Consider the following 230,686-nt stretch of genomic DNA (forward strand, 5'->3'; position numbering starts at 1 on the left):
CGGCGGCTTATGCGGAAGCTTTGGAGCCCGGCCAAGTCCGTTTTTTTGCGTATTATGATTTAACGATTGACATTGTCGATCCAGCGCTGCGTGACGCTGTAGAGCAAGCGGCGGAGGCGATCGCTCCAAACGTCCCGCAGCGGCGCAAGCCGCAGCGAGGCGATAAACATGAGGAACGCCGGCTAAAGCTGGAAGAGCGACAACGGGAATTAAACGGCTAGTTTTGAGGCCCGCCTCTTTTGTATAGGAGCGGGCTTTTGCCGTTTCCGGCAAACTGGACGAACCGGGGGCAGGGGACTCTGGCGTGAGGAGGACGGGCGGCCTAAGCGAAATCTATTGGATTTTTCCGTTGTATGATTTACAGCTAATCGTCAGAGTATAGTCATCTGTAGCTGAGTTTTATATGGTTCGCGCCTCGGTTATGGATGAACGGGTGTTTCCCGGAAATAAGAAACCTGTGGTACAATAGCGTTGTTTTTCATCAAGAGTTCTAAAGAATGGATGGTACGAAAATGACGGTGCAACTACCGAGCGTTTTTCTGGATAGAATGCGGGAGCTGCTTGGGGATGAGTTTGAGGCGTTCCTGTCCTCCTATGACGATCCCAGGCATGCGGGAATCCGCGTCAATACGCTAAAAATCGGCCCGGACTCGTTCTTGAAGCTGTCGCCGTTTGCGCTTCGTCCGATTCCGTGGTGCGAGGCGGGTTTTTATGTGGATGAACAGGTTAAGCCCGGCAAGCACCCTTACTACCATGCCGGGATGTATTACATACAGGAGCCGAGCGCGATGGCGCCGGCGGAACTGCTGAACGTATCAGAAGGGGACCGGGTGCTCGATTTATGCGCGGCTCCGGGCGGCAAGTCAACACAAATCGCGGCCCGTCTGAACGGCACGGGCGCGCTCGTCACCAACGATATCCATGCGGAGCGGACGAAGGCCTTGGCCAAAAACATCGAGCTTTACGGGGTGCGGAATGCGGTGGTGCTGAACGAATCACCGGAGCGAATCGCCCGGACTTTTCCGCATTATTTTGACAAAATCTTGATCGATGCTCCGTGTTCGGGCGAAGGCATGTTTCGTAAGGACGAGGACATGGCCCGGCAGTGGGAACGGCATTCAATCGAGAAATGTACGGTCATGCAGCGGGATATTCTGAAAACGGCGGCGGCAATGCTGGCGCCCGGCGGCAGGATCGTTTACTCCACCTGCACGTTTGCGCCGGAAGAGAACGAGGCGATGATCGCGGAATTTTTGCTGGGGAACCCGGACTTCGAGGTTGTGCCCGTGCCGCGGAACACCGGCATTTCCCCGGGACGGCCGGAATGGCTGGATTGGCTAGACGGCAAAGACGGGGGCGTTATGGCTTCGGTCCCTGAAGAAATCAAAAAGCAAACCGCCGGCTGCGGCAGATTGTGGCCCCATCAAGTGGAAGGCGAAGGGCATTTTGTCGCGGTATTGGAGCAAAAAAGCGAACAAGCCGGCTTGCCGGCCTATTCGGCGGGACCTGAGCTCATAGCTTCGGAGCGTGATGGAAGGTTTCGCGACAGAGCGGCGGCTCGCCCTTCGTTGCGTTCCCGGCAGGCGTCCGGTACGGACAAAAAAGGCTCAGGCGAACGGGAGATGCTGGACATCTGGCGCGCTTTTGCCGCGGAGCATTTGCGGGCCGAGCTGCCCGGGACGCCGCTGACGTTTGGCGGGAACGTATACCTTTCGCCGGTCGCCAAAGAACAGCTGGACGGGCTAAAGGTTGTACGCCCGGGCTGGTATGTCGGCACGGTCAAAAACGGCAGGTTTACGCCAGGGCATCCGCTGGCTACGGCGCTGGCACCTGCTGAGGCAGTTAGAACGCTTGATTTGTCCGTCGACGACGGGGAGGCCGTCCGTTATTTGAAAGGGGAAACGCTGGAAATCGAAGCCTCGCGAGTTCATACCCCTGATGGGGTTGACCCGAAAGGTTATGTGCTCGTCACGGTGGACGGTTATTCCCTCGGTTGGGGCAAATGGCAAAACGGCCTGCTCAAAAACGAGTATCCGGCCGGCTGGAGGTGGACATAACGAATGAGCCAGGGCAAAAAAACGCAAAGACTCGACAAAATCCTGGGACATCTCGGATTCGGCTCGCGAGCCGAAATCAAAAAGCTCGTGAAGCAAGGCCGGGTGACCCGAAACGGCGCGGTCGTCAAAGATAGCGGCGCGCAATGCGACCCCTACGGGGACGTCATCGAGCTGGACGGAGAACGAATTGTATACCGGGAATTCGTTTATCTAATGCTGCATAAGCCGCCCGGCGTTATTTCCGCCACCGAGGACCTCCGGCAAAAAACCGTGCTCGACTTGCTGCCGGACGAGCTTCGCGCCTTCGACCCGTTTCCCGTCGGCCGTTTGGACAAAGACACCGAAGGCCTGCTGCTGCTCACCAACGACGGCCAGTTGGCCCATGACCTGCTGTCCCCGCGCAAGCACGTCCCCAAAACCTACGAGGCCATCGTCGACGGCCACGTCGGGGACGAAGAAGCCCAGCGCTTCAAACAAGGCGTCGAACTCGACGACGGCTACGTCACCCTGCCCGCCGAGCTCGACGTCCTTGAGCGAAACACACTCGCCGACGGCACCCGAACTTCGCGGATACGGCTCACCATTTCCGAAGGCAAGTTCCACCAAGTGAAGCGAATGTTCGAAGCCGTCGGCTCCAAAGTCACTTACTTAAAGCGCATTTCCATGGGCCCGCTCGCCCTCGACGAATCGCTCCCCATGGGCGCCTTCCGCGAGCTGACCGAAGCTGAGTTGGCCGCTTTAAAAGCATATAAAAAGTAAACAAAAGTAGCTAACGCTTTGCGCCGAAGTAGAGCGAATCCCGAAGGGAGAGCGGCTCCAAGCACGAAAGAACTGGGCAGCGCGCCCCAAGTAGCACAAACAAGCCAGAGCTTTGCGCTCAAGTAGAGCGAATCCCGAAGGGAGAGCGGCTCCCAGACACGAACGTTGCAGAATAAACAGCCTACACAGCAATCCCCACCCCCCGCAGGAGCGCCAAAAGCAGAGCGTGCCCGAAGGGCGACAAGCGGCTGCCTTCCCCATAGTTACCCGGGTGCGTGCGAAAGCAGCAGTGCCTGCAGCGTGTTTCCAGGTAACCCGGGAGCGCCCCAAGTAAGACGTACCCGAAGGGGGAAAAGCGTTCCACGCACGCAGCCAGGCGCATTCCCGCAGGGAACAGCCGCAGGAGCGCCTCTGCAGCTCCCACGTTAGTCCAGTTTGCGGGTATCCAAAGGGCAGCAGGCCCTTGGGGCCCTCCCTTACGGTAAGGGAGGGTTTGGGAGGGTTGAGAGGTTGAAAGGAGAGACAATTTAAATATGAAATACAAACTAATCGCTTTGGATGTAGACGGAACTTTGCTGAACGATGACCACGAATTGACGCCGGGCACGTTGGAAACGATTCGGGCCATTGCGGATCAAGGCGCGGAATTCGTGTTGTGCACCGGACGGGCTCCGATCAGTTCGCTCCCTTTTATGCACCGGATCGGCCTGGAGGGGTATGTCATTACACATAACGGCGCGGTCACGGTCGACGTGCGGACGGAGGAGGCCGTCCATGAGTTTGCGCTTGACCGGCAAGTGCTGGAGCCATATATGGAGTATTGCCGCAAGCATAAAGTGCATTTCGACATCAATACGACGTTTACCGTATACGTGGAAGGAGCATCCCGCTTGAGCCAGGAAGTGCTGGATATCTACAGCAAATTTTTTGTGGTGCCGCAGGATCTTCCGGCTTGGGCCGAGCTGCGCGAGCCGATCGTCAAATTAACCGTTTCGGGGGAAATAGAGCAGCTCGACCGCGTGTTTGCGGAATGGAGCGAATGGCCGCAGGAGTTAAACATGCTGCGCAGCGGCGATTTTTTCATCGATTTGATGCATAAGGATGCTTCTAAAGGCGCTGCGCTGCAAAAGCTGGCGGAAAAGCGGGGCATTCCGGCGGAAAACGTCATGGCCATCGGCAATTATTATAACGATTTAACGATGCTCACTTTTGCCGGGCTTGGCGTGGCCATGGACAATTCCCCGCAGGAGGTCAAAGCCGCTGCCGATGCCGTAACGGCTTCCAACAACGAAGAGGGCGTTAAACTGGCACTGGAAAAATATTGCTTGGGAATTACCCGGGAAATGGGCGAATAGCGACTAGTAGACGATTCTGGAAATAACGTTAGCATGATGGCAAGTGAAGACTTGAGAAAATGGCAAAATAGTCTATTGAAAACCCCGGGTGACAACATAAAGGAAAAAAAGGGCGCTATTTCAGCCGATGTCCCCTATGTTGCGTGAAGTAGAGGAATTTTATGGCGCTATTTTCACAATCTAGTGGCGAAAGGCAGTATTTTCGACCTGTTCATCGAAAATAAGACCCAAAAGTTCCCCTATGGTGATAAATAGGCTCAAATTCGGAAAATAAGACCCAAAAGTTCCTCTATTTTATGGGGGCAATACTGAGCACAAGACTAATATAAAACAAAGTGATCCATGGCCCCTGTCCTCAGATAAGCCATATTATTTCCGGATCATTCTACTAGCCGCGACATAGTAGCTTCAAAAATGCAGGCCAAGCTCTGAGCTCTTACTGTAGCTCGCACACCATCTTGTAATTTCCCGGCTCCGCCCGGAAACCGATCAGGTCGCGATTAATGTGCAGCATTGGGCCGTTCATGGAGTCGTTGTGCGTTTTTAAATAGGGAACCCCGCAGGCGCGTGCCGTTTGGATGCCAAGCATCTTGAGGGCAAGTGCAATCCGGCGTCCGCGGTATTCCCGAAGCACGCCGGTATACTCGTGATACATCGCCTGCGTCTGTTCGTTCTGCTGCAGCGTAACGACTCCCACGATACGATCGCCGTCCTGGGCGATATGGATCCACTCCGGGCGTACGCCGGGCTGCTCGATGCTCCATTTTTTCCATTCCTCAAACCAGGGAAAGTCGCCGGAGAATCCGGGAATGTCCGGATGCGTGTCCTTATACAGCTCATACAGTTTTCTCTCGCTTGCTTCTCCCGGCTCCTCCGCCAGAGTAACAAAACGGATCCCGGTTTGCTCAGCAGCCTTGATCGATTCGAACAGCTTATCGTTGTTAAACGCCTTCAGGTCCAGGACGGATTCAAAGGTATGCCGTTCCTTGGTGTAGTCGCGCCGGTTCGCAAAAGCAATTCCTTCCTGATCGTTCTCCTGAATGAAGCTGATCAGGCGGGAGGCCTTGACTTCAACGGACCACCGCAAAAGCGCATCGTACAAAGCCCGGCCAACTCCGTTCCCGCGTTTTTCCGGATGCACGACAACGGTATGGATCAAAGTCCCCGGGTCCGACCAAGGGGCCCGCCACGCATGCGCATAACCGATGATGAGCCCGTCTTCGTTTTCAGCCACCCATTTTGGGCGATCCCAGCCCATAAGCTCGCCTTCCTCGTTGTAATGCAGCTTCCCCGGGGGGATTTTGTCCTCTTCTTCCTTCAACAGTTCAGCCGTCGTTGGCTCGGACCAAATGAAATTCAGCAGCGGCGCTACCTGCGAAAAATCGTAAGGCCGCTCCATTTTGCGAATCGTAAACTTCGGCAAATGATCTGCCTCCTCTTAGTTTTTATAAGTGCTTCTACCATATTATCCCATACAGAGTGTTCTAGTTCACGGTAAAGTTCCGCTATATTCAAAGTGACTCGGGACGTTTCAAGGTTTGCTTCATCAAGCTCAATGACTACGGTTCAATTTCCGATTTTATGGGCATACGAGCCTGCCGGGATGGGGACACGGCCCAGACGATTCCTGTTCCGGCTCCCAACAACGTAAATAAAATTCCGGCAGCAAGCCCAAGGGACCTGGGAGCCGCGAAGTCCAGAAGAAACCCGGCCAACAACATGGATACCCCCATGATCGCATTTTGCAGCGCGGCCAGCGTGCCGAAGAAGCGACCTTGCCAGCCGACGGGAACCGTCTTCATCAAAACCGTTTCATTGCAGGCGTTGCCGATGCTGGACACCATGGCCGAGCCGACCATCAGGATCAGAGCGAGCACAAAAACGGGGCTTTGGCTGATCAGCATATGGGATACCCCTTCCAGCAGCAGGGCGTATATCGCCACCGTTTCCATGCGCCGGCCGATTTTGCCGGTGATTTTCGAGCCCGCCACAAGACCGATCCCCAAAGCGCCGTACAGCAAGCCGATGCCGATCTCTCCCATATGAAACACTTCCGCCGCGTAAACGCTGATCAAAATGTTAATCGTCCCGTCGCCGAGCGGCCAAATGGCAAACACGATGATCATCAGCCGCAAATACAACGAACGGGACAGCAGCTGGCGAAGTGCTCCCGGGTGGGGGCTTTGGGGCTCGGGGATGGACGGCGAGGGCTCTGCGCTTGCCTCTGTGAACGTCCCGCCCGAAAGCCCGGACGACGCATCCGAGCCGCGTGCCTCCGTAGACCGTCTGGGCTCCCGGGAGAGATCCAGTCCGGACAAAAGCAAAGCCGAAGCGAGAAAAGTCAGAGCGTTCAGTACAAACGACGCTTGACCGCCGATCAAGGCGGAAACGAACCCGCCGGTCACGGAGCCGCCGATCAGCACGTAACCGACCATCGCCTGCTCCAAGCTGTTGACGGCCAGGAGGTTCTCCCGGCGGACCAAGCGGGGAATAACGGACATTCGAGCGGGAGCATATAGCGCCTCGCCGGCCGACAGAACAAACGAGCTGACGTAAATGATCCATACATCGTCCGCATGCCGGACCAGCAATGGGGTCAGGGCAAAGAAGAAACGGGCGATATCCGTAAAGATCATGATCGATTTTTTGGAAAAGCGGTCGGCGAGCATCCCTCCCAGCGGCCCGAACAGCAGATAGGGAATCAGGCGAATGGCAAAAGTAATGCCGACGGCCAAACCCGATCCGGTCAGCGACAGCAATAGTCCGAGAACGGCCACCTGGCTGAAGCGGTCTCCGATGCCGTTCACGATTCCGGCGGTGAACAGCCGCGCGTATTGCTTTTCTTCATGCAGCATATGCTTGTGCTTCATTTTTATATCAGACTCCTTCGCAAGAGGAAATAAGGTAACAATCTAATTTGACATTCATCTAATTTGTTGAGCAAAAAAAAGGCCATGCGGCCAGGGGTCCTAAGTTACGTCCGCTACCGCATTACCGGCCAAAAAATCGTTATTGTGAGATAGACTATAGCCGCCAAGCTTTTCATGCCTGCGGTCCGGCCAGCTTCCGGTAATTTGCGCCGCTCGGCGGTTTTAGCTTTTTCCCCACATTTCCGGAGGGTTCAGCTCATAGATGCCGTTTTCCCGGTACATATAGTGGTTCATGATAAACTCGCGGCGGATGGTCGCAAAATCGTCGTGAAACTTCCGGATGTACTCGTTGATCTCCTTCTCCGTATATTTGCGGTGAGGCTCCAAACCTTTGATGAGGCGTTCGAGCACAATCAGCTTTTTCTTGCGCTGCGCAGGCAGATGCTTTAACGTGCCGTCCTTGTTGAAGAAGCTGCTTTCGACGGACGCTTTCCGCTGCGCTTCATCGTGTTTGCCGTCGGCCGCTGCGGGCAGCGTTTTGCCGACATTCAGAATGGCCTGGGCCTGCTGGGCTAAGCTTTTTTCGTTCAGATAAAAATAAATCGTATTTTTGTCCCGGCGCTCATAAATCAAATCGGCTTCCCGGAGCTTTGTGATGTGATGGGTAATCGTCGGCGGCGTAACGCCCAATTTTCCGGCGAGCGCCTGGCCGTGAAGCGGCCCGCTTTGAAGCAGCGCGATGATCCGGATGCGGGTGACGTCCCCGACGGCTTTATGGAAATGAACGAGGCGGTCAAGCTGCATGTTTATCTCCCCTGATTTTATAATTATCTAATTAGATAGGGGTATTATTTCATGGAAAAAGCGTATTGTCAACAAGCACAGGGTCTGAGCAACCCGGGGGGATTGATCCGGAAGCGCTGACTGGAGAATATCCAATAGAATTGGAAAATTAGTGGTAAATACAGTAGCTTGATTGGATATTTTCCAATAGATCGGGTTCAGTAGGGTGCAAAACGGGTGATGTGAGCGAAATCTATTGGATTTTTTCCAATGAGGGCTGCAAATGGTGTTCGATATCCGGCAATCTATTGGAGTTTTTCCAATCAGGGGGGAGGGGGGCGGTCGGCAAGCTTAGGAGAGGTAAAAACACGGCAAAATCCCCTTTCGGGAATGTTGCCGTGTCGGACTTCGGATGTTGGGCTGCTCTGTTTAATAGTGCTGCCGCAAGCCTTTGGGCAGGTGGTTTTTGAGCTGGCCACCGCTGGCTTTGCCCCAGCCGAGCGGGAAGCTGGCGCCCCCGCAGGCGATGGTGACGAGGTGCCAGCCGCGCAGATCGGCGGGCACCTCGAGCGTTTCGCCGCGCAGGTAAGCGGCCGCGGCGGGCGAGTCTTCGCCGAGCGTCCAGACACGCGCGGCTTCGGAGGCGCCGAGCGCCATCGCGAGCGCGTGGGCGGGCTGGAACCGGCCTTTACGGACGTCGCCGAGGTGCAACCCGGCGCGCGGCACCTTCAGGCCGGTCAGGTGGTCCGGCGAAAGCGGCAGGCTGCTGCTGGCAGGCAGCAGGTACAGCGCTTCGCCGAACAGGAGCGGCGTGCCGCTCCCGGACGCGAAGGCGCCTGAGGCGGGCAGCTCGTCCGCCGCCCAGGCGCGGAAGGCGTCCCAGGCCGCGGCGGTCTCCCGGCCGGCGTGGCCGGCACGGGACTCGCGGCGGCTGCGGCCGGGGCGCTCCCCGCGCCCGCCTTTGGCGGCGGCGCTGCCCTTGCCGGCGCTGCGCAGCGCGTCACGGCCGCCGGCCTCGCCGAGCGCGGCACCGGTGCCGGGAGCGTCCGCGCCGCGCCTGAGGGCGGGCCGGCCGCCGCCCGGGGCAGCGCTTTGCATGCCTGCGGCGAGAAAGCCGCCGCGTCCGTGCCTGCCAGCGCCGTGACGGCCGCCGCCTGGCCCGCCATCGCCAGGAGCGCTGCCGAACCTGGCGCCGCTGCCGTCTGCCGCTGGCTCCCCGCCGTCTGCTGCGGGCTCGCCGCCGTCTGTTCCGCCATCGCCGAACCCGCCGCCGCCGCTGCCGCCTGCCGCGGCCTCGCCGCCGCGAGAGCTGTCGCGAGAGCTGTCGCCCTCCGCCCAGTGAGCCGCCACGCCGCCCTCCGCCCCGGCGTCCCGCTCGAGCAGGGCGACGTAGTGGCCCTCGCCTTGCTCGCGGTGCGGCCAGATCCGCTTCTCGGCGATCAGCCGCAGGAACGGATACGCCTCCAGCAGGCGGGCGATCGTATCCTCGTTTTCGCGGCGGTTAAACGTGCAGGTGGAATAAGCGAGCCGTCCGCCAGGCTTTAGCATCGCCACCGCGTCCTGCAAAATATCCCACTGCCTCGCCGCGCAAAGCTCCACCGCCTCCGGGGACCATTCAGCCACGGCCTCCGGGTCTTTGCGGAACATGCCTTCGCCCGAGCAGGGGGCGTCCAGCATGATCCGGTCAAAGGCGAGCGGAAAACGCGCGGACAACTCCGCAGGCGCGGCCTGCGTCACCACGGCGTTCCGGATGCCAAGCCGTTCCACATTTTCCGCCAAAATGCGGGCGCGCTGCGGATGGATTTCGTTGCTGACGAGCAAGCCTTGTCCACCCATTTTGGCGGCAATTTGCGTCGTTTTTCCGCCGGGAGCCGCGGCCAGATCCAGCACTGTTTCGCCCGGCTGGGGATCGAGCAGCTCCACGGCCGACATCGCCGAGGGCTCCTGAATATAGTATAGTCCGGCGGCATGATAGGGATGTTTTCCCGGCCGGGTATGCTCCTCGTAATAAAAACCCGTACCGCACCACGGAACGGGGCGCAGCGTGAACAGCTCCGCGAGCCGCGCCGCCGCCGCGCCGTGCGGCCTGGCTTTCAGCGTATTCAACCGCAGCCCGTACACGCGCGGGCGGGCATAGCTGGCGAGAAACCGCGCCCCTTCGTCCTGGCCGAGCATCGCCAGCGCCGACTCCCGAAATGCGGCTGGCAGGGTAGGCATAGTCATATTTTTACTGCTCCTTTCCTCCAAAAAAAACCGGTACACACTACTTCAGCAGTGTATCATATTGCTTTTCAATCTCAAAAGGGGAATGGATGTTCCTTCCTGCCTATGGCATAATGGAAAAAGAAGCGGTCATCCGCAAAACAAGAACGACGCGCAAAGGAGAACCCTATGAGACTGTTGCAGGCTTTATTTTTTCCTCCGGAACAGCCGGGGGGCGTATCGTCGATGATCCCGTACCTGCAAGACCGGTTTAATCTTCCCCATTGGGAAATGGAATTATTTTCGCTGCCGAAACGCATCCGCTCCAAAGGGAGCGATCCCGTACAATTTTCCACCTTTGATTGGGAGAAGTTCGGGGACAGCCCGATCGTGCAAAAATATGTGCAAACGTACCGTGCTTACTTATGGTGGACCAAGCTGCGGATTAAACAGCCGTACGACTTGATCCATGCCCACCACCCGATTGCCGGGCTGGCCATGAAGGAGGTTTTCCCGGATACCCCCGTCATCCAAAGCATTCACTCGAGTTACGAGCGGGAGCTGATTTTAAACGGGCGGATTCGCGCGGACGGTCCGGAGCACCGCTTCCTCACCTCGCTGTATAGGGAGCTTGAGCACCGGACGGATCGGCTGTTAACGGTATCGCGTTCTTTTGCCGAATATTTGGGTTCCTATGTGGAGAAGCCCGGGGCGATCGGCGTCATTCCTAACGGTTTTGACGAAAAAAGATTTAAACCGGTGCCGCATGAAAACGAAGTGGCCCAACTGGTGACGGTCTGCCGCCTCGTTCCGGCCAAAGGGCTCGACGTCCTGCTGAACGCATGCGCCGAGCTCAAAAAGCGCGGGCACAATTACGTGCTGCATATTATCGGCGACGGCCCAATCCGCCAGGAGCTGGAGCAGCTTGCCCAGCGGCTGGGCATTTACAATGAAACGATTTTTTACGGGTACACGCTGCATCCGGAGGAGTTTATGCCGTTTTTCGACATTTTCGTCCTGCCCTCGCGGGCCGAGGCGTTTGGCTCCGTGTTTGCCGAAGCCGCCCTCTGCAGCCTGGCGCTCGTCGGCACGGCGGTCGGCGGAGTCGCCGAGCAGATCGAGGACGGAACAAACGGCCTGCTCGTGCCGCCTGAGGACGCTCTGGCGCTGGCCGAGGCGCTGGAGAAAGTGATCGTGGATCCGGACTACCGCTACCAGTTGGCGCGAAGCGGCTCGGAGAAGGCCAAAGCGCATTATTCGCTGAACCGGGTTGTGCATGAACTGAAAAAACTGTATCTGCAATTCAAATGATGGAGCTGGTATCATGAAATCATTTCGTTTTCTCCACGCCGCCGATCTGCATCTGGACACCCCGTTTTCCGGGATGTCCGGCGTGCCGGATCGGCTGCGTGCATATTTGCGGGGCTCGACCTTTGCCGCCTTTGACCGCCTGATCCGGCTGGCGATTGCGGAAGCGGTCGATTTCATCGTTCTCGCCGGCGACATTTACGATGCCGCCGATTCGTCGCTGCGCGCGCAGCTGCGGCTGCGGGAAGGCTGGGACAAGCTGGAGCGGCACGGCATTCCGGTATATCTCATCCGCGGCAACCACGATCCGCTCGGCAGCCGCCGCTTGCGCCTGGAATTGCCGCCGCATGTGACGGAGTTCGGCGCGCAGGCGGAAAGCCGGGTCGCCGTCCGGCGCAGCGACGGTGAGCCGGTCGCGGTCGTCAGCGGCATCTCCTACATAACGCCGGCGGTGACGGAAAACCTGGCGCTGCGCTTTCGCCGCGATGAGACTGAGGCGAACTCGCTGCTCTACCACATTGCCCTGCTGCACGCGAATGTGGACGGCCAAGAGGGGCATGACGCTTACGCCCCGTGTTCGCTTCGCGAGTTAAAGGAAGCGGGCTACGATTATTGGGCGCTTGGCCATATTCACAAACGGCAGATCCTTAGTGAAAAACCTTGGGTTGTTTATTCCGGCAACATCCAGGGGCGCAGCTTGAAGGAAACCGGCCCCAAAGGATGCTACATCGTCGATGTGCATGAGAACGGACAGGCTAGCCTGGCGTTTCACAGGCTGGACCAGGTGTTGTGGCGGGAAATTACGGTGCCGATCGACGGTTTGGCAAGCGAGGAGGCGTGGAAGGACCGGGTGGAGGAAGCGCTGGAGGAGGTGCGGGAAGCCGAGCCGGGCCGGATCAGCATTGTCCGGCTGACCTTCACCGGGCGCGGCCCGCTCCATACGCTGCTGCAGTCCGGGCAGGAGGCCGCGGAGCTGCTGCAGGAGCTGCGGCGCCGGGAAAACCGGTTGCTGGAGGAAGAAGGCTTGGGCATCGCGCCGGAGAATGCGCCGTTTGCTGCAACGGGCGGTTCAGCGAAGGATGCATCCGGCAGGATGGCTAGCGTTGTAACGGAGAGTGCTCCGGGCAAAACGTTAAGCGGTGCGGCAAGGAACCATGGTGTTACGGCAACGGATGCGGCGGACGATTTAGCGGTGCGGGCGCCCTTGGGCGGCGTCGTTTGGCCGGCCGGCTTTAAAGTGGAGACGTCGCTGGAAATGGATCGCCTGGGGCTGCTGGAAGAGGACAGCTTCCTCGGCGAGCTGCTCCGGCTTGGCGAGCGGGCCGGGCGGGAGCCGGGGGTGCTTGAGGACATCGCCGGCGCCGCGCTGGCGCCGCTGACGGAAAACCGGACGCTGCGGCGGTTATTGAAGGAGCTGGAACCCGAGGAGCGCCTGGCCTTGCTGCGGCGGGCGGAGGAGCTCGCCTGGGCGCTGCTGGCGGAAGAAGGAACGGCTGGCGGGAGGGGAGTATCATGAGGCTGGAAAAATTGCAGGTGAGCGGGTTCGGACATTTGCATGGCCTGGATGTGGAACTGCTGGGCCCGGTCACGGTTTTATACGGCCCGAACGAAGCGGGAAAAAGCACGCTGCTCGGCTTCGTGCGCGCGATGCTGTTCGGCATCCCGTCGCGGACGTTTGCCGCCGAGCGGTTTGAGCCGGTGCGCGGCGGCGTGCACGGCGGAGCGCTGACGATCGCCGCAGGCGATGGCTCACGCTGGGTCATCGAGCGTTATGCCCAGCCGCCGGAAGGCAGAAACCTGCCGGGCACGCGCGGTGACCGGCTGCGGATTACGCGCAGCGATGCGGCCGGCCGGCTGCAGGAGATGACGCAGGAACAGATGCAGCGCGAGCTGCTGGGCGGCTTGTCCAAGGCGATGTACAAGCAGCTGTTTGCCGTCTCGCTCACGGAGCTGCAGGAGGTAGGCGCTTTGCAGTCCGAGGAGCTGAGCCGCTTTTTGTTCCACGCCGGCATCGGCGGGGGCGCGGCGGTACTGCGCGGGGAGAAAAAGCTGGCCCAGGACATGGACAAGCTGTACCGCCCGCGCGGCCGCAACCAGGAGATCGCGCAGCTGGTGCAGGCGGTCGAACGGCTGGAGCGCGAAGCGGAGGCGGCCAAAGCGTTGCTCCCGCGCTACAACGAGGTGCTCGAGGAGCTGGAGGAGCTGGCCGGGGAGCTGACGGCCAGCGAAGCGGAGCGTGCCGAGCTCGCGCGGGAAACCGCCCGCCTGCACAAGGCGGCGGCAAGCCGCGGCGACTGGCTGCAGCGCGAAGCGATCCGCGCCGAGCTGGCTGCGCTGCCGGCGGCGGCGCGCTTCCCGGAGCAAGGGCTGGCGCGCTGGCAGGCGCTCCAGGCGGAGCGGGACCGCCTGGAGCTGGAGCGCAGCGACTGGGCCCGGCGGCGGGAAGCGCTGCGGGCGGAGCTGGCCGCGCTGCAGCCGCGCGCGGCGGTGCTGACGCGGGAGCCGCTGCTGCGGCAGTTGGCCGCCCGCTTGCCGGCCTACGAGGCGCGGCGGCGCGAGCTGGCCGAACTGGCGGGCGAAGCCGCCCTGGTTCGGGCCCGGCTGGCGGAGTGCCTGCGCAGCATCCACCCGGCTTGGCGCGCCGAAGACCTGCGCGCCTTTGCCGGGACGGTCGGCGAACGGGAACAGGTTCGCCGGTTCAGTGCGCGCTTCGCCGCCTACGACAAGGAGATGGAGCTGCTGCAAAGCGAGCGCTCCAAGCTGGAGCGGGCGGCGGCGAGCGCGGAGACGGCCCGCGCGGCCGCGGCGGCGCGGCTCGAGGACAGCGCGGCGGCCGGGCGCAGGCAGTTCGCGATGCTGCTCCCGCAGGAGCGCGGCGAAGTCCGCGCCTTGTGGGGCGAGCTCCGCGGCGAGCTGGACCGCTGGCGGGACAACGCAGCCTCCCGGCTCGCGGCAAACCGGGCCGCCGACGCGGAAGCGTTGACCGAGGCGCGGCTGCGCTCGCTTTACCGGAAGCTGCTTGCCGGCGCTTGCGTGTTGACGCTAGCCCTCCCTGTCGTGCTGTGGCTGGCCGCGGGGTCGCTTTGGAGCGCCGCCTTTACGGGCGTATTGCTGCTGGGTCTCGATGTTTACCTCGCCATCGGCGCTTTCCGCGGCAAGCTGGCGGGGGCGTCAGGGCGGCGCTCCGCTTCGGCGTCACGCCGGCCTGCCGGAGCCGCCGGAGCCGGGGAAGCCGGCGAAATGGAGACGCGCCTCGCGGCGCTGCTGTCCCGGCTCGTCCGGCATCCGTTGACGGCGGCCGCCGCGGCGGGAAGCAGCTTTGCGGCTTCGCTTCGCACGGAAGCCTGGGACGAGGAGGAGCGGCAGCTGCGGCGGCTGATGGAAGAGTGGCAGCTGTGGGATCAGCGCCATGATGGGCTCGAAGCGGAAGCCGCGGCTTCGCGCAGCCACGCTGCGGCCGCGAAAGATGAACTGCAGAGCGTGGAGCGGGAGCTTTCCCGGCGGGAGGCGGATTTTGCCAAGCTCGCTGCCGAATGGGAGCGCTGGCTGGAGGAGCGGCGGCTTTCCGCCGACCTGTCGCCGGAGGCGGCGATGGATGTGTTTCATCTGGCCGGTCAGGGACGGGAATGGCTGAGCCGGATCGACGGGCTTGAGGATAAAATTGCCGGGCTGCGGGCGGAAAACGAGCGGTTTGAGCGGGAATGCCTGGCTTTGCAGGGCGACGACAGGCTCGGTAAGCAAGCGGCGAACGGTCCGGGCGAGAAACAGGCGGTGGACGGCGGCATAAACGACGGAATTCCGGTTTCCTTCGCTGTGGTGCCTGGTTCGGATGCCGGCACGGGCGGCGCTAATGACGAAATGGCATCAGAAACGGCAGAGCCCGGTGCCGGTGCCGCAGTCAGGCTTTTGGAGGATGCCCTGGCGGAGCTGGAACGCGAGCTGGAGCTAAAAGCCGGGTACGATCGGCTGGCCGCCAAGCTGGGGCCGCTGGACGAGGAAGGGCTGCGCTTGGAAGATCGCCTGCAGCAGGTAGTTCAAACGGAGCAGCACTTGCTCGTGGAAGGACGAGCCGCAAGCGGAGAGGAATTTCTCCGCATCGGAACCGCAACCGAGCGGCGGGAAGCGCTGGAAAGGGAACTACGGCAGCGCGAGCTGGTGCTGTTTGCCGGTTTGGACGAAGACAAGCGAAACGATTTGGAACGGCTGCTGGAGCGCGTGGACGAAGCGGAATTGAAGCGGCGGCATGAAGAAGCGCGTGCGGCAGGCGAAGCCGCGGAAGCCCGCTGGCGCAAGCTGCAGGAACGGCGGGGCCGTCTGCTGCAGGAGCAGGAAAGCCTGGAGGCGCGCTGCCGGCAGGAGGATCTGGCGCAGCAGCTGGCGGAACAGCAGGCGGCGCTGGAGGAATACGCCGATAAATATGCGGTGATGGCTGTATGCCGCGAACTGATTTTCCGCGTGCGGCGCATTTACGAGGAGGAGCGTCAGCCGGCCGTGCTGCAGGCGGCATCGCGGTATTTTGCCCAGATGACCGGCGGAACGTACCGGCGGATTGTGATGAAAATGGGCAGCCAGGAGCTGATGGCCGAGCATGCTGACCATGGCCCGATCGACAGTGCTCATTTAAGCCGGGGTACGGCGGAGCAGCTGTATCTGTCGATGCGGCTGGCTTTGTCCGAAGCGGTGGCGGGAGGCCAAGGGAGGCTGCCGCTGCTGCTCGACGATTTGTTCGTCAATTTCGATGTTTCCCGTCTGGAAGGGGCGTTATCGGTGCTGCGGACGGTTGCGGAACACCAGCAAATTATCATGATGACCTGCCACGAACACGTTGTGGGCCGGGTTAAAGCGGTGCTCCCGGCGGCACATATCGTTGAAATGTAATCGGGGGGCGGTTTGTTTCTAAATAACGCAAATGTTGGTGACGGCGACGGCGACGGCTGATCCGGTGCATGTAGGCTAACGGACACCACAGACCTTATTTGCTTGAAAAAACGCCGTTATTATTTTTAACGGACAGGAGAGCCTTTATTTGCTCGGAAATGGCCGCAGACGCACCCCAAAATGCTGAATAAGGTCTGTGGTGTCCGTTACATTTGGAAAAGGGGTGATTTCGCCGCAATAACGGCACTGTGGTCCGTTAGGATTGGCTTATGCGGCCTGTCTTCTTTGAAGGTCCGCCGATTGATGTCTTTCTTACGGCTCCCGAGCAGCCTGTTAGTTTCCGGTTTTTCCTTTATTCTTATAGGCTCCCAGCATAAAGGCCCAAAACAGGCTGAACAGGCCGAATATCGGGTAAAGCACTGAAAGCAGGGAGCTGAAGCCGAACTGGCTGGTGACGTAGCAGATCACCAATACCGTAACCGAGATCAGCATCGGCGGTACATGAATGTGCTGCTTTAGCTGCAGAGTGACGCCGTATACGTCGGCTACGAACGTGCTGAAGATTTCCATAAAAATCAGCAGCACATAAATGAGCTGGACGGTTGTCCCAAGCTGCTGGGCAATGCTGCCCATTGGAATCTCATACTGCACGATCCCCGGCATATTGGCGGAGAGCGCAAAATGGCCGGCCATCAGCATGAAGCCGACGCCTGCGCCGCCAATAACCCCGCCCATGACAATCACCTTTCGGCTTTCGGTGTGGCTGCCGATCGGCACGAGCACCGCCTGGGCCATCGAAAGATTGAAGGCGGAGTACATCAGCGGTGACACCCAGGCGGCCAGGAGAGGGGTATCGGTTTCCAGCGTCAGAAAGCGCATCGCCCCCGGCGAGCCCGCCGTATTGAAAATGATCACCAGCGAAAGGATCAGCATCAATGGTACGACGATGGAATTAAGCTGCATAACGCCTTTTATCCCCCGCCCGAGCAGCAAAAAGGTAAAAATCAGGGTGATCCAGAGTCCTGTCTGATAATGCAGGTCCAGATGCTCCATGAACACCGAGCCGGCTCCCGCCAGCATGACGCTGTTGACGCCGATCAAGACGATCAGAGTAAACAGGCTGAGCGCACGGCCGGCGCGCTCCCCAAACAGCTTGCGGTTCAAATCCTCGTATGAGGCGGCCTTGATTTCGCGGGCGAGCAGCATCATTTTGGTGCCGAGCCAAACGAACAGCAGCGTGGACAGCAGAATCGTGAGTATACCCCATTTTCCGTACCGGGTGAAAAACTGGAGAATTTCCTGTCCCGTCGCAAAACCGGCGCCAACGACGGTACCGATATATGTGAAAGCGATTTGTAAAACTTTCACGCTATTTTTCATGGTTTTCCCCCCGGTTCATGTGCTATATATAGTACAAGGTATGTTGTCCAAGAACGGGACATGACTCAAACCCATAGAGAGGTAGTTCAAAAAGTCAGCTTTTGAAGATATAAGGAAGAATAGACGTCCAAGTATTAGCTTCCTTATATCGCAAGAAAAACTACCGATAAACGCGGTCTGGCTTCCTGGAAGGTGCGTCGATAGAAGTTTTTCTTATCACGAAGCAAGAACATGGAGCGTATTCGGCATCGAATCTTGAATTCAGCCGGGGCAAGCTTATGCCACGTACCCAAAACGTACGCTCCGCTCCTGAAGTCCCTAGCTTCATCCGACCTAAAGCGTTTTGAAAAAACGCACTTCGGAAGCATACGCTTCGGTGCTGAAAACCTGACTTTTTGAACATTCACTTAAGATAATAATTATTTGGAGGAAAAAAGATGGAGCTGTTAAAGCAAAAGATTGCGGAGCAAGGCGTGATTGTTTCGGACCAGGTGCTGAAACTGGACGGTCTGCTGAACCATCAGGTGGACCCGAAATTAACGATGGAAATGGGCAGGGAGTTTACGAAACGGTTTGGGGATGCCGGGGTTACGCGGGTCGTGACGGTGGAATCGTCGGGCATCGCCGTGGCGTTCGCGACGGCCTACGAGCTGGGGGTGCCGCTGCTGTTTGCGCGCCGCAAAAAAACGCTGCTGGCCGAGCCGGACATGCTGTGCGAGCGGGTGCCTTCGTTTACGAAAGGCATCGTCACGGACATTCTTGTGTCGCGTGAGTTTATTAGCGAGAATGACCGGGTTTTGTTCATCGATGACATCATCGCCAACGGCGACGCGGCCCGGGGGTTGATCAAAATCATCAGCCGCGCCGGAGCGGAGCTGGTCGGAGCGGGCATCGTCGTTGAAAAATGTTTCCAGCCGGGAGCCAAGGCGATTCGCGATCAAGGGATCCGTTTGGAGTCGTTGGTCCGCATCGCATCGCTGGATGACGGGCGAATCACGTTTGCGGACTAAGTGCGAAAAAGGACAAAGCAGGCTCGGAAAAAGAAACAATTTTGCAAGCAATCCTTTGCAGGCCCCCTTTTTTTCGCTATAATGAGGATTACTAGGGAGAGGAGGCTTAAAAAATGGGGAAAGAATTGGCAGTAGACGCGGAGTTTTTCCTTTCGAAATTGTCCGAAGCGAAGGTTACCTTTGAACGTGCCTTGGATTGCAAACATACAGAGTTTGATGACCTTTATCCCTATATGCTAGAACATCCTCAGTTTTTCTGGTACAAACGCTATGTAGCATGGTCGCAATTGTTGACGATAACCGGGCTGTGCCAAGAGCTCGATGTGCCTTGGAAGGAGCAGTTCAGTCCGCAGCAGGTAGGGTATTTGGAACAAAGGGTCATGTCGGCCAAGGTGCTTGATTTTTGGTTTGAGACAAATGACACCAAGGAGCATGCTTCACGGTAAGCGGCAAGCTTAAGTCATATTGATTTTCCATAAGGTTCTGGAGTACTGAAGACTCCGACTGGCTTTCGGCCGGCGGGGTCTTTTTCTGCGTGGCTGGATATATTGTATAATAGGAGCTGGAGGTGGGTGTTTTTCGATGATCACGGATGAAGAATTAAACGCATACCGTCTATCCGGCGAAAAAGTTCGGGTGATTCGCGATGCAATCGAAGCCAACGACGTCCGGGGGATTGTGGTGGCCTGGGATGATACGCATGTGCTTATTCGCAGGCCCAACCGCAATGTGGTCAAGCTGGACCGGAATTATATTTACCAGCCTTCGCGGGAGCCGCGGGTTACGCCGGAGGTATAGCATATTTTTTGCCTGGCGGGACATCGTATAAATGATACGATTGACTATCCTCTACAGGAAAGGATGCTTAAGCCCATGCCGCTCGTGAGCGAGAAAATCAAAGCGTACAAGGACGAGATCGGCCGTTACGGCGATTCGCTGCCGGGCATCACGGAAGCTTATCACGCGTTTACCGGAGCAAGCCTTGCGGACGGTAAGCTGGACGCCAAAACGAAGCAACTGATCGCCCTCGGCATCGCTTTGTCCACGAATAACGAAATCTGTACGTTTTACCATGCCGAGGAGGCGAAGTCTAAGGGAGCGACCGATGCGGAAATTTTGGAAACGGTCGCCGTAGCTTCCGCGGCTTTGGCCGGAAACGCGCTATCGCAGGGCGTAACCCGCGTGCAGCAGGCTTTGTCCTCGCCGCCTGTGCAGTAACGGAGAAAGGGACCCTTCAGGTGATGGATCACACCTTGGAGGGTCCCTTTTTTGCTGCGCTTGCCGGGAAATTGCCATCGCCCGCGTTCTGGAGGTAGGCTGCGGAGGAAGGCTCTCCTTTGGCCGCCGCGCCGCCGCTGCCGCCCAGATACGCACGCATCCGCGAGGACACCTCGCGCTGCAAGCCGGCCCACAGAATGCGCATCTTGCCATGGAAGCCGCGGCAGCGGTACTCCGCCTGGATGCCGTTTTCGTCCTGGCTGATCCGGTATATTTCGATGTTGCGCTCGCGGAACTTGCCGTGAATCTCTGCCAATACGAGCGCCACCCGCCGTTCTCCGCCGCGGATGAAATCGGCGTAGACTTCGGGGCTTTTCAGCACCCCGCTTTGCTCGAGGATTCGGGCGTCCCGCTGAAATACCTTCTGTAAAAATCCAAGCAGCAGCGCGCTTTTGATTAACGCGAGCTCATCCTCTTTGAGGCCGGGAACAGCCATGGGGAAACACCGCCTTTGCATGCGAACTTATGTTCTTATCATACCCTAATGGAGCGGTTTTAATCAAGGGGAGGTTTTTGGTTGTTGATTTGCTTCAAAATACATGGTATTATATATTTCGTTGCTGCAAAACAATGCATCGACGAAATATGCGGTCGTGGCGGAATTGGCAGACGCGCACGGTTCAGGTCCGTGTGGGCTAACCCCCCGTGGAGGTTCGAGTCCTCTCGACCGCATCAATCGCTTTAACAACAGGTTTCAGATCTGCTCTTCTGTGTAGATCCGAAACCTTTTTTAATATTATGGAAATTATAAGTTTTTGGGGTGGGAGGACAGGCCCAATCTCTTCGCCTATTTTGCTGACATCACGCTTAGAAAACAGCGCACTAAGGGAGGAATTGAAAAGCTTTATTCAATCGGATCGATTTGTACGTGAAGTTATGTTCTGGCTACTCATTAAAGAGGGCTGTTTTTTTTGCTTTTAAAAGACTGTGAAATGACCCGTAGTTAATTTGAATTGACATCATGGAAATATGTTGGTACGTTTCTTAAACGTAATAATTACTATTAATAATTTGGATAACCATATTTGAAAGGAGTCGGCTATATGAAAGAGGAAGTGTTGTATGACCGGTGGTGGCATGCGCCGGCGGAGAGCGAACAGCAAATGGAGGATAGTCACGCCCCTTTTTGGGAGAAAGTGCTGGACCGCATGGTGGAAAAGGACGGGATGGGTGATCTCTCCGTTCTGGATTTTGGGTGCAATCAAGGCGGATTCCTGCGGTTTCTATACGCCCGCCATCCGTTCAAAGAAGGTGTCGGAACCGATTTGGGCATCGAATCGATCCGGGTTGCCAATGAGCGGAAGGGGGACTTGCCGCTCACGTATGTAGCAACGGCGTCCCCGGAGCAATGGGGGCAGCGCTTTGACCTGGCCATAAGCACTGCGGTTATCTATCTGATCTCCGATCTGCAGGAGCATGCCCAAAAAATCAAAGCGGTGCTCAAACCCGGAGGCGTATATTACGCAAGCTACAGCGATTACAGCAACAACCCGAGCCTGCCCCAAATGCGCGAGAAAATCGACAGCGGCGGCAAGCTTCCGATGAATCTCCACTCGCTCGACGATATTACCGGGGCTTTCCTCGGGGAAGGGTTCACAGCGGGCATCACCCGACTGACGCCGAAAACATTCATTCCGCTGTCCGAAAATGAGCGGTTCTTCCAAAGCGTGCGGGACCGTATTCAATACGAATATGAAGAGGCCTATCTGTTCCGTTTTACAGCGCCTTTATAGAGGTTGTTCAAAAAGTCGTCTTCCCATGACGAAGTAGGTTCAAGGAGCGGAATCGACGTCGAATCTTGAATTCAGCCGGGCCTTCCGTTGCTCACGTAGGTTTGCCTACGCTCCGCTACTCAGTCCCTAGCTTCATCCAACCTTCTCGGTCCTGGAAACCCGACTTTTTGAACTCGCACTTATAGATAGAGGAGATTTATTTATGATGAACATTAAAATAAAAACCGGCATATTGGTGCGAACGGCGTTGGCGCTTCTGTTGGCGGCGATGCTAGGGGCCTGCTCCAACGCGGGACAGAGCCAATCCCCGCCGGTTAAGGCGATCTCAATGACGTGGCCGCGGGACGTTGGTCCGCTTAATCCGCATCTGTACACGCCCAGCGAGATGTTCGCCCAGTCTATGGTGTACGACTCGCTTGTTTCTTACGGCGCAAACGGGGAAATCGAACCCTCCCTTGCCGAAAGCTGGGAGATATCCGATGACGGCTTGACCTATACGTTTCATCTGCGGCGGGGGGTTCAATATTCCGATGGCTCCGCTTTTAATGCCGATAATGCCGTGAGAAATTTCGAGGCGATCATGGCCAATCGAAACCGGCACAGCTGGATGGGAATCGTTCGCCATATCGGCGAGGTGAAAAAAGTGGATGAGTACACGATCCGCCTCCGCTTGACCGATTACTATTATCCGGTGCTGCAGGATTTGTCCTTTGTGCGTCCGTTCCGCTTTCTGGGTGACGCGGGGTTTCCGGAGGACGGCAAAACGTCCGAAACGATTGCGGGGGCGATCGGTACCGGTCCATGGAAGCTGAAAGAGTATAAAAAAGACGAATACGCGATATTCGAGCGGAATGAGCATTATTGGGGAGAGAAGCCCCGCCTGGAGCAAATTACGGTGAAGATCATTCCCGATCCTGAATCGATCGTCTTGGCGTTCGAGAAGGGCGACATCGACCTGATTTATGGCCAGGGCGTGATCAGTCGCGATAGCTTTCAATATTTGAAGGACTCGGGGAAATACGGCGTCGCGCTTTCGGAGGGACTCAGCACCCGCGGCATCATTATGAATACGCAGATGGACGGCACCTCCGAGCTGGCGGTGCGGCGGGCGATCCAGTACGGCATCGACAAAGACGCGCTGCTGCAAAACATTACAAAAGGAACGGAGCTCAAGGCGGATACGGCGCTCGGGCGCAATGTTCCTTACGCGGATCTCGATCTAAAGCCGATCGATTACGATCCCGACAAGGCCCGGCAACTGCTGGATGAGGCGGGGTGGAAGCTTGAACCCGGTTCCGGCATACGGATGAAGCAAGGCCGCCCGCTCAAGCTGAAGTTTGTTTACATTGAGACGGAAGCTGTGCAGAAGCAGATGGCGGAAGTGATCCAAGGCGATCTTGGCAAAATCGGCATCAAGCTCGAAATCCAAGGAGCCGAAGTAATGCTGGGGCTGCAAATGCTGCGAAACGGCGAAGCGAATATGAACTTTTGGTCCAGTTACGGAACGCCCAACGATCCGCACAACTTTGCGACGGTCATCGCGACGCCGACGATGGACGGATTGTACGAGGCTTTTTCCGGCCTGCCGGAAAAAGCTGAAATGGACGGCATCGTTCAAAAGGCGCTGATCAGCAAAAACGATGAAGAACGCAGCCGTCTCTATGCCGAGCTGCTGTCCCGCATTCATGAGCAGGCGGTCATTTATCCGATTTCGTACGAAGCCAACGCGGCGGTCTATCAACCGCGGTTGACCGGTGTCGCGCCGACGGCGTCCAAATACCGCTTCCCGTTGGAAACGATTGACGTTGCTCCTTAAGCGGGTGGGCGGATGACACGGTTTATTTTCAGACGTTTGGCCGAATTGCCGTTTGTGCTGCTGGGCGTGTCCCTCCTGACTTTTCTGCTGGTCCGGCTGGTGCCCGTGGAGCCTGCGGAAGTGATTCTGCGGCTGTCGAATTTGCCCGCGACCGATGAGGCGGTGGCGGAGGTTCGAGCCGGATTGGGGATGGATAAGCCGCTCTACGTCCAATATGGGCTATGGCTTTCCCGGACGATCACGTTTGATTTCGGGTCTTCCTATGTGAGCAAATTGCCGATTGCGGACGAGATCGCCGCCAAATTTCCGGCCACCCTCCAGTTGGCCCTGTCGGCCTTACTGTTAACCGTCTTGATCGGCGTGCCGCTGGGCATTCTATCTTCGCGATTTCATACCCGCTGGATGGATCGGGTCACCGCGGTTTTCATGTACATAGGAGCGGCAACGCCGCGCTTTTGGCTCGGTTTTTTGCTTCTTTATGTCTTTTCGCTCAGGCTCGATTGGCTTCCGTCTCAGGGCAAGGAGGGCTTAGCGCATCTCATTCTGCCGTCGCTCACGCTGGCACTGCCCCAGATAGCGGTGGTGGCCCGGCTGCTCAGCAGCCAAATGCTGGAACAGATGCGGGAAACCTTTGTGTTGTATGGTCGATTCAGGGGGCTGGGCGATGGCTTCATTTTGGTCCGTCATGTGCTGCGGAACGCTCTGGCGCCGATTGTTACCGTTCTGGGACTCGGCATCGGGAATATGCTTGGCGGAACGGTGATCGTCGAGCAGGTGTTTGGTTGGCCCGGCATGGGCCGATATTTGATGGAATCGATCCTGAATCGTGACTATCCGGTGATCCAATGCTATGTATGGCTGATGGCAGTTGTGTATGTAACGGTGAATCTGGTTGCGGACGGGATACAGCGGCTTCTCGATCCCAGAGCGGAGTATGGAGAGGGGAAGACATGAGGCTGAATCCGTCGAAGATGAACGTTTCGTCCTCCGGGGCTCGTCTGATCCAAGGAGGGGATATGCGCCTTGCGGGAGCTGCGCTGGTCTTCTTGCTGCTGCTTGGCGCATCCGGGGCGCTGGCTCCCTGGATCGTGCCAAACGATCCGGACTTGGTCGATCTGGCCATCAAATTCAGCCCGCCTTCCTGGGAATATCCCTTTGGAACGGACCATCTGGGCAGGTGCATCCTGTCTAGGCTTTTGATGGGCATTCGTTATTCCCTGGGGGGAGCTGTTGTCGTTATGGTGTGCAGCGTTGTCACAGGTACGGTTGCGGGGGCTTTCTTTGCCTGGAAAGGCGGCCTTCTTGATCGGTTGTTTATGCGCTGCTGCGATCTGCTGCTGGCGTTTCCGACCCTTGTCTTGGCTTTTGCGCTTGTCGGAGTCCTGGGCCCCGGATTTGTCAATTTATTGCTGGCTTTGATCTTTTCGCAATGGATTGCCTATGCCCGATTTGTCCGCAGTCTGGTTCTGTCTTTGAAAACCAGCGATTATGTGCGGGCGGCGATCGTATCGGGGACCACAGGCTGGAAATTGGTGCGGAGGCACCTGATACCGCAGGTGGCCATTCCCGTGGCCGTGCTCCAGTTCCTGGAAACGGGAGGCGTCGTGCTGGATATGACAGGTCTTACGTTCCTCGGGCTGGGGGTGCAGGCGCCGGAAGCGGAGTGGGGGATGATGTTAAATGAAAGCAAGTCTTATATTTGGCAGTACCCTTGGCTTATGGTGTATCCCGGAATAGCCATTTTGCTTACGGTCATTGCCTTTAATTTGATCGGGGATGGGCTCCGAGCCCGATTTGACCCCAGGGAGCGGTGAGGATGCGAACGGAATTTGCAAGCAATGCTGCCTTGTTGGACTTGGATCATGTCACGGTTAGCCATCAGCGGAGTCAACATCGCGTATTGGAAAATATCTGCCTGTCGCTTCCTCCGCATGGGGTTCTGGGCGTCGTAGGCGAGAGCGGCTGCGGCAAAACGATGTTATGCCGGGTCGTGATGGGCTTGCTTCCTTCGGGGTTCCGGATAGCGGAAGGCGAAATCCGGTTCAGAGGAAATCCTCTTGGAGGGTTATCCCCGGGACAATTCCGTTTGCTTCGAGGGAATAAAATGGCGATGATTATGCAGAATCCGATGGCGTCGTTTAATCCTCTGCGCACGATTGGAGCTCATTTGACGGAAACGTTTTGCCTTCATCTTGGCGTCAGCAAGAAGGAGGCGACCGATTTGGCGGTAGAGTCTCTGAGCAGAGTCCGGCTGCCGCGTCCGATGGACTTGATCAAGCAATATCCGTTTCAGTTAAGCGGAGGCATGCTGCAGCGGGTGATGATCGGCATGGCTCTGGCCTTGAATCCGGATCTGATCGTTGCGGATGAACCGACCACCGCGCTGGACGCCTGCAACCGGAAATCCATTTTGCAGGAGCTGAAACAGGCGCAGCGGGAGACCGGAGCCGCGGTTTTGCTCGTCACCCACGACCTGGACGTGATCGCCGAAATGGCGGACACGGTCGTGGTGATGCGAAGCGGTAGAGTGGTGGAAACCGCGCCCTGCGCCCGATTGTTTGATGCGCCCGAGCATCCTTATACCCGCCGTCTGTTAAGTGCCCGCATAAGCTTTCCGTTGGATTCGGACACGTTATATCCGGCTTTAGGAGATGTTGCTCATGTTCCTGCTGGAACTAGATGAGGTTACCAAAACATTTCCCGCGAAGATCGGGGGCTGGCGAGGGAGGAAAGACCTCTACCTCGCGCTCGATCGCGTTTCGCTGGGGATTGGAGAGCGGGAATGCGTTGCTTTGGTGGGGGAATCAGGGTCGGGGAAAAGCACCCTGGGCCATCTTATTCTGGGACTGGAGCGGCCTGACTCGGGCGCGGTGCGGTTCATGGGACAAGATTGGCATCGCATGACGTCCCGCGAGCGCCAACCGTTTCGAAAGTATATGAACGCGGTTTTTCAGAACAGTTCCGCCGCGCTAAATCCTAGGATGAAGGCGGGAGACATCGTGCTCGAACCGCTGTATAACTACGAGAAAATGGGGAAACAGGCGTATAAGGAGTGTGCAGGTGAGCTGCTGGCGAGGGTAGGGCTGGATCCGTCGTCCGCGGACCTTTACCCGCATCAGTTCAGCGGCGGAGAGCAGCAGCGGCTGGCGATCGCAAGGGCAATCGCTGTGCGGCCAAAGCTGATTGTTTTGGACGAAGCGACAAGCAGTTTAGATGCTATCACACAGTTCGAAATCCTCGCATTGCTGAAAGAGCTGCAGCGGAATTTGAATATGTCCTACTTGTTTATTACTCATGATATGAAGGCGGCTTGTACCTTTGCCGACCGGCTGGTGGTTATGGAGGAAGGCCGGATTGTGGACGAGTCTTCCATCGACTTCGTCAAGAACCTCTCGCATCCCGCTGCGTTGAAATTGCTCGACTCTATGCTCATAACGCATCCGAGTCAAAGAGAGCGCGTTCTTGACCTTTAGGCCAGCCCCTTCTTTATTTATTTGGCTTGCAGACATATGAAATGACGGACACCATCGGAGTGATTGACAGGAAGGGGAAGGGAGAGTAAAATGATTAAATCGTAATGATTACGAATAAAGAGGAGGTGTTTAAAAATGAGAGTTGTGATTACCTTGGCATGCACCGAGACGGGAGATCGCAATTACACGACCACCAAAAATAAGAAGACGCATCCCGAACGCATGGAATTGCGCAAATACTGCCCTCGGCTCAAAAAATACACGCTGCACCGCGAAACGCGTTAATGGATGATAGGAGATCGGTGAGGGACGCTTTGATTATATCCTGATTGAATCGTGGGCATCGCTTCAGCTATTTTTTAGCAACTGGCCCGAAGTGTTGGACAGCGAACCCGAAGTTCTGGAACGCTGGGATGATACATGGGGCGATCGAATGACCGAACTGGTCCCGTTATACGAATAGCGCCCTACCATAGAATTGAAGGCATATGAGAACTCGGGGTGATGAAAAGATGGAGAACAAGCCAAATCTTCTGATTCAAGCCATGGAGTCCAAAGGTTTGCGTATTACCTCGCAGCGCAGATGGATCGCGGAGCTGTTCTCCGTCTCTACCGGATTCGTTTTGCCGCGTCATATGCATGCTTATCAGCAAACCTTTCCAATCGATTATTGCCCGTTGGACAACGACATCGACATGCCGGAAGCGTTTCAGATCATATCGCACAAATTCGAAGTTTACGGTATATGCGGCGTATGTGCCGCAAGTTAAAGGAGAAATCAAGCATGGCTAAGAAATCAAAGGTTATTAAAGAACAGAAAAGACAAGCGCTGGTGCAAAAGTATGCCGAAAAGCGCAGAGAGTTGAAAGAAAAAGGGGATTTTGCGGCTTTGCAAAAGCTGCCCCGCGATTCATCGCCTACTCGTCTGCATAACCGTTGTTCAGTAACAGGACGGCCAAGGGGATATATTAGCAAATTTAAGGTATCCCGGATCGTATTTCGCGAGCTGGCTCACCAAGGGCAAATTCCCGGTGTGAAAAAGGCGAGCTGGTAATTTTCCGTGCTCTTTGGATATTTTTAGGCTTTATAGGATATGGCTGAATCCACGGCATTTGTATTTGCGAAATCGGAGGGAGCCTGTTGGCATACATTAGCAGTAAGAATGAGGAAGAAAAGGTGGTCAGTGTTCATTCCGAAGAAAGGTGGCAGCGGAGGGACCTGGAGCTTACAAACTGGTTGCGAAGCGTCAAACGAAGAAAGCGAGCCAAACAAACGGTATGGCTTGGCAATATAGAGGTTGATGCGGAGATGTTCCCGGCGCTTGTTTGTCTCAAGCGAATACAGATCCAAACCGAATTTTCCTGTGCGGGCGTCAGCCCGCTGGATGAACCGGAAGATCATTCGCTTTATGCTTATATAACCATGCTCTCATCCGAGAAAACCGATAGGTTCGTGCAATTTGCCATAGAGCGGATGAGGCATCGTCTGCTTGTAACGTTCGAACCGTCGCGGAACCGGTACGACTTTTCTTCTTTTTTTATCGGACATAATCGTTCCTTTTGTTTGCTCTTGCAGCGCTGCGCCGAGACGTTTGCCCGGCTTGAACAAGATCGGACAACGGACTGTCGATAATAGTATCGGGGGCGTTCCTGGGAACACCCCTTTTTATTTCAAATTGAGGAGAGCAGGAAAAAAACGCTCTGTTAATGCGTAACCTCTTCCTTTCTTTTATCGTACGTAATCACCGCATAAGCATCATGCATATGAATCGATTCCTCATTTCGACATTCCACCGTGAAAGCTTGCACCGCCTCCATTTCATACAAATCCGCAGCGACAAGCCTGACCATATCTTCCACGAAACGAGGGTTTTCATAAGCCTGTTCCGTGACCCTCTTCTCGTCCGGACGTTTCAGAACCGGGTGAAGCGCACTGCTGGCATTGGATTCCGCTGCTTCCAGCAACATCGCTTTCCAATCATGCACCGGGGGCGAAACCGGATCGATCTCGACGGTCATCGTCACCATCCCGCGCTGATTATGAGCACTGTATTCGCTAATTTCCTTGGAGCATGGGCATAACGTGGTTACGGCTGCTCGCAGACTTACTTCAGCAGTAAAGGGCTTCCCCTTCTCATACGCGGTTTTGATCGAGGCTTCCGCATGATTCAGCCCCGCTTTCTCCGTAACCGGGGCCGTTCGTTCGTAAAACCAAGGAAAAGTCATCGTTATTTCGGCCTTGTCCTGTCCCATCCGCTCCGCAAGCTCACGGACAAAATCGCACAGATCCGGAAGCTCGCTTGTCCAGCCTTTTTGACGATATCGTTCCAATTGTTCCGTCAACCTGCTCATGTTAATGCCTTTGGACTCCCGAGGCAAGCTCGTAGTCAGCGTGATCGTCGCAACACTGGTTTGGGTGCCCGGCTCCATTTCGGAACAAACCAGTATCGGGTGTTGAACCCTGCAAATACCGACACGGCCGATGGGAAACAGGTAGTCTTCCCGACGATTTTGTAAATCTGCCATTTGTTCTTTGGCTGTCGGTTTATTTCCGGAAATGGGGGCAGTGGAACCGAAACGTCGATGCCGCTCCGGTTTGGCGGGGAGAATCTTTTGGTTTTTGATGGGTTGCATTGTATACACCTCATGATCGTGCGGTGCGGTTCAAGCGGATCGTTGATTTTTTTTGCCGTAATTAACGATTTGCCCGAGAACCGATCGTGCACATGTGTTTATTCGTAATTATTACTAATAAAGTTTACTATAAAATTCGGATCGGGTAAACATATCGCTTGGTGAAAACAGATTACAGCTCAGACTTCATATGACAATTCCCCCCTTTCTTTGCTAAAATAAAAAGACAGGATTCTTTCCGACGAAACGTCCGTGCGCAAGCGTGATGCTTCGTATATAGAAGAAGGGAACGTGTGATGTAATGAAAGAAAGCCAATCCAAAGTAAGAGAGATGCTGGATACAATGGCGCGGAACGGATGGAGGGTGACCGAGCAACGAAGAACGTTGGCGCAAATTTTTGCCGATCATGAAGGTTACCTGTCGCCCAGAGATGTCTACGATCAAATGTCCGTCCGTTATCCGAGCATGAGTCTGGACACGGTTTACCGCAATCTCCGGATGTTAAGCGAGATGGGAGTATTGGAGCATTTCTACTTTATGGATGGCGGCTTGAAATTCAAGGAGAACTGTACGGCGCACCATCATCATCATTTGATTTGCGTCAATTGCGAAAAAACGCTTCCTTTTGATTATTGTCCGATGGACCCTGGCCTTCAGTTGCCGGGGAATTACAAAGTGCTGCGGCATCGTTTTGAGGTTTACGGGATTTGCGAGTCCTGCCAGGCACAGCAGAATGAATAACCATAGGGTAGATAACAAGGTGCCTGTATCCATTGATCAGTAAGCATGCAATCTCTTCGGGATAGATAAAACCTATTGATAATCGTAAAAATTACGAATAATATAGTAGAGTAGCACTTATTCCTAAGGAGGAGATGGAGAAAATAGACGGGAATATCAGGTTATTTATAAATCGTAATTTTTACTATTAAAATGGCGGGCGGAGGAATCGATGAGCATAGGCGAAACGATAAAATGGTATGAAAAAAGCTTTGGCGAAGACTATTTGCTTGTCTATAAGCATCGCAATCAACAGGAAGCCGATCGCTTTGTTCAAAAGGTTATGGACTGGTTAAAGCTGCCCCCGGGAAGCCGGATCCTCGACCTTTGCTGCGGAGCGGGCAGGCACGCTCTGGCACTGGCTGATGCCGGCTATCGCGTCACAGGCGCAGATCTTTCCCCCGTGCTGCTGCGAAAGGCAAAGGAAGCCGATTCCGGCGGATGCGTTAGGTGGGTTGAAGCCGACATGCGCGCTTTGCCGGAAGACAGCACGTTCACGGAATGCTTTGTATATCCAAGATCATCTCGTTCCTTTTTCCAGGCGGAAAGAGAACGGTGTAGCCATTTTAGAGAGCCGATCGATTCAAAACGGCTTCGTGACCAAGGAAATCGTGATCGAAGAACCAGGGAGCCGATCCCGCAGCTATACGGAACGCGTTAAGCTTTATTCGCCGGAGGCGATGAAAAGCATGTTGGATGGCGCGGGCCTCCAGTTGGAAGCGATGCGTGGAAGTTACGACGGAGAAGCCTACGATAAGCGGCATTCTCCGCGAATGATTCTGCTGGGGCATCGGGAGCCATGAACAACAAATCGACAGGGAGGGTGTTTATGGCAACTTGGAATTTGCAGGAGACGTTCTGCCATTTTCTTATTTGCAACGGCGGCAGCTGCATGCAGCGGCAGGCTGAGGAGGTAACACAAGCGATCCGGGACGAAATCGCTTTGCTCGGAGCGGATCGGCAAATGCACACGACCCGCACGCGCTGCAATGGACGATGCGCCGACGCTTGCGTCGTGATCGCTTATCCGGAAGGAATTTGGTACAAGGATATCACCCCTGGGTTGGGCAGGGAATTGGTACGTCGACATGCCGCCGGAAGTCGTTTGGAGGAACGAATCGTCTATAGGTTTGAGCAACGTTTTGAGGCTACCGGACTTTCTGCAGCAGGTCAAGAAAAGCATTCCGTAACCGTGATTCGCGGTGAAAGGAGGAGTATACAAGATGAAAATCGTTCCGATTCTGATATTGTCGGGGTTCCTGGGAAGCGGGAAAACGACCTTTCTGATCCGAATGCTGGATGACTGTTTAAAGAAGGGGATCAAGCCTGCCGTAATCATGAATGAAGTGGGCGATGTCAATTTGGACGGCCAACTGGTGGATGGTGCTGTACCGATGAGCGAAATGCTCAGTGGCTGCATCTGCTGCACGATTCGCGGCGATTTGGCTATGGAAACCAAGTGGTTGATCGATGAAGAGTCCCCCGATCTGATTCTCATTGAAGCAACGGGGGTTGCTAACCCGATTGAAATCTTGGACGCGATCACGGAAGCAGCTATGCTTACCCCTATCGAGATCCGGGCGATGATTACCGTCGTCGATGCGGCGCATGTTCTGCATCGCTCCCGCGGAGGTAAGGGCAAAACCTACCGGTTGATGACGGATCAAATCCGGTGCGCGTCGATGCTTGTCCTGAACAAAAGTGACCTGGTAGGTCCAGAAGAATTGGAGGAAATTCGGAAGATCATGACCGAGTTGAACCCATTCGCTCCGATCGTACCGGCAGCTTATTGCGACATGGACGAGGCCGTTTGGTTGCGGATGCTTGCGGAGAAAGCCGAAGATGGCGCGATAGATCGCTTGCTTGCAGTACGGGAGGAGCGGTCCGGCGATGGCAATCCCGACGACCATAGGCATGAACATGAGCACGACCATAAACATGAACACGAGCATGAACACAGCCATGGCCATTCCGGACACCATCATTCCTACGACCATGTTATGGTGTGTTCACACTATTTTCCGGAACCGATCGATGGCGGCCAGTTGGAGCGGGTGATGAAGGAACTGCCCGATGGGGTTTACCGGGCAAAAGGCATTTTTACGTCCAAGGAAACGGGGGAACGGGTGATGTTTCAATTTGCCTACAGGCAATTGGAACTGATTTCGATCCGGCCGCAAGGTCAAGTTCAAGACGTGGCCGTTTTTATCGGGGAGCATTTTTCAAAGCAGGTTCTGCTTAGGAAATTGGAGGAAGCCGTCAGGTCTGCATAAGCTAATCGGAAAACAAAAAGAAGCGGCACGTTAGCGTGTTCGCTTCTTTTTTACACTAATCCGTTTTAGTCGGCTACGCAGGCGGCAAACTGCTTGCGGAACCATTCCTCGTCCAAATTTCGGCCGATCACAACAAATTCGCTGGTCGGCACCTCATCCGATTTCCAGTCCCGGTCCGGATATGCGCCGAACAGCATGTGAATGCCTTGGAAGACCACTCTTTTTTTGCTGCCTTTGATATTGAGGACCCCTTTATAGCGGAATGTGTCCACGCCATGTTCGATCAGCCATTCGCTGATGAAGCGTTCCACCTTTTTCAAATCGAGCGGGCGGGACTCGCGGAAAAACACGGAGAAAACCTCGTCATCGTGATCGTGGTGATCTTCTTCCAGAAATCCGGGTTCAACCTCCAGTTTCTTCTCCAAATCGAAAGCGCCTATGCCTAGGATACGATCGATTTCAATTTGCGATTGCTGCGTCCGGTAGATTTTGGCCGCCTGGTTCATCGCGTGCAAGCGCCCTTCCAATTGCTCAAGCTCTTTTTCGGAAACGAGGTCCGTTTTGTTGAGCAGCAGCACATCGGCAAACGCGACTTGTTCCTGCGCTTCATGGCCCTCATCCAGATGTTGTCCGGCATGCTTGGCGTCCACCACCGTAACGACCGCGTCCAACTTGTAAAAATCGGCTACTTCGTCGTCGACGAAAAAGGTTTGCGCCACCGGGGCGGGATCGGCCAAACCGGTGGTTTCGATCAGGACGCGATCAAAATCGGCTTGGCGGCGCCCACCCTTTCCGAGCTTCGCATTTTTCAAATCGGCGAGAATGCGAATAAGATCGCCCCGGACCGTGCAGCATATGCAGCCGTTGTTCATTTCAAATATTTCTTCGTCTGCGCCAACGACCAGTTGGTTGTCGATGCCGACTTCTCCGAATTCGTTGACGATGACCGCGATTTTCTGGCCGTGTTCTGCGGTTAACACATGATTCAACAGGGTCGTTTTTCCGGCGCCGAGAAACCCGGTCAAGACAGTGACGGGAATACGAGGATCTTGTAAGGTTGTCATCTAATTCACTCCTTCACGCAGGATAAGTTGCTTAATCGTAAATATTACTATTAAATTATAGGAGCTGGTGAATGGATTGTCAAACTGCTTTTTCATCGGCTTCAGCAGCGCGGCCAACGTTTTTTCGCCGCCCATCTCATCGCGCAAGTTCATTTCGGCAATCGACAATTCAATATTGCTCGGGACGAGGTCAATGTTCCCTTAGGGATGAAGGTATTGGTCAGGAGTGGGGTGAAACATAAGGTTGGATAAGGCGTAAGCCAAATTTTAGGCGGTGGTCGTTTTGCCGGTGCCGCCTTTTTGATTAGCGACGGTAACCAACGTTGCGTGTCTCATGTTAACCCTCCCCGAAGCTGTCGCTTCGTTAATTTGTCAATGGCAGGGAGTGGGCTGGTTTGGTCGTTGTTCTCTCCGAGTTCTCTCAAACGTCCAATCGGCCGCATTTTACGGCATTGCCGGGAACCCTTGCGGCGCTTGGATTTGAACGAAATAACCGCCAAAAACCTAGATTTTACAAGGCTTTTCGCGGGTTTTAAATTCCTCTTCTTTGACTTAACTTCTGCTATCTTCCGAATAGCTTATGCGACTCAAAATCGTTTGGGGAGACCCGTGGAGGTTCGAGTCCTCTCACCGGTACCACATTAATCAATGTTAGTTCATTAGAGATCTTCTCTGATGAACTTTTTTATATTTTGATGACCTCATTCATTGTGGTTTTATTGATCAGATCAATCGCCGACCATTTCAATCCAATGACTTCACTTCGTCTAAGGCCATAAAAGGCACCTAAAATAATGGCAAGTTCAATTTTTGTTCCTTTTACATTCCCAAGCAGCTGATTGACTTCATCTGCGGTGTAAGAGCTGCCGTGAAAGGGATCTTTCTTTGGGCGAATGACCTTGTCAGCCGGATTAGAAAGAATACGGTCATCCTCGAGGAGACGCTCGGCCGCCTCTCGTACGCCGCCCAGCGGCAGTGGTTTGCCGTCGTCACCGGCGACTGCGGAACCGGCAAGACGACAACGATTCGCAGGTTTACCGAGGTTCTCAACCCGGCGACATACAAGGTGCTGTACCTGTCGGACTCCAAGCTTACGCCGCGGCACTTTTACAAGGGTCTGCTCGAACAACTGGGCTGCGAATCGAAGTTCTACCGCGGCGACGCCAAGCGCCAACTGCATCGGGAGATTGGCTAATTGTATTATTTTTACGTATGAGGCAACAAAATCAGTGAGCTCTGCTACTGTTGGATCGTTCAACATTTTCCGCAGAAAGGCATCAAACGGAATGGACTGACCGTCACAAGAATAATGACTCAATCGCGCAGCTTCCCGTCAACCTGAGCCATGATTAGTGAATTCGCACCATGTTATGCGGAGGGCCCCCTGCCTATTGATAATAAGGGACGGAATCCGCTGAATAATCATGTCCTGTCTTGACGCCGGGCCGGAGCAGTCGTATGGTACAAGTGACAAGAACTGACAATCGTAGGGAGATACATGCTCAAGAAGGGGGAATTATGAATACATTCACAGCCTATGGCCAAAAGATCCGGCGGCAGATCGCCGGCAGGTATTACCGGATATCCATCAAACAGAGGATTCTGTTCTCGTTCATCGTGCTGATCACGCTGTCCATCACTGCAATGGGCAGCTTCTCGTATTGGATTGCCGCGCAGGAGATCGAGGATAATGCTTACGCCGGCAGCCGGGAGACCGTAAGCAAAACTGCCCAGCTGCTGGATTCCCGCCTGAATGATGTGGCGCTGTCCGTGCAGTCCCTGATGCTGAGCGATGCGTACCGCAAGATGATGCTCGATGTGTTCAGCCATGATGTGTCGAATTATTATGTACATCTGTCCGATCTGCAGTATGTCCTCTCGCAGGCAATGTTCAATCAGCCGATTATTGAGAATGTGCTGATCGTTACCCCGATTGGCGATTTCTATCCCACAACGCAGATCCGGGCGCAGGACAACTCGTTCTACGGCTCGGAATTATATGATCTGAGTAAGGAGCAGCCGGGCGGCTATTGGGCCAAAGGACATTATGACCGGTTGTTCACAGGCAGCCAGCGGGTGGTCTCCTTCGTAGTCCGGGGAATTTATGAATACCCTTACACGCCGATCAGCAATGTATTTATTGTGGTCAATATCAGGGAAAGCCGGATAGATGAGCTGCTGAATAAAGGGGGGGAACAAGCAGGATGGAATTATTACCTGGTGAACGGGGAAGGAGAGGCGGTAGTGGAGTCCCGCTGGCCGTTCCGGGGCAGGTTCCCCTGGAAGCCGGTGCTTGCAGAAGCCGGAAAAGGGGCCAATCCGCAGAATCGCAACTACAGCTATGGCGGCAAGGAGTATCTAGTGAATTATGCAAGCTCAGCGGTATCACCCGACTGGATCATCTCCGGTATGCAGTCGCGGGAACAACTGCTGGGCAAGCTGCAGCGGGTGCAGCGCATTACCCTCTATGTCATCGTTGTCTTTTTGCTGGCGACCTGGCTGATTTCCAATCAGCTAACATCTGTGCTGCTGAAGCCACTGTTCAAGCTGCGGAGGTTGATGCGCAAAGTCGAAGAGAATCAGCTCAGTGTAGTGTACGAGAGCCGTTATGAGGACGAGGTTGCCCAGGTCGGCTTTCAGTTCAACCGGATGATGTCGGAGATTAAGACGCTGATCGCGGATGTGAAGACCAAGGAGGAGGGCAAGCGGCATGCAGAGATCCGTGCCCTTACGGCGCAGATGGAGCCGCACTTTCTGTACAATACGTTGAACACTATCTATTGCAAATCGGTCATGGGCGAGAATGACGATGTGAACGAGATGATTATGTCTTTGTCGCAGATGTTCCAGATCGGGCTCAGCGGCGGCAAGGATCTGATTACCCTTGCGGATGAGCTGTCCCACATGCGGCAGTATTTCGCCATTCAGCAGAAATGCTATGAAGGACTGTTTGAATACACGGTGACGGTAGAGGATGAGGACCTGCTTACCTGTCTGCTGCCGAAGATTATCCTGCAGCCGGTGGTGGAGAACAGCATCCAGCATGGATTCAGCGACCGGACTATAGGAGGCAGGATAGACATCACGGTCAGCCGGGAGCAGGGGTTGCTGCATATTTGCATTACCGACAATGGACGGGGACTTGATGCTGCACAGGTCAAGCAGGGGATGGTCAGGGCTCCGCAGTCCAGAAAAGGTTATGCCCTGTTCAACATCAGGCACCGGCTGGCCTTGTATTACGGGGCCGAAGCCCGTATGGACGTTGGCGGCGAACCATGTAAGGGATCACGGACGGATCTGTGGATTCCGCCTAGGGAGGAGAGATGAAGGATGGACCGGAAGCTGGAGTCGGAAAGGTTCAAATTATGTGTAATCGACGATATTAAAAGTGTGGTGGAGATGGTCTCGCGCAAGCCGCCGTGGCAGGAGCACGGTATTGAGGTCACAGGTACGGCGCTTAACGGCGAAGCGGGACTGCAGATCATCCGCGAGACCCGGCCGGACATTGTGCTGACGGATATCCGGATGCCAAGAATGGACGGCCTGCAGATGACCCGGGCGATTCTGGAGGTGCTGCCGGACTGTAAGATTATTATCCTCAGCGCCTACTCGGAGTTCTCTTATGCCCAGGAAGCCATCCGGCTGGGGGCGCTTGACTTCGTGAAAAAGCCCTTTTCCCTGGAGGAGATTGTGAATGCAGTGCTGAAGGCCAGGGAGCTGTGCCGGGAGGAGCGTCAGGAGACCGCCAGACTTGCTGTAATGGAGGCCAAAATCAGAGAAAGTCTGCCTATCCTCCGCCAGGAATATCTCACCTTCCTGCTGCACCATCAGACGACAGAAGCGGATGCCCGTTCCCGCTGGGCCTATCTTGATATCCCGCTGGACCAGCATGATTTCTTCGTGTTTGTCGCCGAGATCGATCATTTTGCGGAGAAGCTGGGCGGCCAGCCTGTGCAGGAGGTCGAGCTGCTAAGGTTCAGCCTGCACAATATTCTCGAAGAGACGATTTCCGCCCTGACCCGCGGCGTTATTATCCGGGAGGCGACAGACCGGTACGTCTGCATCATGAACGGCTCGGACCCGGAGACCGCCGCGCTGATTACGGAGGCCTGCTGCACGAATGTAAGCCGCTTCTCGCGTCATACCATTTCTATTGGCGTGGGACTGGGCACGGCGGAGATTCAGGGGCTGGGCACGGCGTACAGGCAGGCGCTTAGCGCGCTGGGGTATCATTTCTATACCGGGGGCAACGGGGTATATCATTACAGCAATATCGAGAATAAACCTCTCTCGCTCCACAGCTTTTCCGCCGCCGCCGAGCAGGAGCTGCTGTTCGCCCTGCGTTCCGGCAATTCCGCCAAAAGCCTGCAGGTGCTGGACCAGCTGTTCGCGGAGCTGCTGGACAGCGGGCTTTTGCCTGAGCCGCGTTATGTTGAAAGTGTCGGCTATGAGCTGAGCTCCAGGATCTGCCGGGTCCTGCTGGAGCAGTTCCCTTATGAGCAGGTGGAGCCGCTGGAACTCAGAATCGCTGCCATGAAGAACCAGGTGCATCCTTCCCTTCAAGATATACGGGACCTGCTGTCCTGGCTCTGCCGGGAGGCCTGTGCGCTGGTGGAGCAAGCCCGTTCTCTTGAGTCCACGCGGATTATCCGTCAGGCCGTCGAATATATCCATAGTCATCTGGACACGGGGCTGTCGCTGGACCAGATGGCGAAGCAGATTAACCTTAGCCAGGGGTATTTCTCCAATCTGTTCAAGAAGGTGCAGGGAATTTCGTTTCAGCAGTATGTGATGCATGAGAAGATGGAGAAGGCCAAGGCAATGCTGATCAGCGGCCGGCAGGTTCAGGAGATCGCCCAGGATCTCGGGTATGAGCACAGGCGCTATTTCAGCGAGGTGTTCAAGAAATATACCGGCATGACCCCGTCCGAGTTCAAATTGTATTATCTTGGAAAAGAATAGGAATCAGCAAGGGAGGGATTTCCGCAGGGCGGAGATTACCTCCCTTGTCTGTATAGAACTCCTGCAGAAATCTGCCCTTAATGTGGGCTTACCCGCCTTATCTGGATGCGCCTATCGAACTATAATCAGGTTGTAAGCGAATACAGCAGGGATATATAAGGGGGCACTACCAATGATGAAGCGTATGCTAATGACATCTCTGAGCCTGGTCCTGGCACTTGGCTTGGCAGCCTGCGGCAACGGTAACAGTGGCGGCGGCAATGCTGCTGAAGGCACGGGAAACGGGGAGACAGCCGGCTCGGAGGGGAAAACTAAAATCAGCTACTGGACAGGCGACCGCCACGATGCGGATTTCGTGAAGGAGAAGGTAGCCGAGTTCAACGCAACCAATACTGACGGGATTGAGGTGGAGCTGGTCGTCAAGGGCGACGACTTCGATACCGCGCTCGATCTGTCCTTCCAGACCTCCGATGCACCGGATGTGATCCGGGTGAAGGAGAATACCATCCAGACCTTCTACAAAAAAGGCTTTCTCGCTCCGATTGACGAGTTCCTGAACGATGAGCTGAAGGCGAAATTCCCGGCCATGCCGGATCTGAATGAATTCGACGGCAAGCGTTACAGTCTGCCAAACTATGGAACGACCATGCGTCTGGTGTACAACAAGGATCTGTTCGCCAAAGCGGGCATTGAACATCCGCCGACTACCCTGCAGGAGCTGGTGGATACAGCCAAGAAATTGACAGAAGCCGGCAAAGCGGACGGCGCTTACGGCTTCGCCCTTAATTTCAAGAGCCCCGGCAGTGCGTTCGCACGTTCGGCACGGGTGGTTGCGGAGATGAGCGGCTATGGCGGCTTCGGGTATGATTTCAAGACAGCCCGCTACGACTTCAGCGGCTTCGAGCCGATCATCAATGCCTTTAAGCAGATCAGGGACGACGGCAGCATGCTGCCGGGTGTAGAATCGCTGGATATTGATCCGCTGCGGGCGCAGTTTGCGGAAGGCAAGATCGGAATGTATATGTCCTACTCCTCAGAGCCTGGCGTCTACAAGAATCAGTTCCCGGCCAAGATTGACTGGGCGGCCGCTCCGGTTCCTACCATCGACGGCACCGTGAAGGGGGCTTCCGGCTTCCTCGGGGGCCAATGGCTGGCGCTGAGCTCGAAATCAGAGCATAAAGAAGCTGCCTGGAAGTTCATGGAGTTCATGTACGGCGATCAGGTGCTGACGGATTATCAGGAAAAAGGCTTCGGCATCTCCATGGTTCCGTCCATCAGCGCAGCAGCCAAGACACCGGATGTGAACGGCATCGAAGGCTTCCTGCCGAACAAGTACGATGGAGTGTGGCCGGTCTATCCGTCTGTAGCACCGGAAGGAATGAAATCGGATGACGCCTTCTTCAAATATATGCTGAACGGCGGCGACCTGAAGGCGGTTATCGCTGATCTGAACAAACGCTATAATGCTGCACTGGACAGTGTGATTGCGAATGACGGCGTGAAGGCCGAGCCGGATGCCGGCTTTGATCCCGCCGCTCTGGGCGGCAAGTTCGCCAAGTAGACAGAAGGTTAGGGATAGGGATATTGGCCGGGATAGCGGGGGATGAGGGAGCAACTCCCTCATCCCTCTGCTCTGGTCGTAAAGGAAAGGAGCCGGAAGAAACCAGATGAACCAAACGAAACATGCCTTATTTTCATACAGTTTTATCTTTCCAAGTGCCTTGCTCACGTTGGTTCTCGGGATTTACCCGATTGCCTGGGCGTTCCGCTATATGTTCTATGATTACAAAGGGTTCGGAACGGCGCGGTTTACCGGTCTGGACAATTTCAGCCGCATCCTGAAGGACACCCAGTTTTGGGATTCGGTGATGAATACGTTTGTCTATGCTGGCGGCAAGCTGCTGATCACCATTCCGCTGGCCCTGCTGCTGGCAGTCATATTGAACCGGGGGCTGCGGGGCAGACAACTGCTGCGGGGGATTTTCTTCATGCCGACCGTCATCAGTACCGCTGTAATGGCCGTAGTCTTCTTCACGATTTTCAACTCATATAACGGGATTCTCAACCAGTTTCTGATCCGCCTGGGCCTCTCCGATTCCGGTGTGGACTGGCTGGGGCCGAAATATGCCATGCTCACCGTCATTCTGGTTGCTGCCTGGGGGGCGGTCGGCAATTATATGCTGCTCTTCCTCGCCGGTCTGCAGAATATTCCGGAGGATGTGTATGAGGCGTCTTCCCTGGACGGGGCAGGGAAAATTCAGCAGTTCCGCTATGTCACCCTGCCGATGCTCGGGCCAGTCATGCAGATGGTTATTATGCTGGCGATCATTACAGCCCTGAAGGGCTACGAGAGCATCATGGTACTGACTGAAGGCGGTCCTGTAGGCAAGACGGAGGTCATGTTCCTGTATTTGTACAAATTATTTTTCCCTGTCGGCGGGGGCAGCGCGGCGGTTCAGGTCCAGGAGTTCGGATACGGCAGTGCGGTTGCCTTTGTATCTGCGGTCATTGTAGGGATGATATCACTCATTTATTTCTACGCATCCAGACGCATGAATCAGACCGATTGAGGAGAGAGGCTATTATGAGACTAAGAACCATACCGGGCAAAATCATCCTGTGGATTTTTTTGCTGGCTGTTGCTTTTATCACCCTGATTCCGGTCGTGATCACCATCCTGGGCTCCTTCAAGACTAATGCTGAGCTTACTGCGGGAGCGACCTTCCTGCCGAAGAGCTGGCACTTCTCAAACTATGCCGAAGCCTGGGAGCAGGCCAATTTCTCCAGGTATACCCTGAACAGCCTGATTGTCTCCCTGGCGACAGTGGTCGGCACGCTGCTGGTTTCATCCATGGCGGCTTATGTGGTGGACCGGATGGATTTTGCCGGCAAAAAATTGTATATCGGACTGCAATCCTTCACTATGTTCGTGGCTGTAGGGGCGGTCGTGCTGCGTCCGCAGTTCGATCTGATGGTTAAGCTTCATCTGCACAGCAGCCTGTGGGGCGTTATATTGATTCTGATCTCCGCCCATGCTTCGATCTTCTTCATTCTCTCCAGCTTCATGAAGGGGATTCCCCGCGAGCTGGACGAGGCGGCGCTGATGGACGGCAGCTCTCCCGGCCGGACCTTCTGGCGGATCATTCTGCCGCTGCTCGGACCCGGACTTGGCGTAGGTGCCCTGTTCACCTTCCGCGGCGCGTGGAATGAATATCTGCTGCCGCTCGTGTTCACGATGACGAAACCGGAGCTGCAGACGCTGACCGTCGGGCTGGCGAACCTGAAATACGGGATTTCGGCCGCTTCTCAGACCCACTATATGATGGCGGGCGCCTGCTTGTCCATTCTGCCGATTCTCGTCGCCTATCTGTTCGCCAACAAATCCTTCATGCAGATGACGGCCGGTTCCCTCAAAGGGTAGCGGTCCGGCCCTGCGCAACCCATATTCCATATTTAACATTCAAGGAGGTACACCCCATGACCCAACACGTTCCGGCGATTCTGCAATCCGCCCCGTTCATCCGGCGGTATCCGGGCAATCCGGTGCTGGATGCAACGAAGGTTCCTTACCCCACCGCACTGGTATTCAATGCCGGTGTAACGAAATTTAACGGCAAGTATGTGATGATCTTCCGTAATGATTACGGCTCACTGGTCGATCAGACGCTTGAGCCGCACCACACCACGGATCTCGGCATTGCTTACAGTGACGACGGGCTGAGCTGGACCGCCGGCCCGAAGCCAGTGTTCAAAATGCATGACGAGGAAATTATCCGCGCCTACGACCCGCGCCTGACCGTGATCGGCGACCGTTGTTATATGTGTTTTGCCGTGGATACGCACCATGGCATCCGCGGCGGAATTGCCGTTACCGATGATCTGGAACACTTCGAGGTGCTCAGCCTGTCTACACCGGACCTGCGCAATATGGTACTGTTTCCCGAGTTGATCGGCGGCAAGTATGTCCGGTTGGAGCGTCCCTTCACGGTATACAGCCGCGGTGGCCGGGACCGCTTCGATGCCTGGATCTCCGAGTCGCCGGACCTTGCGCATTGGGGCAACTCCAGCCTACTGCTCGCCGTTGAGCAGGTGCCGTTTGCCAATGACAAGGTCGGCCCGGCCGCACCTCCGGTCCGGACGGATAAGGGCTGGCTGACCACCTTCCATGCGGTGGATGTGGACCCGGCCAGAGGCAAGCACGGTTGGGAGGACACCTGGAAGAAGCGCTATACCGCCGGAATTATGCTGCTGGATCTGGAGGACCCCCGCAAGGTGATCGGCATGAGCAAGCAGCCGCTGCTGGCACCGGAGACAGACTATGAGATTGACGGGGGCTTCCGCAATCATGTGATTTTTCCGGGAGGGATGATTCTGGAGGATGACGGCGAGGTCAAGATCTATTACGGCTCTGCGGATACGGTGGAATGCCTGGCAACGGCCCATGTGGACGATCTGCTCCGGCTCTGTCTGGAGCCGGAGCATAGATAAGTTTAGAAGCAGGCTGAGGGCGGAAATGCGGAGTAACTGATGACAGAGTATTTTATGAAAATATGAAAGAGGTGTTTATTTATGCTAAAAAAGTTAAGGTTATTAAGTTTGATTGTTTGTATGCTCGTCAGTATTTTAACTGTCGTTCCTTTGACAGCAAGCGCGGCGGGTACAATTGTAAGCTATCCATTACCGTCGATCTATACCACGACCAGTCAATACACGGTAACAGCAGACTCTACCAATATACCGGTAATCGACACTTCGGAGGTATTTGTAAACTATAATTATTGTAATTTCTCTTTTTCAGGTACGACTACCATCACAATAACAGCAAGCGAGCCAATCAATACCTATAATATTTCTCCCAAAGCTTTGGGAATCACTGCAACAAAGAGCGGAAATACCCTTACCTTTACACTTTCATCACCAACCTATCTTATCGTTAAAATCAATAATCTGAAAGATCTGGTTATTGCGGCAGATGCTCTTGAAACCAATGTTCCGGCTTCATCCGGTACAGGGATATACAATGTTAAAACCGGGTACGGTGCCGACAGTACCGGTGCCGCTTTGGCTACAACTGCAATACAAAACGCCATAAATGCGGCTAACGCAGCAGGTGGCGGTATCGTATACGTTCCAGCCGGAGTTTACAAGAGCGGAAACCTTGTTCTAAAAAGCAATGTTTCGGTTTATCTGGAGGGTGGTTCTGTTATAAGGGGTTCAGGAAATCCAAGCGATTACACTACCCATTTCCATAAGAATTCTCTGAATAAGGATGGAACATGGTTTATTTATACCGAAACCAATGCAAACAATATTAAGATATACGGCAGGGGAACTATTGACGGCAATGGCCATTATATGAGGAATACAAACAATTATTTGAACAATATTCTTGTACCCTTGCAGTGCAGCAACTTCACGGTTGACGGCATAACCATAAGAGACAGCGGTGGCTGGGCTACAATCGTTACAAGATCTAATAACGTAACCTTCCAGAATACAAAGCACTTCAACAACAATGAACTTGATTATGAAAATGATGCAATAGACATTCAAGAGAGCCAGAATGTACTCATAAAGCACACGGTAGCCGTATCGGAGGATGACACCTACTCATTTAAGACATGGGATGTAGCAACTACGGATATAGCTGCAAACTGGCCGGGAAGTCCTGAAAACCAGTCAAATGTAGTTGTGGATGATGCTTTGGCTTGGAGCAGATGTGGAGCATTCAAGGTTGGAGATGGAGTGAAACAGCTTCAGGATGGCATAGTTGTTAAAAACTCTTATGTATACAGAAGCTGGCGCGCTTTAGCGGTAGGTCATCTTTATGGGACTCCGGCAGCACAAAACATCATATTTGACAATATAGATGTAGAAGGCTTCTGGCCAAGATCCGGTGTTCACTCCAGGTGGTTTGATCTTTCTGCAAAAAGCGGTCCGATAAAAAATGTGGTCTATAATAATATCAATTTACGCGCTTTAGGTGAAGTTTCCATAATGAAGGGTTGGAGTGACACATCTACTGTCTCCGGAGTTACATTAAACAATGTTCGCGTCGGTGGAGTTCCGGCAACTACTCTCGCAGAATTGAAAATAACAGATACGAACAACTATGCTGCAGCTCCCAAATTCAACACATTGAAATTTGAAGCGGAAGGTTATAACCTTAGTTCAGGTGTTATATCCTATGAGGCAAGCACTGATGGTGGGCTGGATGTTGGCGGAGGAAGTAATGGCGACTATATCGCATTTAAAAATGTAGACTTTGGCAGTACAGCTAAAACAAGTATTGATTTGAAGGTTGCATCCGCTAATTCCGGCGGAAGAATCGAATTCCACTTGGACAGTCCTACAGGCACTATGCTGGGTTATTGGACGGCAGAAAGCACAGGCGGATGGCAGAAATGGTCAGTCAAGAATATCCCGCTTAATGCCGGGACAGCTGTAGGAACCCATACGGTATATGTTACTTTTGTTAAATCAGATTCAACCACAGTTGCAAATTTAACTTGGTTCCAGTTCAAATAGAATGGAAACGGTTTGATTTAATTGCATTAAGATGGATAAAGGGGTATATCAAATGATATGCCTCTTCATTCAGCTAAAGTTTTTTTTACGACTGACCAACTAGCACAAAAAAACGGCAAGTCTCCTAAGTGAAATAGGGACTTGCTGTTTGAGGTTTCAATTAATTCTTAAAGCTATGAATTGGAGCTGAGATTCGTCCGCCATGATTAATGAAGTTCGCGCAGTTGAAGCCGTTTACTGCTATAACTGGTGCATATCCGAGCAGGCCGCCAAATTCGACCAAAGGTCATAGCTTCCAGCTTCTCTAGTGTAAGGGTACCCCGCTGAACTGCTTGAATCATGCCGTGATCTTCGTTGACCGGAATAAAGGCGCGTGTCTGAAAACTATCATTGAGTCAATTTAAAAATGGAAGCTATGTATATAAACGCGAGGAATGACTTAACTTTGATTTTACAAAGCTTTTGACGGTTTTTTAATTCCGTTCCTTTGACTTATATTTCGCTTGGTTCCGGATCGCATACGCGGTTCGTGTGGGCTAACCCCCCCCCCCCGTGGAGGTTCGGGTCCTCTCGACCGCATTACTTTAACAGGGAAGAAGGCTTTGAATTTCCTCTTGGAAATTCGAGGGCTTTTTTGCTTGTCCGAAATTTTTACAAGGGATTGCTCATTACTTGCGCCGAAGAAAGTTTTGAGCTGTATTCAAGATAAACATAAATGTTGGCGGTCGTAGAGTAATGTGATGACAAAACTGGTGCGAGTGATATTGATAATAGATCACTAATATCTAAAGATCTTATGATAAGGCTCTAGGTAGAGTACATAATAACGCAAAGGAATCCACTTGGATTTACTTTCAAGTCGGAAAAAGGAGCTGGACTTATGTACAAAATATTTATTGTCGAGGATGATGCAAAAATCTCCAGCCTGCTGCACTCGTACATGTCCAAATACGGGTTCGAAGCAAGGGAGATAGTCGATTTCAATCAAGTGCTGGAGGAGTTTCAGGAATATGGAGCGGATCTGGTGCTGCTCGATATAAACCTGCCCAAGTATGACGGTTTCTACTGGTGCCGACAAATCCGTGCGCATTCGCATTGCCCGATTCTTTTTATATCTGCTCGGGACAGTGAGATGGATCAGGTGATGGCCCTAGAGAACGGGGCGGATGATTACATAACTAAACCCTTCCACTATGAGGTCGTCATGGCCAAAATACGCAGCCATTTGCGCAGAGCTTACGGAGCATACGCTTCAAACCAGGAAGAGAAAAGGCTGGAGTCCGGCGAGCTAGTCCTGTATCCCGAGCGATACTTCGTAAGCTGCGCGGGCCATGGAACGGAGCTGACTGTGAAAGAAAGCCAGCTGTTGGAGGCGCTTATACTGAAGCAGGGAAGGGTTGTGAGCAGAGAGAAGCTGCTGGACCTGATGTGGGAAGATCATCATTTTATCGATGACAACACCTTAAATGTGTACATTACAAGGCTGCGCAAAAAGCTGAAGGAGCTTGGTTCTGAGGATCGGGTAGAAACAGTCCGGGGAGTGGGCTACAAGCTTGCGGTTAGGCGGGAGGACCTGCAATGAAGCTGTTCTGGAAGGAACATGTGCCTCTGCTGCTGTTTTATTCGGTTCAGGTTGCATTGGTTCCTTTGCTGTATTGGCTTGCCGGAGAAGGACGGCCTTTTGCGATCGTCTTATACGGCTTCCTGCTAAGCACGGTTGTACTTGCATTATATTTGATTTACCGCTACTGCCAGCACAAGGAGCTGTACCGGCGCCTGGAAGAGCCGCATGTTACACAGGAAGAGCTGCTACAGTCTATGGATAAGGCGCCGCTGTCCGATGCGGTCCATGAACTGCTGCTCAGCTACGACCGGCATTTCAGGGATCAGCTGCAGCAGCAGCAAAGTGGTAATGAGCAGCATCTCGTTTTCATGAACCGCTGGGTACATCAGATGAAAACACCGATTTCCGTCATTCAGCTGCTGTTACAGGAGTTGGAGGAGCCTGCTGCCGACAGCATCCAGGAGGAGCTGGAACGGCTGCGGAAAGGGCTGGAAATGGTTTTGTACACCGCCAGGCTTGACCGGTTCGAGCATGATTTTTCGGTCAAAGCCGTGGAGCTGCTTCAGATTGTCAATCAGGTTGTAGCCGGCAACCGCAAGCTTTTTATCCGCAAGGGAATCACCCCGTTGCTCCAAATCAGGGAGGGGTTGAAGGTATACTCAGATGCGAAATGGCTGCGATTTTTGTTGGATCAAATTGTGGTCAATGCCTTGAACTACACCGTCGGGACAGGCAAAACGATTTCGATTTCAGCGGAAGAGCTGGGCAATTCGTGTAAACTGACCGTACAGGATCAAGGTATCGGGATTGAAAAGGAGGATTTGAACCGTGTGTTTCATCCTTACTATACAGGGGAACGCGGGAGACAATATCACGAATCAACCGGAATGGGCTTGTATTTGGTTAAAGAGGTGTGCGGGCGACTCGGACACGAGGTTGTGCTGCAATCGAAGCCGGGAGCCGGTACGACCGTAACCCTGCTGTTAGAGGTGGTTCAAAAAGTCGTTTTTCCAGGACGAAGCAGTTCAGGGAGAGGATTCGACATCGAATCTTGAATTCAGCCGGGCCTTCCGTTGCTCACGTAGATCTGTCTACGCTCCGCTACTCAGTCCCTAGCTTCATCCAACCTTCTCGGTCCTGGAAACCCGGCTTTTTGAACTCTCATTTTAAGAAGATAGCCTAAGCGCCATATGGTCAGGAAAAGAAGTGCGGGAAGCTTTGATTGCTCCTGCACTTCTTTTTCTGTCTGTATGTAGAACGGAATGAATTTACGCAGACTATCGAACGCAAAGGCGAACATAAGCTTAACCATGATGTAAGCTGTAATTAAGGTAAATCGATAGTTCCCAAGCCGCCGATAAGGTACATTAATAGAGAAAGAATCAATGATTGGGCATCTTGGAAAGGAATGAAAAGCATGAGTATTTTGCAAGTGAAGGCTCTTAATAAAGTATACCCTGGAAAAGTCGCGACACATGCATTAACCGATATACATCTGACCATCGAGCAAGGGGAGTTTGTAGGTATCATGGGACCGTCAGGCAGCGGAAAAACAACACTGCTTCATATGGTTTCCACGATTGATGAACCCAACTCCGGCGAGGTGCTAATTAACGGCAGCAATCCTTTTCAGCTAAGAAAAAAGGAACTGGCATTATTTCGTCGCCGGCAGCTTGGCTTTGTATTCCAGGATTTTAATCTGCTGGACACCCTTACCGTCGCAGAAAATATTGTTCTTCCGCTGACGCTGGACAACTATCGACTGTCGGAGATGGAAGAGAGGCTGGGACAAATTGCCGAGCGTTTGAACATTACATCGATATTGAACAAACGGACGTATGAAATATCCGGAGGGCAGCGCCAGCGGACTGCCATAGCCAGGGCGGTGATCGCGGCCCCATCGCTGCTGCTCGCGGACGAGCCCACAGGAGCGCTGGATTCAACCTCTTCGAAAGTTGTCATGGAATCGCTGGCCGACATCAATGAACAGCAGGGCACTACGCTGATGCTGGTCACTCATGATCCGCTCGCAGCCAGCTACTGCCATCGGATTGTGTTTATTAAAGATGGGCGTTTGGCTGCGGAAATTCACCGCGGAGAAAATCGGCAAACCTTTTTTCAAAAAATCATCGATACTTTGTCGTTCTGGGGAGGGAATATGAATGAAATTTCCTCAGTTCGCGTTTAATAATGTCAGGCGCAATGGCCATGCTTACACGGCTTATTTATTAAGCAGCGCATTTATGGTGATGATTTTTTTTACATATGCCGTTTTCATCTATCATCCTGAAATTCAGCGGGCGCCGATGGGCAAAATGACGTTAATCTGCATGCAGGTTGCCGCGTACGTGGTGTTTGTTTTTGCGATCTTTTTTGTGCTTTACTCGATCAGCGCTTTTTTGAAGTCCCGCAACAAAGAGTTTGGGATTTTAATGATCCTGGGCGCACAGCCGGGACAAATTAATGGTCTGATTTTTTTGGAAAATATGATCATCGGCACAGTTTCCATAGTCACCGGAATCGCCGGCGGGCTGCTGTTGTCCAAGCTGTTTTTGCTGTACAGTACAAAAATGATCGGTATTAACGAGTTGGACTTTTATTGGCCAGTAAAGGCAATTGCACTGACGGCGAGCTGCTTTGTTGCTTTATTTATGGCGATATCGCTATTTACACTGCTGTTTATTCGCAAAAACCGGGTGCTGGAGCTTTTGAAGGGCAGCAGCAGGCCGAAGCGGGAGCCGAAAGCTTCGATTTGGCTTTCCATTTTGGGCGTGGCTTTGATGACTATTGGTCTTGTGGTCCTTGGCAAGGACACTCTATCTCCGAAAGTTCTGATGATCGCCGCTTTTTCCGGTATTTCCAGCACCTATCTCTTTTACTCCCAGCTGTCAGTTCTCCTCATTCGTTTGCTCAAACGAAATCGAGAGCGTGTATGGCGCGGCACTAATTTGCTGTCGATTTCCGAGATTAGCTATAAGCTGAGGGATAATGCCAAAATGCTGTTTCTGGTGACGGTTGTTACTTCGATCGCTTGTATAAGCGCAGGCTTCGTACTGGCCGTTGATCAAGACAACAAACAGCAGTTTTTGAACAATAAATTTGCTTTCAGGTATGACGTATATCAGCCAGAGCATATCAATGCGGAGCTGGCGACTATTGAGCAGCCCATGCAGGAAGCGGGCGTCGCTTTCGAGCGGTATCGGATAGACACTATTCTCGCCGGGCTGCAGAATTATGCCCACGACCCAACAACTGGTAGCGATGTAGAGTTTGTTCGGGCAAGCCAGTTTAATGAATTGGCGGCTTTGCTGGAGGTAGAGCCGTTGGAGAATCTGCCTTGGCAAACGGCTGTGGCGGTTTATCCGGACGCAAAACGTTTGCCAAGGCAGCCATTAAAGTTTGAGGAAACCGAGTCCAGCATTACGATTGTGCAGGAAATCAGTATACCCCAGCTGGGAGGCGTTAGTAATGCAGGAGTTATGCTCATTGTTGAAGATGCCTTCTTTACCCAATTAACAGCTGATTTATCTAGCAGACCAAAGTATCTCTATCATGTACCATCCTGGACACAGCTTCCCTCGCTGCAAGATGAGCAATCCAAGATTGGCAGAGAGCTGTACGCATGGAATCAGCAGCAAATGAACGGCTGCGTCGCAGACTGTCCGAATAATTTTTTGACGGTTCGTTCCAACCAATACCGGAGCACGAAAGATACGACCTCCGTGTTCAGCTTTATCGGGATTTTTATCGCCCTGATCTTCTCGATTTCGACGGCAAGCTTTTTGTACTTCAAGCTTTATACGGAGCTATCCGCCGACAGCCGAACGTACCATGCCCTGTCCAAGATCGGGCTGAGCAGCGGAGAAATGAGCGCGGCGGCTACGAAGCAAATTGCTTTTATCTTTTTTATACCGATTCCGATATCCGCGATACAAACGCTTGTGGTTTTGAAGCCTGTACTGGGATATATGAGGATCTCACATGTCTATGTCTATACGGCTACTTTTACAGTGGCGCTGGCTTTTCTGGCCGCCCAGACCGTCTACTTTGTCATTGCGAGATCGCGTTATGTGAAGGCATTACAGAAAATGATGGTATAAACAGTGCGAGGCCTTATGGGAAAGTTGAATCATTTTTCAAAAAGGGAGGGAATCAATTTGCGCAAGTTCCATTTACTATCTATGTTACTTACAGGTTTACTTATAATTGGGTTGGCAGGTTGTACAAGCTCGCCGGCGGCAAACACTGTAAAGTTGAAGGTGATGACTTACGACAAAGAAAACAGATACTTTAATAATCAATACGGTGATATGTTCCATGCCGAGAACGGTTCGATTAAGATTCAGCTTGTTAGACCCAAAAGTGTGGAACTTGAGAAGACCGCTTCGAACTATGTGGAGGCTCTTGAGCAGTCTATCGAACAAGAACAACTCGATGTTCTTTACCTAAGTATTGATGATTATAATCGGTTGTCAGCAGCAGGGTTCTTGTTGGATCTTGAACCGCTGGTGGTGCGGGATCACTACAATATCGACACGATTTATCCTTCAATCACCAGCTTTCTGAGGGAGCAAGGCGGCGGGAAGTTGTATGGTTTTGCGCCTACATTCCAGCGACAAGCCATCTTTTACAATATGGACCTGTTCGAGCAATATGGAATTGAGCCGCCACACGACGGGATGACTTGGCAAGAGCTGCTCGACTTAGCAGGACGATTTCCAACCGATGGGGATGAGCAATCCAGAATATACGGCGGATTCACGTGTTTCGGGTTAGACAAAGAAAGCCCTCTAAGAGAGTTAGGTACGTGGATAGGTTTATCTATGGGATTAAAGGCAGTCAACCTTGATACAATGCAAGTTACAATGGATACAGAAGGCTGGAAGCAAGCGTACGAGCAAGCTCAAAAAGCATTATCTACGAATGCCCTCCACAAGGGGGAATTTAACACGGATGAAGATTTCGATGAACAGCAACTTTTTGCTAAGGGGCGGCAAGCGATGTTGATCGCTGAAGAACCTAGCTGGGCTTATAGTGTACTTAACTATATAATAAGTGGTAAATCAGGGGTTAAGCCATTTAGGGTAGGTATGGTGGTTGGTCCAGTGGATCCGTCTAACCGAGAAATAACAAGAGATCTGAATTTGAATAATGACTATGTATATGCGATTCGTGCAAATTCCTCCAATGTAGATGCTGCATGGGAATTGTTGAAGTTTATGCAGGGGGATAAGGTTGCAAGTAAATTGGCGAGAAGACCTGATCATGGAATACCTTCACGCATGGGTCAAACAAGCGATTATTATGGCATTAACCTGGATGGATACTATCACTTAACCTCCGTGCAGCAGGGTGGTTACGTTGATGATCCTAATAATATTATTCCGGATAAATTCAATGAAAAATATGCGGAGATTACGATTCGCGAATGGACTCAAGTAGAGAAGTCTCAAAAATCCCTTGATGACGCACTACAGACGATTCAACGCGATGCGCAAGCTGCCCTTGATGAAGCAGTTCTTGCCAGGAAAGTTAATGGAGAAAATGGGAGTTCAGAGCCGGACAAGGGCATGGCAACGGAAGACATGACCATCAATTGGGATGATTTCAAGACAGTACCTTTTAAGTGACTATGCTGCATGTTGAGCAGAGATAGGAGTCGATGATGAACAGATCATGGTTGCAAGTAGTTACGATGTTTGTTGTTAGTTGCCTGTTAGTAGTAGGTTGTACAAGTGGATCGAAGGGTCCGATTGGACCAAAGGAGAATCAACAGACGACTATGCTTAAGGTCATCTATCATCAGGATTCGGAATTATTCTACAAGCAATATGGAGATTGGTTCACGACGCTTAATGATCATATCCAATTGGAAGTCATCAGTGATGCAGACATTTACAAGGATATGGGGGACAAGACGAAGGAAGAGGTGTATGCAGAGTTTATCCGTGAAGAACAGCCGGATATCTTGATTCTGGATGCTCATCAGTTTAAAAAGCAAATTAACGATGGAGTACTGACTGAACTTGATTCGCTTAGTGCTAGAGATAACTATAATCTGGATGGGTTCGTTCCTGGTTTAGTTGATCAGTTTCGTGAACTAGGCGGTGGTGAATTGTATGGGCTTACTCCGTCATTCTCAAGCAAGGCGATATTTTATAACAAAGACCTGTTCAAGAAAAATGGCATAGAGTTACCATCTGATGGAATGAGTTGGTACGACATCATTGATCTTGCCCGTCATTTTCCTACTGAAGGGGATAAACAGACACGAGTTTACGGATATAGCGGTGGAGATGTGTATGAAGCCCCCATGGATCTAGTTACACTGATTGATAAGATGAGCCGGGCTGAAGGATTGTCGATCGTGAACACAGATAAGATGCAGGTGACCATAGATACAGATGCGTGGAAGAAAGTGATTCAGACCGCTATCAAGGCAGACCAATCGGGAGCAATTTTTAATTCTATGGACGAATTATTCACCCGTGGAACGAAAGAGGAGTTTTTTGATAGCCAACCATTTCTCATGGGGCGTTCTGCTATGCATATTGGATCTGTAACGTCGCTAGTACTTATGGATTATTTCAAGCATGATTTGACCGATTATGTCCCCTTTGAACTTGGTATTGCCCATGGACCCGTTGATCCCCTTGATCCTACATCCACTTATGTAACTCCAGGTGATATATTCGCCATTAATCTAGCATCAGTCCATCAAGATGCCGCATGGGAATTTATTAAATATGTGTGCGGTGAAGATTACGCTCGTGCCAGCTCCGAATCTAATGAATTGTTGTTAGGTCAGCAACTGTTATTAAGTCGATCAGGACACATGACTGACTATGAAGGAATCAGTTTAGAGCCGTTCTATCCGTTAAAATCAAAATTTCCAAGCCATAGTGATGATTGGTACAAGCTGCCTGATCAATTCTTCAATGATTTTGCCGCGATCTTAAGTCGAGAATTAGAGCTTGTAAAAAAAGGACAGAAGTCCCTTGATGAAGCAGTAGCAACCGTAAAGTCCGAAGCGCAAACGCTGCTTGATCAATCTGTAAAGAAATGATAGCCCGCCCGGAAAGTAAAGCGATTATTACTTCACTGGACAATATTAATGCTCTTTTTGCCGGAGGCTCGGCCACAGTTGTGCTAGCGGGGTAAATACCTTAACGGGTTTCTGATCTGCTTTTTCCGGCAGAGCAGGAACCTTTTTATTATTTGAAATATTTAGGTTGCTGCTGGCACTATAGTGTTCGTCTTGGTGTTCCTACCTGCTGCCTTTGCACGATTATCCCTTTCGTTCAGAGGGGGAGGTTGGAAGCTCAGGTAAATAAATCTAGAGAGATAAGAAAAAATCCCCTAGACGTGAAGGGAACAACGATCAGTATGGGCGCAATCCGTCCCGGTGTCAGTTTACATATCTTCTTCTCTGCTTCCCGATCAAACGGGATAATCGTGCAAAGCGTCCGGACAGCGGATGTTGATCTGCTGGCCAACTCACCGGCCTTCTCTGTTCTCAAGCTTTCAACGCCCTTCTGGAGAAAAACACCTTTCGATCAAGAGGGTATGCAAGATAATGAAAAACGACTTGACTCACGATGAAATCCAAGATAAGATTCTAATCAGTAATTTAGTAAATAAGTAATATTAGTAAATTAGTAAATGGGGTATTAAAAATGTTTTCCAATCGTTATATTCGAACAATTATCCTTTCCCGGGTGCTGTTGCAGCTGGGAATATGGATCCGGAATTATGCTGTCCTTCTTTATGTGACAGATTTGACGCACAATAATCCGGTTGATGTATCTCTGATTTCGGTTGCGGAATTTTCGCCGATCTTTCTGTTTGGCCTGATTGGCGGGACCTTTGCCGACCGTTGGCGGCCGAAGAGAACCATGGTATGGAGCGATTTGTTATCCGGCTTGTCCGTTGGGGCCGTGCTGCTAGCGGTCATCCATGGTGGATGGGTGGCTCTTCTGATCGGATCATTTGTTTCCGCCAGTTTTTCTCAATTTTCTCAGCCGTCGGCCATGAAACTATACAAGCGGCATGTGCCTGCTGAACAACTGCAGGGCGTCATGGCGATGTCGCAAACGATTGTCGCTATCTTTACGGTTTTGGGACCGGTCATCGGCACGTTTATTTTTATTCAGTTTGGCATTAACGTATCCCTGATCCTGACTGCGGTGATGTTCCTGGGTTCTTCCCTTGTATTATCCACCCTTCCCCGTGATGCGGAGGAAGCGAGGTCAGGTAAAGTCGGCGGCTTTTTCAAGGAGTTGACGGATGGCCTGCGTTATATCGGGTCCAACAAATCCTTAAGAACGCTTAGTTTGACTTTCTCGGGAGTCGGTTTGGCAGCAGGCCTGACGCAGCCGCTTCAGATTTTCCTGGTCATCGAGAATTTGGGGCAAGACAAACCATTTCTTTATGGGAATGATGGTCGTTGGCATGTTCATCTCCGGCTATCTCAAGGATACGATTTCCCTACTGGGTGTATATATGGCGAGCGGCGTTTTTGTGACGATCGGAGCGCTTTTGCTGCTCCCTATTGTGGTCAAGAAAAAGGAGAGATAAAAAGACATGGATATGAATAAGCGGAGGAAGCTGCTTGCGGAATTCAAAGAGATCAAGACTTATATGGGCGTTGCCCAAATCCAAAATAAAGTCAACGGGAAAATCTATATCGACAGCTATCCCAACTTGAAAAACAAGTGGTTTACTCTTCAAATGCAGCTGGATCAAGGGAGATTCGCAAATGTCCAACTGCAACAGGATTGGAAGGAATTCGGGGCCGATGCGTTCACTTATGAGGTGCTGGAGCAGAAGGAAACCGATAAGATAACGGATATGCGCTGGGAACAGAAACAAATTTTGAAGCCTTGGCTCAAGAAGTTGCAGCCCTATGGAGACAAAGGATATAATAAGCCCCCAAAGGATTAAATGAATCTATGGACACGGATTTGACTCGCGGTAAAATTCAAGATAAGATGAAACCGTCGTTTAGTAAATTAGTAAATAGGGAAACGGAATGAGGGAATAAAGATGAAAATACCTACAACGTTAAAACATAAACCAGTGGTCGTGTCGGAAAATTATGAGAAGATTGATGGACGAATGGCCGGAAACACGGACGCGAAAGGCCTTTCCCTGGGCTTGGCCCAGTGGAACGATCGAGGCAAGGTCGATATTTCAGCCAAGGTATGGAGATACACGGGTGAAAAATGGTCAAGACAATCGGAGGAACTGCCTCTCCATCGTGTTCTTGATTTGTCCATTCTGATTTGCCGGTCGCTGGAACATTTTCGCGAAGCCTATCGTTACAAGGATTTATATGACCCGGAAAAGCCCGTTATCGACCGGGTTGGTTTGCAAGGTGATGCCATGAACGTGGAGATATGTACGGACAATGAAAGAATTAATGAAGATATTAAGCTTTTCAGCCAAGCGTTAAGCGATGACGATGAGTTGATCGGTGAGCGTTTGCGCACGTTATCCAAAATATTAAAGGATATGGGGTATTAAAATCCGAACCATTGAAGATTGGCGCAAGCAAGCCTACTAATTTACTTGTATAGTTGACCGCATGCTGCATTAATGTCCGTTCCGAATTGTGTGGGGATCAAATTGCGCATGTTCATTTGAATCGTTTTCTCCTCGAAGTAATATATACTTTTCTGCCTGTATCACGAATATGCTGATCCAACTTATTCTCCAATGGTGGAAACTGTAATTCGTCGATGCCCCAACACTATCCTAGGCTTCACCTTTTAAATGACATTTCAACTTAAGAGTTTTAATTTGCCATTTATCTTGGTAGTGTAACTTTATCCATTATAAAAAAGAGGTGCATTATGAATGAACTATTTTCAATAGGAGAAGTTTCCAAACTGTTTAATATAGATGTCCGCCTGCTTCGGCACTACGATAAAATATCCTTGCTGAAGCCGGAGTTTATCAATGAAGAAAATGGTTACCGGTATTATTCTACACGTCAATTTGAGTGCCTGAATACGATCCGTTATCTTCGCTCTTTAAATGTGCCGCTTCCTATTATCCGTGAATTTTTTGAAAATCGCGATGATAAAAAAATGCTTGAAATTCTCATGGAACAAAAAAGACAGGTAGATGAGGAACGGAAACGACTGGATCGGATAGAAAAAAAGATTCACAGTAGGATTCTGCAAATTGAAGATGCCTCACAAACTGAATATGGCAGAATAGAAGAGCGCAAACTGGACGACAGAACACTTGTCATGCTGAAGAAAGAAATCTCCATTGCAGAGGATCTGGAACATCCTATCCGTGAATTGGAGCAAAAGAATTCTCTCAACTCCGTTATGTTTCTCGGAAAGGTTGGTGTATCGATTTCATGCGAAAATCTATTGAAACGGAATTTTGATAAATTTTCTGCCATTTTTGTTGTTCTTGAGCCAGGGGATGATGATGTGGAAGACACCTGTTGTCTGCCGGGCGGAAGTTACCTCAGCCTGCGCTTTCACGGCACACACAAGGAAGCTGAGCCTGCCTACATCAAAATGTTTGAGTACATGGAACAAAAGGGATATGTTCTCGCCGGAGATTCACTTGAATTTGCTTTAATAGATTACGGACTCACCAATGATCCTTCAAAATTTACTACCGAAATACAAATTCCATATAAAACAACTTGACCCTCCAACTATTGGAGGGTTTATTGTGTTTCAAAAAGGAGTGGAATAAATGTTAGGCACTATTGTAAATACTGCTGCTATTCTGATTCGGCAGTGCAGTTGGAGCATGTCTGAAGAAAGGAATAGGGGAAAAACATCAAAATGCATTATATAACGCTATGGGACTTGCAGCCTGTGGTCTAGGCATTCACGCTATTGTTCAAAATATGCCAAACAGCCATTTCCCAGTGATGTTTATTATCAGTTTGGCAGCAGGTAGTCTGATGGGTTCCATGTTGAGTTTGCATGAAAAGTTTGAAAAACTTACTGCGAGTTTTACAAAAGGAAATATTGGGCCAGGACTTTCCACGGCAATATTGTTGTTTTGTGTTGGAACATTATCGATATTGGGCCCAATGGAAAGTGCTCTTCATGGTGACAACACTTATTTGTATACAAATGCAACACTGGACTTTGTCACTTCGCTGGTTTTGGCATCAACCTATGGAATTGGAATTGCTTTATCTGCGGTACTGTTATTCTTATGGCAAGGGGGGATATATCTTTTTTCAGGATATTTATCGTTTTTTTTTACTACAGAATTATTAACTGAAATCTCGCTTGTAGGTGGTTTCCTAATCTTTAGCTCAGGTCTTTCCATCTTGAAAATCAAGGATTGTAAGGCTCTGAACATGTTGCCGTCCTTATTTGTGCCAATTCTGTGGTTCTTGATAAAAACTGTAATCTAACACATAAGGAGGAAATTACCGTGAAATTTATTGTTCAACCGGAGGTTTTTCAAGTTCTGAATGATGTCTGCTTTGCATTAGTTTCGGCATCTGGCATTGATAATACGCAGAAGTTACCTGAAATCGAAGAACTGCTGCAAAAAAGGGTTATGTGTTGTGAAAATGATTTTGCAAACAAAGAAGTAAAGAAAAGCGAGGAAATCAGTTGTTATCGGAATGCATTTCGCGCAATGGATGTAAATCCCAACAAATATATGTGCTCAATAGAGGCATTGCTGACCCGAATATCTAAAAGGAAGGGTCTTCCATCTATAAATCCTATTGTTGATTTGGGAAATGCCATTTCATTAAAATATAAAGTTCCCATTGGTGCGCATGATCTTAACAGTTCTAACGAGGATTTTTACGTACGTCACTCTCAAGAGGGAGATATCTTTATTCCATTTGGCGAAACCGCAGGCGAGCTGATGGATATTGGCGAAATCGTATATGCTGCCGGGCATTCTGTTCGTACTCGAAGATGGATTTGGCGACAAAGTGAACTGGGTAAAATCACTAGTGGGACCAATAGCGTAATATTCCCTATTGATGGCTTTGAGCATGCCAATAAAGAACAGCTTTTGTCCGCACAAGATGAACTTGCAACTTTGCTGAAACGATATTTTAATTGCAAGGTGCAGACAGGTTGGGTTGATTCTGACAATAGAATGTTTAATGTCAGTTCATAGACTTTGTGATTATTTTTACGGTAAATTTGATTTTATCTAAAACCACCGGATTCCAAGGCTTCAACTGGATTTCGGTGGTTTTTCTGTCTTAGAATATATTGTTCTCCCAAATCGCTACCCTTGCTTTACACTGTTATTACTGGTAGTCCAGACAATGAATTTCCTTTATAAATAAAAGAAGGGAAATTAAGGGTTTGTATAGAATATATTAAACTTGACATATAAAGGAATTGAAAAATCAGCGAGGCTATGCAAAAGAAAAGGGGAATTTTTTTGATTAAGCGGTCTTTTTATTATCTGTGGGGGTCTCAGACGATCTCTAATGTTGCGGATATTATCTACATGTTGAGTATAACGGTATTGGTGTTCAGTTCAAGCAATTCTCTACTGCAGACCACTTTGATTCCGTTGTTCCGTTTGTCTGCCCAAGTGGTTAGCGGGCTGGTTGCACCTATCATTCTCGGTCGGTTCAGGCTCACGCGGATTTTGCTGTTCTCCCAACTTGGGCAGTTTGTCATTTTTACACTGCTGCTTCTTTACTTGTGGACCGTGCCTGGGCAAGGGTCGTTTCTTTTCATTTTTGTGATGGTGTTTGGCATGTCATTTCTGGACGGATGGACCAACCCGGCACGAAATGCGCTTGTCCCCCGCTTGGCCATCGGTGAGGGACTCATGCGCGCAAACAGCTTGGTAGCCGTCAGTGATCAAGTAGTTAAATGTGCAGGATGGGCGCTCAGCGGGATTGTTGTAGCCTGGCTTGGTTCAATGAATACGCTTTTGATCGCATCCTGTTGTTATTTGTTGGCTGCAACGGTCACTTCGTTCATTCGTGATCCGCTGGATGATCAGGAATCAGGCTCCGAATCTATATCCGCTACTCAGCCGGCGGCAGCAACCGAATCCAAGGGCTCTCATTGGAAAGAACTTGGGGAAGGGTGGAAGATTATTTGGCATAACCGCCGCATTCGTTCTCTGATGATTGTGGACAGTATAGACACCATTGGGGGAACCTCCTGGCTTGGTGTATTTATTCTGGCGTATGTAACCCAGGTGCTGCATAAGGATGCAAGCTGGTGGGGGTTTATGAACGCCTCCTTTTTCTCCGGTATGATTCTGGGCGGGCTGGTTGTTGTTGGTTTGGTCAAACGGCTGCAAAAGAACAGCTATTTGTACATGCTGGGAGCCTTGTTCGTGTATGTGCTGATTACGGTAGTGTTTGCTCTCAATACGATCCCGGCCGCTGCGCTTGTTCTTTTTGCCGTCTCAGGATTACCGGTGCAAATGGCCGGAATTATTCGCCGTACCTTGCTGCAAACAAGTGCTCCGGTGGCACAACTCCCAAAAGTGATGGCAGGGATTGACGTGCTTACGAACCTTGGCTTTGGTTTATCTTTGTTGTTCCTGGGCTGGTATGCAGACCGCTTTGGAATGGTACAGGTGTACCTGCTGGCTGCGGCAATGACGACAATTGCTGTCTTGATCGGGTTGTTCTATCGGAGGGATTTTCAGGAAAGTGCGCAAGTGGATCATCCCACTGTCAGGGACATAGGGATTTGAAGCTGCAGTGGTTTTTCTGTCTTAGAACATTTCAAATTCGGCTTATCCCGGCAACCGGTCGTGGCAAGAAAAGCCGGAAGGGCGTTGAAGGCGTGAGGGCAGGGGAGGCCGGTGGGGTGGTCGGCAGATCAACATCCGCTATCCGGACGCTTTGCATGATTATGCCGTTTGATCAGGGAAGCAGAGAAGAAGATAAATTCAGGAGAAAAAGATATGTTTGTAAGAAGCAGACATGTTCGAGATCATTAGACAGGTTTGTGGGAAGGAGGTTTGGGGCATGACACCGGGAAAAATGAAAAGGCCGTGATCTTGCTGCAACCTGAATCCGTTTGCATCAATGCCAGCACCATTCAAGCACTTCTATCAGGCCGCAGCCGCAAAGGGCAGATTCCCTTAACGAAAGGGATAATCGTGCAAAGAGGCATGCAGGGACACCAAGACACGAATGCTATATATAGACAGCCGCCTCGATCCGTCATTTCTTCAAACTCTCAATATATTCCAAGTGCTTGAAGCCCCAGTTGCACATATCACCAAGCACTGTCGCCAGCGTGTGACCGTGCTCGGAGATTGAATATTCGACCTTAGGCGGAATTTCTTGATAAATGCGGCGGTCGATCAGCCCATCGCGTTCCAACTCTCTGAGCTGATTTGTGAGCATTCCTTGCGTAACGCCGGGCAGCAGACGTCTCAACTCTCCGAACCGCTGGGTTCCTTCATTTAGAAGAATGAACAGAATCAGGGGCTTCCACTTGCCGCCGATCACATCAAGCGTAGCCAGAATGCCTTCGGTCGTATTTGCGTCTCGTATTTTGGTTTGCATTTGTACGCCCCTCTCCGGTGAAGATTTCCGTTACTACAGGTTACTTTAACAGAATCGATGGAAATGTTAAAGTACTCTCCTTTTCCGTACTCAGTATGGTTTACCGTACTTAGTACAATGAAACTGCGTACTTTTCAAAAATGATTTTCTCGACAATAATGGGGGAGCATTCCACCAAACCTGACACGAAAGGATGATGGTCATGAACATCATGGTTATCGTAGCTCACCCCGATTTAAATCATTCTAAATTGAACAAAGCGATGGCGGCGGAAATAGAACAGCATTCGAACATTCATGTTCGCGACCTGTATAAGGAATATCCGAACTGGCAGATCGACGTTGCTAGAGAACAGCGGCTGCTGCTGGAATACGACCGCATTGTGTTTCAGTTCCCTCTGTACTGGTACAGCTGTCCGCCGCTGCTGAAAAAATGGTTCGACGATGTGCTGACCTTCGGATGGGCGTTCGGGCCCGGCGGCGACCATTTGAGGGGCAAAGAGTTTGTCGTGGCGACAACGACAGGCGGGGAAGAGAAGGGATACCGCGCTGGCGGACACAATTGGTTTACGCTCAGCGAATATTTGCGACCGATCCAAGGAACACTGAGCCGGTGCAACGGGACTTATTTACCCGCCTTCGTCTCTTACAGCCCATCGCCCGAGGAGCTGCCGAATGAGGTCAGACGGTATGTTCAGCATATTATGAGCCCTATGGCCGCATTGGCCCAATAATCAAAGGATAAGCGGGGCCTTTCGCCCCGCTTTTAATATAAAAAACGCTAAGCTTTAATATACTCCGAGAAATTCTCCTGCAAGTACCGTGAATTAATATCCTCCCGCAAATGATGGTCGATCAATTCGTCAAGTTGATCTATTTCCTTATGCATCATAAATTCGAGAATGGTTAGATGCTCTTTATGGATTTCCACCAGCTTTTCTTTCCTCAGCATATGCAGTCTGCGGTATCTGGCGTAATGGACATTGGACTGCTGAATCAAATTCCACAGGAATTCTCGCCCGGTCAGGCGAAACAGGGATTGGTGAAAGGCATCATCCAGGTTCAGAAATCGTTCGCTATCTTCGTCCTCTGCGATGACGGCCTGCTGCTTGTCCAGGATCTCCCTGAGCTCATGAACTCCTTTGAGCGGGAGGTGGGCGGACAAATCTTTGATGATTTCTTTTTCGAGCACACTTCGCAAATAAATCATCTGTTCGACCGACTCCAAATCAATAAAGGAAACAAGGTTGCCTTTTTTGGGATAGATATCGATATAGGATTCCAGACTGAGATGTTTCAGCACATCGCGAAGCGGGGTCCTGGAGATTCGGAAACGTTCGGACAGGGCGGTCTCGCTTAGAATGGCGCCGGGCTTTAGCTTCAGGGTAAGGATTTCGGTTTTTAGTGATTTCATGATCTCATCTTTAATGGACATGTTGACTCCTGCTTTGGTTTTTGTGTTTATCTAGTATACATCATGTTAACACAAATAAAATTCAGGCCGGGTGATAAATCTTACAGACGCTTCTCAATCTTGTATTTTATGATCAACTCAATCTTGTATACAAGAAGGAGGAGATCATTGAAATGAATATGACATGGCGCTGGTATGGGGAAGGGAACGACAATATTACGCTTGACCATATTCGGCAAATTCCCGGAGTAATGGGAATCGTCTGGTCCTTGCATGACAAGGTGGCCGGGGAAGTATGGGAAATGGAACGGATTCAGGAAGTGGCGGATCAGATCACAAGCAAAGGCTTCAGCACCGCCGTCGTGGAGAGTGTCAACGTTCATGATGATATCAAAATCGGCTTGCCGACACGCGACAAGTATATCGACATTTATATCGACACCATCCGCAAGTTGGCCAAGGTTGGCGTTAAGGTGATCTGCTATAATTTCATGCCGGTTTTTGACTGGTCGCGTACGGAACTGTACAAGGAGCTCCCCGATGGCTCGAACGCGCTTTTTTATGAAAAGGCTGCCATTACGGATGATCCGCGGGAGATGGTGGACCGGATTCTGAAAGGTGCCGGAGAATTTACGATGCCTGGCTGGGAACCGGAACGGTTGGCAAAGCTGGATGAGCTGTTTGCCGCTTATGCGGATGTGACGGAAGAGAAGCTGTTTGAGAACCTGAAGTATTTTTTGGAGCGCATTATTCCGGTATGTGAAGAAGTGGATATCAAAATGGCGATTCACCCCGACGATCCGGCTTGGCCGATCTTTGGCCTGCCGCGCATTATCCGCAGCCGGGACACCATCCGCCGCATGCTGGACGCCGTAGATAGCCCATATAACGGCTTGACATTCTGCACGGGTTCGCTGGGAACGAATCCGGAAAACGATCTGCCGGCGATGATCCGCGAGTTCCATGACCGGATTCATTTTGCCCATATCCGTAATGTGAAAGTGTTTGATAACGGAGATTTTATCGAGGTGTCCCATCGCGGGCGTGACGGCAGCGTAGATATTGCGGAAGTTGTCAAAGCCTATCACGAAAACGGATACACCGGTTATGTGCGTCCCGATCACGGGCGGCATTTGTGGGGGGAAGAGAAGAATTGCCGTCCAGGCTATGGCCTGTATGACCGGGCGCTGGGCGTGATGTATTTGCTGGGCGTTTGGGACAGCCTGGAAAAGGCTAGGGAGGCAAAATAATGCTGCGTCTTAGCCGGGAAAGTCTGAAGGCTGGCCGATCCGCCTGGGAGGCGGCGGGCGTTGAGCTGCCGAAGTTCGAGCTGGAAACGGTAGCGAAGAATACGCGAGCCAATCCGCAGTGGGTTCATTTTGGCGCCGGCAACATCTTCCGAGGATTTGTGGCCAACGCCCATCAAAAGCTGCTGGACAACGGCAAAGCGGATACCGGCATTATCGCTGCGGAATCGTTTGATTTTGAGATGATCGACAGGGTCTACAAACCTTATGACAATCTGACGCTGCTGGTGCTGATGAATGCGCGTGGCGAATTTCAGAAGAAAGTGGTTGGCAGCATTGTCGAAGCCATCGCCGCAGACAAAAACCGGGAAGCGGATTACAGCCGCTTGATCGAAATCTTTGAGCACCCGAGCCTGCAAATGGCCAGCTTCACCATTACGGAAAAAGGGTATTCCCTGACAGGGCCGGACGGCCGGTACCTCGGCATTGTGGAGAAGGATATTGAAAACGGTCCCGTACAGCAGCCGATTCATGCAATGAGCCTCGTCGCCTCGCTGGCTTACCGCCGTTATTTGAACGGCCGGTATCCGATGACTTTCGTCAGCATGGACAATTGCTCCCATAACGGAGACAAGTTGAAGCACGCCGTCTTGACGATTGCCAAGGAATGGGCAAAGAGAGGTCTGGTTGAAGGCGGATTCATCGACTATCTTGAAGATGAACACAAAATTACGTTCCCGCTGTCCATGATCGATAAAATTACGCCGCGTCCGTCGGAAACGGTGCAGGCGGCGCTCCTGGAGCAGGGGATCGGCGATATGGATGTGATTGTCACTTCCAAGAATACGTATACTGCGCCTTTCGTCAATGCGGAGATCAGTGAATATCTGGTGATCGAGGACAAGTTTGCAAACGGCCGTCCACCGCTTGAGGAAGCCGGGATTATTTTCACGGACAGGGACACCGTCAACAAAGTGGAAACGATGAAAGTTACGACCTGCTTGAATCCACTCCACACCGCACTCGCCGTATCCGGTTGTCTACTAGGGTTTACGCTGATTGCGGATGAAATGAAGGATGGTACGCTGCGCAGGTTCGTGGAAACCATCGGTTACACCGAAGGACTGCCGGTAGTGGTCGACCCCGGCATCCTGAGTCCCAAGGGGTTTCTGGACGAAGTGCTGCAGGAACGTTTTTCGAATCCGTTTATTCCCGACACCCCACAGCGGATCGCGACCGATACCTCGCAGAAAGTGGGCATCCGTTTCGGTGAAACGATCAAATCCTACATTCGCCGTGAGGACCTTGATCCGGCAAAACTTACGGCCATCCCGTTGGCGATCGCAGCCTGGTGCCGTTACTTGCTGGGCGTGGATGATGAAGGCAAGCCGTTCACTTTAAGTCCGGACCCGCTTCTGGAAACGCTGCAGGGGCATTTGGCAGGGGTACGACTAGGCGATAAAACCTCGGGAGTCCGCGCCATTCTTGAGGATGATCAGATTTTTGGCGTCTCCTTGTACTCGATCGGACTTGGGGAGAAAATTGAGAACATGTTCTATGAAATGTCGGAGGCTCCGGGGGCCGTGCGGAGAACGCTGGATAAATATTTGAAATAAGTTCGTATATTTGGAAGCCTTTCTGGAAACAGACGGAGGTAGGGACAAACAAGGTATGTCCTGAATCGTGTTTGTGAAAGAAGGGCTTTTTTTACTTTAGGGCTATCTGACCGCAATCTGTGTTATTATGGAGGATATGAACTGTTTTTGCACAAAACGGAAAGAGCGGAGCTTTGACGATGAAAAAGCTGACTATCGACGATGTCGCCCGTAGGGCCGGCGTTTCCAAAAGCACAATATCCCAGTACTTGAACCAGCGGTATAAGTATATGAGCGAAGCGACGCGGCAGCGGATCGCCGAAGTCATAGAGGAATTGGATTATCGGCCGAACGGCCTTGCCCGCAGCCTGAAGCAGAATCGCACTCATCTCGTCGGGGTCATTGTGGCAGATCTCGACTATACTTTGTCTATCCAGTGCGTTAGAGCCATCGAAAGCGAGCTGCAAAACCAGGGGATTCAGGTTTTGATCTGCAATGCTGACGAAAACCCGGAGAAGGAGCAGCTCTATATTGAAACACTGATTGCCAGACAGGTTGACGGTTTGATCGTGTTCCCTACGGGGCATCAATCCTCGGCCTACAGCCGTCTCGGCGAACTGGAGATGCCGTTCGTTTTCATTGACCGGCTAGTTGACGGCGTTAGCACCCAGAGCCTGCTGCTTGATAACGAAATCGCCGCCAAGTTGGGAGTAGAAGAGCTGGTTCATAACGGGCATACCCGGATCGGCATGATGACGCTGCCGCTTGGGGAGCAGGGGATTACTCCACGCAAGGAGCGGCTGGGCGGATTCCGCAAGGCCATGGAGGAGGCGGGCTTGCCGCTGCGAGAAGAATATCTTGTGAGTGCCCCGGCGCAGGAGATCGGAGCCCGGCTCTCGGAACTAATGGCGCTTCCGGAGCCGCCGACGGCGCTGATCGCCGGTAACGATATTGTGCTGGCCGAGCTATTGAAGGCTTCCAACCGGCTGGGGATTTCCATTCCCGAGCGACTGTCGGTCATTGGCATAGACGATGCCGATTTTGCCCGCATCTACGATCCGGTTATCACAACGATTTGTCAGCCCACCCATGAGATGGGGGTTCAAGCTGCTAAGGTCATTCTTTCCGGCATCGAGGATCGGGACAGACCGATACCTATTACGTACCGTTTTCCGCCCGCGCTTCGACGTGGGGAGTCGGTGAAAAAGATGGAGATTCGGTAAAGCCGGCAAGAACCTAAAAGGACTTTGACTTCCTCAGCATTTGGAGGTCAAAGTCCTTTTATATGGTGATTTTAGCTGACAGTTACGGCGGATGCCATAAATGCCTCCAATTCAGCGCGGCTTGGCAGGCCGTCCGAGTCGCCCGGTGACATAACCGCCAGCGCGCCGATCGCATTCCCCCTGGAGACAGCCGCGTGTACTTCCAGCTTCTCCAATAGTCCGCTAATCACGCCGGCGGCGAATCCGTCGCCCGCGCCGACTGTATCGACAACCCGTTCCACTTTAAAGCCCGGCACAAAGCCGTGGCCTTGCAAGCCCTTGTAGAAAGCCCCGCCTGGCCCCATTTTGATGACCACCAGCGAGACGCCCTGTTTGAGATAGAAATCGGCAATCTCCTCAGGCTCCTCCAACCCGGTTAACAGGCGCCCTTCGCCGATGCCGGGAAAAAACCAGTCGGAACGGCAGGCCAACTCGTTGATCGTCCGAATCATCGTCTCCTGGTCGCTCCATAATACCGGCCGCAGATTGGGATCAAAGGATATCGTTCGGTTCTGACTTTTCATATAGTCCATGGCATGGCGTGAGAATTCCAGCATGGATGGTGAAAGCGCGGCCGAAATACCCGTGACGTGCAGATGACCGGCTGAAGCAAAGTAAGCCGGGTCAAAGTCGGCGATACCAAGGGTGGAGGCTGCGGACCCTTTACGGTAATATTCCACCTTGGGATCACCGTTTAGTACTCTGGATTTTAGAAGCAGGCCGGTCGGTTTCTCATGAGTTAACCTCACCCTGGAGGTGTCGATGCCCTCTCTGTTCTGGGTATCCAGAATATATCGCCCCAGGCTGTCCTCTCCAAGCTTCGTGACATAGCCGGTTGGATGACCGAGACGGCAGAGACCGGTCGCCACATTGCTTTCGGCTCCAGCCAATGCTTTGGAGAAAGCAGCAGCTTCGTGAAGTTCGCCGACCTCATCGGCGCGGAACATGACCATCGGTTCGCCGAAAGTAACGGCGGCCAAGGCTTTTGACATGTAAGATTCCCCCTAAAGACTAATTATTCTCAAAATATCATATAAACCGGTTTTGTACAATGCTGGACTTTATACTTACCTTAGAAATACAAAATGATTAATCAGAAAATAGTTGATTTTATTGAGTTATATTGGAATTATAAAAAAACGTTGACGGAGCTGATGATTGTGTTTAGTATCAAGTTGAAGCAGAAATTAGTAGGTTTCAATTTCATTTTGATAAAATAATTTAGTAAATTTTATTATGTGTAAAGGAGAAGAGTTCTATGAAGAAGTTAAAAGTGTTGGGAAATTTGCAGGAATGTGGCGTAGTAGCGGTAATCCGGGCGGATAATGCGGAAGATGCCTGTAAAATGTCTGCAGCCTGTATTGAAGGCGGCTTAACCAATATAGAAGTGACGTTCACAACGCCGGGCGCGGAAGAAGCCATCCGCCGGCTGGTATCCGAGTATGGAAAGCAGGCGGTCGTCGGCGCCGGTACTGTGCTTGATCCGGTTACGGCGCGGATTGCCATTCTAGCTGGGGCGGAATTTGTGGTCAGTCCATCGTTCGAGAAGGAAACGGCGCAGCTTTGCAACCTATACGGGATTCCTTATATGCCGGGCGTTTTGACGCTGAGTGAAATCAAGGAGGCGCTGAAGCTGGGGGTTGATGTCCTGAAATTGTTCCCGGGCAGCGCTTTCGGTCCCGATTTCGTCAAGGCGGTTAAGGGCCCGATGCCGCATGTCAGCATCATGCCAACGGGCGGCGTTGATCTTGAAAATATGGAACAGTGGCTTAAGGCTGGCTGTATCGCCGTCGGGATCGGCAGCAACCTTACGGCTCCGGCGAAGCAAGGCCGCTACGACCAAATCACGGAGTTGGCGGAAGCCTATGTATCCAAGTACCGGGCACTAAGTAAATAGAATGAGGCGGGAACACTGCTAAGTTGTTAAGAGATGGCCCCTGTATGGATCAGGGGTTATTTTATTTTTTTTCTTGAAAATAACGTATATATAAGTTGAACTAAAGAAGGCTCAACCTAATAATCAGTGCTTGACAATCAAGCCGGCAACCGATCGTGGCAAGAAATATCGGAAGGGCGTTGAAAGCTTGAGGACAGGGAAGGCTGGTGGGGGGGGGGGGCGGCAGATCAACATCCGGTGGCCGGACGCTTTGCACGATTATCCCGTTTGATCAGGAAGCAGAGAAGCAGATACATTCAGGCCGTTCTCTTTTTCTTCATTATACCAAACATGTGTTCTCTAATCAAGAAAATCTCACTGAACCGGTGCTTCCGTTTCTCCAGTACGATAGGATATAAATACTCGGCGAACTCCTTCATGGTCCGGTCTTTTTGCTGTTCGATGTCGGTATAAGCTTCCAAATTATAAGGGAGGAAAAGAATGTCGGACCATGCTTTGATCTGCTCGCGATCCCGGGAGGGAACCCCGAGCAGATCCGCGATAACGGTAACCGGCAGCGGAATCGCCAGCTGTTGGATGATATCGGCGACCGGTGCGCCTTCCATATCCGCGATCAGCTCGTCGATGATCTCCTGGATCCGGGGCTCCTTCTTTAAGGCTGCGGGGAGTAAACGCTTGGGCGAGAAGCGCGCGCCGTTTGCGATGCTCCGGCGGATCAACCTGGTTGACGTTGCTCCGGTTATCCATTTGTCTGGGAGTCGAAATCAAACTTCGTTCCTTTTTGTTGGAGAACAGCTCATGGTCGAACAGCACTCGCTTGGCATGGTCGTATAAAAACACGTTCCAAACATCCTGCTCGGCATCGTAGTGGACGGGGGCATTGTCCCTCATGTCCTTGTACCAGGCATACGGTTCCCATTGCGCTTGCTTTGTCGTAAGTTTCGAAATTTCATGCAGAATGATCACTTGGCGATTTGCGTTCATTTGGTTTCCTCCCATACGGAATGATTTTAATGGTTTATGCGTTAAAATATGAAGTCCAGGGGACGGCTTCGAGTGCGGAATAACTTAACTTAACTTAACTTAACTGTTCATTCTTCTATATGCCGATGGAGTTACGGCCGAATACATGCGGGAATTTAGCAAAACAAAAAACCTGCAATTGTGCAGGTTTTAAGCAAGCTTCAATTGTACATTTCCATTTTACCTACCTCATACTGGCCAGCATTTCCACAAACTTGGTTGCTTCCGCCCCGGTCACGAACCGATTCGGCGCAAAGCGGGTTGCGGAATCACCGTTCAGGATCCCTGCCGCAACGGAGCGTGCAATCGCTTCGGAAGCCCAATGCCCGCTCGGCACGTCGCTGAACTTTGCCGCGCTTGCCGAAGAGGAGGCCTGCTCCAGTTTCGCATTCCGCACGATATTATCGGCGATCGCCGCAAGCTGCGCCCGTGTCACGGCCAAATCCGGGGCAAACAGGCCGCCGCCGATTCCCTTCATGATCCCGGCCGTCGTATTCTGACGAATAGCCAGATCCTGAGGCGAATTATCAGTATCCGTATAAATATCGGTGCCGATCACCTCGGCAAGGTTCAGCCGGTCCGCCAATAACGCAGCCAATTCCGCGCGTGTCACCTGAGCATCCTGCTGCAGAGAGACCGCTGCGGCAGCTGGTTTTTTCTGCTCAAATAACCAAGCCAGCATGTTCTTATCGTTAAATACGGGCACCCAGGAACAGTGTCTAAAATCTCCGTGCAGCTGTTGAGAGGCCATAAACGCATCGTCATAAATGCTCAGCTTGGCCTGCTTGTTGCCCAATCCGGTCAATGCCTCATACGCCAGCGTACTCGTCCGGCTATCCGTGATCGGGTCATTTTGTGCGTGCACGAGCCATACCGGCACATCCGCCAGATCCTTCAGTTCCCGCTTAAACGTCTCCACGGAACCGGTGTAATCGGCTACAGCGTCTTTCGCCGCAACAACAATGGAGCCGGCAAACAGCCCGGGATACTGCATCAGGAAACGAAGCGCGCCGCCTCCGCCGCTGGACACGCCTACAACATAAATCCGGTTCGGGTCCACCTTGCCGGAATCGACAAGCTCCCCGATCAACTCCGCCTGTACCTCAAAATAGTCCCGCATCAGCGAAAGTTCTTCGGGATTGTTATAGATTTTCCAGCCATAGTTTTTGGGAAACTGTACGGCGAGTACGGAAGTATCGTAACCCGAGTCTAGCCAGGCAACCGCGCCTTTGTTCTCGGTAAGCTGTTTCAGATTGTCCGCACCGACCTCGCCGCCGCCGTGCAGCCATACAATCAGAGGTTGCGGGGCCGCAGAATCGGTCAGTTTTAACCGATAGCTCAACTTTTCTCCGTTAGCGCCTGTATATTCCCCTGCGGTAAAATCATCGACCGTCCGCGTCTTCACCGTCGTTACGGATGCCTGATTAAACGACAACTCCGGGTAACGTTCGTTTGTCACGGAAAACGCGGAAACCGGCCCCCCAGGATATTTAAATGGCTTTACTTTAAGGGATAAAACGTTTTCATGCCAGCTCAATTCAACCCCGTCATCCGTATAATCCGCTTGCACTGTTTCGTTTTTCTCGTTCACCGGATATCCGTCGTAGTTGCCGGTAATCTCAAAATCGGATGCTTTCAAATCGGCATATTCGCTCGCATTGCTTACTTTCAGATCAAACGATTCAACCATCCTTCCCGTATCGCCGATATACGTGTTTGCCGTAATTTGCCCAGGTGAAGCCGCTTCGGCTTTCGCAGGCAGCCCACCGGTCAGTATGGTGCCGATCGACAATACTAACGTTAGCATCAGACCTGTACCCTTTTTCAATTTCATCCTACGTACCTCCAGTTGCAAAGTTGTGTTATTTTTTACATAGCGAGTCGGATCAGGCCGTTTAAAATGAAAAAAACCTAACCCGAACCGACATGGAAAAAAATCCAATGCCGAGTCGATTTAGGTTTTGCCCGAGTAAACGGTTACAATCCACATCGTATGTACATGTAAAACCATACATACGAACATTAAAAAAGTCAACAACTTATTTATCCCATCTCTGCTAAAATGAAAGTGTCCGAATCCAAATTTTGATATCATTTTTTACTTGAAAACGTTCTCCACATTTTATATAATGACCATACAATTTATTTTAGGGTTGTTACTGCGTTGCAGGCAAAGCCTAAACCAATCCGTGCTAGATTATATTTAGTGGGGGATTAGTTTAGGCTTTTTTTTGTCAGCAAAAAAATATAAAGTGGGCGAACTCATGAGGATTAAAAAAATATTTAACAATAATGTTGCATTGGTTGAAGGACCTAATCGATCTGAGATCATCGTTATTGGAAAGGGGCTGGCTTATCAGAAAACTCCAGGTGAAGATATAGATCCGACAAGAATTGAGAAGACGTTCGTGATGGAGACCAAAGAATTATCTGAGCGGCTATCTGCATTGCTGAGTGAGATTCCACCCAAGCATCTAGAATTGACAGATCAGATCATCCGTTATGCAAAAAAAGATCTAAAGGCCTCCTTTAGCAATAATATCTACCTGGCTCTTACAGATCATATTAGTTATGCAATCACTCGCCATACAGAGGGATTGAGTATTAAGAATGCGCTGCTCTGGGAGATACAGAAATTCTATCCGAAAGAATATCACACAGCAATGCATGCTTTACACTTAATTGAAAAGGAAACAGGGGTCAAGCTGCCTGATGATGAAGCCGGTTTTATCGCGATGCATTTTGTGAATGGACAGCAGGATGGCCAGGAAATGGAACAAACCTTAATGGTAACCCAGATGGTTCAAGAAATACTTAATATAGTAACTCTCTACTATGGAATTAAGTTGGATGAAGAATCGTTAAATTATAGCCGCTTTGTGACTCACTTGAAATATTTTTCGTATCGCACGCTGCGTCATGAATCAATTCCTTCAGAGGATGACGAGCTGTACGAACAAGTTAGTGCCAAGTATCCCGAAGCTTTCGCCTGCAGTGAGAAGGTAAGGGCTTATTTAAAGGATAAGTACCAAGTTGAGACAACCAATGCCGAAATGGTCTATTTTATGCTCCATATTAGGCGAGTGACCAGCAGATAATTATCCTATAACAATAAATAACAGGGTTGTTACCATTAGTTGGGCAAAGCCTGGATAAGTGATAAGTGTACTGGCCGTCCAGTGTGCTTCATCACCTGTTCAGGTTTTTTTATTTTATATATACAAGAATGAGGTCTAGAGGAGAGAGTGCAAATGAAATACGAAGATTTAGCCAAGGATATTGTGCAGAATATTGGGGGAGAGGAGAACGTAACGAATCTTGTCCATTGCGCAACACGATTGAGATTTAATTTGAAAGATAATCGATTGCCCGATAAAGAGAAGCTGAAAAGCTTAGAAGGTGTCCTGTCCGTCGTAGAAAGTGGCGGTCAATTCCAAGTGGTTATCGGCAATGACGTTGCACACGTGTATCAAGAGATTGTGAAAACCAGTAAATTGGGAGCGGGAAATTCCGCATCAACGAATGCAGATCAACCTAAGGAGAAGATTCTGTCCAGAATTTTTGCGGTGATTTCCGGAAGCCTGTCTCCCCTTTTGCCTGCCATGGCCGGAGCAGGGATACTAAAAGCCTTTTTAACCCTGTTTACAACCTTTGGATGGGTATCTGCGGAAAGTGGGACCTACCTCATTCTGGCTGCAGCAGCTAATGCTGTCTTCTATTTCCTGCCTATATTTCTGGGCGTTACTGCAGCGACCAAATTTGGAGCCAATCCTTATGTAGGCGGAGTTATCGGTGCAGCATTAATGGAACCTAACTTTACGGGACTGTTAGCTAACGGAGATAAGACCTCTTTTCTGGGCATCCCGGTAGTCTTGATGGATTATTCATCAACCGTCTTTCCGGTATTTGTAGCCATTTGGATTTTCTCTTACGTGGAGAAATTTTTAAAGAAAATCATTCATAAAGAGCTTCAAACGTTCTTGGTTCCATTGTTGTCTTTAGCCATTATTGTGCCACTTACTGCGATGATCTTCGGTCCGTTTGGTGTATATATCGGAAATGCGATAGCGGATGGGATCAATTATCTTATGGGAGTAAGCGGGCTATTAACCGGTGCTGTTATTGGCGGGTTAATCTTCTTCCTTGTTGTATTTGGTCTTCATTGGGGCATTATTCCGATCGTGCTGGCAAATCTGTCGAAAGGAACCGATCCCATCCTTGCGATGTGGGCAGCTTCTAACTTTGCAATGGCCGGGGTGGCGCTGGGAGTATTCCTGAAATCCAAAGAGAAGACGCTGAAATCAATTGCGGGCTCCTCTACGTTAAGTCTGTTGTTAGCGGGCGTTTCTGAGCCGACGGTCTATGGTATCTTACTGCGCTTTAAGCGCACAATGCCATATGTTATTATTGCCGGAGCTATTGGAGGAGCGATTAACGGGGGATTCCATACGTATGCTACAGCATTTGTTTTCCAAAATATTTTCTCCATCGGTGCATTTAAACCTGTTAGTTATTATTTAATCGGGATTGCCGCTGCTATGGGCATTGGTTTGGTTCTGACGATTCTTTTCGGATACCAGGACAAAAAAGCTGTTTCAGTGACTGAAGCAAGTGCTGCAGCTCCTGCTGCAGAAGGGCAAGCTGTTCCGGCGAAAGCAAGTTCAAACTCTACAGGGGGTTCGCCGGTCTTGAAGAAGGAGGTGCTTCTCAGCCCATTAACTGGAGATGTGAAATCCTTGACTGAGGTTCCTGATCCTGCCTTTGCAGAAGGTGCTATGGGGAAAGGGATTGCCATTGTTCCAAGTGTTGGCCAAGCCGTATCGCCAGTGAACGGTACGATTGGTACCATCCTCAAGTCAGGTCATGCTGTAGTTCTGCTATCCGAGAATGGAGCGGAAGTACTTATTCACATTGGAATCAATACGGTGCAATTAAAAGGGCGGTATTTCACCCCTCGGGTTAAGGAAGGAGATCAGGTCCGCAAAGGGGATCTATTGATTGAGTTTGATCTGGAGAAAATTAAGGAAGCCGGTTACGATCCGATCACTCCAATTATTATCTCGAATACCGACGATTATTTGGATGTTATTGAAACAACAAGCTCATCGGTTACAGCCCAAGATAAGTTGCTGACGCTTGTTGTCTAACACAGGCGGCGGAATTATCGTCTATTTGGAAGAAGGCGAAGTGATTATACCGTTTTAATTATTTGTGGGAGCATCTCTCTGAGGTCGCTAAAGCCATTCAGGATGGTGTCGATTTAATTGGATACACACACAAGCTGGGAGCCAATTGACTTGATCAGTGCCTCTACTGGAGAAATGAAAAAACGTTATGGATTTATTTATGTCGATAAAGATAATGCAGGCGAAGGAGGCATAAGAAGGATAAAAAAGAAAAGCTTTGCGTGGTACAAGAAGGTAATTGCCTCAAATGGGTCTGATATAGAATGAGATAATTCAGACAACAAAGCCGTCCTTAGTTAAGGATGGCTTTGTTGTCTGCAAGAGTAATATATAATCATCGTGTGTATCACGTGCTTAGCTGTAAAATTATGTAGAACCACCCCGCTTGAGCCGATCTTAAACCAGCCTTAAAGGCCGTTTAAGAGCTGTTTGCATTGGATATCCCCAAAATGACCTGGCAGGAACTTAAAACAGTCCTCTTTATGTTATTTTTATAAGAGATATAATTAAATTTTGAAAGCGGATACAATTAATGTGGTAAAATGATGGAGGGGGGAGGGCTGGGATATGGAGCATAATCATTGGATCCGCAGGGCAGCTTTGAGAATAAAAAACATGAAGTTCCAAAATAAATTAATGTTAGGATACCTGCTCATTTGCGTCATTCCGCTCATTAGTGTAAGCGTAATCATCTTCCGCCAGTCGGCAGTGGAACTGGAAGAATCCTCTCAAGAGTTCGCGGCTCTGTACACGTCCCAGATCCGAACTTCTTTGAATGAGCTTATGAAAGAATACGATAAGGTGACCAAGTCGGTGCTCATCGACGGCGAACTGATCTATAAGCTCGGGGACGAGCGGAACAGGTCGATGGATGAATTGATTTTACAGAGGGTGGCCGTCCAGCGGTTGCTCATGCGGGTCGCTTTGCTTAAACCGGAGATCGGTACCGTGATGCTGGTCAGCCGCGATAACGCCGTGTACCAGTATACCACGACCACAAACGTGGTCCACGAGAACGCACTGTTATCCCAGAATTGGTTTAAGCGGCTCCGCAGCTCCGATGAAACTTTTTTTATTACCGGGCTGCATGATCGTTCCTATTACGATGACAACGGAGAGGGAGCCATGGTGACGGTGGGAAGAGTCCTTCTCAACTCGGATGGGGCCTATGCGGGGATCCTGCTCATTGATCTGGACCCGTTTGCCTTGCTGCAGCTTGATCAAGATTTTGTCTCGGCTCGGGACAAATACGGGATGAGCGTCACCATAAGCAATCGCCATGGAGAAATCGTCTATCAATCCGACGCCGCCAGCGGCCGCTTGTCCTGGCAGCAGGTACTCACGTCCAGTGGGACTTATATTAAAGATAAAGGCGGCAAGAACAGGATTATATTAACGGGAAACACCGAACTCGGCAATTTGTTGGTCAGGACGGAAATCCCCCGCGAAAAGCTCCTGTCCAAGATCAATCAGATCCAAGGGGTGACCGTGATCGTGATCCTGGCAAGCTGTTTGATCATCGCACTCATGTCATTTGGATTAAGCTATACAATCACGAGGCCGATCAAGGCGCTCCGTAAAAGCATGAAGCAAGCGGAAATAGGCCAATACCTGCCCATCGAGAAAAAGCAGGCCAATGACGAGATCGGCAGCCTGGTCAATAGTTACAACAAGATGATCGTAACGATCCGCACCTTGATTGAGGATGTGTATATCGGGGAGATTAAGCATCGCCGAGCCAAGTTCATCGCGCTCCAGAACCAGATCAACCCGCATATGCTGTACAACACCTTGGAATCCATCCGCATGAAGGCGCTGGTGAATGATGATGAGGAGACGGCCGGCATGATCAAAATTCTGGCTCGTATGTTTAGGCTTGCTTTGGGGAAGGAAGGCAGGCAGCATTCAGTGAAGCATGAACTGGAATATACGGCGAATTATGTGCAGCTCCAGAACCTAAGGTTCGATAATAAGTTCCTTCTGGATATAAGAATTCCCGAGGACATACAGCAATGCAGCATCATCCCCCTGGTTTTCCAGCCGATCGTGGAGAACAGCATTAACCATGGGTTCGAAGACTACAGTCAGACTATGAATATCGCGATTGAGGGATTTTGGACGGAAGAAGGCGAGATCCTGATCCGGATTACGGATGATGGAATCGGCATTCCTGAGGCCAAACAAAAGGAGCTGCTAGCTTTGTTGGAGGCGGCCGGGTCAGATAAATACAAGCTGCATGTGACGGATGAACCTGCCGGTAAAGGGTTAGGCTTAAAAAATATCGCAGAACGCATCAAGCTTCATTATGGAGACCGGTATTATCTGATGATTCGTCCTGGAATCGGGCAAGGGACGACGGTTGAAATTTTAATCCCCAAGATCTGAGATGCTGCTTGTGCGAAATGAAAAGCGAGGTGCCTGGGATGAAGCTAATTTTGGTGGATGACGAGAAAGGGATTGTGGACGGCCTAAAAAAAATAATAGGCCGCTATATCCCGGATTGTGAGATCGTCGGTGCAGCTTATAACGGTTTGGAAGGGGTCCAATTAATTCAAAAACGGCACCCGGACATCGTGATAACGGATATTCGGATGCCGCAGGCGGATGGCCTGGAAATGATCAAAATGTTGAAAAGTGCGGGCAACCCGGCCAAATTCATTCTTTTAAGCGGGTATGCCGACTTCGAATATGCGCGAAAAGGCATGCAACTGGGGGTCCAATTCTACATCAACAAGCCGGTGGAGGAAGAGGAGCTTCGTGACTGCGTTTGTCAGGTCATGGAGGACATCCGGGCGGAAAGGGCTAAACTTCAGGAAGTGGTCGACTTGAAGCAGGAGGCTCATAACCTGATGCAGGAAAATGTATTGCGGGACATCCTTGATAACGGCAACGATAGCGCGGTTGATGTGAAAGAAGCCCTGAGGATCGCCGAAATACAAACGGAAGGTGTCCGGTTCATATGTGCCTTGCTGGAATTCGACGACGGTCTCGGTTGCTTGAAAGAATTCGGTCTCAGGCCGGTGTTTCAGCAAATCGATCGGGCCCTGGAGCGGTACAGGGCAGTATATCGATTCCGGTATTCCGGATCTCAGGTGGCCGTTGTAATTGCCCATGACAGGACTACCGCGTACGAGGAACTGATTCGTGCCATAGATGGCCTAAGGGATGCAATGTTCCGGGAACTGAATCTGTCCATCACCGCCGGAATCGGTACTTTCCAGGAACGGGCGGCGGGAATCGTCCGGTCTTTTGAGGAAGCCCGCTATGCAGTAAGCTACAAAGTCATCAAGGGGGAGGGGGCTGTGATCCCTTATCCCGAAACGATCAATCTGACGGGAAGGCGCCATCCCGTTCCTGAAGCATTGATTAACAAACTGGAAGCAGAGCTCGACAATATGAATGAAGAGGGATGTGTCGCCATCATCCGCGAGATTTTCCGGGGCATGGAAGCTCAGCAAGGGATGAGTCCCACGGATCTCCAAGTGCATTGTATAAACATCCTTTTATCAAGTGTGCGGAAGATGTCGTTTCAGCAGCTGCAACAGAATGACTTTCTGGGACGCAATATCCTGTCTCTGGAGGCCATCTCCAGCTTCCGAACGCTGGAGCGCCTGGAGAAATGGATGATTCAGGTCATTCGGTGCATCATTGTGTTTAAGGTAGAGCATAATGTGCCCAAGAAGAAGAATATCATCGCCGAAATCAAGGAATACGTATCGCAGCATTACAATGATCCAATCACCCTTGCGGAACTGGCCTCCCGGTTTTTTATCAGCCCTTATTATTTAAGCCAGTTATTCAAGCAAAAAACTGGGGATACCTATATCAATTTTCTGGCGCAGGTTCGGATCGGCAAGGCGAAGGAACTGCTGGAGCGAACGGATCTGAAGGTTTATGAAATTTGTGAGCGGGTAGGGTACTCGGATACGCAGTATTTTGCGCGGCTGTTCGAGAAATTAACAGGTTTAAAGCCCAGCGAATACCGCAAAAACCAATCGCGCGCTTAAATGAAACTTGTAGTTAGCCACTCCGAGCAGGAGTGGTTTTCAATTTATCCTTAAAAATGGCCTGGTTGGAACTTAAAAACGACCGATTGGCGATGGTTGCCCCCGATTGTATAGTGAAAGTGTAAGCGAATTCAACAACCAGATATCAAGGGGGGAAACAATTGAAAGCAGTTGCATTACACCGGATGAAGGTATATTGGCCGCTGTATGTGATGGCGATTCCGGGAATCGTTTTTCTGATTGTGTTTAAATTCATTCCGCTGGCCGGTTCTGTAATCGCCTTCAAGGATTATTCGGTTTTCCGGGGTTTCATTGATAGTCCTTGGGTAGGTCTCAAACATTTTAGCACCTTGCTTCACCATCCGGACTTTGCCCGAGTGTTCGGCAATACCCTGACGCTGGGATTTTTCAAGCTCGTACTGATTTTTCCGGTGCCTGTTTTGCTGGCGCTGATGATCAACGAGATTCGAAAATCGGCGCTGAAGAAAGGAATCCAGACCGCGCTGTACATTCCGCACTTTTTGTCTTGGGTGATCGTGGGCGGTATTCTCTTCGATTTCTTTGCGATAAGCGGTTTGTTTAACATTGTCATCGGGTGGTTTGGTCATGAACCGGTGTTGGCCATGCAAGAAAGCGCATACTTTCGGCCTGTTTATGTGCTCGCTTCGATATGGAGGGATGCCGGGTGGGGAACCGTGGTGTATATGGCCGCCATTAGCGCGATCGACCCGCAGCTCTATGAATCGGCGATGATCGATGGCGCCTCCAAGTTCAGGCAAATCCGCCACATTACCTTTCCGCTTTTGCTGCCGACCGTACTGGTGCTATTTTTGCTTGAGATCGGCAATTTCCTGGATCTTGGCTTTGATCAAGTGTATAATCTGCTCACTCCGATGACATACAACGTAGGGGATATCCTGGATACGTACGTATTCCGGACGGGCATTCAGCAAGCGCAGTACAGTTTCGCCACGGCGGTAGGGCTGTTTCAATCGGTGATCGGGTTTATTATGGTGTACACCTTCAATAAGTTGTCTAAGAAGGTTTCGGATGGGGGGCTCTGGTAGATATGGCTGAATCAAGAGGGGAAAAAATATTTGGTACGGCAATAACTGTCCTGCTTATCCTGTTTTCTATTATAGCGATCATACCGCTCCTGTCCGTGATTGCGACCTCGTTTAGTTCCAGAAGTGCTGTCGATATGAATCTGGTAACGTTATGGCCGAAAGAGTTTACGTTAGACTCATGGAAATACATTATTGATCGTCCCGACTTGTGGAAATCGTTTTTCCTGACGCTCGGTACGACGTTAATCGGCACGGTGTTGGCGCTCCTGATGACCGCCTTGTTCGCCTACCCGCTGTCGAAGCCCGAATTCCGCTGGGGTTCCGTGATTATGGTGCTAGTTGTGATTGCCATGATCTTTAAAGCGCCGATTGTGCCTTATTTCCTGACGGTCCGCGGCGTTGGCCTTTATGATAATCCATTGGTCCTGGTCATACCGCATATTCTGAATCCGTTCAATTTAATCATCATGAGGACCTTCTTCAAGCAATTCTCCAAAGAATTGGAGGAGGCCGCCTTTCTTGAGGGCTGCGGATATTTCCGGATGCTGTTCCAGTTCGTGCTTCCGCTATCCAAGGCTGTATTGGCGACCCTTGCTTTATTCTACGGTGTGGTGTTATGGAATCAGTTCCAGCATCCGCTGTTCTTCTTGCAGAATCCGGACTGGTTTCCGCTACAGATTAAGATCCGGCAGTTCATCACCGACGGCAACGTGATTATGGCCGGTGCCCCGACCACGGCTGATCTTAACTATAACGAGCGGACCTTAAGAGCGGCGACCGTGATCTTTGCGATCATCCCGATCATTCTGGTGTATCCTTTCCTGCAGAAATATTTCGTTAAAGGAGCCATGATCGGCTCCGTAAAAGGGTAATTAAAAAGGGGGAAACAGTATGAAACTTAAAAAGATCGGTCTATTGCTGGCGACAAGCATCCTTGCAATAGCAACAGTATTAACGGGTTGCGGCGGAAACAAAAACGCTGCCGAAGGTTCAGCGGCTGCGAACCAGAACCAGACTTCCAGCGGAGATGAAGTTGTCGATATTGAAGTGTGGGGTACCAACATCGGATATAAACCGATCACGAAAGGCAGCAAGCTGTATGAATTTTATAAAGAAAAGCTTGGCGTCGGCGTCATTCATCCGTATGTGGAATGGAATGGGGGCACCAATTATCTGAATCAGTTGAACCTGAAAATCGCCGCTGGAGAAATGCCGGACCTTTTCTTGCCCAAGGAAGGCATTGAAGACAGCCTAGCCAAAAATGGCGCCATTGTGGATCTGACTGATCTGTTGCCTCAATATGCGCCCAATTTATGGAATGCCATTCCGCAGGATATGTGGGATATTGTTAAGGCCAACGATCCTACCGGTCAAGGGAGAATCTACTATATTCCTGGTTTGGTGGATTATGGGAGATATGCCGGTCTGATCCGCCAGGATTGGCTCGACAAGTTGGGGCTGCAGATGCCGAAAACCCAAGACGAATATGTTAAGGTTCTGGAGGCGTTCAGGGACAAGGATCCTAACGGCAACGGCCAGAAGGATGAGCTTCCGACCGGCGGCCGGGAGGAAGCGCGTTGGATGGATCATTTGTTCGCCATGTACGGGGTAGCCATGTTCGAAGGTTATCCGGACTGGGACATTTATGACGGTGAGCTGACTTATTCCGCGGTGACTCCGAATATGAAAGCGGCTCTGGAGTTCCTATCCAAGCTGTACAAGGAAGGATTAATCGACAAGGAATCGCTGTTGAACACCAAGGATAAGTGGGACGGCAAGATTCATTCGGATAGGGTAGGAAACTATTTTCACTGGGTAGAGTCAGGCTATCTGCCTTTGGAAAATTTATATAAGAACACCGGCGTGAAGGCTGAATTTTCCGTACTCCCCATACCGAAAGTCGAAGGCTATGAAGGATTCTATACTTGGAAAAGATTTACGCCACCGGCCTGGGTGGTCAAGAACAACAAGGATGAGAAGAAGCTGATGGCCACCATGAAGCTGTTGAACAATATGTACGATAGGAAAAATTGGAAGGATCTGTACCTTGGTGTGGAAGGAATGCACCATACCCTGAAGGATGGCAAAGCGACCTTGCTTCCGGACGACAAGAGCACGCAGGAAAACCGGATTCTCGATCCGTATGCCAAAATATCCACCCTGGATTTCATGATCGATCTGAACAAGAGTACCGCTTCAGAAGATCGAATGTGGGCCATTGATCAAGTGAACCGGAATATGCAGGAAGCTCAGAAGTATGCCAAAATCATCGCCGGTGACGGCATGCCGGCCAGCGTCTATGACGGCTACCCGGACATTAACAACCGTACGCTGTATGTGGAATACGCCACCAAGATCATTATCGGCCAATATCCGATCAGCAAGTTCGACGAATTCGTCGATAAGTGGTATCAATCGGGCGGCGAAGAAGTGACGAAGCGTGCCAGAGAATGGCATGCGAAACTGCAGAAATAAATTTTTTATCATGATGATCCGCCCGGCATTCATTTGAAGTCGGGCGGATATTTCCATCTAAGCTGCGGCATCTGAAAGGGTTGAAACTAAGTTGAAACAGGGGGCTATTATGAACAAACGTCTACAAGAAGTGCTTGAGAACCGAGAACAAAATTATATTCTTCCATTTCTCTGGCAGCATGGCGAGGAGGAACAGGCGATTCGGGAAGAGATGGCCCGTGTTCATGAATCCGGAATCGGCGCCGTTTGCGTGGAGTCCCGGCCTCATCCGGATTTTCTTGGACCGAAATGGTGGAAGGATATGGACATTATTATGGAGGAAGCCCGGAATCGGGGCATGAAGGTATGGATTCTTGATGACGATCATTTTCCAACGGGACATGCGGGAGGCAAAGTGAAGGAGGCTCCCACAGAGCTTCATCGCATATTTTTGGGTGAACGTTATATCGATACCATCGGCCCTGCCCAGGGGACGTCACTGTTAGTGGATACTTTATTAATGTGCGGGCTTCGGCCAACGATCTCGCAGCCCCAACACGCGAGCGGCAAAAATAAGCTGGTTTCAGTGGTCGCGGTCCGCCGCGATCCATCTGATGGAGCATTGCTGGGTGACTGTGTCGATTTAACTGACCTTGTGCATGACGGTATCCTTTATTGGGATATTCCCGAAGGGTATTGGCGAATATTTATTATTTCGGAGAATAAGGATGGCGGTAGTAAGGCCCAGGAAGATTATCTGAACCCATTGGACCGGGAATCGGTGCGCATTTTGCTTGATACGGTGTATGAAGCTTTTTACGAACGGTACAGGGAAGATTTCGGAAAGACGATTGCCGGTTTCTTCTCGGATGAGCCAGGATTCTACAATGATCCGGCAACCTTTGATTTCAATTCTAAACCAGGAAAACAGGGAGTGCCGCTACCCTGGAGCCGGGAGATGCCGGCCCTGCTTGAGCAGGCGCTGGGCGAGGATTACCGTAAATGTCTATATCTTCTCTGGCAGGATACGGGAGAACAAGCCAATATCGTACGGTACACCTATATGAATATCGTCAGCAAGCTTTATGCGGAAAACTTCTGCAACCAAATCGGAACATGGTGCAGAGCCCGCGGGGTAGAATACATCGGACATGTTCTTGAAGACAACAACGTTCATGCCAGGCTTGGTTCCGGCACCGGACATTTCTTCCGCTCGCTTTGGGGACAAGACATGTCGGGCATCGATGTGGTGCTGTGGCAGATCGTCCCCGGCTTCGATGAATTGCCTTTCCGCAAGCCGACGGGGGAGACGGATAGTGAATTTTTCCACTATGGCCTCGCCAAGCTTGGTGTATCTCTTGGACACATCGATCCGAAAAAACAAGGCCGGACGATGTGCGAAATGTATGGGGCGTATGGCTGGGCGGAAGGGCTAAAGCTGATGAAATGGCTCACAGATCACATGCTCGTTCGCGGCGTCAATTATTTTGTCCCGCATGCCTTTACCCAGAAAGCTTTTCCGGATCCGGATTGTCCGCCGCACATGTATGCGGGCGGGAAAAATCCACAGTACCGCTACTATAAGCATTTAAATCGATATATGAATCGGATCAGTCACCTGATTTCGGGCGGAAGGCACGTGGCGACAACAGCCGTTCTATATCACGCTGAAGCCGAATGGTCCGGGGAAGCAATGTATTTTCACAAACCTGTGAAAAAATTGATGCAGCATCAGATCGACTGCGACGTTCTTCCCGTCGATGTTCTTTTGGAAACGGCTAGCGTGAAAGACAGCAAGCTGACCGTAAATCGCGAGGATTACGAATGTCTGATCGTGCCCTATGCAGAAGTGCTTCCGGCGGCGATGGTTCGGCGTTTGGCGGAGTTTGCCGAACAAGGACTGGCCGTTCGCTTTGTTGACGGGCTGCCTTTACGATCTAGTGAGGGGAGTGATATTTCTAGCGAACTGTCATGTCTAGCCGATCACCGGAATGTGAAGCGTGCGGCCTTAGACCAGCTGGCGCAAGACCTTATTGCAGAAGGATATTACGATGTTAGAGTAGACAAATACGAGCCGTACCTGCGGAATTATCACTACTGTCATGATGGTTTGGATGTGTTTATGTTCTTTAACGAACACCCGCATCAAACCCTATCCACGAGGATAATTTTACCTGTCCAAGGTGATGTTTATGCATATGATGCGTTCCTGAATCGGTTGATTGATTTAAATGTAAGTATGGAGAACGGAGCGAAAGCAGTGCAGCTTGTCCTTCATCCGTACGAGTCTATCGTTCTGCTCCATGGACCTGACCTGGAAGGCTATGCTGCACTCCCAAGGCATACCGCTCTGGCGGAGCTTGAGCTTCATGGCGAATGGACGGTTTCCACCGCTGATTCTGAAACTTATCCTCATTTTAAGAAGTGGGGAAAACTGACGGCTCTGACGAATATGAGCAGACCTGATCATTTACCCCGATTTTCAGGTACCTTCCGTTATGAAACGGAGTTTGAATGGGATGAAACCGAAAACCATGTTCTGCTGGATTTGGGTGAGGTTTACGAAACGGCAGAGGTGTGGTTGAACGGCGATCAAGCAGGGGTACGCATCTGTCCTCCATACCGGCTAGAGATCAATGGCCTTATAAAGAAGGGCAAAAATAAGCTTGTCATTGAAGTTACGAATACGTTGGTGAAGGATCAGCGTGACTTCTTGTCGGCCTTTGCGCAGCAGGAACCAAGCGGGCTCATCGGGCCCGTCCAGGTGAAAAGTATGTTCATGTCCGAGAATCGAAAATAATCAATTTATTGAGCTACTGGACTCAAAAGGTATAGATGATTAAAAAACATCATAAAGGGGCCGAATGAATGTTATATCCTATTATAACGGAAACACGTGCAATACTGGACTTGAATGGTGTTTGGAATTTTAAACTTGACTCTGGAAACGGCTTTGCCGATGAGTGGTATTCAAGGAAACTGACTGACACTATACCGATGGCGGTGCCTTCTTCCTATAACGATATAGGCGTCACTTCTGATATCCGGAACCATATCGGCTGGGTTTGGTATGAAAGGGAGTTTGCAGTTCCCAATCTGCTTCGATCCCAGCGCCTTGTCTTGCGGCTCGGCTCAGCTACACATGAAGCAAGGGTTTATGTGAACGGGGAACTGGTTATGGAGCACAAAGGCGGGTTCACCCCGTTCGAAGCCGAAATCAATCGGTTTTTACAAAATGGAAATAACCGGTTGACCGTTGCGGTAAACAATATTGTAAACCATTCCACCCTACCTGTCGGACACTATACCGAAAAAGAAATCGATGGGCATGGGAAAATTATTCAAAACACCCCGAATTTCGATTTTTTTAACTATTCGGGAATCCATCGGCCAGTCAAGATTTACGCCACTCCGCAAACGTATGTAAACGATATTTCAATCGTTACTGACTATGCGAACTTTACTGGAATTATAACATACAAGTTGGATATTGTCGGTGATGCCCAAGCGAGAGTAAGTATTATCGACGAATCCGATTTTATTGTTGCACAAGAAGCTGGCTTGAAAGGTACTTTTAGCATCCAGAACGTCAAGTTGTGGGAACCGTTGAATGCTTATCTTTACACTTTAAAAGTAGAACTATTGAAGGGCGTAGAAGTCGTTGATGTGTATGAACAGCCTTTCGGTGTAAGAACTGTAGAAGTCAAAGACGGCAAATTCATGATTAATAATAAGCCATTTTATTTTAAAGGATGCGGAAAACACGAGGATTCTCCCATTAACGGAAGAGGGTTCAACGAATCTGTAAATGTTATGGACCTTCATTTAATGAGGTGGATGGGTGCCAACTCTTTTCGGACATCACATTATCCATACTCCGAGGAACTCATGCGTCTGGCTGATCGTGAAGGTTTTGTCGTTATCGATGAAGTGCCGGCCGTTGGCTTAAACTTAAACTTCAATGCATTCACGGGTGTGGGCAGCGGGAATAGCAGCACAACTTGGGAAAGAATCAAGACACACGAGGCTCATCGCGAGGTCATTCGAGAGCTGGTGGCACGGGATAAGAATCATGCGTGTGTAGTTATGTGGTGCGTGGCAAACGAACCAGGGGCGGAAGAGGAAGGAGCATACGAATACTTCAAGCCGCTGGTGGAGTTGACCAAAGACTGTGATCCCCAAAAAAGACCGGTTACAATCACGACGATGATAAAATCCACCCCTAAAAATTGCAAAATCGCAGATCTAGTGGACGTTCTGGCTCTGAACCGATATTACGGATGGTATTACGATGTTGGTGAGTTAGAAATTGCAAAAATTCATCTTCGAGAGGAATTAGATGGCTGGAATAAGCGATGTCCGGGAAAGCCAATCATAATGGCGGAATTTGGTGCCGATACAATTGTCGGGTTCCACGAAGTTGATCCTGTTATGTTCACTGAAGAGTTTCAAGTGGAATACTTGCGTATCAATCATGAGGTTTTTGATGAATTCGACAATTTTATAGGAGAACATGTTTGGGTCTTTGCTGATTTTAATACAAGCCAGGGTGTCAGACGGGTGCAAGGAAACAAGAAAGGGATCTTTACGCGTGAAAGAAAGCCCAAATTTGCAGTTCATGAACTGCGAAAGAGATGGAATACCATTTCTGACTTTGGATACAAAAGGTAGAAGATTTTACTCTGATCGGGCCGCTGCAGCAGGTTCCCGATGTACACTAGGAAGGCGACGACGTCCTTAAAGAAGACTCCCTTAGGGACATTCTCCACGTTACCTCGGACAGAGCTGCAGTTGCTGACTTCGCTCGCATCAAGCCAGCGCCCCCTCGATTTAATGATTGTTTAATAGCAGGAAGGACTGAAGGTTTTCAAGAAAGGTGCCATTTATGATGAAGCATACATTTAATGTGCCAGACCTCAAAAAGATCCGTTTGATCGTGAACAGTGATGCCAAGAACGAAGCGGACGACCAATATGCAATCGTTCATGCATTGTTAACATCCCAATTTATCGTGAAAGGCTTGATTGGCGCCCATTTTGGTGAGGAGAGAAGTCAAACCTCAATGATGGACAGTGTGAAAGAAATCGAACTTCTGTTGGACCTCATGGGTTTGTCGGGGGAATATCCTGTTCTTTGTGGAGCCGAACGCGCCATGCAAGACGAGCGGACACCAGTCTTGTCCGAGGGTGCAGAGCTTATTGTGCGAGAAGCCATGTCCAATGATCAGAGGCCCTTGTTCGTGATTTTCCTCGGGGCCATCACAGATCTGGCTACGGCGTATCTCATGAACCCGGCGATTGCCGATCGTTTAACAGCGGTATGGATCGGAGGAGGAGCTTGGCCGGATGGTGGAGCGGAATTCAACCTAGGGAACGACATTCACGCAGCAAACGTCGTATTCAGCTCTCCGATCCCTCTGTGGCAGATTCCTAGAAACGTGTACAGCAAGATGCGGGTCAGCATCACCGAATTAAAACGAAGAGTAGAACCATGCGGCACGATTGGTCGATACTTATATCACCAATTGTTGGAAACCTATCAGAAATGGGAAACCAATCTGGATTGGCCAAGGGGGGAAATGTGGACCTTGGGAGATTCCCCAGCGGTAGGATTGCTAATGCACGACCAACCTTATGATTATGATTTGAAACCCGCCCCCCGGGTATCTCCGGACATGACTTATGTTCATTATCAAAAGGAGAGACGAATCAGGGTATATCGAGATATCGATGTCCGGTTTATTTTGGAAGATATGTATGCCAAATTAGAGTTCTTTAAAGCCAATAAAGTGGGAGAAGGCACTAATGAAATATGTATGTAATCCGATGAATATCGAATATAAGTATCAGTTTGTCGACTATGAAAAGATGAGTGTTTATAGAGAAGCGGCGGACCCTTCGCTAATCATGTTTAAGGGGAGATACTACCTTTTTCCATCAATGACAGCCGGATTTCTTTCTAGTGCTAATTTGGTAGAGTGGGACTTCCATTCCCTGCAGGACGTACCGATTTATGACTATGCTCCAGACGTACGTGTAATGGGGGAATATATATATTTTTCCGCATCTTCCAAAAGTAAAAACTGCTCCTTTTTCAGGACAAAAGATCCGGTCAAAGGTGAGTTTGAAGAAATCCCCGGAGATTTTCCTTTCTGGGACCCGAATCTGTTCGTTGATCATGATGGCCGAATTTATTTCTACTGGGGCTGTTCCAACATAACGCCGATATATGGGATTGAGCTAAATCCTGAAAGCATGAAACCGCTAGGTAAGCCGGTCGAACTTATTTATGGCAAGCCATCGGTACATGGTTATGAAAGAACCGGTGAAAATCATATTTTCGGCAAAACTGCGGAACAAATTGAAGAAATGGTTCAAGCCTATGCGAAAAGCGGAAACGTGCCCGATGAAAAGGTAAAGATGTTTAGGATTGCTGTTGGCAGTGATCCGTACATTGAGGGTCCGTGGATGGATAAATATAACGGTAAATATTATTTACAGTATTCCAGCCCTGCAACAGAAAATAATATTTACGGAGATGGTGTTTACGTATCCGACAAACCGTTGGGACCGTTTATTCTAGCTAAAAACAATCCTTACTCGTATAAGCCGGGGGGATTTATACCGGGTGCCGGCCATGGCTCAACAATGGAAGATAAGTTTGGAAATTGGTGGCATGCTGCAAGTATGAGAGTCAGCGTCAATCATCCATTTGAAAGACGTATAGGGCTGTGGCCTGCAGGCTTTGATCAAGATGGAGAATTATTCTGCAATCAACGATATGGCGATTGGCCTATGAAGCTGGAACAGGCAAGGATGGACCCCTGGGGCGATCCCGAGTGGATGCTGCTCTCCTATGGAAAGCCCGCCTATGCATCTTCCTCTGAAGAAGGATATGAAGCTTCGAAGGCCACGAATGAAAATGTTCAAAATTGGTGGAAAGCGGCGTCCAATCAGCCGGGGGAATGGCTTGAAGTTGATTTGAAACATGTATGTGATGTGCGTGCCGTGCAAATCAATTTTGCAGATGACCATTTGCACCTTCCGTTTCCTGAGGGTGCAACAATAATGGAAAACGGAGAATTGAGAAAAATGAGAAGATACATTGACGAACGGAAGCATGTTACCCGTTGGCTCCTGGAAGGATCGGTTGACGGAACAGAATATTTCGTCATCGAAAATAAATTGGACGCAGATTCCGATTTGCCGCATGATCTCATTGTGACGGATAGCGGCATCAAGGCAAGGTATATCCGCTGCACGGTAAAAGAACTCCCCTATAACCAACAGGCGTGTATTTCCGGTCTTCGTATTTTTGGAATCGGCGAGGGGGACTTCCCTGGCAGGGTAAGCGGAGTCCAAACCGGACTTTTAAGCGAACTGGATCTTTCCGTATCGTGGGATCGAGACCATGCTACCGGACACAACGTGCTTTGGGGATTCGCGCCGGATAAGCTTTATCATAGTCATATGGTGTTCGGCAGTAATCAGTTGACGATTCGAGCTTTAGTCAAAGGCCAGCCGGTATATGTCCGAGTGGATGCCTTCAATGAAAGAGGGATCACCGAGGGCGAGGTGCATAAAGCGGTCTATATATGTTGAACTAAAGAAATTAGCGAGTTAGGCAAGAGTGTGGAATGATTCTGAAGAAACGGCAGTGGTCGCCTTTGAGAGCGGATTTCTACAGTATCTGAATTTAGTTCAATTAGAGAAATCCGCGAACAACAGCGATCGTAAGAACATTTCACACGGCTGCCCTATCACGTACAATCATTAGTTCAACTTATATAGGTAGAGAGTCAATTGATCGCAACTTGCTATATCAAGGAGGGAACCGAACATGACACAAGATGATCGCGACTGGAGAACGGAACAATTTCGTCTTGGCGCATGTTATTATCCGGAGCATTGGCCGGAGCTTCTTTGGGAAGATGATTTTAAGCGGATGAAGGAGCTCGGTTTTTCGGTAATTCGTATGGCAGAGTTCGCCTGGTCGATCTTCGAGCCGGAGGAGGGCCGCTTCGAGTTCGAGCTGTTCGACCGGGCGATCGATCTGGCGCACAGGCATGGCATGCTTGTCATTCTGGGAACGCCGACGGCGACACCGCCGGCGTGGCTCACCGCCAAGTATCCTGAAAGTTTGAACGCCAAGCAGGACGGTACGTTATACCGGCATGGGCATCGCCGTCACTACAACTACAATGCGCCTGTCTACCGTACACTTACCGCGCGGATTGTTACGCAGTTGGCAGAACACTACAGGGACCATCCGGCAGTGGTCGGATGGCAGATCGACAACGAGTTCAACTGCGAAGTCAACAACTTCTATTCCGAAGCCGATCACGCAGCGTTCCGCGTTTGGCTGCAGGAGAAATACGGCAGCCTTCATGCCCTGAACCAGGAATGGGGTACAGTGTTCTGGAATCAGACATATACGGACTGGTCGCAGGTGTTTTTGACTCGGCCGACAGCGGGCGGTTCATCGAACCCGCATCTGGCGCTTGATGAGAAGCGCTTCTTCTCGGACAGCGCGATTTCCTATGCCCAGCTTCAATCGGACATTTTGCGGGAAAAAGCGCCGAAGCAATGGGTCACGACAAACGGGATGTTCGGTCACCTGGACAGTCACCGGCTGACGGACGATGCCTTGGACGTGTTCGCCTACGATTCGTATCCGAATTTCAGCACGATTCAGCCGGATCAAGGCGAGCGGCCGCTGCTGGACCGCAAGTGGAGCCTGAATTTGAGTGCAGTACGCGACGTTTCGCCGAATTTCATCGTCATGGAGCAGCAATCCGGCCCCGGGGGATCGGCGGGCCGCTTGAAGATGCCTTCGCCGAAGCCGGGTCAGATGCGGCTCTGGACCTATCAATCGATCGCCCATGGTGCCGATATGGTGCTCTATTTCCGCTGGCGGACGGCAACCATGGGAACGGAGATGTACTGGCACGGCATTAACGATTATCATAACCGGCCGAACCGCCGCGTCGAGGAAGCCGGCCGCATCGGCAGCGAATTGCGGCGGATCGGCGGGGTTTTGCTTGGTTCCACTTACCAAGCCGAGGTGGCCATACTGAAGGATTACGACAATGAATGGGACGGCGAGCTGGATGTGTGGCACGGACCGCTTGCAGGGAAAAGCGTCCTGGCATGGTACAAAGCGCTGCAGCGCCACCATATCCCGGCTGACACGAAGTACATTCGTTCCTCGACGACTGTAGAGGATTTAGTCAAATACCGTGTGCTTGTCTATCCGCACCCGGCCATTATGGCGGAGTCGACGGCGGCGCTGCTTAAGCAGTACGTCGAGAGCGGAGGGACGCTTGTGCTTGGCTGCCGCAGCGGCTACAAGGATATGACGGGGCAGTGCTATATGCTGCCGTTTCCGGGAACGCTTGCCGATTTGTGCGGGATTGAGGTGGAAGACTTTACGCTGATCGGACCAATGCAGCAGGCGCCGGATATACAATGGGAAGGCGGCGCTGTCCTTAAAGGAGACGCTTTTGCGGACATTTTGCGCGTGACATCGGACAGCGCCGAAGTGCTGGCTGCTTATGCATCCGAATATTATGCGGGCAAGCCTGCTCTCGTACGATGCAAGCGTGGCGAAGGGAGCTCGTATTACTACGGAAGCGTGTTTACCGAAGCGGTAGCCGGCGCGCTGCTTGATGAGATCGGACTGACGTCCCCGGCTGCGGAATGGGCCGAGTTGCCCGAGGATGTAGAGCTGGCCATCCGAACGCATGCAGAAACGCAAAAAAGCTACGCCTTTTTAATGAACTATGCTCATACGGAGCAGACGGTCACTTTTCGGGTCCCCAAGCGCGATCTGCTCACGGAAAAAGTCCTGCAAGGCGCTTTTGCGATGCAGCCTTTCGAGGTGTGCGTTATCGAGCTTTCCGGGATGGAGCAGCACTGAGCTTAAAGTGAGTGTTTAAAAAGTCGGGTTTTCAGGACCGAGAAGGTTGAATGAAGCTAGGGACTGAGTAGCGGAGCGTAGGCAAACCTACGTGAGCAACTGAAATGTTTCCGAAGGAAACATGCTTCGGAAGCATGCGCTAGGCCCGGCTGAATTCAAGATTCGACGTCGAATCCACTCCATGAACTGTTTCGTCATGGAAAGACGACTTTTTAAACAACCTCTAAAAACAAGATTATTGAGGTGAAAAACATGATTCATGTTGGCACAAACTACCATCCTCATGATTGGCCGCGCGAGCGTTGGCCGGTAGATATTCGCATGATGAAGGAGTCAGGATTCAAGCTTGTACGTCTTGGACATTTGTGCTGGGACAGCTTCGAGCCATCAGAAGGCAATTTTGATTTCCAATGGTTCGATGAAGTGATGAATTTGTTCACGGAGGCGAACATGCGCGTGGTTCTGGATATCGCCACTCGTCCGGCGCCGACGTGGCTGCATAAGAAGTATCCCGCCATCAATCTCACAGACCGCAACGGGCATCGGCTGCAGCCGGTGCACCGTTACATGGAGGATGTGGGCAACCCGGTATTTCGGGAATTCGCGTACCGATTCGCCGAGACGCTGGTCAAGCGGTATGGCGGTCATCCTGCGCTGTATGCGTTCGGCCTGTGTAATGAAGTTGGCAGCGGTATGCCCACTTTCTCGAAAGAAGCCCGCCAGCGTTACGTTGAGTGGCTGAGAGCAAAATACGGCAGGGTGGAAGAATTGAATCGTGCTTGGGCTGCGCAAAGATGGTCCCGTAAGCTGAACAGCTTCGAAGATGCCGAATTTCCGGTTTCCGGGGAAAAGAACGGATCGCCGGAGAGAATGCTGGATATGCGGCGGTTTTTCTCGGATGAGCAGCTCTCCTATCTGCAGGAATTAAGCAGGATCGTCCGGCAGCACGCTCCGAATGCACGGGAAACGACGAACCATTGGGGCGAAAACCCTGTGCTGGGCTTCGATTATTTGAAAGTATACCGGCAGATCTTCGATTTGCCAGGGGTCGGCTTCTATCCCGGCGTCAATCCGGAAGACCGCAACGCGCTGTTTGGCGCATGCTTTACGATGAATCACCGGATCGGCGAGAAGGATGAGAGCATGTGGTGTCTGGAATTCCAGACCGGGTCCAACGGAGCTTATGCACCTCCGAAAGGCGTATTGCGCATGTATGCTTACCTGTCATTGTTGTTCCGTTCGGAAGCGGTATGCGCCTGGACGTGGAGATCCATGCTGGGCGGTGAAGAGCAGTATCTCTACGGGCTGCTCGATCACGACGGCCTTCCCGGAAGAAAGTTGGACGAATTCCGCCAATTTGCCTGCGAGATGGATAAACTGAAGCCAATCGGGTTGCCTTATCAGTCCAGGCCGGAAGTAGCGCTTGCTTATTCCTTCGAATCGTTTAAAGTGTCCGAGAATCAAACAGGATATTACAAAACGGCTTATCTGGATCAAATGATGCAGACGTTTCTGGCGTTGTGCGAAGACAATGTGGACTGCAATGTGGTGGACCTACGGCAAATCGACAAGGAATACAAGCTGTTGATCGTTCCCGGCCACTGCATTATGGACGAGGCATCCGCCCATTCGATCAGGCAGTTCACGGAACAAGGCGGGACTGTCATCATGACCGCTTATTCGGCCAAAGTGGATGAGCATAATCGCGTGTTTGGCACATCCATGCCCGGAAGGCTTGGCGATGTGTTCGGCATTCGCGCGAATGCGTTCGAGCGTCCGGTTTACCATCATTCCGATATGAATGAAGGCGGACTTCAGAAGCAGAAGATGGACCTGCGGCGTGAATCGCCGCAAATTCGTTTGAATGGCCGGACATTCGATGATCCGATCGATTATTATGAAATTTTGGAGCCTGCTACAGCGGAAGTTTTGGCTACGCTCACTAATTTGGAGAAAGAGTTACCTGCGGTTACCGTTAATGCATACGGAAAGGGGAAAGCGGTCTATGTGGCTGTTCCGGCTCAGGTTGACCTCATACAAGCGTTGTTGAACCATTTCTACGCGCAGCTCCATATTCAGAAGGGACCGGAAACGCCGCAGGGCGTATCTGCGCGGCAGATCGGCGATTATGTACTGTATGTGAATACAACGTCCTCGGAGCGGCATGTTTCGATTCCCACTCCTGGACAAGGCATGTTGATGGGCCGAAACTACGAGAGCGATTTATGCCTGGGCCCGTATGAGGTAGAAGTTTTGAAAAAGAACTGACTATCAGGAGGAATCCAGAATGAATTTCATAACAAATCCGATCCTGCCCGGCTTTAACCCTGATCCATCTATTGTTCGCGTCGGAGACGATTATTTTATCGCCACATCGACCTTTGAGTGGTTTCCCGGGATACAAATTCATCATTCCAAAGATTTAATTCACTGGAGAGTCTTGACTCATCCGCTCAATCGGATATCACAGCTTGATATGCTGGGCAACGTAAATTCCGGGGGAGTTTGGGCGCCTTGTTTGAGTTACGAAAACGGGATCTTTTACTTAATTTATACGGATGTTAAGTCACGAAAAGGGGCCTTCAAGGATACGCATAACTATTTGGTGACTTCAACCGATATCATGGGGCCGTGGTCGGAACCCGTTTATTTAAACAGCAGCGGTTTTGACCCTTCTTTGTTTCATGATGATGATGGCCGCAAATGGCTGTTGAATATGATCTGGGACTTCCGCAAAGGGAGGAACCAGTTCGGGGGGATCGTTATTCAGGAATACTCTCCAGCGGAGAAAAAATTAATCGGCCCGGTGACCAGCATTTTTCGAGGAACCGAGCTTGGGCGGACGGAAGGTCCGCATCTCTACAAACGTAATGGCTATTACTATCTGCTAACCGCCGAGGGCGGAACGAAATACGAGCACGCCGCCACTCTGGCAAGATCGGCTTCTATTTTCGGGCCTTATGAGGTGGCTCCCCATAACCCGATTCTGACAAGCTTCGGCTATCCCGAATTGTCGCTCCAAAAAGCGGGACATGCGTCCTTGGTCGAAACCCAAGCGGGCGAGTGGTATTTGGCCCATCTTTGTGCAAGACCTACGGCTGAACGCTATTGCACCTTGGGCCGGGAAACGGCGCTGCAGCGCTGCTATTGGGATGAAGACGATTGGCTGCGGCTGGATGGCGCGGGGAATATTCCAAGCTTAGAGGTGAAAGCTCCGAATCTGCCGGCTCACCCGTTTGAGACCGAACCTGAAAGAGATGATTTTGACGAACCGCAGCTTCGCATCCAGTGGAACACGCTTCGCATTCCGCCGGATTCAAGCTGGCTCTCCTTAAGTGAAAGGAAAGGGTACTTGCGTCTAAAAGGGATGGAATCGCTAAGTTCATGGCATAGACAAAGCCTTGTGGCTCGGCGGCAGCAGGCCTTTTGCTGCGAGGCTGAAACGGAGATCGAGTTTAACCCGGAGCATTTTCAGCAAATGGCCGGCTTAATTCTATATTATGATACGGATGATTACGTCTACCTGAGAATAACGCATTTGGAAGGGGCGGGAAGGGTGCTTGGGATCATCCAAACCGTACAAGGGGAGTACAACGAGCTTCTTGAAGCGGATGTTCCGCTTCCGGACGATGGACCGGTCAAGTTAAAGGCGACACTAAACCGTGAGAAACTGCAGTTTTCGTATGCTGCCACTGGTTCTGAATGGAAGCCAGTAGGCCCGGAAATCAATATTCTCCACCTTTCGGATGATAGCGCCAATCCTCTCCGGTTTACGGGAACCTTCATTGGAATGTGCGCGCAGGACTTAAGCGGTACTCGCAAACATGCCGATTTTGATTATTTTATTTACAGGGAAGAGGGCTCTTGATGCTAAGGGACTCCAGAGGCGCTATCTGCGCAAAAACCGGAGGTATGCAAAATTAACGGGCAGAGATGACGCTGATTTTCCTCGAATTGGCCTGAGGTGAGCTTGTTTAGAGAGAAATAAGGTCATTTGGGTCCGTTAGGCATTAGCGTTGCATTAACTTTTGCTCAAGATTTCCCGTAAAAGCAGACCGGAAATCTAACGGTTGTAGCAGTGGCTATTTTCCGAAAAAAAGACCTATTCTAAATTCTAACGGTTGTGAGCGTTGTTATTGGCCTGAATCTAAGCAAAATAACCGGATTTAAGTGAAATAAGCGTCATGGCAACCGTTAGAATTTGAAATCAACGTTTTTGGAACAAATAGTGCTTGTGGCATCCGTTAGAAAATTTGTGTGGCTAGAAAATGTATCTTGTTAGATCAGATTTGATGCAACGCTAGTGTGTTAGGCTGGGAAATACCCGGGAAATGGGCGAATAACGCCGCTGGAGTCCGTTAGAGCAGCGTCATCCCTTCAAATCACTCCAAAGAGCCGTAAATAGACGCCGCAAGGCGTCTATTTTTCGGCAACGATCGCAAACATAGGTCTGTGGCGGTTTAGGATTTTTTCGCCAGCACTATAAAATTCAGCATCGAATCCCTCATGGACTTGGATTTTAGTAAAACCAATAAACTTAAGCATTTCGCTGTCCCATCCCGGTCTTCTTACGTAGGTCAATGGCAAGGTAAGCGCCAGTTGATCTCCTTCCTCGATGTCTTTCTCTTCGCGGTACGGCAAGTAACCTAACTCGATCGCCTCCTCCTTAGCCTTGCTGAAAAGCTCCGCCTCCTGGGGATTGCTCAAAAACAAATTCCAATTTGCATCGAAAATAATAACTTGGCCCCCGCCGCCCAGCATCCCATGCCAATTTTGATAAGCCGCAACAGGATTGTATAGAAACCAGGTGACGTTCCTGGAAATGATGATATCAAATGTTTCTTCTGTCTGATATTCGATGATATCCGTCTCCATAATCTTGATATTGCAGTTGTATTTTTGCGCATTTTGTTTAGCTCTGACTACCATTTCAGGCGAGGAGTCGATGGCGGTAACCAGGTGCCCCATACGGCTAAGCAAAACCGCAAAAAATCCAGGCCCCGTTCCAACATCGAGGATTTTTAAATTCCGTTTTCCGGATAAAAGATCACTCAGAATCGCGTTCCATTGATCATATGTATCCGTTGCAAATTCGGTATTTACGATTTCATCATACACCTCTGCTCCTTTGTCCCAATAATCACGATATTGTTGTGCAAGTTTATGCTCAGTCATTAACCGGGTCTCCTTTATTAAAAAAATATGTTGCAAATCGTAACGATTACGATTAATAATAAACAAAGATTACTCCGTATGCAAGTGGTCATGATCTTTGCAGCGGTTTAATCACTAACATCGCAGGAGAGAAGTAGGAGGAGAGAGATGTTTAGCAGATATAGTTTCAGTGTTGCCGCCATTTTGACGTTGTTGTTGCTTATGGGATGCTCACAAGCCAAAAGCACGGTTTCCGGTTCCGGCCAAGAAGCGGACAAACAAATCGTTGTAGCAGTAACCCAGGATACTGAAGGAGATAAACTGGATGCCGCGACGTACAATGGAACACGGCATGTGCATGCCGCTATATATGATGCACTTGTGGAATATGAAGGGGAAGGCAAAATTGCCCCCAGCTTGGCCGAATCATGGGAAATCTCCGATGACGGAAAGACCTATACTTTTCATCTAAGAAAACAAGTGAAATTCTCGGACGGCAGTCCATTGAATTCAACGGCCGTTAAGTTTTCTTTGGAGCGGGCGGTCAGCAGAGAAGAGAATACTACGCTTGAAATATCCCGTTTACTAGAAAAAATAGAAACCCCTGATGACAACACAGTCGTCCTTACGTTTAAAGAAACCGCAACGCAAGTATTGTATGAGCTTAGTCAGGCGAGGCCTTTTCGGATTATGAGTCCAAACGCGGTGGCTCCTGCGGGAGATGTGAACGGAGAATTTCACCAAGCGATCGGCACGGGGCCTTGGAAAATAGGCAGCTATCAGCAAGGAGTTGAGACGGTTCTGGTTGCCAACGAGTTTTATTGGTTGGAGAAACCAGCGGAGTATTCGCTTGTTTTTAAAGTCATTACGGATCCGCAGGCAAGGGTGCTTGCGCTGCAATCCGGAGAGGTAGATCTCGCAGGTGGGGAAGTTGGCAATATTCCGGCGGAAAGTCTAAGTGTTTTTCAGAATAACGATAAGTATGTGGTGGAAACGGGCACCAGTACGATGTCGTATTTTTTGGTCATCAACCAAAACAATGCGGCTCTATCGGATAAAAATATACGCCAGGCCATCAATTACGGAAATGATACGAGTAAATTTGCAGATGGAAGCGGTGAGCCGGTCAAAGGGTTGTTTCAAGAGAAAGTCGCCTTTGTAACGGACGATAACCAGCCTTTTTATCCTTATAGCCCGGAGAAGGCAAAACAATTGTTTGAAGCCTCGGGCTACGAATGGAATGAGAAAAAGCAGCTTTACGAGAAAGACGGACAAGTCCTGCAGCTGCGGTTGGTGATCCAAACGGAAGAATATCCGGAGTGGAAAGAGATGGCGGAAATTTTTCAGGACAACATGAAGCAGATCGGCATCCAAGTAAGCATTGTGAACCAGGAAAGGGCAGCTTACTACGATACGTTATGGAGCAGCAAGGATTATGACCTGCTTATGTATCGGACTTATACGGATGCTCAATTGCCGTATCGCTTCCTGTCTTCTTTATTCTACAGTTCGCCATCCACGCCGGGCGTTGCTTATCAAGACCAGCAATTGTCGGACCTGCTGGATCAGATTGCTTCTACCGTCTCGGCAGAGCAGCAGCAGGCGTTATTTGACCAAGTATTCCTTCGCATGCATGAGGAAGCGATGTCGGTGCCGATCTACTACGCCAAGCAAACCTTTGTTCATAAGCGCGAACTGACCGGCTTTACTTTCAATGCCATAGAAGACGATCCTTTAAAGTGGCATCACTTGAAGAAGGAAGCACAATAATGCTGCGTTCCATTACCCATCGTCTGTTGATGTTAATGCTCACGTTTGTCCTGTTTTCATTGTTCGTCTTCACACTAATGCGTCTGGCGCCGGGGGATCCGGCGTCGATGATGCTGCTAAACATTGGAGCGGTGCCGGAGCAATCGTTGGTGGCTCATTTGCAGGCGCAATGGGGGCTTGATCAATCGTTTATTCAGCAATACATGGCTTGGATTGTTCAGTTATTTCAAGGAGAACTGGGGAATTCTTTTATGTCCGGCGAACCGGTGTTAAACGAAATCATGGACCGTTTAGACCCGACGTTCGGACTGATTGCAGGCTCCTTTTTGCTTACGATATTTATTTCAATTCCAGCAGGAATTTGGTTAGGGTTAAATGCAGGCTCAATTCCGGATCGCGTGGTTTATTCGGTAACCATTTTAGGGTTGTCGATCCCCTTATATTGGCTTGCTATTCTTCTCATGTACGCTTTCGGTGTGATCTGGCCGATTCTTCCGATTGTCGGAAGCTCCTCCGTACAGCATTATGTGCTTCCGGTAACGGCGATTTCCCTGGTCCAAAGCGTTTACTTCATTCGGATGGTGCGCTCATACACCGTTCAATACAGTAAATTCGCTTATATTGAAGCGGCAAAAGCCAGAGGTTTGCGGCCCGCTATCTTTTATCCGGCTTATTTATTCCGCGCCATGTTCATCCCGATAATGACGTTAATCACGACTAGCTTACCGAGTTTTTTTGGAGCCTCAATCATTACGGAAACGATTTTTAGTTTTCCGGGGTTCAGCAAATATATGCTCGAGGCGATATACCGCCGTGATTTTCCCGTCATTCAGGGGAGCGCGCTGCTGGTGGCCGCTTTTATATTTGTGTTTCATTTTGTGACCGATATCCTTTATTTTTTGGCCGATCCGCGTGTTCATCTTGACAAACAGAGGTGGGAACTATGATGAATCTCGTTCGGGCGAATAAACTTCCAACAACGGCTTTGTTGTTTATAGTGGTTCTTATTGTTACCGGGCTGAGCGCATCATGGATTTCACCTTACGACCCGTTCCAAACCAATCATCAAGCAAAGCTGCTTCCTCCAAGCCTTGCTCATCCGTTTGGAACGGATTATCTGGGAAGAGATTTGTTGAGCCGGGTGATTCACGGGATCAGCGACTCCGTGTTCCCCGTTTTCATAGTTCTCAGCGTCGTCATGTTGATCGGACTGTTCGTTGGCACGCTGAGCGCTTTTTGGGGGAATAAGCTTGACCTGTTGATGATGAGTGTGACGGATATTTTTACGGCCTTGCCGAATGTCCTGCTCACCATTGTGGTGGTTGGTTTTCTCGGTTTTGGCATGGAGAATGTGTATTTCGCGGTGATTCTTTCCTGGTGGGCCAAGTACGTAAGATTAATTCGCGGTTTGATCCATGATGTGAAAAAGGAGCCGTATATTATCGCCAGCAGGGTAAGCGGATCGTTTGGCATGAGAACGATAATCCGGCATATGATCCCGAATATCGCCCCGCAGCTTGGAACCATGCTGATTTTGGATGTAAGCAAGGTGATTCTAACTTTATCCGGTTTATCCTTCTTAGGAATTGGCGCGCAGCCGCCTTCACCCGAATGGGGTGTGATGTTGTTGGATGGGAAAAATTATTTACAGGTTGCGCCATGGATGGGGTTTTTCCCGGGTTTTATGATTTTTCTGACAGCCTGTTCGTTCCAGATTGTTGGCGAGCGGCTCAGGAGGGAGAAGTAATGGATGCCGCAGTAGAAATAAAACATCTGAATATTAGAAACGCAAATGGTCAATCGCTTGTGCATAACAGCAGTTTTTGTTTGGAACCGGGGAAAACTTACTGCTTATTGGGAGAAAGCGGAAGCGGTAAGACGTTAACCAGTAAAGCCATTTTAGGAATGCTTCCTGCCGATCTGCAAATGTCGGGCGATATCCTGTTGCGCGGCAAAAACCTGAATCGTTTATCCCAAAAGGACTGGCGTAAAATCAGGGGGAGACATGTGGGCGTCATTTTTCAGCACCCAGAACAAGCATTGCATCCAGCGATTCCGATTGGCAGACAATTATGTGATCTTATGCTTAGTCATTTACCGGTATCGAGGCATGAGGCTGAGAAACAAGCGGAAAAGATGCTGTCTCAAGTGTTCTTGAAAGATACGGCGCATATGATGAAAAGTTATTCTTATGAGCTGAGCGGCGGAATGAATCAACGTGTCATGATTGCGATGGCGCTTCTGTTAAAACCTGAAGTTGTCATCGCCGATGAACCGACGAGCGCGCTTGATGTCACAACCCAGGCTGAAGTCATCTCCTTATTGCATCATCTGATATTGGAGCTGAACATGAGTATGTTGTTTATTACGCACGACATACTCCTGGCAAGTTATCTTGCGGATACGATCGGTGTGATGCGTGACGGAGAAATCATAGAGCAGGGAAGGGCCGAGCGAATATTAGGACAACCCGAGCATGAATATACCAAGCAATTATGCAGGTATCGATCGCAAAGGCTCCTTAGCAAAGGAGGTGCCAGCCCGAATGCTTCAAGTTCAACAACTGTGCAAAGAAATGAATGGAAAGCAAATTCTGAGTGACATCAATTTTACTATCGAAGATGGAGAGTCCCTTGCCATCGTAGGCGAGAGCGGCAGCGGCAAATCAACGCTGGCCCAGCTGATTATGGCCTTAAAGCAACCGACTTCGGGTCAAATTATATTTAACGGGCAACACCTGCCCGGCAAAGGAATAAAACCGTATAAAGAGTGGTATCGCGATATTCAGATTGTTTTTCAAAATACAGCCTCAACATTAAACCCGGCGATGAGCTTGTTTCAGTGCTTGGAAGAACCGTTAAAGAACTTTACAAGCTTGAACAGAACGGAACGTAAAAACAGAATTGTAGAGTATTTAGACAAGGTAGGGCTTCGTGAGGAGCTTCTTAGATACCGGCCAGGTAAATTAAGCGGGGGCCAGTATCAAAGAGCTTGCCTGGCCAAAGCACTGATCATTCATCCCAAACTATTGATCTGTGATGAAATTGTCTCGAACCTTGATATCGTATTACAACAGCGGATCATCGAACTGCTTAAGTCCATTCAGCAGGAACAAGGGTTGTCTCTTCTGTTCATTACCCATGATCTCTCGCTTGTGCCCGGACTGTGCCAAGATATTATAGTGATGAAAGACGGGAAAAAGATCGAGCAATTTCATACTTCCGACCTCCATAATGAGAGCGCGCGCGACGCCTATACGATCACGTTGCTTAAATCAACCGAAATGCTTGAAACCGAATTTTTCGCCTAATTCTCCAGCGCTTTCAGGACTTTTCATCGCCACCTGCTCGCGGAAGGCAGAGGGAGTCAAGCCATACTTTTTCTTGAACAACGTGGAGAAGTAAGTGATATTGTACATGCCAACCGATTCACTGATTTTAGCTATAGTCTCATGGGTGGAAGCAAGCAAATCCTTTGCTTTCTCCAGCCTGGTGTGGTTCAGGTATTCACTGAACGATTGCCGGGTTGCTCCTTTGAACAGCTTTCCTAGATAGCTGGGCGACAGGCCGGCGAAGTTGGACACCAGCTCCAGAGATAAATTCGGCTCGGCGTAATGCTCCTGGATGTAATTTTGTACCTTCTCAATGATAACATTATGCTTCTGGGCATTCATCCAGTGATTCTTCTCTTCGATTAATGCGCAGATATTGAAACAATACCGCTGGAAGATGTCTTTGATTTCCGTCAGATGTTCGGCGGATTCAATATCGGTCACCGCAACCAGATACTCGTTGAAATTGGAATCCGGCACATGCTGTAAATAGTCAAAGTGTTTGAGCAAGGACAACATGAGCTGGATGCTGTAGGTAATGACCTGATTGATTGAGCCGTATGAGATTTGTTCTACGAATTGTCCGATTGCATCCCGGATAGGCTCCGGCTTGCCGGACTGCACAGCATCGACTAGCTTCTTCTCGTAGACGCCGGGATAGCTCAAGGCCATCATCATATGGGGGCGCGTTGCTAGGGCATCCAGAATCGATTCCTTTCCGTAGAGCAGTCGATATTTAACATACTGCTGCGCCGAAGTATAGGAGGAAGGGATATTCTTCCTGCCATAGCTTATATCCCCTATGCCGATGGATACCGTCACCTTAAAGTAACGATTCAAAAAGCTCTGAATATTGCGCAACGCGGGCTTGAGCTCCTCCGGCGTTTGGTTTTTCGCGCACTGAAGGATCGCGGCGGCTTCATTCTCCCCCATTATCAGGTAATCACATGCCCCGATATGCTCCAGCACCTCTTTTGCAATATTGCCTAAGGCGAAGCGCAGCAGCGGCTGGTGATCCGCCTCCTTCCTCCCTCTTACCGGCTCCAGCTCATTGATTTTGAATACCAGCACGCAAAAATAAGGCCCGGACACCTTCTCGTCGATATCCCGAATTAGTTCGCTCGGAACTGAGTATTCCAGCGGATGTCCTCGGAGCAATGAGTGCAGATAATGCTCACGGATCGTTCGGGAGGAGCGATTGATCACGAACTGCATCGATTTTTCGCGTTCCTCCAAGGAATGGAAAACCTCGGCCATCATCTTATATTCATCGATGAACGGCAAACCCGAGACCGGTGAATCCGTGTCAGGCATGATCTTCCCAAGCAGCGTCGATAACGGCCTATAAATGCTCTTGGTCAGAAAAATAGAGATCAGTAGACCTGTCAATACGATCCCGGCCGTCACAAGCAGCGTAACGCTGCGGAGCCGGTCAATGTTGGAGATAAGCCCGGAATAGGGGAAAGCGCTTACAAAATACCAGTTCATTTCCTCCGATTTCACATAAGTGACCAGATGCTTTTTATTATGAATATTTGCTGTGAAGCTGTTCACCTCCTTGTCCTGACTCAGAATTTGCTGCACATACTGTTCCTTGGACAAATCCTCCAGGAACAAATTTGAATCGGTATGGGAGAGCACTTTGCCCTCGTTGTTAATGACGAAAACGTTATTGGCGGCATCCGCTTTGCTGATCTTACGGATCGTCGTCAGAATGGACTGCTCTTCCACATTAATGTAGATGAGCGGGCTGTCGGAGGTCTGAAATGAAAAATCCGGGTACAGCAAAAAGGTTAGGAGCTGCAGTGGCGCATCGTTGTTGTGGTCGGCAACGGTCAGGCTACGCGGATAGAATTCCATGTACCGCTCCGCGCTGAGGGTTGTGAGCGAGGAGTCGAATGGAAGCCCGGCTGTATCGACTGTTGTTCCCGTAGAAGGCCTGTAGATCCCAATGCTGTAAATATAAGGATATAAGCTTGCGATCTGGGACATTTGTTGAAAAATATGATAATTGCTTACCTTGTCCTCCGACGTGTCGTTCAGGAACGAGATGATCTCCGGCTGGATGAGTAGCGCATTGCCGATTGTCGTGACTTGGTTATAGACCACGTCAGAGGCGTAAGTGATTTGGGACAACATGGCTTTGGAATTGCGGTCTATCTCCTTGACGGCGCTTCTGGAGAAGAGCTGAAAGAGGACACCGGACAGCAGACTGACGGTTATAAGAACGAGCAGGAAATATGAGATCGTCAGTTTTTGAAACGCCTTGTAGCGAACAAGCTGATTCATGGTGGTCCGCATGAAGAATTCCTCCCAATGCTGCTAATGTAACCTCTTCACTATAGAACATATTCAGCTAAAAAGGTACCCCATCACGTAAAAATGAAAGCCAGTTCGTTTATTTGAAAGGCTTGTGCTCCATGTCAAAAATTTCCATTCTTATGCATCCTCCGATATTGGGCTGGCGTCATTCCATACACCTTTTTGAAGATGGAATAAAACGTGTTAAGCGACGAAAATCCGTATTTCTGGATGATCGGCTCAATCGGCGAGTCGGAGGCAAGCAACTCCTGACAAATGTAATTTAGGCGCTTCTCCGATATCTTCTCCGTAATCGACTGGTTTGTCTCCGCTTTATACAAACTGCGGAAATAGTTTACGGACAGACCCAACTGGTCGGCCAGCATTTTTGCGGACAAGTTCGAATCGGTTAATTGTTCTTCAATGAACTGGTCCGCCTGCTTGATCAGGGCCGCGTTTTTGGACAGACTGCGGGCAGCCTCAATGTCTTCAAGCGTCTTGGTTATAAGCGCTTCCATCCATGGCACTACGTTTTCCATCGTCTCCTGCTGTATGATCTGATTCTCGATAGAAGTCAGCCCCCATGAACTGGGCAGCGGCTGACTGGAGTGCTCCTGCATGAGCCGGCGTATGTTCATAAACAAGGTAATCAACGACATTTTACATTCAAAATAGGGCAGTCCCCGCAGCTTGACCACGGCTGAGCGTATGATTTCCAGAACCGTATCCGCGTTACCCTTGGGAAGAGCCTGAGCGATCTGCCGCTCTTTGTCCACAGGCAGATGATACAGTTCTCCCGGCGCGTCGGCCAGCCATGCTTTCACGACGAGCGCTCCGTGCCCGAATCGGAACCGTTCCTGCGTCAGTTCATACGTCTCCATATATACCTCATGCATGTCGGTCAGGCTGGGCAACGTCCTACCCCAAGCGACGGTCGTGCCGATTGACAAATACTGCTCCATTAACTGCTTAGATACTTGCAGCTTCTTTGCAAATTCTTCGGACAATGGAGCCGATAAGACAACCGCCACGTGATCGTTCCCCATGTCCACCGTTTGCAGCTTGTGTTTGGAAAATTGCAGCGACTCTTGGATAATATTGGACATTGCAAATCGGAGTAGACGCCGGTCCTTTTCCGGGTAGGCCTCCGTAAATTCCGAGAAGTGGTCGATCCGGAAGATGGCCACCGACAGCTGATCTTCCGGCAGAGCAATTCCCCATTCTTGAAATTGAGAACATATTTCCTCTGCCGTATGATAGATACCCCCCAGAAAATCCCGTAAAAACCGCTCCCTACCCAGAATTTTAGTATGCCGCCAGTGCTCGGTCAGTTCATAAATCCGATTGTGTTGGGCTGTAAACACATTGGATAAGTAGTCAAGTTCATTTGCGCTATATCCTTCGCCGGGCTTTTCCGCTTGATGCTGCCGCATCACTCTGCTAATCAGTTCTTGAATAGGCGAGTACACCCGTTTGGAAATCAGAACGATAACGGTCAATGATGCTACGAACAGAATGAGGAACAAGATCAGGCTTGTGTTGCGAAGAACAGTGATTTTTCCCAAAATGACAGACTTCGGTACAGTTTCGATAAAGGTCCAATCCTGAATTCCTTTGATGGAGGAGCCGGCGTAAACCATCAGTTGCTCTTCCTGATTACTGGGCTGAAACAGCTTCCATCCGCTTTCGCCCTTATTCCCTTGGCTCCTGAGCTCCGCAACTTGTTCCTGATTCAAAGGAATGCTGCTAAAAACCGTCTCATCCCGATCATTCAGAACAGTGACCGACCTGTTCGCATAATTCGAATTGTTCTGAAGCAAGGTCATTAAATTATCAGTATCTATATTCAGAACGAAAGCCGAGATGGAACTGCCTTTTTCGTAAAATCTTACGATGCTAATTACCTCTTTGGCCTTAATCCCGACAAGCGGAATGGACAAGGTTCTCGGAATGAGAACGCTGTGATCCGTTGTAGCCGGATCCCGCAAGCGCTTAATAATGTCCTGGTCGTAAAAAGCTTCCGCATCACTCAATCCAAGTCTGGAATCTACTACAGTATTTGTGTAATCGTTGATTAGGTATACCGAATCGATAGACGGATTGGCGTTCTTAATGTCGGTAAGCCGTCTCCATACCTCATAAGTTTCAAAATCGCTGTATTGATCCGAAAGGGCATTCACCTTAAGGGTACTGTCATCGCTGGAGGAGAAGCTGAATTCCAAAGACCATTCCATCAGTCGCGCTGTGTTCCGGGCACTGTTCACTAGCAAGGATTCGGAATGATCGCCGATCTCTTCCAGAAGCGTCTGGGAAGACTGCCAATAGAGCAACGCAAAAGATATAGCCAGAACCAGAACGTTTGCACTGACAAAATAAAAAATAAGTTTCATATAAGTAGGGTGCCGCTTCAACGATGTGAGAAGTGGAAGTCTGAACTTCATTGCTCTGAATCCCCCGTTATTATAACTCCCGATTTTTATCATTTTTAGATTATTAATTATAGCATAACGAGCATTCCCGTCTGCAGAATCGGTTATTTTCGAGGGTAGTGTTGTTTTTGGGAAGTTCATAAATCTGCGCTTGCAGGAAAAATTGGAGCTTGCCGGAATTGCCGTTGCGGTGAGGGCTCGGTAAGGTAAGGGTATAAGAGGTTGTTCAAAAAGTCATCTTTCCATGACGAAGCAGATCAGGAAGTGGATCGGGCGTCGAATCTTGAATTCAGCCGGGCCTTCCGTTGCTCACGTAGCCTCCAGCTACGCTGCGCTACTCAGTCCCTAGCTTCATTCAACCTTCTCGGTCCTGAAAACCCGACTTTTTGAACTCGCACTTTAAATAACGGGACGCAGATGCGATTGCCTGTTTCGATGAAAGGGGGAAGTAAAACTATGCAATACCAACTTAATGCAAGGAAACGGTCCAAGCTGAAGCATATTGTTCGTAATCCTTTTCTCTATGCCATGGCCGTGCCGGGGCTGCTGTTCTTTCTCGTGTTCAGTTATTTTCCCATCTACGGGATTATGATTGCCTTCAAAGACTATAATTTTGCCAAAGGAATTACGGGAAGCGAATGGGTCGGTTTTAAAAACTTCAACTATTTTTTTACTTCAGATGACTTCTGGGTCATCCTGCGCAACACGCTGGTGCTGAACATGCTGTTCATTTTGTTTACTACGGCGGCTGCTGTATTAATCGCGCTAATGTTCAATGAAATTCGCAATAAGTATTTCAAACGAATTTCGCAGTCTCTCATTTTTCTTCCTTATTTTATGTCCTGGATTGTGGTAGGAATGATTGTCCAATCATTATTCGGCGGGGAAGAGCCGATGATCAATACTTGGCTGCAAAATTTCGGCTTGGAACCGGTCAACTGGATGTTTGAGTCGAAGCTGTGGCCGTTCATTCTGACGGTTATCCGCGTGTGGCAAGGAGCCGGTTATCTTTCGATTATTTTTCTGGCCGCGATTACCGGCATATCGGAGGATTTGTACGAGGCTGCCCGGATTGACGGGGCATCTAAGCTGCAGATTGTGTTGCGCATTACGCTGCCGCTGCTCGTTCCTACTGTTATGATCATGACTTTGCTGGCCGTAGGCAAGATTTTCAACGGGGACTTTGCCATGATCTATGCCATCATTGGAGACAATTCCTTACTGTATCCGACTACCGACGTCATCGACACCTTCGTATTCCGCTCCATGAGACAACTGCATGACTTCGGCATGTCTTCGGCGGTTGGCCTGTTCCAGTCGGTTATGGGTCTGATCTTTGTCATTGCCGCCAACTGGGTAACCCGAAGGGTGTCTAAAGAATCCGCTTTATTCTAGGAGGTAACGATGAGACAGAAACAGAGTGCTGCGGATCGGACTTTTACGGTATTTGCCTATACGTTCATTTTATTGTTCACCTTATTTTGTCTGTTTCCTTTTCTGCTGATGATTATCGGATCGTTTACGGACGAGGGGGAACTGATTGCGCACGGGTATACTTTATTTCCGCAAAAATTATCGCTGGACGCTTATAAAGCGGTTTTGCAATCGGATGTGCTGCTGAGCGGCTATGCGGTCACGATTTTTATCACCGCCGTAGGCGCATTAAGCGCGCTGTGCATTTCCGCAATGCTCGGCTATTCTTTGGCCAATAAGCGGAATGTCCTGCAAACGCCGTTTCTGATTTTTTGCTATTTGCCTATGCTTTTTTCCGGAGGCATCATTCCGTTTTATATTGTGGTCAGTCAGTGGCTGCATTTGCAGAATACCGTTTGGGTGCTAATCTTAACATTATTATGCCAGCCGTTCCTCGTCTTTTTGCTTGTCAGTTTCTTCCGTACAATTCCCGAGGAATTGGAGGAAGCCGCAAGAATTGACGGAGCGAATGAAATGAGAATTTTCTTTCAAATTATGATACCGATCTCGAAGCCAATTCTGGCTTCCGTCGGTCTCTTTTATGCCCTAAACTACTGGAATGACTGGTTTATGGGATTGATGTTCGTGGATAATGAGAAGCTGTTCCCGCTGCAATTGATTCTGCGCCGGATGGTATCCAATATGGAGGCCGCCAGAAATCTCATTCCCGCCGCCGCAGCCATTGCCGTAACGCCACCAACCTATGGCGTGCGGATGGCGACAACCGTGCTGACGATTGGCCCGATTGTCTTGCTGTATCCCTTGCTTCAAAAGTATTTTGTCAAAGGTCTAACGGTAGGAGCTGTCAAAGGGTAATCGAGGATTTCCGGCATTAACCGGATAAGCCCGGTTAATCATAGATACTGTTTTTCTTCATTATATAAAGGGAGGTTAACGAAATGAGATTGAAAAAATGGTTTGGCGCGGTGACGGCCACAGTATTGGCTTTGTCATTGATGCTGGCGGGCTGCGGAGGCAAAACGGAGACTGGCGGCAATAAAGGGAATGCTTCAACGAATACGGAAAGCACTACATCCGCACCGAAGGAAACGGTGACCCTGAAAGCTTATTTCCCGGGGGATAAGCCGGCGGGCTTTGACGATGTGCTGCAGGCGGTCAACGACAAATTGAAAGCGGACAACGTCGGAGCGGCCTTGAATATCAATTTCTTGCCGTGGTCCGATTACGGGAATGCGGTATCTGTGAAGATGTCTGCCGGGGAAGATTTCGATATGTATTTGGATGCCCCATGGTTGTCGATGAATCAGATGATCGCCAGCAATTCTTTGCTGGAACTGGATGCCATGGTGGCCGAGCGTCCGGAGCTTAAAGCGTCCATTCCCGATGAAATGTGGGAATATAACAAATTCGACGGCAAAATTATGGGCATTCCGCTCGGCACCACCCAAGGCCCGGTATACGGCCTGCTTATCCGCAAAGATTTGCGCGAGAAATACGGACTTCCCGAGTTGAAAACGCTCGAAGATCTGGAGAAATTTTTGTATACGGTCAAGGAAAACGAGAAGGACGTCAGACCCTTCGTCATTAACGGCATCAAGGCCGATAAACTTCCATTTATCCTGAGCGAATCCGCTAATCTGGCGCTCGATGAAGTGCTGGAAATCGGCGTCAGCATGTTCTCCTATTCAACCAAGGACAAGAAAGTTGTCGGTCAATGGGCAAGCCCGATGATTGCCGATGGTTATGAACGCGTCACCAAATACTACAAGGACGGTATAATTTCCAAAAATATTGCGCAGGAGCAAAATGCAGAAACACTGTTTAAACAAGGAAAATATGCGGCCACCTATTATGCGGCTGACGGTGTGGAGGGATTGAAATATTCGGATATGCTGAAGGGTGGCAGCGACAAGCTTGAGGTTTTCGTTCCGAACGGTGATAAGGCCAAGCCGTATACCGCTTTCCAGCAATGGAATTTCCTTTGCATTCCGACTTCATCCAAGCACAGCGATTTGGCTATGGACGTAGTCAATTGGTTGTCCATTAAGGAAAACCACGATTTGATGGAATACGGAATTCAAGGGAAGGATTGGGAGCCTGTCGGCGACACGAGCTATAAGGTGCTGTCCAACTATTCGTTCCCGGGCTTTGTGCTGACCTGGCGGCCAACGCTGAACCGCACGCCGGATACGATGATGCCGGATGACAAGAAGTGGTTCGACTTCTCCGCCGACCCGGCTAATTTCACGCTTAGTCCGACGGCAGGCTTCAGCTTTAACGCTGAAAAGGTGAAGACGGAATATGCCAAAATTACACCGCTTCACGATTCGTTCTTCCTGCCGCTTAGTCAAGGCGTGCTGTCTGCGGATGAAGGCAAGGCGACGCTGGAGGAAAAAATGGCGAGCCTCGGCGGACAAAAAGTGATCGATGAAATTCAAGCACAAATCGACGCCGTTACATCCGGTAAATAACAATCATTGAAAGACGGAAAGAGGTATCTCACATGAACGTAAAACGCTGCGCGCAAAATCCTGTTATACGGGTCGGGGACGTTGCACCCTCCCGCCCTGACTTTCGAGTGCTTGGAGCCTTTAATGCAGGCGTTGCGCAAATACGGGATGAAATTATTCTGTTGCTGCGTGTTTCGGAAGCGCCGGTATCGGACCAGGGGGACGAAGTGCTCGTCCCCCGGCTTAACGAAGCGGGCACCGATGTACTTATAGAGCGCTACGACAAGGCCGATCCGAGCTATGATTTCTCCGACTCGCGCTTCGTAGCAAGGGACGGACAAACGGTCATGCTCACATCCTTATCCCATCTGCGGGTGGCGCGAAGTAAGGATGGCGTTCATTTCGACATCGAGCCTCAGCCGGCCTTGTTTCCGGAACACGCTCTGGAAGCTTGGGGTATTGAAGATCCGCGCGTGACCCAAATCGGGGACACGTATTATATCACTTACAGCTCCGCCTCCGCTCGCGGCGTTGGCGTTGGCCTGGCGGAGACCCGGGATTTTCGAACATTCAAGCGTCACGGGCTTATGCTCGCTCCCGAAAATAAAGACGTCATGTTATTCCCGGAGAAAATTAACGGCAAATACTACGCTTTGCACCGTCCGGTGCCGAAGTCGTTCGGTTCCCCCGAGATGTGGATTGCCGAATCGCCCGATCTCGACCATTGGGGGAACCATCGCTTCCTGATGGGGCTAAGCGAACAAGGCTGGGATTCGGCTCGTATGGGCGGTGGCGCGGTTCCGATTCGAACCGATCGCGGCTGGCTTGCATTGTACCACGGCGCAGACAGCAAGCATCGCTATTGTATGGGCGCAGTGCTGCTCGACTTGAAAGATCCGGCCAAGGTGATAGCAAGATCTCGTGTACCCGTATTGGAGCCGGAAGCTGCATATGAGGTGAATGGATTTTTCGGCGGGGTCGTGTTTTCGTGCGGAGCCATTTTACTAGATCAAACGATCCGTATGTATTACGGTGCCGCGGACGAAGTGATGGCTGTAGTGGACATCCCCTTGGAGGATATATATAGTACGTTTTTTTGAAGGGTTGAAGGCAGTTTTTGCTGCCTTCTTCAATCCATTATTGTGAAAGCGTTATCAACGATTTTTTGAGCTTAACAAAGGAGGAGCATGAGAATGGCTAACCAAAGGCAAAGGTTTGTAAAGAAGTGGATATGTCTTGCTATGGTTTGTTTTATGATGTCATCGATATTTATATACTCGCCCGTATCGGCGAGTACTTCCGAGGAGACGAATGCTTCTCAAGAGCTCGCTGATATGAAAATGATGAAAAAGCGTATGGTTGATTTTTACATCTCCAAAGATATCATAAATGACGGAACGAACGGTCGGGTCGAATGGACCTTCAAATCACAGGCAGGTACTTATTTATCCAATCAAAACCCTGATGGAAGCTGGAGCGATGTCGATTACGCGAGTACAACCTCCGCCGCCAATGGGAGAGGTTGGTCGCCCTACCTTGCCTTAGACCGGATGCAGTCGATGGCGCAGGCGTTTGCTGACCCGAATGATCCAAACTATCATAGTGCAGCGCTGTTAAGTGGTATTCAAAAGGCGCTGGATTATTGGTTCACGGTAAAGCCGACTTCAACCAACTGGTGGGAGACTGGAATCGGCAAACAATTAAGGCTGGAAAAAATTGCGCTTCTATGTGAAGGCTATTTAACGGCAACGCAAGTCTCCAATATTATTGGCACGTTAGACAGCAGCCCGCACACTGTCGATGGAGCCAATTCATCCTGGTACAATCAAAATTATATGTACCGGGGCTTATTGCTGGAGGATGCCCAGATCGTTCGGAACGCCGTGAATGCATTTAACGTACTGTCGAATGTGACGACGACGGTGACGGGAATCCAGTCGGATATGTCTTTTTTCATGCATGGCAAAACGAATTATACGACGGGCTATGGAAGAAGCTTTGCCAGAGATATGTCATTCTGGGCCTACATTACCTCGGGCACCGCGTTCTCGTACAGCGAGGCGGCGATTGATTCGTTATCGTCATACTTGTTGGACGGCACCAGGTATCTCGTGAGAGGCGATGTTGCCGATCTGGGCATGGGGATGAATGGACCTGATTGGCCGGATTATGCGAGCGCGGCTTTGACCTTCTATGAAGATCCGATGCAATGGATGCAGGCGGCCAATCCGAAGCGGGCTGCGGAGTTTGCCAGTTTCCTTGACAATATTCGCAGGATCGGCACGAGCACGAGCAACGGACTGAACGCCAACAATATGACGCAATGGCAGACGCTTGTCTCCTCCCATATGCGAACTGACTACGGAATTACGGTCAAGATGTCCTCCAGCACGGTTAAAGGCGGCGAATGGAGAACGATTCATCCCAGCGGATATAACCTGTTGTACTGGACGCCGCAAGGAGCCACTGCCATTCAGAGAACCGGCGACGAATACAGACCCATTTACCCGTTGATGGACTGGGCCCATGTTCCCGGTACGACGGCCCCCTACGCACTCACGAAAGACGGGAATTTCAACAATCCCAAAACGTTTGTAGGCGGAGTGACAAACGAGCGTTATGGAGCCACCGCATTTGATTTTAACAAGTTGAATACAAGCGGAAAGAAAGGCTACTTCTTTTTCGATGATGAAATGGTGGCGCTTGGTGCAGGAATCGCTTCGACGAATACCGCGCCGATCCACACGACATTGAACCAAAGTCAGGCGATAGGCGAAGTTCTCGTAGATGGCAATCCGATAGCAGACGGAACGATGCAAACGGGCGGACACTGGGCCTATAACGATCATATCGGCTATATATTCCCGAATCCGACGGATTTTCAAGTAAAACGGGAGACGAAAACCGGAAAATGGAGCGACGTCATCTCGGGAAGTTCAACGGAGGCGATGACCAAGCCGATTTTTTCGATTTGGCTCGATCATGGCGTGAAACCCACAAACGCTTCCTACCAATACATTGTATTGCCGGACAAAACCTCCGAAGAGGTCAGCAGCTACGCGAGCGACAACCCGATAAGTATTCTTTCGAATACATCGTCCGTCCAGGCTGTCCGGCATAATTCTCTGGGAATTACGGAAGTGCTGTTTTATCAACCCGGAACGGTGACGGTGAGAGACGGTTTGACGGTCACCGTTGATAAACCCGCCATGGTTATCGTTGACGAATCCGCAGCACCTGTCCGTATTTCAGTCGCCAATCCCGAAACACCGGGGATTACAGTGAATGTGACGCTGGATCGAAACGGAGAAACATCCACGACAAGCTATACGCTCGGCAAGGATACGTTCACAGGCCGAAGCATGACTTTGAATGAGGGAGCCTCCATCGACGACAGCGGATTCGATCTCGCTTACGATAAAGGTGCGACCGCTTCATCCAGCAAAGACAATCGATATGCCTTGAATGCTACGGATCTTTACAGAACTTCGTATTGGAGTTCAAACGATGCGGATAATGAATGGATTTATGTTGATTTGCAAAATCAATTTTTGATCAATAAAGTTAGGCTAAATTGGGAGAAAGCATACGGGAAGAGTTATAAAATTCAAGTATCGAACGATGCTGTCACCTGGACGGATGTTTACTCAACGACGACGGGTGAAGGAGGAATCGAAGACATTTCTTTCAGTCCGGTCAATGCCAGGTACGTTCGTATGCAAGGAGTTCAGCAGGGTACCGGAAATGGCTACTCGCTTTATGAATTTAACGTGTATGAAGCAGTACCACCCAATCTTGCAGAAGGCAAGCCGGTAGCGGCAAGCTCGTCCAGAGCCGCGAACGTGGGACCCGGTTATGCAGTCGATGGCTCACTTAGTACCCGTTGGGGATCTAACTATTCCGATCCGCAGTGGATTTATGTCGACCTTGGCTCTAGCAGGTCCATCCAGGAGGTCGCTCTACATTGGGAAGACGCGTATGGAAAGGCGTACCAAATTCAGGTTTCCGACGACGCGACGAATTGGACTACAGTTTACAGCACCACAACCGGAGACGGCGGAATCGATAGAATCTCCTTCGAACCGGTGAATGCAAGATATGTTCAGATGTATGGCACGAAAAGAGGAACAACATACGGCTACTCACTCTGGGAATTTAAAGTATATTCGGCTCTTGCTACTGCCCCGGACGCACCTGCCGATGTGCATGCCGTCGGCCATGACGGGTCCGCAGAGGTGAGCTTTGCCGCGCCGATCCATAACGGCGGAAGCGAAATTACAGGCTATAAGGTAACCGCGTGGGCAAACGGAGAAGCTGTTGCGACGGCGGAAGGTGCGGATAGCCCAATCACCGTCACTGGTCTGACGAACGGTACGGCGTATACTTTTACGGTGATCGCAAAGAACGCCCAATGGGAATCGGCCTCGTCCGCGCCGTCGAATGAAGTGATCCCATCGTCGGATGAAGCATCTGTTCCGGCTTCGCCTGTGAATTTGACGGCGGCGCCCGGAGACCGATCCGTAACCTTAAGATGGGACGCTTCGGCGGAAAGCGTCACCTATTCCGTATACCAATATGAAGGCATGGCGGCGCCGACCGATCCGGGCAACTGGCAGCTGGTTCAAGCCAGCGTAACGGAAGCCACATATACGGTAACCGGATTGACGAACGGAACGAGCTATGCGTTCACGGTGAAAGCCGTAAATACGAGAGGCGAGAGTGATTTCTCCATGGCCGTGACGGCGACGCCGAATTCCGCATTGTCGCAGGTTCCGGCAGCGCCGGTTCATCTTGCCGCCGCGGCGGACGACCGGAAAGTTTCGCTGAGTTGGGATGCCGTGGCTGGAGCGGATCGCTATGTCGTTTACAAGTATGCAGGGTCTGCGGCTCCGGTTGATCCGGCCGATTGGGTGCAAGTGCAGGCGAACGTCACGGACACCGCATATACAGTAACCGGTCTGACGAACGGCACGCGATACGCGTTCTCAGTGAAAGCCGTGGGAGCGGGGGGCGAGAGCAAGTTCTCCAACGCCGTAACGGCGACACCGAAGGCTCCGCAACCGGAGACGCCGGGCAGCGGCACAGGCAATGACAATGACAATGATCATGACAATGGCAATAATACTTCCGTTATCAAATCGGCCAACGGCACCATCCTTATTCCGAGCGGCAGGACCGGCGAGGTCAGTCTCGATAACGAAGTTATCCTTACGATCGGCGCAGGGGCGGCGGAGCAAGAGCTGCGCATCGAGATCGAGAAGCTGCTCAGTACGGCAAACCTCGTATTCGATAAGGAAACGCTTGTCAGCAACGTGTTTGAATTGACGAAAAATATGGCAGGAAACTTCAGGAAGCCGATCGTCATCTCGATGAAGTTCGATCCGTCTCTCATAGGAGACAATCAAAGAGTCGCTATCTTCTACTATGACGAAGCAAAGAAAGTATGGACTGAAATAGGAGGCGTCGTGACCGGCGATCGAATTACGGCCGAGGTGGATCACTTCACCAAGTTTGCGGTCATGGCTGTAGGCGAGAAGAAGGACGAAAGCGGCGAACCGAACGAGCCGGCGCCATCGTACACAGACATTGAGGAACATTGGGCGAAGAACGCCATCCTGAGCGCGGCGGGCATGAAGCTTGTCAGCGGCTATCCGGATGGAACGTTCAAGCCGAATGCCGCCATTACCCGCGCCGAATTTACGGTCATGCTGGCCAATGCGCTTAAGCTGGAAGGAGCAGGTTCAGCGACTGCGTTTACGGACGAGGCCAAAATCGGCGGATGGGCGAAGCAAGAAATCGCGAATGCTGTTGAAGCAGGCATTGTGAGCGGGTACGCGGACGGCAGCATCCGGCCGAATGCGCGTATTACCCGCGCGGAAATGGCGTCGATGATCGCTAGAGCGCTTAAACTGTCTGATGAAGCAGGCGCAACGACCGGCTTCGCGGACGATAAGGACATCCCGAAGTGGGCGAAAGGCGCGATTGAGGCGGTTCGTAAGCTGGACATCGTGAATGGCCGCGGCGACAATAAATTCGTTCCGAACGGTACTGCGACCCGGGCGGAAGCGGTGACCCTATTGGCGCGGATATTGGAGCTTGGTACAGAACAATAAAATATAAATAACAGCAGGCACAGCGTAGGAACAGATATGTTCCTCATGCTGTGCCTGCACTTGTGTTCAAGTGTTCCTCCGGAAACTTGGTCGATCTCTTTGTATTTTCGGTCAAAATGAAAATCAGTTCGGAAATTTGAAAGCCCTTTAATCGAATCGTGAAAGCGTTATCCAGTATTTGAAATTGGCAACGCTTACCCGCTGCTATAGAGTTATAGCAAGCGACAACGCAGCCAAAAAATGTTCACTGCATAGGAGGGGGATAAGAAATTGGAAAAGAGACAGCGACTGGCATTCGGCATGTTTTCTGATATCCGTAAGAACGGAACGTCCTACCTGCTGGTCCTTCCGGCGATGGTTTATACGTTTATTTTCGGGTATATGACGTATCCGTATATGCTCATTGCTTTCCAACGATTCAATTATACAAAGGGAATATTCCATAGCGAGTGGGTAGGATTAAAAAACTTCGAGTTCTTCTTCCGGTCGAACAAGGCGCTTACGGTTACCTTTAACACCATCTTTCTAAATTTGCTTTTTATCGTTTTCGGCACGCTGACGGCGCTGGCGATTTCCCTGATCCTGAATGAGCTGCGCAAGAAGCTGTTCGTCAAGATCAGCCAATCGATGTTGCTGTTTCCGAACTTCATATCCTGGATTGTCATCAGTTATGTGTTGTACGCATTTTTTTCTATGGATATGGGGATCGTGAACAAATTGCTGAACCAGCTTGGCATTGCCGCGGTCAACTGGTACACCGAGCCGCAGACATGGCCGGCAATTCTTACCGTCATGCATGTGTGGAAGGGGGCCGGGATGAGCGCCGTTATTTATCTGGCTACCATTACCGGGATCGATGAGACGTTGTATGAAGCGGCCGAGATTGACGGGGCCAACCGGTGGCAGATGTGCATGCACATTACGATTCCGTTGATGATGCCTACGGTGGTCATACTGACGCTGCTCTCGGTCGGCAAAATCATGTACGGCGATTTCGGGATGATCTACGCCTTGGTCGGCGACAATGGCACCTTGTATTCGACCACGGACATCATTGATACGTATGTATTCCGCTCTTTGCGTCAGATTGGTGACCCTTCCGAAGCAATGGCTGTCGGACTGTTCCAGTCCGTCGTCGGGTTTATCCTCGTCTTCGGCACGAATGCCATTACCCGCAAATTTTTCAAAGACGGCGCATTGTATTAAAATCCGGTTCCGGCAGTAGCCTGCCGAAGGAAGGTAAGCCTATGCTTTCGAAGCGAGTTTTGCTTGAAGCTCATTCAGGAAGTAACGCTCACAAAACTTTTAGGAGGGATAAAAATGAAGGCGTTTTCAATCAGCAAGACAGTCATGTATATTCTGATTACGGTTTATTCGGCGCTTTGTTTGCTTCCGATGCTGCTGGTGCTGATGATCTCGGTCACGGATGAGGATGCCATATTGAAGAACGGCTACAGCCTTTTCCCGGAGAAGTTCTCCCTATATGCCTATAAGCTGATCTTTACGGGTGGCTCCCAGGTCATGCAGAGCTACGGCATCTCCATCTTTGTCACGATCGTCGGCACGGTGCTGGCGATTCTGATTACTGCCATGGCCGGCTATACGCTGGCGAACAAAAATGTGAAATACCGCAATCTGCTGGCGCTCTATTTCTTTATCACCATGATTTTTTCCGCCGGGATTGTGCCCTGGTACCTGATGAACCGGTCGCTCGGACTGACCGACAACATCCTCGCTCTGATCATTCCGTCGCTGCTGTTCAGCCCGTTCAACCTTTTCCTTGTGCGCAATTTCATGAACGGGGTTCCCGACTCGCTGCGAGAGTCGGCGACCATAGACGGGGCCAGCGATATTACGATTGCCTTCCGGATTTATCTTCCGTTATGCAAGCCGGTATTGGCGACGATTGCGCTCTTCTACGGACTTGATTACTGGAACAATTGGTGGAATACGATCATGCTGGTCGACAGCAAGGATTTGTACCCGCTGCAATTTATGCTTCTGCAGCTGCAATCGGAGATCAGCATGCTGAACGAGATGACGATGCTGGCCGGAACCAGCGAGATGACGCTTCCTTCGGAATCGGTCAAGATGGCGACGGCGATCGTGACGATCGGGCCGATCGTCTTCCTCTATCCGTATTTGCAAAAGTACTTCGTGAAAGGCTTGGTTATTGGTTCGGTCAAAGGCTGATATAATCCCTTCGGGGTTAACATAAATACAGCACTATAGGAGGTAGTTCAAAAAGTCCTCTTTTGATCACGAAGCTGGTCAAGAAGCATATTCGACGTCGAATCTTGAATTCAGCCGGGGCCTTCCGTTGCTCACGTAGGTTCGCCTACGTTCCGCTACTCAGCCCCTAGCTTTATCCAACCTTCTCGGTGCTGAAAACCCAACTTTTTGAACACGCATTATAATTAAGGAGGTCAATATTTTTATGAAAAAGTATTGCGCATTTCTATTAGCTGCGGTGCTTGTCCTTTCGACACTGATTGGATGCGGCAAGGATTCCAATTCAGCGGGCACTGCGGATAAGGGAGACAACTCTTCAGTCCCGAAGTCGGAGAATAGCGGCAAGCCTGCCGAGGCGGTCAAAATCAAATATTTGGTACCCGGCACGGAGCCGAAAGACTACAAGGAAGTGTTCCAAAAGGTCAATGAGAAGCTGGCCGCGGACGGTGTCGGCGTTGAGGTGGAGAAAATCTACATTCCGTGGGATGCGTGGGATCAGAAGCTGAACTTGATGCTGTCCACGGGCGAAGATTTTGACCTGTTCCACGTCATGCAGGACCGTACGCCGTTCTCCAGCTACTATAATCGCGGTGCACTGGCGGACATCTCGGATGCGATCGAAAAGTATGGAGAACATCTGAAGAAGTATATTCCGGAAGATATTTTCAACGGGGCTACAATCGATGGCAAATATTATGTCGTTCCATCTTATTGGGTTGAAATGGCCAGTGAAGGAGAGTTCAACATTCGTCGCGACATTCTCCGTGAGAATCATCTCGAAGAGCCGACTACACCGGCCGAATTGATCAGCGCTTGGGAGGTTGTCATGAAGAACTGGAAGGGAAGCAACAAGCCTTATCTGGGCACTCGGGCGGATTTTGACCCGATCTTCCTGCATACTTCCATTTTACACCGGACTTATGACACCTTCCCGTTCACGGTGAAAGATAAGTTCTTCTATGTGAATCAAAGCGGCGAGGTCAAGTCTTGGATTGAGACCGAGGAGTTCAAGAAGGATGCGTCCTTCATGCGCGAGCTGTACACAAAGGGAATTACCAATCCGGATATCTTGGTTATGAAGCAGGAGCAGGTAGATGCGCAACTCGACAGCGGTGAATGGTTCGTCCGCCTGGGAACCGGCGGGAGCTTGAGCGGGCTCAAAAAGTACAATCCGGAAGCCACTGTAAACGATATCGGTGTTGTTTGGTTTAACCCGGAGAAAGAATATCTGCGCCCGCTCACCTTCAAGAACGGGAATGCCGTACCGGTGAACAGCAAGCATCCGGAAGCGGCCGTCAAATTCATGGATTGGATGCTGGCAAGTCAAGAGAATTATGATCTGGTTCAATATGGCATCGAGGGCAAGCACTATACCAAGGACGGCGAGACGGGCTTTAAGCCGATCAAAGATCCGAATAACAATAACAATCCGGGATATAGGGGATCTGATTCGCAAAACGGCAACGTAAACTTCATGCGTTTTGACTTGGAGAATAGCATTCCCGAAAACAACAAAGTCTTGTTCGAGTCAAATCCGAATGCGATCAACAGTATCGCGGCGAACTTTATTTTTGACCCGACGAATGTAAGAGCCGAGTACACCAACATTTTGTCGGAAGCTGCGGCAAGCATCACTCCGATTTATATGGGTGTTCAAGAATACGATAAGGCCTTCCCGGCAGCACTGGAAAAAATGAAGAAAGCCGGTCTGGATAAGGTGGTTGCGGAATACCAAAAGCAATTCCAGGAATATCAGGCTTCTCTTAAATAAACGAGTCGAAAATAAAAGGAAAGGGTGGAGAAATTTGACGCTGCAGGAGCAAAGAATTAAATTTGAAGCGACAAAAAAGATCGATGAGAGTGCAGTCCTGGTATTTCATGGTGTGGACGGTTTTGATGTCTACAATATTTCGATTCCGTTTAAACGGGACGGGAAACGTTATTTGTTCGGGCGGGTAGAACGCCGCGAGGAATGGGCCCGCTCTTGGGTCCGCCTGTTCGAGGAAACGGGACAGGATGAATGGACCGTAGTGGCAGATAGCATGATCTATACTCTGGAGGACCCTTACATTAGTGAGATCGGTGATGAGCTTGTCTTGGGCGGAACTCATGTGCAATATCAGAGTGGAAGATACAGCACATTTTTCGGTTATTTCTTCCGGGGTACCGATCTCCACAATTTGTACTACTTCACTACCGGACCTGACAAAATGAAGGATATCCGCCTTGTTCCGTTGCCGGACGGCAAGATCGGCGTCTTCTCGCGTCCGCGCAACGCCGAGATGAGAGGCAAATACGGGAGCGAATCCATGATCGGCTTCACGGTTGTTGACAGACTGGAAGAGTTGACTGCGGACGTCATTGAGAACGCACCGTACATTCACGGCATTTTCGGGGAAGGCGAATGGGGGGGCGTCAATCAGGCTTATCTGCTCGACAGTGGCAAAATCGGTATCATCGGACACATTTGCTACCAGGATAAGGATGAGAATGGAGGGGAAGTGAAGGTGTACCTGAACATGGCCTTCATCTTCGATCCAACAACCCGAGAGTCGTCTGACCTTCATCTGATCGGAAGTCGTCCCTGTTACCCGCCGGGACCTGCCAAGGCACCGTATTTGGTCGACTGCGTCTTTTCTTCGGGTATTGTGATGCGCCCGGACGGCAAGGCTGATCTTTACAGCGGCATTGGCGATTGTCAGGCAGGGCGTATTACGATCGACTATCCGTTCGCAGGTCACGGGCGTATTGTCTAGAAGAAGATGGAATGACTGCGCCTTACGCCAAGACTACTAAGCCAATGCTTCCGAAGCGAGTTTTGCTCGAAGCTGATACAGGAAGCAACGCTCACAAAACTTTTAGGAGGAAGTTGATAGATGAAAACCACGAATATGCCCATCATCGGGGCGCTTGCGTCCAGCCCGTTCATTCGCCGTCATCCGGCCAATCCCGTGCTGGACGCGGCCCGCGTGCCGTATCCCGCCGCGCTTGTCTTCAATGCGGGCGTCGCTAAGTTTGGCGGCCGCTATTGTATGGTATTCCGCAACGACTACGGCTCGCTGGAGAAGCAGACGCTCGAGCCGTCTCATACGACGGATCTCGGTATCGCCTTCAGCGACGATGGCATTCACTGGACGGCGGGGCCGAAGCCGATCTTCAAGCTGCGCGACGAAGAGATCGTACGTGCCTACGATCCGCGTCTGACGGTCATCGACGGCCGCTGCTACATGTGCTTTGCCGTAGATACGCAGCACGGCATCCGGGGAGGTGTCGCTGTGACGGATGATTTTGAATCCTTCGAAATATTGAGCTTGTCGACGCCGGACTTGCGAAATATGGTACTGTTCCCGGAGCGAATTGGCGGCAACTATGTCCGGCTGGAACGGCCGTTCACCGTGTACAGCCGCGGCGGAGTCGACCGGTTCGACACCTGGATCTCGGAGTCGCCGGATCTGATCTATTGGGGACGTTCCGAGCTGCTGCTGGCGGTGGAGCAGGTGCCATTCGCCAATGACAAGATCGGCCCGGCCGCACCCCCCGTGAAGACGAGTAAAGGCTGGCTCACTACGTTCCATGCGGTGGATATCGATCCCGCTAGAGGGAAGAACGGCTGGGAGCCGTCTTGGAAGAAGCGGTATACTGCCGGCATTATGCTGCTCGATCTCGACAATCCGAAGAAGATTCTTGGCCTAAGCGCATCACCGCTGCTTGCGCCTGAAGCGCCGTACGAGACGGAAGAGGGCTTCCGCAATGATGTCATTTTCCCCGGAGGCATGGTGCTGGAAGAGGACGGAGAAGTAAAAATCTATTACGGAGCCGCCGACACGGTGGAGTGCTTGGCCACCGCCCATGTGGACGATCTGATCAGGCTTTGTTTGGGGGGGAAGAATGGAGAAGGCGGGACGCCATAGCAGCGGAAGAAGGGCATTCGGCAAATGTTATCATGAATTCTGTCAAGAAGTGCGACTTAGATTCAGGCAAATAACGGCTCTCACAACCATAAGAATTTTGAAAAGGTCTTTTTTCGGAGAATAGCCGCTGTTACAACCGTTAGATTTCTGGGCAGTCCTTTGCTTCCTCGCTGGCGGGTAAGCAGATGGTGTCCTCTCTTGTATCCTCGGGAATCATCATGCTTTTGGCGGTCAGATCATTCAAAATATCGGATTTTTTCCGTAAGCATGCGCTCTTTGTCGGAGAGGCATGCTTTTTTTGCGTGCACGGGATATATTTAATTCTTTCGCTATAATGCAGAAGTCCTATATAATCGTCGGTTGCGGAATCTGTGCAAAAAAGCGCAAACAATAATGGCAAAAAAATCGTTGACAAACAAAAAAAACATGCAATAATTGAATTCAATAATACAAAATTTGCCGCAAATATATGCATGATATTTCGTGAAATTTGCGTATGTCCTGAACCCGGTTTTTCTTGCGTTACAGGATCAAGAGTGCATAGAACAACGGGGGGGATTAAGCAGTGTGCCTTCTTGGGGCAATATTTTATTCAGGATGACGTTCGCTAACTCTGAATCCTCTGTAAAGCAAAACACAGAGATTACCGTCACGTATTCAACCGAACAATTTGCGGCAAATCAATATGAAAAAGGAGTGTGCTGCTATGGAGAAGATCAGAATGGGGTTTATCGGTGTTGGCGATATGGGATCACACCACGCCATGGGGTTTGACCAACTGGACGACTGTGAGGTGCGGTACATATGCGATATGAACGAAGGAAACGTAGCCCGGGCGTTAAAGGAACTTCATAACAGCAAGCCGGTTATCTGCTCCGATTACCGCGAGCTTCTTGACAAGGAAGATCTGGATGCCGTCGTCATCAGCGTGCCGAACTATATGCACCGGCCGATCGCGGTGGCTTTCCTGGAAGCGGGCAAGCATGTTTTTCTGGAAAAGCCGGTCGCGCACACGCTGGAAGATTGCGATGCCATCATCGCGGCGGCGGAGAAGCATCAGCGCATCCTGCAGATCGGTTTGGTCTACCGCTATTCGAATGTCTACCGCAGACTGGCGCATGAAGTGGGGATGGGGCGGCTCGGCGAGGTGAAAATGATGTGGTGCAAGGAATTCCGCGATTCTTTTCCGCCGGCGGACTGGTTTTATGATAAGACGAAATCGGGCGGATCAATCGTGGAGAAGGATTGCCACCACTTTGATATTTTCAACTGGATGATTGGGGCGAACCCGGTGCGGGTGTTTGCTTCTGGCGGACAGCACATGATCAAGCAGGGGCAGCCGAATCTGATCACCAATTCATACAGCCACTATCCGGCCAAAAATATCGACAATCCGACGGTCGTGGACCACGCCTTTATTACGATCGACTACGATAATGGAAGCAAAGCCAATCTCGGTCTGTGCCTCTACTTGAAGCCGATGAATTTGCTGGGAGACGGGCTGGAAATCGGCCTGATCGGCAGCAATGGCGCGCAGATGGTGGTGAAAAACGACAAAACGATCGATATCGCCGGCGGGGAGAATTCCACCCGAGATCACCTCGACATCGACGTCATCTCGGACTCCATTATGGGAGGACACACCGGCGGGCAAGCTCAGCGCATTGATTTCCTGGAGTGCATCCGCAGCAACAGGCAGCCTTTTGCCAGTGCCGAGGTGGGAAGGAATGCGTTGCTGATCGCTTTGGCCGCGGAGAAATCGATTACCGAGGAGCGGTACGTTTATTTGAAGGAATTAACCAATCACGGGGTGTCGTGATGAACCAATTACGCAAATATGACACATTGGTCTTCTTTCTTTTTATCCTGCCCTGGATCATCGGGTTTACCGTCTTTTTTCTGGTTCCGTTCGGCACCTCGATCTTCTACGCCTTTACGGATGCGAAGCTGCCCGGTGCGGTCAATTATCAATTTATCGGCCTCGGCAACTTCGTCGAAATGCTGAGCGATCCCATCTTCAGCAAAAGCTTGTTTAATACGATGTTTTTTGTGATTATCGGGGTTCCGATCGTCTGCGCCGGGATGTTACTGCTGGCGATGCTGCTGAATTTCAAGGTGAAGGGAATCGCCTTGTACCGGACGTTTTATTACTTGCCCACTTTGGTGCCGATTGTGGCCACTGTGATTATCTGGCGGCTTGTGTTTAACTCGGAATTTGGGATATTGAACGCGGTGCTCGGTATGTTTGGTGCCGATAAAATCGATTGGCTTGGCGGAGAGCATACCATCAAGCCGGTCATCATCCTGCTCCAGGTGTGGATTTCCGGCAGCGGTGTGCTCATCTTCCTGGCCGCCTTAAAAAATGTTCCCCGGCATCTGTATGAAGCGGCCGAATTGGACGGAGCAAGCGGCGTCCGGCGATTTTTTTCGATCACGCTGCCCATGATCAGCCCGTCCATTTTGTTCGTGGTTATTATTCAAACGATGTACAACTTTCAGATGTTTACGGAAGCGATGCTGCTGTCCAAAGGCGGGCCGAATTATGCCTCCTACACTTTCGTCTACAACATTTATAAATCCGCATTTACCGATCTGAAGTTCAGCATGGCGATGGCGCAATCGCTTTTCCTGTTTGTGCTGATCGCTCTGGTGACCGCTGCGCTTATGAAATTATCCAACCGGTATGTTTACTATGAAGCCGAAAATTAGGGGGAACACGAATGAATGATGGACGAAAAAGCAGTTTCGCTGCGATCTTATCCAAGTATTTGCTGCTCTCGGCAACGTTGCTGTTGTTTGTCGGACCTCTGGTGTGGCTTCTCTCCACGATGATGAAAACCAAGGCGGAGACCTACAAGGTACCTCCCGCTTTATTGCCCGAGCATTTTACCTTTGAAGCTTTTGAACGGTTGTTTGCCGTACAGCCGCTGATGTGGCGCTGGATTCAAAACTCTTTTGCCATCTCCATTCTTGTCGTCCTCGGGGCCGTCCTTTCAAGCTCGATTGTGGCCTACGGATTCTCGCGGTTCACGACAAAATACAAAGACAAGCTGTTTGCGATTGTGCTCGTGACCTTGATGATTCCGCCCTCCATCATGATGATTCCGTCCTATGTGTTGTATACCAAGCTCGGATGGATCGATACGTGGTTGCCGCTCATCGTTCCAGCTTGGCTTGGAAGCGCATACTACATCTTTTTGTTTCGCCAGTTTTTCCTGACCATTCCTTTGGAACTGGATGAAGCCACCTATTTGGATGGCGGGAACCGCTGGACGGTTTATGCGCGGGTGATGATGCCGTTATCGAAGCCGATTATTATCACCACGATTATTTTTGCCTTCGTTAACTCCTGGCTTGATTTCCTCGGACCTTTCCTTTACATCAAGGACAACCTCAAGTTTACGCTCAGCGTGGGGCTGCAGCTGCTGATCGGGCAGACCAGCCAGGACTTCCCGGCGCTTGCGGCCGGAGCCTTCATCAGCATCATTCCGATCGGCCTGCTTTATCTCTTCGCCCAACGCTACATTGTCGAGGGGGTGGTGCTGACCGGAACGAAAGGATAATTCAGCCGGAGGTAGGTCTGGCTTCCTTGAAAGTACGTCGATAGTCGTTTTTCTTACTATCCAAATAGGGGGGATTTCGCTTGAAAACAAAACGTAGATGGTTGATCGGCAGCTGGGTTCTGATATTGACTTTGGTTATGGGGTTGGCAGGCTGCTCCCAAGGAACGGATAAACCCGCGGCGGGGCAGGCGGATTCTGCCGGACAAACGGCTGGTAATGGGGCGGGAGAGCCCGTAACGATCACGTATTCCCAATGGGGAACGGCTGAGGAACTGCAGCGCGTGCAAGAGCTGCTTGATCAATTTATGGAGGCCAATCCGAACATCACCGTGAAGCTGGAAGGCAAGGATTGGGGAAGCTACTGGGACGGGTTGACCGCGAACGCCGCTGGCGGCACGCTGCCCGATGTTTTTAAAACGAGCTATGCCTACATTGAAAAATACGCCGAGCTTGGCATCTATAAGGAACTGGACGGTTTGCTGTCCGCCGGATCGTTTGATTTGAACCATATCGATGCGAGCTTGCTGAGTTTGCATAAATATAAAGACAAGCAGGTGTCGCTGCCGATCGACGGCAACGTGATTGTCTGGTATTACAACAAAGCGCTGTTTGACGATCCCAAAACAAACCCGCAGGGTGCGGCTGTCCCATCCCTTGAACCGACCTGGGATGAGATCATCGGCATTGCCGCGAAAATGACCCTCGACAAAAATGGCAAAAGCGCGGATGAGGCCGGCTTTGATGCCAAAAACATCGTCCAATGGGGCATGTCGATCTCTCCGGGCTCATCGATGGACTGGTTTCTTGAGCCGGAGCTGTGGTCGAACGGGGCCAAGCTTGTCAACGAGGACGGTTCGCTGGCACTTGACACTCCGGAGGCGCAAGAGGTGCTTGAGCTGTTTATCGATCTGACGAAAAACAAAAAGATCAACACGACCCCCGCCCAAATTGAGGGACTTGGCGGCCAGGTGAACCTGAGCATCACCACAGGAAAGGTGGCCATGAACCCGGGTGGCAACTGGAATACGACGAACTACAAAGAAGCGGGCATCGATTACGGGATAACTTACCTGCCCAAGTTTAAAACGGCGCAGACGGTGGTGCAGCCGGCCGGCGTAGCGATCAGCGTGAATACGAAACATGAGGAGGCGGCTTATAAGCTGCTGTCCTGGCTGGCGGGTCCCGAGGGCCAGATTGCGCTGGCGAAGCAGGGTTATTCCTTGCCCGCCAACAAAGCGGCCGCCGATACGTATGTGCAAACCACGGGCGAGGCGAATCAAATTTTCCTCGACGCTCAGAAGTTCGGCATTATTTCGCCATTTACGGCGAAGAAAACCGATCTCGTCTGGACCTACGGCGAGCAGGCGCTGAAGCTTCCGCTGGCTGGCGAGGGCGATCTGCACGCCGCGCTTCAGAGTTTGGCGGCGCAAATCAAGTGAGGGCGGGGCGCGCGGCTCTCGTTTACGGAGGCCTCGGCCGCCTGCGAAATAACGGTAAAAAAGGGCGCTATTATCGGCAAAATAGGGAGTTCAGACAAAATAGAGGAATTTTTTACCGCTATTATTGGCGAGAGGGGCTAAAAAGGCAAGTTCTCCCCGGCTAGATGGAAAATAAGTACAAAAAGTACCGCTATTTGGTGGGCGTGTGGCAGGTAATCTAGAATAGAGCCATAAATGTCCGTTATTTATCCAAAGTATACACTTCGAAATACCGCCGGAGCGATGGGCTCTGGCGGTATTCTTGTAAAACTAGTTATCGGCATTCTCATTGGATTTTTCCAATCTAAAACCGCCGAGCCTCCGCCTAACTCAAGTAATCAGGAAGAACTTGACATATCATGACATGAACTATAAAATGAGTTTGCCGCAACTTTGCGCAATTTTTTTGCGAGTTGCATGAATAAAATGTCCTTATTACTTGAAGCGGGATTGTAGAGAGGAACAGCAAAAATGGCGAGATTAAAAGATATAGCCGAACAGGTGGGAGTGTCGATCTCAACGGTTTCAAGGGTAATGAAAAATGATGCCAACCACTCGGTGAGTGAGGAAACACGGCGAAAAATCTGGGAAACAGCAGAGCAAATGGGCTATCATTCGCAGCGCGCCGCCAAGGCAAAAAAGCACCAACCCAAACACGGCTTCCGGGTCGGTTGCGTTGTAGCGATGCCGCAGAACAAATATAACAATCCTTATTTTTCGATTATTTTGGAAGGAATCGAGAAAGAACTGGCCGCTTCCGGGATGCGTCTGGAGTTTGTGCATAGTCTAGAAAAGCAAGGCGACCTCCAGCAGCTGCAAACTTTGGTGAAGGAGCGCCGCCTAGACGGCTTGCTGATTGTGGAACGGATCGAGCAGGAGGCGTACAAGTGGCTGAAAGCGAACGTTGGCATCATTGTGGGGATCGATCTGGCGGACAAGGATATCCCTGTGGTCAGCTACGACCGGTCGGCTGCGGCGAAGGAAGCCGTGCAATATCTCATTGCCCAAGGCCACCGGCGAATCGCTTATATCGGCGGCGCGGAGCTTGATGACGATTTCCGGAGCGAGAAACGGTTTCTCGGCTACCAAAGCGCGATGCAGGAGGCCGGATTGCCGATCCAGGAAGAGTGGGTGATCGATGTAAAGTGGGATGTTTCATTAAGCTATGAGCTGACGAAGCAAGCTTTTGAGAAAAATAACGATCGGCCGACGGCTGTTTTTGCCGCCAGCGATATGATGGCGATTGCTGCGATGCGGGCGGCCGCCGAGCAGGGGCTGAAAATTCCCGAGGATATCGCTTTTTTTGGTGTGGACAATATCGAAATATCCGAGTTTACCTCGCCCCCCTTATCCACCATCCATGTACCCAAGCTGGAAATGGGCATGTTTGCCGTTAAAATGCTGCTGGATTACCTGAACAACCGGTATACCGTTCCGGTCAAACTGATCGTACCTTACACCATGATGCTTCGCCGGTCCTCGGGCGGCAACAGCGAATGAAGCTGGCCGTAAGGCCTTTTTTCGCTTTGCGCCAAATCCGTACGTTAGAGAATCCGGGAAAGCTTGCGGTAAGCGCGCGGCGAGATTCCCTCGTTTGCGTTAAATAAACGGCTGAAATAATGAATATCGGAATACCCCACCTGAGCCCCTACTTCTTCAATCGTCCAATCCGTATCCCGAAGCAGCCTGCATGCCTCGCGATGCCGGACGGTGCGCAGAAACTCCCCGGGAGGTAGGCCGATGATTTGCCGGAACAGTTTTGCGGCGTGATCCACGCTCATTTGCAGCTCAGCGGCAATCCGTCTGCCCGACCAGTCCTCCGCAGGAGCGGCGTCGATACGTTCCGCCAGGCGTTTGATGCGCTCCCCGTGCTCCGAAACCCCGGCGATCCGGCGGGACATTTGGGAACGCAGCAATTGCGCCAAAATCTCCAACATCAACCCTTTGCATACCAGCTCATACCCCAGAGAACGCCTGGCAAATTCATGGATAAGCTGCTCCATCGCCTGAACGCACTCCACGGACGGCGAATAGACGGGATCCGCGGAAAAGGCCAGCCCTCTATCCGTTTCTGTCACGGCCTCGGCGGCGAGCTTGTCCCGCACCATTCCTTCCTCGGGGATTAGCAGATCCTCCTCCTTTTGAATCGTAACATCGCTGAAAAAATCAAAGTGAATGCCCATCAGCTTGGCTTCAGGCGCGGAAACAATCTCGTTTTGATGGTAGACCCCGCATGGCAGGAAAATGAGCTGACCGGCCGAAAGCAGGTAGCGCTGCCCGTTCATGGTTGTGGCCATTTGGCCATGGCAGACATACAGCAGCTCGAAATCGTACAACCTCCTTACGGGAAACCGGCATGGGGGGAGGGTTTGAAATTGGGCGTAATGAATGTTGGGCGACCAAGCTGAGAAGGGGGCGGTGCGCGTTTTTGCCGATAAAGAGCGATTTTCACTCAAGGGAAGAACCTCCTTGCTCACAAAATCACGGAATAAGATAAAAAATAACTTTTTTCACTAAATAAATTACGTCTTGAAATCAATATAATGAGGATATAAACACAAATAATCAGAACTCATATCTATGGTACCACTTTAACGGAAAAATGCAAAATAGGGAGGAATGAAGATGAAGAAGGGAATTAACATCTGGTCGTTCCGCGAAGGGACAGCCATTGCGGAAAGCGCGCGCCTGGCGAAGGCGGCCGGCTTTGAAGGGATTGAATTGTCCTTGAACGAGGAAGGCGAGCTTGGTCTGCAGACTACGGAAAAAGAAGCCGTCCAAATCCGCCGGCAAGTGGAGGACGCGGGGCTGGAAATATGCGGTTTGGCCACAGGCTTGTATTGGACTTATTCCATGACCAGCGAGCAGGAGGCTGTCCGGAGCAAGGCGTCCGACATCTGCAAAAAGCAATTGGAGCTGGCGGCGGCGCTTGGAGTTGACGCGATTCTGGTGATTCCGGGGGCGGTCGGCGTGGATTTCATTCCCGGCTCTGAGGTGGTGCCTTACGACAAAGCCTACGACCGTGCTTTGGAAGCGATCGGCAAGCTGGCGGGGGAAGCGGAGAAGGCAGGCGTCTCCATCGGCATCGAAAATGTGTGGAACAAATTCCTGTTGTCGCCGCTGGAAATGCGCGGTTTTCTTGACGCCGTGGGCTCGCCTTATGTCGGTTCCTATTTGGACATCGGCAACGTTCTGTACGCGGGTTATCCGGAGCATTGGGTTCGGATCCTGGGGCCGCGCATCAAGAAGGTGCACTTCAAGGATTATCGCCGCGAAGCCGGCGGGCTGCATGGTTTTGTGGACCTCTTGGCAGGCAATGTCGATTATCCCGCTGTTGTGGCCGCGCTGCGCGAGGCCGGCTACACCAATTACGTCACGGCCGAAATGATCCCGCATTATGAACATTATTCCGAACAGATCATTTTCAATACCTCGGCGGCTATGGATGCCATTCTGGGACGAAAAGAAGCTTATTAACTATAAGAGGCAGTTTTATTGAACGCGTACTTTAAGGAGGCAGCGCAATGCTGAAAATTGGTCTTGTCGGCTTCGGCTTTATGGGCCGGATGCATTTTGACAATTATGTTCGTCTGATGGCCGAAGGGGAGCCGATTGAACTTGTGGCGATTTGCGATCTGAGGATTGATGAATTGAAGGACAGTAAAGCGAACGGCAACATGTCGACGGGGCAGGAGATTTATGATCTGTCTTCCTACCGGCTGTATGATCATCTGGAGAAAATGCTTGCCGCAGAGCAGCTCGATATGATCGATCTGGCCGTTCCCACCTACCTGCATGCAGAGATGGCTTGCTCGCTTCTGGAACGGGGGTACCATGTATTCTGCGAAAAGCCGATGGCCCGCTATTCCGCCGATGCCCGCCAAATGGCCGAGACCGCCAAGAAGCACGGCCGCAAGCTGATGGTCGGACAGTGCCTGCGCTTTTGGCCGGGTTATGAGTACCTGAAAGAAGTGATTGCGGAACAACGTTTTGGCCAGCCGACTGCCGGATATTTCTACCGCGGCTCGGGAGCGCCGAAAGATTGGTTTCTCACCGAGCAATTAAGCGGGGCAGCTCTGCTGGATATGCATATTCACGATGCCGATATGATCCAGTGGCTGTTTGGAGCCCCGGAGAAGGTGTCAACCATCGGGCGGAACGTGATCCCGGGCAGCGGCTACGATATCGCGTCCACCCACTACGCCTACCCGGACGGCAAGGTGATCAACGCCCAGGTAGACTGGACGCTGGAGGGGGATTTCGGTTTTTACATGGGCTACCGGGTCAACTTTGAACGGGGGAACATCGTCTTCGACGGCAGCTCCGTAACTGTTAATCCCAATGACCAGCCGGGCTTTAAGCCGGAACTGCCAACGGATGACGGCTATTATCGGGAGATGAAGCATTTCATCGGGGCGATTATCCACGACAAGCCGATCGTCATTTGCACGCCGGAAAGCGCCGCCGCTTCGGTGGCGCTGGTCGAAGCGGAGGATAAGTCGGCGAATGCCGGCGGGGCTTGGGTAAAATACACTTAAAACGAATGATTGGGCAGATGGATATAAAGTTAGTTGTATGATTTGCAATTCTTCATCAGAGCATAGGGTGATTTTGTCTCTACGACAGTTGAGCTGCGAATTTCGTGAACGTCAAAAAAGCTTCCAGACCACTGCTTAAGTGGGAGCTGGAAGCTTTTTTTGTCTGCTGCATTGTCTGAACAAGTAAACTCTCAATTTAGAACAGGTTAAATCGACTTCCGGAACTCGTTCGGGGACATGCCGGCGAAATTCCGGAATAGCTTGATAAAATAGCTCGTATGCTCATATCCAAGCTGCTCGGAAATTTCCGCAACGTTCAAATCGGACTGGTTCAACAACTCCTGCGCTCTTTCCATTTTCGTGCGGGTGACGAATTCGACGAAGGTTTCCCCGGTTTCCTGCTTGAAAATCCGGCTGAAATGAGACGGGTTCAGGTTTAGACGATGCGCCATTTCCTCCATCGCGATCTTCTTGCCTGTGTGGATTTGGACGTATCGCTGCGCTTCGGCAATTTCCCGGCGTACGGTTTGTTCTCGCAGCGCCTCTATTTCGACGGATTTCTTTTCAAGAAAAGCCTGAAGCCATTCCATGAGATGGTCCAGTGTTTCGATCGAAGCGATCTTCCGCTGCAGCATTTCGGTGTCGAAGCTCGTGACGAAGTTTTGCATGACGGTGTACTTGAGCTGGAGTTCCATGGTCATTTTCAGCACCCAGCAATTAACGGCTTCGACCGGATATACCCCGCTTTCGATAACTTGTTTCCACTCTTTGACGGCCAGCGAAATCCGGGCCTTGTTCCCGGAAAAAATGCAATCTTTCAGCTCTTGCAGGGCTTTGGAATAATGCAGGAAGAGATCCTCTTTCGTCGTCTCCACAGGCAGCATTTTCGCATAGATACGCTCGCCCGCATAGAAACGGAACGTTTTGGCGTCAAACAACCGCTGAATTTCTTTTTTCAATTGGAGCAAATCGCCGCTGACTTCACCGCGAATAAACGAAATACCGACGCGCAAATGCTGATGCATTTGTTGTTGAACACGAAGCAGTTCTTCCCGCACGTCCTCATAAAGATTTCGTTTTAACGTATGCGGAAAGGGGAACAAAAACAGGTATTGCTGTTCGTTGAGCACAAATATAAAGCTCTCGCTCAACCGGACTAACTCCTGCAAGGCGTTATCGATGACGAACTGCATGTTGACGGCTCCGCCAAAGCGGATTTCCAATTCAGCGGCCCGTTCCGGCCAGGCGGCAACCGGAAGATAAGGAACGCCGCCCCGGAGAAGGATTCCGAAATTTTGAAATTCGTTTGCCCATTCCGCTTCGTTCCAGACCGGTTGTTCAAGAAATTTGCGGATGAATCGGGAACGTATAGCGGATAAATTCTGCTGAACTACGTTTTGGAGTTGGTTCCGGTCGTTTTCCAACCGTTTTTCCTCGGTCAATTGATTCGCCAACCGGCCCAGTACGGAAACGACCTGATCGATCCGGAGACTTTCCTTCAAAATATAATCGCACACATTAAGCTTTACGGCCGCCTGCGCGTAGTGAAAATCTTCGTGGCAAGACAAGATGACCGCTTTCAGCCTTGGGTTGACCGCGCGCGCTTTTTCGATTAATTCCAGTCCGTCCATCACGGGCATTCCGATATCCGTTACGAGAATGTCCGGACGATGGATCTGACAAGCCTCCCAGGCTTCGCCGCCGTCGGAACAAACGGCGGCCAATTCCAGACCCAGCTTCGGCCAAGGAATGCCGGCGCTTAAATATTCCAAAACCGTATAATGATCGTCGGCGATAAGAACTTTAAACATGATGGTCATCCTCCCCTGTTTTTTCGATCGGCAACAGCAGCTCCACGCTTGTTCCCCGGCCGTATTCGCTTTGAATGTCGATATCGAACCGATCCCCGTATAGCAATTTCAAGCGGCTGTAAACGTTAAACAGTCCGATTCCGGCGGACGGGATTTCTTCTCCCAGGGCCATTTGCTCGATTAGATCCCGCTTTTGGTAGTTCAGGCGTTTCTTTAATTCCTCAAGCGACTCTGGGGTCATGCCCAGGCCGTTATCTTCAACCGTTATTTTTAAGGAGGGGCCGGCGCTTTGCGCTTTGACTGAGATTATCCCGCCGCTCCGGGAAAATGCGTGTTTGTAAGCGTTCTCGATAATCGGCTGCAAGATAAAGCGGGGCACGGTAGCGGCAAACGGGTCCGCCTGAATTTCCCAACGGGTCTCGATCGGAAAGCGCGTGGTAAATTTCATCAAGTCCGTATATTGTTTGGCTGTTTCGATTTCAGCGTAGAGAAGGGCAAATTCATCCTGCTTGGAAAGGCTTGCCCGCAGCAACGAAGATAGCGAACCGACGACGAGGGCGGTTTCTTCATCGCCTTTCATCAACAATTTCAAGCGGATCGAGCTTAGGACGTTAAATAGAAAATGGGGATGAACTTGCGCCTGCAGCATCGCCATTTCCGCTTGCCGCTTCAATTCCTGCTCCATCTTCACCTGTGTCAGGATTTGCTCGATGCGATCGAGCATAAAGTCGAACGAACGGCCGAGCCGGCCGATTTCATCAGGTCCGCGAATGTTGGAACGCACGCTCAAATCCCCGGACTCCACTTTCTTCGCCGCTTCCCCGAGCGCCAGCACCGGCTTGGTGAAGCGCCGCAATAAATAGGTGAGGGCGAGCAAAAAGCCGATAGCGAACATGGCTTGCAGTATTAACATCGTTCGATACATTCCGTTCAATTTTCCCGTAAGCTGCTCATAAGGGGCTACGCTCACGAGCTTCCATCCCGAAAAACGCAGCGGGAGCGAAAGAAACAGTTGATTTTCTCCGCCTGCTTGAATAATCTCCGGTGAAGCGGGCACCTCCCACGGCAGTACACTCTCAAACTGGCTTCCGATTAAATCGGCATTACGATTCGAGATGATCCGGTTGTTTTCATCCAGCAGAAACACGTCCTCCTCCATACCGGCAAAAAGCTCCCGGAAGGTGTCCTCCGTTCGGCTAACAATGAGATAGGCAAACGGCGGTTTATTTACGGTCTCGGTCAAGGCCCGTGCGGTCATATACACATACTTCTGTTCAGGGTACAGCGGAGGCAGGTAATTATCGAGTCCGCCCAAAAATAACGTCTCGAAAGCCGTCAGGTGCTCCGCCTGCGAAAACCAGTCCTCCCGGAAAAAAAGCTGCGGCTCAAAGTCGTAGAACGAGTAGTCGGAATATGCCCGACCGTCCCTCGTCAGCAAGGTCAGGCGCAGGTCCCGCTTCTCGCCGGCGATTTGCTCCAACCGGGTCGTCAGCTGCCTCGCGGCCACTGGACTTTCTTTGGCCTCTTCCAATAACGTTTTAATTTCCGGATCGAATTGGACGAAATTCGATATGGAAACCATTTCCTCCAGGATTGCTTCCACTTGAGACTGCGTAATCATGAGCGATTGCCTCGCTTTTCCCAGCGTATGCTCGCGAATGATAATTTTGGAATACACGCCGGTTGTATAAAGCATGCCGATCGCCGGCAGCACAAGGCAAGCGATTGAAGTAAGAATCAGTTTTTTCCGCAGGGACACATGCTTGAAGTTCAGCCTTATTCCCATTTGTTGTCCACCACCTCGGCCGCAATAAATCGATTGTGTTATAAGGAAATATTAAAGCATTTCTTGGACCGTTTCATTCAACATTTTTTTCTAAGCGGCAAAAAATATCGCAAATTTTTTTTCGATTAGAAAAAATCGTTCCATGTGCGCCGGATACGCCGTGCCTATAATGAGGGGGAAACAGAGAAAGACAATGAGGTGATGAGGGTGATTCGAAAGCAAGCGTTTTATGAAACCGTTACCGGATATCTGTTTATTTTACCGATGCTGGCTCTGACGATGACGCTGGTCGTCATCCCGATTCTGCTGTCGGGGGTGATCAGCTTTTCGGACTGGAATTTCATTGCGGGCCTCGGCGGGCTGAAATTCGTCGGGTGGGACAACTACCTCCATTTGTTTCGGGACGAAGCGTTTCACCGCTCCTTGCGGAACAACATCGTGTTGATCGCGGTCGTTCCGGTGTCCATGTTCCTCGCGATGGTGCTGGCGGCGCTGATCAACAAAGGAACGTACTTTAAAAGCTTTTTCAAAGTCATTTATTTCATGCCGTTTATTTCCAGTATTGTGGCGATCGCTTTGCTATGGAGAGTGCTGTTTCATCCCAACAGCGGTCCGATTAACGGTTTTTTGCGGTCGATCGGCATCGATCACCCGCCGATGTGGCTGGCGGATCCGAATTACGCGCTGCTGGCCGTCATGATCATCATGGTCTGGACTTCGCTAGGGTTTAACATGATCATTTATCTCGCCGGGTTGCAAGGCATTCCCAAGGACCTGTATGAGGCGGCCGACGTGGACGGCGCTTCGCCGCTTCGCCAATTCTTCAGCATTACGCTGCCCATGCTGTCGCCGACGACCTTTTTCCTGTTGATTACGGGGGTGGTGGGATCATTTAAGGTGTTTGACCTGATTATGGTGTTGACGAACGGCGGGCCGGCGGGCTCGACCTCTGTCATCGTGTTCTACCTGTATGAAGCGGCCTTCGTCAATCTGGAATCCGGATATGCGTCCGCCATGGGTATCGTTCTATTAATTCTGATTTTGTTCATCACCCTGATCCAATGGGTCGGACAGAAGAAGTGGGTAAATTACTAGGAGGCCGTTAAACATGAAAACCATACGTCTAAACCGGGTCATCATTACGGCGCTTATGGGCATTGCGGGAATCTTCTTTATTCTGCCGTTCCTGTGGATGTTATCGGCATCGTTCAAGCCGGAGCTTGAGGTGATGACATATCCGATACAGTGGATCCCGAGCACGTGGAAAATCGTTGAAAACTACAGCCAGGTATGGCTCGGAAGCATCCCGTTCGCGCTTTATTATCTGAACAGCATCAAAGTGACCTTGCTGACGACCGCATTGTCTTTGATCATCTCCGCCATGGCGGCCTACGGATTCTCCAAGGTTAATTTCAAAGGACGGGAGGTGGTGTTTATGCTGGTGCTGGCTACGTACATGATTCCGTATCAAGCCATTCTCGTACCGCAGTTTATCATGTTTCGCTGGCTCGGGTTGTTCGACAATCACCTTGGCCTTGTGCTATTGGGCGCTTCGGGGGTGCTGGGCACATTTTTGTTGCGGCAGTTTTTCATGGGGGTCCACAACGAAATTATCGAATCCGCGAGAATCGACGGAGCGAATCACTGGCGAATCTTTTTCCGGATCGGGTTGCCGCTGGTCAAACCCGCGCTTGCGACCTACATGATTCTCCGTTTCATTTGGACTTGGAACGATTATCAGAATCCGCTTATCTTCCTGCGTACCGATTCGTTGTTTACGCTGCAGCTCGGCATCCGCAAATTTGCCGATTTTAACGGCGAATTTTATTCGCTTATGATGGCGGGCGCTGTATCCGCAATCTTGCCATTGTTGATCATCTTCATCGCAGGCCAGAAGCAAGTGATTGAAGGGGTGGCCTCGGGAAGTGTCAAAGGATAAAGAGGAAATCAAAAAGTCATCTTTTGATCACGAAGTAGAACTATGGAGCTTAATCGGCATCGAATCTTGAATTCAGCCGGGCCTTAGCACATGCTTCCGAAGCATGTTTCCTACGGAAACATTTCAGGTGCTCACGTACCCAAAACGTACGCTCCGCTCCTCAGTCCCTAGCTTCATCCAACCTTCTCGGTGCTGAAAACCTGACTTTTTGATCTCTTATTTAAATTAACCAAGGGGGAACTCACATGTTGAAAAGAAAATGGATTCGTTTTATCGCCGCGTCGGCAATCCTTGCGCTTATCGTTTCGGGATGTGCTTCCGGTTCGGGAGCTAACCCGGATCAGGGAGCCGGTTCGAACGGCGGCGCGCCGGACAATGGTACGGTAACCATCAAACTGCATACCTGGTACCCGAAGAAAACCGATAACTGGGATGTCGCCATCGCGGAATTTGAGAAGAAGTATCCGAATATCAAAGTGGAGTTCGTTTCCGCGGAAGACAACAATTCCAACGAATATTACAAGAAGCTCGATCTGGCGGCCGCCTCCGGGGAAGATCTGGACGTGATGATGTTCAGCAACATGAATTTCCTCAGCCAGCGTATGGAGCTTGGCATGTTGGAACCAATCGACAGCTATTTGGAGAAAGAAGGCGCCGTGCTTGCGGACGAGTATACGGTAGACACCAGAATCGCGGGAAAAACGTACGGGCTGCCGGGTAAATCAAGCCTGCCGCTGGTGTTCATCAATGAAAATCATCTTAAAGAGGCGGGGCTTGAGCTGCCGAAGGATTGGACGTGGGATGAGTATATGCAGTATGCCAAGGCGATGACGAAAACCGATGGCGGCAAAACAAGATACGGAACCTATTTCCATAGCTGGGCCACGATGGCGTACTTTATTCAGAATATGAATCAAGCTGCCGGAGCGAACTTGACCACGGACGACGGAACGAAAGCAAACGTAGATACGCCGTACGTCCGCAAGTCGCTGGAACTTCGGCTGCAAGGGGAGAAGGAAGGCTCCGTGACGCCGTATGCCGAAGTCGTCAGCCAGAAATTAAACTACCGCCCGCAATATTTCAATCAGGACACGAGCATGATTACGATGGGCACGTTTCTGGTTCCGGAAGCCGGGGGAACGGAACAAGTGCCGGCCACGTTCAAAACGGTGTTTGCTCCCCTTCCGAAGGTGAACAAGGAAGATCGGGTTTCGGGCAATGTCAGCGGCGATGTCCTGGGGATCTACAGCAATTCGAAGCACAAGCAGGAAGCGTACACGTTCATCCGCTGGTACACGACGGAGGGAATTACGCTGCAAGGGAAGTACTTTCCTTCCTGGAAAAAAGCGAATATGAACGAAGTCGTCGATCGTATTATTGCCGGCACAAAAACCCCGGAAATGATCGACAAGGATTCCCTGCTCTACGTTCTTGAAAATACGAAGCAAACGACGGCGGCGGTCGCGGTGCCGTTCCATGCGGAGCTGGAAAAAGTGTTTGTGGAAGAATTCGACGCGATGATGCTGTCAGCCCAGGACCTGGATACGACCGTTAAAAACGCCCAGGAACGCATTCAGAAAATCATCGATTCCAAATAAGGAGGGACCCTGATGCTTTACCCTATTGTAACCGCCTCCCGGGCGGTCATCGATTTAAACGGAATATGGAATTTCAAACTCGATTCCGGCTGCGGCTTCACCGAAAAATGGCATGAACGGCCGCTTGCCGATACGATCCCGATGGCGGTCCCTTCTTCTTACAATGATGCGGGGGTTAGCGCCGAGATTCGCCATCATGTCGGCTGGGTTTGGTACGAGCGGGAATTCGCCGTGCCGGGCGCGCTTTCCTCGGAGCGGATCGTTCTCCGCTTCGGTTCGGCCACGCATGAAGCGAAGGTGTACGTCAACGGCCGGCTGGCGGCCCGGCACACCGGCGGGTTTACGCCGTTCGAGGCGGAGATCAACGGACTTTTAACCGCGGGGAAAAACCGGCTTACCGTTGCGGTCCATAATGTGCTGGATGAATCGACGCTGCCCGTCGGCAACTATACGGAGCAAGAGGTGGAAGGTCTCGGCAAAATCGTCCGCAATCGTCCGAATTTCGATTTCTTTAATTACGCGGGGCTTCACCGGCCGGTCAAAATCTATACAACGCCTTGGGTCTACGTTCGGGATGTTGAAATCGTATCCGACTTGCGGCCAGACGGTTCCGCTGCGGTGCATTATAAGGCGGACATCGGTGGCGGGACGGCCGAAACAAAGGTCAGTATTCTGGATGAGAACGGAGCCGTTGTCGCGGCGGGGGAAGGGGCGCAAGGCAGCCTGTTTGTCGCGGAAGCAAAGCTCTGGGAGCCGCTTCACGCTTACTTGTACACGCTGAAAATCGAGCTGCGGCAAAACGGCGAGACGATCGACGAATATGAACAGCCCTTCGGAATCCGCACCGTGGAGGTAAAAGAAGGCAAGTTCCTCATCAACGGAAAACCGTTTTATTTTAAAGGATTCGGCAAGCATGAGGATTCCCCGATTCACGGCAGAGGGCTCAACGAGGCGGCCAATGTGATGGATTTTCGTTTGATGAAATGGATCGGCGCCAATTCGTTCCGTACGTCGCACTATCCGTATTCGGAGGAGCTTATGCGCTTGGCCGACCGGGAAGGGCTCGTGGTCATCGACGAGGTGGCGGCTGTCGGCTTGCATTTGAACTTTATGGCGATTCAATCGGGTGGCCCGAAACGGAACACATGGCAGGAAATCAGAACCCACGAGGCGCACCGGCAGGCGATTCGTGAATTGATCGCAAGGGATAAAAACCACGCATGCGTCGTGATGTGGTCGATCGCCAACGAACCGGCGACAGCGGAGGACGGGGCATACGAATATTTCGAACCGCTGTTCCGGCTTGCGAAGGAATGCGATCCGCAAAAGCGGCCCGTCACCGTGGTGACCTTGCAGGAAGGAAGCCCCGAGCACTGCAAAGTATCGGATTTGGCGGATGTCCTGTGCTTAAACCGCTATTACGGCTGGTATGTGGAAGGCGGGGAGTGGGAACTGGCCAAAGCCAAGCTCCGCCAAGAATTCTCAGGTTGGCAAAAACGCTGTCCGGACAAGCCGATCATCATGACGGAGTATGGCGCGGATACGATCGCCGGGTTTCACGATGTCGATCCCGTCATGTTCACCGAAGAATTCCAGGTCGAGTTTTTGCGGGCAAATCATGAAGTGTTCGACGAGTGCGGCAATTTTGCCGGGGAGCACGTCTGGAATTTCGCCGACTTCCATACGAGCCAAAATATCATTCGGGTTCAGGGCAACAAGAAAGGGGTCTTCACCCGCGACCGCAAACCGAAATCTGCCGCGCACGAGTTGAGAAAGCGCTGGCATTCGATTCCTGATTTTGATTACAAGCCTTAAAAAACCGGCCCGCAAATGGCTTTACAGCATTTGCGGGCCGGTTTCGCATGATTAGATCCGTTTTCCGAGGACAAGTGCGAAATACTCTATATTTCTTGTTAAGAAGTTTTTGTTTTCAAAGGCTGTATTCTGGAACTTGCTGTTCATATCTTCCAAGAACGCGGTTATATCTGAGGTGTCGGCGCCTGCAAACCGGTTGTCGATTTTCGTGTTGTTCAATACCGTATTCACATAGTTGTTTTCAGCGCGATAATCCCTCGACCATTGCGGGTTCTTAATCAGCTTCTGATTAAAATCCAGCAGAATTTCCATAAAGCCTTCGTCACTGCCGCCATTCGCCATATCTTTGACAATCTCGGCTAATTTATCAGCGGATTCCGGATCATATTTTTTCATCAAGGAGTCGAAATTGACATAATCATCAGGCGCGCCTTCAGGTTTGCGAGGGATATCGATATAGCTTGCTTCACCTGTCTCAGGATCGACCGTTCTGGTTTTGGCATACGCTGCGATCTTATCCATGGTGGCCAGGAACTTCTCCGCTTCATCGCCTGTCATGTAATTGTCCGCAATAAATTTCGCCTGAGCCAGCCCGCTCTCAAGCAGCGCCGCCCGTTCGCTTTCATCCGAAACGGAGCCGTCCGGAACAAAGTTGGAGCTAATTAAGTAATTTACGGCTTCTTCCACTTCAGGTGATTTTCCACTGAGCAATTGTTCTAAGGAAGCATCCATTTCGGCAGTAAAAAACGGCCTTATCGAATGGTGCTTAATCGCGCCTACTGGCAATTCCCGGCCGCCAGTCCCGGCGGCCAACTGCCTGGCGGCCTCGCTGATTTCCACGCTGTCGTGTCCCGGAAGGGCAGGACCTGTTTCCATTTTCGCTTGGTTGTTACCCCGATTTTGAGTGTCGATTCTTGGAAGCGATGAGATAACATTACTTTCGATTTTCATGTTATTCCTCCTCGTACAACCCCATAAAAAATACATGCCGATATATATAAATATATCGGCATGTATTTCCATATTTTTAACTTAATCTCATTTATCCTCCGTAGATGCTGTACGCAAAATGATACACTTGTTGCTGCGCATTAACGTCGACATTGTCGGCTACCGCCGCGATTACTCCGCATATATCGTAATAATGGGTGAAGCTGATCGGGCCGGGCAAATAATTGCTGATACTTCCCGTTGAGGGCGGTAAACTCAGGGTTACGGAAAAATCCCCGGCACTGTTGGTATTCACGTAGCCGACTCTTGTCCGGTTGCCGCTGGATTCGGACCAATACGGATTCTCCCATAGGACGATGACGCTTGTGTTGGCTACCGGAACATTATCCGCAGTAGTAACCTTGCCGTTCACCGTAAATGTTCGTCCGGTGATTCGATATTTTTTTCCATAATAGTAAGATGGATAATCGTTAGGTCCGCCGTCCGAGTTGAAGCCGATAATCTGAATTTTTTCGGCTCGTAATACGGGCGTCAGGGCCAAAGTATAATTGGTAGTTTCAGAGTATGTCCCTGTGGTATAAACGCGGAGATAATATGAGCCTGTGCCAAGCGGTACGTTATTGTTGGTCGGCGTGATTAATTGCAGCCGGTTGTCGCTCTGCACCGCATAGACCTCCGCTTTATAACCTTTCGCGGCAGAAGCGCTGTCTAAAGTGATATTCATGGCATCATAATTTCGGCTGCTTGGCACGGTTAGCACATACCAGTCATTATCGATGATGGAGTTAAGCGAACGGCTGGAAAGATAGGAGCCGCCTGTACTTACTGTGATACCGTAAGCGTGAAAAGCATTTTCGTCCGTTTCGAAGCTGTCATACGCACTACTTATAGCAACGGTTAGATAAAACGGATCATTGATGCTGCCGCCCTTTTTGGCGTTGACTTCAAGCAAATAAGCTTTTGCCGACGAAGAACTGTTCTTTACTCCGACATTCTCCGAAATGGTGGATCTCCCGTAACTATAATTGTTAAAGTAGGTGCCGTAAATGGAGTAGTCAATTAGAGCAACCGGGGTATTTGTAGACGCATCGAGTTCATATAAATACAGATCATAGTCCAGCTGCTCCGAGCGGGGAAGGTCAAGCTGGGCCTGCAAGATCTCGCCGGCTTGTACATAAATGGGGTATAAGTATGCAGACTCTCCTTCCCGGGCCAATACCCCCGAATAAGTGGCATAAGTGGCCGTTGTGGAGGAAACGGCGTTTGTTCTAGCAAGTGTACGGGCGGCATGTGATTCTATGCGTTGGGAACTGTCAATGCTATCCAAATCATTGACTATTTTATGCTGATTGGCTTCGCTAACGTCAACCCCTGGTTCGGCCTTAACGAGATGGTCAATAACATCAGGCGGATTCACGGTCTCGGTTTCGGGTTCGGCGGCAAATGCGGTGAGATTGAATGCAAGCAACAACACAAGGCTTAAAATCATGATCATAGACATCTTTGCCTTCATAATTATAACTCCTTTCGTAATAAGGAAATGTGGAGGAGTTCAAAATCCAAAGCAGATGACGGCTATCTACATCAGCGCCTCCTAACCTGTCCGTTTGTGCTCCATCCGTTGAACTGCCTGCCCGTAGCCGATGAAGTTCACGGTTGTTCAATCTACTGTTTTCACAGGTACTACTATCTATTAAAGCGCTTTTTTCAATAGAAAATCAAGGAAATTTATAGCAAAATTTAGGATGTTATGAGAATTAGGTTCTACCGCCCATGCAATACATCGAGAATGGTATCCACGACCAGTTCCGGCTGGTCATGAATGACCATATGGCCGCTTTTTTCCGCGACGATTAAACGGCTGTCCGTGGAGATATCCAGCATTTTTCGCTGTCCGGACTGCCAGATCGCCTCAAGCTTCTGACCAGCGGTTTCCGAAATGCCCACTTGGGCGTAATTCTGCGGGAGACCGCGGGCAATAATTCGCACCGGCAAAGCGCCTAAACGTTGTCCCCGAATGGCATCTTCGGTGGTATAGGCAAGCTCCGCTTCTTCTTCCTTCGCTTCAAAATAGCTTGGGGTCGCAATCACATTGATAAATTGTCCCCGGTCTTCCTCCGCCACCAAGCCTCCCAGCAAAGCGTCTTGAAACAGGTGCAGGATACCCGACTGCTTGAGCAGCTTAAGGGTGGAAGCCGGCGGGTTTCCGGTAAAATTCTCCGCTTCCAGGATCGCTTGGGTATCCCGGGCATCATCCTCGGGTCTGGCGTCAACAAGGACCAAGCCCATGACTTCGTCCGGGTAGGTTTGGGCGAACAGCCGGGCATACATCCCGCCCAAAGAGTGTCCGACCATGAGGTAAGGCCCTGGGATATTTTCCTGCTTCAATGCGCTGTAAAGCTCGCGGACGATCTGATCCCCGGTGCGTTCGCGCGTGGCCTTTTCGCTCCATGCATACCCCGCCCGGTCATAGGTGACGACCGTCGCATAAGAGGCGAGCTTGTCCGGGATATCACGCCAGGACAAACTTGTTTCTCCGCTTCCCGCCTCGAGCACAATCGTTGGGGACCCGCTGCCCGATTTCACCAAATGAAGATCATATCCGCCCACATCGACCATTTGGCCGGGAGGAGGATAGTCTTTCGCGGCTTGTTTCGAAGCGATGGCTTCATAAGTGAAACCAGCGCTGATCAGAGTGATCCCAACGGCGAATGTAACCCCAAAACCGTATATCAATTTTCTCCATACCGATGTTTTCTTTTTTTCGCGTTTGCCCATGTAAAGGTTCCTCTCTCATTTCTGTTTATTTAGTACAATGTACTAAAAAGGATTTTAGCACGTTGTACTAAAAAGGGGAAGAGGGTATAATAGGACTATGCCAAAAATCGTGAACCATGAAACGCAAAGACGTTTAGTCGCTGAAGCCGCATTAAGAGTGATCCGGCAATCCGGCCTGGAACAGGCTACCGTGCGTAAAATTGCGGAGGAGGCGGGGCTGTCGGTCGGGTCTATGCGCCATTATTTCTCATCTCAGGTTGAACTGTTTACTTTTTGCATGAATATATTCGTTGAACGGGTCGAGAAAAGATTGGAGGCTTTTGAGCTAACAGGACCTCTGCTGGCGGACTTAAAAAGATTGCTGCTGCAGTTTTTGCCTGCCGATGAGGAGAGAACGCTGGAAATGGAGGTATGGTTTGCTTTTCATGCGAAGGCCTTGGTATATCCCGAATTGCGGAGGTTAAGCGCGAATATTCAGGACGGGTTACATAAAGCCTCCCGTTTCGTGCTGGAAGAGATCATACGAAACCGGTTAGCCCGGCCCAATCTGAATATCGAACTGGAGACCGAGAAATTGTATGCGTTCATCGACGGATTAGCCATGCATAAAATCATGCAACCGGACCGGCTGCCGGTGGAAAGGCTGGAAAGCCTCCTGGAATCTTATCTGGCGGCTTTATGTTCCGAATGAACCGCAGGTTCATATTGTGCTGTTAACGACAATATGAAGCTGCGGTTGTTATTTTTTTAGGAGAAATGAATCGAGAGCATGTTCCAATAGAACAAAAAGATCGTGTAAAACAGGCAATCTTAAATTCATCTTAAATGGACGTGAAACGGCAATTGGCATGGTAAACTGGAGTATATGCTAAAAGCTGGGACAGGGGGCCGGTTTGTGCAAAGAACGGTGTTGCTTGTGGATGATAACCGGGAGATCGTGGAATTGCTGAGGTTGTTTCTTGTGAAGGAAGGCATCCGCATCGTGGAAGCTTATAATGGGATGGAGGCGTGGGAATGTATTCAGCGGGAAAACATCGATCTTGCCGTGCTGGATATCATGATGCCGGAAATGGATGGGGTGCGGCTATTGCAGCTGCTGCGTACGGAATATAAGCTGCCTGTCATTCTGTTGTCCGCCAAAAATCAGGATGACGACAAAATCATGGGCTTGCAAATGGGCGCGGATGACTTTATTTCTAAGCCGTTTAATCCGCTGGAGGTGGTGGCCCGAATTCAGGCCATGCTGCGCAGAAGTTATGATTTTAATGAATCCGCCGGGCCTGAGCTTGAGCAAACGGAGGACACGGTCAACGGGGAGCTGAGGCTCAGCCATCGGGATTGCACGCTGTACAAAAACGGACGGGAGATTCCTTTGACGGCGATTGAATATAAGCTTCTCTCCACACTGATGCAATCGCCGGGACGTGTTTTTACCAAAAAACAGCTGTTTGAGCAAGTATGGTCGGATCATTATTATGAGGATGCCAATACGGTCATGGTCCATATCTCCAGGCTGAGAGACAAGATCGAGGACTCGCCCAAGCAGCCGTTCTATATTCAAACCATTCGCGGACTTGGGTACAAATTCGCCAAAAAGGGGGATTTGCGGTGAACCAGGGCAAGCTTTTTTATGCTATGTTCAAGACCTATGTTCTGTTTGCTGTTTCGTTGGGTGCCGTCATTCTGACCTTCCTTGCTTTTGTGCTGGATATGGATAACCGGACTATCGAAGTGAATTTGCTGGAGTTGCTCCTGTTCCTGGGGGTGTTCGCCGCAAGCAGTCTCTTATACAGCTTGTGGACGGCCAAGCGGATCACCGGACCGCTGGAACAGATTGCTTCTGCCATTCGAAGGATGGAGGAGGGGAAGTACAGCGAACGGTTGAATATTGCCGCAGGATATGAGTTTTCCGTCATTCAGCAGCGCTTTAATGATATGGCGGAATCGCTGGAGCGGTCGGAAGCGGAGAATCGGCGGCTTCAGGAGAGCAAGCGGCGGATGCTGGCCGATCTGTCCCATGATCTGAAGACCCCCATTACGACGATTCAGGGCTATGCCAAAGCTCTGGAGCTGGGAATACTCGAGAATGAGGAGGAAAAGAAACGCTTTCTGCGGCTGATCTCCAACAAAGCGACTCATGTCACGGCGCTGATCGATCAGATTTTCAATCTGGCTAAGCTGGATCGGCCTGGTTATCCTATGGCTATGGAACTGGTGGATGTCGCCGAATTGCTGCGCGAGATTGCCGCTGATTTTTATGAGCCGTTAGAAGCTAAAAACTTCCAGTTAGAGGTGGAAATTCCGGCGGAGGAAGTGATGGCGAAATGTGATCCGAATCTGATACGAAGGGCTGTGTCCAATCTGTTGTCCAACGCCCTGCAGCATAATCCTCCAGGCACACGGGTCACCGTTCAACTCACGGAATCGGAGCAGTGCCTCTCCCTTGCAGTTGCGGATAATGGCGTTGGTATCTCTGATGAGTTGAAAAAAACCATCTTTGATCCCTTTGTCCGCGGGGACGCCGCTCGGCGGGAAGAGGGGAGTTCCGGGCTGGGACTCGCCATCGCCAGACAAATCGCCGAGCTGCACGGCGGCGAACTCCATCTGTCCAACACCCAAGGCTCAACCACTTTTGAGCTGATGTTGCGAATTTAATTTTTTGATTGACTCTTATAGAGAAGCGTGATATTATAAATTTCGTTGCTGCAAAACAATTGCATCGACGAAATACGCGGTCGTGGCGGAATTGGCAGACGCGCACGGTTCAGGTCCGTGTGGGCTAACCCCCCGTGGAGGTTCGAGTCCTCTCGACCGCATCAATTTTGTAATGAACGAGCTCTTGAGTTTCCTTTTGTGGAGATTCAGGAGCTTTTTGCATACTCGGAATTTGTAAGGTATTGCTCATTACTTGGGCCGAAGAAAGCTTTGAGCTGTATTCAAGATGAACATAAATGTTGGCGGTCGTAGAGTAATGGCTATGCCGAATGGTAATGGTCTGATGCTGAAAGTTAATGGCGTCCCATTTCAGTCCGACAATTTCACTTCGCCGCAGCCCGTAAAAAGCGGCCAGTATGACAGCCAACTCCACTGGGTCACCTTTCACTACCTCGAACAAATCGTTGAGTTCATCACAAGTATAGTAGCTTCCGATGAATTGACTCTTCTTGAGCCGCTTGACTTTGTCTGTGGGGTTCGAAGGAATCGTGTCCATTTCAAAAGCGTGTTGCAAAGCCTGTCGAATGTTGGCATGATAATGCAGTACCGTGTTTGTGGTCAACTCAAATTTTTTCAAGACATACAGATAAAAATCGCGAAGATGTTTGGGTTGCAGGTCCGGCAGATAAATTCCTTTTTCCCGGAAGTACGGGACGCTCTTGTTGTTAACAGCAAAACTACAAGCCGAGTGGGTGGTGATTTCAACTTGGTATTTCATCATTTCAAGCCATTCCACCATGAAGTCGGCGAATAAAACGTATTAGTGGCGGACGGTATGCTGGCCTGTCTGGTTAACCCGTCGCTGGGGCGGGAGTGGGAGTTAGACTATACTCCAGTTGCTAAACCGATAACAGTTGTGGTTGTCGGCGGGGGTCAAGGTGGCTTGGAAGCAGCCAGAATATCGGCAGTAAAAGGCCATGAAGTCAGCTTATTTGAAAAGAGGGGATTTTTAAGCGGTCAATTCGTATCGGCAGCTTACCCGCCAAGTAAGGGAGAATTGGCGACCTACACAGCCTAGATAATTAATGAGTTAGATAAGCTGGGTGTGAAACTCGCCCTAAGGTATAGACCCAATAATAAACTGGCCGAAGAACTAAAAACCATATCGGACCATGTCGTTGTTGCTGGTGGAGCGCTAAAAACGAGCAATGCGCTGCAGGCCATCAAAGAAGGTTTTGAAGCGGGCATCTCCATAAAGTAATCCTAATCTTTATTGATTCCAAAGTCGTTCCTTCCCGGAACGACTTTTTATATTGTCCAATGGAACACACTATTGCGAAAAAGTCCCGGGGGATAAGGATAATGGATAATCTGGTATTCCGAAGTGAAAATAAGGCATGACAGCTGAAAAACTAGAGTGTTTAGAAATTGATGTTTAAAACTCCTGTAATGACAATTGGCACAAAGCGTGCCTTGGAGAGATAAACGCGGACCATGAGGAAGGAAAGTAGACGGCATGTGCGGGGAGATAGCCGGCGATGCGGACGCGATTCCGTTTTTGGATATAAATATAAAAAGGAAAAGATCAGGTTAGACTGTTACGACGGTAGCGCCAGTCAAATGAAGCAGCTGCGGGAGCGAAACTTATTTTCTTAGCGCAATGGAATTAATTTTCTGACTGCTAATAAATAAAGTTAAAAAACGTTTGACAAAGAAATTGTAAGCGATTAATATTACCTGTATACAAGGTATACAATGTATACAAAAAAAGAAAACACAAGTTGCAAAGAGGTGATCCAGGATTAAAATCATCGATACGCACATGCATTTGGGTACTTCTAAATTTTCAGGAGTAAGTACAACGGAAGAAGACCTGATCCGGGCAATGGATAAGTTCGGCATTGCAGCCGGACTTGTAATGCCTCAGCCGACGCTGGAAAATGTCTATGATGTTCACACTCACATCGGTGAAATGATGAGAAAATACCCGCAGCGGGTTTATGGGATGACCAGTCTGGATCCCTGGCTGGAGGAAGAGATTTATGTGGCGGAAGTGGAGCGCTGCATCAGGCAGTTCGGGTTCGTGGCCATTAAGTTGCATCCCTTGGGACACAATATCAGCCCGTTATCCAAGCTCTGCAATAAAGTCTATGAGCTGGCCGAGCTGCATCAGGTTCCGGTTCTGGTGCACACCGGGACGGGGAATCCGTTCTCGCTCCCGTCGCTGATGATTGATCCGGCCAAGCGTTATCCCGGTGTATCCTTTGTACTGTGTCATGCAGGCTTTGCTGTGTATGCGGATGAAGCGCTCGTCGCAGCCAAGCATTGTGAGAACATCTATCTCGAGCCTTCCTGGTGCCAGACCTATATGACACGAAAGATGATTGATCAGGTGGGGATCCATAAAATCATTATGGGCTCCGACCATATCAGCAACATCCCGGTGGAGCTGGCGAAGTATAACAACATCGGTCTAACAGACGAACAATTGGAAGCGATTTTTTACGACAATCCGAAGCGGATCTTTAAGCTGCATGATCTTTGATGTAGTGTGCAAACCGAACTATCCATACTAATGCCGGTTTCGGCAGCAGGGAGTGTACGTAATGGGCAAAACCGTACTAAGCACCGCAGGCACGGATTTTTATATTAACGGCAAGAAAGTATATGAAGAGATTCAGGGCAGCCGCCCCGAGGCTCATGGCTTATTGATGAACGCAAGATTTATTCAGGGTATCTTCGATGACAGTGAGCAGCCGGAGCGGTTTAACCGTTTTGAACGAACATTTGATCCGGAGAAGAATACCGATGACCTGATCGCGGCTCTCCCGGAATGGTACGCCCATGGCCTCCGCGCATTTACAGTAGGGCTTCAAGGCGGCGGGCCTTGCTTTACCTTGTTCAATGAGAAGCTGAACAACAATCCTTTTGGCGAGGACGGCACAAGCTTTGATCCTGCATATGCCAACCGACTGGACCGCTTAATCCGCGCCGCAGATGAGATCGGCATGGTGGTTATCGTCTGCTTCTTCTATTTCTTCCAGGCAGAGCGGTTGCAGAGCGGGCGGGCGGTACTGGAGGCAACCCGTACAGCTTCACGGTTCCTCAAGCAGGGCGGGTACACCAATGTGATTATCGAGATCGCCAATGAACATGATCTGACCAAGAAGCATTCCCTGCTGGAGTTTCCTGAAGGCATAGTCACGCTGATGGAAATGGCCAAGAATGAATCCGGCGGAATGCTTGTCGGCTGCAGCTCCACCGCACCCGGTATCAGCGAACAGGTTGCCCAGGAGAGTGACATTGTCTTCTACCATGGGAACGGACGAACCCGGCAGCAGTATTACAACGATGTCTGCCAGCTTAGAAGCTGGGCGCCCGATAAACCGATTCTTTGCAATGAGGACTCCCAGGCACTGGGCAACATGGAGGTAGCCTTCCGCCAGCATACCTCCTGGGGTTATTACAATAATCTGACCAAGCAAGAACCGCCGGCAGATTGGGGGATTACGGAAGGGGAAGACCGGTTTTTCGCTTACCGGATGGCCAGAACCATCGGCATTGCGCTGCCGGAGATCCCTTTTGAAGAGCAGTATTATCTGCAGGGTCTGGAAAAGGATATCACCGTAGACGGAAAAAGGTGGATTAGACTGGCCAGCGTATATCCAGAAACGATCGATTATGTAGAGTTCTACCGCAACGGTGAGCTGGAGCATTTAAGCTATGACGAGCCGTTTTTTATCAACTTCGTATTCAACTGGTATCAGAGCCCTGTGCTTGAACAGCAGGAGGACAAGGAATGGAAGGCAGTGATCCATCTGAAATCCGGAGAGGTGCTGGAGAAGAAAGTGCTGCTTTAATTGAGAAGTTACAGCTCAATAGAATGAATAACCCTATTTGGAGACGAGGAGAACTGGAAAATGAGCAGATATAATATTTCTGTACTGGCTGGAGACGGAATCGGACCTGAGGTTACTGAGGAAGCATTAAAGGTATTACGCACTGTACAGCGGATGTATGGTTCGTTTGATCTTGAATTTGAACATAACGGAGCAAGCTCCGGCCAATTCCTGAAGATAGGCAAAGCGATGACCGAAGAGCAGTTTGCACAGTGCAAAGCGGCCGATGCGATGCTAATGGGAGCAATCGGCCTGTTCGAAGCGCGGCATCCGGATGGACGGGAAGTTAACGGGGACGTTATTTTCCGGCTGCGGTTCGACTTGGATTTGTATGCAGGTGTGCGGCCGGTGAAGCTATATGAAGGCGTTCCGGGGCCATTGCGGGAACAGGAAAAAGGCATCGATTATGTAGTGGTCCGGGAAAATATCGAAGGACTGTACGCCTCGCGCACCGGGGGCTGTAATGTCCGGGACGAAATTGCAACCGATACCATTATCATCACCAGAACCGGCACACAGAAGATTGTTGACTATGCCTTCCGGCTGGCCGCGAAGCGCAAAGGCCGTGCTGCTGACGGGAAATCGATGGTAACCTGCGTGGATAAAGCCAATGTGTTAAGCTCCTATGCCTATTTCCGTAAAATTTACGATGAGGTAGCGGCCAATTATCCTGATATTGCAAAAGACTATGCCTATGTGGATGCGATGGCGTTCTATCAAGTCATCCAGCCTTTCCAATACGATGTTCTGGTAGCGGAAAATATGTTCGCAGACATCCTGTCTGACCTCTCGTCAGCTACCATCGGCGGACTTGGACTTGCGCCATCCGGTGATATTGGCGACCGTCATGCCATGTTCCAGCCTTCGCACGGTTCAGCACCGGGGATCGCCGGCCAGCAAATTGCCAACCCGATAGCGACGATCCTCTCAGGCGGAATGATGCTTGACTGGCTGGGGGAACAGCATCGGGATAATGCCCTAATCCAGGCGGGCAAAGACATCGAGGCGGCGGTGGCAACAGTATTAAAAGAAGGAGTCATCCGCACTGGAGATATCGGTGGCAAATCCTCCACGTCAGAAGTGGGAGATGCAATAGTCGAGGCATTGATCAAGCGGCATGAGGGGGCACAGTCATGGAGCAACTCCAAGGAATAATTGTTGGTTCAGGTCATTTTGCCCAAATTCAGATGGAGGCCTGGGCCGAGGTTCAGGGTGGTAGAATTATAGCGGTTGTCAGCCGGGATGCTGAAGGAGCCAGAAAACTGGCAGAAGCTTATCAGATCCCCAACTGGGGAGCAGATACGGAGATTCATGAGCTGATAAACTGCTTAAAACCGGACTTTTTGGATATTTGTACTCCACCAGATTGTCATTATGAATACGCCCAAATCGCTGCAGACCGGGGGATTGCCGTCCTGTGCCAAAAGCCTGTCGCTCCCACCCAGGAGGAAAGTGAACTGCTGGTCCACTACTGCAAAGACAAGGGTGTGCCGGTCATGATTAATGAGAACTGGCGCTGGCAGGGCTGGTATAGAGAAATCCGCAGGATTATTGATTCAGACCGGCTGGGCCGCCTGTTTCAGGTTTATTTTGCAATGCGCCCCGGTGACGGCTTCGGCGATTCTCCTTACCCGCTGCAGCCCTATTTCAAGGATATGGAAAAGTTTCTGCTCTATGAAACCGGAGTACACTGGATTGATACGTTTAGGTATTTGTTCGGAGAAATTGAGAGCGTGTACTGCCAGGTGAGAACCTGGAACCCTCTCATACAAGGCGAAGATGCGGCGACTGTGCTGTTCAATTTTGTCAATGGCATGACAGGCATCTATGATGCCAACCGGGCTGTTTATGCGGAAGAGGTTCGTCCGCCAACCTACGGCTGGATGAAGCTGGAGGGCGAGCTTGGCAATTTGCGGCTCGATGAGGACGGGCGCATCTTCATTACCTTACGCGGCGGGACCGAGCAGGAGCATGCCTACCAGATTCCGGACGGCTGGAAAGGCGGCAGCGTCATTTCCACCCATCAGCATTTCATTGACGGTCTGCGTTCAGGGGACAGCAGCTATTTCGAGACTGAAGGGGAGAAGTATATGATTTCCCAACGAATCGTATACGCCTGTTACCAATCGGCCAAGGAACAGAGAGTCGTAGCTATTGCGCAGGAATAGGAGGAACCTATGATCAACTGGAGAGAACAGCTGGAGATTAGTCTGGTTCATCCGGGCTTATGGCCGGCTGCCGCTGTGGATGCAAGGGAATGGGAGCGTTCCATCCGGCTGGTGTTGGAAGATCCGTTCTTTGAGCGGATTGAGGTCGCTCCAATTGCTGATCCGCAGCGCAGACGGCAATTCTCGGAATGGCTGCGTGTAACGAACATGAAAGCAAGCTATCTGCTGCAGCCGTTGATTTTTGGAAAAGGCTATAATCTTCAGTCTGCGGATCAGGCGGAGCAACTGCTTGCGGTAGAAAGTATCATTGCGGCGATGGATGATGCGCTCGAATCAGGGGCAGACCGGATCGCTGTGATCAGCGGCCCGAAAGATCCGCAGGCCACGCTGCAATCAGAGCTTGACCGGCTCAGCGATTCGTTGCTGCTGCTGGATCAGGCGGCTGGGGAGCGGAAGCTGAAACTCGATCTGGAATTGTTTGATACGGCTGTAGACAAAAAACGGCTGTTCGGAGACAGCACACTGGCTGCCAAGCTGATGCAGCAGCTTGAAGGGCGGACTACAAATCTTGCTCTGCTGGCCGATTTAAGCCATGTGCCGCTGCTGGAGGAAACCATTGAGGATACGGTCTTCAATACGAAAACGTGGCTCGGGCATGTGCACATCGGGAATTGCTCGATTGATCCGGAGGATGAGCGGTTCGGAGACAAACATCCGTATTTCGGTTATCGCGGGGGTTGCCACGATGTGCCTGAGGTTGCCCGCTTCCTGCAGGCTCTCATAGAGGCCGGTTATCTGTCACCCGAACGTAAAGCCGGTTTGGGCTTTGAGATTATTGCAGCAGCGGACGAAGATCCGGGTCTGCTGATTGCTGGCGCGAAACGGACGCTGGTTAAAGCCCTGTACCAGATTACATCCGAATCCCGGAAAGCGGGTGAACGGATATGAGCCATTTGCTGCTGGCTTTTTATGGCGATGATTTTACCGGATCGACGGATGCGATGGAAATGCTGTCAACGCGGGGATACCGGACGGTATTATTCCTCGATCCCCCTGATCCGGAGGAACTGAAGATGAATTATCCGGATGTGGATTGCATCGGCATTGCGGGAATCAGCCGTTCCCTGCCAAGCGCAGAGCTGGAGGAGGAGCTTGTTCCGATTTTTGAGCGTATGCTTGCTTATCAGCCGTCAGTTATCCACTACAAAGTGTGCTCGACATTTGACTCTGCACCGGAGATCGGAAGCATTGGACGCGTTATCGATATCGGGAAAAGAATGTTCAGGAATCAGCAGGTTACACCGGTCTTGGCGGGTGCGCCTCCATTATCCAGATACACTGTATTCGGCCAGCACTTTGCGGCTGCCGCGGGAGCCATTCACCGCCTGGACCGTCACCCTATCATGTCCGTCCATCCGGCAACCCCGATGGATGAAGCAGATCTCAGGCTGCATCTTGGGAAGCAGACAGAGCTTCCGGTAGGCTTGATGTCTGTGCTTGAGCTGGGGGGGAATGATGAAGAGGTGTGGCGGACTTTTGCAAGTAAACAGGACCCGGTCCTATTGTTCGATTCACTGAACCGGAGCGATACGATGGCTGCAGGAAAGCTGCTATGGAGAATGGCTCAGGAGGATGCTCCGCTCTTTGTGGTTGGTTCCTCCGGGGTAGAATATGCATTGGCCGGTGTATGGGAATCGTCAGCCGGATTAAAGCGTGAGGTCCCGGATTATACTATTAACCATACAATACCGGATGAAGCTGAGCCTATTGTAGTCCTTTCCGGCAGCGCCTCCGATACTACGAGAAGGCAGATTGAAGCGGCAGAGAAGGAAGGATTCGTGTCTGTCCGTCTTCCGCTCAAGGAGCTTTTGAGTACAGATACCGCAGCGGCCGCCCTGCAAAAGATAGTGGATACAGCGGAGGAAGTACTGAAAGAGGGCCAGGACATCATTTTTTATACCGCGAAAGGCCCAAAGGATCCTTCCATTCGGGAGACAAGAGACAATTTAGACTCGATTGGCATTCGGCCAGATAAAAGCGGGAGACTGCTTGGACAATTGCTGGGGCGTATCATGAAGGGAATCATCACGCGCAAATGCACCAGAAGATTTGTCGTTGCCGGCGGAGATACTTCGGGATTCGCCACCAAGGAGCTTGGCGTATCCGCAATGGAAATAGCCGTTCCTATTGCACCCGGAGCACCGCTCAACCTGTGTTATTCCAGTGATCACCTTGTAAACGGGCTGGAGCTTGCTCTTAAGGGAGGACAGCTTGGACAAGAGGATTACTTTTTAAGAGTAAAAAAGGAAATTGTGAATAAAAACAGATAGGAAGGGGGTGAGAACGACGAATACGTCAGGGCAAGGGCAAGAAATAATTGATGTTGGGCAGTATATGATGAGCTACGGGCTGGCTTGGGGAAACTCGGGCAATATCAGCAAGCGTATGGACGGCGATTCCATGTTAATTACGGGATCCGGTACCTATATGGGACATCTGGAGGAGAACGATCTGGTTCAGGTGACCATCTCCTCGGGTAAATATGATGCTGCCGGAAAGCGGCCTTCCAAAGAAATTCCGATGCATGCTGCCATCTACGAGGCGCGTCCCGATGCAGGATTCATCATTCACGCTTCCCCGTTCTGGACGACTCTTGCTGCCTGCTCGGACCTGCAGATCGAAAGCAAGCTGTTTGTCGAGAGCATGTATTATGCGGAGCGCGTCGCTTATGTGGACTATTATCATCCGGGAAGCCGGGAGCTGGGGGAGGCAGTCCGGGATAAGGCCAAAGAAGCTAATGTAATCATACTAAAAAACCACGGTGTTATCGTTTTTGATTCTTCAATGAAGGAAGCCCGGATGTGTCTTGAGACCATCGAAATGACCTGCAAAATGGCTGCCACTGCGCAAATGACCGGCTTAACTCCTACTGTTTTAAACCCGGAGACGGCACTGGATTTTCTCCAGCATTCCGGATACAAGCCCCGCCGTTTATGGTAATATGAGGGCAACCATATAAAACAGAAGGATGAGAGCATGAACAATTTAGGAATAGTAAAGGATACTCTGGATCAGGCCGTTTACTTGCGGTTGCGTGAAATGATTATCAACGGAGAGTTTCTGCCCGATCAGCTGATTATTCAGAACCAGCTGACAGAGACGCTCGGCGTCAGCCGTACCCCTCTACGCAAAGCGATGGCGGAGTTGGAGATGGAAGGACTCTTATATAGAACCTCAAAGGGCTGGTATGCGAAAAAATTCACCCTGGAGGACATGATCTCTGTATTTGAGCTTCGTGCTGTGCTGGAAGGCTTGGCCTGCCGGTTGATAGCACCAGTGATTGAAGACGAGAAAATTGTCTATATGCGGGCAATCTTTCAAAGCGCATATCAAAAGAGACAGAATCATGACAAGGATGCTTATTATTTGGCTGACAAGAAATTTCATAATCTGATTGCATCAGAAATCAAAGACTTTCATCTCTCCAAGTCCTTGGAATCATTCAAGGTAATCCAGACCAGTCTCACGCAAGGACTATATCGTTCGCCTGATGAGACCTATCCCGAGCATATGGCGATCATTGACGCAATCGAGAAGAGGGACGGCGACCTTGCTGAAGAATTAATGAGAAATCATATCCGGGCTACGATCGCTGTACTGAGATCAGGGGATTCTTCTATCCATTTTTAACTTCCTGCGAGGAAGATTACGTGGGGACCTACGGTCCAAATTTCAGGCAACAGACAGGTGTGATTTATAATGATGCTCTCTTAGGCATCGTTGTTGCCTGGAATTGAAGGTTTGAAAAACAAGCAACTTTCCTATTACGGATACCTCCAAAGGCGTCCGTATTTACCAAAAATGTAAATGAAAACGCTTTAAATACAATTAAAGGAGTGAAAGCAATGGAAGTAAAGGCAAAAGACGGGCTGGCCGGAACACAGACAATGAACAGTAATCAAAAAATCCCCCTGCTGGAAAAAATCAGCTACGGTCTGGGCGATACCGGTTCGAACTTAATTTATACCGTAATTACTACGTATTTAACCTTTTACTTTACGGATATTTACGGAATCGGTGCGGCTGCAGTAGGAACGCTGATGCTGATTGCCCGGCTTGTAGACATGATCGACAGTCCGATCCTTGGTATTCTAATTGATAAAACCAATACAAGATGGGGGAAATCCCGGCCTTGGATTTTATGGTCGTGTATCCCGTTCTCTATCGTGTCTATCCTGTTGTTTATGGGGCCGGAGTTAAGTGCTTCCGGTAAAATGGCCTACGCCTACATCTTCTATATTGCAGCCAACGTGTTATATGCGGCGGTGAATAACCCGTTACAGACCATGCTGCCCAGTATGACAAGCAATATTCAGGAGAGAACGGTAGCCAATACGTTCCGTATGTTCGGCGGACAAATCGGCGGATTAATTGTCAATCTGACTTTGCTGCCGCTTGTAGCTTTCTTAGGCGCTGGTGATGATAAAAAAGGATTCTTTTATGCGATGACCGTATTCTCGCTAACCGCACTGGTCCTGTTCTTCATCACCTTCTTCAACACCAAAGAACGTGTGCAGAGCGTTTCCGGAAAGGAGTCTATTCCTGTAAAAGAAGGCATCAAAGCGATTAAAGGCAATCTCCCGTGGATCGGCGTTTGCTTATTCGGAATTACCCTGTATACGATGTTTATTATGAGATTGTCGGCAGCTATCTACTACATGACGTATTACATTAATAAGCCGGAGATCATTTCTACTGTCAATACGCTTGCGATGAGCTCACTTTTAGGTATCTTGGCAGTACCTTTCCTAACAAAGAAGTTCAGTAAAAAATCATTAATTATTACCGGGCTTGCAGTAAATATAGTGGGCCAGTTAATTATCTTTATGGCCGGAGGCAATGTAGCCTTGATTATTACCGGTACAATCATCGGATCGATTGGTATGGGGCTGCCTTCAGGATTACTGTTTGTTATAAAGGCGGATACGGTGGACTATGGTGAATGGAAGTCCGGAGTCCGTGCCCCAGGAATTCTGATGTCCGCTTCAGGGATTGCCAATAAATTAGGTTCGGGTCTTGGAAGCGCCATTCCGGTATGGCTACTTGCTGCGGGAGGTTACGTGGCTAAGCAAGAGCAGTCTGCCAAGGCTCTGCAGATGATTGCTTTAAGCTATATCTGGCTGCCGGTTATTCTAGGGGTAGTAGCCATTCTTGTGATGGCCTTCATTTATAAGTGGGAAAAGCCGCATACTGAAATTGTAGCGGAACTGGAAGCAAGAAGATTAAACAATAACTAATAAAGAGCTGCAATAGCGTGAATAAAAAATAACTAAGGGGCAGTGTCTCATAAGGGAACTGCTCCTTAGTCTATTTTCAGAAAAAAAACAAAAAATTTGCGTGCCTTCTTTGTTCAGTCATAACGAATCTCCCTGCTGGAATTGCCGCGGCGTTTGGCCGGTTAATTTTTTAATATCTTGGTGAAATAGCTTTGGTCATTAAAATACAGCCGGGTGGCTATATACGACAAGCGGATGCCAGGCAGTTCCAGCAGATATTTGGCATAGACTTTATGTTTTAGTTTGAAAGGGGGGGGGTTGGATGCGCGGCTTCCGCATAGCTTCGCCAGATAGTGGCAATCCACTTGCTTTTTCGTTTCCCGTTTTCATCTTTGTAATTCAAGACGATGTAAAAATTGCCCCGCCTTGTACGTATTGTTCAATTGAAAAGGATCTAAGGATCACCTCCATCTGCTCGTATCTTGTCCGCCGACGATGGCTCTCGAAAGTGATCCAATACCTCAAAGGGAGATCATCCCGACTGCTACAGGACGAGTTTTCACATTTGAAGAAGTGGTATTGGGGCCAACACTTACGGTCAAGAGGGTACTTCTGTGTAACCGTAGGTGCTATCAATGAAGATACGATTAGTCGGTACATAGAAGATCAACAAGTTGAAGACGAGAAGGCTGAGTTTCAGTCGGAACATTCAGGTGGCTTCAGCCACAGGTAGCTTTTAGCAGGCCTTATCCTTTGGGCATTAACTGCAACAGCGGCCAGGCTAGGTCTTTTGCATCCTAGTCCGCCGCTGTTGCTTTTATCGGATCGGTATTTTACTTTTCGGCAGTGCTCATTGATTAGCAGATGGTTGCTTTTCTTCAGAAGCTTTTGGATTCGTATTAAAGTCGTTCGGCGCGATGCCTTCCGCTCGCCACACCGTGCCTCTTTTCTCGTACTCGAATAACTTTTCTACAGCATTCGCGATTTGGGGCCCTAACTCACGATCGACCAAATACAAGGCCACATCAAGACCCGAAGTCACGCCTCCCCCGCTCACGAATCGAGGACCATCTTCAACGACTCTTGCTTCAATCGGAATTGCACCAAGAGCTCCTAACGCAGCCATACCTATATGATTGGTAACCGCATGTCTATCTTTTAACAAACCTGCCATTGCAGGCAGCAATGTACCTCCACATACTGTAGCCACAGTGACTTCCTTATTGTTAAAAGCTTGTTTCAACATATCCGGTAAGCCTGTCTTCATGGCCTGTTTTAATATATTCGGAATGGCATCTTCCGAATTTCCCGCCGGTTTGCCCGAAGCCCCAGGCACCAAAATAATTCCCGGACGCTTTGGGTCTAATGCGGCTTGCGCTTCGAGAGCGGGCCCATTCAGACCGCTCGGGACAGAACGCTTGCCTTCTGCGGAAACCAATTCTACAGTAACTGCTCCTTTTGAGTACATTCCCGCGGCAGCAAATACTTCGTATGGCGCTAATGCGTCCAGCAGATCGAAACCATCGAATAATACGATTTGAACATGCGTACTTTTGTCTTTGATTGCATCATTACTCTCTTTTGTTTTCGCACTTGCTGCAGAGGTAACTAGACTTAGAACCAGTGCAAACGACATGAGTAATCCCAAAATTTTTTTCATCCTTATACCTATTCCTTTCGTTTAGCTCAAGGCATAAAACGGAATGAAATCCGTTCGCCTTAAGCGATTTTTTTGATGTATTTAATAAAACCAGTACACTACTCAAATCATGCGGAGGTGAGCTGGGCCACCTCATTTAAGGGGTAATCACTACCTCTTTGGATCGAACGATAATTCTGATTATGATGTTAGGAATGACCAGCAGCAGCACAATGGAGCCGTAAACTCCAATGATATAGCTGGTAGCGTAAACAAGACCGAATCCCTGATGAAAAAGAGAAGTGATGAGATGAATCAACATGTTCGTAAAACAAAAGGCATAACTTCGGATCATCCAGTTCCGGTGCCGGATGATCCGTTTCTTTTTGATTTGAACGAGCGCCGTAAAGGTTATAAGCAGCCATATAATATTTAGCACATTGAACCCCATACTGCTTATTTTTCCTCCGGTGGCGTAAGGCGCCATGTATCCGGAAGTAATCACGACAAGAAGTACAGACACTAAATAAACGTATCCGTTTATGCGATGGAACTTTCGGCTTTTTTCAAAGATTCGATTAGAAAAGTTGAGCAGCCCCCCGCGGCTTCACCTTTATTGCCAATACACATTTCCGGGTTAAGATACCCGCTTGCCTGTTAATTTGGATGCAGGCAGTATGCCGGCCCTGGCGATTCCGATCATTTGATCTCCGCCCGCGACAGAATAGCCGGGGGCGAATCGGGGCCATCTCCTTCGGCGTCGCCTGATGCGCCAGGTACGAGAGGGAAAAGTTATTTTGTCAGAAGATCCTTCAGCCTATGATATTGCTTCTCGTCGAGTTCACCCCTAGCCATCCGGCCTTTTAGAATCAATGCGATGTCATGGTCTTTTTGATTGGAATCTCTGTAGCGATGACGAATCGCATAAATTCGAACTGCCACAAAAGAAAAAAGCGTGAGACAAAATAGAGCACCGAATGGAAAAAACGATAAATTGCCGTGTTCCAAGCCTATGTCATCCTCCTTCATCCGGTTTTGCGCAGAACGAGCACTTACTCGCGATATTTGCCGTCCGGGTCCGCAAGAAGAATCATAACAAACGAGTATCTCAAACAAAGTTGTAAAAAGGTCACAAAACAATAAACAAATCATCACAAATCAGGTGGTTCTCTTAGTTTCATGGGGAAAAATGATAAACTAGTATTCAAAGGTGGGATATTCATGAGTGAAGTTAGTACCATACTGGTTGTAGACGATGATCAAAGCATTGTCGAACTATTGAGTGACTTTTTAGAGTACGAAAATTTTCGCGTTATAACCGCTTGCGATACTGTTCAAGCTTGGACTTGGTTTGAGCAGAATTCCATTCATTGTATTGTGATGCCGCAAGAATTGAAAAAGAATTGCCTTTACAGGACGTTTGGGATTAAAATCGGTGAACCGTACCACAAATGACGCAAATTTTTTGGAAGAGAAGAAAAGAAATTGAATTAACCTCTCCAGTCTCAAACTCCCGTCGTTCATAAGCGGACAAAACATCAGCAGGGGACCTTAGGCAAACTAGCAGAATAGTTGAATTAATTCTACAGAATGCCGGGGGGATTGAGTATTCTAAAATCACAAAGCAGTTCAAGTGTGTTTGTGACGAAGCCCAAATAAGTGTGGAGCGTGGCTGCCATTATTGTATTGTTGAATTCTTGACACGGGGAACATTTTATTCTCTAAAGTCTTCGGCTAAAATCAAAAAACGCGCCTGAACCATGGTGGTTTGCGCGTTTTGTCGGGACGAATACGGAGTCAGGACGGAATGTTCATAGCGGTCTGAATATTTTTCAGATCGAGCTGAATTTGCTCCGGAATATGGTAGGGATGGTATAGGCCCCGCTGCATCATGTAGTTTGTTATCTTTTCATGGGAGTCTATAGCTTCTTCGAGCTGTTTCATCAAAATTTGCTTGATTACGGGGGTGGCACATTCGGTCACGGCCATGGCGTAGTTTCTGACTCCGCTCTTGGCGTTCATCAAAAAATCCATTGCGATCACTTCATCGGTCAGCATATGAAGCCCTGTCATATGTTCTAATATTGGGTTCATGTTTTATCTCCTATAGGGTCGCTTTAGACAGCACTCCACCTAGTTCCTGAAGCTGCTGTTGTGATAATTGTACGTCTTGTTGCAAAATTTGCCTGAGCTCAGGGTCGGTTACCAGAGTTTGCATGGTCTTGGATTTGGTCATGCAAACCGTCTTGAACGCAGCCATTTCCTGAACCTCCAGTATCTCATGCAAAGCGTGATTGGAATTCATTCGGATTGTCCTCCCGTGTATCTATCCATAATTTAAGGCTTTAAGATGACTTTAATGCAATCGTCCGTTTTCGTATCGAACACTTCATAGCCCCGTTTGGCCTCGCTGAGCGGAATGACGTGCGTAACAATGTCTCCAGGGTCCACTTTGCCAGACGTAACCAACTCGTACATATATGGCATGTAGTGAATGACCGGAGCTTGTCCGGAACGGATATTCACGTTTCGCTGCATGATGTCGCCAAGCGGGAATCCGTTATAGCGTCCGCCGTATACCCCAGTGACTTGGATAGTCCCCCCTTTGCGGACAGCCTGAGACGCAATGATAAATGCGCTCATGGTGCCGCCTTGCAGTTTCAAACCGCTGGCTAGAAATTCGAGATCGCTCATCTTGCCGTCCATTCCAACAGCATCAATCACGACATCGGCGCCGCCTTTGGTCATTTCCTTGAGATTGTTGCCGATATTCTTATCTTGTTCGAAGTTTACGATTTCCACATTGTTTGTTCGTTTCGCATGCTGTAAGCGGTAATCGACATAGTCAACGGCGATAACCCTCTTTGCTCCCTTTAGCCAGCAGAATTTCTGGGCCAGAAGTCCGACCGGACCGCATCCGAGCACGATGACCGTATCTCCATTCTTGACGCCGGCGTTATCTACGCTCCAGAATGCCGTCGTCATGGCATCGGCGATCAAGCTTAGCTTTTCGTCCGGCTGCTCGCAGTTTTCAGAAATCTTGAAGTGGGTGAAATTTGCGAACGGGACCCGTAAATACTCGGCTTGCCCATTCGATCGGCTGCTCTAATAAGATATACAATTGAAAATGGATGGGAATATAGCATATAAATATTTTGTAAAAGAATTAGTTGTCGGGTGACAAAAACATAGTAACATTAGAAAGCCGCTGAATATGCGGCTTTTTATATTTATGTTATCAAGTTCTTGTCAAAACACAATGACAAGAACTTGATAACATTCCCGACCGATGACAAGAACATGGTTACATTCCCGATATGATTTCATCGACGGCGGCACGCCCTTTTATTAACTAACGGGCAGGATACACTTACAAAAAAATAAAACCGGCACAATTATGTGCCGATTAATTAATTGTCATATGCCAAAAAGGATACCCCTAAAGAAGCCATGGATACATGATAGTATATAAAAAAATTTAACATAAGTCTATTAATTCCTCAAAAGACCATAAACGGAAGGAGAATAACGGTCAGAGCCCTGAGGTTGCTGTTTTGGGCATGCGGGAATAGAAGAAACAGCTGTAATTATTTCTTCAGGTGTCCTTCTACTGAACGCTTCCTCCACAAGATCCCTGGTACCTTACCATCCCATGACTCTGCGGGTCTATGCCCTTGCATTCCTTCGTTACACTTATCCAAGGAGAGGAGACCGATAGCGTTTAGCTGACGGGTCTTTGCCCTTATCGGGTACAAACTCGGTTCACCGTGTTTTCTTTGTTCGAAATCCCGCGAATGAGTCAACACACGATCCTATAGGTAGGGTTAAGCTGCGTTTAAGTATGTTTGGACCGTTTTTCCCGGTGCAAAGGACTCCTCATTCTGAATCATACCCACAAGAACTCGCGCCAACTTCCCAAGCAACTTAAATACAGACTACTGCTTACCCAAGCGCTTAACCTGAACATTATGCTCATGCAGCTTGCGAAAGACAGGATTTGTTCCTACAAGTGTGAGCGTCGCAAGACCAATTGATTTGACAGACACTTGTTCATCGATCGCGGCCGCTTCCTCGTTCGATCCGATGTCAAGCTTCATTCGCTAAAGGTGAGCGGACTTCATTTGGACAATCACTTTCTGCGACCATTTCTACTGTTTATAATAGCGGTGAAAGCAGACGTGCTGCCTGATCGATGATGCGCTGTTGATACGAGCGATGTTGCAATTCTTCTATGAGTAAAGGCGTGGAATCCATGAGATCACGCTCGAATTGCTTGGTGAGATCCCGCGCCGTGTCGAAACTGTACAACATTTCTAGTATTTCGTAATTCAGTCGAAAGCTTCGCAAATCGTAATTCGCCGAACCGATCCCTGCCATTTCCTCATCAATGATCATCACTTTTGCATGGACCATGCCTTTCTCGTACATATATATGTGAACCCCCGCTTCCAGCAGTTCTCCATAAAAGGAACGGCTCGCAGGTCCCACGATTTTTGGAGTAACATGCCGCGGAACCATCAATCTTACGCATACGCCTCTTGCCACGGCTGTTTTTAAAGCCATGATGATATCCGCATCCGGCACGAAATAAGGCGTCGTGATGTCAAGGGTCCGAGTCGCCTGCGTCATACAAATGAAGTAAGCCTGACGGATGACTTGAGTTGGCACGCCAGGATTACTTTCCAGTGTTTGCAGGTAAGCATGATGCTCCGGACCTGGAGCGTGATCGGCCTCACCCAGTTCAGCTCCCCATTCTCCCGTCGAGGGTGTTAATCCGCCTGAAGGATTAGCGAATTGTGACCTCTGATTTTTATCAGGAGAGGGCTTCAGCGAAGATTTTCTGTTTATCTTTTCCTGCGTCGCGATTTTCCAATGGACATCGAATAGCACTTGTAAATCGTTCGCAGCCTCCCCAAGTATGCGCATATGGGTATCACGCCAAAATCCTACATCAGGCTTTAATCCCGTATACTCATATCCTACATTGATGCCGCCTGTAAAAGCCTCTTTTCCGTCAATCACGACAATCTTGCAATGATCGCGGTAGGTCAAAGCGGGCAGCCAGGGAAAACGAATCGGAAATATCGTCCGACATTCGATTCCAGACTCCATCATCCGATTGATCTGACTGCGGGGAAATTGCCAGCTTCCCCAACCGTCTCTAACAAACCGGATCTGCACGCCGGATTTGGCCCGTTCGATCAATACGTCCGTGATCCTTCTGCCGACTTGGTCATCCCGATAAATATAATACTCCACATCAATTGTGCGTTGCCCGTTCTGTAGGGATTCGATGAGCTTCTTATAGGTTTCAATGCCGTTGGTTAGAATTTGGACACGCCCTTTACGTTGACCGTGCACGGTCAACGGCCATAATGATGAGGCGATGATCGAGGATGCTCGGCTGAACGAATCAGGCAATGGATCCACTACATGATGCGAAGAGGTGAGTCTCTCCCGACGAATGCGCACCGGATTGGCAATGAGGAGATAGATACCGAAACCGATTATCGGCAGAATAAGAGCGATCACCAGCCAATTCAAAGCTTTTGCCGGTTTGCGCACTTCTCGGATGGCTACGATTATCATAAAGAATGCATTCAATATGTAGAGCCCTAAAATCCACATTACAAAAACCTCCTCATAATAATCTCTTACAAATAAGTTGCCCAAATTTTGGGGAAATATCCAATTTGTTCGATTTGATAAATCATCTAATCGCTTTTTTTCTATTCAGCTAAACGGTAATTCTAGCGTTAATAAAACCAACATTTTTAGTAATGGGAAGTTGAAACCCACAGCATCCATCACGATAGAAAAATTTATCAAGAACTAGGCACTACAGAAAAATTTCATCATATATAGTTGATATCCGTTCGGATTTGATGAGGAGGATATTATGCAACCTATGTTACCTATGGAAAAATATTTTGGGCAGTTTGAACTGGTGCATGCTTTTTATGGGGCTATGCCTACAGGTGTCAGCGTTTCCGAAACCGGTCGTATTTTTGTTTGCTTTCCGAAATGGGGAGACGACGTTCAATTTACTGTGGCGGAAATTGTTGAGGGTGAATTGCAGCCTTATCCCAGTTTAGAAAACAATATGGTTAATACTGGTAATATCACAATGTCTTTCGTCAGTGTCCAAAGTATAGTTGCTGATGGAAGAGGAACACTTTGGGTACTAGATACAGGGGCACCAAATTTTTCCGAACCTATTCAAGGGGGAGCAAAATTAGTTGCTGTTGATTTAAGCACGAATACAATAAGGAGAGTATATACCTTTACAGTAGATGTTGTCTTGCCAACAACTTATCTGAATGATGTCCGTTTGGATTTTCGGGTTGGAAGCGCAGGATATGCATATATAACGGATTCTTCTTCCAGAGGGCCAGGGGCTATTATCGTCGTAGATTTAGAAAATGGGAACGCGTTTAGACGATTAAATGGGGCAGAATCAACTTCACCTGATCCCTATTTTTTACCGAAAGTAGAGGGTGAAATTTTGATGAATCGAAACCCAGACGGCTCGACTTTCCCATTTAGATTGGCTTCCGATAGTTTAGCGATTTCTCCTGATGGAAAGGTTTTATTTTATGCTCCGCTAACCAGCCGTCAACTGTTCTCAATCTCAACAGAAGCCCTAAGAGACAGAAGAATACAGGACATGAATTTATCCCAATATGTGCAGTATTGGGGAGAAAAAGGTGCGTCTGATGGAATGATCACCGACGCAAAAGGAACCGTTTATGCGGGAGACTATGAAAACAACAGTATCCGGAAGATATTGCCGAATGGCGCAATGGAAACCATCGCACATGACCCGAGAATTTTATGGCCGGATACTTTTTCGATTGGCCCCGATCAATACTTATATGTCATTGTGAATCAATTACATCGGCAGGCGAGATTTCATTATGGAAGAGACCTGCGGGAAAAACCATATAGTTTACTTCGTATGAGAATTGATGAATTCCCTGCTCCTACCTTTTCATAATAATCTTAAACGGAGGTAGCTATCCCTCATCAGGGAGCTGCCTTTTTTGTCAGTTAAAATTATGATATATTCCCGCAATTGGTCACCTGACCCCGAAAACGTCTGCGCAGGAAATATTTAAGGGCTTTTTGAGGTCGGATGACAATGGTGTACTTGGCGGGAAAATTTTGCTTCCTAGAAGCAAAAGCCCCTCCGCAGTTTTGCGGAAAGGGCCATCTCAAAAAATGCTTTTCCTTAAGGGACGCCCGTCTTTGACGTGAACCTGTTTGACTATAATGGGGAACATTTTGTTCTCTGAAGTCTCCGGATTAAATTAAAAACGTGCCTGAACCATTGTGATTTTAAGCATTTTGCCTGGACGAAATACGGTGTCAGGACAGAATGTTCATAGCGGTCTGAATGTTTTTCAGATCAAGCTGAATTTGCTCTGGAATATGGTAGGGATGGTATAGGCCCCTAAAAAACACTCTCCGCATGCGATGTTGAACGGGATGATCACACGGTCGCCTTTCTTTACCTTTGTCACGCCGGGGCCTACCTCTTCTACGATCCCCATCGGTTCATGCCCGATGACATAGTTAGGGATCATCCCGTGAATAAGGTGTAGGTTGGAACCGCAAATGGCGGTACTGGTGATCTTTACGATCAAACCGCATCTTTGCTGGGCATGGAATCGTCCTTCGACGTCGCCCTTATTGTCACTCCACCTCACCCATCGTTCCAATATCCAAGCGAGCATACCGACTGGCGAGTCGCTCAGTCCGTACGCGAATGTGCTGGGGTCAAGAACATGTACAGCGTGATGGGATGCAAAACGCCGATCAAACTCGAAAATTTGCAATCGGATACTTTCAGGAATGTTGTTTGGAATGGAACGACCACCAGCAAGATTCCAAGCGCGATCCCCGTTAAACAAGTTAAGATTTGTGCGGATCCTATATGGAGGCGTAAATCTCGTCACGATATTTGTGTCCTAGCTGTCCGGTCACGAGAGCGCCTACGTCGCACCCCGCAGCCGTGTATTTCGAATACCCTTAGTTAGACTTACTGTTACTGTAGCCACTGCCGAAATAGCACGACATATTTTTAACAAGCTCAATGAAAATTTCTGTCAACTGAAAGTCATGCTGCAAGATTAGGAGGAAGAGACGTTTTGCCTGGACCGACACGGTTACATCGTCATTCTCAAAGCGGAGACAACGTCAGTGATCTCGGCAACGTCGGGCTAAACCGAGAAAACGGCGCCTGCTGGGCGGTTCCCAGAGTACGTCGAACTGCCCGAGCTTCATTATTATTACTGCTGATATATGAAGTACTGTTTGAACAAGAGTTTAAAAGCTGGGGAAACTTATGCAACATATGCTGACGATGTAAATGAAAGTTATGATGAAAGAGAACTCCCCAGTTTTATAGAAAGTATTTTACCGCTTGTTACATTAATTATTATTGCTGTTTTAGGCAGTACTTTTGGGAATGCTTTTGTTCGCCAGAATGTAATTTATGTGGCATTAATGGTGGCTATTTTATTAGCAGTGGCGCTGTTTATAAATATATACCTGACAAAATCCGGACGTTAAGCATTGGGGCGAGCGGCTCCATTGCCCCTATTTTTGCCACGGCTTCAGCGGTAGCTTTTGGTTCCGTGTTGATGGCCGCACCGGGGTTTAAATTATTTTCCGATTTAATCACTTCTATCCCGGGCGATCCTTTAATCAGTTTGACTGTATTAACGGCCTGCATAGTTGCCCTGTTTTTTATTTATGTGATATTCAATTGAAATGATTTTATGAGCGGCATTCAGTTCGAGAAGGGCGTTCCCGAAGGATCGGGAAGCCCCTTTTTTAATGAAATGAAATCGGACTTTTTTGGCGAAAATAACTTAAGGAGGGAAAACATGTGAATCATATATCGGCATATTAAGTTGACGGGGTGTTGCGGATGGTGGAAAAAGGGAAGATTTCTGCGGGTCAATTGGCGCTTATGCAGTATTCCCTAATGGGCTACGACGGGCTGCTGCTGATTCCCAAAATCGCGGGGGAGGCGGCGGGGCGGGATTTATGGCTGTCGCCTGTGTGGTCGCATCTGGCCGGCATAACCTTCGTGCTGGCCATGCTGTGGCTCGGCCGCATGTTTCCGGGAGAGACAAGCATCGCGTACAGCAAGCGGCTGTTTGGAAAGCTGCCGGGTAAAGCGGCGGGGCTAATCATCGTGTTTTACACCGCTTACCTGACCAGCGTTATTTTACGGATTTACAGCGATTTTATTTCCTCCGTATTTTTGGAGAATACCCCCTCCCTGGTTACCGCCGGCGGAATAATGTTTCTTGTGGCGTATACGGTAAGGGGGGGCGTAGAGGTGCTGGGGCGGCTGGCACAGTTGTTTCTGCCGGTTACGATCGTAGTGTTCGCGCTGCTGAGTATTCTCACCATCCCTGAATGGGAGGTATCGAACGCTTTGCCGATCATGGGGAAAGGACCGGTCCCTTCGCTTAAGGGAGCCATCGTTCCGTTTACCTGGTTCTCCGGTTATCTTTTGTTGGGGGTGTATTTCCCGTTATTGTCGAATCAGCGGAAAGCGGCGTTTTTCGTTTTTACGGCCTGGTTTGGGGAAATGATTACACTTGCGGCGTCCGGCCTTGTGTCCGTTTTTCTTTTTGGCGAGTATGCCGGTACATTAAACTATCCGTTTATCGAAGTCGTTCGTTATATTGGACTCGGGGAGTTTTTTCAGCACATCGACGCCTTGCTGCTGGCTGTATGGCTGCCCGGGACGTTTATCGAATTGGCCACGTATTTCTATGCGGCGGTGACGGGAATGGCCGAATGGATTGGACTCAAGGATTTTCGGGCGCTCGCCTTGCCGCTTGCATTTTTGGCCTTGGTTGTGAGCTTCTGGGGCCTTTCCGGCGCTGTTGATTTTGCTCGTTATTTGGCGACGAGTCACATTTGGTTCGATTTCTCGCTGGTTGTGTTCGGCTTACTTCTCTTTCTGACGGCATGGATCCGCAGCAAACTGGGGGCGTTAAAACCAAATAGAGCGCAGCAGAAAGATGGGGGATGATAAGGAGGAAAGCTGGTGCAAAAATAAAACAGCCTGAAACTCAGGTCAACTTATGGTCCGCTACAACCATAGTTGGCCTGTTTTTTATTTATGTGATATTCAATTGAAATTACGTGTTATTAAATTTGCTGGCAGCATGCATTGCTTTAGGCGGAGCATTGTTCCCTTTATTTGAATGTAAAAATGCGCTGCTGCTGACGTTGTACATAACTCCGGTATATATACTAAACGTTATGTGTACAAAATTGTCTTAGAAATATTTAGTATTTCCTGATGAAGGTCCTTACCGGCCGCAAGAATACTGCTACCTGATAGATATATATTAATCGGATCTCCGTTTAAACAAGTAATTTTACCGCCTGCTTCTTCGATTAACAATTTACCTGCTGCAAAATCCCACGGCTTCTGAAGTGAACTAAAATACGCATTAAATCGCCCGCAAGCCACGTAAGCCAGTTCCAGAGAGCCGCATCCAATCATACGGATTCCTCTGGACTCGTTAGCTATATGATGTACAAACCTTTCAAATCCAAGCTTCTTTTCTTCCTGATCATATCGAATATACGTAGAAATTAATGAATTACTTAATGCTGCTGATGTAGAATTCATCAAAAGCCGTTTATTGTTCAGATATGCACCGGAACCTTTCTCGGCCCAAAAAAGTTCGTCGGCAGAAGGATTATAAATGGCCCCGCAAATCCCTTGGCCGTTCTGGTATAAAGCGATTGAGATCGTAAAACTTTGCTTTTGATGCAAATAGTTGGTTGTCCCGTCAATCGGGTCAATAATCCAAATGAAGTCATTCGGCTCAAAAACTTCCTCGGTATAACTTTCTTCGCCCATAATTTTGTGATTAGGGAAGTTTTCCTTGATTCGTTGTACTGCCATTTGCTCATTTTGGCGGTCTACAAATGTAACTAATTCATGATGCGATGCTTTCGAATCAGCATCAATATGTCCTTCTAAGTGCCGCAAACTGTTTTTTCCTGTTTCGATGACACACTCTTTGAGAACGCGAAGGTATTGTTTAGACATTTCTTGAATCCCCCCTCCCAACATTTAATTGCTTTAGCATGCGCCGGTACCCATTAATATTACCATATTTAGTGGGGTTACGTTTGGCATCGCTTGCTCCGCCGCAGTTGACGGGTGCTACGCGCTGCGGGTAAGCGAAAAGACTGCGCAGCCAAGTGCGGCCAGAGCCAGAAGACCGCCGACCCAGAAATTGTTGGCCACCGAGCTCGTTTCGATGATGACGCCGCCAATCAACGATCCACACGCGATACCGAGATGCATGATGGACGAGTTTAAACTAAGCTGAATATCGGCCTCCTCTGGCGTGTTCTGGATCAGGTACATTTGTTGAGCCGGGGAGATGGCCCAACTGAGCGCACTCCAGACCATAATGGCAGCCAGAAACAGATAAAATGAGATTATTGCCGCCAAGGGAAGCATGAACATGGAGCAGGCGAAGCATGCCGTAATGACGATAATCGACCGCTTTGTGCCCCAACGGTCGGAAATCCAGCCGCCCAAACCGCCGCCAGCTACGGCCGCGATACCGAACAGGAAGTAGACGAGACTCAGGATTCCGGGACTGACCGGAAAGAGCGATTGCACGTAGGGTGCCAAGTAAGCGTACAAGGTCAAATGTCCCATCAACAACAGAAACGAGATGAGTTGGCCGCTGACAATTTTGACGTTCTTGAGCGAAGCAAGCTGCTTGCGCAGGGGAACGGCTTTTTCCGGAGGTGACTTGTGAAGAAATACGGAGATGACCACGATCGCTAAAGCGCTCAAGCCGGCAATCAATAGAAACGGCGCTCGCCAACCGTACGCGTTACCGATTGTCATTCCAATCGGCACGCCCAGAACGAGCGAGCCGCTGATGCCCATATAAATGATGCCAATCGCCCGTCCCCTGTACGAAGGAGGGACAAGCCGGGAAGCGAGCGAGATGGACAGGACGATGATAAGGGCTCCGCTCATGGCGGACAATGCGCGAGCGGATAAAATCAGGGAGTAATTGGAGCTGAAGGCAACCAGCACGTTGGACAAGAGGAATACACCTAAACTGGCAAGATATAACGTTTTTCGTTCCATCTTGGCGGTCAGGTTCATGAGGATTGGAGCCGATAAGGCAAACGCGATGGAATACATAGTAATAAACTGACCTGTGGCGCTGACGGAAATGTGCAGATCCGTCGCAATCAACTCCAGTATGCCTCCTACGATAAGCTCGACTGTACCGACAACAAAGGTGACAGCGGCCATCAAAACGATGCGGAAATTCAAATAGACACATCCTTTACCTAGATCGATTGTGATCTTTTTAAAATATTCAAGAAATTGCCAAGTGGATATTACAGCAAAGCAAATTGCGGAAACCCTGAAAGAGCAAGTCGGATGGAATAAAACCACGATTACAGCGCAGTACCCTTCTCAGGAGAGAAGGACGGTGTCTCGTCTACCCATAGAAGTTGCATAAAACAAGCCGGAATTTCCTTGGTGTACGGAAATTCCGGCTTGTTTGAATAAATCTTCGCTTAGCGTACGTTTTTCGCTTTTTGTTGGAGATCCCTCTATTATATCACCTATCATTTCTTCCGGCTGCTCGATTGATAACTCAATGCGCTCTATTTTCGTACGGAATACAGCGTCTAATATGCAATTATGATAGATTATATGATAGAACTCTGATACTATTTTAGTACATAAAATAATATTGCTGAAAGTAGGTCCATGGAAATGAAGCAAAGGCATCATCTGTTCAGACTTATTGTGTTTACCGTAATGGCGCTGGCCTTGGTTTTTACAGCCGGAGCAGATTTTACGGCGGCTGCCTCCTCAACGGAGAACAAAGCCAATAAAATGGTGGCGTTAACCTTTGATGATGGACCGGACAAAAAATATACCGATAAGGTGCTTGATATTTTGAAGGAACACAAAGTGAAGGGCACGTTTTTTGTAATAGGAGACAGGGTTAAGCAGTATCCCGATGTTATGAAACGCATCGTACAAGAAGGTCATGCTTTGGGCAATCATTCGTGGAGTCACTCTGAACTAACTAAGCTAAGCAAAGAGAAGGCTCGCCAAGAAATCGTAAAAACGGATAATGCGATTCGTGAGATTACCGGCGTTCCACCGACCATGATGCGCCCTCCCTATGGGGCGACATCAGCTCGGGTGAAGGGAGAAATTAAGGCGTTGGGACATGCTGAGGCGCTGTGGAATATAGATACCCGGGACTGGGCCACGGACAGCTCTGTTGCCGATATTCTCAAAGCTGTGAAGTCTAACTCCAGTAACAAGATCACCGTGCTGATGCATTCCGGGGGAGGAAAACGGGATAAGACGGTCAAGGCGCTTCCCCAAATTATTGATTACTACCGGTCGAAAGGCTACGCTTTTGTTACGATGGCCGAACTTAACGGTTTGCCTGACAATCTGGGGGGATCCAAAGCTTCCAGCGGCTCTAGAGACGCCGCCGACGCCGCAAAATCGCAGGCTTCGCAGGATACCGGCAAAATAGCTACGGTTACTGTCGACAGTTTAAACCTTAGAAACGGCGGAGGCTTGCAATATGAGGTTATCGCCAAAATCCCTGAGGGCTCGCAAGTCACCCTTTTAGCCAATGAAGGGGATTGGTTTCGTGTCAAACTGTCGGATGGCCGGACGGGTTGGGCAAACGCCGGCTATTTAAGCGTCAAGTCGGATGCTTCAGGCGATACGCCTCAACTTGATGAGGCGAGTAGCGCTACCCAGCGCAACATCCGTTTGATATACAATGGCTCGGAAGTTAATTTTCCGGATGCAAAACCGTATATGGATGCAAACAGCAGAATACAGGTGCCCGTTAGGTTTATGGCAGAATCTCTGAGCTTTTACGTGAAATGGGAGGGAAGCGGGACTCAAAAAACGCTTATTTTATCCAAAGGCGATGTGAATGTCGATTTGAAAATCGGCGACAACTCCGCTGTTGTCAACGGGACGCCAATAAGTATGGATACTAGCGCGATGATACTTCAGGGAAGAACCTATGTCCCTTTACGATTTTTGAGTGAACTCGCCGGAATGGATATTACGTGGAGCTCCGCCGACGATACCGTTACACTATCTTACAAGAAGCCGGTAGAAGACATCGCCAAACCGCCAGAAGGCATCGTCAAACCGGCAGAAGATCACGCCGCACCGCTAGAAGACAACGCCGTACCGCCAGAAGACAATGCCGAGGAATGGACCGCGCCCGGCGATACTTACATATTGTCCACTCCAAGGGCTACTGTCGAGCAAGCCAAAGCATGGGCAAGGGCCAAGGGAGCGACGGACGTATTCATAGATCTAGCGGATATTGTCTGGGAGGAGGCACTCATAGCGGGCGTTGATCCGGTTGTGGTGTACTGCCAGGCTGCAAAGGAAACGGGCTTTGGAAAATTTGGCGGCTTATTGGATGAGACGTTTAATAATCCGGCCGGATTAAAAACGCAGGTAGGCGGCTCCGACACGGATCATCTGGCACATCAGCGCTTTTTCAGTTGGCAGGAAGGGGTTCAGGCGCAGATTGATCATTTGGCCCTGTACGCAGGCGCTCCAGGTTATCCTAAAGCGTATACACCCGATCCAAGGCACTTTCCAGGTTTGTTGGGGCAGGTCGTTACGGTGGAAGCATTAGGCGGATCATGGGCGACCAGCCCTACCTATGGCGTCGAAATTGTTGAGATGATGACGGAATTGGAAACGACGGCAAGCGATTTCTAAGAGATCGTCTCCCCGGCCTGAATCGCGACGCGAAAACAACGAATGTCTTTGATTAGTACACCAATAAATTTAAACCCATGGCTGAATTTTGTAGTCATGGGTTTTTATATTAATACTTATAAACTCATCGGCTTAGCCGTTAAAACAAAAAAATATAAATAAACGAGTTTTGGTTTTAGTCCAGTTTGCAGGCCAGGGCCTTCGGTTAGCAAGCGACCAACCTGCCGCTTCAGAGGTGGCTGTCTATAGCGTTCGTCTTGGTATCCTTGCATGCTGCCTTGCACGATTATCCCTTTTGTTCAGAGGGTAGAGGGTGATGGCTGATCACGGTCCTTTTATTTTCCCGGTGTCTTGCCCCATTCTTCCCGTCAGGTATGCTTCACTTCTCCTAAACCTCCTTCTCACAAACCAATCTAACGATCTCGAACATGTCTGCTTCTCCCAAACCTATTTTCTTCTCCTGAATTTATCTTCCTCTCTGCTTCCGGATCAAACGGGATAATCGTGCAAAGCGTCCGGACAGCGGATGTTGATCTGCCGATATTTCTTGTCATGATCGGTTACCGGCCTTCCCTGTCAAGCGCTGATTATTAGGTTGAGCCATAAATAGGGAAGAATAGTTTTAAAGGGAGGAAATTTGCTAAAAAGACGTAATTTTACTAAAGTTATATGAGTGTTTTGCTCATTATAAAATCAATTTGCTCTTCATCCCCCATATAAAAAGAGTGAGCCCCGGTTTGAACGAAACCCATTTTTTTATAAAAATCGATGGCGTTTTCGTTCTTTTCCCAAACTCCCAGCCAGACCGTCTTTTTGGCTTGGCTTATGGCTATTTCTATCGCTCTGTTGATTAGATATTTTCCCAGCCCTTTTCTTTGAAATTTGGATCTTATATAAATCCGCTCGATTTCGAGCGATTCATCGCCCATTTTTTCGGATTGGGCATCATTCATATTTACCTTTAAATATCCGGCGGGTTCGTCATTGAAACAGATGAAATAGAATTCCGAAAAGCTATTGGACAACTCCTTATCCAACTGTTCAGCGTTAAATGCTTTTTCCAAATAGGCTTGCATATTTTCGGGTGAATTTTGATCCTTAAATGTGTCGTTGAAAGTTTCAATGCTTATTTCTTGGAGTACTTGTAAATCTTCACGGCGGCATTTTTTTATTTTTACGGTCATTTTAATGGTTAGCTCCTTTAAATAAAAATTAATAGTTTCTTTTGTTTCCCTTTTGCTGATAGAATCTCCGAATTTTAACTGACCAGTTTCAGCCCCACAGCAGAGCCGAGGACCAACCCTATGCACAAAATGCGCATTAAACTGCGTGGCTCGTTATAGAAGATCATTCCGAGGATCGCCCCGCCAGAAGCGCCGATTCCAGTCCATACCGCGTAGGCTGTCCCCATCGGGAGTGTTGTCATGGCCAATGACAAAAATACAAAACTAAGGCCAAAACCAATAATCAAAAGAGTTAATGATTGCCAATTGCGGGATTGATTAAACTTGTTGATAAGCAATACCCCGGTCATTTCAAATAGGCCGGCCAGAATCAAATACACCCAGTTCATATTCCGCTTGCCTCCTCTTTCTTGTCCTTACTAAGCACTTTAAGTCCGATCACACCAATGAGCAGCAGTCCGATCAAAGCGATTTTCGCAACACTTAAGTCTGCATTAAACAATAGGATTTCAGCTACTACAGTCCCTGTCGCCCCCAGGCCAACAAATACAGCGTATACGGTTCCAACCGGTAATGAACGAGCCGCCTTGATCATCAAATAAAAGCTGATGTAAATAGCGATCAGTGTACCGCCCCATTCCCAAAAGTTATCGGCATGCTTCATCCCAATAACCCAAGCGACCTCGAATATAGCCGCAACAATGACGGAAATCCATGTTTTGTTCATAACCCGTTCCTCCTTAAACTCTTTTTGAAATTTGGTCACAAAAAAATAGCCTGGGAAATAAACCGCATCATGCGTTTATCTCCCAGGCTTTTATCCCTCCGTGTCACAGCCGCTTGGCTGTGCGTTTTCTCTCGGACCAGACCAGTCTTGCAACTGCGGAACCCTAGAAAACTTGTTTATTCAGTTATTGGCTCAGATCATACTAACACACGATGTAACGTAAGTCAATTTACAAACGTTTATTACAATTGATTCCGGCAGAACAATAAATCATATTTGCTATGCTATTTATCATCTAACATTGAACTTTGGGGACAAGATTTGTTCCGCATCAAGCTTACATAGATTTTATAATTTTTACAGAGGCTAAAAAAAGCGCGCTTGCCTTCTGGTTTTTTAAACCGCTTACAAACAAACTCTTATGATGGATGATAAAGGGGGATAAAAAATGGATGCAGATCGCAAGGCGTTGATTGAACAAATTGTGGCCGGGATTGGAGGGAAAGAAAATTTAAAATTCGCGAATCATTGTGCAACCCGGCTGAGGCTGCAAGTGAATGACGCCTCCAAAGTAAAGGATGAAGCCATAAAAAGCACGCGGGGGGTACTGGGAGTCGTCAAAAAGGATAACGAGGTTCAAATCATTATCGGTACTCATGTCAACAGTGTTTACAACGATTTTATCGCTACGACCGGCGAGCAAACTACGGCTAGCGACACCCCTTCGGAAGCAAACAAGAAAGCAAAATTTTCAGTACACACCATCATTGACTTTCTGAGCGGTGTCTTTGTTCCCGTATTGCCGGTTCTGGTAGCGGCAGGGCTCGTTGCGGCTGTCTTAAACATTTCGACGATGTATTTTGGACTTGATCGCAATAGCGGAACTGTTATCGTTTTGTCAGCCATCAATTCCGCCGGATTCTTTTTTCTCCCGGTTTACCTGGGGTTCACTACGGCCAGAAAGCTTGGCATCAACGGAACGATGGGGGCGTTTCTTGGCGGCATACTGTTAACGAACACGATCAATAATGCGGAAGGCCTGTCTTTCCTTGGTATTCCCATCGCTCAGACGACGTATGCTTCGACTACGCTGCCGGTTATTTTCGGCGTTTTGTTAATGGCTTTTGTTGAAAAAAACGTGGATAAGATCATTCCCAAGGCACTCAAGTTTTTTTTACGGCCTTTAGTTACAGTTTTGGTAACCGTTCCTGTCGTTCTGGTCGCATTCGGTCCGGCCAGTGTATATTTAAGCAATATTGTGGCGCAAGGGCTTGACTGGTTAAATACGAATTTTGCCTGGCTTTCTTTAGGGGTGTTTGGATTCTTCAGCCCGTTTATTGTCATGTTGGGTTTGGACAAAGCATTCCTGTCTGTCATCACTACCTCTCTGGCGACAAATGGTTATGAGAGCTTTATGCTGCCGGGGATGCTTGTTTCCAACGTGGCCGTGGGCAGTGCGGCGTTGGCGGCGTTCTTTCTCTCCAAGAACAGCGAATTTAAAGGATTGTCTCTATCCGCAGGAATAACGGGAATTTTAGGGATCACCGAACCCTCTTTGTTTGGCGTCTGCCTAAAATATATGACCCCTTTATATGGGGCCATGATTGGCGGTGGAGTAGGCGGGGTATTTGCCGGGATATTTCAGCTAAAACAGTACGCCCTCGTCTCGCCGGGACTAGCTTCCATTGTTACTTATATCGGCGGGGACGGACAATTGTTCAACTTTTGGATTGCGCTGATTTCAGCTCTCATTGCCATTGTGGTCAGTTTTGCGGCTACAACGATATTGAGCAAGGTAGGCAAAACTAAAAGAACCTACGGGTAATCAACAACACCGTTTGAGAAAGGAGAAGCCGTATGGAAAATACAAAAATAAGTCCGTTAGGCACACTCATGTCTATTGTCAACAACACTTCAACAGGAACGCTTGAATATCAATTGGCAGCTTATTTCCTGGATCAATACAACCATTTCGAAAAATTAAACATTTTCGATGTTGCCGATCAGTGTTATTGCTCAAGAGCAAGTGTACGGAGATTTTGTAAAAAAATCGGCTTCTCCAATTTTGTTGAAATGAAAAAGCACTTTATCAACTATGAATTTCAGCAAAGACAGTATACCAATCGCGTACAGGTTGGCAACTTTCGAGAAATAACGGCTAATAAGTTGATAAGCATGATTAACGATATTGATCAGACACTTGACGACGCTCGCCTTGAAGAAGTCGCACAAAAAATGCATCAAAGCAAAAACGTGATCATCTTTGTCGTTGATACTGCGGCTACTATGGCCAAATTTTTTCAGCAAGAGATGTTTTTTTGCGGGAAAACGGTCAAGGTTGTCACAGATTACTCCGACAGTTTGACCTTTGGGGATCTGCGTGCCGCGCAATCTGCGAACCATTCGTCTATCGCGGCTTTGGGGAAAGACGACTTGCTCATCACGATTTCAGTGACAGGTCTTTTTGCCGCGGCGACACTGAATATTGTCAAATATTGTGCGGCGTACAAGATGTTGTTTACTTTGAACAGGGATGCTGAGTTAAAGGAATGTTATGACGATGTTTTTTACATTAGCAAGAATGAAGATAACCCCAGAGTTTTTACGGAATACACGGTGTATGGAATAAATTACATTTTTGACAATTTGTTTTACTTATATTATAGCCATTTTTCACGAGAAAAGAAAAAGTAATGATGGAGGGAACTGTATGAAAGTGCTTGTTGGTTCATTTAATGCCGAGTCGAATGCTTCCGTAAAAAAACCATGTGGTCTTAATGACTTTGTATATAAATTCGGGGATGAAATGATCGATGAGATGAAGGCGAAGGACCTTTTTGAACAGCATCATATCGAGCTTGTTCCAACCATTTACGCCAATGGTTATGCTCAAGGATTGGTTACAAAAGAGGCGTTCGATTTTATTTCAAGCGCTATTCTTCAGGGAGTTAAGGAAAATATCCATGAACTGGATGGAATATATCTATTTCTTCACGGCGGGAGCTACATCAAGGATTTGGAGGGGGGCTCGGGCGAGCACTACTTGCTTCGGGAAATTCGCAAAATTACCGGACCTTATTTTCCAATTGCCGTTGTCATGGACCCACACGGCAATGTTTCGGAAGAGCTTGTCTCCCATTCGACCATCGTCAGATGCTACAGACAGTCCCCGCATACCGATATTGACGAAACGTACAGACATGTGGCGAAACTGTTCATTGAACTGTTGAATAACAGAAAAAACATTAAACCAGTGTATAGAAGAGTGCCAATTTTATTGGGCGGGGAACGCTGTGTGTCTACAGACGAGCCTTTGTTGTCTATCAATAAAGTGCTGGATAAAGTGGAAGCTTCACCGGAGATTTTAAGTGTTTCCTATTATATAGGTTATACGAGACATGATAATTACACCTGCGGGGCGGGTGTCGTTGTCATCCCGTCCGAGGAAGAACACACCAAATACGCTGAAACGGTTGCTGAAGAAATCGCCGATTATGCATTTTCCAAGAGAAAAGAGTTTCACTTTACAGGGAACGCCATGGAACCGGAAGAAGCATTGCAGACAGCTATTGAATTTGAAGAAAGTCCTGTCATTATTTCCGATTCCGGAGACAACACCACGGCCGGCGCTTCCGGACAAAGCACCTTTGTATTGAGACAGCTATTAAAACGAAATCATTTCGGCGATAAGAAAATCTTGATCAGCGCGATTACGGATACGCAGGCCGTGTCTGTATTATCGAAACAAGAAGTAGGTCAAAAAGTAGATATTGAGTTGGGCGCTTATTCTGATCTTCCGTCACAACAAGTGAGTATTTCTGGAGAAATTGTTTCAAAAGGTTATATCAGAAACTTGAAAATATTCGGCAGTGCCAATGAAAACGTAGGAGAAGTTGTTACCCTTCGTTTGAACGAATATCCTATCGATGTTGCAGTATCCAATAAATTTGTTTCGTATGCTGAAATGCATCAATTTGCGGCAGCTAATCTGGATATTCACGCCTATGATATTATTGTTGTAAAGCAAGGGTATATTTTCCCTGAATTGAATGAGATTTCGAAATTAAGCATTATGTCTTTAACCCCTGGCGAGACGTATCAGTATACCGAGAAGATTCCTTACAAAAGAATTCTTCGTCCCATGTTTCCCATCGACGATATTTAAAAAGAATGGAGTGTATTTCCATGACACAAACTTACAAGATAGCGTTTGAAAAAGTGCAGCAGCCCTCATATGAATTCCATAAAAAAACCGTTGTTTTGTCTGATGAAACGATGAATGAACGCAGAAAAAAGGTTCTTAATCAAATGAAAGCAAGAAATTTGGATTCGCTCCTGATTTATGCTGATCGAGAACATGGAGCCAACTTTGAATATCTCACCGGTTTCATACCCCGGTTTGAAGAGGCTTTATTAATTGTGAACAATCAAGGATCATCGTACCTCTTGCTCGGAAACGAAAATCTAAAAATGGCGAACTATTCAAGGTTTGAGGCAAAAGCCATTCACGTTCCCCATTTCTCCTTGCCTAATCAACCCATGGAGAACAAATCAAGTTTTACGGAGCTTCTTAAAGCCACCAATATTGAAAACAAGAAAATTGGTGTTGTAGGGTGGAAAGTTTTCACCAGTAAATATGATGATAATCATCAATTGTTTGATATCCCTTATTATATTGTGGATTCTTTACAGAAGGTTATTCAGGGCGACGGCTCCATAATAAATTGCACGGACCTCTTTATCGGGGAGGAAGACGGGGTTCGGACCGTAAATAATGCCGATGAAATTTCCTACTATGAATATGGATCAAGTCTGGCATCTGATTGTGTACAAAAAGCGATGGATGAAATAGAGCCGGGCAAACTGGATATTGAAATCGCCAGCTATTTATCTGCATTTGGTCAGCCTCATAATGTAACAACTATTTTTACAACCGGTGATCGGTTTACTAAAGCCGTCTTGTACCCGCAAAACAAACAGATCCAGCTCGGAGATAAGTTTTCGATGACTACAGGTTACAAAGGCGGTTTAACAAGCAGAGCCGGTTATATTGTATCCGATCCAAGCGAACTGCCGGAAGATGTCCAAGATTATCTCGAAAAAGCTGCAATTCCGTATTATGCAGCCGTAGTGGCTTGGCTGGAAAATGTAAAAATAGGCATGAGCGGCAGCGAAATGTATGATTGTATTCAAGCTGTATTGCCCAAAGAACAATTCAACTGGTCGCTAAATCCCGGCCACTTGGTGGCTGATGAAGAGTGGATGTGTTCGCCGATATATCCCGATTCCCAAACCCGGTTGAAAAGCGGGATGTTGTTTCAGGTAGACATCATCCCTTCCGTTAAAGGTTATGGAGGGACCGGTGCGGAAACAGGCATCGCTTTGGCCGACGAAGCTTTAAGAGAGACGATCAAACAGCAACACCCGGGTTTATGGGAAAGGTTTGAGCAGCGCAGAGCGTATATCAAAAACGTATTGAATATCGACTTACATCCAGAGGTATTGCCGCTTTCCAATAGCGTGGGTTATTACAGACCCTTTGCTTTGGCAAAAGATAAGGCTTTGATCAAACTTTAATGATGTAGCCCTTCACTGTTCCGTGACTACCACGGCGCAGGGAGGGCTCTTTTCATGATAGGCTGAAAGAAGGCAAAAAGCGTCAAACATTAAATTTAGCCCCATGCTATGATAATTTCCAGGAGGTGAAATGAATGACACGCAGTAAAGAAATTCAGACAGCTTTGAATTATATTGAAATGAATTTATGTGAGGAACTGACTTTAGATGAAGTTTCTAAAGTTGCAGGATTTTCGAAATTCTATTTTCATAGAACTTTTCAAAGAGAAGTCGGGATTCCTGTATATGATTATATTAGAAAACGCAGGCTTGCCAGTGCCGCATCCGCCTTATTAAATACGGATGTTTCCATACTTGATATAGCCCTAACATACCACTTTGAATCTCAGGAATCTTTTACAAGAGCTTTCAAAAGTATCTATCAATTACCTCCAGGAAGATACAGGTCAGCGACTGGATTATCACAGGAACCGCCCCCGAGAAATACCTGGGAAGCCTCGATCCTAATATATACCATATGGGCTCAAAATCGGCAACGGTTCGCTCTCTTACAGACGAATTTTCCAACGGTGAATTTGGTACCATCATGCAGCAAATCAGTGCTAAAAATTTCATCGCTAAGCGGATGCGTTCTTCCGGTTTTGTAAAAACTCAAGATGTGGAAGGCTGGTGCGGATTATGGTTTAGGATAGACGACGCCTTGGGAGATACTTTAAAGCTGGATAACATGCAAAGCAGGTCAATTACAGGAACAACCGAATGGAATCATTATTCTTGTGTACTGGATATACCTAAAAATGGAGCTATTATTAATATGGGTATGTTGTTGTACGGGAAAGGGCAGGCATGGCTTGATAATGTCAGCCTTCAGGAAGTTGACAACAATACCCCAACAACTGAATTCGTTCCTGAAGAAGTTTTTCCTGAGGAGAGGGGGAGCCCCTCTCTTCTTTAGCGTTTAGAGAAAATTGCCATACCCTTGTGAGAGCATAAATAAGTGTATGTCGTGAGATGCACAGTAAATTGTCGTCAAAACGGTAGTGTGGAAATGAGAAATTTGTTATGATTCTGCAATCGTAAAATAACCGATAATAGGATGATGACAGGACTGCCCTAGCCCGCTTCGGCAGTCTTTTAATGAGAATGTGGGGTGAGGAGTCGTGAAAATCCGGCATATTTCATGGAATTCGCTTCGATTTAAGATGGTTGTGGGGCTGCTGCTGGTTTTAATCCCCCTTATCACGCTGCTGATCTACAACAATTACTACAGCATCCATGTTGTACGTAACCAAGTGACGCTCTCCAATAAAAATTTACTCTCTTTATACACAAGACAGATCGACACCCAACTGCAGGATGCGGATCGAAATCTAATTCGTTTGTTGACTTATGACTATAGCATCCAGTCCATGGGGGCCCCTAATTCGGAGGACGAGTATCAAATGGCCAAGTATCGTGTTTCGCTAACGCTCGCGAACGATATTACTCTTTACAAATCCGTCGCTGCTTTTTTTGTATATTCCCATGCAAGGCAGGATTTATTGGACGTCTTTAAGGACGGGGTCCCCTTTTCGGAAAGGGATCAGGTGGAGCAGTTTTTGCACCGTTTCCTTGGTGAGCGTACCTTTCTTGCGGAGACCGGCAGAAGCAAATGGTTCGTGCGGAAAATCGGACAAGACTACTATGTGCTGCGAGTACTTCAATCGGGCGACCTTTATATCGGGGCATGGGTAAACGCGAAAACATTGCTTATCCCGCTTCATTTGATTGATCTGGGCAAAGAAGGAAGCGCGCTGCTCGTAACCAATCAGGGAGAACCGATGGTCAGCACCAATCCTTTGATGCTTGAAAATATCGATTTCACGAAGGGGTTCGAACAGTCTTACATGTCTGGAAGTAAAAATAAGGTGTTAATCGTCGGGGAATCTTCGCAAATAGGTGACTTTAACCTGGTGGCGGCTATCCCGAATGAGCAAATTTTGCAGAATCTGCCGCATTTGACTCGAATCATTGCGCTCATTTCACTCGCTTCCATTGGACTTATCCCGCTTAGCCTGCTGCTGCTTCGCCATATCCTTCTCATGCCGCTCAAGCGGTTGATTTCCGTTATGAGAAGGATCAACGACGAGGGCAACGTAAAAATGCGGATCAAGCCGTACCGTACATCGGATGAATTTCTGTTGCTTAATGAAACCTTCAACACGATGATGGGGCAAATTGAGGATTTGAAAATCAGTGTATACGAAGAGCAGTTGAGTAAACAAAAGGCGGAACTGCAGCACCTTCAGCTTCAGATTAATCCGCATTTTTTCATGAACGCTTTGAACATTTTATTTAATCTGGCCCAAGTAAAAAACTACGAGTTGATTCAAGAAATGATCCTGTGTTTAGTTCAGTATTTCCGTTTCATGTTTCGCAGCAACTTGACGTTCGTCTCACTGCAGGAGGAATTGCAGCATGTCCGCAACTACGTCCGGATTCAGGAACTCCGCTTTCCGCACAGTTTAACCTGTACCATTAATATTCCTGACTTTCTGGAGAATGTTCAAGTACCGCCGCTAGTAATCCAAACCTTCTTGGAAAATTCGATCAAGCACGGAGTCACGCTGGAGGAGCCTATACATTTATCTGTAGATATCGATTTGCAGGAAACCGGGCTGGAGCCATATATCGAGATCTTCATCCGCGATACGGGGAAAGGGTTCGAGGAGGAGATACTAACTCAGATACGCTCAGGAAACCGTGTCGTTGATGAAAAAGGCGAGCATATCGGAATATGGAATGTTCGCAAGCGATTGCAGCTGTTGTATGGCGATAAAGCGGCCCTTTCTTGTTATAACGGGTTTCCGCGCGGTGCCGTTGTAGAAATCAGGCTTCCATATTATTCGGAAAGAGGAGTTTAAGAAATGCTTCAATTATTGATTGTTGACGATGAAATTCATGCCGTAGAAGGAATCCGTTCGGGAATGGATTGGCATAAGCTAGGCATAACAGCCGTGTTCACGGCTTTTACCGTAAAACAAGCCAGGGAGCTGTTCGAAAAAGAACGGATCGATATGATGCTGTGCGATATTGAAATGCCGCAGGCCACAGGATTGGAGTTGACGGCATGGGTCAGGGAGCGGTATCCGCAGACGGAAACGATTTTCTTGACCTGCCATGCCGATTTCAAATATGCCCAGGAGGCTCTCCAATTAGGGAGTCTGGATTACATTCTCAAACCGATCCCTTTTGGCGAGCTTGAGAAAGTACTTCTTAAAGCGATCCATAAAATTAACAAGAAAACGGAATTAGCTGAGTATAGCCAATATGGCCGGTTCTGGTTCCGGCATCAGCCGGTGTTGATCGAACGGTTTTGGCTGGATATTTTGGACCAGACGATCCCGCCGAAAGCGGAGTCGGTGAAGCGGGCCGCGGACGAGCGCAATATTCCCTATGCCGAAGATATGAAATTTGTGCCGGTTCTTATTAGTGTGCAGAGGTGGCATAAACCGTTGACTTTGCGCGATGAGAAGATTTTGGAGTTTGCGCTTAGAAGTTCTGCCGAAGAAATTTTGCTCGGTCCCCGTCAAGACGGAAAAGTAATTGTGATCGGCAGCGGACGATTGCTGGCCATCTTATCTGCAGAGAGCAATGGAGATATCGAATCATCGCTGAGGGAAGCTTGCGAACGGTACATCGCAAGTTGCAGGCAGTATTTTTACTGCGATTTATCCTGCTATATCGGAGAAAATACCCGCGGACACGAGATGTTCGATATGGTAAACCGGCTTAACGCTTTGGAGGTAAACAATGTTGCATATAACAATAAGGTTTTCCTGCTGTCCCGTGTTCGCTTGCAGCCTCCCGTCAATCGGCTCCCTGATATGAGCTTGTGGGCGGTCATGCTGAAGGAGGGGAAGGACAGCCGGGTATTGGAAGAAGCGGCCGGTTATTTCGAGCGGCTCGTGCAGCAGGATGCATTGAATGCGCAACTGCTCCGCCAATTTTATCAGGATTTCGAGCAGATGTTGTATTATATGCTTCAAACAAAAGGGATCCAAGCCCATCAATTGTTCAGCGATAACGTCTCTGTGGAACTTGCGGCGGGCGCAACCCGTTCCGTGACCGAACTGACCGCATGGATGAAGCATACGGTAGGCAAAGCGATGGAATATGCAAACACGGTTGAACAATCGAAGAGTGTTATCGAAAGAGTTAAGCATTACATTAAACTTCATCTCGCACAAGATCTGTCGCGGGAAGATATAGCGAATCATGTTTTTTTGAACCCGGACTATCTGACCCGAATCTTCAAGAAAGAGACCGGGATGGCCGTCTCGGATTATTTGTTTCAAGAACGGCTCAAGCGGGCGCAAGAACTGCTGGCGAATACCGATATGCCGATCAGCGCCGTAGCATCCTATATCGGCTATGCTAACTTTTCTCATTTTTCCCGGATGTTCAAGAGGTACACCAGCCTTACTCCAAACGAATATCGCCAGGCAAATCAGGGGGAATAGTTATGACGATAAGCCTAAAGGGTGTATGCGCACTCCTCGTTGCGGCGGCGCATGTGACGGCAATAATGGACAAGCGCCGGCAGCGGGAGATCAGTACGCGAAGCCGGCGGAACAAGCGGTGGAGCTGAATATGGCTTTCCCGATTTTCAGAGCAGTGCCAAAGGACTTGTCTTTGGTGCAGGATTCGATTAACAAGATCGCACAGGAAAAAATCAATGCAACCGTAAAATTAATACCGATCAGCTACGGGAACTGGGACCAACAAGTCAATCTGATGCTGAGCAGTGAGGACAAGCTGGATTTGATGTTTGTCGAAGCAAGCAATTACAGCAACTATGTTGCAAAAGGGCAACTCGCTGCGCTGGACCAGCTTCTTGAGCGGCATGGCCAAGGGATACAGAAAGCGCTGGACCCGGTCTATTTGAAAGCGGCCCGAATTTCAGGGTCTATTTACGGTATTCCGACGGTGCGCGACTTTGCCAACAATCATGGATTTACCATGCGGCAGGATCTCGTGGATAAATATCAAATCGACATCAGCCACATTCGTACGCTGGATGATGTAGAGGCGGTCTTGAAAACGATCAAGGCTAATGAGCCCCATGTAGCGCCATTGATTCCGGGCAACATTGGCCGGTCCATGCTTGATTCGTACCGCACATTCGACACGCTCGGCGATTCGATTGGCGTATTGCCGAATTACGACAACAATCTAAAAGTCGTCAATTTATACGAGTCGCAGGAATATGCGCAGTTCCTCCAAAAGATGAGAAGCTGGTACACTCAAGGCTTAATCCAGAAAGATGCCGCAACAAACAAAACGTCTCAGTTCGATTTAATCAAGTCCAATCGCGGCTTTGCCTACTTCTCCAACATGAAGCCCGGTTTTGAACAGCAGGAATCGAAGAGCAGCGGCGCAGCGGTGGTTGCAGCAAGCTTGCTTCCACCGGTATCGACAACCTCAAACGTAACGAGTGTCATGTGGGGAATTCCGGTCAATTCCAAAGCACCGGACAAAGCAATGGATTTCCTGAACCTGATGTATTCGGACAAAGATATCGTAAATCTGTTCGATTGGGGGATCGAAGGGAAGCATTATGTGACGCACTCGGACAACGTCATTGATTTTCCTCAAGGCATCGACGCTCAAACCTCAGGCTACGGTTTAAATTTGGGATGGTTGTTCGGCAATCAATTCCTGTCTTATGTATTTAAAGGAGGCGACCCAACCATTTGGCAGCAAATGGATGAATTCAACAAGTCGGCAATAAAATCCAAGGCGCTCGGCTTTACGTTCGACGCAAGTCCTGTTAAGACAGAATACGCCGCGGTGTCCAATGTAGTTACGGAATACAAGCTTCCGCTCGAAACGGGCAGCGTCGATCCGGATAAGATATTGCCGGAATTTATTTCCAAGTTGAAATCCGCCGGAATCGATAAAATTATCGCGGAGAAACAAAAGCAGCTCAACGAATGGGCGAAAAACAATAAATAACGGGTGCAAATAGTCGGCAAAGTGCAAAGAGGAAGTCGGGGAAACGGTAGTTGGACAAACAGGATTTCATTATTATGAGGGTACAAGAGCAGAGCATGAAACAAGGAGTGTTGTTGATGTTGTATCCCATAATGACCGAAACCCGCAGTTTGCTTGAGCTTAATGGAGTGTGGAACTTCAAGCTGGATCATGGTGCCGGTTTTGATGAGCAGTGGTATAAATCCAGATTGCAAGATACGATTCCAATGGCCGTCCCTGCCTCTTTCAATGATATTGGGGTGACCGCCGATATTCGTGATCATGTAGGCTGGGTTTGGTATGAGAAAGAATTTACATTGCCCGGTGTGATGATGGACGAGCGTTTGGTGTTAAGGTTTGGGTCAGCCACACATACGGCCAAGGTTTATGTTAATGGGGAATTTGTTGTGGAGCATAAAGGGGGATTCCTTCCTTTCGAAGCAGTAATTCATGATTTTGTCCATACGGGGACAAATCGTTTGACTGTGGCCGTTAACAATGTTGTTGATTTTTCGACGCTGCCTGTAGGGCTTTATACGGAGGTTGAGATTCCGGGAGGCGGCAAAGAACTTAAAAACCGGCCTAACTTTGACTTCTTTAATTATGCCGGCATTCAGCGCCCCGTGAAGATCTACACGACTCCTCTAATGTTCATTCAAGATGTCACGGTGGTTACGGACATTGCCGGGAATTCCGGTGTGGTGAATTATTCTATAGAGATTTCGGGCTCCGCCGACGTTCACGTAACCGTGCTAGATGAAGACGGGCAAGCGGTAGCCGCGGCAGACGGTGCCGAAGGTGCTGTCACCATTTCCGATGTACGGCTCTGGCAGCCTTTGAACGCTTATTTGTATACATTGAAAATAGAGCTCATCCAAGATAACAGCTTAATCGACGTATACGAGCAGCCCTTTGGCGTGAGAACCGTGGAAGTCAAGAACGGACAGTTTCTGATCAACCATAAACCGTTTTATTTTAAAGGCTTTGGCAAACATGAGGACACGCCCATTCACGGAAGAGGGATGGATGAAGCCGCTAATATCATGGATTTTAACCTGATGAAATGGATGGGGGCCAACTCTTTCCGCACCGCTCATTATCCCTATGCGGAAGAAATCATGCGTCTCGCCGACCGGGAAGGGTTTGTGGTTATTGATGAAACTCCTGCTGTAGGTTTGGATCTGAATTTTCTGGTGATGTTAACCGGCGGCGAGAAGAAAAATACGTGGAAAGAGGTACAGACCTTTGAGCATCATCAGCAGGTGATCAACGATTTGGTCAGACGTGACAAAAATCATCCTTGCGTAGTGATGTGGAATGTAGCCAATGAGCCGGCTTCTTATGAAGAAGGTGCCTATGAATACTTCAAACCGCTTATTGAACTAATGAGGGAAGCCGATCCGCAAAAACGTCCGGTTACCTTAGTGACTCATATAGAGGCTTCGCCAAAGGCGGATAAAATTGCCGAGCTAGTGGATGTGCTGGCATTCAATCGTTATTACGGCTGGTATGTTGATGGGGGAGATTTAAAGTCCGCGAAAGCCAAGTTACGCGAAGAACTTAACGGCTGGCTGCAGCGCTGCCCGGAGAAGCCGATTATGATGACCGAATACGGAACCGATACGATCGCCGGCCTTCATGATGTGGAGCCCATTATGTTTACGGAAGAATACCAAGTCGAGTTTTACAAGGCAAACCACGAAATCTTTGATGAATTTGCCCATTTCGTGGGAGAGCAGGTCTGGAATTTTGCGGATTTTGCCACAAGCCAGGGAATCATCCGGGTACAGGGCAACAAAAAAGGGATCTTCACCAGGGATCGCAAGCCTAAAGCCGCAGCCCATGAATTAAGGAAACGGTGGATGCAAATTCCTGATTTCCATTATAAACAGAGCAAGTAAATTAGCGGAGGTGGAGAAAACATGAATCCGGAAACAAGCCTCGATACTTTGCAAGTTGAGCAAACAGGCACACAGACCAGGAAGTTTGGTTTTAGAGATAAGTTCGGCTATATGTTGGGGGATTTAGGCAATGACTTTTTCTTTATGCTCGTAGGAGCGTACTTGATGGTATACTATACGGACATTATGGGGATCAGCCCAGTTGCTGTAGGGCTTCTCTTCATGATCGCAAGGCTGTGGGATGCGCTCGCGGACATTTCATGGGGCAGATTTATCGACACAAGAAAACCTGGCAAACACGGGAAATTCCGGCCCTGGATTTTCAGAATGTCATTTCCGCTAGTCATTACGGGGATCTTAATGTTTGTCCACATTCCCGGACTGTCGGAGGGCTTTTATCTTGCTTATGCTTATGTCACTTATATTTTGTGGGGTACTTTATACAGCACGGTCAACATTCCCTACGGATCAATGGCATCTGTCATCACAAGTAATCCTGTTGAACGCACTACCTTATCGACATTCCGTACACTAGGTGCCACTATCGCTCAGTTGTTTGTCAACGCGATAGCGCCTTTAATTCTCTTTGTAGACAATAAGATAGATGCAAATCGGATCTTGCTTGCTGCTATTCTCTTTGGTATTTTGTCTTTGGCTTCTTATATCGGATGCTTCCGATTGTCAACAGAACGTATTACTTCCTCCAACACAGATAACAAAGCTAAATCCTCTATGTCCGCAACATTAAAGGGATTGCTTAAAAACAAGCCGTTGATTTCAATTTTGACTGCTTCGTTAATTTTTATGGTGTTTTTGATCTTGATTTCTACGGTCAACGTATATTTGTTTAAAGATTATTTTGGCAGCGCTTCAGCATTGAGTCTGGTAGGTGTAATGCAGGTTGTAACCGTTCTCATCGCCATGCCCCTGGCCAAACCGCTGGTTGCCAGGTTTGGTAAGAAAGAGGTTACCTCTACGGCTTTTCTTCTGACCTTCATAGTATATGGAATGCTGTACTTCTTACCGGGTCTTACAGCCAATCAATTTGTGGCCATTTCAGCTGTCGGCATGTTCGGTTATGCTTTCTTTAACTTAATGATCTGGGCCTTTGTCACGGATATCATTGATTATCATGAACACTTAACGGGGTTGAGAGAGGACGGTACCATCTATTCGGTCTATTCATTTTCTCGAAAGGTGGGTCAAGCGGTCGCCGGCGGTTTTGGCGGATTTGCCATCGGACTCATCGGCTACAATGTTAAGCTTGAAGTTCAGGAACAAAGAACCTTGAATGGTATTTATATGCTGGGTACCCTCGGGCCGGCGATCATTATTCTGCTTGTATTTTTAACTATTGTTCTGCTGTACCCGTTGAGTAAAAATCGGACTCTGCAGCTTGCTGAAGATTTGAAGAAAAAAAGGAATGGTTAATTCAACAATCAGCCCAATGAAGAAGCGATCCTTGATCACTCGCGTGATATCGGATCGCTTCTTGGTTTTTACCTCTTTTTCTTGATATGTATAATAAGAGTTAAAGCAAATCAAGGAGAAATATCAACTTTTTCCATATTCGTGCGTCTATAAGAGTATCATAGTCGTTTGGAGTGATCTTTTGTGAAGAACAAAATTTTGGTCATTAGCGCCACCTGCTTGTTGTTGAGCGCAGTATACGGCAACGTTGGGGATCCCGGGCAAGCTTCCGGGGCAAAGGACAGATCGGTATCGCCGCAAATATCTAATATGGCAAGCACTTCGGCAACCTTCGCAGACGCCGCTGAAGGCGGGGTGTTGCCGCTAACGTGGGAAAAAGTTGATGGTTCCGAAAAAGTCCAGGTGCTGGAAGGCGGGTTAAAGCAGGCGGATCGTATTGTGAAAGAAACGGATTTGTCCGGGGTTAACAGTTCCCAGGAAAACAAGATCGTTATCTATGCCCGTAAGAACGATACTAATTTCCTTTATGCAGCCTTGGTTCAAAATAATCTCGTGTATGATTTGGGGAAAGCGGCCGGTTATCATTACGATCAGGACGATGCTGTGACAGTCAGCAACATCATGTTATTCGGTAAGGAAGTCGTCAAAATCCAGGGCGCTGTCGGCGCGGCCGCTTCCATGACCCGTTACATTGAGTTGAAGGACGGGGAGCCGGTGCAGCTTATGGTGATCGATGAAGGCTATGCTGCGGAAATGGATGTGGACCACGACGGTTTGCCTGAGGTGATCGTGAGCTCTGGGACGATTCCGCATACCTCGGTTTACCGGTGGCAAGACGGGCATATCGGGCGGAGCAACCTCAACGAAGCATTGCAGGCGGAAGCTGTTTCCATCACCGAGGAGGGGGCGGTTTTGGCCGCGTTCGGGAAGGATCTATCCCTCGTCAAGCTGTATTGGCTGAAAAAGGACGGACTGCAAGAATTCAGTCAGTACACAAGCGACGAATACTACTCCGATCGCTTCGTTACCATCCCATATACGAGCGAAGAAGTAAAACAGATCCGGGAGCAAGCCGACGGCGCCCGCGTTTTTGATCCTTACGTACCGCGAAAAGGCGTTGCTACGGACTACGGAATGACAGCGGAGCAAGAGAAAGATGGAGTTATGAAGCTGACATATCCTCATTTTGTCGTCCGGCAGTCGAGCACGGATTTGCGGCAGAGGGAGGAAGGAAACGAGGGGTCCGGAGAGAAGTGGTATTTTCCCGATTTTACGGCGGAATGGATTGGGCTTCCGGAGAGCGAAGCGGGTGGGACATGGTATATCACGCGCGGTTCGACGCATATTTCCATCAGTACGGCCAAGTCGGTCAGCAAGGAGCAATTGTTGTTCGCCGCCGCGTCGCTTGTTCCTCTTGACGAGCTGAAGCTGCCCGGCGGAGAATACGAATAGAAGAAACGATATGGATGGCTGTGGGCAAACTCGGAAAACTTAAGCGAAGACCGCAAAATGGCAGGCGCTAAGGAGCGGTTTATTTTGTTATGAGAGGTGATGACTGTGGCTCGCGTTTTATTTATTAACGGAGGTTCCGAGGGACATATCAATCCAACCCTCGGTGTGGTGCAAGAACTTGTCCGCCGCGGCGAAGAAGTGGTGTACTTCGTTGCCGAGCAATATCGCGATCGTGTCGAGCGGACGGGCGCAAAAGTGATCACGTTCGATGTCGGGAAATTTCTGGAGGCGTTCCTTGCGGGCGGAAGAACGCCTTGGGCGCGAGTGGGCGGACTATTGCGCACCGCCGATATTGTCATTCCCAGCGTTCTAGAGCAAACTGAGGGAGAGCGTTTTGATTACATCATTCATGACTCGATGTTTGGCTGCGGGCGTTTGCTTGCGCAAATGCTTGGCTTGCCGGCCGTCAACTCGTGCACAAGTTTTGCCATGGAGCAAACCGGCTTTGACCGTCTGCAGGAGCATCTGTCGGGCCATTTTCCGGCAGACGTGAATGAACAGGCCAAGCAGGAGTTCCAACAGCTGGTCAGCGGTGTGCAAGCGAAATACCACGTGCAAGCAGGCTCCGCCTACGAAATTTTTTGCAATCCCGCACCACTGACTATCGTCTACACGTCGAAACGTTTCCAACCCGATGGGGAAAGCTTGGACGAGACGTACAAGTTTGTTGGGCCGTCTGTCGTGCCGCGCTCAAACGATTCATTTGATTTCTCCCATGTGGATACGGATCACCTGATTTACATATCGCTCGGCACCGTGTTCAACCAAGCGGTGGATTTTTACAAGCTTTGTTTTGCGGCGTTCGCCGAAACAAAGTACACCGTGATTTTATCCGTTGGCAGCCGAACCCGGATGGAGGAATTGGGGGACATTCCCACGAATTTTATCGTGGCGGGCTACGTACCGCAGCTCGAAGTGCTGCAGCGCGCCAAATTGTTCATCACTCACGGCGGGATGAACAGCACCAGTGAAGGCCTGTATTATGGCGTGCCGCTGATCGTATTGCCCCAAAGCGCCGACCAGCCAGTAATAGCCCGGCGTGTCGCTGAACTGGGCGCGGGGGTCCAGTTAAATCAAGCAGACTTAACTGCGGGAGAACTCAGGGAGGTGGCGGAACGGGTGCTCGAAGATGCGTCAATCCGCAAGGCATGCGTTGAACTCGGCGATTCGTTCCGGGCCGCGGGCGGCTATCAGCAAGCTGTCGAAGAGATTTTTGCGTATAAACGAAGTTTGGGCATAACTGAATAATTAAGTTGCAAAACGGGAGGAATGCCGGGCTTTGGGCCATGGCATCCTCCCGTTTTTGCGGGGGAGCTCTTGTTCCAAGTCATTCCCCTTGAAACGCTTTTTGCAGTTCCGCAAGGTCGAACTTTTTCATCTTCAAGAACGCCTGAGTGACGCGGTCAATTTGCTCCGGCGTACCCTTGGTCATCATTTCGTCCATCGCAGCGGGAGAGATTTGCCATGAGACGCCGTATTTATCTTTGAGCCAGCCGCATTGCTCGGCTTCGGGGACGGCGGAAAGTTTTTCCCAGTAGTAATCAATGTCTTCCTGTGTCTCACAATTAACTAACAGGGAAACGGCCTCGTTGAAGTTGAAATGGTGTTCATGTGCGCTGTCCATGGCCGTAAACCAGGTGTTCTCCAGCATAAAATCGGTGAACATCACCGCGTCCTCCCGGTCCGGCTCATGGCCGGGGCCATACCGAAACAGGTTGCCAGGCTTGGAGTTGCGGAAGATCGAAAGATAGAACTCGCGAGCTTCTTCCGCTTTGCCGTAATTTTCACCCACGAACATCATGGAGGGGATGATCGCCGGCCGCGGCTCCCCATCCGGATTCGTCAGCATCAGCTGCCACGAAACGCCGTACTTGTCCTGAATCCAGCCGTACCGTTCGCTGAACGGGTACTTATCCAGCGGCATAAGCGCGATGCCGTCTTTGGATAACTTGTCCCATACCTCGTCGAGCATCTCTCTCGCGTTCTCCTCTCGGGACGGGTCGAAATTCACGATAAACGAGATGGAAGGGTTGATCTTAAAGTACGGCCCCGCAGAGATCGCCATAAACGGATGTCCCCAGACGGTAAACGAAACGAGATCGGAATCGCCCGAGGGTGTATCGCGCAAAGCCGCCGCGCTCGTGATTCTGGAATCCGGGAAAACGGTGCAATAGAACTCCGCGGCTTCTTTGGCCTCTTTGTCGAACCACAGGTGCGGAATGATGGGATTGGTCGGCGAACTGTTCTTGGCATCACTCATCACATTTTCCTCCTAAATAGTAAGGTGGACAATCGTTTTTATTGTACCCGAAAAAATGAATTTACGTTTCTTATCGATTGCTGTCTTGTTGGTGATTCTCCAGCCCGTTAAAGCTTTTTAACATATGAACAAACGATTCAAGCTTCTCATTATCCCAATTCTCAATCCGTTTATAAAACTCTGCCTCTTTTTCTTTTAAAGCCAGGATGGCTTTTTCACGCCCCGCCTCTGTCAGAGACAGCAGCACTCCACGGCGGTCGTTAGGGTCCTCTTCACTTTTCACATATCCCGATTTTTTCAATTGAGCGACAAGGCGGCTCACGGAGCTTCGATCCATAGCTGTGGATTTCGCTAACTGAGTTGCACTTGCCGGTCCATACGACAGCAGCCAGCGAACCAGCACAAAGGCAGCAGGCTGTAAGGCAGAATCGAAAATCTCCGCTGTTTTCATATTGATGGCGTGCGATGCACTGAGAAGGGCATTGAGCTGCTCGCCAAGATTGAATTCCAACTGCATTCTGTCTGAGGGCAAATTTCTATCTTTCATCGGTTGTTTCTCCCATTCACATTTAATTACTTGATATATATCAAATAAATCTATATGATTGATATATGTCAATTATATTGGAGTCCCTGGCATACATCAAGCTGAAAGAAAAGGTTTGAATCACAAATAAACATAGGAATTAGGAGGATTATATATGCAGACAACGCCGATTATTGTAATGACCGGAGCGACAAGCGGTATTGGAGAGCTGGCGGCAATGGAATTGGCTAAACAGGGGGCGCATCTTGTATTAACCGCCAGAAGTGAGGAGCGGGCTGAGATCACGAGAAATAAATTGGAACATGCGGCACCTAATGTTAAAGTGGACTTTTTCTACGCCGATCTTTCTCTCATGGAAGATGTCAAACGGGTTGGAAACGAAATTAAAGCTGCTTATCCGAAGCTGGATGCATTGGTAAATAATGCAGGCTTGCATGGCTTCGAACAGCGAATAACCGCAGAAGGACTTCCGGAAATGATCGCGGTGAACTATCTTGCCCCCTGGCTATTGACGGACATCTTACTTCCATCGTTAATGGCTTCGCAGCAGGCCAGAATTGTAAATGTTGCTTCAGAGGCATCTCGCAACCATGGCGAACTTAAACTACCTGAGGATTTAACGGCTACATCGAAATTTTCAAGGGTGGGCTCCTCCCGCATTTATGGAAAAACAAAGCTTCTCAATATTATGTTTACGGGTGAACTGGCACGGCGGCTGGAGGGAACCGGAGTTACCGTGAATGCTCTTAATCCTGGGTTTAATGTGACAGGCCTTGGACGTGAGTTAGGGTTCTCTTCGGTACTTGCCTCCGTATTACGATTTTTAAGGATAGGAAATCCGCAAAGAGGGGCGGGCATCATCCTTCAATTAGTTACAGCATTTCAATATCAGGGAGTAACCGGGGGATATTTTAACGTGGGCAGTGGACAGCCTATTGTTCCGGTACATCCCGGCGGGGATCCCGAAGTGCAAAGCCGGTTGTGGAGTGCCACCGAGGAATTGTTAGGGCGATGGATAGAAAAAGATGAAAACCGGGGGATATCCGTGTAAAATTAGCTATATGCGCGAACATGGTGTGTGGAGTAGAAACGTGATAATTAAAGAGGGATGCTGATGAAAAAAGCAAACGCTAATTTGATAAAAGAAATCAATTTAAACAATGTGCGCCAGGCGATGAAACGGGTGGAAACGGCAACCAAACCGCAGCTGGCCTCGTTGACCAAGCTGAGCGTAGTTACGGTGAATTCCCTTGTGAAGGAACTGCATGATCTTGGAGAAATATTTGAAGACGAAACCGTTCCCTCCAACGGCGGAAGACCGGCGCTAACCTATCGTTACAATTATGATTTTAGTCTCGCGCTCGTCATTTACATGAAAGAGAAACAAGGGCAGGAGCTTATTTCCGTGGCGGTCGTGAATCTGGAAGATTATATTTTGCAAAAAGAAGAATATTTAATGCCTGTTTTTGACCGGCAACAGTTCTATGACATGATCGAACACTTTCTCACGTTATACCCTTCCATTAAAGTGATTGGCATCGGCATTCCCGGACAGGCCGTCAATGGCGAGATTACGGTGAGCGCTCATCAGGCGCTGATGGGTGTTCGCATGATTGAAGATATTGAAACCCAATTCGGATTGCCGGTTATGGTGGAGAATGATGTTAACGCTGCGATCAGCGGGTATTGTGCAAAGCAGGATTTGGATGATACGCAATGTGTGCTGGGTATTTATTTCCCTGCGAGGTACCCGCCAGGCATGGGCATTTATCTCGATGGAAAAGTATTCAAAGGAAAAAACGGCATGGCCGGAGAGATCAAGTTTCTCCCGATGGATTCGGATTGGTACCATGAGATGGACAAGGAAACATTTGTGGGCTCAGTGTGTCAAATCATTCAAAGCGTCAACGCCGTCCTGGCCCCGGACAGAATCGTGATATATCAGGACAAGGTAGAAGCAGAGCTCTGGAACCCCGCATGGGAAGCTTATCGGAATAGGAAGCCTATGCCGTCCTATCCTGAAGTGATGCTGCAAGAGACATTTCAACAAGATTTTGAGGCAGGCATGCGCTGGCTGACGCTCAAAGAATTGGAGCCGGCCCTGAGCCATTTTATGTAACTTGGAACCCCTTGATCGGAATCATGGGGTTTTCTTTTTGCTGCTTGAGCTCCATGTATTGACAAAAGAAAGCTGCTGATGCATATTAAATAAATGAACTTTATAAAGTAGTTTAAGTATGGTGTTTTTTTATTCACTATGGAAGGGGATGTGCTATGGCAACCTGGTTTTTGATTATTATATATCTGGCATTTATTAGCCTGGGGCTTCCGGATTCTTTGCTGGGATCGGCCTGGCCCGTGATGTGGCCCGACATCGGTGCTTCATTTGGCTCCGCCGGAATCTTGTCCATGGTTGTGGCGGGAGGAACCATCGTATCCAGTTTGGCTAGCGGGAGTATGATTCAGCGCTTGGGGACGGGCAAAGTTACCCTGATCAGCTGCTGTATGACTGCCGGTGCGCTGCTTGGATTCTCTGTGGCCCCCTCGATGATCTGGCTTGTTCTTTTGGCCATTCCTCTCGGTCTTGGCGCGGGTGCCGTTGATGCGGCGCTGAATCATTATGTAGCTGAAAATTATAACGCCTATCATATGAGCTGGTTACATTGTTTCTGGGGCGTAGGGGCGACCATGGGACCGATTATTATGTCCTCCTATATTGCCGGCCATAACTCCTGGAGAGAGGGTTATGCTGCAATATCAATGATACAGTTCGCACTCGTCATTATTTTGTTTGTTACGCTCCCCCTATGGAAACGCGTCGCTGCGAGCCGTGAGCTAGAACGTTCCCAAAACGAAGTGCAACAGACCCAAGTTGAATCCGGGTTGTTACAGCCAGAGGGAAGTTCCAAAGCCAATGTCCTCCGCATCAAAGGCGTCAAACATTCCCTTATCGCCTTTTTGTTCTATTGCGGGGTTGAAGCCACGGTGGGGCTATGGGGAGCCAGCTACCTGGTTGGTGCGAGAAATGTTGCGGCGGAGACGGCTGCCGGCTGGATCTCTTTATACTATGGGGGAATTACGATCGGAAGGCTGGTTACCGGTTTTATTACGCTGAAAGTCCATAATCGTGTGTTAATCCGGTGCGGTCAGATTGTTGCCATTGCCGGCGGGATCATCCTTTTGCTTCCGTTGCCGATCCCGCTTACCTTGTTTGGATTCATTCTGATTGGACTCGGGCTTGCCCCTATCTATCCTGGGCTTCTGCATGAAACGCCGGCCCGGTTTGGGAGAGAAAATTCGGCAAGGCTGATGGGGTATCAGATGGCGGCCGCATATACGGGAACCACATTTCTTCCGCCGCTTTTTGGAATCATCGCGACACAGACGAACATAACCTTGTTCCCGTTTGTTGTGCTTGCTTTTCTTGTCTTCATGATGATGAGCGCGGAGAAAATAAACCGCATTTTAAGCAAACAAGAGAAAGCGAGGATTTAGGATGCTTTCATACATTATCTTGTGTGCCGTCATATGGGCTGGAACCTATGCGTGTCTAGCGATGTCCAAACAGCCCATGGAGGTGAAACCGGTTCGTTCCATTGATGATTTATTTGAATAGAATTAAACCTTGACATGTAACGCGTTACAACGTTTACGCTTTTATTGTATTAGACAAGTTTACAAGTGATTGGTGCGGATGCTTTATAAAACGACATTATAAAGGAGTTATATTAACTTTTAAGGGGAGTAGAGTGCACTATGTCAATCATCGTTCAAGCCGTTTTAGGTGTGTGCATACTGATTGGCGTGTATTTTGCGGTTAAAGGTGTGGTTGAATCTCCCAGGACACAGATTTACGCCAAACGTTTACATGAGAAGTTTAGTCGCAATATTAATAGTAGCGGGCATGAGGATGAAGATAAGAAAGTGCACTAGAAGGAGGACTAACATGATTAAACTCGTCGTGACCGATCTCGATGGAACCTTTTTAAATAATAAGAGTTTATTTGATATTGAATTGTTTAACCGGGTATATACCGAAATGCAGAAAAAAGGTATTGCTTTCGCTGCCTGCACCGGGAAGCAATGCGAGAGAGTAGAGAAATTGTTTGGGGAGCATGGCCAAGGCATCTGGATCCTGGGAGATAGCGCAACAAGAATCAAAAAGGATGGGGAGGTTGTCAAGGAATTTACAATTGATTATGATTTGGCCCAGAAATCCATTAAAGAGATTCAAAATTTTGATCCGAAAATGACGATTATTGCCTGTACCGGCGAAGCGGCTTATGTGCAATCCACGATAAAAGACGAATTGTTCAGCGTGGTTAAAGGCTCTTATGAAAAAGTGGTTAAAATTGACTCGCTCCAAAAAATTGAAGGTAATTTTATTAAAATTACCGTTTACGATCCCAAAGGCCGCAGCTCAGCGTTAAGAAAACATGTGGAAAATACGCTGCTGGGACAAATCTACATCGTTGATTCTGAACCCAAATGGCTGGACATTACCGCGCTCCACACCCATAAGGGGGAAACGGTCAAAAAACTCCAGGATATGCTCGGAGTGACGTTCGAGGAAACAATGTCCTTTGGAGACGGTGAAAATGATGTGGAACTGATGAGCATTGCGAAGTACAGCTTTGCGGTCAGCAATGCTTGCGAGAATACAAAAAAAGCGGCCAGTTTTATCACAAAGTCCAATGAAGAGAATGGCGTGTTATTGACGATACAGAAGCTGATGGATCTAACGAAAGGATAGATAGACCGCAAAATTCGGAATAACCCACTTCATGAAAAACGATAGTCTGAGACTGTTACGATTACAACGTCTTGGCTGTCGTTTTTTTAATAGGGGTGAAAGGTAAGATGAGGACAATGAATATTCTAATTATTGATAATGAGGCCGTTATGAGGAAAGGCATCAAGCGCATAGTTGCAAATACCTTTTCAGAGCATAATGTATTTGAGGCTGCTTCAACTGAGGAAGCTCTTATTATGATGGAATGGGATCATATGGATATAGTATTTATAGATATCACGTTGCCAAGAATGGCTGGACTTACGTTCATTGAGAATTATGCCTACAGGTTTCCGGACACTAAATGGATTGCAATGACAGATATAAATAATTACTGCCTAAGTCATTTGAGAAAAGCAATGAGGCTCAGAGTTGCAGACTGTTTATTAAAACCATTCGGAAAACCAGAGCTATACGAAATACTAGACACTTTAATTAGTCCAGATTAATCGTAAGAAAAAGGAGACTTTATCCTGGAAGTGGTTTAAAGTATAACTGAATCATTTTCTGATGAAAAATCCGATGGAATTTTGGGGGAACCTATGGACAAGATCACAAACCTTTTGAAAGAGCACTACGATCTGGAAGTTACCAATATTTTACCACAACAGGGCGGTTGGGCGGCGCTTGCTTTTAAAGTATACAGCTACAAGAGCTCCTTCTTCCTAAAGGTTTATGAAAAAAGCCGGGCGTCGACCCCAAAATGGACTGCTCTCATTGATCATTATGTGCCGATTACGATTTGGCTTATGGAACATAGCCGCTTGAAAGGCAGGCTTCCCGTTCCCGTGCCAACTCAAACCGGCGCCTACAAATGTGAAGATGACGAAGGGATCTATTTACTATACGAATATATCGAAGGGGAAACGATCGGCGATAAAGGGTTAACCGCGAATCAGGTTGGCGAGCTTGCGAACATGGTAGCGGAGCTTCATTTACATGGAGAAGAAATCCCGATGGATACAACAGCTATTAAAGAGGATTTTTCCGTTCCGTTTTTGGCACAGCTGAGGATGGCGATGGCTCGGGAGGTCAATGTGCTTCCTCATGACTTGGCGGAATTGATATGCTCTCGCTTGGAACAACTCAAAAGGCTAACGGATTCCGTGGAGGAGTTGTCCGCCGATTTAAGAAAGAGGAGTCTAAAGATGGCCCTGTGCCATACCGATCTTCACCCCTGGAATCTGATGCAATCCGACGGGAAGCTAATGTTGATTGACTGGGAAGGACTAAAACTGGCGCCTGTGGAAGCCGATTTGATGTTTTGGTTTGACGAGCCTTATTATGATCATTTTGTTTCCGTCTATCGTGAAGTCCATAACGATTTTGCAATCAACCCCGCTGTGCTGCAATTTTATCGGGCCAGACGCAAATTGGAGGATATTTGGGAATTTATGGAGCAGCTCATGTTTGATCGGCAGGAGGAACAGGAACGTGCCGCAACAATCCGTCATTTGAACAAAGAATTGAATGAAATTAACGGCTGATTGAAACGGGGAATGGTTTTTCGCGAAAACAACATTGCTTTCCCATGCTGATCAATGATATAGTTTATTTATAAAAATAAACGAAAAAGTGAAGCACACTTGCTGGCGCCAAAGGGCGCTGTGGCGGTGTGCTTTTTTTGTTGCAAAATTGTCGGATTATACTCGATCATCGTCATACTCGTTTTTTAATGCAGGAACTGCTTGTGGATATCGTTGGCGAGGAGAAGCGGACGCTGGATCTGCTGCTGGAGACGAGATACTTGGAGCTGGATGCGTACATATTGATCCACATCGAACCGCAGTCCTACCGGGAAAACGACTTTCATGAGCGAATGTTCATCTACTTCAGCCGTTTGTTTGAGCGGCATCGGAAGGAGTATAAACTGATTATTCCCATCGCCATTTTTACAGCGGATGAGGCTAAGGAGGAGAAAAATACGCTGATGATGAGCACGCCGCAGCAGCCTATTCTGTGGTTTGAGTTCATGAAGGTGGAGCTGCGGAAGCAACCCTGGCGGCAATTTATCGATTCCGCTAATCCGGTGGCTGCTGCGCTGCTGGCAAAAATGGGCTATACTAAGGGAGAAGAGCGAGAAATACGCCTGGCGTATTTACGGATGATTTTACGGCTACAAGGAAAGCTGGATGATGCGCGAATGGCCTTGATCATGTCGGTGGCGGATCAGTATTTCAATGCCGATCCCGAGCAAGACAAGCGGTTGCTGGAAGAGTTGAAAGAACAATACCCGGAGGAAGGTGAGTCTATTATGAAACTGATGCCCGTGTGGAGTCGTTTGGGGTACGAGGAAGGTTTGGAGGAAGGCTTGGAGAAAGGCATTGAGCAAGGCATAGCAGTTGGCGTGGAAAAGGGAATCGAGAAAACTGCCCTTAATATGCTGCGCGAAGGAATGGAGATATCCCTGGTTGCCAAAGTTACGGGGCTATCTGAAGAGCAAGTTGTGAAGCTTAACCTTTGTGAGGAGTTGGTATCCCCATTGGCGATCTCAGAGAAGAAATTAAGGATTTGTGACAAAGGCCATCGCTACTACAAAAGCAGCGATTGTCCGACCTGTCCAATTTGTGAACAAGGATTGAAACCAGACACGGGATTTCTTTCGCTGCTTTCGAATCCCGCCAGACGGGCATTGGAGCACGAGGGGATCACCACTTTACAAAAGCTTTCCGCCTTTACCGAACTTGAGATATTACAACTTCATGGAATAGGACCTCGTTCGATACCTGTTCTTAGGGAGGCGTTGCAAACAGAGGGCTTAGCGTTTAAGTCCGGGAGCAGTATAAAGAGGAAGGAAGTGGATACTGAGGAAAAACCGTGATTGGGAGATCGGTATAACTAATGAACTATTACAATAGCAGTAATTGAGTGCAATTCTCAGTTACTGCTATTTATTTTCACGATTTTCTAAATAGCGATTGAATTTTGGTAAATTATAACGTAATATATGATAATGATTCTCACTATCATCTTTTTACTGCGCAATGGCTGGGGAGGTGAATTTTTGAACAGCGAAGATGTCCAGAAAAAAAAACTAGGCAGCATCTACTATGTTTTCATATTTTTCTTAATATGTTTCATCCTCATATCCGCCGTTTTTTCCGTATCCATCGGTCAGGTTCATATTCCGTTCCGGCAAGCCATGGAGATCATGGTACATACATTGACAAACGGCCAATGGGGGGCATTGGATCAAGTCGAAAGCGAATCTTACTTGAATATCATTTTGCAGGTTAGAATGCCCCGCGTCATTTTTGCCTTGCTCATCGGCATGGGGCTTTCTTTGTGCGGAGCCGTGATGCAGGCCGTCGTGCAAAATCCGCTGGCTGATCCTTATATCCTCGGCATTTCGTCGGGGGCGTCGCTAGGGGCGACGTTCGCTATTCTGGTGGGGTTTGGTAGCGGCGCCCTGTTGTCCCAGTTCGGCGTTGCTTTTGGAGCCTTTGTTGGCGCTATGATCACTTCGGTCGCGGTGCTTGTTTTGTCCAGCATCGGCGGCAAAGCGACCTCGGTGAAGCTAGTTTTGTCGGGGGTCGTCATCGGTGCGTTGTGCAGCTCCTTTTCAAGTTTGATCATCTATTTTGCCAACAATGCCGAAGGCATTAAGACGGTCACATTTTGGTCCATGGGGAGCTTGGCCTCGTCCAGCTGGGAAAAAGCGCCGATCATGGCGGTTGTCGTTTTGCTGGTGTGCGCCCTGTTTCTGTTTCAACACCGGGTGCTCAATACGATGCTGGTTGGCGACGAATCCGCCATTACCCTCGGCATTAATTTAAGCGCCTACCGTAAATTTTATATGATCGCCGCCGCTCTTATCACGGGAACCATGGTTGCTTATGCCGGAATGATCGGCTTCGTGGGGCTGATTGTCCCGCATATCTCCAGGGGCCTGTTCGGCGCGGATCACAAGCGGTTGATGCCGGGAACGCTTTTGCTCGGGGGGCTATTTTTGATATGGTCGGACATCTTATCCAGAACGCTCATACACAATGTTGAATTACCCATCGGGATCATTACTTCGGTGATCGGTTCGCCGTTATTCATCTACATGATCGTAAAAAAAGGCTACAATTTCGGAGGGTGACAAAATGGAATTGACCGCGAAAGGAATGGAAGTCCGAATCGGTAAAAAGGAAATCGTCAAAAATGTTTCGATTCTGGTGAAGAACCAGCAATTCGTCGGCCTGATTGGGCCTAATGGCTGCGGAAAATCGACGCTGTTAAAAAGCATATACAAAAGCTTAGTGCCCCAAAAAGGCACCGTTTTTTTGGATGACATAGACGTGCTGAAAACCTCCGAAAAAAAAGTTTCCCAGCGCCTCGGCGTGGTTGGCCAATTTAATGAAATGAACTTTGATTTAACCGTGGGGCAGATGGTGATGTTGGGCCGGACGCCGCATAAAAAAATGCTGGAGTCGGATAAACGGGAAGATTATGCGATCGTGGAGGAAGCGTTGGCGCGAACGAATTTGCTGGATTACAAAAACCGCAGTTATTTATCGCTGTCCGGCGGGGAAAAACAGCGGGTGATTTTAGCGAGAACCATCGCGCAGCAACCCAAGTTCATGATTTTGGATGAACCGACGAATCACCTGGATATCCGCTATCAGCTGGAAATTTTATCGTGCGTGAAAGGTTTGAACATCGGCGTGCTGGCGGCTCTTCACGATTTGGAGATGGCCGCGCATTATTGTGATTATCTGTATGCGATCAAAAACGGCGAGGTGTATGCGCACGGCACACCGGAACAGGTACTGACGCCAGCAACCATCGAGTCGCTATATCAAGTCAAATGCCAGACTTATATTAATCCCGTTACGAACGGGTTGGGGTTCGCTTTTGGAATATAAAGGAGGAGAATGATTAGTGAAAAAACATGTGTTAACAGGCATCGCTTTAGCCGTGATGCTGACATTAAGCGCTTGCGGAGGGACAGCGGCGACAAGCGGCCCGGACGAAGCGCAAACCGAAGCGCAAAGCCATTATCCTGTAACGATTCAAAACTTTACGAAGGCGGAAGGCGGAACGACTTGGGAAAAGAAGGAGCAAGTATTTGATAAAGCGCCTGAACGTATTATGGTCAATACCAGACCGGCGGCGGAGCTGCTGCTGCATTTGGGGCTGGCTGACAAAATCGCCGGGGTAGGGGCAAACTTCGGGGCACCGGATAAAGCAGTGGAAGAGGAATACGCCAAATTGAATATTCTCGGCGACAGCTATGTCGGCAAAGAGGTTACATTGGGAACGAATCCTGATCTGGTCTTGGGTCGGGGCGGACTATTCGATAATGCCGACTGGGGAGTAGGGACGGTAGACGCATTGAATGACATGGGGGTTAAAACTTATGTCCTTGAATCTTCAGTGACCGGGGGATCGTATGACTCGATCTATAAAGATCTGGAGAATTTAGGCGAGATCTTTAGCGTGCAGGATCAAGCCAAGAGCTTTATTAAGGAGTTAAAGGACAGACAAGCGGCTATCGCTTCGAAACTATCAAGCATTACGGAGAAAAAAACGTTCGCATACTTGCATATAAGCGATCCCAATGAAGTGAATGTTTACGCGGCTCAAAATGAGACTTTCTTTAACGATGCCTTCCAGATGATTAAACTGGACAATATTTTCAAGGAGGTAACCGGAGAGGTAAGCGTAGAAACGCTGATTGAGGCTGACCCGGACGTGTTAATCATTCCGGATTGGGTCACAACGGGCGGTGTTAGTGCGGACACGCTTAAAGAAGCGCTTTACGCCAATCCCAAATTATCCAGCATGAAAGCGATCAAAAATAAGCAAATTTACGCGGTGGATTATAACTATATGTTCGGATACAGCTACAATACGATCGATGGGATGGAAATATTGGCCAAGGAGATGTACCCGGACTTGTTTAAATAAAAAAGATTGAAGGGGAGTAACAACCAGGAAGGAGTTGCCGATTCCATTGATCCGACGATTTTTCGCCTATTATCGGCCTTACCGGCGATTGTTTCTGCTCGACTTCGGCTGCGCCATTATTGCCGGCTTGCTGGAGCTCGCTTTTCCGATCGCCGTTAACGTGTTTGTCGACGACTTGCTGCCCGGCGGCAAGTGGGATCTGGTCGTTTGGGCTTCGCTTGGCCTCGTCGTTTTATATGTGCTGAGCGCGGTGCTGACGTACGTCGTCAACTATTGGGGTCACATGCTTGGCATCAACATCGAGACAGATATGCGCCACAAGCTGTTTGTGCATATTCAAAAGCTGTCGTTTCGCTTTTTCGACAATACGAAAACCGGCCACCTGATCGGCCGGTTGACGAACGACATGAACATGATCGGCGAAATGGCGCACCATGGGCCGGAGGATTTATTCATTGCCGTAATGACGCTAGCCGGCTCCTTCGGGCTGATGGTGGCGATCAATTGGCAACTGGCGTTGGTGACCTTCGTTATCGTCCCGGCCATTTTGTGGGTGGTCGTTTATTTCAATCAAAAGATGACGAAGGCCATCCACCAGTTGTTCCAGGATATCGGCGATTTTAACGCCCGTATCGAGGAGAGCGTGGGGGGCGTTCGGGTCGTGAAGGCTTTCTCTAACGAAGCGCACGAGGAAGCGCAGTTTGCTGTCAGCAACGGGCGCTTCCGCCTGACGAAGCTCGCCTCCTACAAGCTGATCGCCAGAAACGGTTCGATCAGCTACGTGATGATGCGCCTCGTCACGGTGTTCGTTATGGTATGCGGCACCTGGTTCGTTATTCGCGGCCGGATTTCATATGGCGAGTTCATCGGCTTCCTGCTGCTGACCAACGTCTTCTTCCGGCCGATCGAAAAGATCAACGCAATCGTGGAAAGTTATCCGCAAGGCTTCGCCGGTTTCAAACGCTATACGGAACTGTTGGATACGGAACCGGATGTGGAAGATGCGCCGGATGCGGCGATTATGAAACCGTTCGAGCGGGAAATTCGCTACCAAAACGTCACTTTTGGATACGATGGGGAAAAAAAGGTGCTTAATCAGGTGGATTTGGTCATCCGCAAAGGCGAAACCATCGCTTTCGTCGGTCCGTCCGGCGCGGGCAAAACGACGCTGTGCAGCCTTCTGCCGCGTTTCTACGAAGTGGGGGGCGGTTCGATTCGCATCGACGGTGTGGATATCCGCCAGGTGACGCAGGATTCGCTGCGCAGTCAGATCGGTATCGTGCAGCAGGATGTATTCCTATTTGCCGGGACGATTCGGGAAAATATCTTGTACGGCAAGCTTGGTGCAAGCGAAGAAGAGGTTTGGGAAGCGGCGCGGCGGGCGAAGTTGGATGAATTCATCCGTGCCCAGGAGCTGGGGATGGATACCGTTATCGGCGAGCGGGGCGTGAAGCTGTCCGGCGGCCAGAAGCAGCGTCTCGCAATCGCCCGTATGTTTCTGAAAAATCCGCCGATCCTGATCCTCGATGAAGCGACCTCAGCGCTGGACACGGAAACGGAACTGGCGATTCAGCAGTCGCTGGCGGAGCTGTCGCATGGACGGACGACGCTGGTCATCGCACATCGGCTGGCGACGATCAAAGAAGCGGACCGCATCGTGGTCGTGACCGATCAAGGGATCGCCGAGCAAGGCGGTCACCAGGAGCTGGTGGCTGCGGGCGGCGTATACAGCCGCTTGCACAGGGCGCAATTTGGCACTTAAAAGGCGGGAGGGAAATAGATGACGCAAGATTTAGAACTATATGACGTAACGATTATCGGAGGCGGACCGGCCGGATTGTACGCAGCTTTCTACAGCGGAATGCGCGATATGAAAACGAAGCTGATCGAGGCGAAAGAGGAACTCGGCGGACGTACGCTGATCTATCCGGAGAAGATGATTTGGGATGTCGGCGGCGTAACGCCGGTTCGCTGCGAGCGGCTGACGCAGCAAATGATCGGGCAGGCGATGACGTTTGATCCTACGATCGTATTGGGGCAACAAATCAGCGAACTGAAGCGGCGGGCCGACGGCACGCTGCTGCTGACGGCGGTAACGGGCGAGCGCCACTGGACAAAAACGGTGATCCTCGCTTTGGGGCGGGGGGTTCTGAAACTCGCCAAGCTGGACATCGAAGGGGCCGAGCGCTACGAGGTTGGCAATCTCCATTACACGGTGCAGGAACTGGGGATATTCCGTAACAAACGGGTGCTCATTTCCGGCGGCGGCGATTCCGCGGTGGACTGGGCGATCGAATTGGAACCGTTAGCAGCAAGCGTCACCGTCGTACATCGTCGCGAACGTTTTGGAGGACATGAGCGCAATGTGAAACGGATGATGGAGTCATCGGTTTGCGTTCTTACACCGTATGCCGTGAAGCAGCTTCGCGGCAGCGCTGACGGCAAAGCGATTGAAGCGGTATCGATCGCTAGCGTCGATTCGGAAGGCCGTTTGTCGGAAGAGGCGGAATGGCTTGAAGTGGATGCCGTAATCGTAAATCACGGATTGCGCGGCGATTTCGGCAACGTCGTCAACTGGGGGCTGGAGATGGGGCAATGGGACATCTGCGCGGACGAAAAACTCGCGACCAACCTCCCGGGGGTATTTGTAGCCGGCGATGTGGCGCGTTATGCCAGTAAGCTGAATTTGATCGCCGGCGCTTTCACCGACGCGGCGTTAGCGGTGAACAGCGCCAAGCTGTACTTGGAGCCGGATGCGCCTGCGGCGGCATACGTTTCTTCCCATAATGCCAAATTCAAAGAGAAGAATATGGCGCTTGGCGTCGCCGAAGAAGACGCCTGAGCGGTCACTCATAACGTAACCAGACTGCGGTAGGGGCAGCCTGGTTTTCGTTATACGCAATTAGCGGCGAACCAAATCTGGAGTTGACACTGGATCAAAGGAGAAAGCTTTTCCCGGTTTTCAAGACGACTTCGAGGATCATATCCAGCAGTTGTAGTAAAACGATCGCCCCACCCGAGCGTACCTGCTTCCTAATCCAGCTTTCTTGGTCTATTGTTGATTAGAGTAGTTGTAAAATATAAAGTTACTTATCCGGAAATCTGCCACAGCGCTTGATTAAGTGCAAAACCTGCAATTACTCCGCTATCTTTCGAAGAAGAGGCCAAGAGACAAAGAAATATTTGTATGAAATGCAATTAAACGAATGATTGGATTAATGGATATAAAGTTAGTTGTATGATTTGCAATTATTGGTCAGAGCCAAGCTGATCAAACACATTTTGACGATTCCCTCAAGAATATGTTGTTTAAAAAGCATCGGCCCCAACTTCTTTCCGCGTTTAAGTTTTATAATCCATGCAAAGCGCGATATTCGTCCTCCAGCATCGACATCAGGATTAAATCGTGGTATTCGCCGTCCATATACAGCTCGTCGCGCAGCACTCCTTCTCGCCGGAAGCCGATTTTCTCATAAACATGGATCGCGCGCGGATTAAACGAGTAGACTCCCAAATGAATCCGGTGCAGCCGCAAAACCTCGAACCCGTACCGCAGCATAAGCATCATCGCTTCTGTTCCGTACCCCTTGCCGCGATGCTCCGTTCCTTTGATCCCGATTCGGATGTTTGCGCTCCGGTTAACGGGATCGATCTCGTTCAAGACGACTTCGCCGATCAATTCGCCCGATTCCTTTCCAACGATCATCAAGTCGATCCGGTCTTCATTCGCCTGGCTGATCTTTTGCAGCCACATTTCCGTGCTTTCCCGGGTAAAATCCCCCTGGCTCCCCGTCAGCCGAAGCATCTCCGCATCCTGCAAAAAGGCAAAATAGGCGTCCAGATCCGTGACGCGCGCATAACGCAGTTCAATGGCCTTTCCTTCGATACGGATTAAATGATTCTGCACCATTCCCATACCTCCCTGGTTTTAAGCCTGTTTTTCGAATTACCTTATTTTAACTTGGACATCATGTTTTGGCGATATAATCTACAAAAAAAGGCGGCTCCGTTACCATAGAGTTGTAAGATACACTAGGATTCCACTTTGAACTGAGGAAGGGAGCCCGATGGACAAGCATTTGCAAGTATTGATGGATAATTTTCATGGCGCGGAGAACCGCTTTTTGAACGCCGTGGTTGACGGCTATTTTCAAGGTTATCTCGTGGACGAACGAAGCTTTGGTGGCGAATGGTTCACCGAGCCCGATCCTTCCGTGATTCATCTGGACTTTTTAAAGCAGGGTTAAATATCCACGCCGTAGACTTCAAAAACAAAGACGGTGCTTTATGACGTTCTTCTGGACGAAGGGGAGGACAAAGAGCTTGCCGATTCTCGTGTTAGCAGCGAGGAAGCGCGCGGCAGGTTCATTTTTTCGGCGCCCGATGCCAGTTCAGCCTGGCGGATTTTTCATGAATGGGTGATGAAAAATTATGCACCGTACAGCTCTGTGATCGAGAGGAGAGGATGAAGCCGCCACCGGACCGATATCGTGATCTAAGTGGCTTTGTTTAACAATATGGGATAAAATACATCCCATAGAATCATAATTTATTGATACACGGGGTTGGAAGAATGAAAACAATTGCGGATATCGCCAAGCTGGCCGGCGTGGCCAAAAGTACGGTTTCACGCTATCTGAACGGCGGGCCGATCAGCGAAGCGACCAAAAAGAAGATTGAACAAGTTATCCATCATACGGGGTACGTCCCCAACACCTTTGCGCAAAGCCTAAAAGCCAAAAAAACCAACATTATCGGAACGGTGGTTCCCCGGCTCGATTCTTTTGCTTCGTCGCAGGTGTTAATCGGTATTGATGAGCAATTGAGAGCGTTGAATTACCAAATGTTGATTGCGAATACCAATCAGGATTTGGAGCGGGAAATTGAAAGTATCTACAGTTTGTCCAATCAAAAGGTGGCCGGCATTATTTTGCTTGCTACGCAAATTACCGACGCTCATCTGGAGGCGTTCGATAAAATGAACATTCCCGTGATCCTGGTAGGCCAGCAGCATGACAAAGTGTACAGCGTGATACATAACGACGAATCGGCGGGCTACGAAATCGGTAAATACGTTCTTCGGAAAGGCCACCGGAAAATCGCCTATCTGGGCGTTTCCGAAAAAGATATCGCGGTCGGCTTGAAGCGCAAGGAAGGGTTCAAACGGGCCGTGAGCGAAGCGGGGAACTGTGAAGTTAAGTACTATGAGACAAGCTTTAAAATGGAGGAGGCGGTGAAAAAAGCCGGCGGCATCATCGACGCCTTCCATCCCTCGATTCTGGTATGCGCGACCGATAACATTGCGCTTGGCGCATTAAAAGCGGCTCACTTAAAAGGGATTCGCGTTCCCGAGGATTTGTCGATCACAGGTTTTGGAGGGTATGAAGTCACCGAGGTCACCCACCCCGGATTGACTACGATTAAGTTTTATTATAAGGACGCAGGCCGGGACGCGGCAGGCGGGATGATCAAACTGGTTAACGGAGAGGATTTTCCGCCGGTCACGTTGTCCAAATTTGAAATGATTGAGCGAGAAAGCGTTGACAATAAATCAAAAAGAGAATAGAATAACTAACATGGAACCGGTTCTAGTCATCGGTTTTCTTTTTCGGGAGTTTTGGAACCGGTTCCTCTTAGCGTTTTAATTTACATTTTAGGGAGAGAAGGAAATGAGCTATCAAAAGTTGGCGAAGGATATTCTCCAATCCGTCGGAGGGGAAGAAAACGTATCAAGCCTCACTCATTGCGTGACCCGATTAAGATTCGTGCTCAAGGACAATAACAAGGCGGATAAAGAAAAGCTTGAAAAATTGGATATTCTCCAAGTTGTTGAAAGCGCGGGCCAATTTCAAGTCGTCATCGGCATGCATGTCCCCGAGGTGTATAAAGAGATTACGAAAATCAGCAACATTGGGAGCGGGAATGAAAGCGCTGCAGAAGACGGCGGCAAATCGGGCGGCAAGAAAAAGTCCAAAATTTTCGATGTGATCCAGGGCAGCTTTTCGCCCATTATTCCGGCCATTTTAGGCTCGGGTATGTTAAAAGCGTTGATCGGCATTCTGGTCATGCTGGGCTGGCTTTCGCCGGAAAGCGGCACCTACTTTATTTTGTCCGCCGCTGCCAACGCCGTATTTTATTTCCTGCCGATCATCCTCGGGGTTACGTTCGGTATGAAAATGGGGGTCAATCCCTATGTCGCAGGCACGATCGGGGCCGCTTTGCTGGAGCCCAACTTTACAGGGTTGCTGCAGCATGGAGACAAAAGCTCATTTATAGGCATTCCCGTCGTGTTGATGACCTACTCGTCCACGGTGTTCCCGGTTATTTTGGCGGTCAGCACCTATGCCGTACTGGAAAGATTCCTGAAAAAAATCGTTCACAAAGATTTGCAAACCTTAGTGATCCCGATGCTGTCATTGATGATTGTCGTGCCTCTGACCGTCATCGTGTTTGGCCCGTTTGGCGTTTATATCGGGAATGCGCTTGCTTCGGCCATTAGTTTTGCCATGGGCAAAAGTGCGATTTTAACGACTTTTGTGTTCGGCGCGGTTTCAATCCCGGTAGTCATTATGGGGCTTCACTGGGCGCTGGTTCCCGTGATGATTTCAAATCTCGCAACGATTGGATACGATCATCTGTTGGGACCCGTACAAGCCACGGCTTTTGTGGGAGCGGGCATTGCGCTGGGCGTTTTTTTGAAAACGAAGGATAAAAATATTAAATCCACGTCACTCTCCAGCTTTATCCCGGCTTTTTTATCGGGGATTACGGAGCCGGTTATTTATGGTCTGTTTTTCCGCTTTAAGCGTGTGTTTATTATCGCCATCATTATGAATGCGATTGCGGCCGGGCTGTGCGGCGCGTTTGGAGTCAAAGCGACGCAAATGGCCGGGGGGATTTTCGTCATCCCGACTTTTCAGCCGGTTTGGGGATATGTGATCAGCATGGGCGTTGGTTTCTTTGGCGCGATGCTGCTGGTTCTGCTTTTTGGTTACGAAGAGAAGAAGAAAGAGCCGGAGAACGCGCTTGAAGCGGATAATAAGGATGCCAAAGAACTGACGGTGGCAAGCCCGCTAACCGGAAGCGTTAAAGCGTTAAGCGAAGTGAACGACCCGGCTTTCTCGTCCGAAGCGATGGGAAAAGGGGTGGCCGTCGAGCCGGCCGAAGGGAAGGCGGTATCACCGGTGGATGGCGTAATTTCCAACGTTTTTCGCACAGGTCACGGCATCTATATTACTTCGGATGAAGGTACTGAAATTTTAATCCACATCGGGATTGACACCGTCAAATTAAAAGGACAGCACTTCTCGCCGCACGTGAAGGAAGGCGATCGTGTCAAACGCGGAGATCTGCTTGTCAGCTTTGATCTGGACAAGATAAAAGAAGCGGGCTACGAAGTCACTACGCCGATCTTAATTACCAATTCAAGCGCTTATAAAAACATCGCTCAGACGGAAAAAGAAACGGTGCGGACCAATGAGACCTTATTGAGGTTAACGCTCTGATACGAAACTTTATTGCCTTTTGTGGAACCGGTTCTGCAAAAGGCATTGCCCATTTTAAATTGCAGAATATAAAGGAGCAACACAAATGGAGTGGCTGAGAGAACAAAAATACCGCCGAATCGAGGATGCAAGTGAAGATGAGATGAACCTGCTGCTATCCAAAGTCAATCGTTGTCCTTGGCGGCAAACCTTTCATGTACAGCCTGTTACGGGACTTCTTAATGACCCTAACGGATTTTCTTTTTTTAATGGAGAATACCACTTGTTTTATCAATGGCACCCTCTGGGCCCGGTCCACGGTTTAAAATATTGGTACCACACCAAATCCAAGGATCTGGTTCATTGGGAAAATGCCGGAATCGGCCTGAAGCCGGACGCTGTTTTTGACCGCCATGGAGTTTATTCGGGCAGCGCCATTGAGCACGACGGGAAGCTGCACTTATTTTATACGGGCAACACGCGGGATGAGAATTCGGTTCGGCACCCCTATCAATGCATTGCCGTGATGGACTCATCCGGAAACATCTCCAAGCTGGACAAACCGGTGATTGATCACGTCCCAAGCGGATATACGGAGCATTTTCGCGATCCTAAAGTGTGGAAGGACGGGGACAAATTCTACGCGGTAATCGGAGCTCAAAGAACGGATGAAACAGGCTGTGCCGTCCTATACAGCTCACTCGATTTGCTGGAATGGACATTTAAAGGAGAAATCAAGACTCAGTTGGGGCGTTTCGGGTACATGTGGGAATGTCCGGATTATTTTGAATTGCAAAACCACGGAGTGTTGATTTTTTCACCGCAAGGATTGGAATCGGCCGGAGAGCGGTATCGGAATATCTATCAAGCGGGTTACGTCCTGGGCGGAACATTGGATTTGCGGGAAAAAACGCTGCGGCACGGTCCGTTTACCGAGCTTGACCGGGGCTTTGATTTTTACGCTCCGCAAACAATGGTAGATCCTGCGGGACGGCGGATTTTAATCGGCTGGATGGGCTTGCCCGAAATCGATTATCCGACCGACCCGAGCGGATGGGCGCATTGCTTAACGCTGCCGAGGGAAATAACCGTTCATGGCGGGAAACTGATTCAACAGCCTGTTCGGGAGCTTCAGACCCTCCGCAAGAAAGAAGTTAGAGCGGCGGACACCATTTTTAACGATGCTAAAAGGTATGAAGGTTTTACGGGAGCCGCATATGAACTGATCTGTGAATTTGCAGTTGGAGATGCGGCGGAATTCGGGATTGAATTTCGCGCGGGCGATAAGAACAAAACCGTGGTGAAATATGATGCCGTGCAAAAAAAGGTGATCCTTGACCGCACCTTATCCGGCGAACCAACAGGTGTGGAGTATGGTACGGTGAGAGCTTGCGAAGGGGATGGCGATAAGATAAAGTTTCATTTATTTGTGGATACTTCCTCCGTAGAGGTATTTGTAAACGAGGGGGAAGAAGTGTTCACCGCCAGAATTTTTCCGGACCAAGCCAGTCAAGCTATTCGTTTTTTTGCAAAGGAAGGGCAAGTTGCATTTCAAGCCGTAAAATGGGATTATTAAAACCTTTAGATAGAGAGGAAGGCGGAAGCAGATGAAAGTAGGGGAAGTTATCGAGGCGATTATTGAGGATTCATGCGGTGCTTTCAGGCTGGAAAAAACATGCGATCAGTTAATTAGCGGAAGCTATGATACGCCGGTGGAGGGAATCGCAACGACGTTTATGGTCACGATTGAGGTGATCAAGCAGGCCGTTGCCGCCGGCGCCAATATGATCATCACGCATGAGCCGAGCTTTTATACAGGGAAGGATGCCACCGATTGGCTGGAGGAAGATCCGTTATATGCCGCCAAAAAAAAGTTGATCGAAGACAACCGTTTGGCGATTTGGCGTTACCATGATTACATGCACCGGGCCAAAACGGACCGGATTTACGATGGACTTCTAAGGGAAATCGGCTGGGAAAACAACTTGGTGGATGAGCAGCGCCCTTTTCTCTACGGAATTCAAGAGACGACTTTGGCCGAGTTGGCGCGGTTTTTTAAACGGAAATTGGCGATGGACATGATCCAGATTGTCGGCAACCCCGAAATGAAATGTTCCAGGGTAGGGATTTTGGTCGGCGGAGGCAGCTTAGGCCTGGGCAGAGAACAAATGCCCATGGAGTTAATGCGGGACGAGGACTTGGATGTGATGGTTTGCGGCGAGATCACGGAATGGACCCTTTGCGCTTATGTTAACGATGCAGCGATGCTCGGCATGAACAAGGGCATGATTGTGCTGGGCCATGAGCGGAGCGAGGAATGGGGCATGAAATTTATGGCGGAATGGCTGAAGCCTTTGGTGGGCGTTATTCCGGTTACATTTATCGATACGAAAGAGCCGTTCGTTTATTTATAATATGGAAAGATGATAAGCCACTAGCCGCAGCATTTGCCGGTTAGCGGCTTCTTAACTTTGTTTCGGATATATTTGGCAATGCTAGCGACTTGAACAGCTGGCACTTACATGTTGGATCAGCATTTCCGCAAACCGCGTTGGAATAAGACCCCATTGACTCATGGGAGCCAGGCTCAATTTTTGCAGCAGTCCCATCATGGAGGTGAAGATGAACTGAGCGGTTTCCAAAGCTTCAAGCTCGGGTTTTAGGGAGCCATCTTTTTTCCCGGCTTCAAGAGCCGCGATAAGAAAATGCTGTTCCTTCTTCTCATGAATAAAGCGTTCATAACGTTCCTTAAGCTCCGGGTTTGATTCATAAGCTTCATAGTGCAGGTCAAACAGCAGGATAAACTTGATATATTCGGGATGCTGCCGGGCAAAAACCATCCAGGCGTCCAGCATGGAGCGAAGCTGTTCCCTGCCGTTTAATGCCTCCGCTGCCGTTCTCTCCACAAATTCGGTCATGCTCTCCAGCAGTTCCATCTGGACTTCAAAGATCAGTTCGTCCATGGATTGGAAATGTTTATAGAAAGTGACCCGGCTGACTCCGGCCCTGCCGCACACGTCCTTAATGTTGACATTGAGGAAGCTTTGCTTCATAAAAAGCGCCTTGCCGGCCGCGATCAACTCTTCCCGGTTTTTGTTTTTCAGGTTTTGGTGCCAGTTCTCAATCATGGACAGCGATCCGCTCTTTCTTCGATTTTTGTCTGTCTCCCGTTAAGAACAGGGTAGCCAGCAGAATGATTGCACCCAAAATATAGGGTAAATCGATATGTTTGTCAAACAGTCCCCCGGCGATCATCGGACCGAGGATATTTCCCATGCTCGTATAAGTGGTGTTCAGTCCCGAAGCGTAGCCTTGCCGATCGCCGGCCGCGTTAGCGATCAGCGAACTGACCGTTGGCCTTAAGAAGGCATTAAAGGCAAAAAACAGGGCGGACACGGCCAAAAGATATCCTAAATTGATCCTGATCAGCATCAGCAGGAGGGCTATGCCCGTCATGATCAAAGACAACCGGATAAGCTTCAACTCCCCCAGCCGCTTGATGATCCAATCCAGCAGCCAGACCTGCACAATAATGCCTATAACGGCGCCTACCGTAATGATGATGGAGATTTTGCCGGCGTTTAAGCCATACTTCTGTTCCACAAAAAGGGCATAGACCGTTTCATAGTTCACCAACCCAAACGTCATGACCAGGATAAGCAGAAGATAGCGAAAATAGGGCGTCCGAAACGAATTCAAAATTTGCCGGGCGATCGGTTCACGAGTGGCCTGTTTGCTGTGCAATTGCCTTTGTTCACGCGTCAAAGTCTCCGGCAAGAAGATCGTCAGCAGCGTCGCTATAAGACCCAGCCCGGCCGCGAAATAATAGGGAACCCGTATGCCCAATTCAGCAATGATGCCGCCTAGTCCGGGGCCCAGCACCATGCCCAGATTCATGGCGGCGCCCAAGTAGCCCATCCCTTTCGCCCGCGTTTCGGGTGTTGTGATATCCGCGACATAAGCCATGTTGGAAGGAACCATCAAGCCTAGTCCAATGCCTCCGATAAACCGGGCGAAATACAGCAGCGGCAGTGTCGTCGACGCGGCGAACAGCAGATCGGACAGAACGGTTAAAAAAAGGCCGGACATGATCAACTTTTTGCGGCCCCATTTATCGGACAACTGCCCGCCGATTGGCGAGAAAAGAAACTGTGCGGCTCCAAATGCGGCCACAAGGTAACCGGCCGCCGTTCCCGCCGCATGAAATTGTTTGAGATAGTCAGGCAGGATGGGGATGACCATGCCTTGCCCCAACAAGGCGATAAACAAATTCAGCATCAGAATGTAGAGCGGAAACTTGGCTGATTTGGATAATTGGCGGCTCATCATAGTCTCTCCTTGGTTTACACATAATAATCGATTACACTATGTAAACCATACTAGCGAAAAACAAGCCGGTTGTAAACCATGTCATACCTCGAGACGGTCCTTGACAGTTGGCTGCCGGAACGACCAATCGTTGGCCTTCAAAATTGCGGAACTTTATGTTCTTATTATCCGGAGCCAGGCATGTTGATCCCCATTAGAGGATTTTTTTGTACTTATTTCCTACTGAATGGACCATAACGCGGTCATCTCCCTGCGATCCGAGAAAATTGCGGCATAAAATTCCCCTATTCTCCCAAACGGACGGATATCGCCGGAATAGCGCCATTTTATGCCCTTATGTTTTTCGCTGGAGGTGGGTCCCCTATTGTCATTCTTAAACAAATGAACTTGACGACAGCCGTGAGGATACCGGGCAGAGCCCCGGGCTTGCTGCGGACAACTGCTCGGCGTACACTGGCTCGGCTTTGGCCAGTTCGGCAAAATAACTGTCGATGACGTGATTGGCGGGAACGGAGCCGTTCTGGAAATTCAGCGGGTAGGAGACCGGGACGTGGCGGTAATAGTACGTTTTTTCCTGTTTCGGCAGTTTGTAGATATAAGGCGGCGCATGGGTTACGATGTCAAACAGGTTGGCGATCCGGTAGCTGTTGGGGACGTATTTGGCAAAAGCTTTGGCAAAATCGGGATCACCGACGCGGGGCGAAGCGAACGTAAACAGAATGGGGGTACACGCGGTGTTGGCCGCAATATCGACGGCGCATAGGGTAGCCAGGGCTGCGCCTAGACTATGGCCGGTAACGTAAAGGGTCTTGTCCTGCGGCAAACGGCGCAGCGCGGACAAGACCTGCTTCCGAGCCGAAGCGTAAATGCCGGTGAAGCCGCGGTGAGTGAGGCCGCCTTCTTTGATGTACCTGCAGGTTTTTTGCGAGGCGATGGCGTCGGCAATCCAGTTGGTGGCCGAACTGGTGCCGCGAAAAGCGATCACGATTTCCTCCGGGGATTGCAGGATAAACCCAAACCGTTCCCAAACGCCGATTAAGGATTTGGCTTCGATCGTATCGAAAAGTGAATAACCGGGCGGGAGGACAAACGATCCGTCTTCGTTCGAAAATTGCGCGTAGGTCTGACTGCAGACCGCGGCCAGAAGTAAAGCCCGCTGAACTTGAGCCGCATTTAATTCCATTTCTAATCCCCCCTTTTACCTCAATATATTTAAAAATCCAGGGAAAGGTGCCCATTCCGCCACAAACTAATGAAGAAGCAAATCCGCAAAGGGGTTTACAAATCGTAATGATTACGATATTATATTTGACGTTAATGCGTAATGATTACGATTAAGGGAAGAGGTTAGCATGATTTTATCGTCCATGCGCGAGGTTGTTTTTGGATACGGGAACGAGCCCGTCATCGAAAACTTGTCCCTCGACATCCATACCGGACAATTTATCGGGATCGCGGGGGCCAACGGCACGGCCAAGTCGACTTTGCTGAAGCTGATGCTAGGGCTGCTTAAGCCTTGGAGCGGTTCGGTGAGGTTCAACCGGTTTCAGGAAGACGGTTCAAAGGTGATTGTCGGCTATGTACCGCAGCAGGTGTCTTCCTTTAATGCAGGTTTCCCCAGCAAAGTCATTGAACTGGTCCGCTCGGGCTGTTATTCCCGCTTGGGGTTGTTCGGCCGGTTCAAAGCGGAGCAGCGGCAGGTTGTGGAGCGAAGCCTGAAACAGGTGGGCATGTGGGAGTTTCGCGATCGTAAAATCGGCGAACTGTCGGGAGGCCAAAAACAACGCGTCTGCATTGCCCGGGCCCTGGCCCAGGAGCCTCATGTGCTCATATTGGATGAGCCCGCTACGGGCATGGATGCGGCGAGCCGGACGGCGCTTTACGAGCTGTTAAGGCAAGACGTAACGAGCCTAGGCCGGACGGTGATTATGGTCACCCACGGGCTGGAGGAAACGGCGCCGTATCTCGACACATTGATTCAATTGGAGCGGGGGGAGGATGAAGGATGGCGATGTTCGGTTACGAATTCATGCAGCGCGCCTTTTGGGCAGGAGGTTTGATCGGGATTATCGCTCCGCTGCTCGGAGTTTACCTTATGCTTCGCCGCCAGGCTTTGATGGCGGATACGCTGTCCCATGTATCCCTGGCCGGGGTGGCTTTGGGTTCGGTGCTGCATCTGAATCCCGCGCTCAGCGGTTTTGCGGTGGCCATTGCCGGAGGAGTCGTCATCGAGCAGCTTCGCCGTTCCTACCGTACATACAGCGAACTGCCGGTAGCGATCATCATGAATTCGGGGCTGGCGCTTGCCGTAGTGCTTATGAGCGTGCAGCAAAATTTGAGTCAAAGCTTCAGCTCTTATCTGTTCGGCTCCATTGTCGCGGTCAACGATACTCAATTGTTCCTAATCGCTGTCGTTGCTTTGGTCAGTTTGATTTATTTTATTCTGCTGCGGCGCCCGCTTTATCATCTGACGTTCGATGAGGAAACCGCCGCGATTTCCGGCGTCCGGGTAAAGCTGCTGTCCTTTTCCTTCGCGGTGTTGACCGGGATGACCGTAGCCGCGGCCATGCCCGTCGTGGGTGTGCTGCTGGTTTCGGCGCTAATCGTGCTGCCGGCTTCGCTGGCTTTGCGCGTTGCTTCCGGTTTTGCGGCGGCGATCGCCATCTCTGTCGGCACCGGGTTGGTTGGCGTTTTTTCCGGCTTAAGCGTTTCGTATTACATCAACACCCCGCCCGGGGGAACGATCGCCTTGATTTTGCTCGTTTTTCTGGTGGTCACGATCCTATTGCAAAAGCTGCTGCGGGTTCGCGGCCGGCGGGTTGCCAAACAACAAATTAAAAAGAAGGAGTACGTGAAAAATGAAATTTTGGAATCGTAGTTTCATCGCTTTATCTCTATCTATGATGTTGGTTGTGGCCGGCTGCGGATCAAACGCAAATTCGCCGGCCAATAGCGCGGGAACGAACGGCTCGTCCACTGCGCCGGAAGCGTCCGCAAATACGCCGGCCACGGAAAAATTAGAAATTAAAACGAGCTTCTATCCGATGTACGAATTTACGCGCCATGTGGCGGGGGAACTGGCCAATGTGGAAAACCTCGTTCCCGCGGGCATGGAGCCGCATGATTGGGAGCCGACGCCCCAGGACATGGCCGCGATTACCGAGGCTGACGTACTCGTGTACAACGGAGCTGGGATGGAAGGCTGGGTGGACCAGGTGCTGGACAGCGTCACGGGAAAAGGGCTAAAGGCGATTGAAGCCAGCCAAGGGCTTGAAATCGTGGAAGGCGCGGAAGATGAGCATGAGCATGAACATGGCGAAGAGGCCCATGAAGACGGCGAACATGCGCATGAGGGTGAACATGTACATGAAGACGGCGAACATGCGCATGAAGAAGGTGAACATGTTCACGAAGATGGCGAGCATGTCCACGAAGATGGCGAACATGCCCATGAAGCAGACGAGCACGGTCACGATGATAGCGGGCACCACCACGATCACGGCGGCCTGGATCCGCATGTATGGTTGTCGCCGGCGCTGGCGATTCAAGAGGTTCGCAACATTGAAAAGGGACTGTCCGAAGCGGCTCCGCAATACGCGGACCAGTTTAAAGCCAACGCTGATGCTTATGTATCGGAGCTGGAGGCGCTCGATAAGGAATTTACCGAAACGCTCAAGGACAGCAAGCGCAAAGACTTCATTACCCAGCATGCCGCCTTCGGTTATCTGGCCAAACAATACGGGCTGACCCAGGTGCCGATCGCCGGCCTGTCACCGGAACAGGAGCCGTCGGCTTCCCAGATGGCCGAAATCGTTCAGTTTGCCAAAGAGCACAACGTGAAGACGATCTTTTTTGAAACCCTGGTGTCCTCCAAAGTGGCCGATACGATCGCTTCCGAAATCGGGGCAAAGTCGGCAGTTTTGAATCCGATCGAAGGCTTGACCGAAGAAGAGTTGGCTAAGGGGCTGGATTACATTGGCGTGATGCGTCAAAATCTGCAGGCTCTGAAGGCTGCGCTAAACGAGTAGGAATTAGCACAAACAGCCTGACACAACGTTCTGATTGGATATACTCCAATAGAATTGGAAATTGAATGGTAATTACAGCAGTATCATTGGATATATCCAATAGATTAGGCTCGGAAGGGGGCAAAACGCCAGACCTGAGCTTAATCTATTGGATTTTTTCCAATGTGCGGGCAAAATCGTGTTCAATTCCCGCCAATCTATTGGATTTTTTCCAATGAGAGGCGGGAATTTGCTCGGTAAATAAATTCCCCGGGTGCTTGCCCAAAAACGGGTTCGGTGTTACGTTAGGAGAAACCTGTAAGAATCCATGAACGCCGAAGGGTGAACAATTCTATGAAAATAACGTTGCAGCAGCTACGATACGTGGTCGAGGTAGCCAACCGCGGTTCGATGAATGAAGCCGCCAGGCGGCTGTTTATTTCCCAGCCCAGCCTTTCCAATGCCATCCGGGAGCTCGAGGAGAACATCCAAATGACGATTTTCGAGCGCACGAACAAAGGCATTATGCTCTCCAAAGAAGGCGCCGAGTTCCTTGCGTACGCGAGACAGGTGATGGAGCAGGCGGAACTGCTGGAAAACCGCTACCTGAACGCCAAGCCGTCGCCGCAGCATTTCTCGGTTTCCACCCAGCATTACGCGTTTGCGGTTAACGCGTTTGTGCAGCTGGTTCAGGAGCACGGGCAGGACGAATACGAGTTGGCCTTGCGGGAGACCAAAACCCACGAAATCATCCAGGACGTCAAAAGCCAGCGCAGTGAAATCGGTATTTTATATATCAATGAATTTAATTCAAAGGTAATCAACCGGCTGTTAAAGGACGGAAATTTGATCTTTAACAGCTTGTTTAAGGCGAAGGCGCATGTATTTGTCAGCATCCGCAATCCCTTGGCCCAGCATGCCATGGTCACACTGGAACAGCTCCAGGATTATCCGTATCTATATTTTGAGCAAGGGGAGTTTAATTCGTTTCATTTTGCCGAGGAAATTTTGAGCACGCTCTCCCATCGAAAAAGCATCAAGGTGAACGACCGGGCCACGCTGTTTAATCTGCTGATCGGCTTGAACGGGTATACGATCTCCACCGGCGTGCTTAGCTCGGATCTGAACGGAAATGAGATTATAGCGGTTCCGCTCGCCAGCGACGAAACGATCAATGTGGGGTGGATTTGCCATCGGAACGCCAAACTGACCAAGCTGGGCACGGCCTATATCGAGGCGCTGGAGCAAACGGTGGCGAACGAAGGCCGTTGATATAGCTTTTTCCTATAACGGGCAATAGGTAATTAGATTTACTCTATAAACTTTAAAGTATGCTATCTTATTCCTAATCGAAATGGATCAAACGAGGAGTGAGATGCAAGATGAAAAGCGCTAATTTGGGTTATCCCCGCATCGGACGGAACCGGGAGTGGAAAAAGGCGTTGGAAGCCTACTGGTCCGGCAAGCTGGAGGAAAAAGAACTTCACGAGGAACTCAAAAACATACGGCTTAGCAACTTGAAGCTGCAACAGGAAAAAGGAATCGAAGTGATTCCGGTAGGCGACTTCACTTACTATGACCATGTTTTGGACACGGCCGTTATGTTCGGGCTGATTCCGCAAAGATTTGGTTACGAAGGCGGAACGCCGGATTTATCCGTTTATTACGCCATGGCTAGAGGCAGCCGTGAGGCAGCGGCCTGCGAGATGACAAAGTGGTTTAATACGAACTACCACTATATCGTGCCGGAGCTGGAGGAAAACCTCGAGCCCAAGCTTACCCGCAACCGCCCGCTTGAAGCTTACCGCGAGGCCAAAGCGGAGCTGGGGATCGAAGGCAGACCGGTTATCGTCGGGCCGTATACGTTCCTGAAGCTGTCCAAGGGATACGCCTCGGACCAACTTGACAACTGGATTGACAAGCTGCTTCCGCTGTATGGGCAGATCTTGAAGGAACTGGCGGCGGAAGGCGCCGAATGGGTGCAGATCGACGAACCGATTCTTGCCACCTCGTTGGGCGAAGAAGACATTCAGCGCGTCACCCGCATTTATGACAAGCTGGGGCAAGAAGCGCCGGGCATCAAGCTGTTCCTGCAAACGTACTTCGAAGCGGTGGATCACTACAAAGCCGTCACTTCGCTTCCCGTTCACGGCATCGGCTTGGATTTCGTGCATGACAAAGGGCGCAATTTACAGGCGATCCGCGAGTTTGGTTTTCCCGCAGACAAGCTGCTGGGCGCGGGCCTGATCGATGGCCGCGCCATCTGGCGGGCGGACCTGGACAGCAAGCTGGAGACGCTGCAGACGCTGGCCGCAGCGGTGCCGGCGGACCAGCTTGTGATCCAGCCTTCCTGCAGCCTGCTGCACGTCCCGATCAGCGCCGCAAATGAGCGGACGCTGGAGCCTGTTTTGCGCGGGGCGCTTGCTTTTGCCGACGAGAAGCTGGAGGAGCTCGCGCTGCTGGCGAAGGCCGGCCGGCTCGGCTATGAAGCCGTTCGCGCCGAAGCGGAAGGCGCGGGCGCGGCGCGCCGCGCGCTGCAGCAGTCGCCGTCCCGCAACAGCCGGCAGGTCCAGCAGCGGATGGCCGCTTTGGCCGCGCAGCCGACTTCCCGCCCGGACAGCTATGAAGTGCGGAGCAAGCTGCAGCGGAAGCGCTGGAACCTGCCGCTGCTGCCGACGACGACGATCGGCAGCTTCCCGCAGACGCCAGAAGTCCGCAGCGCCCGGCAAAAATGGCGCAAGGGCGAATGGACGGGCGAGCGCTACGAGGCGTTTATCAATGAACAGATCGGGATTTGGATCGAGCTGCAGGCCGAGCTTGGGATGGACGTGTTCGTACACGGCGAGTTTGAACGGAACGATATGGTGGAATTTTTCGGGGAGAAATTGGCCGGTTTCGCCTTTACCGCGAACGGATGGGTGCAGTCCTACGGCTCGCGTTGCGTAAAACCACCGATCATCTATGGCGATGTGGAATGGACAGGGCCGATGACCGTGGCCGAAACGGTGTACGCTCAGTCGTTGACGGATAAGCCGGTGAAGGGAATGTTGACCGGTCCGGTGACGATTTTGAACTGGTCGTTTGTGCGCGACGATAAATCCCGCGAAGACGTCGCTTATCAGATCGCGCTTGCACTGCGGGAAGAAGTGGAGGCGCTGGAAGCCGCGGGCATCGGCATGATCCAGGTCGACGAACCGGCGCTGCGCGAGGGCTTGCCGCTGAAACAGGCACAATGGCCGGCTTATTTGGAATGGGCGGTGCGGGCGTTCCGGCTGTCCACCTCCACGGTCAAAAACGAGACGCTGATCCATACGCATATGTGCTACAGCGAGTTTCATGACATTATCGATTCGATCAACGCGCTGGATGCCGATGTCATTTCGATCGAAACCTCCCGCAGCCATGGAGAGCTCATCGAAAGCTTTGAGAAGAACACCTACGACAAGGAGATCGGCCTCGGAGTGTATGACATTCACAGCCCGCGCGTGCCATCGGCCGCCGAAATGGGCTTGATGATCGACCGGGCCCTGCGTGTTCTCGATCCGGCCCAATTCTGGATCAATCCGGATTGCGGCCTGAAAACCCGCAAATATGAGGAAACCGTCGCCTCCCTGCGCAATATGGTCGAGGCAACCAAGCAGGCGCGGGAAAAATACGCCATCAAGGCGTAGGTTCCGGCCGGCGGCGGATTTGCCCAAAAGCCAAAAGCATGCGTTCCCTTTCCGGGAGCGCATGCTTTTTTGGTACGCCCGGTTTGGGCGCCGCCGCCAGGGCAAAGTCCCGAAGGCTATAGATCACTCCCAGCAGGCGATCAATTTATTGATAAAATCATCGAAGCTGTGGGTCGAAGCTAACAGATTCACATTTTTATCGTCCGTCAATATGGTGGCCAAGGCATCGAACACATCGCGGAATATTTTCCGGTCCTCCCCGCTTATGGTGAGCAGCAATACAATTTTCACGGTGGAAGCGTCCCATTTGATCCCGTTCGGATTCAAATAAATGAACATCCCCGTTTTGCGGGATTCCATTTTGATCGCATGAGGGATGGCCACGTGTCCGAACGCCGTAGACGACATGGCTTCCCGTTCCATAATTTTGTCCAAAAAATCCTCGTCCGTATAACCATCCTCATGCATAATTTGACAGATAAAACGCAATACCTCTGCTTTCTCGGACCCTGCCGTAGAGTTGTGAAAATGCCTTTCGTCCAAAAAAGTTTTTAATTGGATCTCAAATTGACTTTTCTTTTTTAGTTCCTTTAATTCAAAGATTTTGGCCGATACTTTTTCCCGATCGCTTTCGATAAAAAACGGGGTAATCACAACATAGGGCACTTCCGGAATCTTATGCAATTGGGCGGAAGAAATAATGAAATCACTGGTTGCATGGTTCAGATCGCTCTCATCCGTTACAATCGAATGAATCGAAATATCATCGCCAAAATACTGCTGCAATTTATTGATGATCTGCACATTCATATTGTAATAAAGCGGAAACAGCACCGTACACGAGATTTTTATGTTCGACTGCCGCTGCAATTCAATGGCATACCCCAGGTGAAAAGCCAGATAAGCGATTTCATCGTCGCTGATGATATAACCGGTTTTTTCTTTAATCACATGCGAAGCATGAACAGCGCAATCGTAAATGAGCGGGCATTCCCGTTTGATCGTATTCGTTAATGGATTTTTCGTCGAATGATGATTTTTTAATCTCATTAACAGGTTTTTTACGTGCAGCGTAAAACGTGTAATAAAATCGGAATCGGCAATACTGATATAGTAATACTTATCCAAGTCGGTGGCGATTTCACTGACCAAATCAATGCAATCTTTGCCGGCGATATTTTCCAGGTCGCTTACTTCAATTTGCGTAAAGTTCACATTGGTCCCATTGCACGAAATTAAGATCGCCAAATCGGCGATTTCTTCTTCCGGGTAGGTGACATGAAAATACGATTCTAATTTAAAGGCGATCTCTTTGGCTATTAAATAGGCGGTGTTATCGATATTATAATTCACAGTCTTATTTAAAAACTGAAAATCATGTTTCATTCTGTCTATTGCAATGGTGATGTGGATGATCACATTGGTCAAATAATAATCATTCGTAAAAAAGTGATGCGCAGAAAAAGTTTCCACGACGACTTCCCGAATGTAATCAATATCCAGCTCTTTATAAAATCTTTTGATTTTATCAATGTCAATAAAACTTCCGTTGGCCTCTTCGTACAAAATACTGCTCATTAGCTTGCGTTTATCTTTTTCTTTTCCCTGCAATCTAATATGATCCTTACTCAACTGTAATTCCAAGTTATTTTTGGCCAGCTTTTCTTTGATCAGCTTGAGATCAAGTCTAAGCGTCGACTCGCTGATAAACAACGCGTCACTTAAATCATAAATATAAATCGGCTCATTGGTTTGCACCAGTTTTTTCAGAATATAAGCGATTCTTTCGGATTGAGTTTGCGGGATTGCTTTTTGTTCACTTGCCAGAAACATATTTACCTTATCAGTATCGACCTTATAACCTTTATTCGACGATAGGATTAACCCGTGGTGAATAGCATTGATCTCGCTGATATAAGATTTGATGCTGCGTTTGGACACGCCGCATTCATCCGCTAAATCTTGAGATGAAATCCAATCATTGCTGTTTTCAGTTAAGTATTGAATTAGATCAATATACTGCGTTTTCATATGTGACTCCTCACTTTAAAATGTTGCACCATAGGGGTGCAGTTTTTTATTTGAGCCCGTTTCGGGGTTTGTATTATAGTTTGGTTGTAACAAAGATAGCGCTGTCAAAACATTATAAGAAAAACTTCTATCGATGTACAGTCACAGAAAAACAAGGAGGATTTACCATGGCAAATTCAAACGAAATGTTAAACGTGTTGTTGGTTTGCGGATCCGGAGCAAGTTCCGGTTTCATGGCTGCCAATATTCGCAAGGCCGCTAAAAAGAGAAACCTGAACATGGATATTAAGGCCAGAGGGGAAGCGGAAATTGAAAATTATATCGATGATATCGATGCTTTGTTGGTTGGTCCCCACTTGGCTTATATCGTTGAAGAAATCGAAGACCTTGCCAAAGATGCCGATGTCAAAGTGCTCTTAATGAAACCTTCGTATTATTCCACTTTAGATGGGGAAGCCGCTTTAGATGATTTGCTGAGCGAATTGAAAATTTAAAGGGGATAACAAAAATGAACAAATTAATCGAATGGCTGAAAAACGACTTCTCTCCCAAAATGAATAAAGTCAATAACAATGTATGGGTAATCACACTTAAGGATTCTGTTATGCAATTGTTGCCTTTTATTCTTTTAGGATCGGTATTTTGTCTTCTGACTATACCTGGAGACGTGTATCATATCAAAAACTACCCTGATTTTTGGGTTCCGTTCGGCTGGACGATGGGCATGCTTTCGCTGCTGGTTTCTTTCCTGATTCCGTTTAATTTGATGGAAAAGAAGAAGTTAAGAAAACAGCGCTTTATTGCCGGATGTACAAGCCTGATTACTTTTTTGATCATCGTAACTCCTCAAGTCGTCAAGGACGGTACGGTAGGGTTTACTCATAGTTCTTTAGGCACCGGAGGCATGTTTGTTGCCATCATAGCCGCTATGTTTACCGGTTATATCATGGGGCTGTTCGGAAAATTCTCCTTTTTCAAAGAAGATTCCGTCGTACCGGACTTTGTCAGATCCTGGTTTGATTCCATGCTTCCGATTGGGGTAACGATCATTCTGGCCTGGGTGTTGGTCGATCTCGTTCATATTGATATTTACAACATCATTTTGAATATCTTTATGCCGTTGGCGAGCGTAGTAGAGACACCTTGGGGATTCATGTTAATTTTGTTTATCAGCTGTTTCTTATATTCCATGGGAATTTCCAGT

Annotated in this window: 190 protein-coding genes, 2 tRNA genes, 9 pseudogenes and 1 riboswitch (2 of these 202 only partly in view); of the genes and pseudogenes, 153 read left to right on the top strand and 48 right to left on the bottom strand. The window is 49.7% G+C overall.

From position 1 onward, the window contains the following. From ACLD72_RS00295 to ACLD72_RS00310, 4 genes are all read left to right on the top strand, one after another. Positions 1-221, top strand: partial view of a DUF309 domain-containing protein gene (locus ACLD72_RS00295; protein ID WP_410995229.1) — the 3' end only. 271 nt of this gene lie to the left of the window's left edge; 221 of the gene's 492 nt are visible here — the last part of the coding sequence; its start codon lies off the left edge, out of view; its stop codon occupies positions 219-221. Between the two features lie 291 nt (positions 222-512). Beyond that, on the top strand, positions 513-2,057 hold the full coding sequence (locus ACLD72_RS00300) for an RsmB/NOP family class I SAM-dependent RNA methyltransferase (protein ID WP_410995297.1): 1,545 nt from the start codon (positions 513-515) through the stop codon (positions 2,055-2,057). Positions 2,058-2,060: 3 nt separating this feature from the next. Beyond that, positions 2,061-2,816: a pseudouridine synthase gene (locus tag ACLD72_RS00305; RefSeq protein WP_410995228.1), complete on the top strand. Its 756-nt coding sequence runs from the start codon at positions 2,061-2,063 to the stop codon at positions 2,814-2,816. A gap of 533 nt (positions 2,817-3,349) precedes the next feature. Continuing rightward, complete coding sequence (locus tag ACLD72_RS00310) at positions 3,350-4,171, top strand: Cof-type HAD-IIB family hydrolase (RefSeq protein WP_410995226.1); 822 nt, start codon at positions 3,350-3,352, stop codon at positions 4,169-4,171. Between the two features lie 436 nt (positions 4,172-4,607). Here the strand turns inward: ACLD72_RS00310 and ACLD72_RS00315 are convergent, their stop codons facing one another. The 5 genes and pseudogenes from ACLD72_RS00315 to ACLD72_RS00335 all read right to left on the bottom strand — a co-directional run. Next, positions 4,608-5,594 carry a GNAT family N-acetyltransferase gene (locus ACLD72_RS00315; RefSeq protein ID WP_410995225.1) on the bottom strand — a complete coding sequence of 329 codons (987 nt, stop codon included), beginning with the start codon at positions 5,592-5,594 and terminating at the stop codon, positions 4,608-4,610. A 136-nt stretch (positions 5,595-5,730) separates the two neighbouring features. Next, complete coding sequence (locus ACLD72_RS00320) at positions 5,731-7,041, bottom strand: MFS transporter (protein ID WP_458475441.1); 1,311 nt, start codon at positions 7,039-7,041, stop codon at positions 5,731-5,733. A gap of 222 nt (positions 7,042-7,263) precedes the next feature. Continuing rightward, on the bottom strand, positions 7,264-7,845 hold the full coding sequence (locus tag ACLD72_RS00325; protein WP_410995224.1) for a metalloregulator ArsR/SmtB family transcription factor: 582 nt from the start codon (positions 7,843-7,845) through the stop codon (positions 7,264-7,266). Positions 7,846-8,253: 408 nt separating this feature from the next. Beyond that, a complete protein-coding gene (locus tag ACLD72_RS00330; RefSeq protein ID WP_410995294.1) occupies positions 8,254-8,922 on the bottom strand; it encodes an RsmF rRNA methyltransferase first C-terminal domain-containing protein in 669 nt (222 codons plus the stop codon). Positions 8,923-9,093: 171 nt separating this feature from the next. Beyond that, positions 9,094-10,047: pseudogene (locus ACLD72_RS00335) on the bottom strand (RsmB/NOP family class I SAM-dependent RNA methyltransferase); the annotation flags it as partial. Between the two features lie 168 nt (positions 10,048-10,215). Here ACLD72_RS00335 and ACLD72_RS00340 point away from each other — a divergent pair. From ACLD72_RS00340 to ACLD72_RS00350, 3 genes are read left to right on the top strand one after another with little or no spacing between them, the layout of a single operon-like run. Further along, complete coding sequence (locus ACLD72_RS00340; RefSeq protein ID WP_410995223.1) at positions 10,216-11,337, top strand: glycosyltransferase family 4 protein; 1,122 nt, start codon at positions 10,216-10,218, stop codon at positions 11,335-11,337. Positions 11,338-11,350: 13 nt separating this feature from the next. Continuing rightward, on the top strand, positions 11,351-12,850 hold the full coding sequence (locus ACLD72_RS00345) for a metallophosphoesterase family protein (RefSeq protein WP_410995221.1): 1,500 nt from the start codon (positions 11,351-11,353) through the stop codon (positions 12,848-12,850). Then, positions 12,847-16,212 carry an AAA family ATPase gene (locus tag ACLD72_RS00350; protein WP_410995219.1) on the top strand — a complete coding sequence of 1,122 codons (3,366 nt, stop codon included), beginning with the start codon at positions 12,847-12,849 and terminating at the stop codon, positions 16,210-16,212. Before ACLD72_RS00345 ends, ACLD72_RS00350 begins: the two co-directional genes overlap by 4 nt. Before the next feature lie 333 nt (positions 16,213-16,545). Here ACLD72_RS00350 and ACLD72_RS00355 read toward each other — a convergent pair whose 3' ends face one another. After that, positions 16,546-17,592: a hypothetical protein gene (locus tag ACLD72_RS00355; protein WP_410995218.1), complete on the bottom strand. Its 1,047-nt coding sequence runs from the start codon at positions 17,590-17,592 to the stop codon at positions 16,546-16,548. Positions 17,593-18,029: 437 nt separating this feature from the next. Between ACLD72_RS00355 and ACLD72_RS00360 the strand changes: the two genes are divergently transcribed. The 4 genes from ACLD72_RS00360 to ACLD72_RS00375 all read left to right on the top strand — a co-directional run bounded on the left by ACLD72_RS00360 (position 18,030) and on the right by ACLD72_RS00375 (position 19,820). After that, positions 18,030-18,602, top strand: coding sequence for a xanthine phosphoribosyltransferase (locus ACLD72_RS00360; protein WP_410995217.1), 573 nt, complete (start codon positions 18,030-18,032; stop codon positions 18,600-18,602). A gap of 113 nt (positions 18,603-18,715) precedes the next feature. Continuing rightward, the gene (locus ACLD72_RS00365) at positions 18,716-19,048 is read left to right on the top strand and encodes a hypothetical protein (protein ID WP_128632630.1); all 333 of its coding nucleotides are present in this window, start codon (positions 18,716-18,718) and stop codon (positions 19,046-19,048) included. 136 nt (positions 19,049-19,184) lie between these two features. Then, positions 19,185-19,400 (top strand): hypothetical protein, encoded by a 216-nt coding sequence (locus ACLD72_RS00370; RefSeq protein WP_036624225.1) that lies wholly within the window; start codon positions 19,185-19,187, stop codon positions 19,398-19,400. Between the two features lie 75 nt (positions 19,401-19,475). Then, entirely contained in the window at positions 19,476-19,820 is a 345-nt protein-coding gene (locus ACLD72_RS00375) for a carboxymuconolactone decarboxylase family protein (RefSeq protein WP_251590015.1), read from the top strand. A 28-nt stretch (positions 19,821-19,848) separates the two neighbouring features. Here the strand turns inward: ACLD72_RS00375 and ACLD72_RS00380 are convergent, their stop codons facing one another. Then, positions 19,849-20,316 (bottom strand): hypothetical protein, encoded by a 468-nt coding sequence (locus tag ACLD72_RS00380; RefSeq protein WP_410995216.1) that lies wholly within the window; start codon positions 20,314-20,316, stop codon positions 19,849-19,851. Between the two features lie 151 nt (positions 20,317-20,467). On the opposite strand from ACLD72_RS00380, the gene ACLD72_RS00385 reads away from it, so the two are divergent. The 11 genes from ACLD72_RS00385 to ACLD72_RS00435 all read left to right on the top strand — a co-directional run bounded on the left by ACLD72_RS00385 (position 20,468) and on the right by ACLD72_RS00435 (position 28,534). Next, a tRNA-Leu gene (locus ACLD72_RS00385) sits at positions 20,468-20,552 on the top strand. A 371-nt stretch (positions 20,553-20,923) separates the two neighbouring features. After that, on the top strand, positions 20,924-21,613 hold the full coding sequence (locus ACLD72_RS00390; protein WP_410995215.1) for a class I SAM-dependent methyltransferase: 690 nt from the start codon (positions 20,924-20,926) through the stop codon (positions 21,611-21,613). A 205-nt stretch (positions 21,614-21,818) separates the two neighbouring features. Next, positions 21,819-23,429 carry a nickel ABC transporter substrate-binding protein gene (gene nikA / locus ACLD72_RS00395; protein ID WP_458475443.1) on the top strand — a complete coding sequence of 537 codons (1,611 nt, stop codon included), beginning with the start codon at positions 21,819-21,821 and terminating at the stop codon, positions 23,427-23,429. Between the two features lie 12 nt (positions 23,430-23,441). Then, on the top strand, positions 23,442-24,383 hold the full coding sequence (nikB, locus tag ACLD72_RS00400) for a nickel ABC transporter permease (RefSeq protein ID WP_410995212.1): 942 nt from the start codon (positions 23,442-23,444) through the stop codon (positions 24,381-24,383). Next, positions 24,380-25,243 (top strand): ABC transporter permease subunit, encoded by an 864-nt coding sequence (locus tag ACLD72_RS00405; RefSeq protein ID WP_410995211.1) that lies wholly within the window; start codon positions 24,380-24,382, stop codon positions 25,241-25,243. Before nikB ends, ACLD72_RS00405 begins: the two co-directional genes overlap by 4 nt. Before the next feature lie 2 nt (positions 25,244-25,245). Beyond that, positions 25,246-26,112, top strand: coding sequence for an ABC transporter ATP-binding protein (locus tag ACLD72_RS00410; protein ID WP_410995209.1), 867 nt, complete (start codon positions 25,246-25,248; stop codon positions 26,110-26,112). Then, positions 26,081-26,902 (top strand): ABC transporter ATP-binding protein, encoded by an 822-nt coding sequence (locus ACLD72_RS00415; RefSeq protein WP_410995207.1) that lies wholly within the window; start codon positions 26,081-26,083, stop codon positions 26,900-26,902. The genes ACLD72_RS00410 and ACLD72_RS00415 overlap by 32 nt, the downstream gene beginning before the upstream one ends. 135 nt (positions 26,903-27,037) lie before the next feature. Continuing rightward, positions 27,038-27,187, top strand: coding sequence for a 50S ribosomal protein L33 (gene rpmG, locus ACLD72_RS00420; protein WP_036624149.1), 150 nt, complete (start codon positions 27,038-27,040; stop codon positions 27,185-27,187). A 227-nt stretch (positions 27,188-27,414) separates the two neighbouring features. Next, a complete protein-coding gene (locus tag ACLD72_RS00425) occupies positions 27,415-27,672 on the top strand; it encodes a hypothetical protein (protein WP_458475444.1) in 258 nt (85 codons plus the stop codon). A gap of 14 nt (positions 27,673-27,686) precedes the next feature. Then, positions 27,687-27,956 (top strand): 30S ribosomal protein S14, encoded by a 270-nt coding sequence (gene rpsN, locus ACLD72_RS00430; RefSeq protein WP_410995203.1) that lies wholly within the window; start codon positions 27,687-27,689, stop codon positions 27,954-27,956. Between the two features lie 86 nt (positions 27,957-28,042). Continuing rightward, entirely contained in the window at positions 28,043-28,534 is a 492-nt protein-coding gene (locus ACLD72_RS00435) for a hypothetical protein (RefSeq protein WP_410995201.1), read from the top strand. A 71-nt stretch (positions 28,535-28,605) separates the two neighbouring features. Here the strand turns inward: ACLD72_RS00435 and folE2 are convergent, their stop codons facing one another. Continuing rightward, the gene (folE2, locus tag ACLD72_RS00440) at positions 28,606-29,535 is read right to left on the bottom strand and encodes a GTP cyclohydrolase FolE2 (RefSeq protein ID WP_410995199.1); all 930 of its coding nucleotides are present in this window, start codon (positions 29,533-29,535) and stop codon (positions 28,606-28,608) included. A 301-nt stretch (positions 29,536-29,836) separates the two neighbouring features. Between folE2 and ACLD72_RS00445 the strand changes: the two genes are divergently transcribed. The 5 genes and pseudogenes from ACLD72_RS00445 (at position 29,837) to ACLD72_RS00465 (ending at position 32,589) form a co-directional block, all read left to right on the top strand. Next, positions 29,837-30,277, top strand: a complete 441-nt coding sequence (locus ACLD72_RS00445; protein WP_410995198.1) for a Fur family transcriptional regulator — start codon at positions 29,837-29,839, stop codon at positions 30,275-30,277. Between the two features lie 211 nt (positions 30,278-30,488). Then, positions 30,489-30,977 carry a class I SAM-dependent methyltransferase gene (locus tag ACLD72_RS00450; protein ID WP_410995197.1) on the top strand — a complete coding sequence of 163 codons (489 nt, stop codon included), beginning with the start codon at positions 30,489-30,491 and terminating at the stop codon, positions 30,975-30,977. A 19-nt stretch (positions 30,978-30,996) separates the two neighbouring features. Beyond that, positions 30,997-31,119 carry a hypothetical protein gene (locus ACLD72_RS00455; protein WP_410995196.1) on the top strand — a complete coding sequence of 41 codons (123 nt, stop codon included), beginning with the start codon at positions 30,997-30,999 and terminating at the stop codon, positions 31,117-31,119. A gap of 26 nt (positions 31,120-31,145) precedes the next feature. After that, positions 31,146-31,496 (top strand): annotated as a pseudogene (locus ACLD72_RS00460) ((2Fe-2S) ferredoxin domain-containing protein); the annotation flags it as partial. Between the two features lie 43 nt (positions 31,497-31,539). Continuing rightward, a complete protein-coding gene (locus ACLD72_RS00465) occupies positions 31,540-32,589 on the top strand; it encodes a CobW family GTP-binding protein (RefSeq protein ID WP_458475445.1) in 1,050 nt (349 codons plus the stop codon). A 65-nt stretch (positions 32,590-32,654) separates the two neighbouring features. Here the strand turns inward: ACLD72_RS00465 and ACLD72_RS00470 are convergent, their stop codons facing one another. The 3 genes from ACLD72_RS00470 to ACLD72_RS00480 all read right to left on the bottom strand — a co-directional run bounded on the left by ACLD72_RS00470 (position 32,655) and on the right by ACLD72_RS00480 (position 34,971). Then, positions 32,655-33,653, bottom strand: coding sequence for a CobW family GTP-binding protein (locus ACLD72_RS00470; protein WP_410995193.1), 999 nt, complete (start codon positions 33,651-33,653; stop codon positions 32,655-32,657). Continuing rightward, complete coding sequence (locus tag ACLD72_RS00475; protein ID WP_458475447.1) at positions 33,654-33,806, bottom strand: hypothetical protein; 153 nt, start codon at positions 33,804-33,806, stop codon at positions 33,654-33,656. It lies immediately after the preceding gene. 532 nt (positions 33,807-34,338) lie between these two features. Continuing rightward, positions 34,339-34,971, bottom strand: coding sequence for a hypothetical protein (locus ACLD72_RS00480; protein WP_458475448.1), 633 nt, complete (start codon positions 34,969-34,971; stop codon positions 34,339-34,341). A 200-nt stretch (positions 34,972-35,171) separates the two neighbouring features. Between ACLD72_RS00480 and ACLD72_RS00485 the strand changes: the two genes are divergently transcribed. From ACLD72_RS00485 to ACLD72_RS00515, 7 genes are all read left to right on the top strand, one after another. Next, positions 35,172-36,980, top strand: coding sequence for a sensor histidine kinase (locus ACLD72_RS00485; protein WP_410995189.1), 1,809 nt, complete (start codon positions 35,172-35,174; stop codon positions 36,978-36,980). Between the two features lie 3 nt (positions 36,981-36,983). After that, positions 36,984-38,615 (top strand): response regulator, encoded by a 1,632-nt coding sequence (locus ACLD72_RS00490; RefSeq protein WP_410995188.1) that lies wholly within the window; start codon positions 36,984-36,986, stop codon positions 38,613-38,615. 172 nt (positions 38,616-38,787) lie between these two features. Then, complete coding sequence (locus ACLD72_RS00495; protein WP_410995187.1) at positions 38,788-40,176, top strand: ABC transporter substrate-binding protein; 1,389 nt, start codon at positions 38,788-38,790, stop codon at positions 40,174-40,176. 106 nt (positions 40,177-40,282) lie between these two features. Continuing rightward, positions 40,283-41,185 carry a carbohydrate ABC transporter permease gene (locus ACLD72_RS00500; RefSeq protein WP_410995186.1) on the top strand — a complete coding sequence of 301 codons (903 nt, stop codon included), beginning with the start codon at positions 40,283-40,285 and terminating at the stop codon, positions 41,183-41,185. 14 nt (positions 41,186-41,199) lie between these two features. Beyond that, positions 41,200-42,036, top strand: a complete 837-nt coding sequence (locus ACLD72_RS00505) for a carbohydrate ABC transporter permease (protein ID WP_410995185.1) — start codon at positions 41,200-41,202, stop codon at positions 42,034-42,036. Between the two features lie 56 nt (positions 42,037-42,092). Further along, positions 42,093-43,103, top strand: coding sequence for a glycoside hydrolase family 130 protein (locus tag ACLD72_RS00510; protein WP_410995184.1), 1,011 nt, complete (start codon positions 42,093-42,095; stop codon positions 43,101-43,103). A gap of 81 nt (positions 43,104-43,184) precedes the next feature. Beyond that, complete coding sequence (locus ACLD72_RS00515) at positions 43,185-45,143, top strand: carbohydrate-binding protein (RefSeq protein WP_410995183.1); 1,959 nt, start codon at positions 43,185-43,187, stop codon at positions 45,141-45,143. Between the two features lie 160 nt (positions 45,144-45,303). Here ACLD72_RS00515 and ACLD72_RS00520 read toward each other — a convergent pair. Next, positions 45,304-45,514, bottom strand: a pseudogene (locus ACLD72_RS00520) (DUF711 family protein); the annotation flags it as partial. A 509-nt stretch (positions 45,515-46,023) separates the two neighbouring features. Here ACLD72_RS00520 and ACLD72_RS00525 point away from each other — a divergent pair. The 14 genes and pseudogenes from ACLD72_RS00525 to ACLD72_RS00590 all read left to right on the top strand — a co-directional run bounded on the left by ACLD72_RS00525 (position 46,024) and on the right by ACLD72_RS00590 (position 60,393). Next, positions 46,024-46,725: a response regulator transcription factor gene (locus ACLD72_RS00525; RefSeq protein ID WP_410995182.1), complete on the top strand. Its 702-nt coding sequence runs from the start codon at positions 46,024-46,026 to the stop codon at positions 46,723-46,725. Beyond that, positions 46,722-47,762, top strand: a complete 1,041-nt coding sequence (locus ACLD72_RS00530; protein ID WP_410995181.1) for a sensor histidine kinase — start codon at positions 46,722-46,724, stop codon at positions 47,760-47,762. The genes ACLD72_RS00525 and ACLD72_RS00530 overlap by 4 nt, the downstream gene beginning before the upstream one ends. 362 nt (positions 47,763-48,124) lie before the next feature. Further along, complete coding sequence (locus ACLD72_RS00535; RefSeq protein WP_410995180.1) at positions 48,125-48,895, top strand: ABC transporter ATP-binding protein; 771 nt, start codon at positions 48,125-48,127, stop codon at positions 48,893-48,895. Then, positions 48,870-50,807 (top strand): FtsX-like permease family protein, encoded by a 1,938-nt coding sequence (locus tag ACLD72_RS00540; protein ID WP_410995179.1) that lies wholly within the window; start codon positions 48,870-48,872, stop codon positions 50,805-50,807. Before ACLD72_RS00535 ends, ACLD72_RS00540 begins: the two co-directional genes overlap by 26 nt. A 57-nt stretch (positions 50,808-50,864) precedes the next feature. Then, complete coding sequence (locus tag ACLD72_RS00545) at positions 50,865-52,337, top strand: ABC transporter substrate-binding protein (RefSeq protein ID WP_410995177.1); 1,473 nt, start codon at positions 50,865-50,867, stop codon at positions 52,335-52,337. 35 nt (positions 52,338-52,372) lie between these two features. Further along, entirely contained in the window at positions 52,373-53,773 is a 1,401-nt protein-coding gene (locus ACLD72_RS00550) for an ABC transporter substrate-binding protein (protein WP_458475451.1), read from the top strand. Between the two features lie 248 nt (positions 53,774-54,021). Further along, on the top strand, positions 54,022-54,309 hold the full coding sequence (locus ACLD72_RS00555) for a hypothetical protein (protein ID WP_410995175.1): 288 nt from the start codon (positions 54,022-54,024) through the stop codon (positions 54,307-54,309). 74 nt (positions 54,310-54,383) lie between these two features. Then, a pseudogene (locus ACLD72_RS00560) lies at positions 54,384-55,284 on the top strand (MFS transporter). Between the two features lie 6 nt (positions 55,285-55,290). Then, the gene (locus tag ACLD72_RS00565; RefSeq protein WP_410995174.1) at positions 55,291-55,650 is read left to right on the top strand and encodes a GIY-YIG nuclease family protein; all 360 of its coding nucleotides are present in this window, start codon (positions 55,291-55,293) and stop codon (positions 55,648-55,650) included. Positions 55,651-55,752: 102 nt separating this feature from the next. Continuing rightward, positions 55,753-56,232 (top strand): DUF6530 family protein, encoded by a 480-nt coding sequence (locus tag ACLD72_RS00570; RefSeq protein ID WP_251589945.1) that lies wholly within the window; start codon positions 55,753-55,755, stop codon positions 56,230-56,232. A 329-nt stretch (positions 56,233-56,561) separates the two neighbouring features. Then, positions 56,562-57,380: a MerR family transcriptional regulator gene (locus ACLD72_RS00575; RefSeq protein WP_410995173.1), complete on the top strand. Its 819-nt coding sequence runs from the start codon at positions 56,562-56,564 to the stop codon at positions 57,378-57,380. Between the two features lie 122 nt (positions 57,381-57,502). Further along, complete coding sequence (locus ACLD72_RS00580) at positions 57,503-58,108, top strand: DUF554 domain-containing protein (RefSeq protein WP_458475539.1); 606 nt, start codon at positions 57,503-57,505, stop codon at positions 58,106-58,108. Between the two features lie 20 nt (positions 58,109-58,128). Beyond that, complete coding sequence (locus ACLD72_RS00585; RefSeq protein WP_410995171.1) at positions 58,129-58,836, top strand: B3/4 domain-containing protein; 708 nt, start codon at positions 58,129-58,131, stop codon at positions 58,834-58,836. Between the two features lie 273 nt (positions 58,837-59,109). After that, positions 59,110-60,393 carry an MFS transporter gene (locus tag ACLD72_RS00590; RefSeq protein ID WP_410995169.1) on the top strand — a complete coding sequence of 428 codons (1,284 nt, stop codon included), beginning with the start codon at positions 59,110-59,112 and terminating at the stop codon, positions 60,391-60,393. 475 nt (positions 60,394-60,868) lie between these two features. Here the strand turns inward: ACLD72_RS00590 and ACLD72_RS00595 are convergent, their stop codons facing one another. After that, entirely contained in the window at positions 60,869-61,216 is a 348-nt protein-coding gene (locus ACLD72_RS00595; protein ID WP_410995167.1) for a winged helix-turn-helix transcriptional regulator, read from the bottom strand. 202 nt (positions 61,217-61,418) lie between these two features. Here ACLD72_RS00595 and ACLD72_RS00600 point away from each other — a divergent pair, with 202 nt between their 5' ends. Next, positions 61,419-61,949: an NAD(P)H-dependent oxidoreductase gene (locus ACLD72_RS00600; RefSeq protein ID WP_410995165.1), complete on the top strand. Its 531-nt coding sequence runs from the start codon at positions 61,419-61,421 to the stop codon at positions 61,947-61,949. 47 nt (positions 61,950-61,996) lie between these two features. Here the strand turns inward: ACLD72_RS00600 and ACLD72_RS00605 are convergent, their stop codons facing one another. Then, positions 61,997-62,650 (bottom strand): GntR family transcriptional regulator, encoded by a 654-nt coding sequence (locus ACLD72_RS00605; protein WP_410995163.1) that lies wholly within the window; start codon positions 62,648-62,650, stop codon positions 61,997-61,999. Between the two features lie 152 nt (positions 62,651-62,802). On the opposite strand from ACLD72_RS00605, the gene uxuA reads away from it, so the two are divergent. The 3 genes from uxuA (at position 62,803) to ACLD72_RS00620 (ending at position 66,694) form a co-directional block, all read left to right on the top strand. Continuing rightward, entirely contained in the window at positions 62,803-63,879 is a 1,077-nt protein-coding gene (gene uxuA, locus ACLD72_RS00610; RefSeq protein ID WP_410995161.1) for a mannonate dehydratase, read from the top strand. Beyond that, positions 63,879-65,492 carry a mannitol dehydrogenase family protein gene (locus tag ACLD72_RS00615; protein WP_410995160.1) on the top strand — a complete coding sequence of 538 codons (1,614 nt, stop codon included), beginning with the start codon at positions 63,879-63,881 and terminating at the stop codon, positions 65,490-65,492. Before uxuA ends, ACLD72_RS00615 begins: the two co-directional genes overlap by 1 nt. Before the next feature lie 179 nt (positions 65,493-65,671). Continuing rightward, the gene (locus ACLD72_RS00620) at positions 65,672-66,694 is read left to right on the top strand and encodes a LacI family DNA-binding transcriptional regulator (protein WP_410995158.1); all 1,023 of its coding nucleotides are present in this window, start codon (positions 65,672-65,674) and stop codon (positions 66,692-66,694) included. Positions 66,695-66,765: 71 nt separating this feature from the next. Here the strand turns inward: ACLD72_RS00620 and ACLD72_RS00625 are convergent, their stop codons facing one another. Continuing rightward, positions 66,766-67,725, bottom strand: a complete 960-nt coding sequence (locus tag ACLD72_RS00625) for a sugar kinase (protein WP_410995156.1) — start codon at positions 67,723-67,725, stop codon at positions 66,766-66,768. 266 nt (positions 67,726-67,991) lie between these two features. On the opposite strand from ACLD72_RS00625, the gene ACLD72_RS00630 reads away from it, so the two are divergent. Further along, the gene (locus ACLD72_RS00630; protein ID WP_410995154.1) at positions 67,992-68,630 is read left to right on the top strand and encodes a bifunctional 2-keto-4-hydroxyglutarate aldolase/2-keto-3-deoxy-6-phosphogluconate aldolase; all 639 of its coding nucleotides are present in this window, start codon (positions 67,992-67,994) and stop codon (positions 68,628-68,630) included. Positions 68,631-68,926: 296 nt separating this feature from the next. Here the strand turns inward: ACLD72_RS00630 and ACLD72_RS00635 are convergent, their stop codons facing one another. Together ACLD72_RS00635 and ACLD72_RS00640 are read right to left on the bottom strand one after the other, a co-directional pair. Next, positions 68,927-69,349 (bottom strand): hypothetical protein, encoded by a 423-nt coding sequence (locus tag ACLD72_RS00635; RefSeq protein ID WP_410995152.1) that lies wholly within the window; start codon positions 69,347-69,349, stop codon positions 68,927-68,929. 488 nt (positions 69,350-69,837) lie between these two features. Continuing rightward, complete coding sequence (locus ACLD72_RS00640) at positions 69,838-71,487, bottom strand: S-layer homology domain-containing protein (RefSeq protein WP_410995151.1); 1,650 nt, start codon at positions 71,485-71,487, stop codon at positions 69,838-69,840. 430 nt (positions 71,488-71,917) lie between these two features. Between ACLD72_RS00640 and licT the strand changes: the two genes are divergently transcribed. The 15 genes and pseudogenes from licT (at position 71,918) to ACLD72_RS00715 (ending at position 96,153) form a co-directional block, all read left to right on the top strand. Beyond that, positions 71,918-72,751: a BglG family transcription antiterminator LicT gene (gene licT, locus ACLD72_RS00645; protein WP_410995150.1), complete on the top strand. Its 834-nt coding sequence runs from the start codon at positions 71,918-71,920 to the stop codon at positions 72,749-72,751. A 153-nt stretch (positions 72,752-72,904) separates the two neighbouring features. Then, positions 72,905-74,800, top strand: coding sequence for a beta-glucoside-specific PTS transporter subunit IIABC (locus ACLD72_RS00650; protein ID WP_410995148.1), 1,896 nt, complete (start codon positions 72,905-72,907; stop codon positions 74,798-74,800). 47 nt (positions 74,801-74,847) lie between these two features. Then, positions 74,848-75,106, top strand: a pseudogene (locus tag ACLD72_RS00655) (family 1 glycosylhydrolase); the annotation flags it as partial. A gap of 300 nt (positions 75,107-75,406) precedes the next feature. Further along, complete coding sequence (locus ACLD72_RS00660) at positions 75,407-77,224, top strand: sensor histidine kinase (RefSeq protein WP_410995147.1); 1,818 nt, start codon at positions 75,407-75,409, stop codon at positions 77,222-77,224. Between the two features lie 38 nt (positions 77,225-77,262). Beyond that, positions 77,263-78,846 (top strand): response regulator, encoded by a 1,584-nt coding sequence (locus ACLD72_RS00665; protein WP_410995145.1) that lies wholly within the window; start codon positions 77,263-77,265, stop codon positions 78,844-78,846. A 161-nt stretch (positions 78,847-79,007) separates the two neighbouring features. Continuing rightward, positions 79,008-79,913 carry an ABC transporter permease gene (locus ACLD72_RS00670; protein ID WP_410995143.1) on the top strand — a complete coding sequence of 302 codons (906 nt, stop codon included), beginning with the start codon at positions 79,008-79,010 and terminating at the stop codon, positions 79,911-79,913. A 2-nt stretch (positions 79,914-79,915) separates the two neighbouring features. After that, positions 79,916-80,785 carry a carbohydrate ABC transporter permease gene (locus tag ACLD72_RS00675; protein WP_036624111.1) on the top strand — a complete coding sequence of 290 codons (870 nt, stop codon included), beginning with the start codon at positions 79,916-79,918 and terminating at the stop codon, positions 80,783-80,785. Positions 80,786-80,804: 19 nt separating this feature from the next. Beyond that, entirely contained in the window at positions 80,805-82,388 is a 1,584-nt protein-coding gene (locus ACLD72_RS00680) for an ABC transporter substrate-binding protein (protein ID WP_410995141.1), read from the top strand. Positions 82,389-82,497: 109 nt separating this feature from the next. Beyond that, positions 82,498-85,167 carry a glycosylhydrolase-like jelly roll fold domain-containing protein gene (locus ACLD72_RS00685; RefSeq protein ID WP_410995140.1) on the top strand — a complete coding sequence of 890 codons (2,670 nt, stop codon included), beginning with the start codon at positions 82,498-82,500 and terminating at the stop codon, positions 85,165-85,167. 68 nt (positions 85,168-85,235) lie between these two features. Further along, on the top strand, positions 85,236-87,038 hold the full coding sequence (gene uidA / locus ACLD72_RS00690; protein ID WP_410995139.1) for a beta-glucuronidase: 1,803 nt from the start codon (positions 85,236-85,238) through the stop codon (positions 87,036-87,038). Between the two features lie 217 nt (positions 87,039-87,255). After that, complete coding sequence (locus ACLD72_RS00695) at positions 87,256-88,188, top strand: nucleoside hydrolase (RefSeq protein WP_458475454.1); 933 nt, start codon at positions 87,256-87,258, stop codon at positions 88,186-88,188. Continuing rightward, positions 88,172-89,968, top strand: a complete 1,797-nt coding sequence (locus ACLD72_RS00700; protein ID WP_410995137.1) for a family 43 glycosylhydrolase — start codon at positions 88,172-88,174, stop codon at positions 89,966-89,968. The genes ACLD72_RS00695 and ACLD72_RS00700 overlap by 17 nt, the downstream gene beginning before the upstream one ends. Positions 89,969-90,206: 238 nt before the next feature. Next, a complete protein-coding gene (locus ACLD72_RS00705; RefSeq protein WP_410995136.1) occupies positions 90,207-92,285 on the top strand; it encodes a beta-galactosidase in 2,079 nt (692 codons plus the stop codon). Positions 92,286-92,537: 252 nt separating this feature from the next. Further along, the gene (locus ACLD72_RS00710; protein ID WP_410995135.1) at positions 92,538-94,553 is read left to right on the top strand and encodes a beta-galactosidase; all 2,016 of its coding nucleotides are present in this window, start codon (positions 92,538-92,540) and stop codon (positions 94,551-94,553) included. A 19-nt stretch (positions 94,554-94,572) separates the two neighbouring features. Further along, on the top strand, positions 94,573-96,153 hold the full coding sequence (locus ACLD72_RS00715) for a glycoside hydrolase family 43 protein (RefSeq protein WP_410995134.1): 1,581 nt from the start codon (positions 94,573-94,575) through the stop codon (positions 96,151-96,153). A gap of 551 nt (positions 96,154-96,704) precedes the next feature. Here ACLD72_RS00715 and ACLD72_RS00720 read toward each other — a convergent pair. After that, positions 96,705-97,460: a class I SAM-dependent methyltransferase gene (locus tag ACLD72_RS00720; RefSeq protein WP_410995132.1), complete on the bottom strand. Its 756-nt coding sequence runs from the start codon at positions 97,458-97,460 to the stop codon at positions 96,705-96,707. 147 nt (positions 97,461-97,607) lie between these two features. On the opposite strand from ACLD72_RS00720, the gene ACLD72_RS00725 reads away from it, so the two are divergent. Genes ACLD72_RS00725 through ACLD72_RS00745 form a run of 5 tightly spaced genes read left to right on the top strand, consistent with a single transcriptional unit; the run spans position 97,608 to position 102,519 of the window. Then, entirely contained in the window at positions 97,608-99,209 is a 1,602-nt protein-coding gene (locus ACLD72_RS00725) for an ABC transporter substrate-binding protein (RefSeq protein WP_410995131.1), read from the top strand. Further along, positions 99,209-100,156 carry an ABC transporter permease gene (locus ACLD72_RS00730; protein WP_410995130.1) on the top strand — a complete coding sequence of 316 codons (948 nt, stop codon included), beginning with the start codon at positions 99,209-99,211 and terminating at the stop codon, positions 100,154-100,156. The genes ACLD72_RS00725 and ACLD72_RS00730 overlap by 1 nt, the downstream gene beginning before the upstream one ends. Beyond that, the gene (locus ACLD72_RS00735) at positions 100,156-100,956 is read left to right on the top strand and encodes an ABC transporter permease (protein WP_458475455.1); all 801 of its coding nucleotides are present in this window, start codon (positions 100,156-100,158) and stop codon (positions 100,954-100,956) included. Before ACLD72_RS00730 ends, ACLD72_RS00735 begins: the two co-directional genes overlap by 1 nt. Beyond that, positions 100,956-101,810, top strand: coding sequence for an ABC transporter ATP-binding protein (locus tag ACLD72_RS00740; protein ID WP_410995127.1), 855 nt, complete (start codon positions 100,956-100,958; stop codon positions 101,808-101,810). The genes ACLD72_RS00735 and ACLD72_RS00740 overlap by 1 nt, the downstream gene beginning before the upstream one ends. After that, positions 101,755-102,519: an ABC transporter ATP-binding protein gene (locus ACLD72_RS00745; protein ID WP_410995126.1), complete on the top strand. Its 765-nt coding sequence runs from the start codon at positions 101,755-101,757 to the stop codon at positions 102,517-102,519. The genes ACLD72_RS00740 and ACLD72_RS00745 overlap by 56 nt, the downstream gene beginning before the upstream one ends. Here ACLD72_RS00745 and ACLD72_RS00750 read toward each other — a convergent pair. Together ACLD72_RS00750 and ACLD72_RS00755 are read right to left on the bottom strand one after the other, a co-directional pair. Next, a complete protein-coding gene (locus tag ACLD72_RS00750) occupies positions 102,484-104,841 on the bottom strand; it encodes a helix-turn-helix domain-containing protein (protein WP_410995125.1) in 2,358 nt (785 codons plus the stop codon). The genes ACLD72_RS00745 and ACLD72_RS00750 overlap by 36 nt on opposite strands. Positions 104,842-104,963: 122 nt before the next feature. Beyond that, positions 104,964-107,231, bottom strand: coding sequence for an AraC family transcriptional regulator (locus tag ACLD72_RS00755; protein ID WP_458475457.1), 2,268 nt, complete (start codon positions 107,229-107,231; stop codon positions 104,964-104,966). Positions 107,232-107,726: 495 nt separating this feature from the next. Between ACLD72_RS00755 and ACLD72_RS00760 the strand changes: the two genes are divergently transcribed. The 15 genes from ACLD72_RS00760 to ACLD72_RS00830 all read left to right on the top strand — a co-directional run bounded on the left by ACLD72_RS00760 (position 107,727) and on the right by ACLD72_RS00830 (position 129,951). Continuing rightward, positions 107,727-108,665 carry an ABC transporter permease gene (locus ACLD72_RS00760; protein ID WP_410995123.1) on the top strand — a complete coding sequence of 313 codons (939 nt, stop codon included), beginning with the start codon at positions 107,727-107,729 and terminating at the stop codon, positions 108,663-108,665. A gap of 9 nt (positions 108,666-108,674) precedes the next feature. Then, positions 108,675-109,559: a carbohydrate ABC transporter permease gene (locus ACLD72_RS00765; RefSeq protein ID WP_036624100.1), complete on the top strand. Its 885-nt coding sequence runs from the start codon at positions 108,675-108,677 to the stop codon at positions 109,557-109,559. 83 nt (positions 109,560-109,642) lie between these two features. After that, positions 109,643-111,175, top strand: coding sequence for an ABC transporter substrate-binding protein (locus ACLD72_RS00770; protein ID WP_410995122.1), 1,533 nt, complete (start codon positions 109,643-109,645; stop codon positions 111,173-111,175). Positions 111,176-111,207: 32 nt separating this feature from the next. Further along, positions 111,208-112,254 carry a glycoside hydrolase family 130 protein gene (locus tag ACLD72_RS00775; RefSeq protein ID WP_410995121.1) on the top strand — a complete coding sequence of 349 codons (1,047 nt, stop codon included), beginning with the start codon at positions 111,208-111,210 and terminating at the stop codon, positions 112,252-112,254. 243 nt (positions 112,255-112,497) lie between these two features. Beyond that, positions 112,498-117,267 (top strand): polysaccharide lyase family 8 super-sandwich domain-containing protein, encoded by a 4,770-nt coding sequence (locus ACLD72_RS00780; protein ID WP_458475458.1) that lies wholly within the window; start codon positions 112,498-112,500, stop codon positions 117,265-117,267. A gap of 270 nt (positions 117,268-117,537) precedes the next feature. Further along, the gene (locus ACLD72_RS00785) at positions 117,538-118,473 is read left to right on the top strand and encodes an ABC transporter permease (RefSeq protein WP_410995119.1); all 936 of its coding nucleotides are present in this window, start codon (positions 117,538-117,540) and stop codon (positions 118,471-118,473) included. A gap of 114 nt (positions 118,474-118,587) precedes the next feature. Beyond that, entirely contained in the window at positions 118,588-119,460 is an 873-nt protein-coding gene (locus ACLD72_RS00790; RefSeq protein WP_410995118.1) for a carbohydrate ABC transporter permease, read from the top strand. A gap of 244 nt (positions 119,461-119,704) precedes the next feature. Next, positions 119,705-121,270: an extracellular solute-binding protein gene (locus tag ACLD72_RS00795; RefSeq protein WP_410995117.1), complete on the top strand. Its 1,566-nt coding sequence runs from the start codon at positions 119,705-119,707 to the stop codon at positions 121,268-121,270. A gap of 34 nt (positions 121,271-121,304) precedes the next feature. After that, positions 121,305-122,255: an MTP-1 family protein gene (locus ACLD72_RS00800; protein WP_410995116.1), complete on the top strand. Its 951-nt coding sequence runs from the start codon at positions 121,305-121,307 to the stop codon at positions 122,253-122,255. Positions 122,256-122,375: 120 nt separating this feature from the next. Continuing rightward, a complete protein-coding gene (locus ACLD72_RS00805) occupies positions 122,376-123,410 on the top strand; it encodes a glycoside hydrolase family 130 protein (RefSeq protein WP_410995115.1) in 1,035 nt (344 codons plus the stop codon). Positions 123,411-124,116: 706 nt separating this feature from the next. Next, positions 124,117-125,229, top strand: a complete 1,113-nt coding sequence (locus ACLD72_RS00810; protein ID WP_410995114.1) for a Gfo/Idh/MocA family protein — start codon at positions 124,117-124,119, stop codon at positions 125,227-125,229. Further along, positions 125,229-126,119, top strand: a complete 891-nt coding sequence (locus ACLD72_RS00815; RefSeq protein ID WP_155620213.1) for a carbohydrate ABC transporter permease — start codon at positions 125,229-125,231, stop codon at positions 126,117-126,119. The genes ACLD72_RS00810 and ACLD72_RS00815 overlap by 1 nt, the downstream gene beginning before the upstream one ends. Positions 126,120-126,130: 11 nt before the next feature. Then, positions 126,131-126,973, top strand: coding sequence for a carbohydrate ABC transporter permease (locus tag ACLD72_RS00820; protein ID WP_410995113.1), 843 nt, complete (start codon positions 126,131-126,133; stop codon positions 126,971-126,973). Between the two features lie 80 nt (positions 126,974-127,053). Then, positions 127,054-128,412 (top strand): ABC transporter substrate-binding protein, encoded by a 1,359-nt coding sequence (locus ACLD72_RS00825; RefSeq protein ID WP_410995112.1) that lies wholly within the window; start codon positions 127,054-127,056, stop codon positions 128,410-128,412. 510 nt (positions 128,413-128,922) lie between these two features. Then, on the top strand, positions 128,923-129,951 hold the full coding sequence (locus ACLD72_RS00830) for a LacI family DNA-binding transcriptional regulator (RefSeq protein WP_410995111.1): 1,029 nt from the start codon (positions 128,923-128,925) through the stop codon (positions 129,949-129,951). Between the two features lie 44 nt (positions 129,952-129,995). Here ACLD72_RS00830 and ACLD72_RS00835 read toward each other — a convergent pair whose 3' ends face one another. Continuing rightward, on the bottom strand, positions 129,996-130,907 hold the full coding sequence (locus ACLD72_RS00835) for a helix-turn-helix domain-containing protein (RefSeq protein ID WP_458475459.1): 912 nt from the start codon (positions 130,905-130,907) through the stop codon (positions 129,996-129,998). Between the two features lie 169 nt (positions 130,908-131,076). On the opposite strand from ACLD72_RS00835, the gene ACLD72_RS00840 reads away from it, so the two are divergent. Next, positions 131,077-131,928 (top strand): sugar phosphate isomerase/epimerase family protein, encoded by an 852-nt coding sequence (locus ACLD72_RS00840; RefSeq protein ID WP_410995108.1) that lies wholly within the window; start codon positions 131,077-131,079, stop codon positions 131,926-131,928. A 47-nt stretch (positions 131,929-131,975) separates the two neighbouring features. Beyond that, positions 131,976-132,989 (top strand): Gfo/Idh/MocA family protein, encoded by a 1,014-nt coding sequence (locus tag ACLD72_RS00845; RefSeq protein WP_410995107.1) that lies wholly within the window; start codon positions 131,976-131,978, stop codon positions 132,987-132,989. Between the two features lie 206 nt (positions 132,990-133,195). On the opposite strand, the gene ACLD72_RS00850 is transcribed toward ACLD72_RS00845, so the two are convergent. Then, positions 133,196-134,800, bottom strand: a complete 1,605-nt coding sequence (locus ACLD72_RS00850) for a helix-turn-helix domain-containing protein (RefSeq protein WP_410995106.1) — start codon at positions 134,798-134,800, stop codon at positions 133,196-133,198. Continuing rightward, positions 134,793-136,586 carry a sensor histidine kinase gene (locus ACLD72_RS00855; RefSeq protein ID WP_410995105.1) on the bottom strand — a complete coding sequence of 598 codons (1,794 nt, stop codon included), beginning with the start codon at positions 136,584-136,586 and terminating at the stop codon, positions 134,793-134,795. Before ACLD72_RS00855 ends, ACLD72_RS00850 begins: the two co-directional genes overlap by 8 nt. 201 nt (positions 136,587-136,787) lie before the next feature. Between ACLD72_RS00855 and ACLD72_RS00860 the strand changes: the two genes are divergently transcribed. From ACLD72_RS00860 to uidA (ACLD72_RS00875), 4 genes are all read left to right on the top strand, one after another. Further along, positions 136,788-137,681 (top strand): carbohydrate ABC transporter permease, encoded by an 894-nt coding sequence (locus ACLD72_RS00860; RefSeq protein WP_410995103.1) that lies wholly within the window; start codon positions 136,788-136,790, stop codon positions 137,679-137,681. A 13-nt stretch (positions 137,682-137,694) separates the two neighbouring features. Then, entirely contained in the window at positions 137,695-138,525 is an 831-nt protein-coding gene (locus ACLD72_RS00865) for a carbohydrate ABC transporter permease (RefSeq protein ID WP_410995102.1), read from the top strand. A 245-nt stretch (positions 138,526-138,770) separates the two neighbouring features. After that, positions 138,771-140,123, top strand: a complete 1,353-nt coding sequence (locus ACLD72_RS00870) for an ABC transporter substrate-binding protein (protein WP_410995101.1) — start codon at positions 138,771-138,773, stop codon at positions 140,121-140,123. A gap of 12 nt (positions 140,124-140,135) precedes the next feature. Continuing rightward, positions 140,136-141,938, top strand: a complete 1,803-nt coding sequence (uidA, locus tag ACLD72_RS00875; protein ID WP_410995100.1) for a beta-glucuronidase — start codon at positions 140,136-140,138, stop codon at positions 141,936-141,938. Positions 141,939-141,989: 51 nt separating this feature from the next. Here the strand turns inward: uidA (ACLD72_RS00875) and ACLD72_RS00880 are convergent, their stop codons facing one another. The 3 genes from ACLD72_RS00880 to ACLD72_RS00890 form a co-directional block, all read right to left on the bottom strand. Continuing rightward, complete coding sequence (locus ACLD72_RS00880) at positions 141,990-142,889, bottom strand: hypothetical protein (protein ID WP_410995099.1); 900 nt, start codon at positions 142,887-142,889, stop codon at positions 141,990-141,992. A gap of 91 nt (positions 142,890-142,980) precedes the next feature. Beyond that, positions 142,981-144,405: a hypothetical protein gene (locus tag ACLD72_RS00885; RefSeq protein WP_410995291.1), complete on the bottom strand. Its 1,425-nt coding sequence runs from the start codon at positions 144,403-144,405 to the stop codon at positions 142,981-142,983. A gap of 248 nt (positions 144,406-144,653) precedes the next feature. Beyond that, positions 144,654-145,667 carry an alpha/beta fold hydrolase gene (locus ACLD72_RS00890; RefSeq protein WP_410995098.1) on the bottom strand — a complete coding sequence of 338 codons (1,014 nt, stop codon included), beginning with the start codon at positions 145,665-145,667 and terminating at the stop codon, positions 144,654-144,656. A gap of 97 nt (positions 145,668-145,764) precedes the next feature. On the opposite strand from ACLD72_RS00890, the gene ACLD72_RS00895 reads away from it, so the two are divergent. The 4 genes from ACLD72_RS00895 (at position 145,765) to ACLD72_RS00910 (ending at position 148,483) form a co-directional block, all read left to right on the top strand. Beyond that, complete coding sequence (locus tag ACLD72_RS00895) at positions 145,765-146,358, top strand: TetR/AcrR family transcriptional regulator (RefSeq protein WP_410995097.1); 594 nt, start codon at positions 145,765-145,767, stop codon at positions 146,356-146,358. 204 nt (positions 146,359-146,562) lie between these two features. Next, complete coding sequence (locus tag ACLD72_RS00900) at positions 146,563-147,279, top strand: response regulator transcription factor (RefSeq protein ID WP_410995096.1); 717 nt, start codon at positions 146,563-146,565, stop codon at positions 147,277-147,279. Beyond that, complete coding sequence (locus ACLD72_RS00905) at positions 147,276-148,322, top strand: sensor histidine kinase (protein WP_410995094.1); 1,047 nt, start codon at positions 147,276-147,278, stop codon at positions 148,320-148,322. Before ACLD72_RS00900 ends, ACLD72_RS00905 begins: the two co-directional genes overlap by 4 nt. A 76-nt stretch (positions 148,323-148,398) precedes the next feature. Beyond that, positions 148,399-148,483, top strand: a tRNA-Leu gene (locus tag ACLD72_RS00910). Here ACLD72_RS00910 and ACLD72_RS00915 read toward each other — a convergent pair. Further along, on the bottom strand, positions 148,447-149,121 hold the full coding sequence (locus tag ACLD72_RS00915; RefSeq protein ID WP_458475461.1) for a tyrosine-type recombinase/integrase: 675 nt from the start codon (positions 149,119-149,121) through the stop codon (positions 148,447-148,449). The two genes, ACLD72_RS00910 and ACLD72_RS00915, sit on opposite strands and share 37 nt — an antisense overlap. A 36-nt stretch (positions 149,122-149,157) precedes the next feature. Between ACLD72_RS00915 and ACLD72_RS00920 the strand changes: the two genes are divergently transcribed. From ACLD72_RS00920 to ACLD72_RS00970, 11 genes are all read left to right on the top strand, one after another. Further along, entirely contained in the window at positions 149,158-149,400 is a 243-nt protein-coding gene (locus ACLD72_RS00920) for an FAD-dependent oxidoreductase (RefSeq protein ID WP_410995091.1), read from the top strand. A gap of 807 nt (positions 149,401-150,207) precedes the next feature. Next, the gene (locus tag ACLD72_RS00925) at positions 150,208-150,867 is read left to right on the top strand and encodes an amidohydrolase family protein (RefSeq protein ID WP_410995089.1); all 660 of its coding nucleotides are present in this window, start codon (positions 150,208-150,210) and stop codon (positions 150,865-150,867) included. Between the two features lie 61 nt (positions 150,868-150,928). Further along, on the top strand, positions 150,929-152,182 hold the full coding sequence (locus ACLD72_RS00930) for a hypothetical protein (RefSeq protein WP_410995088.1): 1,254 nt from the start codon (positions 150,929-150,931) through the stop codon (positions 152,180-152,182). 60 nt (positions 152,183-152,242) lie between these two features. Continuing rightward, positions 152,243-153,376, top strand: coding sequence for an isocitrate/isopropylmalate dehydrogenase family protein (locus ACLD72_RS00935; protein WP_410995086.1), 1,134 nt, complete (start codon positions 152,243-152,245; stop codon positions 153,374-153,376). Next, positions 153,355-154,389 (top strand): Gfo/Idh/MocA family protein, encoded by a 1,035-nt coding sequence (locus ACLD72_RS00940; RefSeq protein ID WP_410995085.1) that lies wholly within the window; start codon positions 153,355-153,357, stop codon positions 154,387-154,389. Before ACLD72_RS00935 ends, ACLD72_RS00940 begins: the two co-directional genes overlap by 22 nt. Before the next feature lie 9 nt (positions 154,390-154,398). Then, positions 154,399-155,337 (top strand): TIM barrel protein, encoded by a 939-nt coding sequence (locus ACLD72_RS00945; RefSeq protein WP_410995084.1) that lies wholly within the window; start codon positions 154,399-154,401, stop codon positions 155,335-155,337. Next, the gene (locus ACLD72_RS00950; protein ID WP_410995083.1) at positions 155,334-156,719 is read left to right on the top strand and encodes a four-carbon acid sugar kinase family protein; all 1,386 of its coding nucleotides are present in this window, start codon (positions 155,334-155,336) and stop codon (positions 156,717-156,719) included. The genes ACLD72_RS00945 and ACLD72_RS00950 overlap by 4 nt, the downstream gene beginning before the upstream one ends. A 7-nt stretch (positions 156,720-156,726) precedes the next feature. Next, positions 156,727-157,389 (top strand): class II aldolase/adducin family protein, encoded by a 663-nt coding sequence (locus ACLD72_RS00955; protein ID WP_410995082.1) that lies wholly within the window; start codon positions 156,727-156,729, stop codon positions 157,387-157,389. Between the two features lie 36 nt (positions 157,390-157,425). After that, positions 157,426-158,079 (top strand): GntR family transcriptional regulator, encoded by a 654-nt coding sequence (locus ACLD72_RS00960; protein ID WP_410995081.1) that lies wholly within the window; start codon positions 157,426-157,428, stop codon positions 158,077-158,079. A 215-nt stretch (positions 158,080-158,294) separates the two neighbouring features. Further along, positions 158,295-159,686: a glycoside-pentoside-hexuronide (GPH):cation symporter gene (locus ACLD72_RS00965; protein WP_410995079.1), complete on the top strand. Its 1,392-nt coding sequence runs from the start codon at positions 158,295-158,297 to the stop codon at positions 159,684-159,686. A 301-nt stretch (positions 159,687-159,987) separates the two neighbouring features. Beyond that, positions 159,988-160,398 carry a transposase gene (locus tag ACLD72_RS00970; RefSeq protein WP_410995078.1) on the top strand — a complete coding sequence of 137 codons (411 nt, stop codon included), beginning with the start codon at positions 159,988-159,990 and terminating at the stop codon, positions 160,396-160,398. A 117-nt stretch (positions 160,399-160,515) separates the two neighbouring features. On the opposite strand, the gene ACLD72_RS00975 is transcribed toward ACLD72_RS00970, so the two are convergent. From ACLD72_RS00975 to ACLD72_RS00985, 3 genes and pseudogenes are all read right to left on the bottom strand, one after another. Then, a complete protein-coding gene (locus ACLD72_RS00975) occupies positions 160,516-161,325 on the bottom strand; it encodes a DJ-1/PfpI family protein (protein ID WP_458475463.1) in 810 nt (269 codons plus the stop codon). Between the two features lie 136 nt (positions 161,326-161,461). Continuing rightward, positions 161,462-161,902: pseudogene (locus tag ACLD72_RS00980) on the bottom strand (DUF2306 domain-containing protein); the annotation flags it as partial. A gap of 194 nt (positions 161,903-162,096) precedes the next feature. Further along, entirely contained in the window at positions 162,097-162,312 is a 216-nt protein-coding gene (locus tag ACLD72_RS00985) for a hypothetical protein (RefSeq protein ID WP_410995075.1), read from the bottom strand. Between the two features lie 213 nt (positions 162,313-162,525). Between ACLD72_RS00985 and ACLD72_RS00990 the strand changes: the two genes are divergently transcribed. After that, entirely contained in the window at positions 162,526-162,759 is a 234-nt protein-coding gene (locus tag ACLD72_RS00990) for a response regulator (protein WP_410995074.1), read from the top strand. Positions 162,760-163,101: 342 nt separating this feature from the next. Here ACLD72_RS00990 and ACLD72_RS00995 read toward each other — a convergent pair whose 3' ends face one another. The 5 genes and pseudogenes from ACLD72_RS00995 to ACLD72_RS01015 form a co-directional block, all read right to left on the bottom strand. Further along, on the bottom strand, positions 163,102-163,398 hold the full coding sequence (locus ACLD72_RS00995) for a spore coat protein (RefSeq protein WP_410995073.1): 297 nt from the start codon (positions 163,396-163,398) through the stop codon (positions 163,102-163,104). A gap of 10 nt (positions 163,399-163,408) precedes the next feature. After that, positions 163,409-163,609 carry a hypothetical protein gene (locus tag ACLD72_RS01000; protein ID WP_410995071.1) on the bottom strand — a complete coding sequence of 67 codons (201 nt, stop codon included), beginning with the start codon at positions 163,607-163,609 and terminating at the stop codon, positions 163,409-163,411. Between the two features lie 32 nt (positions 163,610-163,641). Continuing rightward, a pseudogene (locus tag ACLD72_RS01005) lies at positions 163,642-164,394 on the bottom strand (zinc-binding dehydrogenase); the annotation flags it as partial. An 845-nt stretch (positions 164,395-165,239) separates the two neighbouring features. Then, positions 165,240-165,401, bottom strand: a complete 162-nt coding sequence (locus tag ACLD72_RS01010) for a hypothetical protein (RefSeq protein ID WP_410995070.1) — start codon at positions 165,399-165,401, stop codon at positions 165,240-165,242. Between the two features lie 58 nt (positions 165,402-165,459). Beyond that, positions 165,460-166,932, bottom strand: coding sequence for a phospholipase D-like domain-containing protein (locus tag ACLD72_RS01015; protein ID WP_410995069.1), 1,473 nt, complete (start codon positions 166,930-166,932; stop codon positions 165,460-165,462). 271 nt (positions 166,933-167,203) lie between these two features. Here ACLD72_RS01015 and ACLD72_RS01020 point away from each other — a divergent pair, with 271 nt between their 5' ends. Beyond that, entirely contained in the window at positions 167,204-168,301 is a 1,098-nt protein-coding gene (locus tag ACLD72_RS01020) for an L-dopachrome tautomerase-related protein (protein WP_410995067.1), read from the top strand. Between the two features lie 460 nt (positions 168,302-168,761). Here ACLD72_RS01020 and ACLD72_RS01025 read toward each other — a convergent pair. Next, positions 168,762-168,950 (bottom strand): annotated as a pseudogene (locus tag ACLD72_RS01025) (alcohol dehydrogenase catalytic domain-containing protein); the annotation flags it as partial. A gap of 670 nt (positions 168,951-169,620) precedes the next feature. On the opposite strand from ACLD72_RS01025, the gene ACLD72_RS01030 reads away from it, so the two are divergent. Beyond that, positions 169,621-169,878, top strand: coding sequence for a hypothetical protein (locus ACLD72_RS01030; RefSeq protein ID WP_410995066.1), 258 nt, complete (start codon positions 169,621-169,623; stop codon positions 169,876-169,878). A gap of 361 nt (positions 169,879-170,239) precedes the next feature. Continuing rightward, the gene (locus tag ACLD72_RS01035) at positions 170,240-171,361 is read left to right on the top strand and encodes a GerAB/ArcD/ProY family transporter (RefSeq protein ID WP_410995065.1); all 1,122 of its coding nucleotides are present in this window, start codon (positions 170,240-170,242) and stop codon (positions 171,359-171,361) included. A 231-nt stretch (positions 171,362-171,592) separates the two neighbouring features. On the opposite strand, the gene ACLD72_RS01040 is transcribed toward ACLD72_RS01035, so the two are convergent. After that, positions 171,593-172,396: an inositol monophosphatase family protein gene (locus ACLD72_RS01040; RefSeq protein ID WP_410995064.1), complete on the bottom strand. Its 804-nt coding sequence runs from the start codon at positions 172,394-172,396 to the stop codon at positions 171,593-171,595. Between the two features lie 117 nt (positions 172,397-172,513). Then, the gene (locus tag ACLD72_RS01045) at positions 172,514-173,635 is read right to left on the bottom strand and encodes an MFS transporter (protein WP_410995289.1); all 1,122 of its coding nucleotides are present in this window, start codon (positions 173,633-173,635) and stop codon (positions 172,514-172,516) included. Positions 173,636-174,103: 468 nt separating this feature from the next. On the opposite strand from ACLD72_RS01045, the gene ACLD72_RS01050 reads away from it, so the two are divergent. After that, on the top strand, positions 174,104-176,119 hold the full coding sequence (locus ACLD72_RS01050) for a polysaccharide deacetylase family protein (RefSeq protein WP_410995063.1): 2,016 nt from the start codon (positions 174,104-174,106) through the stop codon (positions 176,117-176,119). A 665-nt stretch (positions 176,120-176,784) separates the two neighbouring features. On the opposite strand, the gene ACLD72_RS01055 is transcribed toward ACLD72_RS01050, so the two are convergent. The 3 genes from ACLD72_RS01055 to ACLD72_RS01065 form a co-directional block, all read right to left on the bottom strand. After that, on the bottom strand, positions 176,785-177,303 hold the full coding sequence (locus ACLD72_RS01055) for a GNAT family N-acetyltransferase (protein WP_410995061.1): 519 nt from the start codon (positions 177,301-177,303) through the stop codon (positions 176,785-176,787). A gap of 74 nt (positions 177,304-177,377) precedes the next feature. Continuing rightward, positions 177,378-177,692 (bottom strand): DMT family transporter, encoded by a 315-nt coding sequence (locus tag ACLD72_RS01060; RefSeq protein ID WP_410995059.1) that lies wholly within the window; start codon positions 177,690-177,692, stop codon positions 177,378-177,380. Continuing rightward, positions 177,689-178,030, bottom strand: coding sequence for a DMT family transporter (locus ACLD72_RS01065; protein ID WP_410995058.1), 342 nt, complete (start codon positions 178,028-178,030; stop codon positions 177,689-177,691). Before ACLD72_RS01065 ends, ACLD72_RS01060 begins: the two co-directional genes overlap by 4 nt. Before the next feature lie 77 nt (positions 178,031-178,107). Then, positions 178,108-178,208, bottom strand: a riboswitch (guanidine-I (ykkC/yxkD leader). Positions 178,209-178,478: 270 nt separating this feature from the next. Between ACLD72_RS01065 and ACLD72_RS01070 the strand changes: the two genes are divergently transcribed. From ACLD72_RS01070 to ACLD72_RS01130, 13 genes and pseudogenes are all read left to right on the top strand, one after another. Next, complete coding sequence (locus tag ACLD72_RS01070; protein ID WP_410995057.1) at positions 178,479-179,855, top strand: PTS transporter subunit EIIC; 1,377 nt, start codon at positions 178,479-178,481, stop codon at positions 179,853-179,855. Positions 179,856-179,887: 32 nt separating this feature from the next. Then, the gene (locus ACLD72_RS01075; RefSeq protein WP_410995056.1) at positions 179,888-180,724 is read left to right on the top strand and encodes a MurR/RpiR family transcriptional regulator; all 837 of its coding nucleotides are present in this window, start codon (positions 179,888-179,890) and stop codon (positions 180,722-180,724) included. 16 nt (positions 180,725-180,740) lie between these two features. Next, positions 180,741-182,195 carry a M81 family metallopeptidase gene (locus tag ACLD72_RS01080; RefSeq protein WP_410995055.1) on the top strand — a complete coding sequence of 485 codons (1,455 nt, stop codon included), beginning with the start codon at positions 180,741-180,743 and terminating at the stop codon, positions 182,193-182,195. Between the two features lie 20 nt (positions 182,196-182,215). Then, complete coding sequence (locus ACLD72_RS01085; protein WP_410995054.1) at positions 182,216-183,607, top strand: M24 family metallopeptidase; 1,392 nt, start codon at positions 182,216-182,218, stop codon at positions 183,605-183,607. Positions 183,608-183,786: 179 nt separating this feature from the next. Continuing rightward, positions 183,787-184,002 (top strand): annotated as a pseudogene (locus ACLD72_RS01090) (helix-turn-helix transcriptional regulator); the annotation flags it as partial. Between the two features lie 122 nt (positions 184,003-184,124). Next, a complete protein-coding gene (locus tag ACLD72_RS01095) occupies positions 184,125-184,562 on the top strand; it encodes a hypothetical protein (protein WP_458475543.1) in 438 nt (145 codons plus the stop codon). A gap of 205 nt (positions 184,563-184,767) precedes the next feature. Further along, the gene (locus ACLD72_RS01100; RefSeq protein ID WP_410995049.1) at positions 184,768-186,510 is read left to right on the top strand and encodes a sensor histidine kinase; all 1,743 of its coding nucleotides are present in this window, start codon (positions 184,768-184,770) and stop codon (positions 186,508-186,510) included. A 3-nt stretch (positions 186,511-186,513) separates the two neighbouring features. Further along, positions 186,514-188,109, top strand: a complete 1,596-nt coding sequence (locus ACLD72_RS01105; RefSeq protein ID WP_410995048.1) for a response regulator — start codon at positions 186,514-186,516, stop codon at positions 188,107-188,109. A 25-nt stretch (positions 188,110-188,134) separates the two neighbouring features. Next, on the top strand, positions 188,135-189,604 hold the full coding sequence (locus ACLD72_RS01110) for an ABC transporter substrate-binding protein (RefSeq protein WP_410995047.1): 1,470 nt from the start codon (positions 188,135-188,137) through the stop codon (positions 189,602-189,604). Between the two features lie 116 nt (positions 189,605-189,720). After that, positions 189,721-191,523, top strand: coding sequence for a beta-glucuronidase (gene uidA / locus ACLD72_RS01115; protein WP_410995288.1), 1,803 nt, complete (start codon positions 189,721-189,723; stop codon positions 191,521-191,523). A 21-nt stretch (positions 191,524-191,544) separates the two neighbouring features. Beyond that, positions 191,545-192,954, top strand: coding sequence for an MFS transporter (locus ACLD72_RS01120; RefSeq protein ID WP_410995046.1), 1,410 nt, complete (start codon positions 191,545-191,547; stop codon positions 192,952-192,954). A gap of 183 nt (positions 192,955-193,137) precedes the next feature. After that, positions 193,138-194,406, top strand: coding sequence for a hypothetical protein (locus tag ACLD72_RS01125; protein ID WP_410995045.1), 1,269 nt, complete (start codon positions 193,138-193,140; stop codon positions 194,404-194,406). A gap of 105 nt (positions 194,407-194,511) precedes the next feature. Then, positions 194,512-195,714 (top strand): macrolide family glycosyltransferase, encoded by a 1,203-nt coding sequence (locus tag ACLD72_RS01130; RefSeq protein ID WP_410995044.1) that lies wholly within the window; start codon positions 194,512-194,514, stop codon positions 195,712-195,714. 79 nt (positions 195,715-195,793) lie between these two features. Here the strand turns inward: ACLD72_RS01130 and ACLD72_RS01135 are convergent, their stop codons facing one another. Together ACLD72_RS01135 and ACLD72_RS01140 are read right to left on the bottom strand one after the other, a co-directional pair. Further along, positions 195,794-196,726, bottom strand: coding sequence for a VOC family protein (locus ACLD72_RS01135; RefSeq protein ID WP_410995043.1), 933 nt, complete (start codon positions 196,724-196,726; stop codon positions 195,794-195,796). Between the two features lie 70 nt (positions 196,727-196,796). Further along, complete coding sequence (locus ACLD72_RS01140; RefSeq protein WP_410995042.1) at positions 196,797-197,273, bottom strand: MarR family winged helix-turn-helix transcriptional regulator; 477 nt, start codon at positions 197,271-197,273, stop codon at positions 196,797-196,799. A 154-nt stretch (positions 197,274-197,427) separates the two neighbouring features. Between ACLD72_RS01140 and ACLD72_RS01145 the strand changes: the two genes are divergently transcribed. From ACLD72_RS01145 to ACLD72_RS01205, 13 genes are all read left to right on the top strand, one after another. Next, positions 197,428-198,324 (top strand): SDR family NAD(P)-dependent oxidoreductase, encoded by an 897-nt coding sequence (locus tag ACLD72_RS01145; RefSeq protein ID WP_410995041.1) that lies wholly within the window; start codon positions 197,428-197,430, stop codon positions 198,322-198,324. A gap of 63 nt (positions 198,325-198,387) precedes the next feature. Beyond that, positions 198,388-199,392: an ROK family protein gene (locus ACLD72_RS01150; RefSeq protein WP_410995040.1), complete on the top strand. Its 1,005-nt coding sequence runs from the start codon at positions 198,388-198,390 to the stop codon at positions 199,390-199,392. Positions 199,393-199,547: 155 nt separating this feature from the next. After that, positions 199,548-200,768, top strand: coding sequence for an MFS transporter (locus ACLD72_RS01155; RefSeq protein ID WP_410995038.1), 1,221 nt, complete (start codon positions 199,548-199,550; stop codon positions 200,766-200,768). A gap of 261 nt (positions 200,769-201,029) precedes the next feature. Further along, positions 201,030-201,206: a hypothetical protein gene (locus tag ACLD72_RS01160; protein ID WP_410995037.1), complete on the top strand. Its 177-nt coding sequence runs from the start codon at positions 201,030-201,032 to the stop codon at positions 201,204-201,206. Between the two features lie 13 nt (positions 201,207-201,219). Continuing rightward, on the top strand, positions 201,220-202,026 hold the full coding sequence (locus tag ACLD72_RS01165; protein ID WP_410995036.1) for an HAD-IIB family hydrolase: 807 nt from the start codon (positions 201,220-201,222) through the stop codon (positions 202,024-202,026). Between the two features lie 71 nt (positions 202,027-202,097). Continuing rightward, positions 202,098-202,514: a response regulator transcription factor gene (locus tag ACLD72_RS01170; protein ID WP_458475466.1), complete on the top strand. Its 417-nt coding sequence runs from the start codon at positions 202,098-202,100 to the stop codon at positions 202,512-202,514. 93 nt (positions 202,515-202,607) lie between these two features. Continuing rightward, the gene (locus ACLD72_RS01175; RefSeq protein ID WP_410995034.1) at positions 202,608-203,552 is read left to right on the top strand and encodes a phosphotransferase; all 945 of its coding nucleotides are present in this window, start codon (positions 202,608-202,610) and stop codon (positions 203,550-203,552) included. Positions 203,553-203,740: 188 nt separating this feature from the next. After that, positions 203,741-204,886 (top strand): Rpn family recombination-promoting nuclease/putative transposase, encoded by a 1,146-nt coding sequence (locus ACLD72_RS01180; protein WP_458475467.1) that lies wholly within the window; start codon positions 203,741-203,743, stop codon positions 204,884-204,886. Between the two features lie 183 nt (positions 204,887-205,069). Further along, positions 205,070-206,149 (top strand): FecCD family ABC transporter permease, encoded by a 1,080-nt coding sequence (locus ACLD72_RS01185; protein ID WP_410995033.1) that lies wholly within the window; start codon positions 205,070-205,072, stop codon positions 206,147-206,149. A 4-nt stretch (positions 206,150-206,153) separates the two neighbouring features. Continuing rightward, the gene (locus tag ACLD72_RS01190; RefSeq protein WP_410995031.1) at positions 206,154-206,915 is read left to right on the top strand and encodes an ABC transporter ATP-binding protein; all 762 of its coding nucleotides are present in this window, start codon (positions 206,154-206,156) and stop codon (positions 206,913-206,915) included. A 16-nt stretch (positions 206,916-206,931) separates the two neighbouring features. Next, entirely contained in the window at positions 206,932-207,960 is a 1,029-nt protein-coding gene (locus ACLD72_RS01195) for an ABC transporter substrate-binding protein (RefSeq protein ID WP_410995029.1), read from the top strand. Between the two features lie 46 nt (positions 207,961-208,006). Next, a complete protein-coding gene (locus tag ACLD72_RS01200) occupies positions 208,007-209,722 on the top strand; it encodes an ABC transporter ATP-binding protein (protein WP_410995027.1) in 1,716 nt (571 codons plus the stop codon). A gap of 18 nt (positions 209,723-209,740) precedes the next feature. Beyond that, positions 209,741-210,802: an NAD(P)/FAD-dependent oxidoreductase gene (locus ACLD72_RS01205; protein ID WP_410995026.1), complete on the top strand. Its 1,062-nt coding sequence runs from the start codon at positions 209,741-209,743 to the stop codon at positions 210,800-210,802. 507 nt (positions 210,803-211,309) lie between these two features. On the opposite strand, the gene ACLD72_RS01210 is transcribed toward ACLD72_RS01205, so the two are convergent. Beyond that, positions 211,310-211,870, bottom strand: a complete 561-nt coding sequence (locus ACLD72_RS01210; RefSeq protein ID WP_410995025.1) for a GNAT family N-acetyltransferase — start codon at positions 211,868-211,870, stop codon at positions 211,310-211,312. 157 nt (positions 211,871-212,027) lie between these two features. Between ACLD72_RS01210 and ACLD72_RS01215 the strand changes: the two genes are divergently transcribed. The 6 genes from ACLD72_RS01215 (at position 212,028) to ACLD72_RS01240 (ending at position 217,858) form a co-directional block, all read left to right on the top strand. Beyond that, positions 212,028-212,207 carry a hypothetical protein gene (locus ACLD72_RS01215; RefSeq protein WP_410995024.1) on the top strand — a complete coding sequence of 60 codons (180 nt, stop codon included), beginning with the start codon at positions 212,028-212,030 and terminating at the stop codon, positions 212,205-212,207. A 33-nt stretch (positions 212,208-212,240) separates the two neighbouring features. Then, entirely contained in the window at positions 212,241-212,429 is a 189-nt protein-coding gene (locus tag ACLD72_RS01220; protein ID WP_458475470.1) for a hypothetical protein, read from the top strand. 104 nt (positions 212,430-212,533) lie between these two features. After that, positions 212,534-213,526, top strand: coding sequence for a LacI family DNA-binding transcriptional regulator (locus ACLD72_RS01225; protein WP_410995023.1), 993 nt, complete (start codon positions 212,534-212,536; stop codon positions 213,524-213,526). A gap of 103 nt (positions 213,527-213,629) precedes the next feature. After that, entirely contained in the window at positions 213,630-215,465 is a 1,836-nt protein-coding gene (locus ACLD72_RS01230) for a beta-glucoside-specific PTS transporter subunit IIABC (protein WP_410995022.1), read from the top strand. Positions 215,466-215,550: 85 nt separating this feature from the next. Further along, on the top strand, positions 215,551-217,020 hold the full coding sequence (locus tag ACLD72_RS01235; protein ID WP_410995020.1) for a glycoside hydrolase family 32 protein: 1,470 nt from the start codon (positions 215,551-215,553) through the stop codon (positions 217,018-217,020). A 31-nt stretch (positions 217,021-217,051) separates the two neighbouring features. Further along, positions 217,052-217,858: a Nif3-like dinuclear metal center hexameric protein gene (locus tag ACLD72_RS01240; RefSeq protein ID WP_410995019.1), complete on the top strand. Its 807-nt coding sequence runs from the start codon at positions 217,052-217,054 to the stop codon at positions 217,856-217,858. Between the two features lie 81 nt (positions 217,859-217,939). Here ACLD72_RS01240 and ACLD72_RS01245 read toward each other — a convergent pair whose 3' ends face one another. The 3 genes from ACLD72_RS01245 to ACLD72_RS01255 all read right to left on the bottom strand — a co-directional run bounded on the left by ACLD72_RS01245 (position 217,940) and on the right by ACLD72_RS01255 (position 220,956). After that, the gene (locus ACLD72_RS01245; RefSeq protein WP_410995018.1) at positions 217,940-218,572 is read right to left on the bottom strand and encodes a TetR/AcrR family transcriptional regulator; all 633 of its coding nucleotides are present in this window, start codon (positions 218,570-218,572) and stop codon (positions 217,940-217,942) included. After that, positions 218,565-219,770 carry an MFS transporter gene (locus ACLD72_RS01250; protein WP_458475473.1) on the bottom strand — a complete coding sequence of 402 codons (1,206 nt, stop codon included), beginning with the start codon at positions 219,768-219,770 and terminating at the stop codon, positions 218,565-218,567. Before ACLD72_RS01250 ends, ACLD72_RS01245 begins: the two co-directional genes overlap by 8 nt. Positions 219,771-220,146: 376 nt before the next feature. After that, positions 220,147-220,956 (bottom strand): lipase family protein, encoded by an 810-nt coding sequence (locus ACLD72_RS01255; protein WP_410995016.1) that lies wholly within the window; start codon positions 220,954-220,956, stop codon positions 220,147-220,149. A gap of 169 nt (positions 220,957-221,125) precedes the next feature. Here ACLD72_RS01255 and ACLD72_RS01260 point away from each other — a divergent pair, with 169 nt between their 5' ends. The 5 genes from ACLD72_RS01260 (at position 221,126) to metE (ending at position 227,451) form a co-directional block, all read left to right on the top strand. Continuing rightward, positions 221,126-221,833 (top strand): metal ABC transporter ATP-binding protein, encoded by a 708-nt coding sequence (locus ACLD72_RS01260; RefSeq protein WP_410995015.1) that lies wholly within the window; start codon positions 221,126-221,128, stop codon positions 221,831-221,833. Continuing rightward, positions 221,779-222,651: a metal ABC transporter permease gene (locus tag ACLD72_RS01265; RefSeq protein ID WP_410995013.1), complete on the top strand. Its 873-nt coding sequence runs from the start codon at positions 221,779-221,781 to the stop codon at positions 222,649-222,651. The genes ACLD72_RS01260 and ACLD72_RS01265 overlap by 55 nt, the downstream gene beginning before the upstream one ends. Further along, positions 222,632-223,801 (top strand): metal ABC transporter substrate-binding protein, encoded by a 1,170-nt coding sequence (locus ACLD72_RS01270; protein WP_410995012.1) that lies wholly within the window; start codon positions 222,632-222,634, stop codon positions 223,799-223,801. The genes ACLD72_RS01265 and ACLD72_RS01270 overlap by 20 nt, the downstream gene beginning before the upstream one ends. Before the next feature lie 339 nt (positions 223,802-224,140). Then, a complete protein-coding gene (locus ACLD72_RS01275; RefSeq protein WP_410995284.1) occupies positions 224,141-225,052 on the top strand; it encodes a LysR family transcriptional regulator in 912 nt (303 codons plus the stop codon). A gap of 110 nt (positions 225,053-225,162) precedes the next feature. Next, positions 225,163-227,451, top strand: coding sequence for a 5-methyltetrahydropteroyltriglutamate--homocysteine S-methyltransferase (metE, locus tag ACLD72_RS01280; RefSeq protein WP_410995010.1), 2,289 nt, complete (start codon positions 225,163-225,165; stop codon positions 227,449-227,451). A gap of 123 nt (positions 227,452-227,574) precedes the next feature. Here the strand turns inward: metE and ACLD72_RS01285 are convergent, their stop codons facing one another. Then, positions 227,575-229,482 carry a BglG family transcription antiterminator gene (locus tag ACLD72_RS01285; protein WP_410995009.1) on the bottom strand — a complete coding sequence of 636 codons (1,908 nt, stop codon included), beginning with the start codon at positions 229,480-229,482 and terminating at the stop codon, positions 227,575-227,577. A gap of 185 nt (positions 229,483-229,667) precedes the next feature. Between ACLD72_RS01285 and ACLD72_RS01290 the strand changes: the two genes are divergently transcribed. Both ACLD72_RS01290 and ACLD72_RS01295 read left to right on the top strand, forming a co-directional pair. Next, positions 229,668-229,976 (top strand): PTS sugar transporter subunit IIB, encoded by a 309-nt coding sequence (locus ACLD72_RS01290; protein WP_397334067.1) that lies wholly within the window; start codon positions 229,668-229,670, stop codon positions 229,974-229,976. 14 nt (positions 229,977-229,990) lie between these two features. Continuing rightward, positions 229,991-230,686 carry the 5' portion of a PTS sugar transporter subunit IIC gene (locus tag ACLD72_RS01295; RefSeq protein WP_410995008.1) on the top strand. The gene runs 534 nt beyond the window's last position, so 696 of the gene's 1,230 nt are visible here — the first part of the coding sequence; its start codon is at positions 229,991-229,993; the stop codon falls past the right edge of the window.

The organism is Paenibacillus lacisediminis (assembly GCF_046567315.2).

What these genes read in the sequence shown, in the direction of transcription:
- ACLD72_RS01035 (WP_410995065.1), top strand. Translation starts at nt 170,240, where the DNA reads ATGGTGGAAAAAGGGAAGATTTCTGCGGGTCAATTGGCGCTTATGCAG.
- ACLD72_RS00725 (WP_410995131.1), top strand. Translation starts at nt 97,608, where the DNA reads ATGTTTAGCAGATATAGTTTCAGTGTTGCCGCCATTTTGACGTTGTTG.
- ACLD72_RS00640 (WP_410995151.1), bottom strand. Translation starts at nt 71,487, where the DNA reads ATGAAATTGAAAAAGGGTACAGGTCTGATGCTAACGTTAGTATTGTCG.
- ACLD72_RS00500 (WP_410995186.1), top strand. Translation starts at nt 40,283, where the DNA reads ATGAACCAAACGAAACATGCCTTATTTTCATACAGTTTTATCTTTCCA.
- folE2 (WP_410995199.1), bottom strand. Translation starts at nt 29,535, where the DNA reads ATGCAACCCATCAAAAACCAAAAGATTCTCCCCGCCAAACCGGAGCGG.
- ACLD72_RS00360 (WP_410995217.1), top strand. Translation starts at nt 18,030, where the DNA reads ATGGAGCTGTTAAAGCAAAAGATTGCGGAGCAAGGCGTGATTGTTTCG.
- ACLD72_RS00470 (WP_410995193.1), bottom strand. Translation starts at nt 33,653, where the DNA reads ATGACAACCTTACAAGATCCTCGTATTCCCGTCACTGTCTTGACCGGG.
- ACLD72_RS00945 (WP_410995084.1), top strand. Translation starts at nt 154,399, where the DNA reads ATGATCAACTGGAGAGAACAGCTGGAGATTAGTCTGGTTCATCCGGGC.
- ACLD72_RS00815 (WP_155620213.1), top strand. Translation starts at nt 125,229, where the DNA reads ATGAACCAATTACGCAAATATGACACATTGGTCTTCTTTCTTTTTATC.
- ACLD72_RS00770 (WP_410995122.1), top strand. Translation starts at nt 109,643, where the DNA reads ATGAGATTGAAAAAATGGTTTGGCGCGGTGACGGCCACAGTATTGGCT.
- ACLD72_RS01250 (WP_458475473.1), bottom strand. Translation starts at nt 219,770, where the DNA reads ATGAGCCGCCAATTATCCAAATCAGCCAAGTTTCCGCTCTACATTCTG.
- ACLD72_RS00935 (WP_410995086.1), top strand. Translation starts at nt 152,243, where the DNA reads ATGAGCAGATATAATATTTCTGTACTGGCTGGAGACGGAATCGGACCT.
- rpsN (WP_410995203.1), top strand. Translation starts at nt 27,687, where the DNA reads ATGGCTAAGAAATCAAAGGTTATTAAAGAACAGAAAAGACAAGCGCTG.
- ACLD72_RS00930 (WP_410995088.1), top strand. Translation starts at nt 150,929, where the DNA reads ATGGGCAAAACCGTACTAAGCACCGCAGGCACGGATTTTTATATTAAC.
- ACLD72_RS00870 (WP_410995101.1), top strand. Translation starts at nt 138,771, where the DNA reads ATGTTGAAAAGAAAATGGATTCGTTTTATCGCCGCGTCGGCAATCCTT.
- ACLD72_RS00860 (WP_410995103.1), top strand. Translation starts at nt 136,788, where the DNA reads ATGAGGGTGATTCGAAAGCAAGCGTTTTATGAAACCGTTACCGGATAT.
- ACLD72_RS01270 (WP_410995012.1), top strand. Translation starts at nt 222,632, where the DNA reads ATGAAATTTTGGAATCGTAGTTTCATCGCTTTATCTCTATCTATGATG.
- ACLD72_RS00505 (WP_410995185.1), top strand. Translation starts at nt 41,200, where the DNA reads ATGAGACTAAGAACCATACCGGGCAAAATCATCCTGTGGATTTTTTTG.
- ACLD72_RS01015 (WP_410995069.1), bottom strand. Translation starts at nt 166,932, where the DNA reads ATGTGGATTTTAGGGCTCTACATATTGAATGCATTCTTTATGATAATC.
- ACLD72_RS00485 (WP_410995189.1), top strand. Translation starts at nt 35,172, where the DNA reads ATGAATACATTCACAGCCTATGGCCAAAAGATCCGGCGGCAGATCGCC.
- ACLD72_RS00660 (WP_410995147.1), top strand. Translation starts at nt 75,407, where the DNA reads ATGGAGCATAATCATTGGATCCGCAGGGCAGCTTTGAGAATAAAAAAC.
- metE (WP_410995010.1), top strand. Translation starts at nt 225,163, where the DNA reads ATGAAAAGCGCTAATTTGGGTTATCCCCGCATCGGACGGAACCGGGAG.
- ACLD72_RS01240 (WP_410995019.1), top strand. Translation starts at nt 217,052, where the DNA reads ATGAAAGTAGGGGAAGTTATCGAGGCGATTATTGAGGATTCATGCGGT.
- ACLD72_RS00375 (WP_251590015.1), top strand. Translation starts at nt 19,476, where the DNA reads ATGCCGCTCGTGAGCGAGAAAATCAAAGCGTACAAGGACGAGATCGGC.
- ACLD72_RS00865 (WP_410995102.1), top strand. Translation starts at nt 137,695, where the DNA reads ATGAAAACCATACGTCTAAACCGGGTCATCATTACGGCGCTTATGGGC.
- ACLD72_RS00330 (WP_410995294.1), bottom strand. Translation starts at nt 8,922, where the DNA reads ATGCAAAGCGCTGCCCCGGGCGGCGGCCGGCCCGCCCTCAGGCGCGGC.
- ACLD72_RS00575 (WP_410995173.1), top strand. Translation starts at nt 56,562, where the DNA reads ATGAATGAACTATTTTCAATAGGAGAAGTTTCCAAACTGTTTAATATA.
- ACLD72_RS01105 (WP_410995048.1), top strand. Translation starts at nt 186,514, where the DNA reads ATGCTTCAATTATTGATTGTTGACGATGAAATTCATGCCGTAGAAGGA.
- ACLD72_RS00370 (WP_036624225.1), top strand. Translation starts at nt 19,185, where the DNA reads ATGATCACGGATGAAGAATTAAACGCATACCGTCTATCCGGCGAAAAA.
- ACLD72_RS00625 (WP_410995156.1), bottom strand. Translation starts at nt 67,725, where the DNA reads ATGTCAAAAGCCTTGGCCGCCGTTACTTTCGGCGAACCGATGGTCATG.
- ACLD72_RS00665 (WP_410995145.1), top strand. Translation starts at nt 77,263, where the DNA reads ATGAAGCTAATTTTGGTGGATGACGAGAAAGGGATTGTGGACGGCCTA.
- ACLD72_RS00305 (WP_410995228.1), top strand. Translation starts at nt 2,061, where the DNA reads ATGAGCCAGGGCAAAAAAACGCAAAGACTCGACAAAATCCTGGGACAT.
- ACLD72_RS00680 (WP_410995141.1), top strand. Translation starts at nt 80,805, where the DNA reads ATGAAACTTAAAAAGATCGGTCTATTGCTGGCGACAAGCATCCTTGCA.
- ACLD72_RS00705 (WP_410995136.1), top strand. Translation starts at nt 90,207, where the DNA reads ATGACACAAGATGATCGCGACTGGAGAACGGAACAATTTCGTCTTGGC.
- ACLD72_RS00350 (WP_410995219.1), top strand. Translation starts at nt 12,847, where the DNA reads ATGAGGCTGGAAAAATTGCAGGTGAGCGGGTTCGGACATTTGCATGGC.
- ACLD72_RS01075 (WP_410995056.1), top strand. Translation starts at nt 179,888, where the DNA reads ATGGAAAATACAAAAATAAGTCCGTTAGGCACACTCATGTCTATTGTC.
- ACLD72_RS00920 (WP_410995091.1), top strand. Translation starts at nt 149,158, where the DNA reads ATGCTGGCCTGTCTGGTTAACCCGTCGCTGGGGCGGGAGTGGGAGTTA.
- ACLD72_RS00740 (WP_410995127.1), top strand. Translation starts at nt 100,956, where the DNA reads ATGGATGCCGCAGTAGAAATAAAACATCTGAATATTAGAAACGCAAAT.
- ACLD72_RS01095 (WP_458475543.1), top strand. Translation starts at nt 184,125, where the DNA reads ATGGGCTCAAAATCGGCAACGGTTCGCTCTCTTACAGACGAATTTTCC.
- ACLD72_RS00405 (WP_410995211.1), top strand. Translation starts at nt 24,380, where the DNA reads ATGAGGCTGAATCCGTCGAAGATGAACGTTTCGTCCTCCGGGGCTCGT.
- ACLD72_RS00790 (WP_410995118.1), top strand. Translation starts at nt 118,588, where the DNA reads ATGAAGGCGTTTTCAATCAGCAAGACAGTCATGTATATTCTGATTACG.
- ACLD72_RS00915 (WP_458475461.1), bottom strand. Translation starts at nt 149,121, where the DNA reads ATGGTGGAATGGCTTGAAATGATGAAATACCAAGTTGAAATCACCACC.
- ACLD72_RS00465 (WP_458475445.1), top strand. Translation starts at nt 31,540, where the DNA reads ATGAAAATCGTTCCGATTCTGATATTGTCGGGGTTCCTGGGAAGCGGG.
- ACLD72_RS00325 (WP_410995224.1), bottom strand. Translation starts at nt 7,845, where the DNA reads ATGCAGCTTGACCGCCTCGTTCATTTCCATAAAGCCGTCGGGGACGTC.
- ACLD72_RS01060 (WP_410995059.1), bottom strand. Translation starts at nt 177,692, where the DNA reads ATGAACTGGGTGTATTTGATTCTGGCCGGCCTATTTGAAATGACCGGG.
- ACLD72_RS00810 (WP_410995114.1), top strand. Translation starts at nt 124,117, where the DNA reads ATGGAGAAGATCAGAATGGGGTTTATCGGTGTTGGCGATATGGGATCA.
- ACLD72_RS01020 (WP_410995067.1), top strand. Translation starts at nt 167,204, where the DNA reads ATGCAACCTATGTTACCTATGGAAAAATATTTTGGGCAGTTTGAACTG.
- ACLD72_RS00735 (WP_458475455.1), top strand. Translation starts at nt 100,156, where the DNA reads ATGAATCTCGTTCGGGCGAATAAACTTCCAACAACGGCTTTGTTGTTT.
- ACLD72_RS01230 (WP_410995022.1), top strand. Translation starts at nt 213,630, where the DNA reads ATGAGCTATCAAAAGTTGGCGAAGGATATTCTCCAATCCGTCGGAGGG.
- ACLD72_RS00525 (WP_410995182.1), top strand. Translation starts at nt 46,024, where the DNA reads ATGTACAAAATATTTATTGTCGAGGATGATGCAAAAATCTCCAGCCTG.
- ACLD72_RS00840 (WP_410995108.1), top strand. Translation starts at nt 131,077, where the DNA reads ATGAAGAAGGGAATTAACATCTGGTCGTTCCGCGAAGGGACAGCCATT.
- ACLD72_RS00340 (WP_410995223.1), top strand. Translation starts at nt 10,216, where the DNA reads ATGAGACTGTTGCAGGCTTTATTTTTTCCTCCGGAACAGCCGGGGGGC.
- ACLD72_RS00940 (WP_410995085.1), top strand. Translation starts at nt 153,355, where the DNA reads ATGGAGCAACTCCAAGGAATAATTGTTGGTTCAGGTCATTTTGCCCAA.
- ACLD72_RS01190 (WP_410995031.1), top strand. Translation starts at nt 206,154, where the DNA reads ATGGAATTGACCGCGAAAGGAATGGAAGTCCGAATCGGTAAAAAGGAA.
- ACLD72_RS00895 (WP_410995097.1), top strand. Translation starts at nt 145,765, where the DNA reads ATGCCAAAAATCGTGAACCATGAAACGCAAAGACGTTTAGTCGCTGAA.
- ACLD72_RS00675 (WP_036624111.1), top strand. Translation starts at nt 79,916, where the DNA reads ATGGCTGAATCAAGAGGGGAAAAAATATTTGGTACGGCAATAACTGTC.
- ACLD72_RS00425 (WP_458475444.1), top strand. Translation starts at nt 27,415, where the DNA reads ATGGAGAACAAGCCAAATCTTCTGATTCAAGCCATGGAGTCCAAAGGT.
- ACLD72_RS00965 (WP_410995079.1), top strand. Translation starts at nt 158,295, where the DNA reads ATGGAAGTAAAGGCAAAAGACGGGCTGGCCGGAACACAGACAATGAAC.
- uidA (WP_410995139.1), top strand. Translation starts at nt 85,236, where the DNA reads ATGTTATATCCTATTATAACGGAAACACGTGCAATACTGGACTTGAAT.
- ACLD72_RS00475 (WP_458475447.1), bottom strand. Translation starts at nt 33,806, where the DNA reads ATGAACTTGCGCGATGAGATGGGCGGCGAAAAAACGTTGGCCGCGCTG.
- ACLD72_RS00530 (WP_410995181.1), top strand. Translation starts at nt 46,722, where the DNA reads ATGAAGCTGTTCTGGAAGGAACATGTGCCTCTGCTGCTGTTTTATTCG.
- ACLD72_RS00820 (WP_410995113.1), top strand. Translation starts at nt 126,131, where the DNA reads ATGAATGATGGACGAAAAAGCAGTTTCGCTGCGATCTTATCCAAGTAT.
- ACLD72_RS00960 (WP_410995081.1), top strand. Translation starts at nt 157,426, where the DNA reads ATGAACAATTTAGGAATAGTAAAGGATACTCTGGATCAGGCCGTTTAC.
- ACLD72_RS00750 (WP_410995125.1), bottom strand. Translation starts at nt 104,841, where the DNA reads ATGCGGACCACCATGAATCAGCTTGTTCGCTACAAGGCGTTTCAAAAA.
- ACLD72_RS01070 (WP_410995057.1), top strand. Translation starts at nt 178,479, where the DNA reads ATGGATGCAGATCGCAAGGCGTTGATTGAACAAATTGTGGCCGGGATT.
- ACLD72_RS00390 (WP_410995215.1), top strand. Translation starts at nt 20,924, where the DNA reads ATGAAAGAGGAAGTGTTGTATGACCGGTGGTGGCATGCGCCGGCGGAG.
- ACLD72_RS01235 (WP_410995020.1), top strand. Translation starts at nt 215,551, where the DNA reads ATGGAGTGGCTGAGAGAACAAAAATACCGCCGAATCGAGGATGCAAGT.
- ACLD72_RS00805 (WP_410995115.1), top strand. Translation starts at nt 122,376, where the DNA reads ATGAAAACCACGAATATGCCCATCATCGGGGCGCTTGCGTCCAGCCCG.
- ACLD72_RS00515 (WP_410995183.1), top strand. Translation starts at nt 43,185, where the DNA reads ATGCTAAAAAAGTTAAGGTTATTAAGTTTGATTGTTTGTATGCTCGTC.
- ACLD72_RS01145 (WP_410995041.1), top strand. Translation starts at nt 197,428, where the DNA reads ATGCAGACAACGCCGATTATTGTAATGACCGGAGCGACAAGCGGTATT.
- ACLD72_RS00540 (WP_410995179.1), top strand. Translation starts at nt 48,870, where the DNA reads ATGAAATTTCCTCAGTTCGCGTTTAATAATGTCAGGCGCAATGGCCAT.
- ACLD72_RS01120 (WP_410995046.1), top strand. Translation starts at nt 191,545, where the DNA reads ATGAATCCGGAAACAAGCCTCGATACTTTGCAAGTTGAGCAAACAGGC.
- ACLD72_RS00830 (WP_410995111.1), top strand. Translation starts at nt 128,923, where the DNA reads ATGGCGAGATTAAAAGATATAGCCGAACAGGTGGGAGTGTCGATCTCA.
- uidA (WP_410995288.1), top strand. Translation starts at nt 189,721, where the DNA reads ATGTTGTATCCCATAATGACCGAAACCCGCAGTTTGCTTGAGCTTAAT.
- ACLD72_RS00310 (WP_410995226.1), top strand. Translation starts at nt 3,350, where the DNA reads ATGAAATACAAACTAATCGCTTTGGATGTAGACGGAACTTTGCTGAAC.
- ACLD72_RS00925 (WP_410995089.1), top strand. Translation starts at nt 150,208, where the DNA reads ATGGATAAGTTCGGCATTGCAGCCGGACTTGTAATGCCTCAGCCGACG.
- ACLD72_RS00595 (WP_410995167.1), bottom strand. Translation starts at nt 61,216, where the DNA reads ATGCAAACCAAAATACGAGACGCAAATACGACCGAAGGCATTCTGGCT.
- ACLD72_RS00445 (WP_410995198.1), top strand. Translation starts at nt 29,837, where the DNA reads ATGAAAGAAAGCCAATCCAAAGTAAGAGAGATGCTGGATACAATGGCG.
- ACLD72_RS00605 (WP_410995163.1), bottom strand. Translation starts at nt 62,650, where the DNA reads ATGTCCATTAAAGATGAGATCATGAAATCACTAAAAACCGAAATCCTT.
- ACLD72_RS01165 (WP_410995036.1), top strand. Translation starts at nt 201,220, where the DNA reads ATGATTAAACTCGTCGTGACCGATCTCGATGGAACCTTTTTAAATAAT.
- ACLD72_RS00730 (WP_410995130.1), top strand. Translation starts at nt 99,209, where the DNA reads ATGCTGCGTTCCATTACCCATCGTCTGTTGATGTTAATGCTCACGTTT.
- ACLD72_RS00600 (WP_410995165.1), top strand. Translation starts at nt 61,419, where the DNA reads ATGAACATCATGGTTATCGTAGCTCACCCCGATTTAAATCATTCTAAA.
- ACLD72_RS00415 (WP_410995207.1), top strand. Translation starts at nt 26,081, where the DNA reads ATGTTGCTCATGTTCCTGCTGGAACTAGATGAGGTTACCAAAACATTT.
- ACLD72_RS01265 (WP_410995013.1), top strand. Translation starts at nt 221,779, where the DNA reads ATGGCGATGTTCGGTTACGAATTCATGCAGCGCGCCTTTTGGGCAGGA.
- ACLD72_RS00300 (WP_410995297.1), top strand. Translation starts at nt 513, where the DNA reads ATGACGGTGCAACTACCGAGCGTTTTTCTGGATAGAATGCGGGAGCTG.
- ACLD72_RS00850 (WP_410995106.1), bottom strand. Translation starts at nt 134,800, where the DNA reads ATGTTTAAAGTTCTTATCGCCGACGATCATTATACGGTTTTGGAATAT.
- ACLD72_RS01160 (WP_410995037.1), top strand. Translation starts at nt 201,030, where the DNA reads ATGTCAATCATCGTTCAAGCCGTTTTAGGTGTGTGCATACTGATTGGC.
- ACLD72_RS00630 (WP_410995154.1), top strand. Translation starts at nt 67,992, where the DNA reads ATGAAGAAGTTAAAAGTGTTGGGAAATTTGCAGGAATGTGGCGTAGTA.
- ACLD72_RS00380 (WP_410995216.1), bottom strand. Translation starts at nt 20,316, where the DNA reads ATGGCTGTTCCCGGCCTCAAAGAGGATGAGCTCGCGTTAATCAAAAGC.
- uidA (WP_410995100.1), top strand. Translation starts at nt 140,136, where the DNA reads ATGCTTTACCCTATTGTAACCGCCTCCCGGGCGGTCATCGATTTAAAC.
- ACLD72_RS00995 (WP_410995073.1), bottom strand. Translation starts at nt 163,398, where the DNA reads ATGAACCCAATATTAGAACATATGACAGGGCTTCATATGCTGACCGAT.
- ACLD72_RS01255 (WP_410995016.1), bottom strand. Translation starts at nt 220,956, where the DNA reads ATGGAATTAAATGCGGCTCAAGTTCAGCGGGCTTTACTTCTGGCCGCG.
- ACLD72_RS00950 (WP_410995083.1), top strand. Translation starts at nt 155,334, where the DNA reads ATGAGCCATTTGCTGCTGGCTTTTTATGGCGATGATTTTACCGGATCG.
- ACLD72_RS01205 (WP_410995026.1), top strand. Translation starts at nt 209,741, where the DNA reads ATGACGCAAGATTTAGAACTATATGACGTAACGATTATCGGAGGCGGA.
- ACLD72_RS01050 (WP_410995063.1), top strand. Translation starts at nt 174,104, where the DNA reads ATGGAAATGAAGCAAAGGCATCATCTGTTCAGACTTATTGTGTTTACC.
- ACLD72_RS00795 (WP_410995117.1), top strand. Translation starts at nt 119,705, where the DNA reads ATGAAAAAGTATTGCGCATTTCTATTAGCTGCGGTGCTTGTCCTTTCG.
- ACLD72_RS00845 (WP_410995107.1), top strand. Translation starts at nt 131,976, where the DNA reads ATGCTGAAAATTGGTCTTGTCGGCTTCGGCTTTATGGGCCGGATGCAT.
- ACLD72_RS00355 (WP_410995218.1), bottom strand. Translation starts at nt 17,592, where the DNA reads ATGAAAAATAGCGTGAAAGTTTTACAAATCGCTTTCACATATATCGGT.
- ACLD72_RS01215 (WP_410995024.1), top strand. Translation starts at nt 212,028, where the DNA reads ATGGACAAGCATTTGCAAGTATTGATGGATAATTTTCATGGCGCGGAG.
- ACLD72_RS00495 (WP_410995187.1), top strand. Translation starts at nt 38,788, where the DNA reads ATGATGAAGCGTATGCTAATGACATCTCTGAGCCTGGTCCTGGCACTT.
- ACLD72_RS01085 (WP_410995054.1), top strand. Translation starts at nt 182,216, where the DNA reads ATGACACAAACTTACAAGATAGCGTTTGAAAAAGTGCAGCAGCCCTCA.
- ACLD72_RS00780 (WP_458475458.1), top strand. Translation starts at nt 112,498, where the DNA reads ATGAAAAAGCGTATGGTTGATTTTTACATCTCCAAAGATATCATAAAT.
- ACLD72_RS00880 (WP_410995099.1), bottom strand. Translation starts at nt 142,889, where the DNA reads ATGAAAATCGAAAGTAATGTTATCTCATCGCTTCCAAGAATCGACACT.
- ACLD72_RS01290 (WP_397334067.1), top strand. Translation starts at nt 229,668, where the DNA reads ATGTTAAACGTGTTGTTGGTTTGCGGATCCGGAGCAAGTTCCGGTTTC.
- ACLD72_RS00615 (WP_410995160.1), top strand. Translation starts at nt 63,879, where the DNA reads ATGCTGCGTCTTAGCCGGGAAAGTCTGAAGGCTGGCCGATCCGCCTGG.
- ACLD72_RS01140 (WP_410995042.1), bottom strand. Translation starts at nt 197,273, where the DNA reads ATGAAAGATAGAAATTTGCCCTCAGACAGAATGCAGTTGGAATTCAAT.
- ACLD72_RS00720 (WP_410995132.1), bottom strand. Translation starts at nt 97,460, where the DNA reads ATGACTGAGCATAAACTTGCACAACAATATCGTGATTATTGGGACAAA.
- ACLD72_RS00535 (WP_410995180.1), top strand. Translation starts at nt 48,125, where the DNA reads ATGAGTATTTTGCAAGTGAAGGCTCTTAATAAAGTATACCCTGGAAAA.
- rpmG (WP_036624149.1), top strand. Translation starts at nt 27,038, where the DNA reads ATGAGAGTTGTGATTACCTTGGCATGCACCGAGACGGGAGATCGCAAT.
- ACLD72_RS00510 (WP_410995184.1), top strand. Translation starts at nt 42,093, where the DNA reads ATGACCCAACACGTTCCGGCGATTCTGCAATCCGCCCCGTTCATCCGG.
- ACLD72_RS00990 (WP_410995074.1), top strand. Translation starts at nt 162,526, where the DNA reads ATGAGTGAAGTTAGTACCATACTGGTTGTAGACGATGATCAAAGCATT.
- ACLD72_RS00570 (WP_251589945.1), top strand. Translation starts at nt 55,753, where the DNA reads ATGAAAATACCTACAACGTTAAAACATAAACCAGTGGTCGTGTCGGAA.
- ACLD72_RS00455 (WP_410995196.1), top strand. Translation starts at nt 30,997, where the DNA reads ATGAAAAGCATGTTGGATGGCGCGGGCCTCCAGTTGGAAGCGATGCGT.
- ACLD72_RS00565 (WP_410995174.1), top strand. Translation starts at nt 55,291, where the DNA reads ATGGATATGAATAAGCGGAGGAAGCTGCTTGCGGAATTCAAAGAGATC.
- ACLD72_RS01080 (WP_410995055.1), top strand. Translation starts at nt 180,741, where the DNA reads ATGAAAGTGCTTGTTGGTTCATTTAATGCCGAGTCGAATGCTTCCGTA.
- ACLD72_RS00855 (WP_410995105.1), bottom strand. Translation starts at nt 136,586, where the DNA reads ATGGGAATAAGGCTGAACTTCAAGCATGTGTCCCTGCGGAAAAAACTG.
- licT (WP_410995150.1), top strand. Translation starts at nt 71,918, where the DNA reads ATGAGGATTAAAAAAATATTTAACAATAATGTTGCATTGGTTGAAGGA.
- ACLD72_RS00450 (WP_410995197.1), top strand. Translation starts at nt 30,489, where the DNA reads ATGAGCATAGGCGAAACGATAAAATGGTATGAAAAAAGCTTTGGCGAA.
- ACLD72_RS00650 (WP_410995148.1), top strand. Translation starts at nt 72,905, where the DNA reads ATGAAATACGAAGATTTAGCCAAGGATATTGTGCAGAATATTGGGGGA.
- ACLD72_RS00715 (WP_410995134.1), top strand. Translation starts at nt 94,573, where the DNA reads ATGAATTTCATAACAAATCCGATCCTGCCCGGCTTTAACCCTGATCCA.
- ACLD72_RS01040 (WP_410995064.1), bottom strand. Translation starts at nt 172,396, where the DNA reads ATGTCTAAACAATACCTTCGCGTTCTCAAAGAGTGTGTCATCGAAACA.
- ACLD72_RS01010 (WP_410995070.1), bottom strand. Translation starts at nt 165,401, where the DNA reads ATGAAGCTTGACATCGGATCGAACGAGGAAGCGGCCGCGATCGATGAA.
- uxuA (WP_410995161.1), top strand. Translation starts at nt 62,803, where the DNA reads ATGAATATGACATGGCGCTGGTATGGGGAAGGGAACGACAATATTACG.
- ACLD72_RS00755 (WP_458475457.1), bottom strand. Translation starts at nt 107,231, where the DNA reads ATGAAACTTATTTTTTATTTTGTCAGTGCAAACGTTCTGGTTCTGGCT.
- ACLD72_RS00745 (WP_410995126.1), top strand. Translation starts at nt 101,755, where the DNA reads ATGCTTCAAGTTCAACAACTGTGCAAAGAAATGAATGGAAAGCAAATT.
- ACLD72_RS00760 (WP_410995123.1), top strand. Translation starts at nt 107,727, where the DNA reads ATGCAATACCAACTTAATGCAAGGAAACGGTCCAAGCTGAAGCATATT.
- ACLD72_RS00345 (WP_410995221.1), top strand. Translation starts at nt 11,351, where the DNA reads ATGAAATCATTTCGTTTTCTCCACGCCGCCGATCTGCATCTGGACACC.
- ACLD72_RS01225 (WP_410995023.1), top strand. Translation starts at nt 212,534, where the DNA reads ATGAAAACAATTGCGGATATCGCCAAGCTGGCCGGCGTGGCCAAAAGT.
- ACLD72_RS00975 (WP_458475463.1), bottom strand. Translation starts at nt 161,325, where the DNA reads ATGAAAAAAATTTTGGGATTACTCATGTCGTTTGCACTGGTTCTAAGT.
- nikB (WP_410995212.1), top strand. Translation starts at nt 23,442, where the DNA reads ATGACACGGTTTATTTTCAGACGTTTGGCCGAATTGCCGTTTGTGCTG.
- ACLD72_RS01055 (WP_410995061.1), bottom strand. Translation starts at nt 177,303, where the DNA reads ATGACCGTAAAAATAAAAAAATGCCGCCGTGAAGATTTACAAGTACTC.
- ACLD72_RS00765 (WP_036624100.1), top strand. Translation starts at nt 108,675, where the DNA reads ATGAGACAGAAACAGAGTGCTGCGGATCGGACTTTTACGGTATTTGCC.
- ACLD72_RS01285 (WP_410995009.1), bottom strand. Translation starts at nt 229,482, where the DNA reads ATGAAAACGCAGTATATTGATCTAATTCAATACTTAACTGAAAACAGC.
- ACLD72_RS00365 (WP_128632630.1), top strand. Translation starts at nt 18,716, where the DNA reads ATGGGGAAAGAATTGGCAGTAGACGCGGAGTTTTTCCTTTCGAAATTG.
- ACLD72_RS01065 (WP_410995058.1), bottom strand. Translation starts at nt 178,030, where the DNA reads ATGAACAAAACATGGATTTCCGTCATTGTTGCGGCTATATTCGAGGTC.
- ACLD72_RS00490 (WP_410995188.1), top strand. Translation starts at nt 36,984, where the DNA reads ATGGACCGGAAGCTGGAGTCGGAAAGGTTCAAATTATGTGTAATCGAC.
- ACLD72_RS01260 (WP_410995015.1), top strand. Translation starts at nt 221,126, where the DNA reads ATGATTTTATCGTCCATGCGCGAGGTTGTTTTTGGATACGGGAACGAG.
- ACLD72_RS00890 (WP_410995098.1), bottom strand. Translation starts at nt 145,667, where the DNA reads ATGGGCAAACGCGAAAAAAAGAAAACATCGGTATGGAGAAAATTGATA.
- ACLD72_RS00685 (WP_410995140.1), top strand. Translation starts at nt 82,498, where the DNA reads ATGAACAAACGTCTACAAGAAGTGCTTGAGAACCGAGAACAAAATTAT.
- ACLD72_RS00695 (WP_458475454.1), top strand. Translation starts at nt 87,256, where the DNA reads ATGAAGCATACATTTAATGTGCCAGACCTCAAAAAGATCCGTTTGATC.
- ACLD72_RS00700 (WP_410995137.1), top strand. Translation starts at nt 88,172, where the DNA reads ATGAAATATGTATGTAATCCGATGAATATCGAATATAAGTATCAGTTT.
- ACLD72_RS01155 (WP_410995038.1), top strand. Translation starts at nt 199,548, where the DNA reads ATGGCAACCTGGTTTTTGATTATTATATATCTGGCATTTATTAGCCTG.
- ACLD72_RS00710 (WP_410995135.1), top strand. Translation starts at nt 92,538, where the DNA reads ATGATTCATGTTGGCACAAACTACCATCCTCATGATTGGCCGCGCGAG.
- nikA (WP_458475443.1), top strand. Translation starts at nt 21,819, where the DNA reads ATGAACATTAAAATAAAAACCGGCATATTGGTGCGAACGGCGTTGGCG.
- ACLD72_RS01135 (WP_410995043.1), bottom strand. Translation starts at nt 196,726, where the DNA reads ATGAGTGATGCCAAGAACAGTTCGCCGACCAATCCCATCATTCCGCAC.
- ACLD72_RS00620 (WP_410995158.1), top strand. Translation starts at nt 65,672, where the DNA reads ATGAAAAAGCTGACTATCGACGATGTCGCCCGTAGGGCCGGCGTTTCC.
- ACLD72_RS01175 (WP_410995034.1), top strand. Translation starts at nt 202,608, where the DNA reads ATGGACAAGATCACAAACCTTTTGAAAGAGCACTACGATCTGGAAGTT.
- ACLD72_RS01180 (WP_458475467.1), top strand. Translation starts at nt 203,741, where the DNA reads ATGCAGGAACTGCTTGTGGATATCGTTGGCGAGGAGAAGCGGACGCTG.
- ACLD72_RS01210 (WP_410995025.1), bottom strand. Translation starts at nt 211,870, where the DNA reads ATGGTGCAGAATCATTTAATCCGTATCGAAGGAAAGGCCATTGAACTG.
- ACLD72_RS00775 (WP_410995121.1), top strand. Translation starts at nt 111,208, where the DNA reads ATGAACGTAAAACGCTGCGCGCAAAATCCTGTTATACGGGTCGGGGAC.
- ACLD72_RS00410 (WP_410995209.1), top strand. Translation starts at nt 25,246, where the DNA reads ATGCGAACGGAATTTGCAAGCAATGCTGCCTTGTTGGACTTGGATCAT.
- ACLD72_RS00970 (WP_410995078.1), top strand. Translation starts at nt 159,988, where the DNA reads ATGCGCGGCTTCCGCATAGCTTCGCCAGATAGTGGCAATCCACTTGCT.
- ACLD72_RS01150 (WP_410995040.1), top strand. Translation starts at nt 198,388, where the DNA reads ATGAAAAAAGCAAACGCTAATTTGATAAAAGAAATCAATTTAAACAAT.
- ACLD72_RS01000 (WP_410995071.1), bottom strand. Translation starts at nt 163,609, where the DNA reads ATGAATTCCAATCACGCTTTGCATGAGATACTGGAGGTTCAGGAAATG.
- ACLD72_RS01245 (WP_410995018.1), bottom strand. Translation starts at nt 218,572, where the DNA reads ATGATTGAGAACTGGCACCAAAACCTGAAAAACAAAAACCGGGAAGAG.
- ACLD72_RS00320 (WP_458475441.1), bottom strand. Translation starts at nt 7,041, where the DNA reads ATGAAGCACAAGCATATGCTGCATGAAGAAAAGCAATACGCGCGGCTG.
- ACLD72_RS01110 (WP_410995047.1), top strand. Translation starts at nt 188,135, where the DNA reads ATGCGCACTCCTCGTTGCGGCGGCGCATGTGACGGCAATAATGGACAA.
- ACLD72_RS01045 (WP_410995289.1), bottom strand. Translation starts at nt 173,635, where the DNA reads ATGGCCGCTGTCACCTTTGTTGTCGGTACAGTCGAGCTTATCGTAGGA.
- ACLD72_RS00550 (WP_458475451.1), top strand. Translation starts at nt 52,373, where the DNA reads ATGAACAGATCATGGTTGCAAGTAGTTACGATGTTTGTTGTTAGTTGC.